General features: G+C 61.8%; 192 protein-coding genes, 1 pseudogene and 1 riboswitch (2 of these 194 only partly in view). Of the genes and pseudogenes, 96 read left to right on the top strand and 97 right to left on the bottom strand.

Annotation, left to right across the window (positions count from 1 at the left end; genetic code table 11):
* Positions 1 to 1,704: the 3' portion of a phosphocholine-specific phospholipase C gene (locus NCR98_RS25855; RefSeq protein WP_250527725.1), read on the top strand. It extends 570 nt beyond the left edge of the window; only the last 1,704 of its 2,274 coding nucleotides appear in the window; its start codon lies off the left edge, out of view; the stop codon is at positions 1,702 to 1,704.
* 54 nt (positions 1,705 to 1,758) lie between these two features.
* Here the strand turns inward: NCR98_RS25855 and NCR98_RS25850 are convergent, their stop codons facing one another.
* From NCR98_RS25850 to NCR98_RS25835, 4 genes are all read right to left on the bottom strand, one after another.
* Positions 1,759 to 2,037: a DUF3253 domain-containing protein gene (locus NCR98_RS25850; RefSeq protein ID WP_250511611.1), complete on the bottom strand. Its 279-nt coding sequence runs from the start codon at positions 2,035 to 2,037 to the stop codon at positions 1,759 to 1,761.
* Complete coding sequence (locus tag NCR98_RS25845; RefSeq protein ID WP_250527724.1) at positions 2,037 to 3,008, bottom strand: shikimate dehydrogenase family protein; 972 nt, start codon at positions 3,006 to 3,008, stop codon at positions 2,037 to 2,039. Before NCR98_RS25845 ends, NCR98_RS25850 begins: the two co-directional genes overlap by 1 nt.
* Entirely contained in the window at positions 3,005 to 3,652 is a 648-nt protein-coding gene (locus NCR98_RS25840; RefSeq protein ID WP_250527723.1) for a glucose-6-phosphate isomerase, read from the bottom strand. The genes NCR98_RS25845 and NCR98_RS25840 overlap by 4 nt, the downstream gene beginning before the upstream one ends.
* Before the next feature lie 85 nt (positions 3,653 to 3,737).
* The gene (locus NCR98_RS25835; RefSeq protein WP_250527722.1) at positions 3,738 to 4,694 is read right to left on the bottom strand and encodes a helix-turn-helix domain-containing protein; all 957 of its coding nucleotides are present in this window, start codon (positions 4,692 to 4,694) and stop codon (positions 3,738 to 3,740) included.
* Between the two features lie 95 nt (positions 4,695 to 4,789).
* Here NCR98_RS25835 and NCR98_RS25830 point away from each other — a divergent pair, with 95 nt between their 5' ends.
* Positions 4,790 to 6,034, top strand: coding sequence for a DUF1479 domain-containing protein (locus NCR98_RS25830; protein ID WP_250527721.1), 1,245 nt, complete (start codon positions 4,790 to 4,792; stop codon positions 6,032 to 6,034).
* A gap of 61 nt (positions 6,035 to 6,095) precedes the next feature.
* On the opposite strand, the gene NCR98_RS25825 is transcribed toward NCR98_RS25830, so the two are convergent.
* Complete coding sequence (locus NCR98_RS25825) at positions 6,096 to 7,217, bottom strand: mandelate racemase/muconate lactonizing enzyme family protein (protein ID WP_244830614.1); 1,122 nt, start codon at positions 7,215 to 7,217, stop codon at positions 6,096 to 6,098.
* Positions 7,218 to 7,323: 106 nt separating this feature from the next.
* Here NCR98_RS25825 and NCR98_RS25820 point away from each other — a divergent pair, with 106 nt between their 5' ends.
* The 5 genes from NCR98_RS25820 to NCR98_RS25800 all read left to right on the top strand — a co-directional run bounded on the left by NCR98_RS25820 (position 7,324) and on the right by NCR98_RS25800 (position 13,525).
* On the top strand, positions 7,324 to 8,226 hold the full coding sequence (locus NCR98_RS25820; protein WP_244830616.1) for a LysR family transcriptional regulator: 903 nt from the start codon (positions 7,324 to 7,326) through the stop codon (positions 8,224 to 8,226).
* A gap of 108 nt (positions 8,227 to 8,334) precedes the next feature.
* Complete coding sequence (locus NCR98_RS25815; protein WP_250511606.1) at positions 8,335 to 10,095, top strand: IlvD/Edd family dehydratase; 1,761 nt, start codon at positions 8,335 to 8,337, stop codon at positions 10,093 to 10,095.
* 177 nt (positions 10,096 to 10,272) lie between these two features.
* Positions 10,273 to 11,220: a dihydrodipicolinate synthase family protein gene (locus NCR98_RS25810; RefSeq protein WP_250527720.1), complete on the top strand. Its 948-nt coding sequence runs from the start codon at positions 10,273 to 10,275 to the stop codon at positions 11,218 to 11,220.
* 39 nt (positions 11,221 to 11,259) lie between these two features.
* Positions 11,260 to 12,567: an MFS transporter gene (locus NCR98_RS25805; RefSeq protein WP_250527719.1), complete on the top strand. Its 1,308-nt coding sequence runs from the start codon at positions 11,260 to 11,262 to the stop codon at positions 12,565 to 12,567.
* A 10-nt stretch (positions 12,568 to 12,577) separates the two neighbouring features.
* Positions 12,578 to 13,525, top strand: coding sequence for a 2-hydroxyacid dehydrogenase (locus tag NCR98_RS25800; RefSeq protein ID WP_250527718.1), 948 nt, complete (start codon positions 12,578 to 12,580; stop codon positions 13,523 to 13,525).
* Here the strand turns inward: NCR98_RS25800 and NCR98_RS25795 are convergent, their stop codons facing one another.
* From NCR98_RS25795 to NCR98_RS25780, 4 genes are all read right to left on the bottom strand, one after another.
* Complete coding sequence (locus NCR98_RS25795; RefSeq protein WP_250527717.1) at positions 13,526 to 14,497, bottom strand: amidohydrolase family protein; 972 nt, start codon at positions 14,495 to 14,497, stop codon at positions 13,526 to 13,528.
* A gap of 37 nt (positions 14,498 to 14,534) precedes the next feature.
* Entirely contained in the window at positions 14,535 to 15,341 is an 807-nt protein-coding gene (locus tag NCR98_RS25790; RefSeq protein ID WP_250527716.1) for an NAD-dependent epimerase/dehydratase family protein, read from the bottom strand.
* Between the two features lie 17 nt (positions 15,342 to 15,358).
* Positions 15,359 to 16,651, bottom strand: coding sequence for an MFS transporter (locus tag NCR98_RS25785; protein WP_244830629.1), 1,293 nt, complete (start codon positions 16,649 to 16,651; stop codon positions 15,359 to 15,361).
* A gap of 95 nt (positions 16,652 to 16,746) precedes the next feature.
* Positions 16,747 to 18,294, bottom strand: a complete 1,548-nt coding sequence (locus NCR98_RS25780; protein WP_250527715.1) for a UxaA family hydrolase — start codon at positions 18,292 to 18,294, stop codon at positions 16,747 to 16,749.
* 219 nt (positions 18,295 to 18,513) lie between these two features.
* Here NCR98_RS25780 and NCR98_RS25775 point away from each other — a divergent pair, with 219 nt between their 5' ends.
* Positions 18,514 to 19,452, top strand: coding sequence for an SMP-30/gluconolactonase/LRE family protein (locus NCR98_RS25775; protein ID WP_250494628.1), 939 nt, complete (start codon positions 18,514 to 18,516; stop codon positions 19,450 to 19,452).
* Positions 19,453 to 19,474: 22 nt separating this feature from the next.
* Here the strand turns inward: NCR98_RS25775 and NCR98_RS25770 are convergent, their stop codons facing one another.
* Positions 19,475 to 21,160 carry a methyl-accepting chemotaxis protein gene (locus NCR98_RS25770; RefSeq protein WP_250527714.1) on the bottom strand — a complete coding sequence of 562 codons (1,686 nt, stop codon included), beginning with the start codon at positions 21,158 to 21,160 and terminating at the stop codon, positions 19,475 to 19,477.
* Positions 21,161 to 21,293: 133 nt separating this feature from the next.
* Positions 21,294 to 23,660: a sensor domain-containing protein gene (locus tag NCR98_RS25765; protein ID WP_250527713.1), complete on the bottom strand. Its 2,367-nt coding sequence runs from the start codon at positions 23,658 to 23,660 to the stop codon at positions 21,294 to 21,296.
* Positions 23,661 to 24,080: 420 nt separating this feature from the next.
* On the opposite strand from NCR98_RS25765, the gene NCR98_RS25760 reads away from it, so the two are divergent.
* The 15 genes from NCR98_RS25760 to NCR98_RS25690 all read left to right on the top strand — a co-directional run bounded on the left by NCR98_RS25760 (position 24,081) and on the right by NCR98_RS25690 (position 42,523).
* The gene (locus NCR98_RS25760) at positions 24,081 to 25,034 is read left to right on the top strand and encodes a DnaJ C-terminal domain-containing protein (protein WP_250527712.1); all 954 of its coding nucleotides are present in this window, start codon (positions 24,081 to 24,083) and stop codon (positions 25,032 to 25,034) included.
* Positions 25,035 to 25,040: 6 nt separating this feature from the next.
* Positions 25,041 to 25,361 carry a chaperone modulator CbpM gene (locus tag NCR98_RS25755; protein ID WP_250469456.1) on the top strand — a complete coding sequence of 107 codons (321 nt, stop codon included), beginning with the start codon at positions 25,041 to 25,043 and terminating at the stop codon, positions 25,359 to 25,361.
* A 189-nt stretch (positions 25,362 to 25,550) separates the two neighbouring features.
* A riboswitch (guanidine-I (ykkC/yxkD leader) is annotated at positions 25,551 to 25,681 on the top strand.
* 58 nt (positions 25,682 to 25,739) lie between these two features.
* Complete coding sequence (locus NCR98_RS25750) at positions 25,740 to 26,816, top strand: putative urea ABC transporter substrate-binding protein (protein WP_250494624.1); 1,077 nt, start codon at positions 25,740 to 25,742, stop codon at positions 26,814 to 26,816.
* Positions 26,817 to 26,840: 24 nt separating this feature from the next.
* A complete protein-coding gene (locus NCR98_RS25745; RefSeq protein WP_250527711.1) occupies positions 26,841 to 27,656 on the top strand; it encodes an ABC transporter permease in 816 nt (271 codons plus the stop codon).
* On the top strand, positions 27,653 to 28,444 hold the full coding sequence (locus tag NCR98_RS25740) for an ABC transporter ATP-binding protein (protein ID WP_250527710.1): 792 nt from the start codon (positions 27,653 to 27,655) through the stop codon (positions 28,442 to 28,444). The genes NCR98_RS25745 and NCR98_RS25740 overlap by 4 nt, the downstream gene beginning before the upstream one ends.
* Positions 28,445 to 28,458: 14 nt before the next feature.
* Positions 28,459 to 29,163: an urea amidolyase associated protein UAAP1 gene (locus tag NCR98_RS25735; protein WP_250527709.1), complete on the top strand. Its 705-nt coding sequence runs from the start codon at positions 28,459 to 28,461 to the stop codon at positions 29,161 to 29,163.
* 16 nt (positions 29,164 to 29,179) lie between these two features.
* Positions 29,180 to 29,821, top strand: coding sequence for an urea amidolyase associated protein UAAP2 (locus NCR98_RS25730; protein ID WP_244830645.1), 642 nt, complete (start codon positions 29,180 to 29,182; stop codon positions 29,819 to 29,821).
* 184 nt (positions 29,822 to 30,005) lie between these two features.
* Positions 30,006 to 33,611, top strand: coding sequence for an urea carboxylase (uca, locus tag NCR98_RS25725; protein ID WP_250527708.1), 3,606 nt, complete (start codon positions 30,006 to 30,008; stop codon positions 33,609 to 33,611).
* 160 nt (positions 33,612 to 33,771) lie between these two features.
* Positions 33,772 to 34,764, top strand: coding sequence for a TRAP transporter substrate-binding protein (locus NCR98_RS25720; RefSeq protein ID WP_250511095.1), 993 nt, complete (start codon positions 33,772 to 33,774; stop codon positions 34,762 to 34,764).
* 47 nt (positions 34,765 to 34,811) lie between these two features.
* Entirely contained in the window at positions 34,812 to 35,390 is a 579-nt protein-coding gene (locus tag NCR98_RS25715; protein ID WP_250527707.1) for a TRAP transporter small permease subunit, read from the top strand.
* Positions 35,391 to 35,402: 12 nt separating this feature from the next.
* Positions 35,403 to 36,707, top strand: a complete 1,305-nt coding sequence (locus NCR98_RS25710) for a TRAP transporter large permease (protein WP_250469440.1) — start codon at positions 35,403 to 35,405, stop codon at positions 36,705 to 36,707.
* A 36-nt stretch (positions 36,708 to 36,743) separates the two neighbouring features.
* Positions 36,744 to 38,864, top strand: coding sequence for a hydantoinase/oxoprolinase family protein (locus NCR98_RS25705; RefSeq protein ID WP_250527706.1), 2,121 nt, complete (start codon positions 36,744 to 36,746; stop codon positions 38,862 to 38,864).
* A complete protein-coding gene (locus NCR98_RS25700) occupies positions 38,861 to 40,537 on the top strand; it encodes a hydantoinase B/oxoprolinase family protein (protein WP_250527705.1) in 1,677 nt (558 codons plus the stop codon). The genes NCR98_RS25705 and NCR98_RS25700 overlap by 4 nt, the downstream gene beginning before the upstream one ends.
* Before the next feature lie 61 nt (positions 40,538 to 40,598).
* Positions 40,599 to 41,486, top strand: a complete 888-nt coding sequence (locus NCR98_RS25695) for an alpha/beta fold hydrolase (protein ID WP_250527704.1) — start codon at positions 40,599 to 40,601, stop codon at positions 41,484 to 41,486.
* A gap of 74 nt (positions 41,487 to 41,560) precedes the next feature.
* On the top strand, positions 41,561 to 42,523 hold the full coding sequence (locus tag NCR98_RS25690) for a LysR substrate-binding domain-containing protein (protein WP_250527703.1): 963 nt from the start codon (positions 41,561 to 41,563) through the stop codon (positions 42,521 to 42,523).
* Here the strand turns inward: NCR98_RS25690 and NCR98_RS25685 are convergent.
* The 6 genes from NCR98_RS25685 to NCR98_RS25660 all read right to left on the bottom strand — a co-directional run bounded on the left by NCR98_RS25685 (position 42,506) and on the right by NCR98_RS25660 (position 48,549).
* Positions 42,506 to 43,342 carry a hydroxypyruvate isomerase family protein gene (locus NCR98_RS25685; RefSeq protein WP_250527702.1) on the bottom strand — a complete coding sequence of 279 codons (837 nt, stop codon included), beginning with the start codon at positions 43,340 to 43,342 and terminating at the stop codon, positions 42,506 to 42,508. The two genes, NCR98_RS25690 and NCR98_RS25685, sit on opposite strands and share 18 nt — an antisense overlap.
* Positions 43,339 to 43,767: a RidA family protein gene (locus tag NCR98_RS25680; RefSeq protein WP_244830674.1), complete on the bottom strand. Its 429-nt coding sequence runs from the start codon at positions 43,765 to 43,767 to the stop codon at positions 43,339 to 43,341. Before NCR98_RS25680 ends, NCR98_RS25685 begins: the two co-directional genes overlap by 4 nt.
* Positions 43,768 to 43,780: 13 nt before the next feature.
* The gene (locus tag NCR98_RS25675; protein WP_250527701.1) at positions 43,781 to 44,488 is read right to left on the bottom strand and encodes a substrate-binding domain-containing protein; all 708 of its coding nucleotides are present in this window, start codon (positions 44,486 to 44,488) and stop codon (positions 43,781 to 43,783) included.
* A 26-nt stretch (positions 44,489 to 44,514) separates the two neighbouring features.
* Positions 44,515 to 45,183: an aspartate/glutamate racemase family protein gene (locus NCR98_RS25670; RefSeq protein WP_250511088.1), complete on the bottom strand. Its 669-nt coding sequence runs from the start codon at positions 45,181 to 45,183 to the stop codon at positions 44,515 to 44,517.
* A 155-nt stretch (positions 45,184 to 45,338) separates the two neighbouring features.
* Positions 45,339 to 46,304, bottom strand: a complete 966-nt coding sequence (locus NCR98_RS25665) for an O-fucosyltransferase family protein (protein WP_250527700.1) — start codon at positions 46,302 to 46,304, stop codon at positions 45,339 to 45,341.
* Positions 46,305 to 46,467: 163 nt separating this feature from the next.
* Entirely contained in the window at positions 46,468 to 48,549 is a 2,082-nt protein-coding gene (locus tag NCR98_RS25660; RefSeq protein WP_250527699.1) for a putative bifunctional diguanylate cyclase/phosphodiesterase, read from the bottom strand.
* A gap of 335 nt (positions 48,550 to 48,884) precedes the next feature.
* Here NCR98_RS25660 and NCR98_RS25655 point away from each other — a divergent pair, with 335 nt between their 5' ends.
* Both NCR98_RS25655 and NCR98_RS25650 read left to right on the top strand, forming a co-directional pair.
* The gene (locus NCR98_RS25655; RefSeq protein ID WP_250527698.1) at positions 48,885 to 50,456 is read left to right on the top strand and encodes a methyl-accepting chemotaxis protein; all 1,572 of its coding nucleotides are present in this window, start codon (positions 48,885 to 48,887) and stop codon (positions 50,454 to 50,456) included.
* A 559-nt stretch (positions 50,457 to 51,015) separates the two neighbouring features.
* Positions 51,016 to 52,344 (top strand): hypothetical protein, encoded by a 1,329-nt coding sequence (locus NCR98_RS25650; RefSeq protein WP_244830996.1) that lies wholly within the window; start codon positions 51,016 to 51,018, stop codon positions 52,342 to 52,344.
* Positions 52,345 to 52,627: 283 nt separating this feature from the next.
* Here the strand turns inward: NCR98_RS25650 and NCR98_RS25645 are convergent, their stop codons facing one another.
* Both NCR98_RS25645 and NCR98_RS25640 read right to left on the bottom strand, forming a co-directional pair.
* The gene (locus tag NCR98_RS25645; protein WP_244830680.1) at positions 52,628 to 52,846 is read right to left on the bottom strand and encodes a tautomerase family protein; all 219 of its coding nucleotides are present in this window, start codon (positions 52,844 to 52,846) and stop codon (positions 52,628 to 52,630) included.
* A gap of 9 nt (positions 52,847 to 52,855) precedes the next feature.
* Positions 52,856 to 53,803 carry a dioxygenase family protein gene (locus NCR98_RS25640; RefSeq protein WP_250527697.1) on the bottom strand — a complete coding sequence of 316 codons (948 nt, stop codon included), beginning with the start codon at positions 53,801 to 53,803 and terminating at the stop codon, positions 52,856 to 52,858.
* Between the two features lie 310 nt (positions 53,804 to 54,113).
* Between NCR98_RS25640 and NCR98_RS25635 the strand changes: the two genes are divergently transcribed.
* The 4 genes from NCR98_RS25635 (at position 54,114) to NCR98_RS25620 (ending at position 58,079) form a co-directional block, all read left to right on the top strand.
* A complete protein-coding gene (locus NCR98_RS25635; protein ID WP_250527696.1) occupies positions 54,114 to 54,953 on the top strand; it encodes an ABC transporter permease subunit in 840 nt (279 codons plus the stop codon).
* Positions 54,950 to 55,693: an ABC transporter ATP-binding protein gene (locus tag NCR98_RS25630; RefSeq protein ID WP_250527695.1), complete on the top strand. Its 744-nt coding sequence runs from the start codon at positions 54,950 to 54,952 to the stop codon at positions 55,691 to 55,693. The genes NCR98_RS25635 and NCR98_RS25630 overlap by 4 nt, the downstream gene beginning before the upstream one ends.
* A gap of 43 nt (positions 55,694 to 55,736) precedes the next feature.
* On the top strand, positions 55,737 to 56,741 hold the full coding sequence (locus tag NCR98_RS25625; protein WP_250527694.1) for an NrtA/SsuA/CpmA family ABC transporter substrate-binding protein: 1,005 nt from the start codon (positions 55,737 to 55,739) through the stop codon (positions 56,739 to 56,741).
* A gap of 96 nt (positions 56,742 to 56,837) precedes the next feature.
* Positions 56,838 to 58,079, top strand: coding sequence for an acyl-CoA dehydrogenase family protein (locus tag NCR98_RS25620; RefSeq protein ID WP_250469422.1), 1,242 nt, complete (start codon positions 56,838 to 56,840; stop codon positions 58,077 to 58,079).
* Positions 58,080 to 58,200: 121 nt separating this feature from the next.
* Here the strand turns inward: NCR98_RS25620 and NCR98_RS25615 are convergent, their stop codons facing one another.
* Positions 58,201 to 59,262 (bottom strand): LLM class flavin-dependent oxidoreductase, encoded by a 1,062-nt coding sequence (locus tag NCR98_RS25615; RefSeq protein ID WP_250469421.1) that lies wholly within the window; start codon positions 59,260 to 59,262, stop codon positions 58,201 to 58,203.
* Between the two features lie 250 nt (positions 59,263 to 59,512).
* Here NCR98_RS25615 and NCR98_RS25610 point away from each other — a divergent pair, with 250 nt between their 5' ends.
* The 11 genes from NCR98_RS25610 to NCR98_RS25560 all read left to right on the top strand — a co-directional run bounded on the left by NCR98_RS25610 (position 59,513) and on the right by NCR98_RS25560 (position 71,622).
* Entirely contained in the window at positions 59,513 to 61,081 is a 1,569-nt protein-coding gene (locus tag NCR98_RS25610; RefSeq protein WP_250469420.1) for an ABC transporter substrate-binding protein, read from the top strand.
* A gap of 1 nt (position 61,082) precedes the next feature.
* On the top strand, positions 61,083 to 62,003 hold the full coding sequence (locus NCR98_RS25605; protein WP_250469419.1) for an ABC transporter permease: 921 nt from the start codon (positions 61,083 to 61,085) through the stop codon (positions 62,001 to 62,003).
* Positions 62,000 to 62,863 (top strand): ABC transporter permease, encoded by an 864-nt coding sequence (locus NCR98_RS25600; RefSeq protein WP_250469418.1) that lies wholly within the window; start codon positions 62,000 to 62,002, stop codon positions 62,861 to 62,863. Before NCR98_RS25605 ends, NCR98_RS25600 begins: the two co-directional genes overlap by 4 nt.
* The gene (locus NCR98_RS25595; protein WP_250469417.1) at positions 62,860 to 63,876 is read left to right on the top strand and encodes an ABC transporter ATP-binding protein; all 1,017 of its coding nucleotides are present in this window, start codon (positions 62,860 to 62,862) and stop codon (positions 63,874 to 63,876) included. The genes NCR98_RS25600 and NCR98_RS25595 overlap by 4 nt, the downstream gene beginning before the upstream one ends.
* Entirely contained in the window at positions 63,873 to 64,862 is a 990-nt protein-coding gene (locus NCR98_RS25590) for an oligopeptide/dipeptide ABC transporter ATP-binding protein (protein ID WP_250469416.1), read from the top strand. Before NCR98_RS25595 ends, NCR98_RS25590 begins: the two co-directional genes overlap by 4 nt.
* Before the next feature lie 10 nt (positions 64,863 to 64,872).
* Positions 64,873 to 66,276, top strand: a complete 1,404-nt coding sequence (locus NCR98_RS25585; protein WP_250469414.1) for an LLM class flavin-dependent oxidoreductase — start codon at positions 64,873 to 64,875, stop codon at positions 66,274 to 66,276.
* Entirely contained in the window at positions 66,269 to 67,108 is an 840-nt protein-coding gene (locus tag NCR98_RS25580; RefSeq protein WP_250494599.1) for a TauD/TfdA dioxygenase family protein, read from the top strand. Before NCR98_RS25585 ends, NCR98_RS25580 begins: the two co-directional genes overlap by 8 nt.
* A 17-nt stretch (positions 67,109 to 67,125) precedes the next feature.
* A complete protein-coding gene (locus tag NCR98_RS25575) occupies positions 67,126 to 68,490 on the top strand; it encodes an LLM class flavin-dependent oxidoreductase (protein WP_502799810.1) in 1,365 nt (454 codons plus the stop codon).
* Positions 68,491 to 68,509: 19 nt separating this feature from the next.
* The gene (locus tag NCR98_RS25570) at positions 68,510 to 69,709 is read left to right on the top strand and encodes an acyl-CoA dehydrogenase family protein (protein ID WP_250527692.1); all 1,200 of its coding nucleotides are present in this window, start codon (positions 68,510 to 68,512) and stop codon (positions 69,707 to 69,709) included.
* 185 nt (positions 69,710 to 69,894) lie between these two features.
* On the top strand, positions 69,895 to 70,713 hold the full coding sequence (locus NCR98_RS25565) for an SHOCT domain-containing protein (protein ID WP_250527691.1): 819 nt from the start codon (positions 69,895 to 69,897) through the stop codon (positions 70,711 to 70,713).
* A gap of 183 nt (positions 70,714 to 70,896) precedes the next feature.
* A complete protein-coding gene (locus tag NCR98_RS25560; RefSeq protein WP_250469406.1) occupies positions 70,897 to 71,622 on the top strand; it encodes a class II aldolase and adducin N-terminal domain-containing protein in 726 nt (241 codons plus the stop codon).
* 66 nt (positions 71,623 to 71,688) lie between these two features.
* On the opposite strand, the gene NCR98_RS25555 is transcribed toward NCR98_RS25560, so the two are convergent.
* Positions 71,689 to 72,681 carry a D-2-hydroxyacid dehydrogenase family protein gene (locus NCR98_RS25555; RefSeq protein ID WP_250527757.1) on the bottom strand — a complete coding sequence of 331 codons (993 nt, stop codon included), beginning with the start codon at positions 72,679 to 72,681 and terminating at the stop codon, positions 71,689 to 71,691.
* Positions 72,682 to 72,727: 46 nt separating this feature from the next.
* Positions 72,728 to 74,089: an MFS transporter gene (locus NCR98_RS25550; protein ID WP_244830737.1), complete on the bottom strand. Its 1,362-nt coding sequence runs from the start codon at positions 74,087 to 74,089 to the stop codon at positions 72,728 to 72,730.
* A 302-nt stretch (positions 74,090 to 74,391) separates the two neighbouring features.
* On the opposite strand from NCR98_RS25550, the gene NCR98_RS25545 reads away from it, so the two are divergent.
* Positions 74,392 to 75,156: an alpha/beta fold hydrolase gene (locus tag NCR98_RS25545; RefSeq protein WP_250527690.1), complete on the top strand. Its 765-nt coding sequence runs from the start codon at positions 74,392 to 74,394 to the stop codon at positions 75,154 to 75,156.
* Between the two features lie 34 nt (positions 75,157 to 75,190).
* Here NCR98_RS25545 and NCR98_RS25540 read toward each other — a convergent pair whose 3' ends face one another.
* Genes NCR98_RS25540 through NCR98_RS25515 form a run of 6 tightly spaced genes read right to left on the bottom strand, consistent with a single transcriptional unit; the run spans position 75,191 to position 83,344 of the window.
* The gene (locus tag NCR98_RS25540) at positions 75,191 to 76,129 is read right to left on the bottom strand and encodes a hydroxymethylglutaryl-CoA lyase (protein WP_244830740.1); all 939 of its coding nucleotides are present in this window, start codon (positions 76,127 to 76,129) and stop codon (positions 75,191 to 75,193) included.
* Positions 76,130 to 76,144: 15 nt separating this feature from the next.
* A complete protein-coding gene (locus NCR98_RS25535) occupies positions 76,145 to 77,506 on the bottom strand; it encodes an MFS transporter (protein WP_244830742.1) in 1,362 nt (453 codons plus the stop codon).
* Between the two features lie 52 nt (positions 77,507 to 77,558).
* Positions 77,559 to 78,371: an enoyl-CoA hydratase-related protein gene (locus NCR98_RS25530; RefSeq protein WP_250527689.1), complete on the bottom strand. Its 813-nt coding sequence runs from the start codon at positions 78,369 to 78,371 to the stop codon at positions 77,559 to 77,561.
* Complete coding sequence (locus tag NCR98_RS25525; RefSeq protein WP_250527688.1) at positions 78,368 to 79,537, bottom strand: CaiB/BaiF CoA transferase family protein; 1,170 nt, start codon at positions 79,535 to 79,537, stop codon at positions 78,368 to 78,370. The genes NCR98_RS25530 and NCR98_RS25525 overlap by 4 nt, the downstream gene beginning before the upstream one ends.
* Positions 79,534 to 81,282, bottom strand: a complete 1,749-nt coding sequence (locus NCR98_RS25520) for a hydantoinase B/oxoprolinase family protein (RefSeq protein ID WP_250527687.1) — start codon at positions 81,280 to 81,282, stop codon at positions 79,534 to 79,536. The genes NCR98_RS25525 and NCR98_RS25520 overlap by 4 nt, the downstream gene beginning before the upstream one ends.
* A gap of 16 nt (positions 81,283 to 81,298) precedes the next feature.
* Entirely contained in the window at positions 81,299 to 83,344 is a 2,046-nt protein-coding gene (locus NCR98_RS25515; protein ID WP_244830751.1) for a hydantoinase/oxoprolinase family protein, read from the bottom strand.
* Between the two features lie 192 nt (positions 83,345 to 83,536).
* On the opposite strand from NCR98_RS25515, the gene NCR98_RS25510 reads away from it, so the two are divergent.
* Entirely contained in the window at positions 83,537 to 84,475 is a 939-nt protein-coding gene (locus NCR98_RS25510; RefSeq protein WP_250469397.1) for a LysR family transcriptional regulator, read from the top strand.
* 99 nt (positions 84,476 to 84,574) lie between these two features.
* Here NCR98_RS25510 and NCR98_RS25505 read toward each other — a convergent pair whose 3' ends face one another.
* Together NCR98_RS25505 and NCR98_RS25500 are read right to left on the bottom strand one after the other, a co-directional pair.
* Positions 84,575 to 85,276, bottom strand: coding sequence for a dienelactone hydrolase family protein (locus NCR98_RS25505; RefSeq protein ID WP_250527686.1), 702 nt, complete (start codon positions 85,274 to 85,276; stop codon positions 84,575 to 84,577).
* Between the two features lie 84 nt (positions 85,277 to 85,360).
* Entirely contained in the window at positions 85,361 to 86,851 is a 1,491-nt protein-coding gene (locus NCR98_RS25500; protein ID WP_250527685.1) for a mechanosensitive ion channel domain-containing protein, read from the bottom strand.
* A gap of 131 nt (positions 86,852 to 86,982) precedes the next feature.
* Between NCR98_RS25500 and NCR98_RS25495 the strand changes: the two genes are divergently transcribed.
* Entirely contained in the window at positions 86,983 to 88,422 is a 1,440-nt protein-coding gene (locus NCR98_RS25495; protein WP_250527684.1) for a TldD/PmbA family protein, read from the top strand.
* A complete protein-coding gene (locus NCR98_RS25490; protein WP_250527683.1) occupies positions 88,419 to 89,759 on the top strand; it encodes a TldD/PmbA family protein in 1,341 nt (446 codons plus the stop codon). The genes NCR98_RS25495 and NCR98_RS25490 overlap by 4 nt, the downstream gene beginning before the upstream one ends.
* Before the next feature lie 14 nt (positions 89,760 to 89,773).
* Here the strand turns inward: NCR98_RS25490 and NCR98_RS25485 are convergent, their stop codons facing one another.
* Complete coding sequence (locus NCR98_RS25485; protein ID WP_250527682.1) at positions 89,774 to 90,901, bottom strand: YbdK family carboxylate-amine ligase; 1,128 nt, start codon at positions 90,899 to 90,901, stop codon at positions 89,774 to 89,776.
* Positions 90,902 to 91,117: 216 nt separating this feature from the next.
* Between NCR98_RS25485 and NCR98_RS25480 the strand changes: the two genes are divergently transcribed.
* Positions 91,118 to 91,492, top strand: coding sequence for a DUF4148 domain-containing protein (locus NCR98_RS25480; protein WP_244830998.1), 375 nt, complete (start codon positions 91,118 to 91,120; stop codon positions 91,490 to 91,492).
* Positions 91,493 to 91,763: 271 nt separating this feature from the next.
* On the opposite strand, the gene NCR98_RS25475 is transcribed toward NCR98_RS25480, so the two are convergent.
* From NCR98_RS25475 to rtcA, 3 genes are all read right to left on the bottom strand, one after another.
* Positions 91,764 to 92,414 carry a hypothetical protein gene (locus tag NCR98_RS25475; RefSeq protein WP_250469386.1) on the bottom strand — a complete coding sequence of 217 codons (651 nt, stop codon included), beginning with the start codon at positions 92,412 to 92,414 and terminating at the stop codon, positions 91,764 to 91,766.
* Positions 92,415 to 92,637: 223 nt separating this feature from the next.
* Entirely contained in the window at positions 92,638 to 94,407 is a 1,770-nt protein-coding gene (locus tag NCR98_RS25470; protein WP_250527681.1) for a bifunctional alpha/beta hydrolase/class I SAM-dependent methyltransferase, read from the bottom strand.
* 265 nt (positions 94,408 to 94,672) lie between these two features.
* Positions 94,673 to 95,698, bottom strand: a complete 1,026-nt coding sequence (rtcA, locus tag NCR98_RS25465) for an RNA 3'-terminal phosphate cyclase (RefSeq protein WP_250527680.1) — start codon at positions 95,696 to 95,698, stop codon at positions 94,673 to 94,675.
* 254 nt (positions 95,699 to 95,952) lie between these two features.
* Between rtcA and NCR98_RS25460 the strand changes: the two genes are divergently transcribed.
* Complete coding sequence (locus tag NCR98_RS25460; RefSeq protein WP_250527679.1) at positions 95,953 to 97,932, top strand: MFS transporter; 1,980 nt, start codon at positions 95,953 to 95,955, stop codon at positions 97,930 to 97,932.
* 9 nt (positions 97,933 to 97,941) lie between these two features.
* On the opposite strand, the gene NCR98_RS25455 is transcribed toward NCR98_RS25460, so the two are convergent.
* Entirely contained in the window at positions 97,942 to 99,093 is a 1,152-nt protein-coding gene (locus NCR98_RS25455; RefSeq protein WP_250527678.1) for a peptidyl-alpha-hydroxyglycine alpha-amidating lyase family protein, read from the bottom strand.
* Positions 99,094 to 99,248: 155 nt separating this feature from the next.
* Here NCR98_RS25455 and NCR98_RS25450 point away from each other — a divergent pair, with 155 nt between their 5' ends.
* Positions 99,249 to 99,668 carry a hypothetical protein gene (locus NCR98_RS25450; protein WP_250511055.1) on the top strand — a complete coding sequence of 140 codons (420 nt, stop codon included), beginning with the start codon at positions 99,249 to 99,251 and terminating at the stop codon, positions 99,666 to 99,668.
* Here the strand turns inward: NCR98_RS25450 and NCR98_RS25445 are convergent, their stop codons facing one another.
* Positions 99,669 to 100,631 carry a D-2-hydroxyacid dehydrogenase family protein gene (locus NCR98_RS25445; protein WP_250494581.1) on the bottom strand — a complete coding sequence of 321 codons (963 nt, stop codon included), beginning with the start codon at positions 100,629 to 100,631 and terminating at the stop codon, positions 99,669 to 99,671.
* 157 nt (positions 100,632 to 100,788) lie between these two features.
* On the opposite strand from NCR98_RS25445, the gene NCR98_RS25440 reads away from it, so the two are divergent.
* Together NCR98_RS25440 and NCR98_RS25435 are read left to right on the top strand one after the other, a co-directional pair.
* Entirely contained in the window at positions 100,789 to 101,646 is an 858-nt protein-coding gene (locus tag NCR98_RS25440) for a hypothetical protein (protein WP_250527677.1), read from the top strand.
* 136 nt (positions 101,647 to 101,782) lie between these two features.
* Positions 101,783 to 103,138, top strand: coding sequence for a TAXI family TRAP transporter solute-binding subunit (locus tag NCR98_RS25435; protein WP_250527676.1), 1,356 nt, complete (start codon positions 101,783 to 101,785; stop codon positions 103,136 to 103,138).
* A 58-nt stretch (positions 103,139 to 103,196) separates the two neighbouring features.
* Here NCR98_RS25435 and NCR98_RS25430 read toward each other — a convergent pair whose 3' ends face one another.
* A complete protein-coding gene (locus NCR98_RS25430; RefSeq protein WP_244830776.1) occupies positions 103,197 to 104,174 on the bottom strand; it encodes an aldo/keto reductase in 978 nt (325 codons plus the stop codon).
* A 248-nt stretch (positions 104,175 to 104,422) separates the two neighbouring features.
* On the opposite strand from NCR98_RS25430, the gene NCR98_RS25425 reads away from it, so the two are divergent.
* The gene (locus tag NCR98_RS25425) at positions 104,423 to 105,388 is read left to right on the top strand and encodes a LysR family transcriptional regulator (protein WP_250527675.1); all 966 of its coding nucleotides are present in this window, start codon (positions 104,423 to 104,425) and stop codon (positions 105,386 to 105,388) included.
* Positions 105,389 to 105,509: 121 nt separating this feature from the next.
* Positions 105,510 to 106,364, top strand: coding sequence for an oxidoreductase (locus NCR98_RS25420; protein WP_250469371.1), 855 nt, complete (start codon positions 105,510 to 105,512; stop codon positions 106,362 to 106,364).
* A 56-nt stretch (positions 106,365 to 106,420) separates the two neighbouring features.
* Here NCR98_RS25420 and NCR98_RS25415 read toward each other — a convergent pair whose 3' ends face one another.
* From NCR98_RS25415 to NCR98_RS25405, 3 genes are read right to left on the bottom strand one after another with little or no spacing between them, the layout of a single operon-like run.
* Positions 106,421 to 107,323 carry a transglutaminase family protein gene (locus NCR98_RS25415; protein ID WP_250469370.1) on the bottom strand — a complete coding sequence of 301 codons (903 nt, stop codon included), beginning with the start codon at positions 107,321 to 107,323 and terminating at the stop codon, positions 106,421 to 106,423.
* Positions 107,320 to 109,953 (bottom strand): circularly permuted type 2 ATP-grasp protein, encoded by a 2,634-nt coding sequence (locus NCR98_RS25410; RefSeq protein ID WP_250527674.1) that lies wholly within the window; start codon positions 109,951 to 109,953, stop codon positions 107,320 to 107,322. Before NCR98_RS25410 ends, NCR98_RS25415 begins: the two co-directional genes overlap by 4 nt.
* A gap of 29 nt (positions 109,954 to 109,982) precedes the next feature.
* Positions 109,983 to 113,474: a transglutaminase family protein gene (locus NCR98_RS25405; protein ID WP_250527673.1), complete on the bottom strand. Its 3,492-nt coding sequence runs from the start codon at positions 113,472 to 113,474 to the stop codon at positions 109,983 to 109,985.
* 189 nt (positions 113,475 to 113,663) lie between these two features.
* Between NCR98_RS25405 and NCR98_RS25400 the strand changes: the two genes are divergently transcribed.
* Positions 113,664 to 114,725 (top strand): zinc-binding metallopeptidase family protein, encoded by a 1,062-nt coding sequence (locus tag NCR98_RS25400; protein ID WP_244830786.1) that lies wholly within the window; start codon positions 113,664 to 113,666, stop codon positions 114,723 to 114,725.
* 8 nt (positions 114,726 to 114,733) lie between these two features.
* Here NCR98_RS25400 and NCR98_RS25395 read toward each other — a convergent pair whose 3' ends face one another.
* Positions 114,734 to 115,771 carry an alpha-E domain-containing protein gene (locus NCR98_RS25395; protein WP_250469366.1) on the bottom strand — a complete coding sequence of 346 codons (1,038 nt, stop codon included), beginning with the start codon at positions 115,769 to 115,771 and terminating at the stop codon, positions 114,734 to 114,736.
* 56 nt (positions 115,772 to 115,827) lie between these two features.
* Positions 115,828 to 117,300: a circularly permuted type 2 ATP-grasp protein gene (locus NCR98_RS25390; RefSeq protein ID WP_250527672.1), complete on the bottom strand. Its 1,473-nt coding sequence runs from the start codon at positions 117,298 to 117,300 to the stop codon at positions 115,828 to 115,830.
* Between the two features lie 420 nt (positions 117,301 to 117,720).
* Here NCR98_RS25390 and NCR98_RS25385 point away from each other — a divergent pair, with 420 nt between their 5' ends.
* The 5 genes from NCR98_RS25385 (at position 117,721) to NCR98_RS25365 (ending at position 122,894) form a co-directional block, all read left to right on the top strand.
* The gene (locus NCR98_RS25385; protein ID WP_250527671.1) at positions 117,721 to 118,428 is read left to right on the top strand and encodes a YceH family protein; all 708 of its coding nucleotides are present in this window, start codon (positions 117,721 to 117,723) and stop codon (positions 118,426 to 118,428) included.
* A 282-nt stretch (positions 118,429 to 118,710) separates the two neighbouring features.
* Complete coding sequence (locus NCR98_RS25380; protein WP_370652249.1) at positions 118,711 to 118,917, top strand: DUF3311 domain-containing protein; 207 nt, start codon at positions 118,711 to 118,713, stop codon at positions 118,915 to 118,917.
* On the top strand, positions 118,914 to 120,395 hold the full coding sequence (mctP, locus tag NCR98_RS25375) for a monocarboxylate uptake permease MctP (RefSeq protein ID WP_250469364.1): 1,482 nt from the start codon (positions 118,914 to 118,916) through the stop codon (positions 120,393 to 120,395). Before NCR98_RS25380 ends, mctP begins: the two co-directional genes overlap by 4 nt.
* 93 nt (positions 120,396 to 120,488) lie before the next feature.
* The gene (locus NCR98_RS25370; protein WP_250527670.1) at positions 120,489 to 121,427 is read left to right on the top strand and encodes an LLM class oxidoreductase; all 939 of its coding nucleotides are present in this window, start codon (positions 120,489 to 120,491) and stop codon (positions 121,425 to 121,427) included.
* 6 nt (positions 121,428 to 121,433) lie between these two features.
* Positions 121,434 to 122,894, top strand: coding sequence for an amidase (locus NCR98_RS25365; protein ID WP_250527669.1), 1,461 nt, complete (start codon positions 121,434 to 121,436; stop codon positions 122,892 to 122,894).
* 27 nt (positions 122,895 to 122,921) lie between these two features.
* Here the strand turns inward: NCR98_RS25365 and NCR98_RS25360 are convergent, their stop codons facing one another.
* Together NCR98_RS25360 and NCR98_RS25355 are read right to left on the bottom strand one after the other, a co-directional pair.
* Entirely contained in the window at positions 122,922 to 123,395 is a 474-nt protein-coding gene (locus tag NCR98_RS25360; RefSeq protein ID WP_250527668.1) for an H-NS histone family protein, read from the bottom strand.
* Positions 123,396 to 123,702: 307 nt separating this feature from the next.
* On the bottom strand, positions 123,703 to 124,143 hold the full coding sequence (locus NCR98_RS25355; protein WP_250469359.1) for a DUF3331 domain-containing protein: 441 nt from the start codon (positions 124,141 to 124,143) through the stop codon (positions 123,703 to 123,705).
* A gap of 477 nt (positions 124,144 to 124,620) precedes the next feature.
* Between NCR98_RS25355 and NCR98_RS25350 the strand changes: the two genes are divergently transcribed.
* Positions 124,621 to 124,890, top strand: coding sequence for a DUF1488 family protein (locus tag NCR98_RS25350; protein WP_244830795.1), 270 nt, complete (start codon positions 124,621 to 124,623; stop codon positions 124,888 to 124,890).
* A 6-nt stretch (positions 124,891 to 124,896) separates the two neighbouring features.
* Here the strand turns inward: NCR98_RS25350 and NCR98_RS25345 are convergent, their stop codons facing one another.
* The 11 genes from NCR98_RS25345 to NCR98_RS25295 form a co-directional block, all read right to left on the bottom strand.
* Positions 124,897 to 126,186, bottom strand: coding sequence for a c-type cytochrome (locus tag NCR98_RS25345; RefSeq protein WP_250527667.1), 1,290 nt, complete (start codon positions 126,184 to 126,186; stop codon positions 124,897 to 124,899).
* 11 nt (positions 126,187 to 126,197) lie between these two features.
* Positions 126,198 to 128,432, bottom strand: a complete 2,235-nt coding sequence (locus NCR98_RS25340) for a xanthine dehydrogenase family protein molybdopterin-binding subunit (protein ID WP_250527666.1) — start codon at positions 128,430 to 128,432, stop codon at positions 126,198 to 126,200.
* A gap of 1 nt (position 128,433) precedes the next feature.
* Complete coding sequence (locus tag NCR98_RS25335) at positions 128,434 to 128,889, bottom strand: (2Fe-2S)-binding protein (protein ID WP_244830799.1); 456 nt, start codon at positions 128,887 to 128,889, stop codon at positions 128,434 to 128,436.
* Positions 128,890 to 129,210: 321 nt separating this feature from the next.
* Positions 129,211 to 129,999 carry an aspartyl/asparaginyl beta-hydroxylase domain-containing protein gene (locus NCR98_RS33520; RefSeq protein ID WP_250527665.1) on the bottom strand — a complete coding sequence of 263 codons (789 nt, stop codon included), beginning with the start codon at positions 129,997 to 129,999 and terminating at the stop codon, positions 129,211 to 129,213.
* 105 nt (positions 130,000 to 130,104) lie between these two features.
* A complete protein-coding gene (locus NCR98_RS25325; protein WP_250469351.1) occupies positions 130,105 to 131,178 on the bottom strand; it encodes an alcohol dehydrogenase catalytic domain-containing protein in 1,074 nt (357 codons plus the stop codon).
* A gap of 32 nt (positions 131,179 to 131,210) precedes the next feature.
* Positions 131,211 to 132,248, bottom strand: a complete 1,038-nt coding sequence (locus NCR98_RS25320) for an NAD(P)-dependent alcohol dehydrogenase (RefSeq protein WP_250511042.1) — start codon at positions 132,246 to 132,248, stop codon at positions 131,211 to 131,213.
* A gap of 32 nt (positions 132,249 to 132,280) precedes the next feature.
* On the bottom strand, positions 132,281 to 133,030 hold the full coding sequence (locus NCR98_RS25315) for an SDR family oxidoreductase (protein WP_250527664.1): 750 nt from the start codon (positions 133,028 to 133,030) through the stop codon (positions 132,281 to 132,283).
* Positions 133,031 to 133,037: 7 nt separating this feature from the next.
* Entirely contained in the window at positions 133,038 to 134,018 is a 981-nt protein-coding gene (locus NCR98_RS25310) for a sugar-binding transcriptional regulator (protein ID WP_244830810.1), read from the bottom strand.
* 36 nt (positions 134,019 to 134,054) lie between these two features.
* Entirely contained in the window at positions 134,055 to 134,900 is an 846-nt protein-coding gene (locus NCR98_RS25305) for a carbohydrate ABC transporter permease (RefSeq protein ID WP_284503485.1), read from the bottom strand.
* A 32-nt stretch (positions 134,901 to 134,932) separates the two neighbouring features.
* Positions 134,933 to 135,859: a carbohydrate ABC transporter permease gene (locus tag NCR98_RS25300; RefSeq protein ID WP_244830813.1), complete on the bottom strand. Its 927-nt coding sequence runs from the start codon at positions 135,857 to 135,859 to the stop codon at positions 134,933 to 134,935.
* 39 nt (positions 135,860 to 135,898) lie between these two features.
* On the bottom strand, positions 135,899 to 137,269 hold the full coding sequence (locus tag NCR98_RS25295) for an ABC transporter substrate-binding protein (protein WP_250494563.1): 1,371 nt from the start codon (positions 137,267 to 137,269) through the stop codon (positions 135,899 to 135,901).
* A 260-nt stretch (positions 137,270 to 137,529) separates the two neighbouring features.
* On the opposite strand from NCR98_RS25295, the gene NCR98_RS25290 reads away from it, so the two are divergent.
* The 7 genes from NCR98_RS25290 to NCR98_RS25260 all read left to right on the top strand — a co-directional run bounded on the left by NCR98_RS25290 (position 137,530) and on the right by NCR98_RS25260 (position 145,154).
* Positions 137,530 to 138,651, top strand: coding sequence for an ABC transporter ATP-binding protein (locus NCR98_RS25290; protein ID WP_250494562.1), 1,122 nt, complete (start codon positions 137,530 to 137,532; stop codon positions 138,649 to 138,651).
* 120 nt (positions 138,652 to 138,771) lie between these two features.
* Entirely contained in the window at positions 138,772 to 139,056 is a 285-nt protein-coding gene (locus NCR98_RS25285; protein WP_250527663.1) for a hypothetical protein, read from the top strand.
* A gap of 152 nt (positions 139,057 to 139,208) precedes the next feature.
* On the top strand, positions 139,209 to 139,718 hold the full coding sequence (locus NCR98_RS25280) for a Csu type fimbrial protein (protein ID WP_244830818.1): 510 nt from the start codon (positions 139,209 to 139,211) through the stop codon (positions 139,716 to 139,718).
* Between the two features lies 1 nt (position 139,719).
* Positions 139,720 to 140,514, top strand: a complete 795-nt coding sequence (locus NCR98_RS25275) for a fimbrial biogenesis chaperone (protein WP_250527662.1) — start codon at positions 139,720 to 139,722, stop codon at positions 140,512 to 140,514.
* 49 nt (positions 140,515 to 140,563) lie between these two features.
* Entirely contained in the window at positions 140,564 to 142,993 is a 2,430-nt protein-coding gene (locus tag NCR98_RS25270) for a fimbria/pilus outer membrane usher protein (protein ID WP_250527661.1), read from the top strand.
* Positions 142,990 to 143,961: a Csu type fimbrial protein gene (locus NCR98_RS25265; protein ID WP_250527660.1), complete on the top strand. Its 972-nt coding sequence runs from the start codon at positions 142,990 to 142,992 to the stop codon at positions 143,959 to 143,961. The genes NCR98_RS25270 and NCR98_RS25265 overlap by 4 nt, the downstream gene beginning before the upstream one ends.
* Positions 143,962 to 144,254: 293 nt before the next feature.
* Positions 144,255 to 145,154, top strand: coding sequence for an EAL domain-containing protein (locus NCR98_RS25260; protein WP_250527659.1), 900 nt, complete (start codon positions 144,255 to 144,257; stop codon positions 145,152 to 145,154).
* 167 nt (positions 145,155 to 145,321) lie between these two features.
* Here NCR98_RS25260 and NCR98_RS25255 read toward each other — a convergent pair whose 3' ends face one another.
* From NCR98_RS25255 to NCR98_RS25195, 13 genes are all read right to left on the bottom strand, one after another.
* The gene (locus tag NCR98_RS25255) at positions 145,322 to 146,704 is read right to left on the bottom strand and encodes a sigma 54-interacting transcriptional regulator (protein ID WP_244830823.1); all 1,383 of its coding nucleotides are present in this window, start codon (positions 146,702 to 146,704) and stop codon (positions 145,322 to 145,324) included.
* Positions 146,705 to 146,709: 5 nt separating this feature from the next.
* A complete protein-coding gene (locus NCR98_RS25250) occupies positions 146,710 to 148,425 on the bottom strand; it encodes a TadG family pilus assembly protein (RefSeq protein ID WP_250527658.1) in 1,716 nt (571 codons plus the stop codon).
* A 7-nt stretch (positions 148,426 to 148,432) separates the two neighbouring features.
* The gene (locus NCR98_RS25245; protein WP_244830825.1) at positions 148,433 to 148,732 is read right to left on the bottom strand and encodes a DUF3613 domain-containing protein; all 300 of its coding nucleotides are present in this window, start codon (positions 148,730 to 148,732) and stop codon (positions 148,433 to 148,435) included.
* A 26-nt stretch (positions 148,733 to 148,758) separates the two neighbouring features.
* Positions 148,759 to 149,481: a tetratricopeptide repeat protein gene (locus NCR98_RS25240; RefSeq protein ID WP_250527657.1), complete on the bottom strand. Its 723-nt coding sequence runs from the start codon at positions 149,479 to 149,481 to the stop codon at positions 148,759 to 148,761.
* 56 nt (positions 149,482 to 149,537) lie between these two features.
* On the bottom strand, positions 149,538 to 150,506 hold the full coding sequence (locus tag NCR98_RS25235; protein ID WP_502799809.1) for a type II secretion system F family protein: 969 nt from the start codon (positions 150,504 to 150,506) through the stop codon (positions 149,538 to 149,540).
* Positions 150,507 to 150,543: 37 nt separating this feature from the next.
* Positions 150,544 to 151,524, bottom strand: coding sequence for a type II secretion system F family protein (locus NCR98_RS25230; protein ID WP_502799807.1), 981 nt, complete (start codon positions 151,522 to 151,524; stop codon positions 150,544 to 150,546).
* Positions 151,517 to 152,902: a TadA family conjugal transfer-associated ATPase gene (locus tag NCR98_RS25225; protein ID WP_244831002.1), complete on the bottom strand. Its 1,386-nt coding sequence runs from the start codon at positions 152,900 to 152,902 to the stop codon at positions 151,517 to 151,519. The genes NCR98_RS25230 and NCR98_RS25225 overlap by 8 nt, the downstream gene beginning before the upstream one ends.
* A gap of 2 nt (positions 152,903 to 152,904) precedes the next feature.
* Positions 152,905 to 154,197: a P-loop NTPase family protein gene (locus tag NCR98_RS25220; protein WP_250527655.1), complete on the bottom strand. Its 1,293-nt coding sequence runs from the start codon at positions 154,195 to 154,197 to the stop codon at positions 152,905 to 152,907.
* The gene (locus NCR98_RS25215) at positions 154,194 to 155,552 is read right to left on the bottom strand and encodes a type II and III secretion system protein family protein (protein ID WP_250527755.1); all 1,359 of its coding nucleotides are present in this window, start codon (positions 155,550 to 155,552) and stop codon (positions 154,194 to 154,196) included. Before NCR98_RS25215 ends, NCR98_RS25220 begins: the two co-directional genes overlap by 4 nt.
* A gap of 100 nt (positions 155,553 to 155,652) precedes the next feature.
* Positions 155,653 to 156,603: a Flp pilus assembly protein CpaB gene (gene cpaB, locus NCR98_RS25210; RefSeq protein ID WP_250527654.1), complete on the bottom strand. Its 951-nt coding sequence runs from the start codon at positions 156,601 to 156,603 to the stop codon at positions 155,653 to 155,655.
* 32 nt (positions 156,604 to 156,635) lie between these two features.
* Positions 156,636 to 157,112 (bottom strand): TadE/TadG family type IV pilus assembly protein, encoded by a 477-nt coding sequence (locus NCR98_RS25205; protein WP_250494552.1) that lies wholly within the window; start codon positions 157,110 to 157,112, stop codon positions 156,636 to 156,638.
* Positions 157,109 to 157,618, bottom strand: coding sequence for an A24 family peptidase (locus tag NCR98_RS25200; protein ID WP_250527653.1), 510 nt, complete (start codon positions 157,616 to 157,618; stop codon positions 157,109 to 157,111). Before NCR98_RS25200 ends, NCR98_RS25205 begins: the two co-directional genes overlap by 4 nt.
* A gap of 142 nt (positions 157,619 to 157,760) precedes the next feature.
* Positions 157,761 to 157,937, bottom strand: coding sequence for a Flp family type IVb pilin (locus tag NCR98_RS25195; protein ID WP_244830831.1), 177 nt, complete (start codon positions 157,935 to 157,937; stop codon positions 157,761 to 157,763).
* A gap of 643 nt (positions 157,938 to 158,580) precedes the next feature.
* Between NCR98_RS25195 and NCR98_RS25190 the strand changes: the two genes are divergently transcribed.
* The gene (locus tag NCR98_RS25190) at positions 158,581 to 160,536 is read left to right on the top strand and encodes a collagen-like triple helix repeat-containing protein (protein ID WP_250527652.1); all 1,956 of its coding nucleotides are present in this window, start codon (positions 158,581 to 158,583) and stop codon (positions 160,534 to 160,536) included.
* 233 nt (positions 160,537 to 160,769) lie between these two features.
* Positions 160,770 to 162,485 carry a ShlB/FhaC/HecB family hemolysin secretion/activation protein gene (locus NCR98_RS25185; protein WP_250527651.1) on the top strand — a complete coding sequence of 572 codons (1,716 nt, stop codon included), beginning with the start codon at positions 160,770 to 160,772 and terminating at the stop codon, positions 162,483 to 162,485.
* 25 nt (positions 162,486 to 162,510) lie between these two features.
* Here the strand turns inward: NCR98_RS25185 and NCR98_RS25180 are convergent, their stop codons facing one another.
* Both NCR98_RS25180 and NCR98_RS25175 read right to left on the bottom strand, forming a co-directional pair.
* A complete protein-coding gene (locus tag NCR98_RS25180) occupies positions 162,511 to 162,807 on the bottom strand; it encodes a DUF4148 domain-containing protein (protein ID WP_244830834.1) in 297 nt (98 codons plus the stop codon).
* 61 nt (positions 162,808 to 162,868) lie between these two features.
* Complete coding sequence (locus tag NCR98_RS25175) at positions 162,869 to 163,312, bottom strand: MarR family winged helix-turn-helix transcriptional regulator (RefSeq protein ID WP_250527754.1); 444 nt, start codon at positions 163,310 to 163,312, stop codon at positions 162,869 to 162,871.
* 1,025 nt (positions 163,313 to 164,337) lie between these two features.
* Between NCR98_RS25175 and NCR98_RS25170 the strand changes: the two genes are divergently transcribed.
* The 7 genes from NCR98_RS25170 to NCR98_RS25140 all read left to right on the top strand — a co-directional run bounded on the left by NCR98_RS25170 (position 164,338) and on the right by NCR98_RS25140 (position 172,538).
* Positions 164,338 to 165,252, top strand: a complete 915-nt coding sequence (locus NCR98_RS25170; protein ID WP_284503944.1) for a lipid A biosynthesis lauroyl acyltransferase — start codon at positions 164,338 to 164,340, stop codon at positions 165,250 to 165,252.
* Positions 165,253 to 165,436: 184 nt separating this feature from the next.
* Positions 165,437 to 165,640 (top strand): cold-shock protein, encoded by a 204-nt coding sequence (locus tag NCR98_RS25165; protein ID WP_244830836.1) that lies wholly within the window; start codon positions 165,437 to 165,439, stop codon positions 165,638 to 165,640.
* 1,075 nt (positions 165,641 to 166,715) lie between these two features.
* Complete coding sequence (locus NCR98_RS25160) at positions 166,716 to 167,261, top strand: fimbrial protein (protein ID WP_250527650.1); 546 nt, start codon at positions 166,716 to 166,718, stop codon at positions 167,259 to 167,261.
* A gap of 109 nt (positions 167,262 to 167,370) precedes the next feature.
* The gene (locus tag NCR98_RS25155; RefSeq protein WP_250469318.1) at positions 167,371 to 168,114 is read left to right on the top strand and encodes a fimbria/pilus periplasmic chaperone; all 744 of its coding nucleotides are present in this window, start codon (positions 167,371 to 167,373) and stop codon (positions 168,112 to 168,114) included.
* A gap of 151 nt (positions 168,115 to 168,265) precedes the next feature.
* Positions 168,266 to 170,848 carry a fimbria/pilus outer membrane usher protein gene (locus NCR98_RS25150; protein ID WP_250527649.1) on the top strand — a complete coding sequence of 861 codons (2,583 nt, stop codon included), beginning with the start codon at positions 168,266 to 168,268 and terminating at the stop codon, positions 170,846 to 170,848.
* A gap of 34 nt (positions 170,849 to 170,882) precedes the next feature.
* Positions 170,883 to 171,962: a fimbrial protein gene (locus tag NCR98_RS25145; RefSeq protein WP_250527648.1), complete on the top strand. Its 1,080-nt coding sequence runs from the start codon at positions 170,883 to 170,885 to the stop codon at positions 171,960 to 171,962.
* A 57-nt stretch (positions 171,963 to 172,019) separates the two neighbouring features.
* Complete coding sequence (locus NCR98_RS25140) at positions 172,020 to 172,538, top strand: fimbrial protein (RefSeq protein WP_250527647.1); 519 nt, start codon at positions 172,020 to 172,022, stop codon at positions 172,536 to 172,538.
* Between the two features lie 651 nt (positions 172,539 to 173,189).
* Here the strand turns inward: NCR98_RS25140 and NCR98_RS25135 are convergent.
* The 5 genes from NCR98_RS25135 to NCR98_RS25115 form a co-directional block, all read right to left on the bottom strand.
* On the bottom strand, positions 173,190 to 173,744 hold the full coding sequence (locus NCR98_RS25135) for a hypothetical protein (protein ID WP_250527646.1): 555 nt from the start codon (positions 173,742 to 173,744) through the stop codon (positions 173,190 to 173,192).
* Between the two features lie 11 nt (positions 173,745 to 173,755).
* Positions 173,756 to 174,667, bottom strand: coding sequence for a ParA family protein (locus tag NCR98_RS25130; protein WP_250494544.1), 912 nt, complete (start codon positions 174,665 to 174,667; stop codon positions 173,756 to 173,758).
* Between the two features lie 100 nt (positions 174,668 to 174,767).
* Complete coding sequence (locus NCR98_RS25125; protein WP_250527645.1) at positions 174,768 to 176,846, bottom strand: putative bifunctional diguanylate cyclase/phosphodiesterase; 2,079 nt, start codon at positions 176,844 to 176,846, stop codon at positions 174,768 to 174,770.
* A gap of 118 nt (positions 176,847 to 176,964) precedes the next feature.
* The gene (gene cls / locus NCR98_RS25120; protein WP_244830842.1) at positions 176,965 to 178,245 is read right to left on the bottom strand and encodes a cardiolipin synthase; all 1,281 of its coding nucleotides are present in this window, start codon (positions 178,243 to 178,245) and stop codon (positions 176,965 to 176,967) included.
* 57 nt (positions 178,246 to 178,302) lie between these two features.
* Entirely contained in the window at positions 178,303 to 179,055 is a 753-nt protein-coding gene (locus tag NCR98_RS25115; RefSeq protein ID WP_250527644.1) for a DUF4410 domain-containing protein, read from the bottom strand.
* 324 nt (positions 179,056 to 179,379) lie between these two features.
* Between NCR98_RS25115 and NCR98_RS25110 the strand changes: the two genes are divergently transcribed.
* Positions 179,380 to 180,168: an SDR family NAD(P)-dependent oxidoreductase gene (locus tag NCR98_RS25110; RefSeq protein ID WP_250469309.1), complete on the top strand. Its 789-nt coding sequence runs from the start codon at positions 179,380 to 179,382 to the stop codon at positions 180,166 to 180,168.
* On the opposite strand, the gene NCR98_RS25105 is transcribed toward NCR98_RS25110, so the two are convergent.
* The 3 genes from NCR98_RS25105 to NCR98_RS25095 all read right to left on the bottom strand — a co-directional run bounded on the left by NCR98_RS25105 (position 180,165) and on the right by NCR98_RS25095 (position 183,253).
* Positions 180,165 to 181,598 carry a UdgX family uracil-DNA binding protein gene (locus NCR98_RS25105; protein WP_250527643.1) on the bottom strand — a complete coding sequence of 478 codons (1,434 nt, stop codon included), beginning with the start codon at positions 181,596 to 181,598 and terminating at the stop codon, positions 180,165 to 180,167. The genes NCR98_RS25110 and NCR98_RS25105 overlap by 4 nt on opposite strands.
* 7 nt (positions 181,599 to 181,605) lie before the next feature.
* Complete coding sequence (locus tag NCR98_RS25100; RefSeq protein WP_244830846.1) at positions 181,606 to 182,817, bottom strand: putative DNA modification/repair radical SAM protein; 1,212 nt, start codon at positions 182,815 to 182,817, stop codon at positions 181,606 to 181,608.
* Between the two features lie 76 nt (positions 182,818 to 182,893).
* Entirely contained in the window at positions 182,894 to 183,253 is a 360-nt protein-coding gene (locus tag NCR98_RS25095; protein WP_250469307.1) for a DUF3140 domain-containing protein, read from the bottom strand.
* Positions 183,254 to 183,356: 103 nt separating this feature from the next.
* Between NCR98_RS25095 and NCR98_RS25090 the strand changes: the two genes are divergently transcribed.
* Positions 183,357 to 183,578: a hypothetical protein gene (locus tag NCR98_RS25090; RefSeq protein WP_244830848.1), complete on the top strand. Its 222-nt coding sequence runs from the start codon at positions 183,357 to 183,359 to the stop codon at positions 183,576 to 183,578.
* 144 nt (positions 183,579 to 183,722) lie between these two features.
* On the top strand, positions 183,723 to 184,040 hold the full coding sequence (locus tag NCR98_RS25085) for a hypothetical protein (RefSeq protein WP_244830849.1): 318 nt from the start codon (positions 183,723 to 183,725) through the stop codon (positions 184,038 to 184,040).
* A 70-nt stretch (positions 184,041 to 184,110) separates the two neighbouring features.
* Here the strand turns inward: NCR98_RS25085 and NCR98_RS25080 are convergent, their stop codons facing one another.
* Positions 184,111 to 185,061 (bottom strand): aldose 1-epimerase, encoded by a 951-nt coding sequence (locus tag NCR98_RS25080; RefSeq protein WP_284503943.1) that lies wholly within the window; start codon positions 185,059 to 185,061, stop codon positions 184,111 to 184,113.
* Complete coding sequence (locus NCR98_RS25075) at positions 185,058 to 185,843, bottom strand: phytanoyl-CoA dioxygenase family protein (RefSeq protein ID WP_250527641.1); 786 nt, start codon at positions 185,841 to 185,843, stop codon at positions 185,058 to 185,060. The genes NCR98_RS25080 and NCR98_RS25075 overlap by 4 nt, the downstream gene beginning before the upstream one ends.
* A 190-nt stretch (positions 185,844 to 186,033) precedes the next feature.
* Here NCR98_RS25075 and NCR98_RS25070 point away from each other — a divergent pair, with 190 nt between their 5' ends.
* The 5 genes from NCR98_RS25070 (at position 186,034) to NCR98_RS25050 (ending at position 191,818) form a co-directional block, all read left to right on the top strand.
* Positions 186,034 to 187,134: a LacI family DNA-binding transcriptional regulator gene (locus NCR98_RS25070; protein ID WP_244830852.1), complete on the top strand. Its 1,101-nt coding sequence runs from the start codon at positions 186,034 to 186,036 to the stop codon at positions 187,132 to 187,134.
* A 105-nt stretch (positions 187,135 to 187,239) separates the two neighbouring features.
* Positions 187,240 to 188,247 carry an ABC transporter substrate-binding protein gene (locus NCR98_RS25065; RefSeq protein WP_244830853.1) on the top strand — a complete coding sequence of 336 codons (1,008 nt, stop codon included), beginning with the start codon at positions 187,240 to 187,242 and terminating at the stop codon, positions 188,245 to 188,247.
* 70 nt (positions 188,248 to 188,317) lie between these two features.
* The gene (locus NCR98_RS25060) at positions 188,318 to 189,874 is read left to right on the top strand and encodes a sugar ABC transporter ATP-binding protein (RefSeq protein ID WP_250527640.1); all 1,557 of its coding nucleotides are present in this window, start codon (positions 188,318 to 188,320) and stop codon (positions 189,872 to 189,874) included.
* A gap of 62 nt (positions 189,875 to 189,936) precedes the next feature.
* The gene (locus NCR98_RS25055; RefSeq protein ID WP_244831005.1) at positions 189,937 to 190,854 is read left to right on the top strand and encodes an ABC transporter permease; all 918 of its coding nucleotides are present in this window, start codon (positions 189,937 to 189,939) and stop codon (positions 190,852 to 190,854) included.
* Positions 190,855 to 190,861: 7 nt separating this feature from the next.
* Entirely contained in the window at positions 190,862 to 191,818 is a 957-nt protein-coding gene (locus tag NCR98_RS25050; protein ID WP_250527639.1) for an ABC transporter permease, read from the top strand.
* 250 nt (positions 191,819 to 192,068) lie between these two features.
* Here the strand turns inward: NCR98_RS25050 and NCR98_RS25045 are convergent, their stop codons facing one another.
* The gene (locus NCR98_RS25045; protein ID WP_250527638.1) at positions 192,069 to 192,983 is read right to left on the bottom strand and encodes a tetratricopeptide repeat protein; all 915 of its coding nucleotides are present in this window, start codon (positions 192,981 to 192,983) and stop codon (positions 192,069 to 192,071) included.
* Between the two features lie 254 nt (positions 192,984 to 193,237).
* On the opposite strand from NCR98_RS25045, the gene NCR98_RS25040 reads away from it, so the two are divergent.
* Both NCR98_RS25040 and NCR98_RS25035 read left to right on the top strand, forming a co-directional pair.
* Positions 193,238 to 194,026 carry a substrate-binding domain-containing protein gene (locus tag NCR98_RS25040; protein ID WP_250469296.1) on the top strand — a complete coding sequence of 263 codons (789 nt, stop codon included), beginning with the start codon at positions 193,238 to 193,240 and terminating at the stop codon, positions 194,024 to 194,026.
* A gap of 224 nt (positions 194,027 to 194,250) precedes the next feature.
* A complete protein-coding gene (locus NCR98_RS25035) occupies positions 194,251 to 199,128 on the top strand; it encodes a response regulator (RefSeq protein WP_250527637.1) in 4,878 nt (1,625 codons plus the stop codon).
* A gap of 44 nt (positions 199,129 to 199,172) precedes the next feature.
* Here the strand turns inward: NCR98_RS25035 and NCR98_RS25030 are convergent.
* A pseudogene (locus NCR98_RS25030) lies at positions 199,173 to 200,291 on the bottom strand (3-deoxy-7-phosphoheptulonate synthase).
* 203 nt (positions 200,292 to 200,494) lie between these two features.
* Between NCR98_RS25030 and NCR98_RS25025 the strand changes: the two are divergent.
* A complete protein-coding gene (locus NCR98_RS25025; protein WP_250469293.1) occupies positions 200,495 to 201,169 on the top strand; it encodes an HAD family hydrolase in 675 nt (224 codons plus the stop codon).
* A 6-nt stretch (positions 201,170 to 201,175) separates the two neighbouring features.
* Here NCR98_RS25025 and NCR98_RS25020 read toward each other — a convergent pair whose 3' ends face one another.
* Positions 201,176 to 202,345, bottom strand: coding sequence for a porin (locus NCR98_RS25020; RefSeq protein ID WP_250469292.1), 1,170 nt, complete (start codon positions 202,343 to 202,345; stop codon positions 201,176 to 201,178).
* A gap of 195 nt (positions 202,346 to 202,540) precedes the next feature.
* On the opposite strand from NCR98_RS25020, the gene NCR98_RS25015 reads away from it, so the two are divergent.
* Positions 202,541 to 203,350, top strand: coding sequence for a class II aldolase/adducin family protein (locus tag NCR98_RS25015; protein ID WP_250469291.1), 810 nt, complete (start codon positions 202,541 to 202,543; stop codon positions 203,348 to 203,350).
* Between the two features lie 71 nt (positions 203,351 to 203,421).
* Positions 203,422 to 204,723 (top strand): MFS transporter, encoded by a 1,302-nt coding sequence (locus NCR98_RS25010; RefSeq protein WP_250469289.1) that lies wholly within the window; start codon positions 203,422 to 203,424, stop codon positions 204,721 to 204,723.
* Between the two features lie 9 nt (positions 204,724 to 204,732).
* On the opposite strand, the gene NCR98_RS25005 is transcribed toward NCR98_RS25010, so the two are convergent.
* The 7 genes from NCR98_RS25005 to NCR98_RS24975 all read right to left on the bottom strand — a co-directional run bounded on the left by NCR98_RS25005 (position 204,733) and on the right by NCR98_RS24975 (position 213,052).
* The gene (locus NCR98_RS25005; RefSeq protein WP_250527636.1) at positions 204,733 to 205,644 is read right to left on the bottom strand and encodes a LysR family transcriptional regulator; all 912 of its coding nucleotides are present in this window, start codon (positions 205,642 to 205,644) and stop codon (positions 204,733 to 204,735) included.
* Positions 205,645 to 205,742: 98 nt separating this feature from the next.
* Positions 205,743 to 207,047, bottom strand: a complete 1,305-nt coding sequence (locus tag NCR98_RS25000) for an MFS transporter (protein ID WP_250527635.1) — start codon at positions 207,045 to 207,047, stop codon at positions 205,743 to 205,745.
* Between the two features lie 32 nt (positions 207,048 to 207,079).
* On the bottom strand, positions 207,080 to 208,000 hold the full coding sequence (locus tag NCR98_RS24995; protein WP_244830862.1) for an amidohydrolase family protein: 921 nt from the start codon (positions 207,998 to 208,000) through the stop codon (positions 207,080 to 207,082).
* Entirely contained in the window at positions 207,997 to 208,935 is a 939-nt protein-coding gene (locus NCR98_RS24990; protein ID WP_250527634.1) for an amidohydrolase family protein, read from the bottom strand. The genes NCR98_RS24995 and NCR98_RS24990 overlap by 4 nt, the downstream gene beginning before the upstream one ends.
* Positions 208,932 to 210,233 carry an MFS transporter gene (locus NCR98_RS24985; RefSeq protein WP_250527633.1) on the bottom strand — a complete coding sequence of 434 codons (1,302 nt, stop codon included), beginning with the start codon at positions 210,231 to 210,233 and terminating at the stop codon, positions 208,932 to 208,934. The genes NCR98_RS24990 and NCR98_RS24985 overlap by 4 nt, the downstream gene beginning before the upstream one ends.
* A 46-nt stretch (positions 210,234 to 210,279) precedes the next feature.
* Entirely contained in the window at positions 210,280 to 211,647 is a 1,368-nt protein-coding gene (locus NCR98_RS24980) for an NAD(P)H-dependent oxidoreductase (RefSeq protein WP_250469280.1), read from the bottom strand.
* 52 nt (positions 211,648 to 211,699) lie between these two features.
* Entirely contained in the window at positions 211,700 to 213,052 is a 1,353-nt protein-coding gene (locus NCR98_RS24975; protein WP_250511003.1) for a GntT/GntP/DsdX family permease, read from the bottom strand.
* 402 nt (positions 213,053 to 213,454) lie between these two features.
* Between NCR98_RS24975 and NCR98_RS24970 the strand changes: the two genes are divergently transcribed.
* Positions 213,455 to 214,171 carry a GntR family transcriptional regulator gene (locus NCR98_RS24970; protein ID WP_250527632.1) on the top strand — a complete coding sequence of 239 codons (717 nt, stop codon included), beginning with the start codon at positions 213,455 to 213,457 and terminating at the stop codon, positions 214,169 to 214,171.
* A 30-nt stretch (positions 214,172 to 214,201) separates the two neighbouring features.
* Complete coding sequence (locus NCR98_RS24965; RefSeq protein ID WP_250527631.1) at positions 214,202 to 215,809, top strand: acyl-CoA synthetase; 1,608 nt, start codon at positions 214,202 to 214,204, stop codon at positions 215,807 to 215,809.
* A 10-nt stretch (positions 215,810 to 215,819) separates the two neighbouring features.
* On the opposite strand, the gene NCR98_RS24960 is transcribed toward NCR98_RS24965, so the two are convergent.
* Positions 215,820 to 216,731: a LysR family transcriptional regulator gene (locus NCR98_RS24960; protein ID WP_502799805.1), complete on the bottom strand. Its 912-nt coding sequence runs from the start codon at positions 216,729 to 216,731 to the stop codon at positions 215,820 to 215,822.
* Between the two features lie 73 nt (positions 216,732 to 216,804).
* Between NCR98_RS24960 and NCR98_RS24955 the strand changes: the two genes are divergently transcribed.
* Positions 216,805 to 217,581 carry an NAD(P)H-dependent oxidoreductase gene (locus NCR98_RS24955; RefSeq protein WP_250494522.1) on the top strand — a complete coding sequence of 259 codons (777 nt, stop codon included), beginning with the start codon at positions 216,805 to 216,807 and terminating at the stop codon, positions 217,579 to 217,581.
* A 51-nt stretch (positions 217,582 to 217,632) separates the two neighbouring features.
* On the opposite strand, the gene NCR98_RS24950 is transcribed toward NCR98_RS24955, so the two are convergent.
* Positions 217,633 to 219,786 carry a hypothetical protein gene (locus NCR98_RS24950; protein WP_250527629.1) on the bottom strand — a complete coding sequence of 718 codons (2,154 nt, stop codon included), beginning with the start codon at positions 219,784 to 219,786 and terminating at the stop codon, positions 217,633 to 217,635.
* A gap of 542 nt (positions 219,787 to 220,328) precedes the next feature.
* Positions 220,329 to 220,859, bottom strand: a complete 531-nt coding sequence (locus tag NCR98_RS24945; protein ID WP_250527628.1) for a hypothetical protein — start codon at positions 220,857 to 220,859, stop codon at positions 220,329 to 220,331.
* A gap of 454 nt (positions 220,860 to 221,313) precedes the next feature.
* On the opposite strand from NCR98_RS24945, the gene NCR98_RS24940 reads away from it, so the two are divergent.
* Positions 221,314 to 223,170 (top strand): tannase/feruloyl esterase family alpha/beta hydrolase, encoded by a 1,857-nt coding sequence (locus tag NCR98_RS24940; RefSeq protein WP_502799804.1) that lies wholly within the window; start codon positions 221,314 to 221,316, stop codon positions 223,168 to 223,170.
* Positions 223,171 to 223,215: 45 nt separating this feature from the next.
* On the opposite strand, the gene NCR98_RS24935 is transcribed toward NCR98_RS24940, so the two are convergent.
* From NCR98_RS24935 to NCR98_RS24920, 4 genes are read right to left on the bottom strand one after another with little or no spacing between them, the layout of a single operon-like run.
* Positions 223,216 to 224,121 carry an ABC transporter permease gene (locus NCR98_RS24935; RefSeq protein WP_284503942.1) on the bottom strand — a complete coding sequence of 302 codons (906 nt, stop codon included), beginning with the start codon at positions 224,119 to 224,121 and terminating at the stop codon, positions 223,216 to 223,218.
* Between the two features lies 1 nt (position 224,122).
* On the bottom strand, positions 224,123 to 225,037 hold the full coding sequence (locus tag NCR98_RS24930) for an ABC transporter permease (RefSeq protein ID WP_244830873.1): 915 nt from the start codon (positions 225,035 to 225,037) through the stop codon (positions 224,123 to 224,125).
* Between the two features lie 44 nt (positions 225,038 to 225,081).
* Positions 225,082 to 226,395, bottom strand: coding sequence for an ABC transporter substrate-binding protein (locus tag NCR98_RS24925; RefSeq protein ID WP_250527626.1), 1,314 nt, complete (start codon positions 226,393 to 226,395; stop codon positions 225,082 to 225,084).
* 48 nt (positions 226,396 to 226,443) lie between these two features.
* Complete coding sequence (locus tag NCR98_RS24920; protein ID WP_244830875.1) at positions 226,444 to 227,499, bottom strand: ABC transporter ATP-binding protein; 1,056 nt, start codon at positions 227,497 to 227,499, stop codon at positions 226,444 to 226,446.
* Between the two features lie 251 nt (positions 227,500 to 227,750).
* On the opposite strand from NCR98_RS24920, the gene NCR98_RS24915 reads away from it, so the two are divergent.
* From NCR98_RS24915 to NCR98_RS33395, 5 genes are all read left to right on the top strand, one after another.
* Complete coding sequence (locus NCR98_RS24915; RefSeq protein WP_250469268.1) at positions 227,751 to 228,689, top strand: polysaccharide deacetylase family protein; 939 nt, start codon at positions 227,751 to 227,753, stop codon at positions 228,687 to 228,689.
* A gap of 11 nt (positions 228,690 to 228,700) precedes the next feature.
* Positions 228,701 to 229,390, top strand: a complete 690-nt coding sequence (locus NCR98_RS24910) for a GntR family transcriptional regulator (protein ID WP_250527625.1) — start codon at positions 228,701 to 228,703, stop codon at positions 229,388 to 229,390.
* A gap of 1 nt (position 229,391) precedes the next feature.
* On the top strand, positions 229,392 to 229,979 hold the full coding sequence (locus tag NCR98_RS24905) for a flavin reductase family protein (RefSeq protein ID WP_244830878.1): 588 nt from the start codon (positions 229,392 to 229,394) through the stop codon (positions 229,977 to 229,979).
* Positions 229,980 to 230,011: 32 nt separating this feature from the next.
* Positions 230,012 to 230,404 carry a hypothetical protein gene (locus NCR98_RS24900; protein WP_250469265.1) on the top strand — a complete coding sequence of 131 codons (393 nt, stop codon included), beginning with the start codon at positions 230,012 to 230,014 and terminating at the stop codon, positions 230,402 to 230,404.
* 105 nt (positions 230,405 to 230,509) lie between these two features.
* Positions 230,510 to 230,686: the start of an ATP-binding protein gene (locus NCR98_RS33395; RefSeq protein WP_284503467.1), read on the top strand. The gene runs 1,533 nt beyond the window's last position; only the first 177 of its 1,710 coding nucleotides appear in the window; it begins with the start codon at positions 230,510 to 230,512; its stop codon lies off the right edge, out of view.

The following is a 230,686-nucleotide window of genomic DNA, read 5'->3' as shown; positions in this document are numbered from 1 at the left end:
GGCACGAACGGTCCCAACGGTTTGAGTCCGTCGACCAACGCGCCGGTCAAGGTGGCCGCATTGAACAACGAGTTCAATGGCGGCAATGACATTGGCTCGTCGTCAACCGGCTGGACCTGGACGACCTATGCGGACCGTCTGCAAAACGCGGGCGTGAGCTGGAAGGTGTATCAAAGTCTCATCGACAATTTCGGCTGCAACGAGATGATGAGCTTTCGCCACTGGCGCACCGCAATCGAGCAGATGCCCGCCGCACGGCGACCGGTGTACGTGGCGAACACGGACATCACGCAACCCGTGACGGCGGCGGGCGCGTTCTACGATTCATCGATCGACGACGCCCTGAGTCCGCTCGCGAAAGGCTTCGGCAACACCATGCCACAAGGCTTTCTCGAAACGTTTCGCGACGACATCCAGAAGGGCACGCTGCCTGCCGTATCGTGGATCATCCCGCCGTCCGTATATAGCGAGCATCCCGGTCCGTCGAGTCCCACGCAAGGCGGCTGGTACGTGCAGGAAGTGCTCGATGCGCTGACCGCGAACCCGGATGTGTGGAGCAAGACCGTGCTGCTCGTCAATTACGACGAGAACGATGGCTTCTTCGATCACCTTCCGCCGCCGAGCGCGCCGTCGCACGCAAGCGATGGCACGCTCGCGGGTGCGAGCACCTTGTCCGACACCGATATGGCGGTGGAATATCACAACTTCGCGCCGGCAACGAGCAATCAGCCGAAGACCGACGGACGACCATACGGCCCCGGCCCGCGCGTGCCGATGTGGGTGATCTCGCCGTGGAGCCGTGGCGGCTTTGTGAATTCGCAGGTCTTCGATCACACCTCGACGCTCATGTTCCTCGAAAAGCGCTTCGGCGTGACCGAACCGCAGATCAGCAGCTATCGGCGTGCGATTTGCGGCGACCTGACCTCGTGCTTCAACTTCGTTAATCCGAACGATGCCACGCTGCCGACGCTCTCCGGGCGCACGACGAAGGACTCGGCCGATGCGCTCGCCAAGTCGCAGGCGGCGGCATCCGCGATCCAGGCGCAGTCCGTGACGGCGAGTTCGCCGTTGCCCGCGCAGGCTACCGGTACACGTCCGTCGCGCGCCTTGCCTTACGAGCTGCACACGACCGCGCATGTGAACGCCAACGCAAGCACGGTCGCGCTCGAATTCGCGAATGGCAGCACGAACCACGCGGGCGCGGTGTTTCATGTGTACGACAGAAACCATCTCGAACTCGTGCCGCGCCGCTTCGTCGTCGAGGCGGGCAAGTCGCTGACGGGAACGTGGACCGTGCCTGCCAGCGATGCAGGACGATACGATCTGTGGGTGCTTGGACCCAATGGTTACCACCGCGAGTTTGCGGGCAATCTGAAGGAAGTGAGCGCATCCGCGAATGCCGAGATTCAGGTTTGCTATCAGCCGTGCGATACGTCGCTCGTCAGCGTGAAGCTCTACAACCGCGGCAATCAGTCGTGCACGTTCACGACGGCAGCGCTGGCCTATCTCACGAATGGTCCGTGGGTCACGACGGTGGCTGCGAACTCGGTCGTCGAAGTGGCCTGGCCAATTGCCGATAGCGGCAACTGGTACGACTTCATGGTCACGTGCAGCGGTCTGAACGCGTTCAAGCGACGCTTCGCGGGACGTGTGGAGAATGGCAAGGACCTCGTTTCCGATCCGGCCATGGGGATGGCTTCTTAACGTGCATGAGCGGGTCCGTGTCGGCTCGACGATGACGCGGACCGCTTACGCTCTTTATGCCGATGCCGGAAAAGCCGGCCCGCGCCGCAAGCGAATGGGCCCATGACTCATTGCATCGGGGTCCAGCGTCACGTCCCCTTGTGTGATCAGCACTTTGCCTTCACGCGCCATTTGCGCGGCTACGTCCCTGACCAAAGGCATCAGCGCGCGCCATCCATCTTCGTCGCTCACTAGATTGCGTGCCACATCCGATGGACAAATGGAAGAAGTCGCGGCACGTCCGCCAAGCAAATCCAGCGCGCAATTTTCGATGTCCCGCGTAGATACGCTCATCACGCAACCGGGCGCGCAGGCGCCGGCTTGCCCGCTTCCGCCGCGATCCGGCATAGCTCATCGAACGCGGGTCCACGCGACGGAATCTCGACATGGAACACTTCGGCCATCACGCGCGTCCAGCCGTAGATGAAGTAAGTCCACCCGTCTTCTATCTGCAATTGCTTTTGAAGCGCCTGCGCACGCGCCTGTTCGAGAAAGACCAGATCGCCCCGATAATTCAGCTCCCAAACCACGGCGCGTTCCGGGAACACGGCTGCGTCGCTGAGCGGCGAACCTGGCGCGTCCTTGCCAAGTCCCGTCGCATTGATCACCAACGCGCCCGAAGACAATCGCGCGAGCACCGCGTCATTGTCCTTTGCGTCCTGCACGAGCACGTACTCGCATGCAACGCCAGCGCCGACCTCTCGATGAATCCGCTCGATCTCCTCGAGCCGCGCCGCGGAACGGTCCGATACGATCACCTTCGACGGCCGATTCGCGCCACGGCCTGGTTGCATCAGATGCCATGTCATCGCAATGGTCGAGCCGCCCGCGCCCATCGAGAACGCTTCCGCGCCCGTCGTTGCGAAATGCTGTTCGGGCAGGAAGCCATCGAGCGCGAAGCCGGAAGTGATCGGGTCCTTGGCGTGACAGACGAACTTGCCGTCGCGCTTGGAGAGGCAACTCGTTTCGCTCATCATGAGCGCGTGAGGATCGATCTCGTCGAAGAGATCGCGGCATGCAGCGTACAAGTCGATCTTGTGCGTGGTGACGAGTGCGCCAACCGACAAGGGATCGTCGCGCAAGAACTCGACGGCTTCGCGATACGCATTCGCCGGCGAATGCGGCTCGAAATCGATACCCTTCATCTCGACATTGCCGAGCCCGAGATGTCTTGCCCATGCGGGAAACACGCGCATGATCGAACTTTGCGCGGTCGTCACGCCGATGAAGTAAAACGTCGGCCGTTGCGCGGCTTGGTAACTCATCGCGCCGCTCCTTCGGCACGCGCGCCGCGCGCGATCAGCGCTTCCACGTCGGCCTGCGAACGCTCGCGATACGCAGGATTCGCTTCGCTGCGCCAGCCGCCCTGACCGTCATCTACGATACGCAAGCGCATGCCGCCCGCTTGTTCGATGATCGCGTAGTCCTGCCCCGAATCCGCCGGGTAGCAGAACAGCATCACGAAGTCTTCCGCGCCCGTGTTGACGGAACGATGAATCCAGCGCGGCGGCACGTAGCACACAGTATGCGCGTGTATTTCGACGATGCGTGTCTCTCCGTCCGGCGACTCCATCGACATGAGCCCGTCGCCCTTCAGACCGAAATACAACTCCGGCCGGTCGATGTTCGCGTGAATATGCCCGCGCGTCATGAAGTATTCGCGGCCGACCTTCCCTGGCGACATGCGCGTGACGCCGGTGATGAGGTCGCCCGGCTGATCGCTTGGGCGATGATCGGTCACGTCGTACACGACATCCTTGCCGCGAGCGGAAGCCAGCGCGTCGAAGGCGGCTGCATCGGCGTACAAGCCGGCGAGATCGTCGAGGCGCTTCTGGTAGCGTGTGCCCGTGCCTTCCATCAGCCCGGTATTCAGGTTCACATCGAATGAGCACGGTTCAGGCCATTGCATGAGCCATCTCCAAGGAAGGTTGGAAAAGCGGAAGGGTCAATGCTAACTTAAGTGGCGTCATGCGTGACCGTGACGCATGACGCCGTCACGCAATCGACTTCGGCAAGCGCGGATTGCGCTGCAACGAAGGCGAGCGCTCGGTGATACCCGGCCCGGCGTGCGCCTCGGCAACATCACCGGCTGCGAATTGTCTTCGATAAGCGACGGGCGTGAGGTCCTTCATCGCCTTGAATTGCCGGTTGAAGTTGGCGACATTCGGAAACCCGGAGCGCGCCGCGACGACGGACACCGGCGCGGACGTATGCGCGAGCATGCGGCAGGCATGTCCGATTCTGACCCGCGCGATGTATCGTCCCACGCTCTCGCCCATGTGCTGCTCGAAGTAGCGCGCAAGCGAACGTTCCGACACGTTGGCCGCCTCGCAAAGCTCGGAAAGACGCAGCGGTTCGGCAAAGCGCGAGTCGATCATCGAGAGTACGCGGTTGATGCGTTCCGGTTCGTGACCCGAAGGACCGTCCGTACGCTCACTGAACGCAGCAGGCGATGCAAGCGGTCGACCAGGCGCTTCCGCCAGCGAGCAAAGCACGTTCAGCGCGGCGCCCAGGCGTTCGCGGGGCGCGTTGCAAAGCAGCTTGTCGAGTTGCGTGCGCATCGCGGCGCCGACTTCCTCACCGAACGCCAGTCCGCAGGCGGCTCGGCGCAAGAGGTCGCGCAAGGGTGTGTATTCGGGGCAGACATCCGCGAGCCGCCGCGCCCATTCGCCACTGAACCAGATCACGATGGCGACCTGAGGCACGCTCGAATCGATCGAACGGTTCGACGCCCACGTATGCGGGAGATTCGGTGGCACGAGCACCAGATCCGCGTCGGCGTAACCCTCGATCGAATCGCCGATATAACGCTTGCCGTGGCTGTTGAGCGTGAGCGTCAACTCGTATTCGGGATGATGGTGCCATTCGAAAGGAATGCGCGGCAGACGCCGGTGGTAAACCCTCACCGAACATTCATCACCGAATTCGACGTGTTCGTATGCGGGTTTCATGGCAGAAGACGCGAAGAAGTTGTCCGGATGGTATCACTTCTGCAGGCGTCATCGGCCTATTCTGCCAGTATCGCAAAACCCGTACGGAGACAACCATGGCACTTGAAATCGACGATTTGCCTGCAACCATCCGGCAGGCCAAACGAGCGCTTCGCGAGCGGCTGCCGAGCTATCGCGAAGTCTTCGCCGAAGTGGAAGAAGCAATCCACGCCGAGGCCAGCGAGATCGCCGAGCGACGCAATCGCGGCGAGAACGTCATCCCTGAAATCCAGTTCTCCGAGATCGCGCAGCAGCGTGTGAGCGCAGAGCAGATCGCGCTCATCAAGTCGCGTGGTGCGTGCGTGATCCGCAATGTGTTCGAAGCATCGATCGTCGAACAATGGGACCGCGATATCGCGGAGTATGTCGAGCGCAACGACCTCGATACGCGACTGCAGAACCGCGCCGAGGACAAATACTTCGGCCAGCTCGCCTCGAGCAAGCCGCAGATTTACGGCGTGTACTGGTCGAAGCCGCAGGTGCTGGCACGGCAGGCGCCTTTGTTGACTGCGGCGCGCGTGTTCCTCAACCGCTTGTGGCGCGTCGAGAGCGAAGGCCGCGTTCATTTCGATCCCGAGCGCGTGCCGGTGTATGCCGACCGCATGCGTCGACGTCCGCCCGGCTCCGAGTCGTTGGGTCTGTCCGCGCATTGCGACGGCGGCTCGGTCGAACGGTGGATCGAAGCAAATTTCCGCAAGGTGTACCGGCATGTGTTCGACGGCAACTGGCGTCAATATGACCCATTCGACGCCGCGTTCCGGCCGGATGTCGAGGAGATCGCGTCGCCCGCGGTGTGCTCCATGTTCCGCACGTTTCAAGGCTGGACCGCGCTCACGCCGCAAGGTCCGGGCGACGGCACGTTGCAGCTCGTGCCGATTGCGAACTCGATGGCGTATATCCTGTTGCGCGCCCTTCAGGACGATGTCGCCGACGACGACCTGTGCGGCGCCATGCCCGGCCGCGCGCTTTCCATCAAGCCCGAATTTCATGCACCGCTTTTCGAAGCGTTGTCTTCGATCCCGCACATGCAGGCGGGCGACACCGTCTTCTGGCATAGCGACGTGATCCACGCCGTGGAAGACGCGCATCGCGGCGCGGGCTACAGCAACGTGATGTATATCGCTTCGGCGCCTGCGTGCGCCAAGAACGACGAATATCTCAAACGCCAGTTGCCCGCTTTCCTCGAAGGCAGAAGCCCGCCCGACTTTCCCGCCGATCACTTCGAGGTCGACTTCGTCGGACGCGCCACGATGCAAGACCTGACGCCGCTCGGCAAAGCGCAACTCGGGTTCGATCTTTAAACCTCATGAGTCGTCGATAAAACGGGCGCACGCCATCGCAACCAGGACCGAATAAAAGCCTTCAAATCCGCTTCCACTGCCCGTACTTCGCCACCTGCGATTCATCGAAGGAGAAGCCGAGGCCGGGCGCGTCGTGCAGCTTGACGCGCCCGTTCTCATGCGACAACTGGCGGTCCACCAGACGGCGGAAGTTGAGCACCTGATCGTCCCAGAAGTATTCGACGTAGCGCGCGTTCGGCGTGGCAGCAACGAGCGGCGCATGCAGGTCGTGGAACCAGTGCGGACACATCACGACACCATGACTTGCCGCCGTCGCCGCGATCTTGCGCCATTCAGTAATGCCGCCGCACACGGCCGCATCTGATTGCAGAATCGCGGCCGCGCCCTGGTCGAGCAATTCCTTGTGATACCAGCGGCCATAGCCGATCTCGCCCGTCGCCACCGGAATGCGCGTGGCCTTCGCAAGCCTCGCGTGATTGTCGACATCGTCTGGCGAAAAAGGCTCTTCGATGAAGTACGGATCGTATTGCTCGATGCGGCGCACATGCTGCAAGGCCTGCGTGAGATCGGTCCAGCCGTTGTTCATGTCGATCATCAGTTCGACGTCGGGCCCGACGGCTTCGCGTGCCGCCTTCACGCGCCGCTCCTCTTCCTGCGGCGACAAACGCCCGCCTTTCATCTTCACCGCCCGAAAACCCATCTCCACGTAGCCGGCCATTTCCTCGCCGAGCTTTTCAGGTGTCTTGCCGTCGAGATAGTAGCCACCGCTCGCGTAGGCCGGCACGCTTTCGAGCTCGTTCGCGCCGAGATACTTGTGCAAGGCCACGCCATGCGTGCGCGCGTTGAGATCCCACAGCGCGACATCGAGAATGGACAGCGCACGCATCACGGTGCCCGCGCGTCCTTGCAACAGCGCTTCGTTATACATCGTCTGCCAGAGTCCTTCCACAGCGTACGAGTCGCGGCCGATCAGCACCGGCGCGAGCAACTGCTCCACCGCCACGGTCAGCAATTCGCCCGCCGCGCTGCCGATATAGCAAAAGCCGATGCCTTCGACGCCATCGGTCGAGCGCACCTTGACGAGGCCGTAATGACGCGTGGACACCGTGCGCGTCGAAAAGGACGTGACGCGATCGAGCGGCACCGCGGCCGCGCATACGGCGATGGATTCGATGATAGGCATGGCTGTCTCCCTGTATTGTCGTCAAGAACCGCAAGAACGAGTCTGATGACATGCGCGCCGCAGAAGAAGTATCCTTTGGCTTCTTCAAACCCAAAATTTTTTATCGATGGACTCGCGCTATCTGCAGAGCTTCGTGTTCGTCGTCGAACTGGGTTCGATCGCGGAAGCCGCGCGCAGGCTCGATCTGACGCCCGCCGCCGTCGCGCAACGCGTCAAGATGCTCGAAGCCGAACTCGGCGCCACGCTCGTGCGTCGCTCGGGCCGCACGGTGGGCGCGACGGAAGCCGGCGAGCGCATTCTCGCGCGGGCGCGAGCGGTGCTGCACGACATTCGCGACTTGCGTTCGGACATCGAGGACACGGATCAATTAGGCGGTCAACTGCGTCTTGGCGGCATGGCGACGATGATGGGCAGCCTCATTCCCGACGCGCTCGCGGTGCTGCTCGGTCATCATCCGCAGATGGACTTCTATCTGGAGCCGGGCACGTCGCTCGATCTTTATCGCAAGGTGACGGCAGGCGATCTCGATGCCGCCGTGATCGCGCAACCGCTTTTCAATCTCCCGAAAAGCTGCGACTGGCATACGTTTCGCACGGAGCCGCTCGTGCTTCTGACGCCCGCCGCGATGAACGTCAACGACGTCCACGCGACCTTGCTTTCAGAACCCTTCATTCGCTACGACCGTAACGTGGTCGGCGGCCAACTCGCGGATGCGTATTTACGGCAGCAAGGCATCAAGCCGAATCAGCGCTGCGAACTCGATGGCCTCGCGGCCATCGCCACGCTGGTCGATCGCGGGCTCGGCGTCTCGCTCGTGCCGGACTGGGCGCCGCACGAGTATCCGGGCATTTCCGTGCGCAAGTGGGCGCTCCCCAACGCGGCGCCCAAGCGTCTCGTCGGCTTGTTATGGGGACGTTCATGCGCGCGCATCCGGCTCGTGCAGGCGTTTCTCGGCGCGGCGGACTCTATCGAACGGACGCGGCACGGGTCGGGCAAACCGAAGCAATAGTCACGTCCGGAAGCAAGAAGTTCTATGGTTTGAAGCAAGCGCGAACGTGTCGCGGCAACGCAAGCCAGCCGCGATAATGCGGGCACACCTACAGGAGACGCCAGCAACATGAGCGACACATTCAAGAAAAAGTCCGGCGCTGAACAAGACCCGCAACCCGGCGGCCTGCGCAAATCGCTGACGAGCTATGGCGACAGCGGCTTCTCGCTCTTTCTGCGCAAGGCTTTCATCAAGGGCGCGGGCTATACGGACAGCGCGCTCGACCGGCCGGTGATCGGCATCGTGAACACAGGCAGCGCGTATAACCCGTGTCATGGCAACGCGCCGCAGCTGATCGAGGCCGTCAAGCGCGGCGTCATGCTCGCGGGCGGCCTGCCAATGGACTTCCCGACCATCTCCATTGCCGAATCGTTCTCGCAGCCGACCAGCATGTATCTGCGCAACCTCATGTCGATCGACACCGAGGAGATGATTCGCGCGCAGCCCATGGACGCCGTCGTGCTGATCGGTGGATGCGACAAGACCGTGCCCGCGCAACTGATGGGCGCGGCATCGGCGAATATCCCGGCGATCCAGCTCATCACCGGTTCCATGCTGACGGGCGCGCATCGCGGCGAGCGCGTGGGCGCATGCACCGATTGCCGGCGCTATTGGGGACGTTTTCGCGCGGAGGAGATCGACGAGACGGAAATCGCGGCGGTCAACAACCAGCTCGTCGCGAGCGTGGGCACGTGTTCGGTGATGGGCACGGCAAGCACCATGGCGTGTATTGCCGAAGCGCTCGGCATGACCGTTCCGGGCGGCGCCGCGCCGCCCGCGGTGACATCGGACCGCATGCGCGTCGCCGAAATGACCGGCACGCAAGCCGTGCGGATGGCGAAGGACGACCTCACCATCGACAAGATTCTCACCGCCGATGCCTTCGAGAACGCCATGCGCGTGCTGCTGGCTATCGGCGGTTCGACCAATGGCATCGTGCATCTGACCGCCATTGCCGGACGCATGGGCTACGACGTCGATCTGAAAGCGCTCGACCGCATGGGCCGCGAGACGCCCGTGCTGCTCGATCTGAAGCCGTCCGGCTCGCATTACATGGAGGATTTTCATAAGGCGGGCGGCATGGCCACGCTGCTGCGCGAACTCAAGCCGCTTCTCAATCTGAACGCGCTGACCGTCACGGGCCGCACGCTCGGCGAGGAGATCGAAGCGGCGGGTCCGGCCTTCGTGCAGGATGTCGTGCGCTCGTTCGACAACCCGATCTATCCGCAAGGCGGTATTGCCGTCCTCGAAGGCAATCTCGCGCCGGGCGGCGCGATCATCAAGCAGTCGGCGGCGAACGCCGAACTCATGGAGCACGAGGGCCGCGCGGTGGTGTTCGAGAACGGCGCGGACTTGGCCACGCGCATCGATTCCGCCGATCTCGACGTCAACGCCGATGACATTCTGGTGCTCAAGAACATCGGTCCGAAGGGCGCGCCCGGCATGCCGGAAGCCGGGTACATTCCGATCCCGCGCAAGCTCGCGACGGCGGGCGTCAAGGACATGGTGCGCATCTCCGATGGCCGCATGAGCGGCACCGCGTTCGGCACGATCGTGCTGCACGTGACGCCCGAATCGGCGATCGGCGGGCCGCTTGCGCACGTGCAGACGGGCGACCGCATTCGCCTGTCCGTGTCGAAGCGCGAGATCAGCCTGCTGATCAGCGACGAGGAACTCGCTGCGCGTGCGGCCCGACATCCCGTGACGATACCGACAGCGGAGCGTGGATACCGCAAGCTGTTTCTCGATACGGTGACGCAAGCGGATAAAGGCGTCGACTTCGATTTCTTGCGCGCGACGGAGAAGCGCGGCACGACGCCAAGAAGCTAGACGCGTCATGCTGAAGCACGCCAGGGCCGCTTTCGAGCGGCCTTTTTTGCGTTCACGGGAAACGTCCGCATAAGACACAAGAAATTTTTGTCTTTGAAGCAAGCGCACCCTTGTTCTTCGATATCCAACCCACGGCGATACTGGCGCGACCCTCGAACGACACCGGAGACGCTTGCCATGACTACATCAAAGACCTTTCAGGGCGCGCTGTCGCCCGTTCTCACGCCATTCGACGATAACGGCGCGCCATCGGCCGAGCGTCTGATTCGCCACTGCCGCGCGTTGCTCGACGACGATGTCGGGCTGGCCGTGTTCGGCACGAATTCCGAGGCCAACTCCATGTCCGTCGCGGAGAAGCGCGGACTGCTCGATGCGCTCATCGGCGCAGGCCTGCCCGCTGCACGCATGATGCCTGGCACCGGCGCGTGTGCGTTGCCGGACACCATCGAACTCACGCGTCATGCGGTAGCGAACGGCTGTGGCGGCGTGCTGATGCTGCCGCCGTTCTACTACAAGGGCGTAAGCGACGAAGGACTGTTCCGCGCATACGCCACCGTGATAGACGCTGTCGCCGATGCGCGTCTGAAGATTTATCTCTATCACATTCCGCCGGTCGCGCAGGTGCCGTTGAGCCTTGCACTCATCGAACGCTTGCTGAAGGCGTATCCGGGCACCATTGCGGGCATCAAGGACAGCTCGGGCGACTGGAGCAACACGTCGGCCGTCATCGATGCTTTCGCGTCCACGGGCTTCGAAGTCTTCGCGGGCAGCGAGACGTTCCTGTTGCGCACGTTGCAAGCGGGCGGCGCGGGTTGCATCACCGCGACGGGCAACGTGAATGCGGCGGCCATCGGCAAGCTCGCGCGCGAATGGCGCGCCGTCGATGCGCCCGCACAGCAACGCCGCCTAGACGAAACGCGCGCGGTGTTCCAGCGCTTCCCAATGATCGCCGCGATGAAAGCGGCCATTGCATGGCAATCCGGCGATGAAGGCTGGGCGAATTTGCGCCCGCCGCTCGTCGAGCTCGATGGCACGCAACGCGTGCAGCTTGAAAACGCGCTGGACGCCATCGGCTTTTCCATTCCGCATGCCGATCAGCTCGGCGTTCGCGAACCCGCGCACTGAACCGCCGTACAACCATACGAATAAAAACGGAGACAAATCTTGTACGACAGCCCTTCACTTCCCGCCTCGATAGCACCCGACGACGCCGACTCCATCTTTCGCCGCGTTGCGCTGCGCTTCATGCCGCTCTTGTTCGTCGGCTACGTGGTCGCTTATCTGGATCGCGTCAACGTCGGCTTCGCCAAGCTGCAGATGCTGAACTCGTTGCATCTGAGCGAAGCCGTGTACGGCCTCGGTGCGGGGTTGTTCTTCGTTGGCTACTTTTTTTTCGAGGTACCGAGCAACCTTCTGCTGCATCGCATCGGCGCGCGGCGCTGGATCGCGCGGATCATGATTACCTGGGCCGCGTTATCGATGGCCACTGCCTGGGTCTCCACGCCCATGCAGTTCTACGCCGTGCGGTTTCTGCTCGGTGTCGCGGAAGCGGGCTTCTTTCCGGGCATGGTGCTGTATCTGACCTACTGGTTTCCCTCGCATCGGCGCGGCAAGATGATTGCGCTCCTGATGGCGGGCAATCCGGTGTCGGGGCTTATCGGCGGACCGGCGTCCGGCTGGATCATGCATTCGATGAGCGGCGTGGGTGGCTTCGAAGGCTGGCAATGGCTCTTCATCATCGAAGCGGTGCCGTCCATCGTGCTCGGCTTCGTGATCCTGAAGCATCTCGATGACCGCGTCTCCGACGCCACCTGGCTCTCCGAACCCGAAAAGCGCGTGATCCTCGATGAAATCGCCGCCGATACCGCCACGCAAACGCACGGCTCGGTGCGCGCGGTGTTCACGTCGGCGCGCGTGTACCTGATGTGCCTGATTCTCTTCGGCATTGTCATGGGTTCGTACGCAATCGGCTTCTGGCAGCCGACCATCCTGCGTTCGACGGGTATAGAAGACGCGTTCATCATCGGCCTTTTGACGATGATTCCCTACTCCGTCGCCCTCATCGCGGTGATCCTCACCGGCAAGCACGCCGACCGCACACGCGAGCGGCGCTGGCACGTCGCGCTGCCCGCGCTCATTGCCGGAGCGGGCTTCGTGCTGTGCGCGCTCTTCGGCGCGTCATCGGCGATATCGGTGGCTGGCCTCACGCTCGCGACTGCGGGCGTCATCACCGCGCTGCCGATGTTCTGGGCGCTGCCGACGGCGTTTCTCGGCGGCACGGGCGCGGCGGCGGGCATCGCGCTCATCAACTGCACGGGCAATCTTGCCGGATTCGTAAGCCCGGCCGTGATCGGCTGGCTCAAATCGATCACGCATTCGCTTTCGTCAGGACTGTTCGTGGTTGCGGCTTCGCTTGCGTTGTCGGCGTTGCTGATTTTCGTCTTTGTGCCGGCGAAGCTCGTCAACAAGTGAGGATTCGACGATGACCGCCAACGACACGAATGTGCCACCCGTTTTGCGGATAGGCGAGTTTCCTGCCATTGCCGAGGCCTTGCTGAAAGAGCGCCTCGCTCTACACACGCTCGCCGAGATCGGCGCTGACGACGCGCTCCGCGCGCGCATCGGCGCTATCGTCACACGGTCCAACTACGACATCGACATCGCGCTCATCGAACGATTACCCGCGCTGCGCATCATTGCGACGAGCGGCGTCGGCTTCGACCGCATTCCGGTCGAGTTTGCGCGCGAACGCGGCATCGTCGTGACCAACACGCCCGATCTGCTCAACGCGGCCGTCGCCGAACTGACGATAGGACTCGTGCTCGCGATGCTAAGGCAACTGCCGCGCGCCGACCGCTTCGTACGCGATGGCGCGTGGTCGAACGGCGTACTGCCGCTCGGCTCGAACCTGGCGGGCAAGCGCGTCGGGATTGTCGGCATGGGGCGCGTCGGCAAGGAGATCGCGCGAAGACTCGCGCCGTTCCATGTCGAGATCGCGTACTTCGGGCGCACGCGTCAGGCGCTGCCGTTCGAATGGTTCGAGACGCCCGTTCAGCTTGCGCGCTGGTCGGACATTCTGATCGCGAGTTGTCCGGGCGGCAGCGCGACGCGTCATCTGATCGATGCTACCGTGCTCGACGCGCTTGGGTCCAAGGGCATGCTCGTGAACATTGCGCGCGGTTCCGTCGTGGATGAAGCGGCGCTGATTGCAGCGCTGGAACGCCAGGCGCTCGCGGGCGCCGCGCTCGATGTCTTCGAGCACGAACCGCTCAACGATTCGCCTTTGCGACAGTTGGACAATGTCGTGCTGAGCCCGCATATCGGCAGCGCGACGCATGAGACGCGGCTTGCAATGGCCAAACTCACCGCCGACAACGTCGTCTCGTTCTTCACGACAGGACGGGCATTGACGCCTGTCCATATCGAATGATTAGAACTGATACAGCGTGGCGGGCGTATCGACGAGAATGCGCTTGCGCGTCGCTTCATCCGGCACGACGTTGGCGAAAAGGTCCGCGAGCAAGGCATCATCGGGAATGCGGTTCAACGGCTGCTCCGTCGGATGCGGCCAGTCGCTTCCCCACAGCACGCGCTCCGGCGCGACCCGAGCAAAGCCCGCCGCGAGCGCGACGCTATCCGCATACGAAGGCGGCCCGACCTGCGTCTCGTTGTAAAAGCCGATCAGCTTCACGTACGCCTTCCCGCTCGTCAGCAACTCGGAGACCATCTGAAAAGAAGCCTGATGCACGGCATCGGGTTCCGGCACGTGCGCAAGATGATCGAATACGACCGGACACGGCAAGTCGTACCACGTGCTTCGCGCCTGCATCAAAAACGCAGCGGGTGCGTTCACCTGCACATGCCACCCCATTGGCGCAATACGAGCCGCAAGCGGCTTCACCATATCGAGCGTGGTCGTTCCCGGTGGCGCGAGATTGAAGCGGATACCGCGTACGCCAGCGCGATTCAAGGCTTCGAGTTCCGTCTGAGTCACGCTCGTATTGACGACCGCGATGCCGCGTGCGCGTCCGTTGAAACGCGCGATGGATTCGACGAGCAGACGGTTATCGACGCCATAACTCGACGGCTGGATGATGACATTGCGCGTCGTGCCGATGCGCTTTTGCAGTTGCCGATAATCGTCGACGGTTGCATCGCCGGGCTTGAGCGTCGCTTCGGGTGCCCACGGATAGCGATGATCGTAGATGTGATGATGGCAGTCGGTCGCATCGGGCGGCATCACGAGCTTCGTGCGCTCGGTGCCGGTGGACCATTTCACTTGCTGCGCGTCACTCTGTACTCGCGTTTCTGCGCAACCGCTCAATGCCAAACCACCCGCTGATGCAACGAGCGCACTCAGCGCTTTCAGCGTCTCGCGACGCTTGCAATTCAACTTCGACAAGGCTGTCTCCTGTTTTATTCGAATGTGCCTGCACGTATCAATCGATGCGCTGCGTGTCTCCCTCGAACTCGCGAAGACAACCGAAGCCGCCATGAAACAGCGCCTCGGTCGCGTCTTCCGCTTCGCTCGATGAGGAGATTTGTAGCGCATGCGTCTGCGCATCGTCCTGCGGTCGATAGCCGAGCGCACGCGCATTCGCATTGCTCCAGCGATTGTGCGCATTGTCGGACACGCCATATACGATGACGAAGTGATAGTCCGGCGCATCGATAGCGCGACGCGTCAATTGCACCATGTCGCGATGGCTGATCCACGAATAAAGGTGGCGCGGCTCGGTCGGCTTGTCGTCGGGACGAAACGAACCGATGCGCAAACACGCCACCGACATGCCGTACTTGTCGGCATACAAACGCCCGAGCGCTTCGCCGAACGCCTTCGACACACCATAGCGGCTGTCGGGACGAACCATGACCGTGTCGTCGATCATCCTGTCGCGCCGATGAAAGCCCACCGCATGATTCGAACTCGCGAACACCACGCGTTTCACGCCCGCCTCGCGCGCCGCCTCGAAGACGTTGTAGCAGCCGTCGATGTTCATGTCGCGAATCTTCTGCCAGGTGTCCTCGTCGGGAATGCCCGCGAGATGCACGACCACATCGACGCCCTGCATGATCTCGCGCAAGCGCTCGGGACGCGTGATGTCGGCAGTGACGATCTCCTCATGCTCCCCCGCGCTCGCTTGCGGCGCGATGTCCGCAAGGCGTAGCGCGTAATGGCCCGCGAATCCGGCGCGTAGCACGCGGCCGATGAGTCCGGCCGCGCCCGTGATCAAAACCCGTTTCATGCGTTGTCTCTCCGTGTTTATCGCAAGGATTGGCTTGCGATGCCGAGTTCGGATGCGCGACGGTTATGCACGAAAAGCACCATGGCGATGACGCCGGTGAAGTCGATCAGCGCGCCGAACAAGAACGCGCTGTGATAGCCGCCGAAGTATTGGATGAGAACCCCTGTCAGCGCCGGTCCGATGATGCCCGACAGGTTGCTCAAGAAGTGGATGAAGCCACCCACGCCGCCCTGCCGATGCAGCGGCAGAATCTCGTGCTGAATTGCCCAGATGGCCTGGCACGAACCGGTGAGGAACAGGAGCGCCGCCGCGATGAGCGCGACCGCCGCCACGAGCGAAGTGGCCGACGTGATGCACAGCACGGCGACACCGGACAGCGCGAGGGGAATCGTCGCGACGAGCTTGCGCGCCTTCACGGGATCGTCCATGCGACGATAAATCCAGTCGCCTACCAGCCCGCCGCCAAAGTAACCAATGGCGCCGCAAATCCACGGAATGGACGTGATGATGCTCATCTGCTTGAGGTCGAGATGCATCACGTTGGTCAGATAACTCGGCAACCACGAGATGAACACGTACTGTGTGTAGTTCACGGCGAAGAGACCCGCGCCGAGCGCGAGCGTGCTTGGGCGGCGCAAATACGCGCCGAGCGTCATGCCGTCGTCCTCCACGTTCGCGGCTTCGGCAATGGAACGGCTCTCGTCGATCATGCGACGTTCGTCATCGCGCACGCGCGCGTTTTGCGCGGGCTTGTCGGTCACGAAAATGCGCCACACCACGAGCCACAGAAAGCCGAGCACGGCGATCACGATGAACGACGTGCGCCAGTCGAACGCATACGCGATCAGACCGACCACCGGTCCCGCAATGGCATTGCCGAGTGTCTGTCCGGAGAACGTGAAACCGATCATCGTCGAGGTCTCGTGACGCGGAAACCAGTTCGAGATCGTGCGATTCGTATTGGAGCTCATCGGCCCTTCGCCAATGCCGAAGAACACGCGGCATACGAGCAGCGAGACGAATCCCGTCGCGGCCGCTGTGAGTCCGCAGAACAGCGACCAGATGCCCATGGCGTAAGTGAACACGCGCACGGTGCCCCACTTGTCGGAGAAATAGCCGCCGAGAAAGGAGAAGATGGAATAGCCGATGAAGAAGCTGCTGAAGATGATGCCGAGTTGCGAGGGCGAAAGATCGAGCGTCTTGCCAACGATGGGCGCGACGATGCCGAGCGCCGCGCGATCCATGTAGTTGATCGCGCCTGCCGTGAATAGCAGGCCCGCGACCACATAGCGGTATTTGCCGGTCTTCATATGTCTCCTTGACTGCTTTAGTTATGGAGCGGCCATGAAGCCCTCGGCCGCGAAGGTCCTGCCTTGCCGATGCTGTCGCGTCTAAATCCTCACTCTCAACTCATGATGCCGATCTGCCACGGCACGAATTCGTGATCGCCGAGGCCGAGCAGTTCGCTCTTGCTGCGCTCGCCCGAAGCGGTGGCGAGCAGCGCTTCGAAGATGACCTGCCCCATGCTTTCGATGCTCGCTTCGCCATCGAGAATGGCGCCGCAATTCAGGTCCATGTCCTCGGTGAGACGGCGATACATCGGCGTGTTGGTGGCGAGCTTGATCGATGGCACGGGCTTCGCGCCGAACATGGAACCTCGCCCTGTCGTGAACGCGATGAGGTTCGCGCCACCCGCGATCTGTCCGGTCGCGGAGACCGGATCGAAGCCCGGCGTATCCATGAAAACGAGGCCGTTTTGCGTCACGGGCTCGGCGTAGCGATACACCTCCATGAGCGGCGTGGTGCCGCCTTTCATCGACGAACCGATCGATTTCTCGAAGATGTTGGCGAGGCCGCCGACCTGATTGCCCGGACTCACCTTGCCGTTGATCTGCACATCGCGACCGACCGAATATTCTTCCTTCCACCAGCGGATGCGATCCACGAGTTTCTCGCCCACCGCGCGGCTCACGGCGCGGCGCGTCAGCGTATGTTCGACGCCATACACCTCGGGCGTTTCCGACAGGATGGCGGTGCCCCCGTGGCGCACGAGAATGTCTATTGCGGCGCCGAGCGCGGGATTCGCGCTGATCGAGGAAAAGCCGTCCGAACCGCCGCATTGCAGGCCGATCTTCAGATGGCTCGCATCGACCGTGCTGCGCGTGACGTCGTTGGCGCGGGGCAGCAACGCCTTCACAGCTTCAATGCCCGCCTCGATGGTTTTGCGCGTGCCGCCGGTTTCCTGCATCGTGAAGGTATGCAGTCGCGAACTTGCGCTCAAATGCTCCTGATCGAGCAGGCCTTGCAACTGATTGCGTTCGCAACCGAGTCCGACGATAAGTGCCGCCGCGAGATTCGCGTGGCGCGCGTAGCCGGCCATCGTGCGGCGCAGCAGTTGCATGGGCTCGCCGCTCATCTCCATGCCGCAGCCGATCGAATGGCTGAACGCCACCACGCCATCCACGTTCGGGTAATCCGCAAGACGCTCGGGCGTGAACCATTCCGCGATCTTGTGCACGACCGTGGCCGAGCAATTCACGGTGGAGAGAATGCCGATGTAATTGCGCGTCGCCACGCTGCCATCCGCGCGCACGATGCCCTGAAACGTCGCGCGCTTCGCGACAGGCAACTGCTCGACCGCGCGATAGTCCTCGCCATAGGCGTAGTCGCGATCGAAGTCGCGGAACTCGACGTTGTGTCCGTGAACCAGCGTGCCCGGTGCGATATCGGCGGCGGCGAAACCGATCACCACGTTGTATTTGCGGATCGGCTCGCCTTGCCGGATGGCGCGGGCGGCGATCTTGTAGCCTGCCGTGACCTGGCTTCGGCTCACGAAGTCTTCGGCATCCACGCGCGTGCCCATCGCTACATCCGTGCGGGCAATCACGACGTTGTCATTGGAATGAAGACGGATCACCGGGCCGGCGACGCGCTTTTCGGACTGCTCGATCATGGGTTTCGTATAAGTTATGCGCCGCGAGTACGCGCCTGATGGACCGCTTCATGAAGTACTGGATGGACCACTCGCTGCGCCAATCATACGGATCGGGGATTTGCTATGGTTTGCTTGAGAAGCAAGAAATTTTTTAGTCCGGCGCGCTAATCTGCGGGCTGAGACACCGGGAGCGCCGGGACCGCCGCCGCGCCGACGCTGATAACAAGGAGACATTTCATGTGGCAACAGACCGAACGCTATCCCGACCCGCGCGTGATTTCGCTCGATCCATCCTTCGACCGCTATCGCGTTGCGTTCTCCGCGGTCGAGCGGCTTGCAACGGGCTTTCGGTTCACGGAAGGTCCGGTCTGGTTCGGCGATGGCCGCTTCCTCTTGTTCAGCGATATCCCGAGTAACCGCATGCTGCGCTGGGAGGAGGAAACGGGGGCGGTGAGTGTGTATCGCGCTGCATCGAACCATGCGAATGGCAACACGCGTGACCGGCAAGGACGACTCATCACGTGTGAACATGGGCGCCGCATCACGCGCACGGAATACGACGGCCGCATAACCGTGCTGATGGATTCGTTCGATGGCAAGCCGCTCAATTCGCCTAACGATGTCGTCGTCAAGTCCGACGGTTCGATCTGGTTCACCGATCCGCCCATGGGCATCTGGGGCCACTATGAAGGCAACAAGGCCGAGCCGGAACTGCCGCATTCCATCTATCGCATCGACGCAAAGACGCTCGAAGCGAGCCTCGTCACGGCGGATCTGAAAGGACCGAACGGTCTGTGTTTTTCGGCCGACGAGAAGCTGCTTTACGTGACCGAATCGCGCGGCGTGCCGAACAAGCTCATCCACGTGTACGACGTGTCGGAGGACGGGCGCGGTATCGGCCGGGGACGCGTGTTTTACGACGCGGGCGTGGGAACGGTGGACGGCATACGCGTCGATGTCGACGGCAACTTGTGGTGCGGCTGGGGCATGGGCAGCGACGAACTCGACGGCGTGATGATTCTTTCGCCTGCCGGCAAGCCGATCGGACGCATCGCCCTGCCCGAGCGATGCGCCAATCTTTGCTTCGGCGGACCGAAGCGCAACCGTCTCTTCATGGCGGCGTCGCAGTCGATCTATTCGGTGTACGTGAACACGCAGGGCGTCGCGAACGTTTAGCGCGAGCGCCCTGTTTCATCGCTTAGAACGTGGCCCAGTCGCCGTCGCCGGCTGCAACCGCGGGTTCTTCGCGCCTCTTCGGCGCGGCAGCCTTGACGGCCTTCACGATCGACGCGGGCGCAGGACGGCGCACCGGCGATGCGTTCGCACGGGTCGCGGCAACGACAGTCTGTCCCGTGCGAAACACGGCGACGGTCGTGCGCAATTGCTCGGCCTGATCTTCCAGCGACCCAGCGGCTGCCGCCGCTTCTTCGACGAGTGCCGCGTTCTGCTGCGTGACCTCGTCCATCTGCGAGATGGCCTGGTTCACTTGCTCGATACCGCGCGTCTGTTCATGCGATGCCGACGCGATCTCGCCCATGATGTCCGTCACGCGTTGTATCGCCGTGCCGACCTTTTGCATGGTTCCTCCCGCGCGGGCAACGAGTTCCGTGCCCGCCTGCACGCGGCCGCCCGACGTCTCGATCAACTCCTTGATCTCCTTCGCGGCACTCGACGAACGCTGCGCGAGGCTGCGCACTTCGCTTGCGACGACGGCGAAGCCGCGACCCTGCTCGCCAGCGCGAGCGGCTTCGACCGCGGCGTTCAACGCAAGGATGTTGGTCTGGAACGCAATGCCTTCGATCATGCCGATGATCTCCGCGATCTTGGCTGAACTCTGTTCGATGCCCGCCATGGTCTCGACGACCTGACCGACGATAGCGCTGCCTTCGTTGGCGACGGCGTTCGCGTTGTCGGCGAGGCCGCTTGCCTGCATCGCGTTCTCGGAGTTCTGCTTGACCGTCGCGGTGAGTTCTTCCATGCTCGCGGCCGTTTCCTGCAGCGAAGCGGCCTGCTGTTCGGTACGCGATGAAAGATCGGTGTTGCCCGCTGCAATCTGCTTGCTGGCGCTCGCAATGGCCTCGCTGCTCGTGCGGACGGAGCCGACGGTTGCCGCGAGCTTCTCCTTCATGGCGGCGACGCCGGAGAGCAACTGGCCCATCTCATCGTGGGTCTTGATCGTGACCGTGCGTGTCAGATCGCCTGCCGCGATGTGCTCGAAATGCTCGAGTGCATCGGCGAGCGGCGACATGATCGCGCGACGCAGGAAGTACCAACCGAAAGCCGCGCCCGCAATACCCACGACGAGCGAGATGAAGCCAACGGTACGCACGGTTGCGTAGCTGCTGTCGTTTTCCTCGTCCTGGCGGGCTGCGTCGATGAGTTGGAATTCCTTCAGCTTCTTGAAGGCATCGCTCGTGCGATTGTAGGCATCGGGCACGTCTTTCTGTGCATAGCGAATGATCTCGGCCTGATCGCGTTTCTCGATGGCGGCGCCAAAAGCTTCGACTGCCTTGCGCATTTGAGCGCGGCCTTCGACCACGTCCTTCGCGAGGACGTCTTCGTCCGCGCCACGCGGGATGACATCGTACTTCTTGTACCACTCGTCCGAATCGGCCAACGCTTTCTCGGCGCGAGCGCGCAAGTCTTCCCCTCCGGTGCCTTCGCGGTCGAGCGCAAAGCGGTCGAGCAGCACGCGTGCGCGGTTCAGGTACACATCCGAGACACCCAGCGCGTTGACGGAGGGTAACGTGCTCAGACTCACGTCTCTTGCGGACGCCTTGATGGTCGCCATGCCGTATAGACCGATTCCCACGGACAAGCTGAGCAGCACGCCAAGAAAAATCATGGTGAGCGCGAGCCGCGCCCGGATTGTCAGGCTCTTCATTCGTTTTGCTTCCAGAGTGGTCGTAGGTGGAGACGAGGCGCGATGCTTATCGACGCCTGTTGCAAGCTTGTCCACCTTCTTATCGGCGTGAAGCAGGGAAACTGTAATGAGGATGTAGGTATGACGGCCGCCGTTACGTCACGGCGCCCGCTGCAACGACACAGCTCGGCTCGGGCGCGAGCGTCGAAAGTCCCACGACGAGTTCCGGCGCGACCGGCCGGCTCAGCAAGTAACCTTGCACGAAGTCGCACTGCGCTTGCCGCAGCATGTCCAGTTGCGTTGCGCGCTCGACACCTTCCGCCGTGACGCTCACGCCGAGCGCATGCGACATCTGGATGATGCCGCACACGATGCCGTGCGTCGCGGCATCGCTTTCCAGGCGAGCGACAAACGAACGGTCGATCTTGAGCGTATCCGGCGCGAAATCCGCGAGGTAACGCAGACTCGAATAGCCCGTGCCGAAGTCATCGATGGCGATGCGCACGCCGAGTTCCTTCAACGCACAGAGCGTGCGTTGCGCGAGCTCTGCATTCTCCATCAACGCACTCTCGGTCAGTTCCACTTGCAGGCTCGACGGCGGCAGTCCGTGCCGGCGCAAAGCGTTATCCACGACATCGACGATAGCCGTATCGCGCAACTGCCGCGCCGACACGTTCACGGAGACGCTGAGCGCGCTCGCACCGTTTCTGCGCCAGTGCGCAAGCTGCCGAAGCGCGTCTTCCATGACCCACGCGCCGACCTCGATGATGAAGCCGCTCTCTTCCAGAATCGGAATGAACACGCCCGGCGAGACGACACCGCGCGTTGGATGACTCCAACGGATGAGCGCCTCGACACTGCGGACCGCGAGCGAATGCGGCTCGTGAATCGCCTGATAGTGCAGCACGAACTGGTCGTTGGCGAGCGCGGCGGGCAGGTCGCGCTCCAGGTTGAAGTCGACGATACGCTTGCTTGCGTCCTTGTCGGCGAAGCGAAAGCCGTTGCGCCCGGCCTTCTTCGCGGCATACATCGCAATGTCCGCACTCGTGAGCAAGGTCTCGTGATCGGCGCCGTTCTCGGGGAACACTGAAATGCCGATCGACGCGGTGACGAACGCGCCGGCGCGAGGCGCATCGCCTGTTTGTGCGAGCACGCCGAGAATGATTCGCGCGATGCTCGCAAGCCGTTCCTTGTCGCGTGCCTCGTCGATCAGCACGGCAAACTCGTCGCCGCCGAGTCGCGCAAGAAAGGCATCGGCCGGGAGCGCCGCCTGAATCACTTCGCTCAGCGACTTGAGCAGACGGTCGGCTGCCGTATGGCCGAGCGTGTCGTTGAGCACCTTGAAGCGGTCCAGATCGATGAACATCAGCGCGAACACGTTGTCCTCGCGGCAGCGTTCCTCGATGGCCCGCAAAAGCGCAACGCGATTCGCGAGCCCTGTCAGCGAATCCGAGAAAGCCAGCCGGTCCAGTTCCGCGACACGCTCCTGCTCCGCAGTGATGTCCTCGCTGATGCCGATGATGCGCGCCACGCCGCCCGCCGCATCGCGCACGGGATAACCCGTGCTTTGCACCCAACGCACGCCGCCGCCGGGCCGCTTGATGCGGTATTGCACGCGCCCGCCAATCGCGGTGTCGACGATGCGGCGCATCGCGGCTTCGACTTGCGGACGGTCTTCGGGCAGCACGACATCCATCCACGCTTGCGGACGTTCCAGCAGCGTCGGCGCGTCCACGCCGAACAGGGACGCGCAGCCTTCGCTCAACCGATGGAAGTGGCTGAAATCCGCGCTATACGAGTAGAAGCAGAGACCGGCGTGCGCTTCCATCTCGGTCATCAGCGCGTCTTTCGCGCGCAGATCGGCGGCGAGGTCGGCTTCCTGAGTGACATCGAGCGACGCGCACAAAATGCCGTAGACGCCACCCCTACCGTTTTCGATAGGGATCAATCGCGACTGCCATACCTTCGGCTCGCCTGTCGTCGTCGGGCACGCGCCAGTGAAAGACGTGCGCGCGCCTTGCAGCGCGGCGGCGAATGCGCTGCGAGCGGCGATGGCGTCATCGTTCGACCAGAAGCTCAGCCAGTCGGCGCCGGCAAGCTGTTCCGGGCCGCTCGCCTGCATCAACTGCGCGCCATGCTCGGAGATGCGCAACATGCGCCCTTCTTCGTCCAGCAGCTTCAGGCATTCGCGGTTCGCGTCCAACAGCGCCCGTGCGAGCGCGCGGGTGGCATTCTCGCGCCCGGCGGCGCGGCGTGCACGACCAAGACCGATCGTCAGCACGACGCCGCCGGCAAAGACGCCGACGCACGACGCCGCAACGTTCGACACGGACGCGAGTGGCCAATAAACGAGCGCGAACGCGCCCACCGCACCGAGCATGTGCTGCACGACGCAGGCAGAGGAAAAAGTTGCGCTACGTGCCTGAGTTTTCAGGAAGAACGACAGGAAGCCCTGGTTCTGCGCGGATCGAGTCTCCGACCGTGCGCGGTCGACTGAACCCTGGGTGGAATGATGGGACATGGGCATTGCAAAACCAGGCTTTCGGTGGACGTGGTGGACGAGTCGACCAAGCCTCGTGCTTGATGGAGCCGATCAGGCGATTCCTGGTTTACGACGCACAAGTGCAAATGCTTTAGCCCTGTGCGGACGAACAAATACAAGGTGCGGGCGATGGAGCCTTCAGGGAAGGTGCGAGAACAAGGCTCCAAGCGTGCCTTACCGATACGTGAAGCGCCGGTGCGTCCTCTTCGTCCGAGGGACGCCCGTGCATGTGCTTCGAAACGAGCGTGCGGCCATTCGTCGAGCCGCTTCTGCGCGCTCGAATCGTTCACCCATGACACGCTCCAGCAAACATGCTTGTATATTAACGGGACGCATCGGCGTCGCGACTACGCGTCGCGTCGGCGAACCGGGACCAATGATCGACCATCCGGGCTAACCATGAAATACAAAGACTACTACGCGGTCATGGGCGTTCCGCGCACGGCGAGCGAAGCGGAAATCAAGACCGCTCACAGAAAACTCGCGCGCAAGTTTCATCCCGACCTCAACAAGGACGCGGACGCCGAAGCGCGCTTCAAGGAAGTGGGCGAGGCATATCAGGTACTCAAGGACCCGGAGAAGCGCGCCGCGTTCGATGCCCTCGGCACCGGGCTCAAAGATGGCGACGAGATCCGTCCGCGTCCCGATGTCGGCGATGGCTTCGAGTATCGCGGTGGCGAAAGTCAGCAAGACGCCGACGACTTCTTCAGCGACCTGTTCGGCGCACGCAGCGGCATGCACGGCGGCGCACGCGCGCGGCATGGGACACGGTCGCGCATGCCCGAGTGGCCGGGCGAGGATCATCATGCAAGCGTCGCGGTCAGCCTGGAAGATACCTACACCGGCGCGCAGCGCACCTTCAGGCTACAAATGCCCGTCATCGGCGATGAAGGACGCGTGACGTATCAAACGCGCACGCTCGATGTGACGATACCGAAGGGCATTCTCGACGGCCAGCGCCTGCGCCTCGCGGGTCAGGGAGGCGCCGGTTCGGGCAATGCGCCGCCAGGCGACCTTTATCTGGAAGTGACGGTCGACAAGCACAAGCGTTATACCGTCGACGGCCGCGACGTCACCGTCGAATTGCCGCTTGCGCCTTGGGAAGCCGCGCTTGGCGCAGAGGTGGTCGTGCCGACGCCATCCGGCGATGTGACCGTGACCGTTCCGGCCGGGTCTGCCGCCGGACGACGTTTGAGGTTGCGCGGTCGAGGCATTCCCGGCAATCCGCCCGGCGATGTCTACGTCATGCTCGGCATCGTGCTGCCTCCCGCCGATACCGACGCCAGGAAGGCTGCCTATTACGCCATGCGCGATGCGTTCGACTTCGATCCGCGCGCGCACTTTTATGGGTGAACCATCATGAATGAAAACGAGCCGGTTTATCTGCAGGGCGATATCGTCGAGGAGCACGTCGAGTTCACGATGATCGAACTATGTCGCATCACGGGCGCTTCGGAAGATCAGCTCGCGCTTTGGGTGCAAGAAGGCGCATTCGAGCCGCGAGGTGCGCGAATCGAGGAATGGCGCTTCAGCGGCACGTCGTTGCGCCGCGCCATGACCGCGCAACGACTGACCAGCGATCTCGAACTGAACGCGCAAGGCGTGGCGCTTGCACTCGATCTGCTCGATCAGATCGATGCCTTGCGCTCGCGTCTCGCACGCTACGGCGATCGCGGTTGATACGCATGAGCCGTCGTGCGGCCTTTCCCCGAAACGTCGCACGAGCGCTTCGATGGTGCGCCGATCATCCGGATTTGGTGCACACGCATGGCTGAACCCATGAAACATGCGCTCATTTGCGATGGCACGCTTATCGCTTATTGCTACAGCAAGGAGCCGGCGCTTCATCCGGTTTAGCACCAACAATTTGCAATAGATAACTAGGGTTCCGATCCGCGTAGCGTCCATGAGGGACGATCCATACGCGCGATGCTGGTCCGAGAGTTGTCGACCTCAAGGTTCTGCGCGAGGTTACACGGCGGGATAAAAGCCCGGGAGAGAACGCGATCGAGAGTCGCGCCGCTCCCCGCCGTCGATAACCCCTTCGAGGTCAACCTCATGCGCAAGCTATCCCGTTTCATCGGCATCGCCGCCCTCTCTCTCGCCGCGTTTGCTTCCACCGCTTCTCCCTCGTTCGCCGCCGGTCGTCAGGACTTCAAGGTCTGCTGGACCATCTATGCGGGCTGGATGCCGTGGGGCGAAGCGAAAACTCAAGGCATCGTTTCCAAGTGGGCCAAGAAGTACGGCATCAATGTCGATGTCGTGCAGCTCAACGACTACGTCGAGTCGATCAATCAGTACACGGCCGGCAAGTTCGACGGCTGCGCCATGACCAACATGGACGCACTGACGATTCCCGCCGCGGGCGGCGTGGACTCGACCGCGCTTATCGTCAGCGACTATTCCAACGGCAACGACGGCGTGCTCGTAAAGGGCACTGGCAAGAAGATCGCCGACATCAAGGGTCAGCAGATCAACCTCGTGCAGTTTTCCGTATCGCACTATCTGCTTGCCCGCGCGCTCGAATCCGCCGGCATGAGCGAGCGCGATCTCAAGGTGGTGAACACATCGGATGCCGATATCTCGGCCGCGTTTGCGACACCCGCCGTGAAGCAGGCCGTCACCTGGAATCCCATGCTCGCCGACCTGAAGGCCAAGCCCGATGTGACCGAAGTCTTCGATTCGAGCAAGATTCCCGGCGAGATCATGGACATGATGGTCGTCAACACGAAGACGCTGCAAGAGAACCCCGCACTCGGCAAGGCACTGACGGGCGCATGGTTCGAGATGATGTCGCTGATGCGCGCCAACAGCGCCGACAGCACCGCCGCCCTCAACGCGATGGCGAAGGCATCCGGCACCGATCTGCCGGGCTTCAAGGGCCAGCTCTCGACCACCGCGCTCTTCTACACGCCTAAGTCCGCGCTCGACTTCGCGACGAGTCCCGAACTGCCGCGCACCATGACGCGCGTCGCGAAGTTCTCGTTCGATCACGGTCTGCTCGGTCAAGGCGCGCCGAGCGCGGACGCAATCGGCATGGCGTTCGACAAGGGCGTCGTGGTCGGCAGCAAGAGCAACGTCAAGCTGCGCTTCGATCCGACCTACGTGCGCATGGCCGCCGACGGCAAGCTTTAACGCCTGCGAACCGGAGGCTGCGCGATGCGACTCATCAACCGACACCCGAGCAAGAGCGGCGCCATGCTGCTGCTCTTGATGCCGTTCATCGTGCTGTTGGCGGTGTACTTCACCAGTTCGTCGCTACGGCTCAGGGACAATCCCGGCGACAAGGTGCTGCCAAGCGCGAGCCAGATGAGCGAGGCGATCACTCAGTTCGCCTTCACCGAAGACAAGCGCACGGGCCAATATCTGCTTTGGACCGATACGCTCGCAAGCCTTAAGCGCCTTGGCATCGGGCTTGTGGTGAGTGCGGTGATCGCGCTCATCGCGGGCATCGTGACGGGCAGCATTCCGCTCGTCACCGCAACCCTCTCGCCCTTCATCACTGTCGTCTCGATGATCCCGCCGCTCGCGGTGCTGCCCATTCTCTTCATCGTGTTCGGCCTCGACGAGTTGTCGAAGGTCGTGCTGATCGTGATCGGCATTACGCCCATGATGATCCGCGATCTTCAGCAGCGCGCACGCGAGATTCCCGACGAGTTGTGGGTCAAGGCGCAGACGCTCGGCGCCACGAGCTGGACGCTGATGCTGCGCATGATCCTGCCGCAACTCATGCCGCGCCTGCTTGTCGCACTGCGTCTCGCGCTCTGTTCGGCGTGGCTCTTTCTCATCGCGGCGGAAGCGATCGCATCCGTCGACGGCCTCGGCTACCGCATCTTTCTCGTGCGCCGCTATCTCGCGATGGACGTGATCCTGCCTTACGTCGCGTGGATCACGCTGCTCGCGTGGCTTATCGACGAGAGCCTGCGCCGTATCACGCTGTGGGCGTTTCCCTGGTACGGCGGAGGCGCAAGATGATCGAAGTCCGCAACGTGTGGAAAGAGTACGGCAACCAGGTCGTGCTCGAACGCCTGAATCTCAAGATTGGAAAAGGCGAATTCTGTTCGATGGTCGGTGCGTCGGGCTGCGGCAAGTCCACGTTTCTGCGCCTTCTGCTCGGTCAGGAACGCGCGACACGCGGCGAGATCCTGCTCGATAGCGAACCGCTGCCAGGTGAACCGGACGCGCATCGCGGTGTGGTGTTTCAGCGCTATTCGGTGTTCGAGCATTTGAGCGTGGTGCGCAACGTGATGCTCGGTCACGAGTTGCGCGAGTCGAGGCTCATGGGCCGCCTTTTCGGCGCGCGTCGACAGGCTGCACGCGACGAAGCCGTGACGATGCTCGAACGCGTCGGTCTTGCCGCCGCGCTCGACAAGTATCCGCATCAGCTTTCAGGCGGCATGCAGCAGCGTCTTGCCATTGCGCAGGCGCTCATGATGAAGCCGCGCATCTTGCTGCTCGACGAACCCTTCGGCGCGCTCGATCCGGGCATCCGCCGCGACATGCACGAACTGCTGCTCAAGCTCTGGCGCGAGTCGGGCCTGACCATCTTCATGGTCACGCACGACCTGAAAGAAGGCTTCACGCTCGGCAGCCGCGTGCTCGTCTTCGACAAGGTACGTGTCGATCCGCAAGCGCCCGGCGCGTATGGCGCGCGTATCACCTACAACATTCCGCTCGACCATAGCCGCGACTCGGCTTCGTCGATCCACGTTGCACGGGCGGCCGTCGAAGGCGCCGCGCGTGCGGAAGCGATACCTGCTTAAAGGAACCCAGGAAGATGGACTTGCTACTCGAAGAAACCGTTCCCGGCGGCGGACATGCGTCGCTGATCGTCAAGCGGGGACAGTCGTTGCGCCTGACCGATATGGATGGCGGCGCGAACGTCAGCATCATGATGTTTAACGCCGCCGAAAAAAGCGAACGCTTGAATCTGCCCGATACGCTCAAGTGCCAGCACACGGCCAAACTAAGCGCGGGCCATTGCCTCTACTCCGACATGGGCCGCGTGCTTGCCGCTATCGTCGCGGATACATGCGGGTGGCATGACAGCATCGGCGGGGTATCGAATGCCGGGGAAGTGCATGAGAAGTATGGCGGGGGACGCTATCAGGAACTGCGTAACGGCTTTTATCGCAATGGCGTGGACAACCTGCTCGTCGAGATGGGCAAATGGAATCTCGGCCTCTCCGATCTCTTGATGACGCTGAATCTCTTCAGCCGCGTCGACGTGACGGACCAGGGGGCGCTTACCTTCGTCAGCGGCAATTCGAAGCCCGGCGATTACGTCGAGCTCTATGCGCCGATGAACACGCTCGTCGTGCTCACCGCAATTCAGCATCCGCTCGATCCGAACGCGAACTATGCGCCGCAACCCGTGAAGCTCTCGTTGGCAAATGCGGATCGAGAAGTGGCTGAACTCTGCCGCACATCGTGCGAGGAAAACGTGCGTGGCTTCATCAACACCGAGCGCTTTTATCTTTGAGCGGAGACCGACAAACATGACGACCTACCTCACCGCCAGCGACCGCCGTGCAGAAGATGCGATCCACCGCGAGACGCTCGGCGCCGGCGAGCCGTGGCTCAAGGAACTGAAGGCCGGACAGACGCTGCGCATTCGCGATATGGAAGGCAATCAGGCTGTCGATACGCTCTTCTACAGCCTCGACAACCCGCGCGAACGTTTCGATCCGCAACGCACCCTGCGCCGCCAGAAGAGCCTCTATCTGACGACGGGAACCGTGCTGTATTCGAACCTCGGCAACCCGATGCTGACCATCGTTGCCGATACATGCGGCCGTCACGACACGCTTGGCGGCGCATGCGCTCAGGAGAGCAATACCGTTCGTTATGCGCTCGAAAAGCGCTACATGCATAGCTGCCGCGACAACTTCCTACGCGCCTGCGCGCACGACGGACGGCTTTCCAAACGCGACCTGAGTCCGAACATCAACTTCTTCATGAACGTGCCGGTGACAGCCGATGGCGGACTCACGTTCGAAGACGGCATCTCCGCGCCCGGCAAATACGTCGAACTGCGCGCGGAGATGAACGTCATCGTGCTCATCTCCAATTGCCCGCAGTTGAACAACCCCTGCAACGCCTACAACCCGACACCCGCGGAGTTACTGATATGGGAATGATGCGAATGAACCGCCTGCGTGAATGGTTCTATCTCGTGATGATGATTCGCGCGGGACGACTCGGCGCCTGTTCGCGCGACTCGCTAAAGTCTCATCAAACGAAAGTCTGAGGACGCTGCCGGGGACGACCCCGGCGTGCATCTTTCAATCGACGGGACGACCCGCCGACGCATCCGCCCCTGTCATGTTCGACAAAGTCCTGATTGCCAATCGCGGTGCCATTGCGTGCCGCATCCTTCGTACCTTGCGTTCGCTCGATATAGCAGGCGTCGCGGTCTATAGCGAAGCCGATCTCGCGAGCCGCCACGTCAGCGAAGCGCCCATCGCGCATTCGCTCGGTCAGGGCGCGGCTTCATCGACGTATCTGGATGTCGCGAAGATCCTCGAGATCGCGCGCCGCGAAAACGTGCAGGCCATCCATCCCGGCTACGGCTTTCTCTCGGAAAACGCGCTATTCGGGGAGGCGTGCGAAGCAGCCGGTATCGCGTTCATAGGACCGACGCCCGCGCAATTGCGCGCCTTCGGGCTCAAGCATACGGCTCGCGCCATTGCGGCCGAGCAAGGCGTGCCGATGCTCGAAGGCACCGGCCTTCTCGAAGACGCCGAAGCCGCGTTGCAGGCGGCTGGGCGCATTGGCTATCCGGTGATGTTGAAAAGCACGGCGGGCGGCGGCGGTATCGGCATGCGTGTGTGCTGGACTGCCGATGAACTCGCCGCGCAGTTCGACGTGGTGAAGCGCCTCGGGCAAAACAACTTCAGCGATGCGGGCGTGTTCATCGAGAAGTACATCGAACGCGCGCGGCATCTCGAAGTGCAGATTTTCGGCGATGGCCGCGGCAACGCGCTTGCACTCGGTGTACGCGATTGCTCGGTGCAGCGGCGTAACCAGAAAGTGCTGGAAGAAACGCCCGCGCCTTCGTTGCCCGATGGCATGGCAGAGGCATTGTGCGAAGCGGCGTTGCGGCTTGCCAGAGCGGTGGCTTATCGTTCGGCTGGGACGGTCGAATTCGTATACGACAGCGGTGCCGCGCAGTTTTATTTTCTCGAAGTGAACACGCGGCTGCAGGTCGAACACGGCGTGACCGAGCAAGTCTGGGGCATCGATCTCGTTCAGTGGATGATCGAACTCGCGGCAGGCACGCTTGCGCCGCTCGACGAACTCGGCGCCGCGTTGAAGCCCGTTGGTCACGCTATACAGGCGCGGCTCTATGCAGAAGATCCTGGCCGCGATTTCAAGCCGAGTCCTGGCTTGCTGACCGAGATCGCGTTTCCCGAAGCGGATGGTAGCGCGCTGCGCATCGACACATGGATCGAAGCCGGCTGCGAAGTGCCGCCCTATTTCGATCCGATGCTCGCGAAGCTGATCGCGTGGAAACCGACACGCGAAGCCGCGCGCCACGCGCTCGCCGAAGCACTCGACGCCACGCGCATCTACGGCGTGGAGACCAATCGCGTGTATCTGCGGCAGATCATCGACGACACGCCGTTCGCTTCGGGCGAGCCGTGGACGCGTTGTCTCGAAGGGCTCAAGTATCGCGCGAGCACCGTCGAGATCGTGAGCGGCGGCACGCAGACCACGGTTCAGGACTTTCCCGGCAGACTCGGATTTTGGGCGGTTGGCATTCCGCCCTCGGGCCCAATGGATGATCGAGCGTTACGCCTTGGGAACCGGCTTCTCGACAATTCGCCGGATGCGTCCGCGCTCGAAATCACGATGAGCGGTCCCACGTTGCGCTTCAATACGGACGCGGTGGTCGCTATCACGGGCGCGGCGTTGAGCGTGACCGTCGATGGCATCGAGCAGCCGATGCACACGACGCTCTTCATTCCGTCAGGCGCGACACTTGCACTTGGTGCCATTCGTGGAGCGGGCGCACGCGCCTATTTGTGCGTGCGTGGCGGCTTCGATGTCGCGCAGTACCTCGGCAGCCGCAGCACGTTCACGCTGGGTCAGTTCGGCGGCCACGGCGGACGTGCGTTGCGCGCGGGCGATGTACTGCATCTGCATCCCTCGATGGATCGCGCACATGGCGTGCGCCTTTCGTTCACGCCCGCGCTCGACCCGGTTCGCACACTGCGCGTGATCTATGGTCCGCATGGCGCGCCGGAGTACTTCAGTCCGCAATACATCGAGACCTTTCTTGACACCGAATGGGAAATTCACTTCAATTCGAGCCGTACCGGCGTGCGCCTGATCGGACCGAAACCCGAATGGACGCGCGAGGACGGGGGCGAAGCGGGACTGCATCCGTCGAACATTCACGACAATCCGTATGCGGTCGGCGCGATCGACTTCACTGGCGACATGCCTGTGATTCTTGGTCCCGATGGCCCGAGCCTCGGCGGCTTCGTGTGTCCCGTGACGATCATCGAAGCGGACCTGTGGCAGATCGGGCAGTTGAAGGCGGGCGACAAGGTGCGTTTCGTGCCTGTGCGGATCGATGAGGCGCGCGCGGCGGCACGGGCGCGTCTCGTCGAATTGAAGACGCTTGAGCCGCTTGAAGCACTGCCTGCAAGCGCTGATGAAAGACGCGCGTTGACATCGCCCATCGTGCTGGACATCGGCGCGAATCACGACCGGCTGGTTGCGCGTGTGTCGGGCGATACGCACTTGCTGCTCGAACTCGGCCCCACGGAACTGGACCTCGTCCTGCGCTTTCGTGGCCATGCGCTGATGCAATCGCTCGAAGCGCTCGAGTTGCCCGGCGTGATCGATCTAACGCCCGGCATCCGCTCGCTGCAGGTTCACTATCAGCCTGAGCGCCTGCCGCTTGCAACGTTGCTCGATACGGTCGCGCAGACGTGGCAACGCGTGTTGTTGCAAAAGGACTTGCGCGCGCCTTCGCGCATCGTGCATTTGCCTTTGTCATGGGACGATCCCGCTTGCCGCCTGGCCATCGACAAGTACATGACCACCGTGCGGCCGGATGCGCCGTGGTGCCCGAGCAATCTCGAGTTCATCCGGCGTATCAACGACCTCGAATCGATCGATGACGTCAAGCGCATCGTCTTCGACGCAAGCTATCTCGTGATGGGCTTGGGCGATGTCTATCTCGGCGCGCCAGTTGCAACGCCGCTCGATCCACGCCATCGGCTGGTGACGACCAAGTACAACCCGGCGCGTACGTGGACCGCGGAGAACTCCGTTGGCATCGGCGGCGCGTATCTTTGCGTCTATGGCATGGAAGGTCCGGGCGGCTATCAGTTCGTCGGGCGCACGTTGCAGATGTGGAACCGTTATCGCGCGATTGCCGATTTCGCGGGCCGTCCGTATCTCTTGCGCTTCTTCGATCAGATCCGCTTCTACGAAGTCCCGGCCGATGAACTGCTGCATATTCGCGAGCATTTTCCGCTTGGACGTTATCCGCTCAAGATCGAGGAGACAGAGCTGTCTCTCTCCGACTACGAGGCGTTTCTGAAACGCGAGGCGGCTGGTATCGATGCATTCCGCGCCCGTCAGCAAGCCGCGTTTCAAGCGGAACGCGAGCGTTGGCGTGAAGCGGGACAAGCACAGGAGAGCTTCGAGCCTCCGGTTGTAACCGAAGGCGAGACCGTGCCGCTCGAAGACGGTCAGACCGCGGTGGACAGCGAGATCGCGGGCAATCTCTGGCAGGTGCGCGTGAAGGCGGGCGAGCGCATTGCGGCAGGCGACGTGATGTTCGTGATCGAATCGATGAAGATGGAGATCGCCGTGTGCGCGCCCTGCGCGGGCATCGTCGCCGATGTTCATGTGGCACCTGGCACGCCCGTGAAGGCGGGACAGCGCGTGGCGATCATCGGGAACGTCTGAATGTCGTAGCCAAGGAAGCCGCAAGTCCCCGTTGAATTTCATTCAACATGTCATTTTTTTTTTGAACTGGCAGCCCTCCCCCTGCGAATCTAATCTGAACGCGGATTGAGAACACGCGGCTACCCACGCCGCGACCGCATTCACTTCGCAGAGGGTTCAAATGAACGGACTGAAAAGACTAGGTGCTTTCTTCGCGCTGAGCGCCGCATTCACGCTGCAAACTCCTGCGTTTGCCGTCGATTGGGATTTCGCCACCGCGAATGCGCCGGGCAATTACCAGACGAAACTGGACGAAAAGTTCGCGGCTGAAGTGGCCGCCGCCACCAACAACGAAGTGAAGATCAACATTCACGCGGGCGGGCAACTCGGTTTCAAGGGCCCGGAAATGTTGAGCGTGATTCGCGATGGACTCGTGCCCATCGGGTCGTTTCAGTTCGCGCAGCAAGTCGGCATCTCGCCGATTCTCGGGGCATCGTCGGTACCGTATCTCGTATCCGGTTTCGATGAGATGAAGACCTTCCGCTCCGTCTCGAAGCCCTACTACGACGCCGAATTCAAGAAGTTCAATCAGAAGCTGCTGCTCACCATTCCCTGGCCCGGCCAGAACGTCTTTTCCAAAGTCGAACTGTCGAACTCGGACACCTTCAGGACCATGAAGATCCGCACGACCGACCGCAACGGCAGCGACTTCTTCCGCAGCCTTGGCGCATCGCCGGCGCAGATTCCCTGGGGTGAAGTCGTGCCCGCGCTGTCGACGGGCGTCATCAATAGCGTGTCGACATCGACATCGTCTGCCGTGGATGGCCAGTTCTGGGACTTCCAAAAGGCGTGCAACGTCGTCAACTGGCAATCGAACTTCGAAGGCGTGTCGGTCAATCTCGACGCCTGGAACAAGCTCAGTGCGAAAAACCAGAAGGCTATCGAAGAGGTCGTCGCACGACTCGAACCCGTGTTCTGGGACGCGGCAAAAGCGGAAGACAGCAAGAACTTCGAGACCCTCAAGGCGAAGGGCATGGAGATCTACACGCCGCCCGCGGCCGTGCGCGACGCCATGGCCGCCAAGGGCAAGCCGAGCTGGACCGCCTTCGAGGACGCGGTGCCCGCCGCCAAGCCACTCCTCAAAAGCTATCTGACCGCGGTCGGCAAGCAGTGAGCCGCATCCGTTCTTCGAAAACCACGGTCACAGCGGAGTCAATGCCCATGGAAAACATCGACACAAGCGCGCATGTCGAGAGTTCGAAGGGACGTGCGTTCGTGCAGAAGGCGTTGTTCTCCATCGATATGCTCGCCCGTCTGGATGGCTGGCTCGGCGCCCTCTGCCTCTGCCTGCTATGCCTCTTGATGATTGCCGGCATCGTCGTGCGGACGCTGTCGACCGTGGTGAGCTGGTTGCCCAAGGACATACCCATCGCATGGGAATACAGCTCGTATCTGATGGCCGTGACCTTCACGTTCGGCGCCGCGCTCACGCTTCGCGCAGGCGGCCATATCCGCGTCAGGGTGCTGTTGTCGAACGCATCGCCTCGCGTCGTCAAGGGCCTCGAATGCGTATCGGCGGCGACGGGCTTCGCGTTCGCGGCGTTCTTCTCGGTCGCCATGACGCACTTCTCGTATCAGGCGTTTCTCACCGACGAACGCTCGCTTGCCAGCAGCACGCCCTTGTGGATACCCAAGGCATTCGTCGCGTTCGGCGCGATGCTGCTTGCGCTGCAGTTACTCGCGCGCCTCGGCCAGTTGTTTCTGGACGAGCCTGTCGAAGACAAGAACCTGATTCATTGAAGGCTGAGACACATGGGAACGATACTCACGACAATGGCCGTGCTGCTGTTCGGCGGCCTGTCCATCGGCATATGGGTTGGATTGACGCTTGCCATTACCGGGTCGCTCGCGCTATTCATTTTCAGGTCCATTCCGGTCGACCGGCTGATCGCTCAGTACGCATGGAACGTGATGACGACGCAGGAGCTGCTGGCCTTGCCGCTTTTCATCGTCATGGGCGAGATTCTGTTTCGAACGCGCATCTCGACGTCGCTCTTCAAGGGACTCGCGCCGTGGGCGAGCTTGCTGCCTGGAAAGCTCCTGCATTCGAATGTCATCGGATGCTCGATCTTCGCCGCCATCTCTGGCTCGTCGGCGGCGACGACGCAGATCGTGGGCCGCGTCACGCTTGCGGAGCTCAATCGACGCAACTACGACAAGCGGATATCCATGGGCAGTCTGGCAGGGGCGGGTACGTTGGGCTTTCTCGTGCCGCCATCGAACATCATGATCGTGTATGGCGTGCTGGCGCAGGTTTCCGTGCTCAAGCTCTTCGCCGCAGGACTGATACCGGCCATTCTTCTCGCGTCGTGCTTCATGGCGTGGATCATGATTCACACCACCTGGAACAAGAGCCTGATTCCCGAGGAAGAAAGTTTCGCGACCATGCCCTGGCGCGAGCGCTTTGCTTCGCTCAAACATCTTGCGCCGGTCGCGCTATTGATCGGCGCGGTGCTCGGCAGCATGTACGGCGGGCTCGTCACGCCATCGGAAGCGGCTGCGGCCGGTGTGGTCGGCGCGCTTGCCATCGCGGGCTTTCAAAAGGACCTGAGCGTTGCAAAGCTGAAGGAAGTCGGACTTGGCGCGGTAAAGACCTGTTCCATGATCGCGCTGATCATTCTCGGCGCATCCATTCTCGGCAGTGCGTCCGCGTTTCTCGGCGTGGGACAGGCGGCCGCCACGTTCGTGCAGGAACTGCACCTGTCGCCGGTTGCGCTGCTGTTCGTGCTGTTCATCGGCTATATCCTGCTCGGCTCGTTTCTCGAAGGCTTTTCGATCATCGTCATTACGTTGCCTATTGTTCTGCCGATGGTTCTCGCAGCCGGATTCAACGCCATCTGGTTCGGCATCTTTCTGGTGATCGCGGTGGAGATCGTTCAGGTTCACCCGCCTATAGGCTTCAATCTCTTCGTGATTCAAGGCATCACGGGAGAGAAGCTCTCCGTCATCACCAAGGCCACGCTGCCCTATCTCGTGCTGCTCATTCTGTTCGGCATTGCATTGATCGTGTTTCCGCAGATCGCGCTTTGGTTGCCGGAACAACTCGGCTTGAAGTGAGCATGCGCTGTTGTATCTCGCTGATAAATGGAAAATATGATGACGTCTAGGTTTGCCATCTCAGTCGATATCGGTGGCACGTTCACCGACTTCGTATTGCTGGACAGCAAGAAGAAAAGTGTCACGACCGCGAAGGTCCTGAGCACGCCCGAACGCTCGGAAGAAGCGATATTTTCCGGCTTCGAGCACTTACGCCGCGATGCGGAACTGGACCTCGCGGATTGCGATGTCTTCCTGCATGCGACGACGGTCATCACCAACGCCGTCATCGAACGCAAGGGGCACGACTTCATTTTGCTGCATACCGAAGGCTTCGGCACGACGCTTGAAACCGGCCGTGAGCATCGTTACAACGTATCGAACTTGAGGCTGGCTTTTCCGAAACCGCTGACCAAACACCGGTTGAAGGTATCGGTACGTGAACGCATTGCCTACACGGGTGATCTCGTGCGGCAACCCGACCAAGCTGAACTCATCGCGGACGTGCGCCGTCTCGTCGAGGAAACGGGCGTGACGAACTTCGCCATCTGTCTTCTGCATGCCTTTCAAAACCCCGCCAACGAGCAGTTGGTGGAAAGCTGGCTTGCAGAAGCCTTCCCCGATGCCGTCATTTCCACATCCAGCGCCGTGGCCCCGCGTTCGGGCGAGTACGAGCGCTGGATGACATGCGCCGTGAATGCGTTCACCAAGCCGTTGCTGAGTCAGTACGTGAAGCGCCTGGAGACGAGAGCCGCCGACGCGGGCTTCAATGGCCGCCTTTTGATGATGACGTCGTCCGGGCTGCCGTTGCCCATCGGTCACTGCGTCAGAGCGCCCGTCCGTTTGATCGAGTCCGGTCCCGCGGCAGGCGTTCTCGCCGCGAGAGAGATCGCCGCACGTAATGCGCCAGCGCCGCAAAACAGCGGTGCCGTGGACGATACCGTGCTCGCCTACGACATGGGCGGCACGACCGCCAAGGGCGCGTTCCTCATCTCCGGCAAGGTCGATGTGCAAGCGGGCCTCGAAGTGGCACGCGAAGGCGCATTCGAAGCCGGCAGCGGCTTTCCGCTCATCATTCCCGCGCTCGACTTGATCGAGATTGGCGCGGGCGGTGGCAGCATCGCCGAGATCGACGAACGCGGCGCCATCTCCGTCGGACCGAAGAGTGCGGGCGCCGTTCCCGGCCCGGCATGCTATGCGCGCGGCGGACAAGCCGCGACCGTCACCGACGCGAATCTCTTCCTCGGCTTTCTCGGCGAGGCGAACTTCCGCAATAGCGGCATCGACGCCACCCGGGTTGAAGCCAAGCGTGCGATTCAGCAGAACATCGCGGAGCCGCTGGGCATCTCGGTGGAGCGCGCGGCTATCGGCATTCATCGCACCATCAACGAAAACGTGGCACGCGCGTTTCGCGTGCATGCAGCGGAACTCGGTGTCGACTACCGGCGCGCCACGCTGGTCTGCACCGGCGGTTCGTCGCCCGTGCATGCGTTGCCTATTGCGCAGCTTCTGTCCATCCGGCGCGTCATCTTTCCGTTCGCCGCGGGCGTGGCTTCCGCCATGGGCCAGTTCGCGAGCAGCGAAGGGATCATCCTGCAGCAAACGAGAAAGATGAGTCTCGCCGATGTCACCGATGACGTCATCGCGCAAGAAGTCGCTCGACTCGTGCAGGCCGAACCATACGCAAGCCAGCTCGTCGATGGCGGCGCGCGGACCATCGTGAAACTCGGCATGCGCTACGAAGGACAAGACTCGGAAGTGACCGTCGAGATATCCGATGAAGGGCGTTATCTGAATGCGGCAAACATTCGCGCCAGATTCCTCGATGCCTACAAGGACATCTTCGGCCTGAACTTTCCGGACTACGGTATCGAGATCAGCACGTGGGTGGTCGAAGTCTCCTTGCCCGAGCATCTCAAGTCCGTGCGCGACTTCAGCTACGACGCGCTCACGCCTTCAGCAAGGATGGAGAAGGAACCCAGGTCCTGTTACATCAGCGACGGCGCAACGGAAGTCTGGACCGAAGTTCCCGTCTTCAACCGATACGCCTTGCCGGTTGGCTGGAAACGCTCAGGCCCCGCACTGATCGAAGAGAACGACACCACCATCTACGTTCCAGCGTTTGCCGAAGCACGGATTGCATCGACGCTGGATCTCATCGCGGAGCTCAAGTCGTGAATGCTACAGTCAAGATGGACCCGGTCGATGCCGGCATCATCTGGTCCCGTTTCGTCTCGGTTGCGGACGAAATGGTTTCGGCCATGGAACGCACCGCTTTCTCGACGATGGTGCGCGCAAGCGGCGACTTCTCGTGCATGATTTTCGACGCACGCGGCAAGCTGATTGCGCAAGGCGCGACGAGTGTGCCGTCGTTCACGGGAACCGGCCCCAGCACGCTTGCTCATATCCTCGATGTGTTCGACGCGGCCGCTCTGCGCGACGGCGACATCATCGTGACCAACGATCCCTGGATCGGCACGGGTCATACGTTCGATATCAACGTCGTGAAACCGGTGTTCTTCGAAGGACGCATTGCCGGATACTGCCTGACCGTTTCGCATCTTGCCGATGTCGGCGGCGTGGGAATGGGCTCGGTCGCGAAGGACGTCTACGAGGAAGGCTTCTCGCTTCCGCCCGTGAAACTCTTCGAAGCGGGCGTGGAGAATCGCTTTGTGTTCGACTTCATCAGAAACAACGTTCGCACCGTCGATTACGTGTTGGGCGACATCTATTGCAATGTCGCGGCATGCAACGTCGGCGCGCAAGGGCTCGTCAAGATTCTCGTGGAGCACAAGCTGTCCACCACCATCGACGCCGCCGATGCGATCTTCGCGCTCACGCGCAAGTCGATCAACGCGAAGCTCGAACGCATGCCCAAGGGAAGTCATGCGGCGACCATACCCGTCGAAGGCGGAAAGGACTTTCCCGACATCTCGCTCTCCGTCACTGTCACGTTGAGCGACTCCGGCTTCGCGTACGACTTCGCCGGAACGGACCCGGTGGTGAATCGCGGCGTCAACGTGCCGATTTGCTATACACGCGCGTTCTGCTACTTCTGCACGAAAGTGCTCGTCGCGCCCAGCATTCCCAACAATCAGGCCATACTCGATTTCGTCACCATAGCGGCGCCCGACAACTGCATTCTCAATGCGCTCAGGCCGAACCCGACCGGTGCGCGGCACGTCTTCGGCCATTTCGTCGGACCGCTCATTTTCAATGCGCTGGCCGAGGCCTTCCCCGACGACGTGCAAGCCGACTCGGGGATGGTGTTCCAGATGAATCTTCGCGGCCAGACGCGCGCGGGAAAGCACTATTCGTCGATCTATTTTTCGGCGGGCGGATACGGCGCGCTAGCAGGTTACGATGGCCGCCCTGCCTTGCCCGCACCGGCCAACATCATCGGCGGCTCGGTTGAATTCTGGGAGCAGCAGATTTGCTGCACCTTCCTCAAGAAAGAGATACTCAGAGACTCGGGCGGGCCCGGCGAGTTTCAAGGCGGCAACGGTCAGATCTTCGCGATCAGGAACGACACGGGTCATCCCATCGAGGCATCGTTCATGGCGTCGCGGACCAAGATAGCCGCGAAAGGATTTGCAGGCGCGGGCGCCGGCGCGCATCGGCTCATCTTCGTGGACGATGTCGAGACCGATCCAAAGGCGCGCGTGCTCATTCCAGACGGCGGTATCGTGGAGATTCGCGACGCGGGCGGCGGCGGATACGGCAACCCGGATCGCAGATCGCTCGATGACATCGCAGCCGACCTCGAAGCCGGGCTGATCAGCGCGCAGTTCGTCGACGACAACTATCCCCGGCAGGCGCGTCAGCTCGCGCGCTCCGTGGGTGCATCGTGAAGCCGGCTTTTTGGCCCGATACAATGCACAACACGCACCTTCACTCAGAAAGAGAACCGACATGTCAGGCGTGATAGACCTTGGCGGCAAGTCCTTCACCAGGCGCTTCGTGCGAAGCGGAGACATCCGCTTTCATATGGTGGATGGTGGCGTCGGCCCGACGGTCGTGCTCGTGGCGGGCTTCCCGCAGACCGCTTATGCGTGGCGTCGCGTGCAACCGCTTCTGGCCGATTCCTACCGTACCATCGCCATCGATTTGCCCGGTCAAGGTTACTCGGACAAGCCCACCACCGGCTACGACACCGAGACCGCCGCCGCGCGCATCAATGGTCTCTTGCGGTCGCTGGGTGTCGAGCGTCACTTCTATGTGGGCCATGACATCGGATCGTGGATTGCTTATCCGTACGCGCATCGCTATGAGGCCGAGCTCGACGGCATCGTGTTCATCGATGGCAACATCCCCGGCATCACGCTCAGGCCCGAAGTATCGGTCACCGCGCCTTCGAACTGGAAGAGCTGGCACTTCTTGTTCAACGCGGTGGACGACTTGCCTGAAGCGCTCATTGCAGGCAAGGAGCGCGTGCTGATCGAATGGTTCTTCAACAAGAAGACCGCCAACGCAATGGCCACGTTCGAGCCTGCCGACATCGACGAATACGTCAAGGCGTATGCGTCGCTCGGCGGCCTGCGCGGCATGCTCGGCTATTATCGGGCCGTCGAAGAGGACATGAAGCAGAACCAGAAGCTCTTTGCCAGCAAGATCAAAAAGCCCGTGCTCGCGCTTGGAGGCGATGTGGGCAGCGCGCCCACCATCCATGAACTGATGAAGCCGCTCTGCGAAGACCTGAGCGGCGGTGTGATCCAAGACTGCGGGCATTACATTCCCGAAGAGCAGCCGGAAGCGCTGGCAGCGGAACTCAAACGCTTCTTCGAGACATGTCTCGGTTGATCGATGTCGATGCTGCGAATGTCTTTCGCTCTGCAATGCATTATCCTTGCCGTCATCGGGGCACGGGGGCATAGATGACGGCCGGTTCGAGAAAGAAGGAAAGCGATGAAGCCGAAGCCGTTCCGGACACGCGCCGTGTGCGCTTTCCGCCGCTCAAGTCGCTGATCGCGTTCGAAGCGGCCGCTCGGCACGGCAGCTTCACGCAAGGCGCGGAAGAGATCGGCATTACCACGTCGGCGGTGAGTCATCACATTCAGCAACTCGAAGACTTTCTCGGCGTTCCGCTCTTTCAGCGACATGCCGGGCGCGCGGTGCTGACCGTCGCGGGCCGAACCTATGCGCGCGAACTGGAAAAAGCATTCGGCATGATCGCCACTGCGACGAGTCTTATCGCGCCGCAATCATGGGGCGGTCATCTGTCGATTGCCGTGCCCAATAGCTTCTCGGTGAAGTGGCTGCAACCGCGTCTGCAAAACTTCCTGAAAGCGAACCCGCTGTTTCGCGTTCGACTTGCGACGCTTCACACACATGAACTCGATGCCAACCGCTACGACATAGCAATCGCGCATGGGCCTCAAACGCCGGGATTGAAGCTTGCCGAGCCATTGCTCATCGAACGGCTCAGGCCGCTTTGCAGTCCGCAACTCGCGGAGGAGCTCGGCCTGAAAAGCCCGAAGGATCTGGCTAAGGCCACGCTCATCCACTCCAATAATCCGCTGAACTGGGTCGATTATTTTCGGCGCATAGGCAACCTCGTCGTCAAGCCCGCGCACGACTTGTGGCTCGACCGCTCCGCCATGGCAATCGAAGCCGCGGTAAAGGGCTTGGGCGTGGTGCTGGAAAGCGAGATTCTCGCGGAAGAAGAGTTACGCGATGGCCGGTTGATCGAGCCATTCTCCGACCCGAAGTTCCACGTCGAAAATATCTCTTACTATCTGCTGCGCTCGTCGAGTCTGCGCAATTCGGCCGAAGCGGCCGTGTTTGAAAAATGGCTTCGAGCTGAATTCGAGTTGGCCAATCTAAAAACGATGTTCTGAGTGCATGCTCAAGCCTGCGGCTTGCGTAAAGGCTTGACGCCAATCGAGTCCGGCGGCAGTCGTTCCACGCGGACGGTACTCGCATCCTATCCAGCCTGAATAGCCGCTATCGGCTATCGCTCGTGCAATCGTGGGCCATGACATGTCGCCCGTGCCCGGTTCGTTTCGTCCTGGTACGTCGGCGACCTGAATGTGCGCCACGTCACGACGATGCATGGCGAACGCATCCAGTACGTCCATGCCGCTCATTGCCGCGTGATAAAAATCGAAGAGCAGTTTGACGTTGCCTTGCGGGATGTCGCGGACGTACGCGCTCGCCTGAGCGAGACTCTTGAGGAAGTAACCCGGCACGTCTTGCTGGTTCAGACATTCGAGCACAAAGGTTACGTTCTGCCCTTCCGCGCGCTTTGCGGCCCACGCGAGATTCGAACGAAAGACGGCTTCGGCCTTGGCTGGCGAGCAGCCGTCCGGCACTCGTCCCGCCATCAAGTGAATCAGGCTGCACTCCAGCGCGTTGGCGTAATTCAGCGCGAGATCGACACCTTCGCGAAATACATCGACATAGCCTGGAATACAGCCAAAGCCGTTGGAGCCTACGGCTCCTGCTTCGCCCGCCGGCGTGTTGATCAACACTTGTTTCAAGCTCCGCTGGCTCAACACGTTGCGAAGCTCGGTGGCATCGTAGCCATATGGCGATGCGTATTCGACTGCCGCGAAGCCATGCAACGCAGCGGCTTCGAATCGCTCAAGAAATGGCAACTCGGTAAAGAGCCATTTGAGATTAGCCGCGAAGCGTACGCGCGAAGACCGTGCAGTCATTTCAACCCCACGATCATTTCGACTTCCACTGCCGCGCCATGCGGAAGCTGCTGCACGCCGATCGCGCTTCGTGCATGCTTGCCGCGTTCTCCGAGCGTTTCGATCAATAGGCGGGACGCGCCATCGATCACCGCGCCCTGTCCGGTGAAATCCGCCGCCGATGCGACGAATCCCGTAATCTTCACGATCTGCGCAATGCGCTCATGTCCGCGGAGCGCGTGCGCGAGTGCATCGAGACATGCTTTTGCACATAACGCTGCCGCTTCTCGTGCGTCTTCAGCCGATAAGTCCGCGCCGACCTTGCCGCTGTATTTGATCGCTCCGTGCTCGCGCGGAAGCTGGCCGCTCACGAATGCGAGATTGCCGAACACCGTAACGGGCGTGATGAGTTGACTGGGCATTTGCTTGTCGTCTGCGCGCTGCATGAATATCGTCTCCTCAAAGAATCGTTAGCCCAAGCCGCTCGTACGCGTGGCGCGCTTTATCGGAGAAAAGGGATTGCAGCAAGGCACATGCATCTTCCGATTGTGCGCGACCCGAAAACATCCCGACATAAAAGTCGGTATGGAACTGAATCTCTTCCGGAAGCGGGCCGATGATCTCGATGCCCGCCACCATGGCCAGTTCGCTCATCTGTTGAATGGCGACGTCCGCCTCGCCACGCACGATGCATTCGCCCGTAAAGCCCTTCTCGATGATGGTCGCGCGCTGATTGACCTGCTCCGCGATGCCCATCTCTTCGATCAAGGTGGCGAAATAAACGCCGCTTGCGCCGGTCTTCGAATATGCGACCGATCGCGCGTTCAACAGGACCTCGCGCAAGTCTTCATCGCTTCTTATCGACCGAGGCACGTCCCGCACAGATGCCGCCACACCCACGCCGGTTCTGACCAACCCGCGCACCGTCGATGCATCCAGTACGTTTTCATCGGCGAGACGCTTCACATAGGCGCGAGTCGCAATCAGCACCTCCGCTCTTTCACCGGCAGACACGCGCTCTTGCAGCACGTTGGTTGGATCGAACATAGCTTGCACGCGGATGCCGCTACTTCGTTCGAACGCTGGAATGACGACATCGACGAGCGCGCTCTTGACCGCGAGCGTGCTCATCATCGAAACGGCTGGCGCGAGCGATGGAGTAGGCATCGTTGAATCCATGACGGTAAAAGACTTCAGCGCGACAAATGCAGGCGCTTCTTGAGATCGGCAACCGCGCTGCGCGGTGCGGAAAATACCGGACAACTCGCGACTGAAGTCACGGCATCGAGTGCCTGAGCGGTTGAGAAATGGGCCAGCATGATCGCGTCGTAGCCATGCAGGCTCGCGGCCTTTTCTGCAACGATACGGTTGTGCGTGTCGCGGTCGCCCGCACGCAGCTTGTCGATTGCATCGTCGACCACGAAGGTGGCCAGCGTAGCTTGCGGGTTCATGTTCGATGCTTCCTCGAAGAACTCCGCCACCATGGTCGGCAGGGCCGGCGCGAACGTTGCGATCATCGCGATGTTTCTGCCTTCTGCAAGCGCATCGGCGAACATGGCGGTGTTCGGCTTGCAAACAGGTATGGGAAGCGCCGCGTCCGCGGCATCGATGGCGGGACCGAAGGCCGAACACGTCGCGAGGACCGCATCCGCGCCGCTTTCGTACCCGTATCGCGCAAGATTCACGAAGCGTGTCTGCAATGAGTCGGGCAGCTCTTTGCTGTCGCCTCTGGCCGAGGTCAGACCGTCGTCGAGAAGATTGGTGAGCCTGGCTTCTGGCCAGTCGCGCAGGAACGCGTCGTGTATCGGCGCGATGGCAACGGGCGTGGCGTGCAACAGCACGATGGAAAGGTCATGTCTCATGGATGTCGATTCGCCGCTGGTCGGCTGCCGGGTCATGCGCCCGGCATCGATTCAAGCGTAGCGAATGACGCGTTGGCATTCCAACGCAAAGAAATCAACACCCGTTGAGTCAGAGTCACGACAGCAGGCTTCATGCGTTAATACAAGCGCGCGACTCACGCCGCCTTGCCGCCCATCACCTGTTCCTGTTCGATCCAGATCTGGCTGTCGGGAAACCAGAACGCGTCAGGCTTTGGCGGTACGGCCAAGGTAGTCGGCAAATCGGGATTGAATATCTTCGACCATGCCGACAAGTAAGAAGGCATCTTTACGAGGTATCCGCACTTCGAAAGCAGCAGGCTCGATACCAACGCTTCGCGCCCGATCTCCAAACCCGGATAACCGCTGAAGTGCACCGGCATGTCGCCTGTGGACAGCAGCTTGGCCGGTGCAACACTGACCGAGCGATTGAACGGCCACGCGCGGAAGAAGTCGATGAACGCCTGCTCATCGCTCGAAACGAAGATGTTTGTCAGAAGCGGATTGAGCGCGAGGGTCTGCTCGACCAGCCGGCAGAAGTCGGCCCAGGGCAAGGTCATCGCTTCGAACTTCTTATCCGTGCCTCGGTAGTGAACACCGAGTGTCGATTGGCCGATATCGAGTTTGGCGCAGGTTGCATCGACTTCATCGCGAATGGCTGCAACCGGCCGGTAATGCGAGCGAAACAAGTCGCTCGAACTTTGCAACCGCAGACCCGCTTCATGGCGTTGCCGCAAGCCGAGTTGCACGAGATCGCGCACGGTAGAGGTTCGCACTCTGCGCGGCAACTTCACATCGCCGGATGCCCGCACGCTTTCAAAGAGCGCCGAGAACCAGTCTATTTTGCCTTCCGGGTCGCCATAGAGACCGCCGCGTGCCGAGATTTGCGGTGTCAGCCGTTTCTCTTCGCAATGCTTGAGGATGAAGAGCACCATCTGCATCACGGAAAAAAAGCCGGAGTTTTCCCTGATCTCGATAGCGAACACATTGCGATTCAGCCGCTGTCGCGCATGCAGCGACAAACGCACTGGAGCGGCGAGAGAATGCTTGAAGCCTTCACTGCGCCGAAAGCGCCTGACACGATCGACCACCGTTCGCAACATGTGCGGTCCCCGACTCGGATTTGTCTTTTGGAATGACCGTATGGTCCAGCGCTACGGTAACTATGACGGGAGAGTAGCACCGTGCAACGTGTAACGGATCGACCCTCGTCGGCGTTCTGTTGGCTAGCTAACGTGATGGGCGGAAAAAGTTACTGGCGAAGTTTCAATGGCGTCCTGTCGATGCGACATCGGCGACGGAAGCGATAAACGCATTGGCCGTCATTGGCTTGCCGAGCAAAAACCCTTGGAGAATGTCGCATCCCAGTTGCGTGAGAAAAGCCTGCTGTGCAGTGGTTTCGACGCCTTCCGCCACGATCCTGAGATTGAGCGTTTGTCCGAGCGCCACGATGGCCGAAACAATCGCCGCGTCTTCCGTACCGTGAGCAAGTTCACGCACGAAGCCACGATCGATCTTGAGTTCGTTGGCGGGCAAGCGCTTGAGATAAAGCAGACTGGAGTAGCCGGTGCCGAAATCATCGATAGAGATCTGCACGCCTTCTTCCCGCAGTCGTTGCAAGACCTTGAGGCTCACTTCGACATCGCGCATGGCCGTCGATTCAGTGATCTCCAGAATCAGCGATTCCGCTGGCAGGCCATTGCGACGAAGCGCGCCGCGAACCGCTCGTACGAGACCCGAGTGAACGAACTGCAATGGCGAAAGATTGATCGCGATGGTCCACTCTGTGTGACCGCGATCGTGCCACGCCTTCAATTGCCGGCAGCCTTCGCTCAGCACCCATTCGCCGATAGGAACGATCAACCCTGTCTTTTCCGCCAACGGAATGAAGCGGTTGGGCGCCATCAGTCCGTGCACGGGATGGTTCCAGCGCAATAGCGCTTCCGCGCCCACCGCCGGACCATTTGGCGCCTTGAATTTGGGTTGATAGTGCAAGGCGAGCTCACCGCGCGTCAACGCCACGCGAAGCTCGTGCGCAAGTTGCATCTGCTCGTAAGAGTCCGCATGCATCGACGGTTCGAAGAAACAAAAACCGCTGCGGCCAAGGGCTTTCGCGTGATACATGGCGGTATCGGCATTGCTCAGAAGCTCTTCTTGAGTCGCACCGTCGTCGGGAAAGATCGCAATGCCCACGCTCACGGAAATCTGCACTTCCTCGCCTTCCATGCGAAACGGCTTCTCAATGGTCTCGGTCAAGCTCGCGGCGATTTGCGCGGCCACGGTTGCGTCGTCGACGTTCGAGAGCAGCACGAACTCGTCGCCGCCGACCCGCGCAATGGTGTCGTGTGACCTGACGTTGGCGCGGATGCGCTTCGACACTTCGATCAGCAACAGGTCGCCGACATGATGTCCGAACGCGTCGTTGACCGCCTTGAAGCCATCGAGGTCCATGAACATCAACGTGAAGCGGCGCTTTGCATCGCGCGCGCCATGCACCAGTTGTTCCAGTCTGTCTTCGAGCAAGACGCGATTCGGCAACTCAGTAAGGCTGTCGTGAAGCGCCAGATAAGCGAGTTCCTTGTTCGCCTCCGCGAGCGACGCCGCGAGCACGGCGGTGCGCGATTCGAGCCGCAAGTCCAGAACGGAGATGATCAGCGCGATGGCCAGCACCGAGAGTGTCACGACGATCACCACGACGGCCAGCCATCCGGTATCCGCGCCTTCCTTAGCGGCACCGCATATCGCGCCCGTGGGAAAGCGCGCGGCCGCCATTCCGGTGTAGTGCATGCCGACGATGGCAAAGCCCATGAGGAACGACGCGCTGCCGCGAAAAAACAAGAGCCGCGACGCCTGCTGACGTAAGCGAAAGGCAATCCAGAGCGCAGCGCCCGAGGCGACGATGGCAATGGCCACCGACACAATGGTGAGCCATGGGTCGTATTCGATCGGCGGCCGCATGCGCATGGCGGCCATGCCCGTGTAGTGCATGCCGGCGATAGCCGGTCCCATCAATAGCGCCCCGATCACGATCCTGAACGCGGGCAGCGTCTTCTGACAGACGAGCCAGAGCGCGAACATCGATGCCGCGACGGCAATTAGAAGCGATGCAAATGTAATCAGCGGGTCGTAGCCCAGTTTGATGGGCAAGCTGAACGCCAGCATGCCGACGAAGTGCATCGCCCAGATGCCGAGTCCCATTGCACAGGAACCGCCGATGAGCCACCAGCGCGCCGCGGGCCCCCTGGCTTGCGCGATACGCCCTGCCATGTCGAAAGCCGTGTACGCGGCCAGGATTGCCACGAGAAGCGAGCAGACGACAAGCAAAGGGTTATATGAGTAAGCGAGCATTGAGCGCTATTTTCGCAGGCTTTCGTTGTCGCTCCCGGGTAGAGAACAGCATCGTGGTGACGAATGGAGACCTGTCATCGACAGGAGCCCATATCTTAACCAAGGCATGGACAAATCCGGGCTCTATTCATCCCATTCGTCGAAGAAAGCCTTGCCCACCCTGCGACATATCCTGGACAGGGCGATGTAAAACGTTTGCTAACATCGTCATACTTTCGTTCATCTTCATATTTTCCCGACGCTGCCGTAAGCGATGCAAGAAAGAACCCGCACTCGCCGCGTAAAGGACGGCGAGCGTCAACGACAGCACTGCCATCAAAAAGGAAAAGAACGAGATGAACCTGCAACCCATGCGCATGAAAACGAAGCTTTCCATTGGCTTCGGCCTGCTCACGGCGGCAGTGCTGATCGTCGCCGCGCTCTCAATCGAGACGCTCGGCGAAGCGAACCAGCGCTTTACGTCCTTTGTCAACGGCATCAACGCGCGCGCGCATCTGGCCGAAAGCATTCGCACCGCAGTGGACCGGCGCGCGATCGCCGCACGCAATCTCGTGCTCGTGACGAAGCCCGCCGATCTCGAACTCGAGAAAGCAGCCGTCCTTCAGGCGCATGAAGACGTGCAACGCGATTTGCGCCGCTTCAAGGAAATGGTCGCGAGCGCGCCGGATGTCTCAGCCGAAGTAAAGACGCGCGTTGCGGAGATCGATCGCGTGGAATCGCTTTACGGACCGGTGGCGCTCGCCATCGTCGATCTGGCGCTGAAGGGCCAGCATCAGGCAGCGATTACGAAGATGAACGACGAGTGCCGTCCGCTGCTCGCCGCGCTCATCAAGGCCACGCAAGATTACCTGGACCTGACGAGCCAGCGCGAAGCGAAGCTCGTGCAAGAGTCGGCGGAGGATTACGCGTTCTCGCGCATGCTGCTGATCGCCGCGTGCATCGCGGCGGCTTCGTTGGCCGTGGGCGCGGGATTCATCATCACGCGCAGCATCTTGCGAGCGTTGGGCGCGGAACCCGATGCACTGAGCCAAGTCGCGCAGCGCGTTGCTTCCGGCGATCTGAGCCCGGTCGCGCACGCGGATAACGCCCCGCAAGACAGCGTGCTCGCCTCCATGCGCACGATGCAAGGCAATCTCGTCAGTCTGATCGGCAACGTCCGCTCTTGCGCCGATGGCATCGCCACGGGATCGAGCCAGATCGCCACGGGCAACGTCGATCTGTCGACGCGTACCGAACAACAAGCGGCATCGCTGGAAGAGACGGCGGCGAGCGTCGAAGAGTTGACCTCGACCGTGCGGCAGAACGCCGAGCACGCGCAACAGGCAAATGCGTTGTCGGCGGATGCATCGGCGGTGGCGCAGCAGGGCAATGCCGCCGTGGGGCGCATGGTCGCGACCATGACGGAGATCAGCACGCGCTCGGAGAAGATCGCGGATATCACCGGGATCATCGAAGGCATCGCGTTTCAGACCAACATCCTTGCGTTGAATGCGGCGGTTGAAGCGGCGCGCGCGGGCGAGGAAGGACGCGGCTTTGCCGTGGTCGCTTCGGAAGTGCGCAACCTGGCGCAACGTTCGTCGTCCGCCGCGAAGGAGATCAAGGAGTTGATTGGCGCGTCGGGCGTGCGTATCGCGGAGGGTTCTTCGCTCGCGGGCGAAGCCGGGACGACGATGGCCGAAGTGCTGCAGGCCGTCTCGCGCGTGAGCAGCATCATGGGCGAGATCGCGGCGGCATCGAGCGAACAAAGCCGGGGCATCGAACAATTGAGCCAGGCGATTGCGCAGATGGACCAGGTGACGCAACAGAACGCGGCGCTCGTGGAAGAATCGGCGGCGGCTTCGCAATCGCTCGATCAGCAGGGGCGCAAGCTCGTGGATGCGGTGTCGTTCTTCCAGGTCGCAGGATGATGGTCGGGGCGCGGCGCGTCGGAGAGTTTTCTCGTCGCGCTGCGCTCACCAAAAATACGCTGGTTTAACGCAAAAACTGGGAATAGTACGTTCGTACATGTGTAGAGGTAATTTGTTCACTCTCGCGCAAAACAACTAAAAATGGGCAAATACTCCTATAAAGCACTGCAGCAGAGTCGCACTATTTTCCTCTTCCATACGGCAACGCCCCGCGTTCGTTACTTTTTGCCTGAAAACGTTCGAATTCTCACACGCTTTTTGTAACATTGCGTAAAATCCAACCTATCGTATGAACTTTGAAGAAGGTGGTTGTGAGACACAGACGCGGCGGCTTTGCATCGCGTGTCGAACGAAGTTAGGGCAACACGGCAGGCCGGTGGTTACTGCACGAAGTTCGCTCTTTCCCTGCTACAACGGCCAACTTTGAAGCATCCCAGGTAGGCAAGGCAAACACTGCTGCATCCTTGGCTCATTCGTTAGTCGTCCTTACTTAATAGGACATTGATATCGATCTCTGACCTTAAGGAGTGTTCCGCCAGACCAGCGGAACTGCGAAATGATGATTAATCGACGTAAATTTCTGGCTAGCATGAGCGCGTTGTCCGGGACCTATATGCTTTCCGCATGTGGCGGCGGCGGTAGCGATCTACCGCAAGCGGCAACCAAGGCTTCCGACGATTCCACGCAACTGGATTCCACCGCAAAGGCCGCAGTAATCACGCCTTCCGCCGATGGCACGACCATCCCGAGCGGTACGTCGATCGTGGACAAGACGGGTGCGGTTTGGACGGTGACCGGCGCCATCGTGTACAAGAACAAGACGGCTGTTTCAATCGCCAATGTCTCGATGCTCCTCTGGTCGGGCGGCAAGATTTACCAGAAGAACACGAGCGGCCAGTTCTACGTGTGGTCGAACAAATGGCTCATCTGCCGTGACCCGCGCATTGCAATGGCAGCGACGCCGGGCATGTTCTTCGGGATGAACGGCCATTACGACTACACCTACACACCTCCGCAACTCATCGCGATCCTGAAGGGCATGGGCTGCAACATGTATCGGGTGGGCTGCAATTCGACGTCGAAGCAGATCAGCGCCGTCGCCAAGCTGGCATCGGCCTTCAACGGAACGGGCATCAGCATGCTTTGCCTGATTCAGCAAGGTTTGACCGATGCTTCAGGCGCGCTGTATGGCAGCGAAGCCGCCGCTTACGCCGACGCCTACAACACCGGCCTGACGGTTGCGAGCGCGCTCAAGCCTTATGGCGTGACCATGTACGAATGCGGTAATGAGTTGACGCGCCGCTCGCAAACCGTGCTGTATTCGAACCGCGCGGGAACGGACGTAGCCGACTTCAACAACGCAAACTGGCCCGTCATGCGCGGCGTCATGCGCGGTCTCATCGCCGGCGTAAAAGCAGTACAGCCGGACGCGAAGTGCGGCATCAACTTTTGCGTGGCGGACATCGGCGCATCGGATGCATTGTGGGACGGCTTCCAGCCGGATGGCACGAGTGGCTATCCGAAGGTCCGCTGGGACATCACGACGTGGCACAACTACGAAGTGTATGGTGACCTGTTCGACATCGGCTCTGACGGCGCGGGCCCGCATTTCGATCTGCCGCAGTACTGCAAGGCGCGCTACGGCGTACCTTTCATGATCACCGAGTGGAACGCGAACCCCGAGCAGACGGATGCTTATCGCGCGACCTTCGTGCAGTCTCGCCTGCAATCGTTCTACGACGCACGCAAGACGCACAACATTCACTCGGCCATGTACTACGTGCTCGACAGCGGCAATCACACGTTTGGCATCATGATCAACGGTGCGCCGATCACGCCGACGTACAACAGCTATGTGAACTTCACGAGCACACATGCCGATGTCTGAGCGTCTCTGAACAAAAGCCCACGGTTTGCCGCATCGCGCAAAGCCGTGGGCCTTATCGTTTCAGCTCATCTTTCACGCGTGCCGCATGAACGCGCGCGCTAGCGCATGTCGTCGACAGGCTTGCCATCGAGGCCACGACCGCCACTGAGCGGGCCTTCATAGCCAAGCCCCCAGAAGGTCCCGTTATCGTCGATGCGCATTACGCGATCTCGTTCGATGTGGTGCCGGCGATCTCAGTCGCCCCGACATGGCGTCATCCATCTTCCTATGAACAGTCGCGGCGTCATCGTGACTCCTCTGCCTTGTTCGGGCTTGCGGGCATCTCGTCCTTCGTGCGTTCGCCGACGGCCCAATGCGCGGCGGGCACCGCGGTGGCATACACGCGGATGGTGTCGAGCGGTGCGCCCAGCGTTTCATGGACCGTGCGCGCGACCGCCTTCACGCAGGCCTTGACGGCGGCTTCATCGCGTCCTTCGACGAGGGAAATATGTACGATAGGCATGTCAGTTCCTCAATGTCCGGTGCGTTCGAGCACGGTTTGCTCGGGTCGCGGACCGGTTGTCTTGCCAGTGATAGGCGGCTTCGGTAGCCTGGCTTCGCCGGGTTCGATAACGAAGTGATGATCGAGCGAATACCACGGCCCTTGAACGTCCGCGCCGGGTGCGGTCTCGCCGTCATGCAGCACATATTGCCCGACGAGCGCGCGCGTCACGCCGTACTGCACATCGGTCTCGAGATGGGGATCATCGCTCGAATAGACCTGCGAAAACTGTGTCTTGAAGCCCGGCTTGTAGATCATGAAATGGATATGCGCAGGCCGCATGTTGTGCCGGCCTTGCGCGCGTAGCAGCGCGCCGACCGGGCCAGACAGCGGAATGGGATAGCCCGCCGGCTTCACGCTGCGAAACGCGATGTGGCCGTTGGCATCGGTAGTGAACTTGCCGCGTAGATTCATATCCGCCTGCGCGGGGTCCTGATTCTCGTAGTAACCATCCGCCGATGTATGCCACACGTCCACCTCGGCGCCTTCCACCGCACGCCCGCTCGAATCGCGCACCCAAGCGTTGACAAAGATAGGCGCGCCCGGCGTCGGCGAGCGCACGATGCTGCCGCCGCTTTCAGTGCGCGGCGAGTCCATGCGCCAGAACGGGCCCATGAGGTTCGCGGTCGTATCGGTCTGACCGCGATCGCCGTTGTTGAGCAGGCACACGAGCGCGGACAGCCCAAGCGTTCCGGCGATCAACACGACTTCGTTATGCGATTCGGTGGTCAACTGCCCGAGCTTCGCGATGACCGCGCATGCCTGATGAAACTCCGGCTCGGACAGCCGCGCTTCGCGCGCGAAGCCATGCAGATGACGCACCGCCGCCGACATGATCTCGCGAAAGCGCGCATCCGGCGCGCGGCTCAGTTCGGCAAGCACGGCTTCGGTCACTTCCTGCTGATTGCTGACTATCATTGCTGTCTCCATGGCGGCTCATGCTTCATTGGCAAGCCGGTGCGGCGGTAGTAACGCATCTGCCCGAGTTCCATTGTCTGCCTCGCAATGGTATCGCGGACGGCGGGAATGCATCGTTCGCTACAACGGGGCAACTGCATTCCAGTCATCGACGAACACGACCTCACAACATCCCCACCCAGACCCTGAAAAGCAAAGCAGAAAAAACCGTTTGTCATTGCAATGCCGCGCGGCTTTTAATAACAGGCTCGCTTGGCGCCAAATGCGTCACCGCTCAAGCACCTCTTTCACGGCATTTCATGGAACCGACATGGCGGACCTGACATCCACTCGCAACAGCTATGTCGCATCGAAACGGCGACGCTTCGGCGTGTCGAAAGGCACGTTCTACAAGCTGCTTTCGTGGCTGGTCCCCGCATGTGTCGTGGTGATCTGGGAAGCGGCAGCACGCGCAGGACTCATCACGCCGCAAGTGCTTCCCGCGCCCAGCAGCGTTCTTGAAACCGCGCTCGGTCTGATGCGCTCCGGCGATCTCTTCGTTCACCTCGGTGTGTCGCTTCTGCGCGCCGTCACGGGCTTCGTTATCGGCGGGACGGTTGGTCTCGTGCTCGGAATCGCAGTCGGGTTTTCGCCGCTCGCGCAAGCGCTTCTCGATCGCTCCATTCAGATGGTGCGCGCCATTCCCTTCCTCGCCATGCTGCCGCTCGTGATCGTGTGGTTCGGTGTCGGCGAAGTCGCGAAGATCTTTCTGGTCGCGCTTGCCGTGCTGTTTCCCATCTATATCAACACCATGCTCGGCATCCGTCAGATCGATCCCAAGCTGATGGAACTCGCCAAGGTGATCGGCCTCGACTGGACCGCGATCGTGCGACGGATCATTCTTCCCGGCGCCATGCCGTCGATCCTCACGGGCGTGCGCTATGCGCTCGCTCACGCGTGGCTCGCGCTCGTCATTGCCGAGACGCTCGCGACGACCAAGGGAATCGGCTTCCTCGCCATGGACGCCCGCGAATTCCTGCAAACCAATGTCATCGTGCTGACCATCGTCATCTACGCGGTCATCGGCGTGGTGGCGGACGCGTTGGTGCGTCTGCTCGAAGCGCATTTCTTGTCGTGGCACGCGAACTACGCCAAAGGAGCAACCCAGTGACCGAGAGCATCGCCCTGTCGCGCGACTCCGACATCCGCGCGCGCGCCGCCGAACGCGTGAGCCACGCGTCCCTTGCCGTATCGGTGCGAGGTCTGCAGCGGCGCTATGGCAAGCGCGTCGTCATCGAAGCACTCGACCTCGATATACGCAAAGGCGAATTCGTCGCGTTGTTAGGCGAAAGCGGCTGCGGAAAGACGACACTCTTGCGCGCGCTCGCCGGGCTCGACCGGCCGGATGCCGGCGAGATTCGCGCGCCCGAGCGGCCGTCCGTCGTGTTTCAGGAGCATCGGCTGCTGCCTTGGGCGACGTTGTGGGAGAACGTCGCGCTCGGCCATGAAAGCACGGTAGGACGCACGGGCGCCGCGCGCGCGCTGGGCGAAGTCGGACTTTCGGGCCGTGAAGATGACTGGCCTCGGAATCTTTCCGGCGGTCAGGCGCAACGCGTGGCGCTCGCGCGCGCTTTGGTTCGCGACCCCGCGCTCCTGTTGCTCGATGAACCATTCGCGGCGCTCGACGCGCTCACGCGCATCAAGATGCACGGGCTCGTCAAGGAACTCGTCGCGCGTCATCTGCCGGGCGTGCTGATCGTGACGCATGACGTCGATGAAGCGCTCACGCTCGCCGACCGAATCCTCGTGATGCGCGCGGGTCGCATCGCTGCATCGTTTCGGCCCGGCGATCACGCGCCGCTGCAATTGCGGCCGATTCTGCTCGATGAACTGGGCGTCCAGTCTCACTGATCCACCAATCGTTTCCTGCAAAACTCGAAAGGTACCAACAAGAATGATCGATTCCTCGCTGAACCGCCGCCAGTGGTTGCGTGCGGCAGGCGGCCTCGTGGCCGGCGTCGCCGCAAGCAGCCTGATTCCCGCGCGCGCTGCCGAACCGCGCAAGCTGACGCGCAACACGGACACGGTGCGCATAGGTTGGGGTTACGGCAGTCTCCCCGATATTGCGCGGCAACGTGGCGTGTTCGAAAAGACGCTCGCGGCCAAGAACATCAAGGTCGAATGGATCGGTCCGTTTCCGAATCACGCGCCCTCGCTACAGGCCGTGGTCGGCGGCAGCGCGGACTTCGGCTTCTGGGGCTCGACGACGCCCGCGCTTGCGTCGATGCTCGCAGGCTCGCCACTCGTCTTCAATGCGTTCGATGTCTATTCGCCGCGCTCGACCGCGATCATCGTCAAGAAGACGAGCGGCATCCATTCGGTGGCGGATCTGGCCGGGCGAAAGGTCGCGGTCAACCGTTCCGGGCTCGGCGAGTTTCTGTTGATCGCAGCGCTGGAAAAGAATCACATCGACCGCGGCAAGGTTGAATTCGTCTATCTGAATCCACCCGACGCAGCGCCCGCCTTCGCGCAAGGCAAGGTCGATGCGTGGTCGATGTGGTCGCCCGCCGTGGACATTGCGCGCAACGCCAACGACGCAAAGGACATCTTCAACGAAGGACGCGATCTGGATTTTCTGATCGACTACAGCTCGCTCGTGACGCGCCGCAAGTTCACCGAGGAAAACTCCGAGCTGATTCGCGCGGTCATCGACGCGTATTACGTCGAAGGCGCATGGCAGTCGAGTCATTCCAACGAATCCGAAAAACTCGTGCAGGGTGAAGCGAAATATCCCGATCAGGTGCGCGATTATCTGGCGAGTCTCAAGCGCGTAAATCAATTCCATGAACCCGATGACGCTGCCTTCATGGCGCAGCTTCAACGCGCCGCCGACTGGCTCGCGGAACGCAAGATCATCAATTCGCGCATCAAGGTGGCCGACTACAGCATCAAGGTCTGACGAGGCGAGCCATGAACATGCGATACACACTGGCCTGCGATCACGGCCGCAATCTGTCGAACGCGTGGTCGCGCAACTTCGCACGAGAGCGATCCCATGTCTGATACGAAGAACATCGACCCTACCGCGCCGAAACTGGTCTCGCCGCTGTCGGCAAGGCTCGGTTTCGCGGAGATCATCGCGGACATTGCATCGACTGCGGCTGCACGCGAGCTTGCGCATCGTCTGCCGCACGAGGAGATCGCAAGGCTCAAGGCGGCGGGCTTCGGCCGCTCGCGTCTGCCCGTCGATGCGGGTGGCCTCGGCTTGTCCTTGAGCGAACTGCTCGTCGTCGCGCGTGATGTCGCGGCGGCGGATTCGAACATCGCGCACGCGTTTCGTAACCATCTCTGGCAAATCGAGGCAGCGCTCAGGCGGCGCGACCTTCCGTTTCATGCGCACGTTCTCGACCTCGCCAGGCAAAACAAGACCGTCGGATTGAGCTTCACGCAGACCGATGTGACTGCCGCTGGCGCGCGACCGACGCAGGTCCTGAGTCGTTTGGAATGGGACGCAAGCCGCGATGTCTACGTCGGCTCCGGCGACAAGGTTTATGCCACGGGCAACCTCTACAACGATGCGTTCATCGGCCTTGCCGTGGAAAGTCGCGCGGGCCGCAACGTGCAATACGTGCTCGATCGCGGCGAAGGCGTGGACGACGCCGACGACTGGCAAGGCTTCGGCCAGCGCTTGACAGGTTCGGGCACGGCCAGGTTTCGCGCCGTGACGGTGCCGGCCGCGCATGTCTATCCGACTGACCCGCCAAGGTCGGATGAAGCCGCGCCTTGGGGATACACCTTCCATCAGGTTTATCTGACCAACTGCATTGCCGGCATCGTGCGGCGCGTGGCGCTGGATGCCGTCGAGGTGCTTCGTTCGCGCGGCCGCAACTTCTATCATGGCGAGGCCGCGCATCCGGCAGACGAACCGGTGTTGCAGACCCTGCTCGGGCGCATCCGTGCTTATGCGGCGAGTGTCGAGGCGACGGCGGACCGCGCGGTCGCGGCGCTGCAGCGTGCATCGGAAAGCCATGGCACGCGCGATGAATACGACACCACGCTCGCAGCCACGTTCGCGGCGGCCGAAGCGAAGGTCGTCATCGACGATCTCGCGCCGCAAATCGCGTCGTGGCTGATCGATCTGGGATCAGGCTCGGTCGTCTCGCGCACGGGCGCTCTCGACCGGCACTGGCGCAACATCAAGGTGATCGCGTCGCATAATCCGCGGCTCTACAAGGAGCGCTTGCTTGGCCAGAACTTGCTGAACGGACAACTGCCGCCGACGGGCGCGTTTTTCTGATCTCGGGCTGCGGCGTTCTCGCTCACCAAGCGGGAGCGCGCTGCGCGGCCCCAGCGGCGCACGTCCGCGAAAGCGCGCCGCAGCGCTCCTTACGCATAAACAGAAGCGCTACCCCTTCGTTTTACGCAGCAAGCAATCGACGCACGCGCGGCACGACCTCTTCCGCAAAGCCGCGCATATCGATTTCGAACGGCTGGAACTGCAGCATGAAGAGTTCGATTCCCGCCCGGTGAAAGTCCGCCACGCGCCGCGCGACCGTATCGTAATCGCCGACGAGACCCGCCGCCGTGCCGCCGTTCGAACCCACGCGCGCCGTCTTCGCGAAGGTCTTGTGCATGACCGTGTTCGGATCGGTATTGGCCTTCTGCTGTTCGCGCAGCGGCTTGTCGAGTTCCGCCAACGCAAAGAGATGGTCGAGATGCGCCTCGGCCTGCGCCTGCGTCTCACGCGCGATCACGAAGGCCGACAAGCCGAAACGCAAGGCATCGGCGCCAGCGGGACGCACGCGCGCACCGACATCGGCGATCAGGCGTGCAACATCTTCAGGCGGCTGGCCGTTGATGAACCACACGTCGCCATGCGCGGCCACGAGCGAGCGCGCCGGTTCCGATTCGCCGCCGACATAGAAGCGCGGCCGCGCGCGAAAAGGATCGGCGGGACGCAAGCGGTATTCGTCGATACGAAAGTTGTCGCCATGATGATTCACGACCTCGCCGCGCAAGAGCTTGTCGAGCACGGCTATCCACTCGCGGCCGTAGGCATAGCGTTCGTCATGCTCCGGAAAACCGATACCGGCGCGCTCCAGCTCCGGACGATTCCACGCATTCACCAGATTGATGGCGAAGCGCCCGCCGCTGATGTGCTCGATCTGCTGCGCCATCTTCGCGAGCACCACCGGATGATAGAGATAAGGCTTGATCGCCGTGATGATCTCGATGCGCGAGGTCAGCGCCGCGAGCGCAGCCGATGCCGTCCACGCTTCGAGCTGATCGAGCGAGGGATCGTGCGGATTGATCGTGTGCTGGGCGACGAGCACCGAGTCGTATCCAAGACGCTCGGCTTCGAGCACGAGTGCCTTGTTGCGCGCCCATGATGCGTCATAAGGTTCCGCGGGGTCCTGCAGCGCCGCGCGGCTGCCGTGCACGAGCGCCCAGACGCCGAAGCGTGGAAAGTTGGAAGGCATCGATTCAATACGCGAGAAGACGCAATGAAGGAATCACATGCTAACGCCGCACGCGTGCGCGCCTTCGAATTTCTGAAGATAAGCAACTGCGCGAAACGCATTAAGCGAGCATGACTTTCGTTCATGTCCGGCGCAGAAAACCTCACGAGCGCAAGGCTCATATGCATATTCGATTTGCTCGCTTCGCAATAGGCCGGGCGCGCGTCATCATTGCTTACTCACCTGCACGCTCCCTACCTAGCTCCCATCCATGCGCACGTTTTCGTCGGTCCTTCGCGGACTGGTCTTCGCCGCCGCTTTGTCCGGCGCGTTCATCGAACCTTCACTGGCGGCGAGCACGGCTCCCGCCGTCGATCGCGATACGGTCGTGATTGGCGTCGAGAAGGAGTTCTACAACCTCGACGGACTCGTGGCTGTCAGCGGCGATTCGCTGCGCTACGGATGGCAGATTTACGACACGCTCTATGGCTTCGACCTGAAGGGCGATCTCGTGCCGCGTCTCGCCACGAGCGTGAAAGTATCCGACGATGCGCGCGTCTTCACCTACAAGCTGCGTCCCAACGTCAAGTTCCACAACGGCGCAACGCTCACGTCGCGCGACGTGAAGGCATCGCTGGAACATGTGCTCGATCCACGCAGCAAGAGCACACGCCGTCCGTTCTTCGCGCCGGTGATCGATTCGGTGGAAACGCCCGATGACCTCACCGTCGTCTTCAAGCTCAAGGCGCCGGACGGCGCCTTCGCGAACAAGATCGCGGGGTATCTGTATATCGTGCCCGCCGACTATCTCGCGAGTCTGCCGAATCCGGATGCCTTCGCGCAGAAGCCGGTGTCGCTCGGGCCGTACAAGTTCAAGTCGCTCGCGCCCGGCGGCAGCGAACTCGTTCTGGAGCGCTTCGACGACTACTGGGGCGAAAAACCCCGCGTGAAGACGCTGATCTTTCGCGCGATCACCGAGCCCGCGAGCCGTGTCAATGCGGTGCTGCGCGGTGAAGTGGATATTTCCGTCGCGCTGCCCTTCTCCGACTATGCTCGGCTCAAGAAGGAAAGCGGGCTGGACGTGATCGAAAGCCGCGTCGCGTCGCCGGTGTACGTGCGCGTCTACACGACCGACAAGAACTCGCCGTTCTCTAACGTCAAGGTGCGCCAGGCGCTGAGCTATGCGCTCGATACGCAAGCCATCATCAAGAGCGTGCTCTATGGCGTGGGCGAGCCGCTCGGCACGATGATCTCCAACTACTATCCGTACGGCGCGGATCGTTCGATCAAGCCGTATGCCTACGACCCGACAAAGGCGAAAGCGCTGCTTGCCGAAGCGGGCTATCCTAAGGGCTTCGAGACCACGCTCAACATCCAGGGCGACATGCCGCAAGGCGTGGCCGAAGCGATCGCCGCGTACTGGGGGCAAGTGGGCGTGAAGGTCAAGCTCAACCGCCTCACCTATGCCACCTTCCAGCGCCTGAACAATACGCACACGTCCGGGCCGCTCGCACTGAGTCAGTTCACCAATGCGCTGTATGACCCGGTGCATCCGGTGGGCGGCGCGTTTGCATCGAATGGAAGCTGGTCCGACTATTCGAACCCGAAGGTCGATGCGCTGCTCGCCGATGCCTCACGCGTCAGCGATACCAAGAAGCGCGGCGAGATCTTCCAGCAGGTCGGACGCGAACTGCACGACGACGCCGCTGCGTTCTTCATCTCCGAATTCACCTACGTGTATGCGAAGAAGAAGACGTTGCAATGGCAACCGCAGCAAGGCGGCGGCTTCCTGAACTTCCGCTCGGTGCAATGGGCCGCGCCGAAAGTGGCGGAGAACTAAGATGATCGCCTACGGTCTGCGGCGGGTGAGCTCGGCCTTGATCACGGTCTGGCTGATGTCGGTCCTGATCTTCGTGCTGGTGCGCATGGTGGGCGACCCCGCTTACTTGCTGATGCCGCCCGAAGCCACCGAAGCGGACCGGCAGCTCTTTCGCGAGCAACTCGGTCTTGCCGATCCCGTGCCCGTGCAGTACGCGCGTTTCTTGAGCGACATCCTCCACGGCGACATGGGCAACTCGTTTCACTTCGGCGCGCCGGCGCTCACCATGGCGCTCAGCCGGCTTGCATCCAGTCTGCTGCTCGTGGGTGTGTCGCTGGCGGTGGCGCTCGCGCTCGGGTTGACGCTCGGCGTCGTCTCGGCGGTGCGGCGCGGATCTCTCTTCGATCGGGCGGCGTCGTTTTTTGCGGTACTCGGTCAGGCCGCGCCGCCGTTCTTCGTCGCGCTGCTGCTCATCCGTCTTTTCTCCGTGCAATTGGGCTGGCTACCGACCGGCGGCCACGGCTCGTGGCGTCATCTGATCCTGCCCGTCGCCGCGCTCTCGTGGTATTCGGCGGCGGGCATCGCGCGGCTCACGCGCGCGAACATGCTGAGCGTGCTCGAAGCCGATTACATCCGCATGGCACGCATCAAGGGCTTGCCGGAGCGCGTCGTGATCGTGACGCACGCGCTGCGCAACGCGGCGCTGCCGATTGTCGCGTTCACGGCTTCGCAGTTCGGCGTGTTGATAGGCGGCGCAGTGGCGATCGAGACCGTGTTTTCGTGGCCGGGCTTCGGCAGCCTCATGGTAGAGGCCATCAGCACGCTCGATTTCACGGTGGTGCAAGCGGCCGTGATCGTGTCCGTGCTGCTGTTCGTCTCGATCAATCTCGCAGTCGATGTGCTCTATGCGCTCATCGACCCACGCATCCGGTATCGACAATGAGCGCGCGTTTTCCCTCCAATAGCGGCGAGCACGCATGGGGCCGCCTGACATGGCTGGATAGCGGCGTCGCGATCAACGCCGGCGTGCTGGTGCTGATCGTCGCGGGCTCCGTGCTCGCGCCGTGGCTCACGCGCGTCGATCCCAATGCCATCGACCTCGCGGCGACGCTTCAGGCGCCTGGCATGCATCACTGGTTCGGCACGGATCAGATGGGTCGCGACGTCTTCACGCGCACACTCCATGGCGGACGCATCTCGCTTTCCATCGCCTTCTGCGCGGTGCTGCTGGCGGGCTTTTTCGGCGCGCTGGCGGGGCTCTTGTCGGCATATGTCGGCGGACGTTTCGATGCCGCGCTCATGCGTGTCGTCGATGCCCAGTACGCGCTGCCACCCGTGTTCCTCGCCATGCTGATCGTCGGCATATGCGGGCCGAGCATGACCAACATCGTCATCGTGGTGACGCTCGCGAACTGGGGGCGCTTCGCGCGCATCATCCGCGCCGAGGCATTGAGTCTACGCGAACGCGATTTCATCCTGATCGCGAAACTGGCCGGCGCCACGCCGCTTCATGTGGTGCTGCGTCATTTGCTGCCGAACGTGCGCAATACGTTCATCGTCTTGCTGACGCTCGACATCGGGCTCGTCATCTTCATGGAAGCAGCGTTGAGCTTCGTCGGACTCGGCGTGCAGCCGCCCGATCCTTCGTGGGGCGGCATGATCGCCGAGGGCCGCAATTATCTCGATACCGCGTGGTGGCTCTCCGCGCTGCCGGGCCTGGTGCTGATTGCGACGGTTCTATGCAGCAACCGCATCGGCGAGAGTCTGCAACGCGGCGAACGCGCCGGGGAGGACTGGCGATGAGCAACGAGCCCGTGCTTGCGATCGACGATCTAGTGGCCGAAGCGCCCGGCGCGAACGGCCGCGTGCGACTCGTCGACGGCGTGAGCTTTTCCGTGCACGCGGGCCGCACGCTGGGTCTCGTCGGCGAATCGGGTTCGGGCAAGAGCGTGACGTGTTTGTCCGTGCTTGGTTTGCCGCCGCGCGGCGTGCGCTTGAAGTCGGGCCGCATTCTGCTCGATGGCGTCGACTTGCGCGACAAGACACCCGCCGAACTGAACGCGCTGCGTGGCCGGGATATCGGCATGATTCTGCAAGACCCGATGACCTCGCTCAATCCGCTTCTGACCATCGGCCGGCAGATCACGGAGATGTTTCGTTATCGGGAGGGCGTGACGAGCCGCGCCGAACGCGAGGCGCGCGCCATCGAGTTATTGCGGCGCGTACGCATTCCCGCGCCCGAGAGCCGGCTCAAGAGCTATCCGCATCAGTTCAGCGGCGGCATGCGCCAGCGCGTGGCAATCGCCATGAATCTCGCGTGTAATCCGCGCCTTCTAATCGCCGACGAACCGACCACCGCGCTCGACATCACCGTGCGCCTGCAGATACTCGACCTGTTGCGCGAGGTGCAAGCCGAACGCGGGACGGCGATCGTGCTCGTCACACACGATCTGCATCTCGTGCGCGGCTATTGCGACGACGTCGCGGTGATGTATGCGGGGCGCATCATCGAGCAGGGTCCGGTGGAAGAAGTGTTCGCGCGGCCGCGCCATCCTTATACGAAAGGGCTGCTCGGCGCCGTGCCGCGACTGTTCAGCTTGCAGCATCGGCTGACGGTGATTCCCGGACATCCGCCCTTGCCTGGCAGCATTGCAGAAGGTTGCCGCTTCGCGCCGCGTTGCCCGCGCGCGCAAGCCGATTGCCTGAGCAGTTATCCCGCGACGCGCTCGCTCGATGCCGGCCGCGAAGTCGCCTGCTGGCATCCGCAAGAGTACGACGTCACCGCGCATCCTCCTCTTGCGACGGCCACGACATGAGTGCTTCCGACACGCAAGTCTCGGCGATAGAAGTGGCGCGCGTCACCAAAACGTTCCCGGTGCGCGGCGGACTTTTCGCGCGTCCGAAGATGCTGCGCGCCGTGGAAGACGCATCGTTCGTGCTGCCGCTTGGCGGCACTTTTGGACTCGTCGGCGAATCGGGATCGGGCAAGTCCACGCTGGCGAAGATCATCCTCGGCGCGGACGATGCAAGCCAGGGCAACGTCTTCTTCGGCGAACGCGTCTTCGGCAAGCACACGCAGGCAAAGGACGTCCGCTGGCGGCAACGCGCCGTGCAAGCCGTCTTGCAAGACCCGTTCGGCTCGCTCGATCCGCACATGACGATCAGCGACATCGTGCTGGAACCGCTGCGTATTCAGCGCAGCGGCCTTGCTCGCGCGGTACTCGACAAGCGTCTCGACGAACTCCTCGCGCAAGTCGGCCTGCCTGCGGAATTCAAACGGCGGCGCCCCGGCGAGTTGAGCGGCGGCCAGCGTCAGCGCGTGGCCATTGCGCGCGCGCTCGTGCTGGAACCGGAGATTCTCGTGCTGGACGAGCCGGTTTCCGCGCTCGATGTGTCCATTCAAGCGCAAGTGCTCAACCTGCTTAAAGACCTGCAGGATGCGCTCGGCCTGTCCTATCTGCTGATTTCGCACGACCTCGCCGTGGTCGCGTTCATGAGCAGCCATATCGGCGTGCTCTATCTCGGACGCTTCATGGAACGAGGCACGCGCGAGGATATCGTCGAGCGCGCGGCGCATCCGTACACGCACGCGCTGATCGCCGCGTCCGAGCCGGATTCGTTCGCTGTCGAGCCTATTGGTGGCGAGATTCCTTCGCCGTTAGCGCCGCCTTCCGGCTGTGTCTTTCATACGCGCTGCCCCGCCGTGCGCGACGTCTGCCGCACGGAAGCGCCGCCCGAATTTCAGTTGTCCGCGACGCATCGCGTGATGTGTCATTTTCCCATCGCATCGAAGCAGACATAGGACGCACGCCATGTCGAAGGAAATCCGCATCAACGCGTTTCTGGCCTTCGCGCCGACGCACCTTTCGCCCGGGCTATGGGCGCATCCGCGCGACCGCGCGCTCGACTACAACTCGCTCTCGCTCTGGACCGATCTCGCGAAGACGGCGGAACGCGGTGGCTACGACGCGCTCTTCTTCGCCGATGGCATCAGCCAGTACGACGTCTATGGCGGCTCGAACGCCGCGGGCGTGCGCTGGGGCCTGCAGTTCCCGCGCCTCGATCCGCTCTTGCTGGTTTCCGCGATGGCGCAGGTCACCGAGCATCTCGGCTTCGCGGTGACGAGCAGCGTGAGCTACGAAGCACCGTTCCTCTTCGCGCGGCGCATGTCCACGCTCGATCATCTGACGCGCGGGCGCATTGGCTGGAACATCGTGACGAGTTTCGGGCAGAGCGGCGCGCGGGCGATAGGACAGGACGGCGCGCGGCCGCACGACGAGCGTTACGATCTCGCCGACGAATACATGGAGATCGTGTACCGCCTGTGGGAAGAAAGCTGGGAAGACGGCGCGGCGGTACGCGATACCGAGACCCGCGTTTTCGCCGATCCGGCGCGCGTTCACGAGATTCGCCATGAAGGAAGATTCTTCTCGATGCAGGGCACGCATTACTCGGAGCCTTCCCCGCAACGCACACCGCTTTTGTATCAGGCAGGCACGTCCGGTCGCGGCAAGGACTTCGCCGCGCGTCATGCCGAATGCGTGTTCCTGAGCTCGCCGACCGCGCATCTGGTCGCGCGCGATGTCGCCGATGTGCGCGCACGGGCCGCCGCGCTCGGCCGCGATCCCGCTTCGGTGTTGTTCTTCGCGCTTGCCACCGTGATCGTCGCGCCGACCGCCGAAGAGGCGCAGGCGAAGTGGCAGGACATTCAGCGCCACGTGAGTCTGGAAGGCGCGCTTGCATTGTTCTCGCGCTGGAGCGGTATCGACCTGTCGAAGTACAGCCCCGACGATCCGTTGCGCTACGTGAAGAGCGAAGGCATGCAGTCGGCGATAGAAGCATTCACCGTGGCCGATCCCGAGCGCGTGTGGACCATAGGCGAACTCGCGATCTTCAACGCCATTGGCGGCAAGGGACCGGTGTTCATCGGTTCGCCCACCGAAGTCGCCGATGCACTCCAAAGCTGGATGGCGCAAACGGGCATCGACGGCTTCAATCTCAGTCACGCGCTGTTGCCCGGCACACACGAAGATTTCGTCGATCTCGTCGTGCCCGAACTGCGACGTCGCGGCGTCTATAAACCGGCCTATCGCGCAGGCACCTTGCGCGAAAAACTCTATGGCGAGGGCGCGGCGCACCTTGCCGCGCCGCATCCCGCCGCATCGTTCCGAAGCGCTCACAGCGTTTCGCCCATCGAGGACGAAAGCCATGCTTGATACCGCATACGAGACCATCACCGTCGAGCCGCTCACGCGTCATATTGGCGCGCAGATTGGCGGCATCGACCTGACGCAGCCGCTTTCCACGCAGCAGGTGGCCGACGTGCGCCGCGCGCTGCTCGCGCATCAGGTGATCTTCTTTCGCGATCAGCCGATCACTCTGGACCAGCATCTCGCGCTCGGCCGGCATTTCGGCACGTTGCACGTGCATCCGAATAGTCCCGGTCCCGAAGGCTACCCGGAGATCCTGACGATCCACGCAGATGCCGGTAGCAAACGCGTCGCGGGTGACCACTGGCACTCGGACGTGTCTTGCGACGAAGCGCCGCCAATGGGCAGCATCCTGCATCTGCATACGCTGCCATCGTATGGCGGCGACACGCTCTTTTCCAGTTCCTACGCGGTGTATGAATCGCTGTCGCCCGGCTTTCGATCCTATCTCGAAGGACTGACCGCCACGCACGATGGCGAGCCGACTTATCGGCAGCGCAATCGCCTGCGCGGTATCGACGATACGGGCAAGCGCTTTCCGAAGGCATCGCATCCGGTGGTGCGCACGCATCCGGAAACGGGACGTCGTGGCGTATTCGTCAATTCGAACTTCACGACGCACATCGATGGCGTGTCCGAGGCGGAGAGCGAAGGCATTCTGCGCCTGCTTTATGCACGCTTCGCCGCACCCGAGTTCCAGGTGCGCTTTCGCTGGCAGCCGCATTCCATCGCCTTCTGGGACAACCGCGCGGTTCAGCATCTCGCCGTGTGGGATTACTACCCGGAAGTGCGCTCGGGTTTTCGCGTAACGATCAACGGTGACAAGCCTTTCCTATGAGCCACGACGCACAGCGCATCAAGAAGGAAATCCGCGTCAATGCATTCGCCTTGCACAGCCCCGTGCATCATTCGCCAGGCATGTGGCGGCATCCGCGCGACCGCTCGCTCGAATACAACACGCTCGATTACTGGGTCGATCTGGCGAAGACGCTGGAGCGCGGGCTGATCGATTCGCTCTTCATGGCCGACAGCATCGGCGTGAACGACGTGCACGGCGGCAATATCGATACGGCCTTGCGTCACGGAGCGCAGGTGCCGAAGCAGGACCCGATCATGTCGCTCTCCGCGATGGCCTACGCCACGCGCGATCTCGGCCTCTGCGTCACGAGCAACGCCAATCACGAGCCGCCGTATGTGTTCGCGCGCCGCATGTCCACGCTCGATCACCTGACGCGCGGACGCATCGGCTGGAACATCGTCACGGGCTTCGCACAGAGTAGCGTGAGAGTGCTCGGCAAGGACGGCGTCGCCTCGCGCGACGAGCGCTACGATATCGCCGACGAGTATATGGATGTCGTCTACAAGCTATGGGAAAGCAGCTGGGAAGACGGCGCGAGCGTGCGCGACCGCGACACCGGCATCTTCGCCGATCCGTCGAAGGTGCATCGCGTCGATCATCACGGCAAGTACTTCAAGGTGCAGGGCATCCACATGACCGAGCCTTCGCCGCAGCGCACGCCGGTGCTGTTCCAGGCGGGGTCGTCGGCGCGCGGGCAGCGCTTCGCGGGACGTCACGCCGAAGGCATCTATCTGAGCGGGCCGAGCAAGAAGGTGCTGACGCCCGTGGTGTCGGGCACGCGTGCAGAAGCGATAAAGGCGGGACGCGACGGCCACGACATTCAGTTCTTCACGATGGCGACCATCGTCACCGGCCGCACCTCGCGCGAGGCGCGCGACAAATACGAGGACTATCGCCGCTACGTGACGCCCGAAGCCGCGCTGGCGATGTTTTCCGGCTGGACGGGCATCGACTTCTCGACTTACGACCCCGACGAGCCGATCCGCTACATGCAGCTCGATGCGGGCACGTCCTCGGCGCTTGAAGGCTTCACACGGCTCGATCCGGAACGTGTGTGGACCGTGCGCGAACTGGCGTTGCATAACGCCATCGGCGGACGCGGTCCGGTGTTCATCGGCGCACCGGACGAAGTGGTGGATGCACTCGAAGACTGGGTCGATGAAACCGATATCGACGGCTTCAATCTGAGCTATGCCGTGACGCCGGAAGCCTACGAGGACTTCGCGGAATTGATCGTCCCCGAATTGCAGGCGCGCGGCCGCTACAAGACGCGCTATGCGCCGGGCAGCCTGCGCGAGAAGCTCGGCGGGCAAAGCAGCTTCCTGAACGCGCGTCATCCCGGCGCCGCGTTTCGCCGATAACACCTTCCACGACTTCACCATGAGCACTTCCAGACGACTCTCCGACGCACTCGCCGCCCTGCCCGCACTCGCCGACGAAATCGGCGCCGATGCCGCCCAGCGCGAGCTGCGCCGGGAACTGCCGTTCGCGGCCTTCGACGCGTTCCGCCGTTCGGGCCTCGGCGCGTTGCGCATACCCGCCGAACGCGGCGGCCTGGGCGGCTCGCTCGAAGACGCTATTCACGTCGTCACGACGCTCGCGGCGGCCGAGTCGAACGTCGCGCATGCGTTGCGCGTGCATTTCGATGTCGCCGAATCCATGCGTCTTGCACCGCACACGCCGTTTCACGAACGGCAAGTGCGCCGTATCGTCGAAGGCGGGTTGTTCGGCGGCGCATCGGGCGAACAGGGCACGGCGCGCGCGGGCGAAATCGAAACGGCATTGCGGCGCGAGGGCGACCACTTCCGCGTCACGGGCAAGAAGTACTACACGACCGGCACGGCGTACGCCGACTTCGTGCGCACCAATCTGGTCGATGAAAACGGCAAGGGCGTGACGGCCATCATTCCGGTACGCACGGAAGGACTCGAAGTGCTCGACGACTGGGACGGCATGGGTCAGCGCATGACGGCAAGCGGCAGCGTGGTGTTCGACAACGTGAAGGTGGACGCAAGCGAAGTGATCGAGAAAGGCTATCCGTCGCTCGTCGGCCGGCACGGCGGCGCGTATCGGCAGTTGCACCTCGTCGCGGTGGCGGCGGGGATCGTGCGCAATGTCGTGTCCGATGCGCGCGGCTATGTCACGGGACATGGGCGGCCGGTCATGCACTCCACCGCGGCCACGGCCCGCGAGGACGTGTTCATTCAGCAGGTGGTGGGCGAACTATCGGCGTTGAGTCACACGATCGATGTGCTGGTGCGGGACAACGCGCGCACGCTCGATGTGTCGTCGAACGCCATCCGCAATGCCGATCCGGCCGCGGATGAACTCGTGCTGCAAAGCGCGCTCGCCACGGCGCGCACGCAGATCGTCGTCGGCAAGCTGGCCTTGCAGGCGGGCGAGCGTCTCTTCGATGCGGGCGGCGCGTCCGCGACTTCGCGCAAACATAACTTCGATCGGCACTGGCGCAATCTGCGCACGATCTTCAGCCATAACCCCCTGCATCATAAGGCGAAGGTCGTGGGCGACTACGTGCTCAATGGCGTGAAGACGCATTTGGTGGAGGGCCGGACGTTTTAGGCGCGCGTCGCTTGTTGCATGGAAACGGGCGGACCGGTAGTTGCATTTCGCCGCGATGCCACCGGAAGTAGCGGCACTTTTAGTGATGCGCGACGCCGCTTTGGTTGCAAGAGGTTGAAGCCAGCGCAAACCACGCCCGACTCTCCCGCGTGATAAGGTCACAGGAAACCTTGGGAGCGAACATCATGCAAAAACTGACTCCGGCTGGCGAGCAAATCATCGGAGAAATTGCCCGGCGACACGGCTTTAGCACCGATGCCGTGATGAGCATGCTGGAATCCGTGATTCGGGGAAACGGCGGCATGGCGCAATTCAGCCACCCTGAGTTCGGAGGTTCCGGCCAGTGGATGCTGGGTGGCATGACCATGGTCTCGGACCTGTTCAACAACCACCTGAAGGGTCAGGTGAACGGCTTGTGCTCCGAGCTTTCTGGCCTGATCGCCAGTCAGCCCGACCTGATTCGCAGCGGCAGTTTTCAGTCGCAGAGCCAGGGTGCTCAGTATCAGCATCGCGATGGTGATGGTCATCGACAGCAGACTGCAGGCGGCCCCGTCGGCTCGGTGAGTCTCTTCGTTCCCGCCGATACGAGCAACTCCGGCAACTGGTGGCCCGCCGATCTAGGCTGGCCGAATAGCACCGGCGCACAGAACGGCATGCGCTACGCGTTCTTCTCTCAAGCCAAACGCCTGGCGATAGAAGTGAACGGAAAGACGACGCTTTACGACACGCTCGATCACGAGATCGGCGGCTTCTCGCAGCAGCAGTCGCACGGTGCGTCTCTTACGTTTGGAAGCCAGCACGGTTTGGTCGATGTCGGGAGCCTTCCTGTTGTCTCCTCAAGCGGGGGTTTGCCTGTGCAGGAGGCGCCGGTGAGTGCTCGGTCATCGGCGGCAGAGTCGGATGTATTTGCCACCATCGAGAAGCTCGCTCAATTGCACGCTAAAGGAATTCTTAGCGATGAAGAGTACGCTTCGAAGAAGGCGGAGTTGTTGGGACGGTTGTGAGCGTCGGGCGGTGTTTGTTGATTGGAGAATACGCTTCCCGCCTTGACGCATTCGATGGGCGCGCGATGCGTAGTTGGAGGTGCTTAATCGTCGATCGGGCGCCGAGCTCGACAGACATGCACGACCACTTGCCTTCATACGCATGACTTCGAACCCCTCACCTCGACACCGGATACCCGACTCATGAACGAACGCCAGCTTCGTATCGATCTCGCTGCCGCATTCCGATGCTTCGCCCGGCTGGGCATGCACGAGGCCGTCGCGAATCACTTCAGCGCGGCCGTATCGCCAGATGGACGCAAGTTTCTGATGAACCCGAAGTGGGTGCATTTCTCGCGCATACGCGCAAGCGACCTGCTGTTGCTCGATGCCGACGACGCCGACGACCTGGCCGGCCGCAACGATATCGATCCCACCGCGTGGGCCATCCACGGACAGCTTCACAAGCTCGCTCCGCATATCCGCGTGGCGATGCATCTGCATCCGATTCACGCTACCGCGCTCGCATGTCTCGCCGACCCGGAGATCAAGCCGGTCGAACAAAACACGGCGCGTTACTTCAATCGCGTTGCGCTCGATACGTCCTTCGGTGGCATGGCCGATACCGCGGCAGAAGGCGCGCGTCTGGCCGGCCTACTCGGTGACAAGTCGCGCTTGATGATGGGAAATCACGGCGTCATGGTGACATCTTCGACCGTTGGTGAAGCGTATGACGACATGTACACGCTCGAACGCGCCTGCCAGATTCTGTGCATGGCGTATGCAACGGGACAACCGCTGAAACTGCTGTCGCCAGAAGTCGCCGAGAAGACGGCGCGCGACTGGGAAGGCATCGCGGATTTCTCCCTCGCGCACTTCGAAGAGATGAAGCGCATTCTGGACAAGGAAGACCCGTCCTACGCCGACTGAGATGAAGCCGTTTCGCGACACCGCGGCAGCTCGAACGGCCTCGCGCAGCGTCGAGGCAAGTACGCTTCAAACGCCGACCGCATGCTCGTAGCCAATCTCTCGCTTGTCGGCGGTGATCACTCGAATGGGCTTGCCTTCGATCCACGCGCGAATATTCTCGACCGATTCGCCATAGTAGATGGCGTACGAGTCCTCGGTCACGTAACCGATGTGGGATGTCGCGATCACGTTGCTCATCGAGCGAAGGGGATGCCCGGCGGGCAGTGGCTCCATATCGTAGACATCGAGCGCCGCGCCCGCAATCTGTCCGCGCTGCAACGCGTCGATCAACGCTCGTTCGTTGACGATGGGTCCGCGCGCCGTGTTCACCAAAAGCGCATTCGGCTTCATGGTGGCGAGTTCCGCCGCGCCTATCAGGTCTCGCGTGCGCTCCGACAAGCGGACGTGAATGGAAAGAATATCGCTTCGTGCAAGCAGTTCTTCCTTTGTCACATAGGTCGCGCCATGCTTGGCGGCCGCCTCCGGCGTCATGTTCTGGCTCCACGCAATCGTCTTCATGCCGAACGCCTGTGCCACGCGGGCGGTCACGCTGCCGGAATAACCCAGCCCGAGAAGACCGATCGTCTTGCCGTTGAGATCGCGGCCGACCGACACTTGCCAGCCTCCTTCGCGAAACGAAGCCGCCTCGCTGGGAATGTGGCGCGCCGCCGCGAGGATGAGCGCCCAGGTGTGCTCCGCCGCAGCCGTCAACGAAGAAGCCGTCGCGCAGACCGTGATACCGAGTTCGTCGGCGGCTTCGATATCGATAGCCGCATTCCACGGCCCCGTGCTCGCAAGCAGCTTCAGGTTCTCGAGCTTCGACAGGACGTTTCGCGTGAAGCGGGTGCGCTCGCGCATGACGCAGAGAATGTCATACGGGCGAAGACGTTCGATGAGTTCCGCTTCGTCATCGATATGATCGGTGAACACATCGATTTCGGCGTGCTCTCGCAAGCCGTTCCAGTTGCCGAACTTGAGCGATGTATTCTGGAAGTCATCGAGAATGGCGATCTTGTGCATGAGCGTCGTGTTTTCGTGAGAAAGTATGGAGAGCGTGTCGGTCATCTCAAACCGGCTTGCTTGTCTGCGGCTTGAACCCTACGAGCATGACGATGATCCCGAGGACGAGTATCGCCGTCATCACGTAGAGGCCGCTCACGAGCGTGCCGGTCATCGTCTTGAGCCAGCCGATCACGAATGGGCTGCAAAAGCCGCTGAGCAAGCCGATGCAATTGACGAACGCAATGCTTGCCGCCGCAGCAGGCGAGCCATGAAGATAATCCGCGGCGAGCGACCAGATCAGCACGTTGGTCGCGAAGATGCCGATCGATGCGAAGGTCAGCAAGGCGACGGTCAAAGCCGGCGAGTTCGTCGGATGCGACACGAGAAGCAACGCCACCGCACCCACGACACCGGCGCAGGCCGCGTGCCAGCGCCGTTCGAGCATGCGGTCGGAACTGCGGCTGATAGCCACCATGCCGATAGCGCCCATGGCGTAGGGAATCGTCGAAAGCCAGCCCAATTGCGAGAGGTTCGAGATGCCTGAATCTTTCATGACGGTAGGAAGCCAGAAAGTCACCGAATACGTTCCGCAGACAAACGCAAAGTCGATGAAGGCAAGCATATAGACCTTTGGGTCCGCAAGCGCATCCGCAAGGCGTCCGTGACCGCGATGTTCATTCTTGCGCTTGCGTTCGGTCTCGACGAGAAAGCCATCGCGAAGCACTTTCTTTTCTGATTCGCTGAGCCAGCGCGCCTTGTCGATATTGTCGTCCAGCAAGAACAACGTGACGATGCCAAGCGCCACGGCCGGCAACGCCTCGACGATATAAAGCCATTGCCATCCCGCCATGTTGGCGACATGCGCGAGTTGCGTCATCGCCCATCCCGAGACGGGACCGCCAACCAGACCCGCGACCGGAAAGCCGACCATGAAGCAGGCGATGATCACGCCGCGCCGCTTCTCCGGAAACCACGAGCTCAGATAAAAGATGACGCCTGGAAAGAAACCCGCCTCGAAGACGCCGAGCAGCAACCGCACGGCGTAGAACTCGGTGACGTTCGTCACGAACGCCGTGCACATACCGACGATTCCCCAGCAGATCATGATGCGCGCAATCGTCTTCTTGGCGCCCACCCGCCTGAGCAACATGGCGCTCGGCACTTCCAGCAGACAGTACGAGAGAAAGAAGATGCCGGCGCCGAGGCCGTAGACGCTGTCGCTGAAACCGAGCGCGTCCTGCATCTGCAGTTTCGCAAAGCCGACATTGATGCGGTCCAGAAAAGCCACGACGTAGCAAACGAACAGCAATGGCACGATGCGAAGCGTGACGCGCAGATAGAGCGCCCGCTCTTCGGCGCTCGACGTCGAGACGGTTGATGATTCGTCGGATACCGCCGGCTCGGGTTCAACAAAGGTACGATTCACAGCGTGTCTCCTTCGTTCGATAGTGTCTCTCTCTATCCCGACGTCTGCGCGGCTTTCAATCGGCTGCCGCTGCGCGGAACCTTGGACCGATCCAGTGTAAAGAGGCCGCGCTCAGGCGAGATAATGAAACCTTCCGATCAGGTGAGATGCGCGGGTTATATCGGTGATAACCAGTATCGAACGTAATGACAGGCAGCGCGGATTCACTGGCTATTCGCGCTTTACAACTCACGCGCAGCCGTCGCAGAATGCGGCCTTCAGTGCTGACGTTCACGCATGACCGTTTCCGGAGCCAGACATCGATGCATGATTCATCGGCAGAGCAGGTTCGTCCCACCGCACCGCGATACACCTTCGTCCTCATTCATGGCGCGTGGCATGGCGGCTGGTGCTGGCGCTTCGTCGCCGACAAGCTGATCGCGCGCGGTCATCGCGTCTTCGCGCCGACACTGACGGGCTTGGGCGAACGGCGGCATCTGCTGGAAGCCGCGACGTCGCTTGATGTCTGCATCGAAGATATAAAGAATCTGATCGATGCCGAAGAGCTCTCGAACATCGTCATGGTAGGTCACAGCTTCGGCGGACTGGTGGCTTCGGGCGTCGCGGACCGCATGCCTCACGCAATACGTTCGCTCGTCATGCTGGACGCGTTGCTCGTCGATCACGGGCAAGCTGCTTTCGATGTGCTACCGCCGGAGGTGGTGCGCGAGCGCATGGAATCCGTTCAGGCGAGCGATCAGCCGCTGGCGATGCCCGTCAACGGATTGAAGGGCACCGGAATTCCGGAAGATCATGCACGCGCCGCGTGGGTGCAAAGGCGCCTGACGCCTCACCCGCTCGCAACCTACACCACGCCGCTCGACTTACAGCATCCGCTCGGCAATGGGCTACCGTGTACCTACGTGCATTGCACGAACCCTTCATACGAGACGCTCGAACCCGTGCGCGAACGCATCAAGGGTTTGCCCGCGTGGAATTGGGAGACCATCGACACGGGACACGACGCGATGGTGCTCGCGCCGGATCTGCTCGTCGATCTGCTGGAGAAGCTCGCCTCGAACGCGTAAAGGTGAGCATGAGGGTGAACGCCAGCGGCGAGCCCTAAGCCGCCACTGCTTCCCCTGCTCGCACGAACGTCTTCGGCAAGCCTGCACGCGCAATGGCGCCTGTGAATGGTTCGCCCGGCAACCACGCGGCAATCGTCTCGCGTATCGCCAGCAACTTGTCTATGTCGATGCCCGTGGTCATGCCCTGCGCTTCGAGCATGAACACCGTGTCTTCGGTGTTGATGTTGCCCGTGGCGTTCGGCGCGAACGGACATCCGCCGAGTCCGCCGAGCGAAGAGTCGAACGCACGCACACCCGCATCGAGTGCGGCCATAACGTTGGCCAAACCGAGTCCGCGTGTATCGTGGAAATGACACGCAACCGGCAAGGGCCCCGCAAGCTCCATGACGCGACGCATGAGCGCATAGACCTGCGCGGGATTCGCATAGCCGACCGTATCGGCGATCGTGATTTCCTGCGCGCCCGCCTCGATCAACGTTTCGACCAGCCCGAGCACGATGCCTTCATCCACCTCACCGGCAATGGTGCAGCCGAACGCCGTCGCCACGCCTGCGCCCAGCACGACGCGCCGGCCGAGTTCATCGCGCGCCGCCGCAATGCGCACGAAGTCTTCGACGGATTCCGCCGTGCTGCGCCGAACGTTCTTCAGGTTGTGCTCGTTGCTCGCGGACAGCACGTAGTGGACCTTGTTCAAGCCGACATCGAAGGCACGCTGCGCTCCCTTCAGGTTCGGCACGAGCGCTGCCGCGTGCAATCCGTCGATGGCAAGCGCGCCCGTCGCCACCTCGACCGCATCGGCAAATTGCGGCACGATCTTCGGCGGCACGAAGGACGTCACTTCGATATCGGTCACGCCCGCATCCACCATGCGCGCGCACCATTCGAGTTTTTGCGCGGCGCCGAGAATGGTGCGGACCATCTGGAGGCCGTCGCGCAAGCCGACTTCACGTATCTGTACTGCTACATCTTTCATTTTCACTCCCTTCGTTCAGATGGTTGCATCCGGTACGCGTTCACCGCCTTCCTCGGCGCGTCCTTCGCTCACGGGCGCGCTCGATGTGGACGGCGCAAGCACGACAGCCGCGATGGCGCCGAGCACCATCAGCGTGGCAATCGCGCCAAGGCCGCCTGCCATGCTGTTGGTCATCGTCTTGATGGAGCCGATGATCATCGGGCTCACGAAGCCGCCGAGCAGACCCACGCAATTGATCACCGCCACGCCGCCCGCCGCGCCGCTGCCACGGATGTAATCCGTCGAGATTGCCCAGATGAGCGGGTTGGGCGCGAGTATGCCCGCGGTCGCCACCGAGAGCGCCGCAAGCGACAGCGCGAGATTGCCGGTCGTGAACGCCGCGACGACGAGTCCCGCAGCACCGAAGATCATGGCGATGGCGCAATGCCAGCGCCGCTCCATCGTGCGGTCCGAATGACGGTTGAGCATGATGAGCGCGACCCAACTCACGAAATACGGAATGGCGGAATAGCAGCCGATCTGCAACGCGCTCGACACGCCCGCGCTCTTGATGAGCGTCGGCAGCCAGAAGCCGATGGCGAACACGCCGGCAATCTGCGTGAACCACACGAAGCCCATCACGTAGACGCGAAAGTCCGTGAGCGTGCGTCCGAACGTGTGCTCCTCGTGCTTCGCCGACACGCTCGAACTCTTGCGGATATCCGCGAGCACGACGGCCTTTTCGCTTTCCGTGAGCCACTTCGCCTGCTGCGGGCCGTCATCGAGATAAAAGAACGCCACCACGCCCAGCACGGTCGCGGGCAAGCCTTGCACGATGAACATCCATTGCCAGCCGTGCAGACCGAAGTAGCCGTTGAAGTACGTCATGAGCGCACCGGACAGAGGCCCGCCGAACAAGCCCGCAATGCCCGTTGCACACGTGAAGAGCGCGATGACCTTGGCGCGCCGTTCGACCGGATACCAGCGCGTGAGATAAAAGATCACGCCCGGATAAAGCCCCGCTTCGGCAAGCCCGAGAAAGAAGCGCACGGTGTAGAGATGCGAAGGCAGCGTGACGAATGCCGTGCCCGCCGCGATCAAGCCCCACAGGATCATGATGCGTGAGAACGTCCGCTTCACACCGATGCGCGCCAAGAGCAAGTTGCTCGGCACTTCCATCAGCACGTAGCCGAGGAAGAAGATGCCCGCGCCGATGCTGTATGTGAGATCGCTGAAGCCGACATCGTGCTTCATGTCGAGCTGCGCAATGCCTATGTTGATGCGGTCGAGAAACGCGAACACATAGCACAGGAACAGGAACGGGATGAGCCGGCGCGTGATCTTGCCATACGTCGCTTCGGCTTTCGGCATGTCGAAGCTGCCGATGTTGGGGGTCATGTCTGTCTCCTCCGGTTATCCGGGTATAGGTATGCCGGCTGTTGCGTTCGAACTAAACGCCCTTGAATCGCGGTGCGCGCTTCTCGTTGTACGCGCTGATGCCTTCTAGACGGTCCGCCGTCGGAATCAGCCGGTTATAGGCTTCGATTTCCAGATACAGGCCCGTGCGCAAGTCGCCCTGCATGCCGAGGTCGACCGCCTTCTTGGCTTGCGCCACGGACAGTGGTGCGCTCGTGCAGATGTCGCGGGCGGCGTCGATGGCATCGGCGAGCACGCGGCCCGGCTCGCAAAGACGATTGACGACGCCCCACGCCAATGCTTCCTGCGCCGTGAATTTCGCTCCCCGGAAGATCAGTTCCTTCGCGCGGCGGGCGCCGATGGTGCGCGGCAATTGCTGCGTGCCGCCGCCGCCCGGCATGATGCCGCGCTTCACTTCGGTGAAGCCGAAAACGGCATGTTCCGATGCATACGCGAAATCGCAGGCGAGCAGCAGTTCGAGCCCGCCCGCGACCGCCGCGCCGTTCGCCGCGCAGATGATCGGCACGGGGCAATAGGTGATCGCGCGGTTCATGCGTTCGAACAGATAGTGCTGCACGCCGAAGTGCTCGTCGGTCATGCCTTCGCGTTCCTTGAGATCCGCGCCGCCGCAAAACGCACGCTCTCCCGCGCCCGTTAGAATGACGCAGCGATAGAGCGTGGGATCGGCTTCCAGCGCGCCGAAAACGCGGATGATCTCCTGTCCCATCGTCGTGCTGATCGCGTTCGACACATTCGGGCGGTTCAGGGTGACGACGAGAATTTGCTGATCGATGTCTTCGAGCGACAGCGTGTCGAGCGCGTCGCCAAGTTGCGATGCGAGTTTCAAGATGTCTCCAGTGGCGTCTTCGCCAGCAGATGGTTATGTTCGCCGAGCTTGGGCGTGATGCCCACATGCGCGGGCCGTGTCCCGCCGAACGATATCGGCACGCCGACGACCGTGGCCGCGCCATCGTCGGTCGTGCGCAAGAGGTCGAGCGCTTTCGTCTGCTCGTGCGCGACCACCTGATCGATGGTCTGGATGGGCCCGCACGGAATGCCCGCCCCGTCGAGCGCTTCGAGCCAGTGCGCGGTTCCGTGCTTGCGAAACTCGAGATGCAACAAGTCGATGAGCGCGACGCGATGGCTCACGCGGGCGCCGTTGGTCACGAAGCGCGCATCGTCGGCGAGTGTCGGGATAGACAGTACGGCGCAGAGGCGGCGGAACAATCGGTCGTTACCGGCCGCGACCATGATCGTGCCATCCGCGCATTCGAACGCCTGATGCGGCACGATCGCAGCCGTTCCCGATCCCCAGCGGCCCGGCAGCACGCCTGAGGCGAGATAATCCGCGATCTGAATGCCGGCCCAGCTGATCGCGGTTTCGTACAGCGACACGGTGACGACCTCGCCCACGCCCGTCGCCTGGCGTCGGAAGAGCGCGGCCAGCACGCCGATTGCCGCCCACAAGCCGGTGCCCATGTCGTTGACCGACACCGGTATGCGCGAGAGCGGCTCGCCCGGCTGACCCAGAAAACTCATGAGACCCGAAAGCGCCTGCACGAGCGGATCGTAGCCGGGCTTGTCGCGCAGCGGTCCCGCCGTGCCGAACGCGCCGAGATTGCAATAGACGAGCGAGGGCTTCATGCGCAGCATCTGCTCGCCGCCGAGGCCGTACTTCTCCGTGCCGCCGGCCTTGAGATTCTGCAGAACGACATCGGCGCGGCGCTCGATCAGCGCACGCAATGCCTCCGCGTCGTCGCGATTCGATAGCGTCATCGCAATGCTCTTCTTGCCGTGGTTCACCGCATGAAACAGCGCGGCGGCGCCATCGACGAAGGGCGGGCCCCAGTCGCGCGCATAGTCGCCGCCTTCCGCGCTTTCGATCTTGATGACCTCCGCGCCCAACGAGCCGAGGATCATGCCCGCATAGGGCGCGGCAAGACTATGGCCGATCTCGACCACGCACACGCCCGCGAGCGGCAAGGTCGGGCTCATGGCTTCGCCCGCGCTCATTCCGCCGCCACCGCGAGCGATGCGACTGCCGGCTCTTCCGCTGCCGGCTGTGCGCTCGAACCGTAGCGTTGCGCGGCGGCTTCGGCGCTGACGTAACCATCGGCGATATCGGCTGCCACGAGCAACGGATCGCGCTCGTGCGGATCGCCGTAACCACCGCTGCCTGCCGGCTGCACCGACACGCGATCGCCGCGATACACCACCGTCTGTCCGCCCTTCGCCGCGACCGCGTGCTCGCTGCCGTCCGCCCGCTGCACGATGCATTGAAAGCGCGTGCCCGCCATCCCGCCAAATTGGCCTTCGGGCGCCGAGCGTCCGCGTTCGCCGGAGACGGTGAAGGTCGCCTCGTCGTATTCGACGCGATAGACGCGCCGCGACGTCAGGCCGCCGCGTCTGCGTCCCGCGCCGCCGCTGTCGGTCACGAGCGACCATTCCTCGACGACGAGCGGCGATGTCGCCTCGATCATCTCGATGGACTGGCTGCCCGCGTTGCCCACGTACACGCGCACACCGCTCACGCCATCCTTCTCGGCGCGCGCGCCCATGCCGCCCGCGTGGACGTCGTGCATCGTGACGAACTCCTGGCCGGTGCGGCCAATGCGCGCCGGGTCCGTGTCGCGTCCGCTGAAGATGCCCGCGCACGACGCGCAGTTGCTTTGCCCCGTGATGCGCTTGGGCACCGCGGGCGCGAGTGCCTTCAGAAGCAGATCGATCACGCGTGGCGACGTTTCCGTATTGCCCGACACGACCGAGGCCGGATAGCGGCAGTTCAGCACGCTGCCTTCGGGCGCGATGATCGTCACCGGCCGATAGCAACCCTGATTGATCGGAATGCCCGGGTCGGTCAGCGCCTTCACCGTGAACCAGGTGCTGTTGCAGGTGACCGACAGCGGACAGTTGATGCCGCCGCGCACTTGCGCGCCGGTGCCGGTGTAATCGAACGTGATGTGATCGCCCGTCTTCGTCACCTTGACCTTGAGAAGCGGACGCTCCTGTTTCCAGCCCGGCGCTTCGATCGGATCGAGATACTCCTCGGCTTCGTAGACGCCATCGGGAATACGCGCTATTTCCGCGCGAATCAGCTTCTCCGAGTGATCGAGGCTCTGGCTCATCACGTCGCGCAAGGCATCGGCGCCATACTTCGCAACCAGATCGCCGATACGCCGGTCGCCGACGAACGTGCCCGCGTATTGCGCCTGAATGTCGAGCCGTAACTCGTGCGCATTGCGGCTATTGCGCGTGAGCAGGTTGAGCATGTCCTGCACAGGCTCGTCATTGCGATACAGAAACACCGGCGGAATGCGGATACCTTCCGCGAACACGTCCCATGTGGTGACCGTATAGCTGCCCGGAGACTGCCCGCCGATATCGGTCCAGTGGCCGCGCGTCATCACGAAGGCGACGATCTTGCCATCGGCGAAAACGGGGCGCGTGAACTGCACGTCCGGTTGATGATTGCCGCCGCCGACATACGCGTCGTTGCTGACGATGACATCTCCGGGGCGCAAGTTCTCGCGTCCCATCGCCTCCACCGAGACGCGCGTCGAGATGACGGCGGAGCCGAGCATCGTCGGAATGTCGTTGCCTTGCGCGACGAGCTGCATGTCGGCGTCGAAGATCGCGGCGGACGAGTCGCCGCTCGCATGCATGAGCGGGCTGCCGGCGGTGCGCATCATCGCGATCTTCATTTCACGCGCGACGGCGAAGAGACTGCTGCGGATGATTTCGTAAGTAACAATATCCATGAGGATGTCCGTTTATTCAGGCTGCCAGTTCGATGACGAGATTCAGATCGGGATCGACGCGCGCGACGTGCGACGCCTTGAGCACGGCGCAACTGCTGTGCTCTTCGATGACGGCGGGCCCTTCGATCGTCGCGCCTATGGGAATCTCCATGCGCGCGAACACGGGAAGCGTGCGCACGCCGCCGTCGAAATAGACCTCGCGCGTACGCACCGGCTTCGGCATCGCGCCGCCCTTGCTGCTTGCGACGCCGCCGCGCCAACCCGTCGTCGTGACGAGTTGCAGACGCACGTTGGCGACCACGACCGGCTTGTCCTTGCTGATGAAATTCCATTGCCGCTGATGCGCGGTTTCGAAGGTTTGCGCAAGCGCGGCGCGAATGCCTTGCGCATCGCCCTGCACTTCGACGGTGATGACATCGGGCTGACCGGCATAGCGGCAATCCGCGAGACGCACCACTTTCACGCCGTCTGCATCGACACCATGACGTTGCAGCTCTTGCATGCCTTCGGCGGTGAGTTCGTCGAGCGCATGCTGCAAGGTGGCGTCGTCGATCATCGCGAGATCGCTTTCCAGCGGGCGCTGATAGTCGTATTGCTGGTCCGCGACCGTCATGCCGAATGCGCTGAAAAGCCCCGGCAGCGGCGGAATCACGACTCTTCGAATGCCCATCTCGTGCGCCAGATCGACCGCGTGCACCGGCCCCGCGCCGCCGTAACAGATGTACGAAAATTCGCGCGGATCGTAGCCACGTTCCACCGTCATGATGCGGATGGCTTGGGCCATCAGTGCATTGGCCACCGAGCGCACGACTTGCGCAGCTTCCGGCACCGAGACGCCGAGCGGCTTGGCGATGACCTCTTCGACCACGCGCCACGCCGCCTGTGCGTCCAGTTTGAATTCGCCACCGAGGAAGCTGTCGGGATCGATATAGCCGAGCACGAGGTTGCAGTCGGTCACGGTCGGACGCGTGCCGCCGCGCCCATAGCACGCAGGGCCCGGATCCGCGCCCGCGCTTTCGGGACCGATCCGCACGCCGCCGCCCGCATCGATCCAGACGATAGAGCCGCCGCCCGCGCCCACCGAGTCGATATCGATGCTCGGCGAGCGCACGGTATAGGTATGCAGCAGGCTTTTGTTGCGCAGCTCCGGCCGAAACTCGCGGATCAGCGATACGTCGAACGTGGTGCCGCCCATGTCGCCGAGAATCGCGTTCTTGAGATCGCTTTTCTCGCAGTTGCGAATGGCCGCGGAAACGCCGCCCGCGGGACCGGATTCGAGCAGCACGATCGGCTTGTCGGCGACCATCGCGGGGCTTGCCAGACCGCCGTTCGACTGCATGAAGAGGAACTTGCCCGCGAAGCCGTGTTGCGCGAGCGTGTTGATGAGCCTGCCGATATACCGGCCGCAGACCGGACCGAGCATTGCGTTGATGACGGTCGAGCTCGTGCGCTCGTATTCCATCGCTTCGGGATTGACCTCGTGCGATGCGCAAATGAAGCGGTCGGGCAGCAAGCGGCGCAACGTATCGACGGCTTCGCGCTCGTGCTGCGGATTCACATGCGCATGCAGGAAGCACACGGCGACGGCTTCGATATCCGACTCGCGAATCTGTGCGGCAAGGGCTTCGAGTCCGGCGTGATCGAGCGGCATTTCCATGCTGCCGTCGTAACGCAGACGCTCGCCGACTTCGAGCCGCCAGCGCCGCTCGACGAGCGGACGCGGATTGTCGAACAGCAGATCGTATAGATCCGCGCGGTCGTGACGCGACACGCGCCGCAGTTCGAGGATGTCGCGAAAGCCGCGCGTCGTGACGAGTGCGGTTTTAGCGCCCGTGCCTTCCACGACCATGTTGGTCGCCATCGTCGTGCCGTGGCCGAGAAAGGCGACGTCTTCGCTTTGCGTGCCTGAAAGCTCCAGAATCTTGAGAAAGCCTTCGATCGTTCCGACGACGCGATCCTTCGGCGTCGTCGGCACCTTGGTCGACCAGATTTGCCCCGTTTGGTCATCCACCATCACGACATCGGTGAAGGTGCCGCCGACGTCGATACCGATTCTTTTCAATTTGCTTCTCTCCATAGGGATGCATGATTCATCACGCCGCCCGCTTGTTCGCTTGCTCGTTCGTCGATCAATGCGGCTATGATCGAGCCGCGTGGCCGAGCATGGGCGGCGACGTCTGAGCCAGTGTAGGGAGAGAACGCCCTGGCCAGATAATGAAACCTTCGGATCAGGTGACAGGCTGGAGTTATATCGGTGATAACCAGTATCGATGCGATTTTGCGTAGATTGCGCGGCAATCACATTGCGTTGTTGATCGCGCTGGACGACCACGGCTCGCTGCGCAAGGCGGCGCATCAGGTCTCGCTTTCACAGCCCGCCACGACCAAGTCGCTGCGCGAGATCGAGTCTTTGTTCGGCGCGGAGCTTTTCGCGCGCTCGCCGCGCGGCATCGTGCCGAACGAACTCGGCCGCTGTGTGATTCGCCATGCGCGCGCGGTCCGTTCGGAGATCGGCGCATTACGCGATGAACTCGCGGCCCTCTTGCGCGGCGGCGGCGGCACGCTCGCGGTCGGCGCGGTCATGGGCTCGGTCCCCGTATGGCTCACGCCCGTGCTGCGAGAGTTGCGCGGCATTCAGCCGGATATTTCCGTCGAAGTCTGGGAGGACAACAGTGCGCGGCTCTTGTCGATGCTCGATCAGCGGCTGCTCGATCTCGTGATCGGTCGGCCGAGCATCAGCGTTCATCCCGAGGCTTACGACTTCATTCCGCTCGAAGTGGAGGAAGTGTGTTTCGTCGTCGATGGCGCGGACCCGCTGGCCACGGACGCGAACGTGACGTTCGCGGGCATCGGCGAGAATCCGTGGATCGTCCCTCAGGCCACCCTGCCAATGCGCTCGCTTCTCGAACAGCTATTCGACGATGCGCAAGTGCCCTTCCCGCGCTATGCGATCGAGACGTCATCGACGTTCGCGACCTTGTCGCTCTTGCGCTCCGGCGCGGGGACGGTGGGATTGATGCCGCTCAAGGTGGCGAGATACTTCGAGGAACATGGACTGGTGGCGGTGCTGCCCATACGAATCGACAGGACAGGCGCGCCTTATGGAATTGCCACGCGGCGTGGGGCGACGCTTACGCAGCCGGTGCAGCGGTTCATCGAGTTGTGTGTCGCGAAGCGGGACGCAATGGCGTAAGTGGTAAGTCGAAGCCGTGCGGTGAGTGCGTGTGCCTGGCGATGATGGCGAACATTTCCACCGATGCCAAAGACCTCCACCGACACGCAGCCCGACAACTCAAGTCCCCGCCAGCTCGCGCCGAAACAAGTCATAGGTCCGTTCATTCGCAAGCTCTGCCGCGGCCGCATCGTAATGCAAACCTGTGTGCCGCGCGAACGCATGACTGCATCCGGGATACGCGTACACCGTCACATTCGTCCTGTCCTTCATCGCCGCCTTGATTGCGGCCTGTGCATCCGTCGATATGAATTCGTCTTCGGTACCGAGATGCATGATCATCGGCGCTCGTATGCTGTCTGCTTCGCCCAAGTACTGATCAGTCTGACCGCCGTAATAAGCCGCGGCGGCATCGACACCCTCGCGTGCGGTCGTCAGGAAAGTCATCAGACCGCCGAGGCAAAAGCCCATCAACCCGCACTTGCCGTTCGACTCGGGCGAGGCACGTCCCTTGGCCACCGTGGCGCCGACATCTCGAACACCCAGATCGATGTCGAATGCCTGATAGAGCGCAAAGCCCTTTTTCCATTCCTCCTCGGACCAGCTATTTAATTCGACGCCCGGTTCGAGCCGCCAGAAGAGATCGGGACACAGCGCGATGAATCCTTGCCTCGCCAACTCCTGACATGTTTCCCGCATGTCCGCGTTGATGCCGAAAATTTCAGGCAGCACCACGACGGCGGGCGCCGGCGTGTTGGCGGGAACTTCGACATAGACGGCGAAGGTGCCATCGTCGGTATGCAGTTGCCTATATTCGCCCATGAGATACCTCTCCAAGAGATTTCAAAAGATGCCAACGGATGGCCTCGTTCAACGCGACTACGTGTCTTCGCTTAAACATCTCTTCTAAGCGGACTTGTCGGTCTGCTTGACCTGAGAAGCTTCTTGCAACGCGTGCCGAAACCAGACCTTGTCCAACAACCACTGAAACAGCGATGTGCCTTTTTCCTCTTCCACCGGCATGGGATTCGTCAACTGGCCGAGCTTGTCCTGACGATAAGCGAGGAGCTGACACAACTGCTTCGCGACGTCCCGATGATCTTTCAGGAACGACGTCATATCGTTCTTACCGAGTTGATATAGCACTACGGGTGTGAGCGTCGAGATGGATACGTGCATCGGCAAACCAGCAAGCAGCCCGGCCTCCCCGAAGGCCTCTCCGGGACCGACGCGGGCAACTTCGCGATCTCCTGTCGCTTCGTGATAGGTGACCGACAGCACACCCGAATGAACGATAGAGAGACTGTCGGGCACCGTGTCAGGCGCGAGTATCTGCTGCCTTGCCTGATACTCGTGCCGCAAGAGCCGCTTGGCAAGCCGCTCTATTTCATCGCTCGTCAGACTGTCGAACAGGCTCACGCGTCTGAGCAAGGCTTCTCGTGCATCGTGCGCGGTCACGGCGGGCGCGGGAATGCCGAGCGCGCGCAGCGCCACGGACGAAGCCGCGAGATGCCGGTAACAAAGATCGAACAACTCGTTGGATACGGATGACTTCTTGTTCATGTCATCGACGAACGCCACGACTTCGTATTGCACCGAATTGAGCGTGGCACGCTTCATCCGCGCATAAGGCGCGGGGCTGTCGAGAATGACATTACAGCCGGTCAGGGCACGGCCCAAGGCATCGAGCACGGTCTTTGGCCGGGCTTCGGGATCGATCTCGAGAATGAGAGAAATTCCGTGGATGTTCGCCGGCCTGCTGTTATTCGAAATCTTGGCTTTCGATGCAACCGCGTTAGGCACGATAAGCGTATTGCCCTGGCCCGTGAGCAAATGCGTGGCGCGCCAGTTCATTTCGATCACTTTGCCTTCGACGTCATCGATCAAGACCCAGTCGCCAACCGAATAAGGCTCCGTGGTGTTGAGCACGATGCCCGCGAACACGTCGCTCAACGTGCTTTGAATGGCGAGACCGAGCACGATGGCGAGCGCGCCCGACGTCGCAACGAGCCCGCGCACTGGTAATTCGAGCACGAAGCCGAGCGCTGCCACGGCCGCTGCGAGAAAGACCACCGCACCGAACACATCTGAAAATAGCCGCTGCTTGCGCCAGGCGCGCGGCAAAAGCAAGGTGTCGAGCGAAAGCGTGAGCAACCGCGCGCCCGTCAGCCACCAGATGATTTCGAGCACTTGTCCAAGCCAGTGCAATTCGACGACGGCAGCGTAAGGCGCCTGAGTGAACGGATTCAGGTCAGAGGAAAAGAGGTCCCAGCTCAACGCGACGAAAAGCGCGAGCCGTATGAACAGCCGCGCGAGGTCTTGCGCGGGCAGACGCGCGCGCCACACGACGACATCCAGCGCGACGATAGCGAAGCCCAGTATGAGTGGGTATTTCACAGGGGCATCCTCGAATGACGACATCGAGAGGATACACATCCGCAAACGCGCGTGCGTTGGTCCGTGCCATGGCATATTAACGCTGCCTGCGCACGCATTTGCGCACCCGACGGTAAAAACACGGAAGCGATATGAACGGTCCATCACTCGACGAGCACGTTCGCGCCCTTTCCAGCGAAGCGGACTTCCACTCGGTGCGCTTCGTCGATGAACGCACGGACGATCACAAGGTTCGCAACGACGTGATCCAGCCACTTCGCACCGCGCGCGATCGCGGCGCAATGCTCACTGCATGGCACGGCGCCGGCGCGGGCTATGCGGCGACCGCCGACTTGTCCCCGGCTGGCTTGCAGGCGGCGCTCGACCTCGCCACGCGCCGCGCCAAGGCAAGCGCACGCGTCTCGCTCGTCGATCACAGGCTCGCCGCGCGTCCATCGCAAAGCGGCGAATACGCGTCGCCCGGCATCGAGGCCACGCTGCCGGCGCGGCGCGAATGGCTTGAACGGCTCGCGGAAGAATGCGCCGCGGCGAGCATCGACCCGCGTATCGTCGAGCGCACCGCGTCCATGCAGGTCATCGAAAGCGAACAAACCTTGATCACGAGCGACGGCGTTCGCATCGAGCAGCGTTTCCGGTTCGCCATGCCGCAATTGGCGGTCGCGGCGCACGCCCACGGCGATACCCAAGTCCGCACGCTGGGCGGCGATTACGGAACCATCGCGCAAGGCGGCGTCGAAATCCTCGATCGCTTCGCTTTCGATGGCGCCGGCGAGCGGCTGGCCAACGAAGCGCTCGCGCTTCTCGCCGCGCCGAACTGCCCGAGCGGCGTGCGCGACCTGCTCCTCATGCCCGATCAGATGATGCTGCAAATCCATGAGTCGATCGGTCATCCGCTCGAACTCGACCGCATTCTCGGCGACGAACGCAACTTCGCCGGATCGAGCTTCGTGAAGCCCGAGTTCTTCGGCACCTACCAATACGGCTCGCCGCTCTTGAACGTGACGTTCGATCCCGGCGTGGCCGCTGAGGTCGCCACATACGCATTCGACGACGACGGCGCCGCTGCGAGCAAACACCATCTGATCCGCAACGGCGTGCTCGAACGCGCGCTCGGCGGCACGCTCTCGCAACAACGCGCGGGCATCGGCGGGGTCGCGAATTCGCGGGCATCGAGCTGGAACCGCCCGCCTATCGACCGAATGGCGAACCTCAATATCGAAGCTGGCGAGAGTACGCTCGACGAGATGATCGCGAACATCGAACAGGGCATTCTGATGCGCACGAACACCTCGTGGTCCATCGACGACTATCGCAACAAGTTTCAATTCGGCTGCGAGTTCGGGCAACTGATCGAGAATGGCCGGCTTACGCAAGTGGTTCGCCAACCGGGCTATCGCGGCATTTCGGCGAATTTCTGGCGCAGCCTCGTCGCGGTCGGCAACGAAGCAACGCGCGGCATCTACGGCACGGCAATGTGCGGCAAGGGTGAGCCAATGCAGATCGTGCGCGTGGGCCATGCATCGCCTGCATGCGTGTTCAGCAACGTGGATGTGTTCGGAGGCACGCGATGACAGCCGCCGCGGCAAACTGGGAACATCGCTTCATGCGGCTCGCGGATGTCGTCGAGCGTCAGCTCGTCACAGGCGAAGTGGCATTGACCACACTTGCCGCCGAGGAATCGGACTTCGTGCGCTTCAATGCAAGCAAGGTCCGTCAGATCGGGCACGTCTCGCAGGGCGGGTTGACGCTGCGGCTCATCAGGAACGAGCGCCAGGCCTATTCCACGCTCACGATAAGCGGCGACGCGCATACCGACGACGAAGCCATCGCCGGGACGCTCGCCGCGCTGCGGGCCGCACTCGAAGACGCCAGCGCCGATCCGCATTTGCTCGTCGATACGGCGACATGGACCCAGGCCACTCGACGACGCGGCACGCTGCCGGAGATCGAATCGCTCTTGAGCGTGGTCGAACGATGCGCGGCACGGCTCGACTTCGTCGGCTTCTATGCCGGTGGATCGATGGCGCGCGGCTTTGCATCGTCGAATGGGAGCCGTGGCTGGCATGAACTCGACAACTTCAACTTCAGCTGGTCGCTTTACGATGCAAGCGGACGCGCAATCAAGACGACCTACGCGGGCGAGCAATGGAGCGACGAAGTCTTCGCAAGAAAAGTCGAAGAGGCCGCGGCGCGCATGCCGGTGTTGGCCCGGCCCGCGCGCACGCTTGCGCCGGGGAATTATCGTGCATGGCTCGCGCCGGCCGCGCTTGCCGAACTCATCGGCACGGCGTCCTTTACGGCGTTTTCAGCACGCAAGCAGGCAACATCGCGTAGCGAGTTTCATCGCCTGAATAGCGGCGAGGCTTCGCTGGACGAACGCGTCACGCTCACCGAAGACATCGGTCTCGGCATTACACCGGGCTTTAGTGAAGACGGCTACGAGCGCGAGACCGTCCCGCTCATTCGAGCAGGCCGCGGCGCGCAGCAACTCACCAGCGCGCGCACGGCCCGCGAATACGGCTTGCGTCCCAACGGCGCGCCCGCGAATGAGATGCCCATATCGCTTTCGATGCAAGGCGGCGATCTCGCCGACAGCGACGTGCTCGCCGCGCTCGACACCGGTCTTTATGTCGGCAACCTGTGGTACGTGAACTTCTCCGACCGGATGGATTGCCGCATGACCGGCATGACGCGCTTTGCCACGTTCTGGGTCGAGCATGGCGAGATCGTCGCGCCCATCGAAGCCATGCGCTTCGACGACAGCCTTTATCGGCTGCTAGGAAGCGAACTCGACCGGATAGGCGCCACGCCCGAACTGCTGTTGAACGACTCGACGTGGGGCGAACGTTCGACAGGCGGCCTGCAATTGCCAGGAGTGCTGGTGCGCGGTTTCAGGCTAACGCTTTAGTCATTGCCTTGAGTTCATTCGAGCGTCTGCGCGCCACGCCATATCTGACATTGCTGCCGCACGACTTCATGCAAAGAGTCATGCGCGCCATAGACGCGGCGCAACCACGTGGCATCGCTCGTACCGGTCGTCACCGCACGCCTGATCGATTCGAGGCCTGCTTGGCCGCCGAGAGCCTGAGCGTGGCCGCTGATCGCATCGAGCGTGGCGAGGATGTCGTCTCTGATCGGTTTGCTTTGCCCCGTCTCCGGATTCACGCATGTTGCATCCAGACCAAAGCGGCAAGCCATGAACCGGTTCGTCCGATAAACCTCGTAGTCGCGTTCACTCAGCGTCAAGGGTTTATCGATCAGCAGATAGCGCGAAAGCGCCTGAATGTAAGCTGCGATGGCGGCGGCTCGTTCCACGCGTAACGGCGTATCCATGACGCGTACTTCGATCGTTCCGAATCCAGGACTCGGACGAATGTCCCAGTAAAAGTCCTTCAGACTCTTGACGAGACCCGTGTTGGTCATGCGCTCGAAGTACTGTTCGAACTCGCTCCACTTCGTCACGAAGGGCGCCTGGCCCGACAAGGGGAACGGCGCGACCGAATTGAGTCTTGCGCACTGGAACTGCGTGTCGCTGCCCTGCACGAACGGCGAAGAAGCGGCGAGCGCGATGAAGTGCGGGACGTAGCGCGAGAGCGAGTGCAGTAGGACGAGCGCCGAGTCGGCGTCCGGGCAACCGACATGCACGTGCTGACCGAAGATGGTGAACTGCTGATAAAGCGCCCCGTATAAGCCCATGAGATATTCGGAGCGTTCGCGTCCATCGGAACGTTGGTCGTACCAATTCTGGAAGAAGTTGGTGCCGCCACCGCATACGCCGACGTTGAGAAAGTCGGCGGCGCGAACGAGCGTATCGCGAAGCACCTGCAACTCGTTACTGACCTGGTCGAAGTTCCGGCACACGCCAGTGGAGAGTTCGATCATCCCTTCGGTCGTCTCGGGGTCGATGGCCCCCGCGAAGGTTTCCTCTCGAACGCGGTTCAACAACTCCGTGGTCGCCTTCGTCAGGTTGTAGTCATGCGTATTGACGACCTGGACTTCCAGTTCGACGCCAATCGTGAACGGTTCTGATGATGCAAACGGCTGCAACATAGGGTGTCCTGTCATTCGAACGAAAGAACGGCGGCAACGCGATTTTACGCGAGCGTGTCCGAGGTAACGGCGTCATCGGCTATTGAGGGTTAACGCGTATTTAACAATAATTACTTGTTCAGTCCGCACTTAATTCCCAAGCACGCGCCGCCTAGACTTCAAGCACTGAAACGCAAACGGGTGTTTGCGCAAAAACGAAGCCTGGAGGTAAGCATCATGAAACTCGTTCAATCGCTCATCGTTGCCGCTGCTCTTGCAATCCCTGCCGTGTCGTCGTTCGCTCAAACGAACCAGCCGGTGACTCGCGCTGAAGTGAAGGCGCAACTGGTTCAACTCGAAAAAGCCGGCTACAACCCTACCGGCGATCAAACGCAATATCCGGCCAATATTCAAGCCGCGGAAGCTCGTGTGAACGCCCAAGGCAATAACGCAACGGATGTCGGCGGCGCCGCGGATGGCACATCGGCTTCGGGCGCACACCATACGCTGCGCAATTTCGACCATGCAGTGGCTCGCGTGGGACACAAGATCAGCGCTTCCGTCCGTCCGGATGCCAACGACGGCATGAAGCCTGTATTCTTCGGCTCCTGATCTGTTCAGTTGTTTTCGTTCAAGGTCTGGCGCGCAATCGTCTTGTGCGCCTCGTCTCCAAGATCCTCCTCCGGTGGCCTTCAATCACTGGATTGCCCAGCGCTTAGTGGCTGGGCTTTTTTGTGCGCTAAGCGAAATAGCTTGATTTCGTTTGCCTGGCGCGTGGGCTTTATTGCCAAGCGCGTGCCTTCTTAGCGTGTCACGGCAAGACGCGCTCGTACAGGTCGCAAGATTTTCCCTAAAGAAATTCGATCAAGCGCCAAGCCGTGTCTTAGCCTTGAAGATTGCCCTCGCAGTCTGCCCAGTACCGTAAAGGATCGCGATGGAATGGATAATTCGAGTTGAGCCACGTCGACAGCCGTGTCCAATCGGGATGGTTAGTGCCACTTTGCGCGGACCAGGTCGACGATCTTTCGAGAATTTGACCGTTCGATCGATCGCGGACGAGCAAACTGCCCAGCCCATTTGAACCGTTGGTCTGCGATTCAAGGGAATATCGCGGCAAGATTCGCAACTCGGCATCCTTGGCCCAACCAAACACGGCGCGCACCACGCCCGCCGGATCTCGCACTTCGATAGGACCGCTCTCCGGGCGAAGCGCCGACCATCCTTCAGGAAATTCCGTCACGATTTCGTGACCGCTTTCCCTCACCCATCTCAGGCGCCATGCTCGTGCCATCGCATCGCGCATGCGTGCGACCGATTCATAGCCAGCGGGCAGCTCGACCGCCATCGGCAGCGTGATCAGGTTGTCTTTCCAGAGCTTGGCTTCTTCGTCGATGCGCTCGACAGGCTCGAACGCGCCAGCTTCGAACGGATTCTCGGGCCGGCCGGATTTACGCTCGCTCGTGCTGGATTTCGGCAGACCTTCGAAGAGACGCTCGGCGTCGTCGCGGGTGAGCTTGGGTTTTCCTTTCTTCATTTGTCTCTCTGCGGCAAGGGGTCTTGTCTAGCGACGGTGCTTCATTCGCGCGCGGTTAAAGGCGCTCATGGCGTCATTGTGCACTGTTCGCTTGCACTAGCCCGTGAAGAAAGCTTAGGCGACGACTTTACACGGCGCTCAACGTCCGCTAAACGCCACCACGATGCCGACGGTCTCTCCACGCCAGCACGGAGCAGCGCAGCGATAGCGGCCGCCGCATCGCTCATTGCCTCGCTTCCCGCTGCGCAAGACTCACCGTGAAAATACCCATTTCATCGATACGCTGTTCCAGCTTGCGGAAACCTGCGCGCCTGACGAGTTCATCCATCTCGGCCTGCGAGCGACGCCGCATGACCCGGCTTGCCTCACCGCGATGAGTATTCGACGAACGCGCGATAAATTCGCGTCGCGGATGCCACGGCTGTGCCGTATAGACGAGATAACTGCCCGGCAGCACTGCTTGCGCAAGCGCATGCAGCGAGCGTTCGATCATCGCGTTGTCGCCGTAAAGCTCGTATAAGCCCGCCGCGATGGCAAGCGTCGGACGGGGTTCGAGCGTGGTGAACGACGCTTCATCGAAAGCATCGGCGTGCTCGAAGTGGGCGATCGACTCAAGTCCCCGCCGTGCGATCGAAGCACGTCCCGCTTCGACATTGATCGCACTCACATCGCGCAGCACGATGCGATCGACGGTCACGTTGGCGTCGTCGGTTGAATTTGCTATCGCGTCGAGCACGTGGCGTCCATGCCCGGCCGCGACATCGACGAGACGCACGGGTGAGCCCTCACGAACCAGCCGCGCGATAGCCAGACCCAGGAGCGCTTCGATATGCGTCTTGCGCTGCCGCATACCCTTGCACCCTGGCGCATTCAAGTAAAAGCGATCGATGAGACGTCCGATGCCACCGCATCCACGTGCCTCGTTGCGGTAGACATAGTCGAGCGTCGCGTCCGAATCGAACCCAAGCGAAAGACCAAGCGCGATGCCTTCCGAAAGCGCCCCGCCCGCCCTCAGCGCCAGCCGGTTCATCCACCAATAAAAACGTTCGAACGGCTTTGTTGGAGGCTTCAGCAGCGCCTCGTACTCGTCGCGGAATGGTCCGCGCTTGTTCGCGTGAACGAGTGATACACGCGGGCTGCGCGCATTGAATTCACGCAAGATAAATGCGCGCAATGGTTCCAGCGCCTTGGCGCGATCCCGCTCGCCTAGCGTATCGTGACGAAAACGCGGCAGCACGACGCGCTCTTTGCGAGCCGAACGCAGCCGATCATAAAAAAGGTCATGCGGCGCACGCTGCACGACCCGGTCCGCACCTGAAATCAACACTTGCGTAGGCACGGTGATGGCAGCGGCATCGTCGACGATACGCTTCGACGTATCGTGCAGATCCAGCAACATGTTGACGGCGATCGGCCGCGTAATGAGCGGATCGGCCGCATAGCTCGCGATGCGTTCTATATCTTGCGTGAGCAGCTCGGGCCTCACTAGACTTTTCACATGGAACGAGCCGCGCAGCTTGTGCGCGAGCCGTAACCCAGCCCGCGCAAACGGTATATACAGTTTCATTCGAAATGCGGGCGATGCCAGCGCGAGACAGCGCACAGGCGGAGCGTAATCATGCACCCACGTCGCTGCAAGCACCGCACCGACGCTTTGCCCGACAACAGCGATGTCTTCCACGGCAATGCCGTGCGCATCACGGATATGATCGATGAAGCACTGCAGGTCACGCACCGACGCAGCCACGCTCGGGCTATATCCACGTGGCCCCGGCGACTTGCCATGTCCGCGCGCGTCCCATGCGAAGAAGGAGAAGTCACGCAACTTCAGCTCATCGACGAGATGCGCGACGCGTGCCGAATGTTCGTGTCCGCAATGCAGCAAGACGATTGCGCCACGACGACGCGATTTCGCCGCCGGCCAATGACGGTAGAAAAGCTTCTCACTGTCGTGCGTGATGAATTCGGACTCGTTGATTGTACGTTTGGTCATAGTGCTCTTTAACTTCGTGTTTGATTTGCTCGCAGATGCAAGTTCAATGCACCTGCTTCACTCCGGCGCTACCGCGCATGAATACGTTTGATACGCGCCTGAAGTATTCTTTCGCCGATGCTTGCCCGTAAGAAGTCTGTCGATAGCGACGAGTGCCATGCGAATGAATAGTCACGGCGGTATCGACGTAAAGAATGCCGCTCTCGCGCGAATAAGTGCGCCGCATTGTTGCTCGGGCATGTGAAGCGTTCACATGTCCCGGTGATCAGCGACGCATGACTTCGACGACCGATGCCGTCGCATCGTAGGCTTCATGGAACTCGAAGCGCACCGGCAGAAAGCGCTCGATCACTTCCGCATTCGTCCTTGCGTGCATCGATGTTTTCTCGACCGTGAAGCGGCCGCCGCCCGCGAGCGCGAGTGGCAACAGGAGCTGATCGCCGAGATGCTCGCCAATGGCCGCAGCGGATGCCAAATAGCGATCCGCCATTCGAACCACGGTCTGCGCAACCTTATCCGCCGATACCGCGCGTTCGCCAAACGCCGTAAATACCTCGGTGACGTGCGCATGTTCGAGCGTGACGAGCAACGCGTTTCCCGGCCCCGGTTCGGCTTCCAGACCACGCACGAGCAGCTGCGAGTCGTCCCATCCCATGCCGGGACGAACCACGTCGAGTTCATGTTGCGCAACGCCGGCGGGCGCCGCCGCGATGAAGCTCTCCGCATACGCGGTATCGAGCGCGCCACGCGCAATCCACTCGCACGGACGCAAGCCCTCGCACGGCTGCACCGTGGCGACAATCTCTCCACCGCCGTCCGGATAGAAGCCGAAGCGCTTGAGCTCGATGTCGATGACCGCGCCCATGTCGCCCATCGCGCGACGCCATGCACGTTGCAGAAAATGCGCGGGCGGCGCCATCGGATTGTGTGTGCCGCCGCGTATACGCACGGTAGATGCTTTATCGGCGAATAAAAGCGCCGGCAGAATCGTTTGCAAGACGAGCGTGCAGCTTTCCGCCGTACCGATATCGAAGCTGTACTCGCCGCTCTTGATCGGCCCCGGCGTGAACATCAGCATCCGCGATCCGACGTCTGCTCCGGAACATTGCGCACCGGATATTGCTTGCGCTGCCGCCACCGCTAAGAGATGTCGATGCAACAGCCCTGGCTCACTTCGCCTTGCGCGGATATTCCCGATCCCGAAAGGCTGCCCCGTTAAAAGCGAAAGCGTGAGCGCCGTGCGTAAAACCTGGCCGCCACCTTCGCTGGCCGATCCATCCAGTTCAATCATTTGCTTGTTACTTGGTATTTAGAATTCGTTCCGAAACCCCGGCGGCACGCATTCTCCGCTGTCGGAGCGTGATTCTGCAACCCTCCGTGCGCACGACAACCTTTGGTCTTGCGTGCAACATACAGCACGCCGGTACACAAAATGCAAAACACTAAGCCATGCGCACAAAAATAGACTAATCTCCATCTGGCGCAACAGCCCGTACCGCATCGTCCAGCCAGCAAGCGCCCGCGCCCCGACGCCAGGAGACGCCCATGAACGACGCCTCACGCCCCGCCGCCTCCGACTCGGGCAACCTCGAGCAAGCCACCAACCTCCCCATGGAGCCGCGCGTTCAGAAGATCGTCGTGGCGATACACGGCATCGGCAATCAACTGCACAGCGATACCGTGCGTTCGGTCGCGAGCCAGTTCGGCGCACGCTACGATCCGCCATTGCCCGTCATGCCGTTGGGATACTTCGATATCGCGGGTGTCGGCGAAGTGGATGTCCGCCAGCTCGATCTGCCGCAAGGCGGTCCTTATACCGCCGAGCAGCGCGAGTTCTATTCCGCGCTTGGCTTCGCGGAAGTGTATTGGGCCGACATCCCGCGCGAAGTGGTCAAACAGGACGACACGCTCGAAGAAAGCAAGGCCTGGGGATTGTCCATCGTGAGCCGCGCGCAGGCGGCATACATGCTGACCGTCGCGGATCGCAAGCTGGAGCCAGCCGATTTCTCGCTCGCCGCGGGTGTGGTGGAAGAAGTGGTCGAAACCGTCGCCATCATGCAAAGCCTGCTTGCCGTGACCGAGAAGGCCGGCATCTTCAAGTTCGATCTGGCGCCCGTGCTGCGCGACTATGTGGGCGACGTGCAGCTTGTCGCGGATTTCAAGCAGCATCGCGACACCATCGTGTTCCGGTTTCATCGCGTGATGGAGCGTCTCGTCGCGCTCGTCACCGAGCGCTGTCAGTGTCCGCCCGAGGTGTATATCGTCGCGCACAGCGAAGGTACGGTGATCAGTTTTCTGGGCATTCTGCAGGCGCTTTCCGCTCCGACGGCAGCGGACCCCAAAGACCACAAGCAAGTCATCGATACGAGCTGGGTGCAGAGTCTGCGCGGCTTCATGACGATCGGTTCACCCATCGACAAGCACATCCTCTTGTGGCCAAGACTCTGGGACGGCATGCAACTTCGAAGCGAAGTGCAAGGAGAGTGCATCACGCAAGTCGATCGTCCGGGTGGGCCATTGACACTGCCCTCGCGTATCCGCTGGCGCAACTACTATGACTTCGGCGATCCGGTCGGCTTCGCGCTCGATACCGCCCGCGACTTTCTGCAACAGCGCGGCTGCGAGGCTTTCGAGTTCGATGCAGACAAGCACGACATCGGCTTCTCTCGCTATTGGCTGCCGGGCAAGGCGCATACGGATTACTGGACGGACTCGAATGTCTTCGGCCATTTCATCGAAGACGTGGTGCTGCGCAAGAACACCGCGAAGGCGCCGGGCAATCTGCCGTTACGCGGCATGGTCGGCACGGCGATTCCTTATCTGCTCAGCTTCGCGCTTCATCTCATGGCCGTGTTCTTCATCTACAAGGCAGTCACGGCCACCTCAGGTGCGGGCGGCGCGAGCACGGCGCCAGCGTTTATATACCTGACGCGCTCGGTGTTCGCGCTCGCGTGTCTTCTGATGGGCACGACAGTGGCCGCACGCATACCGCGGCTCGTCAAGGCGAGCGGCGCCACGCATCCGGTTGCACGGCTACGTTGGCGTCTCGTCGCGCTAGCTGCATTCGTCGCGGGTGTCGCCATCTTCTGGCTCGTGATCCTGAATGGCGTTGCCGAGTTCCTCGCGAGTCCAGTCACGCATGATGGCGATGCGCCCAGCGCGCTCACCGGGAAAATCATGTTCACCCTGGCCGCGCTGATCGTCGCGCTGACGGGATGGTTCGCGCCGCGCAAACCGCGATGGGGACGCCGCGTGCTCGTCGCGGCGGGCACGTTGATGACAATCCTCATCGTCGGCGTGCGACTCTGGGGCGATCTCGCAAACAAGCCGTTATGGCCCGTCGTGATCGGTGCGCTGCTGTTTCTCTACGCGTGGTGGCTGGCCATTCTGATATTCGATCTCGCCTTCGTATGGCATCGCTATGTACGCAACTCAGTCGCGCTCGATACGCTGCGCGCATGGCGCGAAACCGGCAAGGACCCGCTGCCCAAACCGATCATGTCGATGCGGGGCAAGCAAAACTGAGGGTAGCGTCTATGCATGAAGCACGAGCTTCTGCACGCGCCAGTTGAGCAGTTCCGCGACGAAGAGCGTGTTCTCCGATGGACACGCCATCTCGTGAATCCAGCCGAACTGCTTCAACTGCTTGCCGGCACGGCCAAGCACGCCGAGCAGCTTGCCGTCGAGCGAGAGCTTGTAGATGCGGCCTGGAAAGGCATCGGCGCTATAGAGCACCTGGTTCGGTCCCGGTGAGATGCAGATGGCCCAGGGCGATCCGGGCGCGAAAGTGCCCGCCGCAATCGCGGCTTCATCCGGCATGTTGCCAATAGCAGGACGCGCATCCGGCGGTACGGGTACGTCGATCGTGAATTGGCGCTGGAAGTTGCCTTCCGTGTCGAAGACCTGAATGCGACGGTTGCTGCGATCGGCGACGTACACCATGTTGTTTGCATCGACGGCAATGCTGTGCGGCGTATGAAACTGCCCCGGCGCCTTGCCACGCTCGCCCCACGACTTGATCCAGTTGCCGTCGTTATCGACCTTCGCCACGCGCGAGTTGATATAACCATCGCTTATATAAGTGTTGCCTGCCGTGTCCCACGCAACGTCGGTCACTTGCCTGAAGCGTCCCGGCTCCGAAGCCAGCGGCGGGTTCGGATGCTTGAGCGGCGCGGTTTCTTCGTCCGCTGCTTCCTGCTTGCGGCCGAACACCATCGCCACGCGTCCTTCAGGCGTGAACTTGATGATCATGTCGGAGCCTTTATCCGTCACCCAGATGTTGTCGTGCCGGTCGATCTTGACCGTATGCGCGAACGACCACGCATAGAGGTTGTGGCCGATCTCGCGCACGAAGCGGCCATTGCGATCAAACTCCAGGAGTTGCGCGGCCGCCGCGCCATACGCGGGACCTGTGCTGTTACCGCGCGAAAGAACGAAGATGTGCCCCGCCGAATTGACCGCAACGCCCGAGCATTCGCCGAGGTACATGTCGGTCGGCAAGCGCACGGGATAGGGTATGGAGTCGAAGGATAGAGATGGCACACTGTCGTCTGCATAAGCAAGATGCGGGAACAGTGCGAGCGCCGCTGCGCTCTGCGTGGCCATCGCGAGAAAGCGACGGCGGCTTGCGACGCCCGGCTGCATGACTTCGCAGCATGGGCAGAACATCGAGTGCTGAAGGCTCATCGTTACCCTCCTCTTGTTCGTCGCCTGCATGGACGGGCATCGTCGCTTCAAGCTTCTGACGATGCGAGAGGAAGTGTAGTGTATTTGAAGCGAGACACGCGCGCAGTTCGCGTAACGGCTTTCGAATCTGAAAGGACTAAAGGGAGAAGCGCATCATGAGCGATGCATGGCAATATCAGGTAAGAATCAGGCTCGCGCCGGACTATGCGACGAAGGCTCGCCAAAACATGGATGACGTTGCGCTCGCGCCGCTCGCTTCGCTATTGCGAACGCATGACGCCGAGTTGCAATGTCAGTTCGATGCCTTCGCGGGCTACGTCGCCGAAGCGGAACGCGAGGGAACGGAACACTATCCGCTCTATCAATGGACGCGCGACACCATTGAAGACCCGGTGAAGAAGGCCAAGTACATCGAGTGGTTCACCTTCCATGTGCAAGGGCAAGAGGTCTATGACAAGCGGCTCGCCGATGCACTCGAAGCCGACCTGATCGCGCTGAACAGCGAAGCGATCAGCGAGATCAGAAAGATCGATACGAACCCTGCACGCAATCCGCAGCCGCCGAAGCAACCATGACTACGCCTTGGTTGCATCCATCCATTCGACGATATTGCGCACCGTGTCTTTATAGAACGTGCGATACAACTCTTCCGTGACATAGCCGATATGCGGCGTTGCAAGCACGTTCTGCAGCGAGCGCAGTGGATCGTCCGCGGCGAGCGGTTCTTCGTCATACACGTCGAGCCCCGCGCCTGCGATTCGCTTCGACGTGAGTGCATCGAGCAAGGCGGCATGATCGACGATAGGCCCGCGCGACGTATTCACGAGCCGCGCCGTCGGCTTCATCAGCGCGAATTCAGGCGCGCTCACGAGATGCCGCGTGCGCTCCGATAGCCGCAAGTGAATGGACACCAGGTCCGACGTGCGAAAGAGCGTTTCCTTATCGACGCGCTGCACGCCTTTCTCTTGCGCGCGTTCCTCGGTAAGGTTCTGGCTCCACGCGATCACGTTCATGCCAAACGCGCGGCCGATCACGCCGACTGCCGAACCAATACGCCCGAGACCCAGAAGCCCGAGCGTCTTGCCCGCGAGTTCGGTGCCGAGGCCAACCTGCCATCCGCCGCTTTGCAACGAACGATTCTCGGCGGGAATGTTGCGCATCGTCGCGAGGATGAGCGCCCAGGTGAACTCGATAGTGGCTGTCGACGAGTAACCCGTGTGCCTGACCTCGACGCCACGGTCGCCAGCTGCGTCGAGATCGATGGATGCATTCGCCGCACCCGTCGATGCGATCAGCTTGAGCCTTGGCAAATGCTCGATGATGTCGCGCGTGAGCGGCGTGCGCTCGCGCATGGCGCAGATGACATCGAAGGGTTCGAGGCGCTTGAGCAAGGCATCGCGCTCGGCGATGTGATCGTTGAAGACGGTGATCTCGGCGCGGCCTTCGAGCGGCGACCAGTCTGCGAGCTTGAGTGCGACATTTTGGTAGTCGTCGAGTATGGCGATGCGGATCGAAGAAGAAGTAGACGCGATAGACATGATGAATGGCTCTGCTGCTAACGAAGAGGCCCTAGTGTGACGCAAAGCGCGATTTCGCGTCGGCGCGACATCTCGTGAAATAAGTTCGGAAGAGACCGCGCGAGACGTTTTCCCTATAGTGATCTGCATCGCCACCCACGAATCGAAGGGACATCCCGTGAAAAGCAGATCAGACATCACCGTATCGAACCCATCCGGCACGCATGCGACTGCTCGCGCGCTGCGTCATGTACTCGTGATTGTCACCACCGCGGCGCTCGCATTTGCAAGCAGCTCGGCCTTCGCGGGCTGGACACGCTCAGGCTCCGCCTACACCGGCCGTGGCGAATATAACGGCGCGCACGCGGGTTCATGCGGTGGCGGTAGTTGCTCGCATGCCGGCGGCTACATGAATCCGTGGGGCGGCGTGGCGACCAACACCGGCACGGTCACGCGAACCGGCACCGGGCAGTTCGCGAACTCGGGCACCGCCGTGGGTCCGGAAGGACGATCCGTGCAGCACTCCGGCGATACGAACTGCGCGGGCGGCAGCTGCAATCACACCGGCAACATGACTACGCCGAACGGCAAGACCACCACCACCGACAGCACCGTCACGCGCAACGGCGTCGGTCAGTACTCATCGACGGGGTCGGTGACCGGACCCAACGGCAACACCTCGACGCATAATGCATCCACGAATTGCGCGGGCTACACCTGCAATCGCTCGGGCACGGTGAACACCGCGAACGGCGGCAGCGTAACGCACTCAGGAAGCGCTACGAGCGTCGCGCCGGGCGTCGTGGTGACATCGGGTACGTCGGGTGCTTATGTGGCCAGCAGCGGCTCGCACGGCGCCACCGTGGTCACGGGTGGCACCGTAACGGCCAGCACGACGACGGTGATCGCAGCGCCCGTCGTCGCGACTGCGCCGCCGCCCGCAGCGACGGTTTATGTCGCACCGGCGCCGCGCCCTGCCGTGTGGGTTCCCGCGCACTGGGTCGGCAGATTCTGGGTGCCCGCGCATTGGGCGTGATGCGGCGAGCATGACGGGCATGACGGGCATGCCTTACCGCCTGTAAGCGGTACACTGCGGGTCAACGCCGCTCATCAACGAGACTCGCCATGGTCAATCATGCCTGTGCTTGCCGGACCTTCAGGATCGCTCACTCATGAAGCGGCAAGACGCGAAGCGCCCGTACCTGCCACACGAACATACGCATAGCATGCTGCACGATCTCACCTGGACTGCCGGGCCTGTCGTGCTTGCGCTTGCCATCGCCGGGGCGCTGGTCTTCTGGCTCCTCGATCCCGCGCCGCCTCGCACCATCACCATAAGCGCGGGACAAACCGACAGCTCGTTCTACTATTACGCGGAAGAGTACGCGAAGATCCTCGCGAGAAACGGCGTCACGCTCAAGGTAATGCCATCGGATGGCTCGGTGCAGAACCTGCATCGTCTGCTCGATCCGAAGGAGAGAATCGATCTCGCGCTCGTGCAGGGTGGCGTGGCGAGCAAGGAGCATGCGTCATCGTTGATATCGCTCGGCAGCGTGTCGTATGTCCCGCTCGTCGTGTTCTATCGCGGCAAGGGGCTGACGCAGCTTTCTCAACTCGAAGGCAAGCGCATTGCAATCGGCCGTGAAGGCAGCGGCACGCGCATGCTGTCGCTCAAGCTGCTCGAAGCGAATGGCATCAGACCAGGTGGAAGCACGGAGCTATTTGCAACAGACGGCCTGGACGCGGCCACGCAACTCGTCAGCAATCAGGTCGATGCCGTCTTTCTAAGCGGCGATTCCGCCACACGCGCACTCATGCTGCGCATTTTGAAAGTACCTGGCGTCTCGGTAATGGACTTTCAGGAAGCGCGCGCTTATACGCGTGTTTTTCCCTATCTCGATGAGATCGATCTGCCGCCAGGCGTGCTCGATCTGGGCCGTCGCGTGCCGTCCGAGACCGTGCATCTGGTTGCGCCAACCGTCGAACTCGTCGCGCGTCCAACGCTGCATCCCGCGCTATCCGATCTATTGATCGAAGCCGCGCAGGAAGTGCATGGCAAGCCCGGGCTCTTGCAACGCGGCGGACAGTTTCCGAATTTCGTCGCGCATGAGTTTCCGATCAGCGAGGACGCCAACCGTTATTACCATTCCGGCAAGGGCTTCTTTTACCGCGTGCTGCCGTTCTGGCTTGCGAATATCGCGGATCGCGCGCTCGTGTTGTTGCTGCCCGTGGCGGTGCTGATTTTTCCGGCGCTGCGGATCGTGCCAGGCTTATATCGATGGCGCGTGAGGTCGCGAATCTATCGTTACTACGGCGCGTTGCTGGCGGTCGAACGCGGCGCCATGCGAATGTCGAACGATGAAGAGCGCAAGGGCTTGCTGGTCGAACTCGATTACATCGAGGAGTCGTTGAACACGCTCAAAGTGCCGCTTGCGTATGCCGATGCGCTTTACGTTTTGCGCGAACATATCGGCTTCGTCAGGTCGCGCCTTTCGGCCGTCACGCGAAAAGCCGCGAGCGAGGTTTAGCATCCTCGACGATGGCTGCGTCATCTCATGGACAACGCAGCCATTGACGCCGAAACGCTTACTTGAACCCGGCCACCGCGTGCGGCACGTAAGGCTTTTCGAGCTGCGCGATTTCCTCGTCGGTCAGGTTCAATTCGAGCGCAGCAACCGCATCGTCGATATGTCCTACCTTGGACGCACCGATGATCGGCGCACTCACAGGCGTCTTCTGCGCAACCCAAGCCAATGCAACCTGCGCACGCGGTACTCCACGCGCTTGAGCGACGGCGGCAACGGCTTCGACCACTGCACGGTCCGCATCGTCCGTTCGATACAGCGTGCTGCCGAATGCATCCGACTCTTGTCTTGCGCTGGTCGCATCCCAGTCCCGCGTCAGGCGTCCTCGTGCAAGCGGACTCCACGGCAATACGCCGATGCCCTGATCCACGCAAAGCGGCAGCATCTCCCGCTCTTCTTCGCGATACAGCAGGTTCAAGTGGTTCTGCATGGTCTTGAACTCGGTCCATCCTTTGGCACGCGAAAGATACAGCGACTTGCTGAACTGCCACGCATACATTGAAGACGCACCGATATAACGCGCCTTGCCCGCCTTGACGACATCATGCAGCGCTTCGAGGGTTTCCTCGATCGGCGTCGTGTAGTCCCATCGATGAATCTGGTAGAGATCGACGTAATCCGTTCCGAGTCTGCGCAAGCTGTTATCGATCTCGTTGAAGATAGCCTTGCGCGACAAGCCACCACCGTTCGCACCGGGACGCATGCGATTGAAGACCTTCGTTGCGATCACGATGTCGTCGCGTCGCGTGAAGTCGCGCAATGCGCGGCCGACAATCTCTTCCGATGTGCCATCCGAATAGGTATTGGCGGTATCGAAGAAGTTGATGCCCGCGTCCAGCGCGTGCTGAATGATCGGGCGGCTCTTTTCTTCGTCGAGCGTCCATGGATGCGTGCCGCGCTCCGGCACACCGAACGTCATGCAGCCAAGACACAGGCGCGAGACCTCGAGTCCGGTCGAGCCTAGTTTCACGTATTCCATCGTGTGATTCTCCATTCAAGGCGAACAAGCGTGTAGGCAACCAAGCCCTCTACCTTAGCGCATGCAGCCCCGGCGCGCTTTCAGCCAGCCTTAAAAGCCTGCATGGCAATTCGTGCTTGACGCATCCCTTCACTCCTGCCGGTAGCGTCCGCTGCTGCTAACATGCCCTGCTTCGAAGCGCCTTTACCAGATGTTCAAGCTCGCGTGGCTTGCAAGGAAGCGCCGATATTCGTTCGAGGAATGCGTGCATGCATCAGGATCAGTTGGACGGCATCATGACGTTCGTCGCGGTAGCCGAGGAAAAGGGCTTTTCCGCCGCTGCCGTGCGGCTTGGCGTGTCGCCTTCCGCCGTAAGTCAGGCTATTCGCACACTTGAGAAGCGCGTGGGCCTCGCGTTGTTCTCGCGCAATACGCGCGGCGTGAGCCTTACCGAAGCCGGAGAAAAATTCTTCGAACGCGTCTTGCCCGCAGTGCGCGAACTCGCGCTCGCTTCGGAAGAACTCGGCGCGGCGGCCGAACGACCGTCCGGAACCTTGCGCATAACGGTGGCGCGCTCGGGTCATATGATCGTGCTGCAGCCCGTGTTACGCCGCTTTCTCGATCGTTATCCGGAGATTCGCGTCGACCTGTGCATCGACAATTCGCTCGTCGATATCGTGGCGCGCGGCTTCGACGCGGGCATTCGTTTTGGCGATCGTGTCGAGCGCGATATGGTGGCCGTACGGATCGGGCCGCCCATCGAAGCGCATATCGTCGCATCGCCTGACTATCTTGCACGGCGCGGCGTTCCGAAGCATCCGCATGATCTGGCGGCGCACGACTGTATAAGCTTTCGTCTGATCAGCACCGGACAGATCGAGCGCTGGAGCTTCAGGAAGAATGGCGAATCGCTCGATCTCGTCGTGACGGGTCGGCTCATTCTCAATGACTCGGCTGCGCTCGTGCAATCGGCGCTGGATGGCATCGGCATCGCTTATATGATCAATGGTTATATCGAGCGATTCATCGAGGAAGGCCGGCTCGTGCGCCTCCTCGCCGACTGGAGCCCGCCACTGCCCGGCTATACGCTGTATTACCCGGACCGCCGTCATGTCGCGCCGAAGCTGCGCGCCTTCATCGACTTTCTTCGCGATGAGCGTGACGGGCTCGCGACTTCGCAGCAAGACATCGAACATAGGCCAAGCGTCGATATGCTGATTCGTCAGGCGCTTTGAAGTCTTTGTCTGTCAGCGGCGCTTATAAGGGCTTGAATCTCTAGACGCTGTCGCACAAGCGGGGAATGGATCATGCTCGCGAATTGCTCATGAAACAACGTTTTCTAACGGAGAATCGCACATGGCAACAACCGCTGACAAACCCGTCTGGTTCATTACCGGATGTTCGACCGGCTTCGGCCGTGAACTCGCCGCCAAGACCCTGGGCCTCGGCTACCCGACCGTGATCACCGCGCGCAACGTCGCGGCCGTCGAAGATCTTGCAAAGGAGTACGGCGATCTGGCGCTTGCGCTCACGCTCGATGTCACCGACCCTGCTCAGGTCAAAGCCGCAGTGCGCGATGCGACGGCCAAGTTCGGCCGCATCGACGTGCTCGTGAATAACGCGGGCATCGGCTACTTCGGCTCGCTGGAAGAAAGCGAAAGCGAAGAAGTGCGCAAGATGTTTGAAATCAACGTCTGGGGCTTGGTCGATATGACCCAAGCCGTGCTACCGGGCATGCGCGCGAAAAAGAGCGGGACCATCGTGAATATTTCGTCGGTCGGCGGGATCATCGCGTTCCCGGGCATCAGCTTCTATCATGCGACGAAGTTCGCGGTCGAAGGCTTGTCGGAATCTCTGTCGCAAGAAGTAAAGCCGCTCGGCATCAAGGTGCTCATCGTCGAGCCGGGACCGTTTCGCACCGACTGGGCGGGCCGCTCGGCGAATCAGGCGCCGCATACCATCGCCGATTACGCCGAGACCGCGAAGGCGCGCGTCGATATGGTGCGCAACTACAGCGGCAAGCAACCGGGCGATCCGGTGCGTGCCGCCGAAGCGATCATCAAGGCGGTCGAAAGCGACAATCCGCCGTTGCGGCTCTTGCTCGGCAAGGCCGCGCTCACCAACGCGCGCTTGAAAGTCGAAGCCCTGCGCAAGGACTTCGATGGCTGGGAAGCGGTGACGCTGGGCGCGGACTTCCCAGAAGGCGAATGAGTGCGCTGATGAATAGGGCATTCTGCATGCGGTCTGTTGAATGCAGAATGCCAGACTTACAACGCCAGCACGTTCACCGCCACGTCTATGTGGTGCGACCCGCCGCCGAGAATCATCCCGCGCAATAACGACACGTCCGTGTAGTCACGCCCCGTGGAAAGCGTGATGTGATCGAGATCCGCCAGCACGTCGTTGGTCGGATCGAGATCGACCCAGCCGCTCTGCGGACAATGCACTGAAACCCATGCGTGCGAGGCATCCGCGCCGATCAGCCGGGTCTGGCCCGGCGGCGGGTCGTTGCGCAAGTAACCGCTCACGTAGCGCGCCGGCAAGCCGAGCGAGCGCAGGCAACCGATCATCACCTGCGCGAAGTCCTGGCATACGCCGTGACCCAAGTCGAAGGCGCGCGTGGCGGGTGTATCGAACGCAGTCGACGACGGGCGGTACTCAAAATCCGCATGAATGCGATGCATCAGATCGATTGCACCCACGACGAGCGGTGTGTCGGCCTCGAAGCTCTGTGCGCCGTACTCGCGCAACGCCTGATCGAGCGCGATGTTCGGCGACGCATAGCAAAACTCGCTCTCCGCGAAGAACCGCGCGCCCGCGTGGTATTGCAGGCGCTGCACGACCTTTTCCCACGGCGGCGTTTCGGCGGGATCGAACGCATTCCAGCGCGGCACGAGCCGCACCGTGGTCTCGCTCGTCATCGAAAGACGCTCGTGCGGCGCATCGAGCGAAAAGTACAGCACGTCGTTGCCGAACGCATCGACTCGGCTGTGCACATAGGACGGCACCGGCTCGATCCGCTCCGTATGCGCGATCACCTGTTGCCACGGGCAATGCAATGGGCGAATCACCGCGAGATGCTGCGCGATCTCGACAGGCGTCGAATAACGATACGTGGTGCGATGCGTTACCGCGAGTGTCGTGGCTTCGGGGTTGTTGGATACGGTCATGAAGATACCTGCGAGGCCAGCGTGTTCGCATGGCTGAAGTAACGCGCGCTTACCTCGTTCGAAGCCACGCCCACGGCACTCACGAGCCGGTCGCACAGTTCGATCAGATTGGCGAAGTGGCCGTCTTCGTCCGTCTCGCAAAGCGACTCGAGACTCGGAAATGATTCTGCATGCGGCATGATGAATGCAAAATGCGTTCGACGCGCGCCGCCCGCCGCCGCTGCGATTTCATCGAGCTTTTTGCGCAAGCGGACATACACGCCGACGAGGCCGCGCGGATTGGTTTCATCCAGCACGATCATGTCGATGAGCGCCGGCACTTCCAGCCGTCCCGGATAGCGTGATCGATACGTTAACGTGCTGTCGAAAAGCTGCAGCAACAAGTCGAAGCCTGCCGGTGTGGTCAACGTGCCGTGCTCGGCAGCCACGCGCACGAAGCTCGCCATGTTCGCGACGCGTTCGATATGCCGGCCAATGAAGAGCAGCCGCCACGCTTCGTCGCGCGTCATGCGGTCGCCTTGCGCACCGCTGATGGCGGATAGCTGCGTCGCCAGATGTTCGAGCGCATTCGCGAGCATTACGCGGTCGTAGTGCCTGCTGACCGGCGGCGCGGACTCGCCGCTTCCGCTCGCATTCGGACTTCCGCTCGCCGAAGGCAGCGCAAGCAGCGCGAGGGCATCGCGGAAATCGTTGCGCGACGCGAGAATGTTGCGCCAATGATCGTTGGAAAGACGGTCGCGAATTTCGCCCGAGGCGCGCGCCTGATCCGCGAGATTGCCGCCGATGCTCGTCGACCGGTTTGCAAGACCCATCACCAATGCGCGCTCGAAGGCTTGCGGAGAACTGCGCGCGGGCGTATCGATCGATGGAATCAGGCCGCATTGCGCCGCGAAGTCGGCAAGCGTCGGGAACAGATCGCCGTTGTCGTTGACTTCGAGCGTGCCCAAAAGCAGGCGGCACAGGCGCACGTTGTTCTCCGAGCGCTCGCTGTAGCGGCCCGCCCAAAAAAGATTTTCTGCCGCGCGGCTCGACACCGTGCGGCGCGCGCGCACGTCGCCCGGTTTCATCGGCGAAGGCAACAGCGATGCGGCCGGCACCGGTTGACTCGACAGCACCCACGTATCCACGCTGCTGCCGCCGAACTGCATGGACACCGTGGCTCGCCGGTCCGCGGCAAGCCGCGTGAAGCCGCCCGGCACGACGCTGAAGCCGCCGTCGATGTTCGCAATGGCATACACGCGCAGCACACAGGGACGCGAACCCAACGCGCCATCATTGAAACGCGGTGCGCTCGAAAACTGCAGGTTCTCCTGCACGGTGAAAACATCCGGCGAGCGTTCAATCCGTTCGCGCCATTCCGCCAGGTCCTGCACGCCCGCGTCGATGCCCGGCGGATGGTCGGTTTGCGCGCCCGGCCACGTCGGCGCGAGCAACGCTCGGTCCAGTTGCTCGAATGCTTCCTCGCGTGCGGCGGGCTCGCCGCACCACCACGTCGGCACGGTCGGCAAGTCGAGCGACTCATCGAGCAAGGCATCGGCGATACCCGGCAGGAATGCATTGAGCGCGGGAGATTCGGTGAAGCCCGCCCCCGGCACGTTGGACACCATCACGTTGCCCGCGCGCATGACCTGCAGCAGTCCCGGCACGCCGATGGTCGAGTCGCCGCGCAACTCGACTGGATCACAAAATGCGTCGTCGAGCCGCCGTAATATTGCATGCACTCTCGACAAACCCGCGAGCGTCTTGAGATAGAGCTTGTCATGCCGCACCGTCAGATCCTTGCCTTCCACGAGCGTCACGCCCAGATAGCGCGCAAGGAACACGTGCTCGAAGTAAGTCTCGCTGAATGGTCCGGGACTCAAGAGCGCGATATGCGGTGCATCGGGCGAAGTCTCTTCGTGTTCGCCATCGTCGTCGCGCATGGTGGCGCGTGCGGCGCGTGCGAGCGTCGCGATGAGTTGCGCATAAGCGGGCGCGAGACGGCTCACGCGCATGGCACGAAACGGATCGGCAAATAGACTCGCGACGATGAGCCGGTTTTCGAGCGCATAACCGAGGCCGGAAGGCGCCTCGGTCCGATGCGCCATGACCGTCCATGTGCCCTTCGGCGTGCGCGCGAGATCGACCGCGACGATCTGCAGGAAGCGCCCGCCAGGCGGTACGTAGCCCTTCACGGGACGCAGATAGCCAGGATGTCCGAACACGAGCGCGGTGGGCAAGAGACCACGATGCAGCAGCGTCTGCGGGCCGTAGATATCGGCCATGATCGCTTCCATGAGACGCGCGCGCTGAGCGACGCCGCGTCCGATCACGGCCCACTCTTCTTCGTCGATCAGAAGCGGCAGCAGGTCGAGCGACCACGCGCGCGGCTCGCCGTTATCGGCATAGACGTTGTACGTGATGTCGTTGTCGCGAATCTGCTGCGCAACGGCGGCCACGCCTTCATCCAGATGCTCGATACCGTCTTCACCGAGCAATTCGAAAAACTGGCGCCAGGGCTCGCGCAACTGGCCGGAAGAATCGCGCAATTCGTCCCAGTGCCCTTCGCGCGCCGGCAAGGTGCGCATCAGCGCGAGTGCGTCGACACGCGCACCGGACGTGTCGAAGGGCAAGGTCGATTGAAACGGCAAGATCGTCTGGTTCCGTGAATGAGCGCTTCTTAACGATAGCGCAGGTCGAGCGTGAAGGGGAATTCGAGGCTGCGTTGCTGCGGCTCGATCTGTGTTGCGCCCGGCGTATGTCCCGTCGCGAAGAAACGCGCGCGCCGGCGGCTCTCCGCTTCGTATGCATTCACCGGGAACGTCTGATAATTGCGCCCGCCCGGATGCGCGACATGATACTGACATCCGCCGATGGCGCGGCCCGTCCAGGTATCGACGATATCGAAAGTCAGCGGCGCATGCACGTCGATGGTCGGATGCAGCGACGCCGATTGCGACCATGCTCTGAAGCGCACGCCGGCCACATATTCACTGACGCGTCCCGTGGGCTGCATCGGCAAGGGGCGGCCGTTCACGGTAATGACATGCCGGGCGCCGTTGAGCCCGAGCGCCCGCACTTCGAGCCGCTCGACGGAAGAATCGACGAAGCGCACCGTGCCGCCTATCGCACCTTCCTCGCCCATCACGTGCCACGGTTCGAGTGCATTGCGCAGCGTCAGTTCGATGCCATTGGTGTCGTAGGCGCCGACGAGCGGGAAACGGAATTCAAAATGCGGATCGAACCAGCTCTTCTCGAATGCGAAGCCGGCTTCGCGCAAGTCGGCCAGCACGTCCTCGAAATCCATTTCCACGAAACTGCCGAGCATGAAGCGGTCGTGCAGCTCCGTGCCCCAGCGCGTAAGGCGCGCGGTGTAGGGCTTTTCCCAGAAGCGGGCGACCAGCGCGCGCAGCAGAAGCTGCTGCACGAGGCTCATGCGCGCGTGCGGCGGCATTTCGAAGCCGCGCAGTTCGAGCAGGCCGAGGCGGCCGGTCGGACCATCGGGCGAATACAGTTTGTCGATGCAGAATTCCGCGCGGTGCGTGTTGCCGGTCACATCGATCAGGATATTGCGCAGAATGCGATCGATGAGCCACGGCGGCACGGTGGCGCTGTCGCGACCGCCCAGCAGATCGAGCTGGCGTTGCAGTTCCTTGAATGCAATTTCAAGCTCGTAGACCTGATCGTTGCGCGCCTCGTCGACACGCGGCGCCTGGCTCGTCGGACCGATAAAGAGACCCGAGAACAGTGTGGATAGCGACGGATGGTTGAGCCAATAGGCAATCAGGCTCGCGAGCAAATCGGGCCGTCGCAGGAACGGGCTATCGGGCGGAGTCGCACCGCCAAGGACGAAGTGGTTGCCGCCGCCCGTGCCAGTGTGACGGCCGTCGAGCATGAACTTCTCCGGGCTCAGATACGTCTCGTGCGCAGCGTTATAAAGAAATTCGGTGTGCTCGACGAGCTGTTTCCAGTTCGATGCCGGATGAATGTTCACCTCGATCACACCAGGATCGGGCGTGACTTGCAGCACCTTCAGACGCGTGTCGCGCGGCGGCGGATAGCCTTCGACGATCACCGGGATACGCAGGTCGGCGGCCGTGGCTTCGACGGCGGCGAGCAAGTCGAGATATGCGTCGAGCGAGGTCAGCGGCGGCATGAACACATGCATGAGCTTGTTGCCGTTGCCGTGTTTCTTGAGCGCATCGGCTTCGGCTTTCGGACCTGCGGCGCGCGCCGGATTGCGTGCTTCGACGCACACGGCGGTACGCGCGATCCACTTCGCGGATTCGCCTCGTTCGGGCATGCGAGTACTTGCCGAATACGCCGATGCATCGCCCAAGGCTGACGATCCGGTCAATGCTTTCCCCGGACCTGCCGCATCGCTGCCGAAAACATCTGCGCCCGGCTCGGCATTTTGCACACCGGATTCAAAATCCCGGTCGGCGGCATATTGCATGCGAAATTCAGCCGCCCGGCGCAACGGCATGGACGGCGCAAACGGGTCGTGCTCGTGCTGATACGGATAGTCGCTCTTAGCCACCCACGGCAGCGAATCGAGCGGCATGCGGTAGCCCATCGGCGAATCGCCCGGAATCAGATACATGCGCTCGTCGCGGAAGAACCACGGGCCGCTCGCCCAGTGCGCCGGACGCGTGCCGTCGGCGGCTTCGCGGGCGATCGGCAGCGCGTAGCCGGTCACCGAGGGCAAGCCGGAATCGAACACGCGGAAGAGCCGTGCGCGCTCCAATTCGTCGTCGAGACGCGAGTCGAACGGGTCCACGTTGACCGGCAGGCGACGCTCGCGCCACAGGTAGTACCAACTGTCTTCGTAGCCCGCCTGAACGTATTTTGCATCCAAGGAAAGCTTGCCCGCGAGATGGCGAATGAAGCGCTCGGCATCTTCGGCGGTGTAGTTGGCGGGCTCGCGTTCGTCCGCGAAGAGCGTGGGATCGCTCCAACACGGCTCGCCGTCCGCACGCCAGAATAGCGACAGCGCCCAGCGCGGCAACTGCTCGCCGGGATACCACTTGCCCTGGCCGATATGAAGGAAGCCGTTCACGCCGTACTCCGCGCGCAGCTTGTCCATTAGCGTGACCGCGTAGGCGCGTTTGGTCGGACCAAGGGCGTCGGTGTTCCATTCGGGCGCATCGCGGTCGCGCACGGCGACATAGGTCGGCTCGCCGCCCATCGTCAGGCGCACGTCGGAAGCATTCAATTGCGCATCGACCTGATCGCCCATGCGCAGCACGTCACTCCAGTCTTCCTCGCTGTAAGGCTTCGTCACACGCGGCGTTTCCAGCACGCGCGTGATGGTCATGGTGTGAGTGAATTCGACTTCGCTCTCATCGACTGCACCTGAAACGGGCGCCGCGCTGTCCGGCTCCGGCGTGCACGCCACCGGAATGTGGCCTTCTCCCGCGAGCAGGCCCGAGGTCGGATCGAAACCGATCCAGCCCGCGCCCGGCAGAAACACTTCGCACCATGCATGCAGATCCGTGAAGTCGACTTCCGTGCCGCTCGGACCGTCGAGCGATTTCGTATCCGGCGCGAGCTGCAGCAGATAGCCCGAGACGAAGCGCGCTGCAAGTCCCAGATGGCGCAGCGTTTCGACGAGCAGCCAGCCTGAATCGCGGCACGAACCGGCAGCGCTGACGAGCGTTTCCTCCGGCGTCTGCACGCCCGGTTCCATGCGGATCAGGTAGCGAATCTCATCGGCGAGACGTTGATTCAATCCGACCATGAAGTCGATGGTCGGCGTCTCCGTACGGTCGATGCTCGCGATGAACTCCGCAAAGCGCGGCGTCAATTCGCGCTTGATCATGTAGGGTGCGAGGTCGTGGCGCAAATCCGGCGCGTAGGCGAACGGGAATTTTTCTGCGGACGGTTCGAGAAAGAAATCGAACGGGTTATAGACCGCCATCTCGGCGACGAGATCGACCGTCACCTTGAACTCGCGCGTTTTCTCCGGGAAAACAAGGCGCGCCTGATAATTGGCGAACGCGTCCTGCTGCCAGTTGATGAAGTGTTCCTCGGGCTCGACGTTCAACGAGTACGACAGAATCGGCGTGCGGCAATGCGGCGCCGGGCGCAAGCGCACCACTTGCGGCGACAGCCCGACGAGCCGGTCATAACGGTAATGCGTGACATGGTTCAACGCGACGCGAATGGACACACCGGACTCCTTTTATTCAAATGACGCCGCACACGGACAGTGCATCGTGCGCGTCTTATCTGTTGTTTAGCGTTGCTGTAACGCCAGGCGGGAAGAGCGCTTAACGCGGCACGATGATTGCGTGGACTGCGCGCATCCACGAACACCGCGTCGGTTCCGACGCGAACTCCACCCCTTCCGGCTATCACGATGAAGACTTTTCACTGCAACCGCTGCGATCAGCTCGTGTTCTTCGAGAACACACACTGCGAAAATTGCGGCGCGCGGCTTGGCTACGTGCCCGAACTCAATCAGATCAGCGCATTCGAGGAAACCGGCGACGGCCAATGGAAAAGCCTGCATCCCCTCGCGAAAGACATGTTGTACCGCCCGTGTCATAACTACGAGGTCGAGAACGTCTGCAACTGGGTGGTTCCCGCCGACTCGCCGGAAACGCTCTGCTGCTCCTGCAAGCTCACGAGCGTCATTCCCAACCTCGACAATCCCGACAACCGCACCTACTGGTATCGGATCGAGGCGGCCAAGCGGCGCTTGCTCTATACGCTTTCCGAGCTCGGCCTGCCGGTGATCTCGCGGCAGGAAGACCCGGAACGCGGCCTCGAATTCCGCTTTCTCGAAGGCGATTCGCAAGGCCACGGCGTGATGACGGGTCACGACAACGGCATCATCACGCTCAACATCGCGGAAGCCGACGACGCGCATCGCGAGAAAACGCGCGCCGATCTGCATGAGCCGTATCGCACCTTGCTCGGTCATTTCCGCCATGAAACAGGGCACTATTTCTTCGATCGCCTGATTGGCGACACCGCGCGAATTGCGCCATATCGCACTGCATTCGGCGACGAGCAGCAGGACTACAACGCCGCGCTCCAGCGCCATTACAACGAGGGACCGCCTCCCAACTGGGAAGAGAACTTCGTGAGCAGCTATGCCACGATGCATCCGTGGGAGGACTGGGCCGAGACCTGGGCGCATTACCTGCATATCGTCGATACGCTCGATACCGCCGTGTCCTGCGGCCTCGCGCTCGTCCCCGACAGTCCGCATGAACCGACGCTTACCGACCAGACGCCTGTCGAGGAAACCACCTTCGATAACCTGATGAAACGCTGGTTTCCGTTGACCTATGTGCTCAACAGCCTGAACCGCAGCCTGGGCATGCCCGATGGTTATCCGTTCACGCTCGCCCCGGCGGTGATCGACAAGCTGCGCTTCGTGCATCGCGTCGTCGCGGCGGCGTCGAAACGCTAGGGACGCGTTCAAGCGGAGCCTTGCGACTGGCTCTGCGACTGACCCGTCCCCTGCGTTTGCGTCTGCGTTTGCGAGGGCTCCTGAGTCGCTTCCGGCGTCTCGGGAGCGATAGGCAAGAGGAACTCGCGGCTGATACGGCCTGCAAGATCGTTTACGCGCGCGAGAAAGCTCACAAGATACGCGTGCAGCCCCGCTTGCAGAATCTCGCTGATGCGTCCCGTTCTAAGCTCGGCGCTCAACTGCGCCGCCAGGCGCGACGCCTCGGTCTCGCGACCCTTGGTGACATGACGGATGAGCAGCTCCGCTTCGGCAATGCTCGCCGCAAGCGAGCGCGGCCATTCGCCATAGAGGATCAAGAGGCCCGCAACGCGCTCGGGGGTAATGACATCGCGATACACCCGGCGATACACCTCGAAGCCCGATACCGAGCCCAGCACGGCGGTCCAGTGGTGATAATCGAACGGCTGCGCGGAGGTATCGGCGCGCTGCTCCATCATCTCGAACTTCACATCGAGAATGCGAGCCGTATTATCCGCACGTTCGATGAAGGTTCCGAGACGCATGAAGTAAAACGCATCGTCCTTGACGAGCGTGCCGAGCTGAACCCCGCGCGAGAGATGCGAACGAAACTTCACCCACTCGAAGAAGGTATAGGGCTCGCGCTCGAGAATGCCATCGGCCAGCATGCGCTGACAGTCGAGCCACGTCGTATTGAGCGATTCCCACAACTCGCTGTTCGTCGAACTGCGTACAGCGCGTGCATTCTCGCGAGCAGCCCGCAGACAACTCACGATGGACGAGGGATTCGACATGTCCCGCGCCATGAAGTCGACGACCTCGTGGCTCTTCATGCCGTGGTGCGCGGCGGAATAGATGCCGCTTAGTTCGGAGATGGAAAGCATCGCGCGCCAGCCCAGTTCCGCATATTCGTCGGACTGCGGCAAGAGCGAAAGCTGATAGTTCGCGTCGAGCATGCGCGCGGTGTTTTCGGCGCGTTCGGTATAGCGCGCCATCCAGAAGAGATGATCCGCGGTACGGCTCAGCATGGGTTTTCCCGGTTGTAGATATGGAGGTTCGCGTCTCGATTCTCGAGCCGGGGCTCTTAGCGTTCAAGCACCCACGTGTCCTTGGTTCCGCCTCCTTGCGACGAATTCACAACAAGAGAACCTTCACGTAGCGCGACCCGAGTAAGGCCGCCCGGCACCATGCGCACCTCGTTGCCCGACAGCACGAACGGACGCAGATCGATATGGCGAGGTGCGATGCCTGCCTCCACATACGTCGGGCATGTCGATAGCGCGAGCGTAGGCTGCGCGATGTATTTGTCCGGATGCGCTTCGAGCACCTTGCGAAACTCGGCGATCTGCGCGGTCGTCGATGCCGGGCCGACCAGCATGCCGTAGCCGCCCGCGCCATGCGTTTCCTTCACGACGAGTTCGGGCAAGTGATCGAGCACATACTTGAAGTCGTCTGGCTTGCGGCACATCCATGTCGGCACGTTGTTGAGTATCGGCTCTTCGCCGAGATAGAAGCGCACCATGTCCGGCACATACGGGTAGATCGATTTGTCGTCGGCAATGCCTGTTCCTACCGCATTGCAGAGTGACACGTTGCCCGCGCGATATGCCGAGATGAGGCCCGGAACGCCGAGCGACGAATCTTCGCGGAACACGAGCGGATCGAGGAAGTCGTCATCCACGCGGCGATAGATCACATCGACGCGCTGCGGCCCTTGCGTCGTGCGCATATACACGAAGTCGTGGTCGACGAAGAGATCCTGTCCTTCGACCAACTCGACGCCCATTTGCTGCGCTAGGAACGTGTGCTCGAAATACGCCGAGTTATACATGCCGGGCGTCATCACGACGATCGTCGGATTTTCAACGCCTGCGGGCGCCGCCGCGCGCAATGTATCGAGCAGCAAATCGGGGTAATGCGCAACCGGCGCCACGCGGTTACGCGCGAACAGATCGGGAAAGAGCCGCATCATCATCTTACGGTTTTCAAGCATGTAGGACACGCCCGATGGCACACGCAGATTGTCTTCGAGTACGTAGAACTCGCCTTGGCCGGCACGAACGATGTCGATACCCGCGATATGCGCATAGATGTCGCGCGTCACCTTAACGCCGCGCATCTCCGGCCGATACTGCGAGTTGTTGAGAATCTGCGCCTCGGGAATGATGCCCGCGCGAATGATGTTCTGCTCGTGATAGATGTCGTGAATGAACCGATTGAGCGCATTGACGCGTTGCCGCAAACCGCGCTCCAGCGCTTTCCATTCGTCTGCGGGAAAGATGCGCGGAATGACATCGAAGGGAATGGTACGTTCGGGAATGCTGCCGGATGTATCGCTCGTTCCGTAGACTGCGAACGTAATGCCGACGCGGCGAAAGTTGAGATCGGCTTCGGCGCGCTTGAGGCTGATTTGCTGTTCGCTCTGCGCGATGAGCCAGGTCATGAAATCGCGGTAATGCTTGCGCGGATCGCCCACCTCATTGAAGGCTGCCGCTGGCACACCGCGCGCCTCCAGCACGCTTTGCTCGAACATCTCGTTGAAGAATGCTTGCGTCATAACCGGTCTTCCATATGAAGTGCATGCTGGGGCGGCGCCCCTTCGCTCGTAATTCTGGTTGCACTCGCAAACGCTCGAAAGCCTAACGACGCGGCCGACCGGACTCAACCGGTATGTCGTGTTGTTTCTTAGGCGACCTCTAAGCGCGATGCCAACGATAGGCACGATTTTCGTCTGCATCGAATGCGCGGGCAGCCCAGTGCCGTTCAATCGAAAAGCAACTTCAATGCCAATGGTACAAGCCGGAATTAAACACCTTTATATTGCGCCGATGCCAACATCCATGCACCATAAAAGCGCATCGGTCCGAACGAGTGCACAGTCTCAGGAAGCCAGACGGCCGCACGGCGGTGCGCGTACGCATGAATCGTTGCGCTCCACCGGTATCATAAGCGTCTCACCGCCAGTCTCCGAACGTTTATGAATACGCCCTCTTCTCCCGCTTCGCGCCCTGCCTTGCGCGAACTCACGCCACTCGAAGCACGCGTCCTCGGCGTGCTCGTCGAAAAGCAGCATACCGTGCCGGACACTTATCCTTTATCGCTCAACTCCCTCACCTCGGGATGCAACCAGAAGACCGCCCGGGCTCCAGTCATGAACGTGAGCGAGGACGAAGTCCTCACGACCATCGACGGATTGAAGCGCCTCTCGCTCGTGATGGAAGGCAGCAGCAGCCGCGTGCCGCGTTTCGAACATAACGTCAATCGTGTGCTTGGTATGCCGAGCCAATCGGTTGCCTTGCTCGCTACGTTGTTCCTGCGCGGCCCGCAAACCGCCGCGGAATTGCGCTCGAACAGCGCGCGTCTGCATGGCTTCGCGGACATCTCCTCCGTGGAGAGCTTTCTCGATGAGCTCGCTTCCAACGACCCGCCGCGCGTAATGAAATTGCCGCGCGTGCCGGGCGAGCGCGAAAGCCGCTGGGTGCATTTGCTATGCGGCGAAGTGAGCATGAGCGATTTCCCCGTGCGCGATGTCGCTGAACGCGAGTCTTGGTCGCCATCGGAAGTCGAATCGCTCAAGGCCGAGCAAAAGCGCCTGACACTCGAAGTCAACCAGCTAAGAGCGATGGTTGAGCGCATGGCGGCTGAATTGGGTATCGACCTCGAAGGATCGTCGGACGAAGCATGAGTGTGTCGATCGATCCTGCGGGCTTTAGCGTCGAGCGTGCAATGCTGGTCGTCTTCAAAGCGGTTCAGCTTTAGCGCATCGTGCCAAGACCAACCAAAGGCGATGGTTTAGCTAATGCTCGACGTAACCGGAAAGGAACACGTAAGCATTAAACGAAGATAGCGTGACATGCGCGCATCAATTACAAATATCTTGGATAATTCGCTCGCAGCGCCAGGCGCAGACAAAAGACGATACTGCGCCGCGCCTCGAACCCGCAACGACGTATGAGGAGAACCAGCGTTGGAACCCGACACGAGCGACCAAAACAAGAACCGTCCATGGCTCTGGGCGACTCTTTTGATTCCCTATATTGCCCTGCTCTGGCTGCCGTTTTATAACGACACGCATCCATCGTTCGCAGGCTTTCCTTTCTTCTACTGGTATCAGTTTCTTTGGGTGCCGCTCACGTCGCTTTTGCTTTATGTCGTGTATCGGGGCATCAAATGAACGATCTCAATCCAGTCAATCCGGTTGCGATGACCATCTTCATCGCGTTCTTTCTATTGGTCACCGTCGTCGGCTTCTTTGCGGCGCGCTGGAAGCGTGGCGATCTTACGCAACTCCATGAATGGGGCTTGGGCGGCCGGCAATTCGGCGTATTGATTTCGTGGTTCCTGGTCGGTGGCGATTTCTATACCGCCTATACGGTGATCGCGGTTCCCGCACTGGTCTATTCGGTCGGCGCGTACGGCTTTTTCGCGCTGCCTTATACGATCATCGTGTACCCGTTCGTGTTCGCGGTAATGCCCAAGCTCTGGAAAATCGCGCACGCCAAGAATCACATCACCGCTGCGGACTATGTGCACGGCGAATACGGCGGCAAGTGGTTTCCTGCTGCCATCGCGTTGACTGGCATCGTCGCGACCATGCCTTATATTGCGCTGCAACTGGTCGGCATGCAGGTGGTCATCAAGGGACTTGGCGTGACGGGCGAATTGCCGTTGATCGTCGCGTTCGTGATCCTCGCGCTCTACACCTACACGAGCGGCCTGCGCGCGCCCGCGATGATCGCGTTCGTCAAGGACATCATGATCTATATCGTCGTGATCGCGGCCGTGTGGGTCATTCCGTCGAAGCTCGGCGGCTATGCGCATGTGTTCGATACCGCCGATCAGTTCTTCAAGGCCAAGGGCGGCGCAACGGGCATCACGCTCAAGCCCGCGCAATTCACGGCGTATGCTTCGCTTGCGCTTGGATCGGCGCTTGCGGCATTCATGTATCCGCATACCATGACCGCCGTGCTGTCTTCGTCGTCCGCGACCACGGTGCGCAAGAACGCAATTTTTCTGCCTGCTTATACCTTGCTGCTGGGCCTGATCGCATTGCTCGGCTATATGGCGATCGCGGCGGGCATTCATGTGAAATCGGCGTCGGATGTCGTGCCCGCGCTCTTCAACACGCTGTTTCCCTCGTGGTTCGTGGGCTTCGCGGCGGCGGCCATTGCCATTAGTGCGCTCGTGCCGGCCGCGATCATGTCGATCGGCGCGGCGAATCTTTTCACACGCAACTTGTGGGGACCGCTGATCTCGCCGGACATGACGCCCGCTTCGGAAGCCGCGACGGCCAAGGTGGTATCGCTCGTCGTGAAGTTCGGCGCGCTGCTGTTCATCGTCTTCCTGCCGACGCAATATGCCATCGACCTGCAATTGCTCGGCGGCGTGTGGATTCTGCAAATATTCCCCGCTATCGTGTTCAGTCTCTACACGCGCCGCATGACGATGCCCGGCCTCTTTCTCGGCTGGCTCGTCGGTATCGTGCTCGGCACTGGACTTGCCATCTCGCAAGGGCTCAAGCCGGTGTATGTCCTGCATGTAGGCGCGGGATCGTGGCCGCTTTATATCGGCCTGATTGCGCTGGCGGTGAATATCGTCGTGACGTTCGCGGTATCGCTCGTGACGCATCGCCGCGTGGTGCCCGCGGTTTAACGCCATGAAAAGCCCGGCGCTTGACGGCGTCGGGCTTCTTTGCCGAGTGATAGTATCGATGGAGCATGCCCTTCTCATCTTCCGTCGAGTGCCATGTCCGCCTCTTCCATTGCGAACACGCTGTTCGCACCCGGCAAGCTCTCCATCGGCCTTACGCTTCCCTTGGTAACGTCGGGCCGGACCGTAGTGGACTTTAGCGAGCAGCTAGAACTCGCGCGTCTTGCAGATCAACTCGGCTTTCGTGCGCTATGGGTGCGCGATGTCCCGCTCAATAGCATCGACTATCCCGATCCCGTCGGACACCTCGATCCGTGGGTTCTGCTCGGCGCGCTTGCATCGAATACGCAGCGTATAGCGCTTGCAAGCGGAGCAATCGTGCTCACGTTGAGACACCCGCTTCATATCGCCAAGGGCGCCGTTTCCGTCAATACGCTTTCGCGTGGACGCTTCATTCTCGGTGTCGGCTCCGGTGACAGGCCGCCTGAATATGCGGCCTTCGGGCGCGATCCTGAAGAACGCCGCGACTTATACAAACGACATTGGGAGACGCTCGCTGCGGCCATCGAGGTGCCCTCGCGCGTCATTCCGGACCGCGAGCCCGAAGGTGCGCCCGCATTCTTTCTGCGGCCTGAGCAGGACGCTTCGATTCCCTTGATCGCAGTCGGCTCCGGCGGTCAAAGCGTCGACTGGATTGCGCGTCACTCGCTTGGCTGGATGACTTATCACCGCAAACCGCAAGCGCAGCGCGGCCGCTATAGCATGTGGCGCGCAGCGGTCGAGCGCGTGTCGCCCGGCGAATTTCGCGCATTCGGCGTGGCCATGCGTCTCGACTTGAGCGAAGATCCCGACGAACCTGCCAGCGATATTTCTCTTGGCTATCGCACGGGTTATCGCGCGTTGATCGACCTGCTGCGCGCCATGCGGAATAACGGCACGCATCATGTCACGCTGAACGTTTCTTCTGAGCGGCGCGAGGCACGCGCGGTCATCGAGGAAGTCGCGAGATACGTGTTACCCGAATTTAATCGCTAAACGCATATGACCAGGCTTGCTTCCTTGCCCACCAACGATATCGTTGCACTCGACGCCATTGCGCTATCCCAAGCTATCCATGCACGAGAAGTATCTTGCGTCGAAGTGATGAGCGCGTATCTGGCGCAAGTGGATCGCCTCAACCCGCAAGTCAACGCGATTGTCGCGATGCAGGATCACGAGAGTCTTTTAAAGCTCGCAAGCGAGCGCGACACGCAGTTGGCGCGTAACGGAAGTCTTGGCGTGTTGCATGGTTTTCCTCAAGCGCCCAAGGACATTTTGCCCGTCGCCGGCATGGTGACGACCAAAGGCTCGCCCCTCTTCGCCAAGCAAATCACGCAAACCGATGCGTTCATTTTCGAACGCACGCGTCGCGCAGGCGCGGTCTTCATTGGCCGCACCAACTCTCCCGAGTTCGGCCTTGGCGGACATACCTATAACCCCGTTTATGGTTTGACGCGCAACGCATTCGATCCATCTCGGTCGGCTGGCGGAAGCAGTGGCGGCGCAGCCGTTGCGGTCGCGTTGCGCATGCTTCCCGTGGCCGATGGATCGGACATGATGGGCTCGCTGCGCACGCCTGCGGCATTCAACAACGTGTTCGGATTTCGCAGTACACCGGGATGCGTGCCGTATGGCCCCGCCGACGAAGTGTTCTATCAGCAATTCAGCGTCGCCGGTCCAATGGCGCGCACGGTCCCCGAACTCGGCTTCCTGCTTTCGGTGCAAGCGGGATTCGATGCGCGCGCCCCACTCTCGCGCCGCGGCGATTCACCGGCGGCATTTGCCAGTGCCTTGGAGCGCGATATGCGTGGCACGCGAATCGGCTGGCTTGGCGATCTAAACGGATATCTGCCTACCGAGACGTCCTTGCTCGATACCTGTAGCGCCGCCTTGCGTCACTTTGAAACGGCAGGTTGCACGGTTGAAGCGGCAGAGTTGAAATTCGATTTTAATCGCTTGTGGCAAGCGTGGATCGATTTACGCAGCTTCGCCATTGCGGGCGCTAATGCGCCGCTTTATCGCGATGCCGCTAAGCGCGCATTGCTAAAGCCCGAAGCCGTATGGGAAATCGAGCGCGGACTGGGTCTTTCGGGAGAAGACGTCTACCGCGCCGCACTGGACCGTTCGGCGTGGTATCAAACGCTGAACGCGCTATTCGAAAGTTATGATTTTCTGGTGCTGCCTGCGGCACAAGTCTTCCCCTTCGATGCCACGCTCAACTGGCCTCATTCCATAGGCGCACGAACAATGGATACCTATCACCGATGGATGGAAATCGTGGTGCCCGCAACCATGGCGTCCTTACCCGCGTTGTCCGCGCCAGCCGGTTTCGGTCCTGCGGGTTTGCCAGCCGGAATACAAATAATCGGGCCGGCGCAAATGGATCTTGCCGTGTTGCAAGTCGGGCTTGCCTACGATCGCGCAAGCGGCTATTCCGGCATGCGCAGTCCGTTGCTTGCTTAGCGGGATTAAACCGCGCTAAGCGCATTTTCAAGTGCTTGCTTCTTGCACGCTTGCCGCTTTTTTTCCTGCCGGACGAGCTTTGCTCTTGGCGCCCGCTGCCTTAGACGATCCGGCCGGACTGTCACGACGCGCGCCCGTTTTGCCGTTTGATGCGCCGTCGATCAAATACACGCTACGGTCTGCTACATCCTTGATCCAGGCCGGTGGACGCGCGTGCCCACTCCAAGTCAGACCGCTCGCGGGATCACGATACTTGGGCGGCATCTTCGATTTCTTGACGGCCTTCCTGGACGAAGCCACATTCTTCGACCCCACCGGACGCCCGCGCTTCTTGACGCCAGGCGAACTGTCGCTCTTGTCGAGATCCGCCGTAGTCAGGCCATATTCCTGCATCAGCGCGCGAATGTTTGCGATGACCTCGCTCGATTTACGTTCACGCAATGCATCTGCACGGCGCTGCAATTTTTGAATCTGAGTTTCCAACTGAGCCAATGTAACCATTCTTCCCCCGTTTGATATCCTGCATAGGTCTAGGGAATGAGCGTACGAGAATTGATAAAGGCTTAAACAATGAAGCATTAATCTCGACGCGCACACTCACCCGTCGAGACATCTTAAAGCGATACCATTGTTATAGCGGCAATCGCTCAAAAGATTACTTTTTATTGCTTTCTGCCTAATTGCGTTCGATGCGCTTAACGTGCTTTAACCGCGCACGGCGCAATGGCTTGATGAATAGGGCGTTGGCGAAACAATCAAAAAAGCGGTGTGGCGAGGCGTGCATTGCACACGCCCTCTTGACGACTTCTCAGCTTTCCTGCGCCATCTCGGCAGGCTCGTGCACATCCGTCACGAGCGCGCCCGCGAGAATCATCGCGCCGCTATTGAGCGGCACGGAACTGCCCACGCGCCTTGGCCGATACACCGGCTGCCCGCGCCTGATCACCTGCCCGCTTAGCACGCACGTTCCGCCCTTGCGCGCCGTGCAAAGCGCCCACACCTGCTCTGAATAATTGAATGAAGTGGGATCGTGCCATGAAAGCGCCAGTGTCGATTCGCTCAAGCGCTCCAACACGCGAATGTTCACGCTTTCCGCGCCCGCCGCCCGCGCTAATGCGTTCGATGGCTCGCGCGTGAAGGCACGCGGCATCAGCCCATGGGTCTCGCCAGACTGCGATCGTCGGCTTGACCGGCTATCGAGCAATGCCAGGGTACGGCTCCAGGGATCCATCGTCGATGGAAGCTTCATGTTCCGCTCCTGCTGGCGGCAACAGACGTCCGCGAAGCGAGCCGGACCGCTGCCTGGTGAACTTTCGGGAATGCACGACGCGCCATCTTTGACACCGGGCGAGCCGCGCCAGGTCGAACCGTTATCGACTCCTGCTCTTGGTGGAGACACTGCTCTGGACATTCGATCTAGAGTAGTACACCTGAGCATGCATTGTTTTTATTTTTCTTTCCATTCTTTTGTCGAAAATGACAAGCGTCGGTAGCTCGTGCGGGCCGTCCGGCCCGCCATTTGAGACGCGGCGGGGAAAGCGAACGCGTAATGCATAAGCGAACGAACGTTCGGCAAACCCTTTAGAATACTTTAGCGGCTTCCCATGTCACCGTAATGAAGGAAGTCGTTCGCCTGCTTGCGCACGTTTGCCGAACGATGAAGCATGCGCGGAGCGGCGAATTTCTGACAAAATAAAAACCGCGAACCGGACAACCCTGTCGAATCATGACAAGCAAGATGAACGTCAATGCCAGCGTCTCGGCGGACCGCGCGTCCGTCAGTTTCGTTGCCTTCTCGCGCGAGCAGGCCATTCAGTGCAACATCACGCGCAAGGCATTGGAGCAATATTTCTGGGCGCCCGTCGGTGCTACCGACGAGCGTCTGCTCAAAGCGTTAAGCGATGGCTACGAGCGCATCAGCGCTCGCGTTCATCGTAAATTCCTTGCTCATCCGTCGAGTTCGGTCACGCTCGACGTCGTCGATTTTTCCACTTGACGCGGCTCAACGCGCCGCCTGCGTCGACTTGCGCATTTTGGTGACGTCCTCGACGTTGACAGCGGGCGTGTTGTTGTTCCATGCGCCGCGAACGAACGTTAGTACGTCCGCTATCTGCTGATCGCTCAGTACCGGCGCATAGCGAGGCATGGGATAAGGCGCCGGCACGCCTTGAATGACGAGGTCGCCAGTACCGTTCAGCGTCACGTTGATGAGCGACGACGCATCCTTTTCCAGCACGTTGGGATTGCCCGCCAAAGGCGCGAGCATCGGCGCAAAGCCACGACCGTCCACGCCGTGGCAATGCATGCAGTACGCCGTGTAGACACGCGCGCCCGAATCCGATGCAGCGGGACGCGCCAGGGACACCTTCGTGGCCTTGGCATCATACGAATACGGCGCGTTGCCGTTACCGCCCGCTGCCGGCAGCGACTTCAGATAACTCGCCATGGCCGCCACATCGCTGTCGTTCATGGCTTGCGTGCTGTTGTTGATCACGCTCGTCATTGCGCCGAATGCGGACGCGTGCCCGTTCGCGCCGGTTTTGAGGAACGTCGCGATATCCTGCTCGCTCCATCGGCCAAGACCGGTGTTGTGTTCGGCGGTGAGGTTCGATGCAAACCAGTTGTCGAGCAAGCCCCCGCTTAAATAGACGCTGCTCGTTTCGTCGAGTCCTTTTTCCTGGAACGCGATACCTCGTGGCGTATGACACGAGCCGCAATGGCCCAGGCCTTGAATGAGATAGGCGCCACGGTTCCAGGCGACATCCTTGCCGGATTTATCGCGGTACACGCCCTTCTCGAGAAATACCAGATTCCAAAGCTTGAGCGGCCAGCGCATGGTAAGCGGCCATTTGAAGTCTGGTTCGCGATTAGCCTGCTTGATCGGCGCGACGCCATGCATGAAATACGCATAAAGCGCATGCATGTCTTCATCGTTGATCTTTGCATAAGACGGATAAGGCATGGCCGGATAAAGATTATGGCCATCCTTGGCAACGCCCTCGCGCAAGGCTTTAGCAAAATCCTCTTCCGTATAACGGCCAATGCCTGTGTCGGGGTCGGGCGTGATATTGGTCGTATAGATGGCGCCTAACGGCGTCATCATCGGCAAGCCGCCGGTCATGGGTTTGCCGCGCGGAGCGGAATGGCAGGCCACGCAATCGCCGGCTTTGGCAAGGTAAGCGCCGCGTGCGACGAGTGCATCGGCGGATGCATCCGCTGCATGCGCGAGTGTCGACGTCACGGCATACGCTGCAAAACAGGCAGCCACGAGAGGCTTGAATACGTTTTTCATGTCGGCCTCCGTCAAGCGCTTTGCAACTGGTTGCCGACTGGTAATTGCCTCAGTCGCTTGCCGGTGGCGGCATAAATCGCATTGGTGATGGCGGGGGCGAGTGCCGCCGTGCCCGGTTCGCCGATTCCTCCCGGCGCTTCGCTGCTCTTGACGATATGCACTTCCACCGGCGGCGTTTCGTGAATACGCAGTATGCGGTAGTCGGTGAAATTGCTCTGCTCGACGCGGCCGTCCTTGATCGTGATCTCGCTATAAAGCGCCGCCGTGATGCCGAAAATGATGCCGCCTTGCACCTGCGCCTCGACCGTATTCGGATTGACGACCATGCCGCAATCCACCGCGCATACGATTCGATTGACCTTCACCGCGCCGGCTTTATCGACCGCGACGTCCGCCACGATTGCGAAGTAACTGCCGAACGCATGCATGACCGACACGCCGCGCCCCTGACCTTGCGGCATGGTTTGCTTGCCCCATTCCGCCGCCTGCGTGGCGACATCGAGCACATTGCGCGCGCGCGGCGACTTGCCGAGCAGATCGCGTCGATACTGCACGGGATCGATCTTCGCCTGCGCCGCGAGTTCGTCGATGAAACTCTCCACGACGAACGTGCCACGCGTCGGTCCCACGCCGCGCCAGAATGCGGTCGGCACCTTGCGTGGCTCCTGGCGCACGTAGTCCACGAGTTGATTCGGCAGATCGTAGGGAAGATCGGCGGAGACTTCCACCGCATCCGGGTCGATGCCATTCTTCACCGCCGGCGGCGCAAAACGCGCGAGCACCGACGAACCGACGATGCGATGCGTCCACGCCACGGGCTTGCCGTTCGCATCGAGACCGGCCGACAGCGTGTCGTGATAGCAAGGACGAAACATGTCGTGCTGAATGTCTTCCTCGCGCGACCATGTGACCTTGACCGGCACGCCAAGCTGCTTGCCTATCTTGAGCGCTTGCGTGGCCATGTCGAATTCGAGCCGTCGACCGAAGCCGCCGCCGAGCAGATGGTTATGCACGACGATCTTTTCGGGCGGCAAGCCCGTGGCTTTGACGCCTGCATCGACGACACGCGTGGGCACCTGAGTGCCTAGCCAGACATCGCAACCATCGGCGCGCACGTGCACCGTGCAGTTGATCGGCTCCATCGTCGCGTGTGCGAGCAACGGCTGCACATAGACGGCATCGACACGCGTCTTGGCATTGGCAAACGCCTTGTCGACATCGCCGTCCTTGCGCGCCACGGCGCCCGAGCGTCGTGATGCGCTCGCCATTTCATCGACAAGTTGTTTCGTCGATGTGTTCGCGCCCGCGCCTTCGTTCCATTCGATCACGAGTGCGGCCGCGCCACGTTTGGCGGCCCACGTATGATCGCCGATGACCGCCACGCCGTTATCGAACTTGATGACCTGCTTCACGCCCGGGATTTTTTTGGCGTGACTGTCGTCGACGGAAACGAGCGTGCCGCCGAACACCGGGCAGTTCACGATGGCCGCATAGACCATGTCGGGCAAGCGCACGTCGAGACCGAATACCGCCGTGCCATCCACTTTTTCGGGAGAATCCAAACGCTTGGCGGGCGTGCCGATCAGCTTGAAGTCCTTGGGGTCTTTAAGCTTGATGTCTTTGGGAACCGGCAATTTGGCGGCTGCTTCGACGAGTTCGCCATAACTTGCGCTGCGCCCGCTCGATGCCTGCGTGACCTTGCCGCCTGCGGCGCTGCATGTCGATGCATCGCATTGCCATTGCTGCGCGGCAGCCGCTATGAGCGTCATGCGTGCGGCGGCGCCTGCCTTGCGCATCGGTTCCCATGCATAACGAATCGACGTTGAACCGCCGGTGAGTTGACCGCCCAGCAACGGGTCCATGAAAAGCTTTTCGTTGGGCGGCGCATGCGCAATCGCTACGCTGTCGAGCGGCACTTCCAGCTCTTCGGCGATCAACATGGGCAGCGCCGTATAAACGCCTTGTCCCATCTCGACCTTTGGCATGATGAGCGTGACCTTGCCGTTCTTGTCGATCTGCACGAAGGCGTTGGGCGCGAATACGCCGTCTTGCGGCGTTTCGACACCATCGCCGGCAATAACGGACTTGCCGCTCTTCTGATCCTGGCTCGCGGCCGGCAGACTAAAGCCGATCAATAAGCCGCCGCTGGCAGCCGCGCCTATCGTTACGCCGAACTTGAGAAATGCACGGCGCGAGAATGCCCCGCGCGACGCATGACGTCCCGCCTCGATTAAGCCTTGCGACATCTCAGGCCTCCTTCGCGGCTTGCTTGATCGCCGCGCGGATGCGGTGATACGTCCCGCAGCGGCAGATGTTGCCCGCCATCGCGGCGTCGATGTCGTCGTCGGTCGGATTGGGAACGGTCGTGAGCAATGCGGTCGCGGACATGACTTGTCCGGACTGGCAGTAGCCGCACTGCACCACATCCAGCTGACGCCATGCGGTTTGCACCTTCTTGCCAGCGGGTGTGTCGCCGACGGCTTCGATCGTCGTCACCTTGCGCTCACCGACAGCCGCCACAGGCAGCACGCATGAACGCACGGCGACGCCGTCGAGATGAACGGTGCAGGCGCCGCATTGCGCGATGCCACAGCCGAACTTGGTGCCCGTCAGGCCCACAAGATCGCGCAGCACCCAAAGCAAGGGCATGTCGGGCGGCGCATCGACGGTATGCGTCTGGCCGTTGATGGAAAGCGTGGTCATTGGGCGGCTCCGGCTTATTAATGGTTATCGGATATCGCATGAGGCTGAAGGCGTGGGGCGGCCGTCAGTCTTTGAATTCATCGCGTCTCGAATGCAAGGCGACTAAGCACGAGGCAAGCGGATTGTAGCGCCGCATTAAAAAAGGAGCATGGATGGCGACGCCTTTAGCTCAGACGGCTTTAGCACCATGTTGCTTTGCAGGCTTAAGGAATGAGGCATTTGCTTTAAGGCGTCAACATAAAGTATCGAGCGCGATCGACAGTTAGTTGCATGATAAAAGCTAAGGCGAGTTGCTTCACGGCCCTCTCGCCTATTGGCAAGCTAGCGAATCATTTCCCAGTTTGCATAGAACACACGTCGCATGGACATGACGCCAAGACGCACCGCCGCGACCATGACGTCAAGCACGCGCGCAAAATGCGAAGGCCTCAAGACATCGAGAAAAATGCAGTACCGCAAGCGATCGGATTCGTTGACCGACCGATGCACGAGCGTATCGTCGAAAATGAATAGCGGATCGTCGTGCCAATAATGACGAAGCCCCGCTACTTCGATAAAGACATTTTCGTCGTCGATAGGACGGAGGTTGTAAAGACAACGCAAGGTAAGACGCAGCGGTCCGTAATGCACTGACGTACTCTGCCGCTCATTGAAAACCGATATGCCGATGGTCTTGACGTATTTGAAGTCGCGCGCCATTTCCGGTAAGTCAAGCGAACTATCGACAGGCATGCCATACCAGCGCACGAAACACATGCCGCGGCGCTTGCTTGCCATTTGCCCTCCGAGGCGCGCGTTCACTAGCGGAAGATGGTCGTTGAAAGCGGCGATGATCGAGCGGATCTCGTCTTGATGCGCGGCCGGTAACTGCGAGAGATCGTAGACGCCGTGATTCCGTTCGCAGATGAGATCGACCAGCAAATTGAAGGGAGAAAGCACCCACGTAAGCAGGCCATTGCCAAGAAAATAACGCCGCCAGTTTGCTGCATCGAACTGGCGGCTGCGTTGAAAATCCGCTAAGCCGCTTGCCAGGAAACAGAGCGCAAGGACAGGCAAGAACTTTAGAAGAAGCGCCAGAATCGCAAGATAGAGCAGATCCTTTCGTCTCACATTCGGCCTCGGCGAGCGTCGTCGTTGACCGTTACATCTTAGTACGGGTTATGTCAGCGAGAAAACGCCTGCTTAAGAAAATGCGGCGCGCTTGCAACACCTGCTTCAAGCGCTCTTAGGCTTGAGCAAAACCTTGATTGAGTCGAGTGAATTGGCGGTCTTGATCGCTTCGTCCCATTCTTCCAGGGAAAAGTCGTGCGTGACGATGCCCTTGGAAGTCACGAGCCCGCGCGCCAGCAAGTCGATAGCGATGGGATAGCAATAAGGACCGAGATGCGCGCCGCGCACGTCGAGTTCTTTGCGGTCGCCGATGATCGACCAGTCGACCGTCGTATCCGCACCGAACACGGAGAACTCCACGAAGCGTCCGAGCTTGCGAATCAATTCCAGCCCTTGCGACACGCCGGCAGGCACGCCCGTGGTTTCGATATAGACATCGCAACCGTATTGGTCCGTGATCGAGCGGATGATGTCGAGCGCGTTATCGCTCTTGGGATTGATGGTGATATCCGCACCGTATTCGCGCGCGAGTTCCAGCCGCTCATCCACGAGATCGATCACGACCAGCTTCCTAGGCGTCTTGAGATGCGCGACTTGCGTCATCATCAAGCCGAGCGGTCCCGCGCCTGCGATCACGACGACATCGCTTAGCTGAATATCGCCGCGATTCACCGTATGAATGGCACACGCGAGCGGTTCGATGATCGCGGCATCTTCGAGCGAGATGCCGTCCGGAATCTTGTGAACGATGGCTGTCGGCGGGAAGCGCATGTATTCGGCCATGCCGCCATCCGCCACTTCACGCTGAAAGCCGAAGATGTTATGCACTTCGCACATCCAGTATTGCCCGGACTTGCAATAGCGGCACTTCGCGCACGGCACGATCTGTTCGGCGATCACGCGGTCACCCTCGTTCACGCCGAAGTGCTCGGCCGCGCCCTCGCCCAGTTCTTCCACGTAGCCGAAGAATTCATGGCCTGGAATGACCGGCGCCTTGACCCAAGGGTTCGGGCCGCCCCAGAACATCTTTGCGCCCGACCAGCATTTGCAGTCGCTCGCGCAGATTCCGCATGCGGCAATGCGAATGACGATCTCGTTTCTGCCCGGCGTCGGGCGCGCGACGCGCTCCACGCGATAGTCCTTCGGCGCGCGGCACACAATGGCCGTCATATCCGTCATGTTCGTGTCTCCGGTTATCGTTTTGGCGTTCGTTATTCTTCGAGCACGATCTGCACTTTCACATCCGTAGGCAGGCCGCTCGATGCTTCCTCGAACGCCTTGATACCATCGGCGAAGGGGAATGTGCGCGAGATGAACGGCTTCACATCGAGCTTGCCGGATGCGATCAGCTGGATCGCACGCGGAAAAATATTCGCGTAGCGGAATACGGATTCGATGCGCGCTTCCTTGATCTGCACGGCGACCACATCCAGGGCAATGGCGCGCTGCGGCATGCCGACCAGCACTAGGCAGCCACCGGGACACAACAGATCGACAATGCCCTCGAAGGCCTTTTCATTACCGCTCGCCTCGATCACGATATCCGCGCCCCAGCCGTCGGTCAGTTCGGCGATCACGTCCTTCGCATTGCGTTCGCGGATATTCACGGCCGTCACGCCCTGCACCGCGCCAATGAGATCGAGCTTCTCCTGCACGAGATCGCAGACGATGGCGCGGCTGCATCCCCCCGCGAGCGCCGCCAGCGCGCACATCATGCCGATGGTGCCCGCACCCAGCACGACGGCGACATCGCCCGGCTTGATCGCGGCTTTCTTCGCGGCCTGCAAGCCGATGGAGAGCGGCTCGACGATCGCGCCTTCGGCAAAGCTCACGTTGTCCGGCAACTTGTACGTGAAGGCCGCGGGATGCACGACGAACGGCGCGAGACAGCCATGCACGGGCGGCGTGGCCCAGAAGCGCACCTTGGGGTCGAGGTTATAAAGCCCTTCACGCGATGCACGCGACTCCATGTCCGGCACGCCGGGTTCCATGCACACGCGGTCGCCCGCCTTGAGATTGCTCACTTCATCGCCGACCTCGATGACCGTGCCCGACGCTTCATGCCCGAGCACCATCGGCTCATTGACGACGAACGGTCCTATGCGGCCATGCTGGTAATAGTGAATGTCGCTGCCGCAAATGCCCACCGTGTGAATGCGGATACGCACGTCGCGCGGTCCGACCACCTGCGGCAAGCTGAACGGCCGCAAGCTGATACGCCGTGCTTCTTCGAGAACCAGTGCTTCCATCGTCGTTCCTTCCTTGAAATGTTTATTGTTGGCTAGCCCGCCTGAAAGCCGCCGTCGATGGCGAGGCTCACGCCGCTGACCATGCTGGAATCGTCGCTTAGCAGATAGGCGATGGAGCGCGCCACTTCCACGGGCTGCACGAAGCGGTTCAGCGGAATGCGCGCGAGCATCGGGCCGGATTTGACGGGGTCGCTCCAGGCTCGCTCGGCCATGGGCGTCATCGTCACGACAGGGTTCACGGCGTTGACGCGGATGCCGTGCGGTCCGAGTTCGACGGCCATCACGCGCGTCATTGCGTCGAGTCCGCCCTTGGACGCGCAATACGCCGCATGCAACGGCAAGCCGACGGTCGCCGACAAGCTCGACACGTTGACGATGGCCCCGCCCGCATTGCGCGCGATCATGCTCTTCGCGCACTCCTGCGCGACGATCATCGCGGCGCGCACGTTGACGTTCATGGTGAGATCGAACGCTTCGGCGGTCGTCTCGAGAAACGGCTGCAATTGCGCGATGCCCGCGCAGTTCACGAGCAGATCGACCGGTTGCGCGCCGCGCGCGGCTTCGCGGGTGGCATCGGCATTTGCGAGATCGACGGCAATGGTTTCGCAGCCGGTCTCTTCCTTGAGTTGCACGAGGTCGGCAGCGCTGCGGCTCAAGGCAACGACCCGCGCGCCGCGTTCGATCAGGAGATGCACGGTCGCGTGGCCGATGCCCTTGCCCGCGCCGGTGACGAGCACGGTCTTGCCTGCAAACTCGCGGTTACGGTCGATGGTGTCGGTCATGTTCTCTTCAAGGTTCGTCGCAGAGTCGCCGCGCCGTGTCTTCATCGGTCACGAGCACCGACGGATAGCGTCCGCGCAACGCCGCACGCGTGACATGAAACTTCTTCGCCCCGCCACTGACGAGAACCACGCGACGCAGCTTGCGCAAGTCTTCGAGCGTGATCGCAACGGTGCGGCGATTCAGCGGATGATCGATCAGCTCGCCGTCTTCATCCATGAAATGCCCGAGCATGTCGCCGACCGCGCCCGCTTTTTCGAGCGTGCGCAATTGCTCCGGATTGTCGATGCCATAGGTTACGACGAGAGATTCCGTCAGATCGCCGCAAGTCAGCAGGGCAAGGTCGGAGTTGCGCGCGAGTTCGTAGGTCTCGCGCACGGTGCCTTCCTGCAGGATCACATCGCGCGCCTTCTGGCTGCTGACGTAGATGGGCGCGGCGAACAGATATCCGTCCGCGCGGCAGATATCCGCGAAGTCGGAAACGATATCGAACGTGTTGATGCTCGGGCAATGCGAGAGGCCGCCTTGCAGCGACACCGCCGACACCGCGCCATAACTGCGTTGCGGCATGGCGCGCAGCACGGCGCGGATCGTGCGTCCCCAGCCAAGCCCGATAGTTTGCCCTGCAACTATCTGCCTCGAAAAGTAGCTCGCCGCGCCGATGCCGAGCGCCGCGTTGTTCGCTTCGGTGTTCGCACCGGTCGGCACGACCACCGCGCATTCAAGACCGAAGCGTTTGCTGAGCGCTTCTTCCAGCGCGACGCATGGCGCTATCTTGCTGTTGATGGTGATCTGCACGAGACCCGACTCGCGGCTTGCCGCGAGCAGCCGGTTCACGCGCACGCGGTTGCTGCCTATACGTTCCGCGATCTCCTGCTGCGTCAGGTTGCCGACGTAGTAGTGCCACGCGACGCGCGCCTGCAATTCCTCTTCCGAGTCGATGGATTCGTCGGTTTCGGCGAAGGCTAGGGGTGGTACTGTCTTGCTCATATCGAGTGTCTGGTCACAATGGAAGGCCGAAGGAGTCTACTTCACCGCGCCCATCGTGAGACCTTGCACCAGCCGCCCGGACACGAGCAGCGCGAAGACGACCATCGGCAGGACGATCAGCGTACCCGTGGCCATGATCTCGCCCCAGGGCAATTCGTAACCGCTCATGTAGCTCGTCGCGGCGACCGGCGATGTAATGGCATCGGTGCGTGTCAGCACGAGCGCATAGAGCAGATCGTTCCACGAGAAGATGAAAGCGAAGATGGCGGATACGACGATGCCCGGCATCGCGAGCGGCAAGTTGATGCGCCAGAACACGCGCCACGGCGACGCGCCATCGAGCCGCGCGGCCTCGTCGAGTTCCACGGGAATATTGCGGAACTGGTCGGTGCAGATCCATACGACGATCGGCAACGAGAACGTCAGATAAAGAAGAATCAGCACGATGTGCGTATCGACGAGATCGAGCTTAGTCGCAATCAGAAAGAACGGCACCGCGAGCACCACGGGGCTCACCATGCGATTCGAGATGAACCAGAACCACAGGTCTTCCTTGCCACGAAATTCGAAGCGTGCGAGCGCGTAGGCAGCAGGCGCGCCGAGCAGAATGGCAAGCACCGTCGTGCTGCTCGCGATGATGAGCGAGTTGAGCAGACTGCCCGCCACGTCATGCTCGAAAAGCGCCGCCGAATAGTGATGAAACGTGGGACTGAACAGCCACTTCGGCGGATACGCGAGCGCGTCGGACTGGCTCTTCAGGCTCGTCGTCACCATCCAGTAGAAGGGAAACACGGACGACAGAAAGACGATCGCCAGACCGAAAAAGTGCCATACGGTGGCGCGTTTGCGTGCGGCACGCGCACGCAGGGCACGCTTGGTCATGCCGCCATTCGCGGCTTGCAGAGTCGGAGAACTCACGCGGCCTCCCGGTACACGAAGCGGATATAAAGACGCGACAGCACGATAGTCAGGATCAAGAGAATGATGGCCTGAGCGGACGCCATGCCCTGATCGAAGAGACGAAAGCCCACGCGCTGGATATAGATGCTGATGAACTCCGTCGCGGTGCCGGGGCCGCCGCGCGTCATGGTGAAGACGGCATCGAACATCTTCAGCATGTCGGCCGAGCGCAGAATGAGGATGGCCGTCAAACCCGGCAGCAAATACGGTCGCTGCAAGTGCCAAAGAATCATGCTCCACTTCGGCGTTTCGAGGCGCGCCGCTTCCTCGGCTTCCTTCGGCACCATGGAAAGCCCGGCCAGCAGAATCAGCGCGCAAAACGGCGTCCACTGCCAGATATCCATGATCATCACGGAGACGAACGCAAGCGTCGGATCGGCAAGCCAGTCTTGCGGCGGAATGCCGAAGAGGCCCGCCAGATAGTTCGCCACGCCGAACTGCCGGTTGAAGATCAGGCGGCCGATTAGGCCCACGACCGCATAAGTTGTCGCCATTGGAATGACGAGGCTCACGCGAGCGGCGGCGCGCATCCATCGCAAGTCGATACGGTGCAGCATCAACGCCGCAAAGAGCCCGAGTGCGACCTCGATCGGCAAGGTAAGACAAAGGAACAACGCAGTGCGGCCGAGCGCGCCCCAGAACGAGGGATCGGTGAGCGTCGCCACGTAATTGTCGATGCCCACGAACGGCGTGCCCGACGCGAGATCGGCGAGCTTGTACTGATGAAACGAGTTATAGAGCGCCAGCAGCAGCGGGTAAATGCCGATGACCGCCAGCGCGAATATCGCCGGAATTAGGAACCAGAAGGCAGGCGTTCGCGGCACCACGCCAAAGTAACGCGTCCGCTTTCCGAGCCTTGGAGAAGTTGCCACGCCTGCCATTCGATCGCCTCCGGTTCCTGATGTTTAGCGTTCAGCCGATTACTTGAGCAAAGGCTTCTTGCCGTCGTAATAGCCGGCTTTCTTCAGGATGTCCTCGGTCTTCTGACCGATGGTCTGCGCGCCATCCTTCACCGTCACCTGACCGAGCATGATCTTGCTGCCCCATTCGCCGATGACTTCCGACACCGCCGGCCATTCGGGGAAACGCGGACGATAATCCGGCACGCCGCCTTGCCACGATTCGACCATCGGCTTCACGAACGGATACTTGTCCTGCACCGCCTTGTCCTGATAGACCGCCGTGCGTGCCGGCACGCCGCCCGCCTCGAGATAAGGCTTCGCCATGGCCTCGGACGTGATCCATTGGATGAAGAGCCACGATGCCGCTTGCTTCTTCGCGCTGGCCTTTGCATTCACGGCAAGCGAGAAGCCGCCGAGCGCGGGCTTGAGTCCCGCCGGCCCCTTCGGTTCGGTGGTGATCGCAAGACAGTTGCCGAGCTTCGACTTGCTCGGGTCGGTGAGCGTCGGATAGAAAGCGGACCATTCGGTGATCATCGCGACCTGCCCTTGCGCAAGCGCGTTGACGGCTTCGGCGTGATCGAAATCGACGATACCCGGCGGCATGTACTTCATCAGCTTTTGCCGGTATTCGAGGCCCGCTTGCGATTGCGGCGACATCAGGTTCGACTTGAACTTAGCATCGAGAAGCGATCCGCCATTGGGCCACAACACGCGCATGAAGCTATCCGCCGATTGCGTCTCGCCGCGCCGCGACTGCAACGCGAAAGCGAACTTGTCGCCCTTCGTGAGCTTCGGCGCGTAGGTTGTCAGCAACTCGTCCCAGGTCTTCGGCGGCTCGTCGAAACCCGCGTCCTTCAGCATGCACTTGTTGTAGAACATGAGGCCCGAGTAATTATCGAACGGCAGGCCATACGTGACCTTGTCCCATGTGCCGAACGAGTCGAGCAGGATGGGGAAGAAGCCCTTCAGATTGAGGTTCGGGTCCGCGAGCTTCGGGTCGTCCGTGAACTTCTTGATGGGCACGAGCCACTTGTTACTCGCGAATTCGCCGATCCACACGACGTCCACGAGCACGATGTCCTGATCGCCGCCGCCCACGAAGTTGAGCACTTCCTTCTCACGCGTGTTCTCGTACGGAATCACTTCCCAGCGCACCTTGATGCCCGTTTCTTTCTCGAACTGCGGTATCAGGGTTTGTGCTGCCTTGTAACCGGGACGATCCAGAAAGATGGCCTTGATGGTGGTGCCAGAATACGGCTCCGCGGCTTCCTTGAGCGTCCACGCCTGTGCGTTCGATGCGGCGAAAGCCGCGCTGGCCGCAAGTAGCGCGACAGCCGCTACGTGCTTGACGGGACCAAGTTGTCTCACCTGGGTGAAGCGCTTCTTCATGCCTGTCTCCTTTGATTTTTTTAGAGCAGTGATGGCTTGCGGATTCGTTCGTAGCGTCTTTCGGTTCCTGCGAGTGCGAAGGGAACGGGTGGAAAACACGGCGTATGCGGCGAAGACCGTCTGTGTCGTTTCACTTGTAATTTCGGTTTTACAATTGTATATTTTGGCCCGAACAGGTTGTCAAGAACTAAATCGACGAAGCCATTCGATGCTGCGCTGCGATGAACATACTCGTGGCCCGGCCATAGACGGAGACAGGCATGAGCGCCGTTCATCTACAGCAGATCCGCAAGTCCTTTGCAGGCACCGATGTGCTCAAGGGCGTCGACATTCAGGTGAAGGACCGCGAGTTCATGGTCTTCGTCGGACCATCGGGATGTGGCAAGTCCACCTTGCTGCGAAGCATCGCCGGGCTCGAACGCAGCGATTCAGGGCAAATACTGATAGGCGGTGAAGACGTCACCGAACTCGAACCATCGCAGCGTGGCGTGGCGATGGTGTTTCAGTCGTATGCGCTCTATCCGCACATGACGGTGTACGAGAACATCGCGTTCGGACTGCGCATGCTGAAGCTGCCCGAAGCGCAGATCAAGGAACGCGTGCAGCGCGCAGCCGAGATCCTGCAGATTGGTCAACTGCTCGAACGCCGGCCGCGCGCGTTGTCGGGCGGACAGCGTCAGCGCGTTGCCATCGGGCGATCGATCGTGCGCGAACCGCAAGTGTTTCTCTTCGACGAACCGCTCTCGAATCTCGATGCCGCCTTGCGCGTGCAGATGCGCCTCGAACTCATCAAGCTGCACAAGCAACTCAACGCGACGATGATCTACGTCACGCACGATCAGACCGAAGCGATGACCATGGCAGATCGAATCGTCGTGCTGAATCATGGGCGCGTGGAGCAGATCGGCACGCCGCTGGAGCTTTATCGCACGCCGCATAATCGCTTCGTCGCAGGCTTCATCGGCTCGCCGAAGATGAACTTCATGGACGTGCGCGTGCAACGTGTCGATGCCGCCGGCGTCAGCATCGAACTGCCCGGTGGCGAGGCGCTCACGCTGCCCTTCAAGGCTTCGTCGGTGAAGGCGGGCGAGACGCTCACGCTCGGCATTCGCCCGGAACATTTCGTCGAGGAATGCGGCGGCGATATCGATAGCGGTCTTGCCGGCGAAGTGATGGTGATCGAGCATCTCGGTGGCGAGACGCTCTTGCATCTGCGATTGCCGAACGACCTCGTGATTCAAGTGAAGGGCTCGGGCGAGTCCACTGCGTTCGAAGGACAACGCCTGAACGCGGGCTTCAGCATTCGCCATGTGCATCTGTTCAACCAGGACGGCAGTGCGCTCGAACGTCTTCGGCCCGTGACGGAGACTGCTGCCGCTTGAGGCTGGGTCGCTCGATCAAGTTTCCTCAGCGGATGCCGTAAACGAAAAGAGGCGCCGAAGTAGCGGCGCTCGCGGCCGCGCCGTCGGCTGCATCCGTCACCGCTGTTCATCGTGAAACTCATGGCATCCAGCATCCGTTCGCTGACGGCATGGTCCGTCGTGGTGACGTTCGCGCTCAGCGCGGGACCTTCCGCTTTCGCAGGCACCGGCAACGCAGAGTTGCCCGTGACGCTGACCGTCTACGATATCTGCACGCTCGATACGGGCGCCACGCAGCCGAGCGTGGCCTGTTCCGCAGGCGGCCAGTACCGCATCCTCGCGGGCGAATATTTCGCGGACGTCCGCATCGCCGGTATCAAGGCCGCGCAACGACCGCCAATGCCGGTCGTCGAGATCGCGTTCTGAAACGGCGAACCCTTGACGACGCATTGTTACAATCGCTTACGCTTTAACGTCTGAGGAATGCACATAATCAGGGCGTCACGACGCGCCAAAAATCTGAGAGAGCAGCGCAAACGTTTGGCGCGCGGAAGACACTTCCAGAGAAGAGGTGAACAATGCGTCGCCGTAACCTTGCCGTTTCCGTGCTTTGCATCGCGTTGGCATCGGGGCCGCTTGTTCCGTTCGGAGCAAACGCAGCCACGCGAACCACTACCTTCACCGTATCCCTCACGCTGCAGAACGATTGCCAGATCGCGGCCAATCCGCTCAATTTCGGCAACTCGGGTGTTATCGCGGCGAACATCGATCAGACCACCACGTTGAGCGTCACCTGCTCGAACGGCGCGTCGTATAACGTCGGGCTGGATGCGGGTTCGGTGTCGGGTTCCACGGTGCCGAACCGGCTGCTCGCGGGCACGGGCACGCCTCTGCCGACGGTCGCCTATCAGCTCTATCGCGATGCCGCGCGCACGCTCGTCTGGGGCCAGACGGTCGGCACCGACACGGTCTCGGGCACCGGCACGGGCGCGGCGCAGACGGTCACGGTCTATGGCCGCGTCGCGCCGCAGACCACGCCGGCCGCGGGCACGTATTCATCCGTCGTCACGGCTACCGTCACGTTCTAGCATGCGCTCATCGCAGTGTTACCGGGACGCGCGGCCCGGCAGGCGGGAGCTCGCGTGTGCGCTGGCGGGCTTCTCGTGGTGGTGCCTTCTGTACGCGGCGAACGTATCGGCGGCGGCCTTGCAAGTGTCGCCGATCCGGCTCGATCTCTCCGCCGAAAGGCCCGCCGCCGCGCTCACGCTGCATAACGACGGCAGTGCGCCGCTCAATGCTCAGGTACGCGTGTTCGCATGGACGCAGTCGCTCGACGAAGACCATCTGGAGCGCACGGCCGCCATCGTCGCGAGTCCGCCGATCGTGCAGATCGCGCCGAACGGCGACCAGACCATCCGCATTCTGCGAGTGGGAAGCGAGCCGCTTGCGCGCGAGGAGACGTATCGTCTGCTGATCGATGAAATTCCGAACGCACAAAGCGCGCAGAACACGGGCGTGCGCATGCAGTTGCGCTATTCGGTGCCGGTCTTCGTGGGCGCGGACGAAGCGCGCTCACCCGCGTTGAAGTTCGCGCTGGAACGCAAGAGCCAGGCAAGCAACGAAACCGACGTCATGCTGCGCGTGTCGAACGGCGCGCAAACGCATGCGCAACTGAGCCGCGTTCGTCTTGACTGGTCCGATGGTCAGAGCACGCAAGTCTCGGCGGGACTGCTCGGCTATGCGTTGCCCGGCGCCGCGCGCCGCTGGCCCGTGCAGGGCGCGCCTGCGAATGGCACGTGGGCGACCTTGCACGCCGTCGTCAACGGCGAGCCCGTGACCATGCGTGTGAACGTCGAGCCGGGAACGCCGGGCTCCGACCGCTAGGCCGTGGATGCCATCGCCGCGCCCGGGTGCGAGCCGGTCACGCGCTCATGTGCTTCGTCTCGTGCCGATCATCGTGTGGTCCGCCATGCCCGCGTGGTCGCACGCGAACGACTCGACACCGGCGACAGCGCCCATGCAGATGCAAGGCGCCCTTCCCCATGAACGCGGCGAGCTATATCTCGAAGTGTCGATCAACGGAACATCGACGCAAAAGATCGCGCAATTCTTCGTGACCGACGAGACGATCTACACGACGCCTGGCGAATTGCGCGAACTCGGCTTGCGCACCGACGACCTGCAAGCGCAAGCGAACGGCCGCATCGCGCTGGGTGTCGTGCCAGGCCTGCGTTATCGATACATCGAGCAACAGCAACGCATCGACCTCGAAGCCGCCGATGCGCGCCGCGTGCCTTCCGCGCTTTCCAACATTCCGGCACGCGCGCCGGTGGCCGCAACCGGCACGGGCCTCGTCATCAACTACGAAGCGAGCGTGCAGACCAACTCGCCGGCGCAATACGGCTTCTATGGCGAGGAACGTTTCTTCTATCCGGGCGGCCTCTTCGACAACACCGGCACGGCGTACTGGTATGCGGACAGCCGCCGCTATGTGCGGCTCGATACGTCGTGGAGCCATTCGGACACCGCTTCACTCATGACCACGCGCATCGGCGACACGATTTCCTCATCGCTCACATGGACGCGCCCGGTGCGCATGGGGGGCGCGCAACTATCGCGCGACTTCGGCTTGCGGCCCGATCTCGTCACGTATCCCGTGCCCGCGCTCGGCGGTTCGGCCGCCGTGCCGAGTGCCGTCGATCTCTACGTCAACAATGTGCGCCAGTTCAGCGGCGCGGCGCCCTCGGGACCGTTCGTCATCAATGCGGTGCCGGCCATCAACGGCGCGGGCGAAGCGGTGATCGTGAGCCGCGATGTGCTCGGCCGCAGCGTGATGACGACGGTGCCGCTCTATATCGACCCGCGTCTGCTCGCAAGCGGCCTCACGGACTTCTCCGTCGAAGCGGGCTTCGTGCGCCGCGCGTATGCGCTGCGCTCGTTCGACTATGCGGGCGACCCGTCGGCATCGGCGTCGATCAGGCGCGGCATAACCGATACCATCACGCTCGAAGCACACGGCGAAGCCACGCGCGGCGTCTACAACGCGGGCGCCGGCGTATTGTTCGGCATCGGACAAGCGGGCGTCTTCAATGTGTCGCTAGCGGGCAGCGCGGGCAACGGCGGCTCGAATCCCGCGCCCCTTTATATCTATCCGGCAAGCTTCTACAACGGCTTCGATAGCAGTTTGCCGCCTTATGTTCCGCAAGCGCCGCATGGCGGCAGCGGCATGCAGGTTTCGGTGGGATGGCAATGGCGCACGCCCGCGCTTTCCGTCGATCTGCAAGCGCAGAAAGCGACGCCTCACTACAGCGATCTGGCGTCCGCCGAAGGCACGCCCGTGCCGCGTTCGACGTATCGCGCGACGCTTGCCGCGCCCGTGCGCGTGCTGGGTTCTTCGAGCACGGCAAGCGCGAGTTACGTGGGTCTTGCCGATCCCTACTACGGCGACTCGCGCATCGGTTCGCTGGCGTACACGGTGACGTTGCCGCGCGGCACGTCGCTATCGGCGAGCGTGTATCACGACTTCGGCGACACGCGTAACACCGGCGTCTTCGTGGCGCTCGCCTTCGCGCTCGGCGGCGCCCTCAACGCGAGCGTCGATGCAGGCAGCGATCACGGCAAACCGCTCTTCGGCGCATCGGTGACGAAGACGGCCGACTACGGCGGCGGCTTTGGCTGGCAAGCGCAGACGGCGCATCAGAACGGCGTGCAGCAGTCGCTTGCGCAAGGCGCGTATCGCACTCGCTATGGCGATTTGCTCGGCACCGTGGCGAGCGTGCAGTCGCGCGTGTATGGCGAGCTGGACGCATCGGGCTCCATCGTGATGATGGAAGGCGATGTGCTCGCGGGCCGCCGTATCGACGACGCCTTCGCGCTCGTCTCCACCGATGGCGTAGCGAACGTGCCCGTGCTGCACGAGAACCGCGAGATCGGCAAGACCAATGGCGCGGGGCATTTGCTGGTGCCGGATCTGATTGCGTATCAGGCGAATCATCTCGGCATCGACCCGCTCGATCTTCCCGCCAATACCTCCATCGCCACCACGCAGCTCAATCTCGCGCCGCAATCGCGGGCGGGCGTCGTCGCGCGTTTTCCGTTACGGGGTTTCAGCGGCGCACAACTGCAGCTCGTCGATGCCGCAAGCGCTCCCTTGCCGCCGGGCACGACGCTTACGCACCGCGAGACCGGCAAGCGTTACGTCGTCGGCTACGACGGACTCGCCTTCATCGACGATCTCGCCGCGACCAATACGCTCGACGCCACGTCATCCGGCACGCCCTGCGAAGCGCACGTTGCCTTCACGGCGCAAGCACACGCCTTACCGACGCTCGGCCCATTCACCTGCAAGAGCGCGTTGCCATGAAGCGCGCATGGTTCTTGGCTATCGCGCTGTTCGTCTTCATGACGACGCCGGTGCGTGCGCAAGTGTGCACGGCGTCGATATCGAGCATCAACTTCGGATCGATCGCGCCCGCGACGGATTCGTCCGCGAACGTCTCGGGCTCGGTGACGGTGTCTTGCACGGGCTTCGTGCTGACCTTGCCGGTGCGGGCGTGCATCAGCATCGGGACGGGCAGCGCAGGCGCGTCCTACACGCCGCGCCTGGCGGCCAACGGCGCCAGCACGCTGCAATACAACCTCTATGCCGATTCGACCGGCGGCACGATCTGGGGCTCGCGGCGCTCCGCGAGTTACGGCGCGGTGGCGCTCGACATACCGCTTATCCTCGCGCTCGGCACGGCATCCGGCAGCCGTACCTTGCCGTTTTATGGACGCATCGCGGCGGGTCAGAGCACGCTCGTCGCGGGAACGTATCTATCGACATTCTCGGGCGCGACGCAGGCCGAAATGACGTATCAGCAATACGTTGTTTCGCCGCCCAACTGCTCGACCGTGACCGCCAATTCGAACGCCCTTTCCTTTACCGTGAGCGCGACCGTCATCAACGATTGCACGCTTGCCGCGACCAACATCAATTTCGGCACGGCCGGACTACTCGATGGCGCCTTGACGGCAACGGGCACACTGAGCGTGGCATGCACCAACAACGACCCTTACTCGATAACGTTATCGGCCGGCGGCGGCAGCGGCGCAAGCGTCGCGGACCGGCGCATGACGCGCGGCGGCGGCAGCGAACAGGTGCGATATCAGCTCTATCAGAACGCGGCTTACTCGACTCCGTGGGGCGATGGCACGAATTCCGCGCCGGCTCTTGCAGGCACCGGCACCGGTTCGAGTCAGGCGATCACGGTCTATGCGCGCGTGCTGCCGCAAGCCACACCCACCGCCGGAACGTATAGCGATACCATCCTTGCGACCATCACTTACTGAGCCGCGAACGTGCGCTCTCCACTAGTCAGCATTGCAAAAGTTATTACACACAGGCTCGAAACTACAAGGCGCCGTGCACGGTGACGACGCATGCGGGCGTAACGCTTGCCTCGACGTAACGTTACCTTTGACCGATACGCTCTTCCCGATGCTTCCGAGGATCGCTCAACACCGGCAAAAATTCGGGTTTTCCCTTTCTGAAGTCCGCATCCGAACGCCGAACCGCCGCGTATATCCAAACTGGCACGACTCCTGCAAACCTTCTCTTGAACACTAAGGGAGGGCGGCAAAGCATGAGTACAACGACATCCCGCTCGCAGGTCGAGAACGTCGTGCGCGACTCCGGTCAGGCATTGAGGCGTCGCGTACTTCAGGGTCTCGCGGCTGGCGAGTTTTGTATCGCCTATCAGGGAATCTACCGAGTCGACAGCGGCGAGCTTGCGCGCATGGAAGCGCTCATCCGCTGGCGTCATCCAGACTATGGCGTGCTCTTGCCTGGCGCGTTCTGCGAGGCGTTGCAGGACCCGGACGTCATGGTGAAGATCACCTGGTTCGTCATGGATGCCGTCGCAGGCGATATCGCCGCGTGGCTCGCGCGCGGCGGCAAGCGTTATCCCGTCGCGGTCAACGTGCCGCCTTCGGTCGCCGCCATGCCGGGCTTCGCAAAACGCATGGAAGCGATCTGCGTGGCGCATGGCATCGCGTCGAGCTATGTCGAACTCGAACTCTCGGAAAGCGAGGATCTTGCGCTCTTTCCGTCGATTCAACAGGTCGTCCAGCGCTTCCGTAATAAAGGCGTCAACATTGCGATGGATGATTTCGGTACCGGCTACGCGTGCCTCGCCGCGCTCGGGCCGATCGACTTCGGCACCGTGAAGATCGCCAAGGAGCTGCTCGCGGAAGCGCCGCGCTGCCCGAATGCGTGCATGGTGTTTTCCTCGGTGCTCGCGCTGCTCACGCGGCTCAAGGTATCGATCGTTGTCGAAGGCGTGGAGACGCCCGCGCAGGCGCAATGGCTCGCGCAGTGGCCGCATGTGCTCGCGCAAGGCTTCCTGCTCGCGCGGCCCACGTTTGGCATGGACAACGTGCCGGGCGTGGATGCTCACGCGGACATGCAAGGCATGCAGGGAGCCCATGCAATCACGCGGCAAACCAGCCGGCGCTCGGCGATGCGTATCGCGGACGCGGCATGAAGGCGCGCACGCCTGTATGGAAAGTTGAAAGGACATAAGGCCGGACCCACTTATTTCATCCGGCCGCCCAGAGCTTCTGGCAGCCCTCGAAACGCCAGAACTTCGCCGACGTAGGCATGCGTCGGCGTTTTTTTTGGACGCCCGGAATCGATACCCGAGCGCGGCACTCAGAGCGGGCGCGTCTCCGGTTCCTCATCGAAGATCTGGAACTTGCGCATCTTCTCCCACAGCACCTTGCGGCTGATGCCCAGATGCAACGCCGTGTCCTGCCGGCGCCAGCCGTTCGCTTCGAGCGCCGCGATCACGCGATTACGTTCGTTCATGTCCCACTTGCTGCGGTCGACGAGCAGCTCAGTGGCGTTATCCACGGGTTGCGCATTGCGCGCGAGCACGAGGAGCCGCTTGACGCGCCCTTCGTCCCACGAGCCGAGTTGCCGCACCGTCACACCCACGCGCTCCGCCAGATTGCGCAACTCGCGCACGTTGCCGGGAAAATAGACATCGGCGACGGCGTCCGCCAGCCAGTACGGTAACTCGGGCAAGGACTCGAGCTTCTCCTTGCCCACCACTTCGTTGATGAACGACTTGAAGAGCGCAATCTTGTCAGCCGCGCCGCGTTCTTCCAGCGTCGGAATCTTGAGTTCGATGACCGCGAGCCGGTAATAGAGGTCCGCGCGAAACGTGCCGTCCTTCACGAGCTGCGGCAGGCTCTTGTTGCTCGCCGCGATAAGCCGGAATTCGAGCCGCACGGGCGTCGCGGAACCGAGCCGCGTGACCGCCTGATCTTCCAGCACGCGCAGCAGCTTGACTTGCTGATAGAGCGGCAAATCGCCGATTTCATCAAGAAAAAGCGTGCCGCCGTTGGCCTGCTCGAAGTAGCCTTTATGCGCGAGCACGGCGCCCGTGAACGATCCCTTCGCATGCCCGAAGAACAGCGACTCGAAGAGACCATCGGGAATCGCGCCGCAGTTCACCGGCACGAACGGACCTTCGCCATAGCGGCGATGCTTCTCGTGCAGCAATTGCGCAATGCGCTCCTTGCCGACGCCGGTCTCGCCGTGCAGAAGCACGGGCGTATCGCAATCGGCGAAGGTATCGACTTCGTGCAAGAGCGCCTGCATGCATTCGGCATGCGCGATCAACGCATGCGACGCCTGCGCTTCCTCGCCATGCGCGCGCAATTGCTGTGCGAGTTTCGAGACCATCGCGCGCAATTCGGCGCCGGTGAAATCGAGCGGCAGGATGTGCGAATAATCGGCGGGAAACATGGACGGATCGCGTTCGCGCGGCGCCGCGCCGACCCAGACCACGGGCATCGAATGACGCGCTTCCCAGTCGCGCAGCACGAATGCGCCGCTGTCTATCACGCTTACGCTGATGATCGCGATTGCCGGGCGCGACGAATCGCGCGGCGCGCTGATGGACGTGCCGTCCGCGCGTAATACATCCACTTCGTGACTGGACATGCAGCGCACCACGCGCTCGACGATGTCGGACTTGCCCTCCCACACGTGGATGTCGAGGCCATCGATTTTGGTGATCTGTCTCATGTCGTTCAGTACGCCAGTTGCGATTCGCCGCAGGTAAGCGACAAGTCGTGAATCGTGCTCGTGCCGATCTGCGCGCCGAGGAGTTGCAGGACGGGGACGAGGACCTGGTCCAGTCCGGCGAGTATCGTGGTCAATGCGGGCGTGAGCAAGGCAAGCAGCAGCGGTGCGATGCTATTGAGCAGCGCGGACGGAAGCAGCGGCGACGCGAGTATCAAACCGCCAGGCGCCGAGAGACTCGTGTTGAGCGAGGACAACGCGTTGGCGAGCGTCTTCCCCGGCAGCGATGCAAGTGTCTGGTAGTCGTCGCTGTTGCCGCTCTGGCCATCAAACGTGAGCGTGCCCGATGCCGAAGGCACGGAGCCGGTGGTCACCTTGGCGGTGACCGTCAGCAGTCCGAGCACGTTGACGAGCGTCGCCGGTTGCGAGCAGGCGGCGGTGCCCGCGGGGGTGTCGCCGACACACACGTTCGCCACCGTGCTGTTGACGCCGATGACCGAGCGCCGCGCGAGCGGCGGCCCCTTGCATTGCGTCGACGCAAGGTACGCGGAGCCCGCCACGGCCTCCACGACCACGGGCAGATGCACGGTCGGCGCGATGTTGCCGAAGAGCGGACCGAGCACGAGCGACAGCGTGCCGACCGTGACATCGAGCGATGCGCGCACTTGCGCGGTCTGCGCCTGCGTGCGCCAGTTGCCGTTGGCATCCTGGCCCGCTTCGCCGATGGCAAGCACCGGCGGCTGAATGACCTGCACGGTCAGCCCGGCGGAAATCCCGAGCAGATTCAACCCGCCCGCCACGTTCACCGCCGACTTCCCGGCCTGCGCGATCTCGGCCATGACGAAGAGCGCGTCCAACGGGCTGATGGTCGCGTTGAGCGCGGATTGCGTGTTGGCGAGCGCCACCGAAAGCAGCCCCGGCGCCGTCGATGTCTTGCCGAGCGAGATCGTCTGATTGCCCGAGATATTGGCGCTCGCGATGGTCTGCATCGCGCCGAGCGCCGTCGAGAGATTGGCGTTGGCCACGCTCGTCGTTTGCAGCGCGTTCACCATCAGGCGCGCGATCTGCGCGGCCGTGAGACTCGTGGCGAGCAGTTGATCGACCGTGCCCACGCCCGCCGCCGTCACCAGATCGGCGATTTTCACGCGGGTATCGGCGAGTCCCTGATACGACGCGAGCGAGAGATTGAGGCTCGTGCCGAGCAGCGCGTTGAGCAGGCCGTTGATCGGTCCCGGGCCGATGCTCGCGAGCGTCGTGCCGATGCTGAACGCGCCGATATCCGTGACCTTGGCGACGGCCGTCGCCGTCACCGTGCGTGCCGGCCCCACGAAGAAGTACGGCACGGTGCGCGTCGCGACGACTTTCACCGCGTTGATCGGCGTGCCGCCCGCCGCGAAATAGTCGGGCGCGGCGTTCGCTTGCGTGTCCCAGCGGCCGCACGCGGTCGTCATGCCGTTGCCCGACGCGGTGGCATCGAAGCCGTTGACCGCCACGCTGCCCGTCGCGGCGGCGGCGGCGCGCGTGCACGCGGCATCGGCGACTTGCGAGCCTGCTGTTGCCGCTAGATCGGCCGCGCTTTGCAGGCTGCGGCGCGCGAAAAAGAAATTGCCGACGTCGATCGCGCCGAGCGCCGCCACCGCCACGATCAGCCAGATGGCCGCGAGCGTGCCCGCCACGCCGCGTTGCGCGCGCCGCGCTGGTCGATGGCGAAAAGGCCGTGTCATGGGCCGGTCAGTCCGCGTCGTGATAGTTAACATCGAGCGCCGGACGTCCCGCCTGTTCCAGCGACGAGCCGTAGCGCTCGGGAATAGCCGTCTCGAACGACTTCATGTAGCGCGCGTAGGCAAGACTCGCTTGCGCGCCGGGCATCGGGCGCGCGGGACCGGCTGCGGCATTGCTCGACTGCAACGTGAGCCAGGCTTCGGTTGCGTGACCGACTTCGCTTGCTGCCGGTGCGCCTTCCTCGGCCCGCGCTGCGGATACGAGCGCCATCGCGCTCAACCAGATCGCTGCCATTGACGATGCTTTCATCGACTGCTTCCTCGCTCGATTCGATTTCAACGTGACGCGATACGGCTACCGCCGCCTTCGTCCTGCACTTGCGCGCGATACGTGCGCGCCGCCTGCTGCACGCGCTTTGCATCGCCCTGAATGGCCTGCTGCACGTCCGGCGCGAACTTCTGTTGCGTCATCAATCCCTGCGCGTTAGCGGCCTGCCCGCTCGAAAGCAGAAAGAGCGCGACGTTGCTCATGATCTTCGCGTTGTCCGGCGCGAGTTCGGCGGCCTTCATCAATGGCACGCGCGCGCCCGCTATGTCGCCTTCGCGCAGCTTCGCGTACCCAAGGTCGGACAGCGTCGCGGCATCGGTCGGCGCGCGCTGCGCGGCGGCTTCGAAGCGCATTGCCGCCAGCCGGAAGTCGCCCGCCTGGCCGGCCAGCAAACCCAGTCCACGCAGACCGCGCGCCGCGAACGGGGTATCGGCGAGACGCGCATAAGCTGCTTCGGCGGGCTGTGTCTGGCCGGTCTGACGCAGCGCATCGGCGCGCAAGAGAATGGTGTCGGGCGACTCGCCACACTGCTGCTCGTAAGCGTCGATATGCGCGAGCGACGCGAAGTACAACCCTTGCGACTGCATCCGGTCGATGAGCGCCAGATACATGCCGGGCGTGTCGGGCGCGGCATCGCGATGCATCGCCTGATCGAGCGCGGCCTGACGTTCGGCCTGAATGCCGACGCCGTAGCCGCTTTCCATCTTGCTCGCGCATCCGCCTAACAGCATGCATGCTCCGATAGCGGCAAGCGCGACGAGTCGCGTCCGGTTGATTGAAGATTGCGTCATCGATGAAGCCCCGAAAGCGAATGCAATACCGCGAGAAACCCCGGCCCCGCAGTGACGATGAGCAGGGCAGGCAACAGCGTCAGCACCATCACGCCCGTCATCTTCACGGTGACTTTGCCGATGCGCTCACGCAGCGCCGCACGCCGCGCCTCGCGCAGACGGTCGCCGAACTGCCTGAGCGGCTCCTGCACCGCGCCGCCGTATTTCTCCACCTGAATCACGAGCCGCACGACCGCCGCGAGGTCTTCGTTCTCGTAGCTGCTGGAAAGGCGCTTGAGCGACTGCTCGCGCGTGCGGCCCGTCGCAAACTGCGCCTGCGCCGCCGCCAGTTCCTTCGACAAGATCGGCAGCACCGTTTTGAAGTCGTGGATCATCACTTGCAGGCTCTGATCCAGCGATAACCCCACGCCCTGCAACAGCCGCAACAGATCGACGAACATCGGCAGCTCGTTGCCGACCGCACGCTGACGCGCGTTCGCCCGGCTCTGCACGAACCACTTCGGCGCCATGAAGCCGCCCGACAGCGCGACGAACAGCAGCAGCATGAAGCGCGCGCCGTGCGGCGTGCCACGCGCGAGCAACATCAGCGCGACCGGCGCGAGCGCCGCGCCCGCGATGCGCGCCAGCATGAAGGCGCCGCGAGCGCGCGCGTCGAGATAGCCGCAGCGATCGAGCAGGCGGCGGTCTTCGTCGGCCACGGCGATGCGCCCGAACGAGGTATCGAGCCACGCGATGCTCGCGCGACCGATGGCGGCGAACAGGCCCGTTGGCGGCGCTTCGCTGCGCGCGGGCCCGCTATCCGTCGATACCGGCGCGCCTGCCGCGACACGTTGCGTGAGCGCACCTTCCAGCGTGCGCGCCGAGCGTTGCATGCGCGCGTAGCGGCTCAACGCGAGCACGCCGATCAGGGCGGCGGCGCATGCGAGCGCGAGCACGGCGAACGCGGCCACGAGGTTGGGCGTCAGATGCATCGCGTCCTCTTAACGTTTACGGCGCGCGCGCTCATGTCCTGAGCCTCGCCATGCGAAACAGCAGCCACACGCCGAGCATTTGCAGGCCGAGCGCCGCGTACACGAGCCGCTGGCCGAGCGGATCGGTCCACATCGCATCGAAATATTGAGGGTTGGTGACGATCACCGCCGCGCCGAGCAAAACCGGCAGGAGACCGAGCACCCACGATGAGAGACGCGTTTCCGTCGACAGCGCGACGAGTTCGCGGTCGGCCTGTTCCAGATCGCGCATGAGCGCCGACATGCGGTCGAGCATCACGTCCGAGCGCCCGCCGTATTTCACCGATACGCGCAGCACCGCGCCCACCAGTTCGAGCTCGCGCACGCGATACATCCGCGCCACCGCGCCGAGCGCGTGATCGATCTCCATGCCGGTACGCAGCATCGGCAACACGCGGTCGAGGCAATCGGCGAGCGGCGGCTCCGCGCTTGCGAGCGCGGTCTGAAACGCCGCCGGCACGCTATGACCGATGACGATGAGCCGCACGATGCCATCCATGAACGAGGGCAACTGCCGCACGATACGCTGACGTCTTTTCTGCGCGCGCCAAAACAGCGCTGCCGCCGTCACGGCAAGCACGAGCGCGCCGGCCGCAAGCCCGAGCAATGCGTTCGTGCGCGCTGTCATCCAGAATGCGGCCAGCGCCGCGGCGACGAGCGTGACGAAAAAGAAAGCGCGCGGCCGTTCGATTCCCGCACGCCGCATCAGATGTCCATAAGCGGCACGCGCCCGCACGATGTCTCGCGCAATCTCGACACTCACGCCCGAGTGCGTGTTCGCCGATGCCCGCGACTGCTCGGGCTGCCGTGCAGTGCGCGGCCGCGGCGTTGCGTGCGACGCCATGACCTGCCGCTCCACGAAGCGCGCGGCGAGCATGCGTTCGCGCTTTTGCGCGCCGCGCCGCCACAAAGCGAGCGCGGCGGCCGCGAACAACAGCGCGAGCATCGCGACGAGCGCCGTGCCTCTAGACACGGAAGCCTCCGCCGAAGCCGCCGAAACCGCCGCCGCCGCTTTTGCCGAATCCTTCTGCAAGCGACGCGCCCAACGCCTGCCGATACTTCGCGAGCTTGGGCGAGCTCGGATGAATGCCGAGCGAGGTCCAGCGGTCGGTTTCCTCGCCGTTCGCATCGGCGACGGGGTCGTAGCGATACAACTCCTGCATCGCGATGATGTTGTCCGACAGCCCGGTGACTTCCGTCACGGAAAGAATGCGCCGCTTGCCGTTCGAGAGCCGCCCGATCTGCACGATAAAGTCGATGGCGTTCGCGATCTGCCGCCGCAGACTTGCCTCGGTGCCCTGAAAGCCCGCGAAACCCGCGAGCATTTCCAGCCGGTAAAGGCACTCGCGCGGTGAACTCGCGTGCACGGTCCCCATCGAGCCGTCGTGGCCGGTGTTCATCGCCTGCAGCATTTCCAGCACTTCGCCACCGCGCACTTCGCCGACGATGATCCGGTCGGGCCGCATCCGCAACGTGTTGCGCAAGAGGTCGCGAATCGACACGACGCCCGCGCCGTCGAAGCCGCCCGGACGGCTTTCGAGCCGCACCACATGCGGATGGTTCAGCGACAACTCGGCCGTATCCTCGATCGTCACGACGCGTTCGTGCTTCGGAATGAAGAACGCGAGCGCGTTGAGCAGCGACGTCTTGCCCGAACTCGTGCCGCCCGAGACGAGCACGTTGCAGCGCGCCTCCACCGCCGCTTCGAGCAGCGAGCTGATCTCCTGATTGAACGTGGAGTTCGCGAGCAGATCGTCGGGGCGCAGCGGATCGCGGCGAAACTTGCGGATCGACACCACCGGCCCGTCGATCGACAACGGTTCGATGACCACGTTCAGGCGGCCGCCGTCTGGCAGGCGCGCATCGACCATCGGGTTCGACTCGTCGAGCCGTCGGCCGATGGGCGCGAGAATCCGCCGCACGATGCGCAAGAGGTGCGCGTTGTCCGCAAAGCGCACGGGAATCTTTTCGAGCATGCCGTGACGCGACACGTAGACATCGCTATAGCCGTTGATGAGGATGTCTTCCACGGCGGCATCGGCGAGCAAGTCCTCGATCGGACCGAAGCCCGCGAGCTCCTTCGTGAGCGCGGCCGCGACGAGGCGTACCTCGCTCTCGTTGAGCGGGATGCGTCGCAGGCGCACGAAGCTGTCCATCTCCAGATCGACGAATTGTTGGATGGCCTGGCGCGACCATCGCCCGAATTCGGCGCCGAGTTCCTCGATACGCGTGAGCAGATGTTCATGTGCCGCGCTCGCCACGTCCTGGAACTGCTGCGAGTGCGCGAACGCGACGGCATCCTCGGCCAGATCGTTGGAAAACGCGATGTCCTTGCTGAAGTCCTGAACCATCGTCATGACCGCCTGAGAAAGGTGGGAAGAAGTTGCGCGAGTCCGGCGGCCGGGCTTTCAGTAGCCTTGGGCAGTGCATGGCGGCCGGCGGGCGCGGGTTCATCCGCGAGACGCGCGACGAGAGGTAAAAGCGCGCGCACGTAAGGGTCGCGCGGCGCGGTTTCCGCGAGCAGGCTTCCCTGATTCACCGCGCGCCCGAGCGCCTGCGCACGTTCCGGCAAGATGCCGATGAGCGGTAGCCCGAGCCGCGCGGCCAGTTGATCCGCGCCGAAGTTGAGCGCCGCATCGAACTTGTTGACGACCAGACCGAGCGAAATCTTCCGCGCCGCGGCTTCGGTTTGCTCGCCGCCGCGCACATGCTCGACGAGCGTGACGGCCGAGACCGCCGAGACCACGTTCGGATCGCATACGAGCCAGGTTTCGTCGGCGGCCTGCACGACTTGCGCGACGAAGTCGGGATTCGAAAAACCGCCGAGATCGACGATCTGGTGGTCGAAGTATGCGCGCAGCCGGTTGAGCGTGCTGACGGCCGTGGCAAAGGAAATCGCGCGCATTTCGGCAAGATCGGCGGGCAGCGCGGTGAGCGCGAGGCCGCTCGCATGACGCGCGAAGGCGGTGTGCACGAAGGTTTCGTCGAACCGGCGCAGGTTGCGCACGGCATCGACGAAATGCAGTTCGCTGCGCGTGTCGAGCAAAAGCGCGCTGTCGGCGGCGGGCAGGCCGAGATCGAGCAGCGCGGTGGCGCGGCGCGCGCTCTGACCGCGCCGTTGCAGACTCACGGCGAGATTGGCGGCGAGCGTGCTCACGCCCACGCCGATGCGCGCGCCGAGTAGCACCGTCAGCTTGCCGCGCTTGGGCACATGTTCGGGACGCTCGTCGATAAGCCGCCGCGCCACCGTGAGCACGCTGCCGGGATGCCCGCCGGTATCGATGAAATCGCGCACGCCCGCGCGCAACGCGGCGAGCGCGGGTGCGGGCGTCGCAAGCGTGCCGAGCGCCACGACCGGCACGTTCGGAAAAGCGTCGCGGGCCGCTTCGGCGAGTGCGGCCGCGTGGTAATCGGCGCGCTCGGTGAAGTCGATGAACACGATGGCCGGCGCGCATTCCGCGATGCGCGTGACCAGCGCGACGGCGTCGCACGGCGCGATTTCCACCGCGCCCGTGCTGGTCAGCGCCTGCTGCAGCCACGCTTGCCTCGACGGTTCGGGACTCGCCAGCAGAAAGCGCGCGGTGAGCGGCTCGCCCGCTGCCGCCGCCGCTGCTGCCTTGCCGGGTCCGAATCCTTGGGTGTTCATCGCGAAAATCCTGGCGCGGTGTCGGAAGAAAGCGCTCCGCCGACGAAGCTCTTCCACACCGGTCCGTCGCGCTGTTCGGACTGCTGGCCGGGCGTCATCGGCAAGGCGGCGCCCCGGGCGATAGGCGCGACCAGGTGCGGCGTCACGATGATCACCAGCTCGCGGTCCGTTTGCGAGTACTGCAAAGTCTTGAAGAACGCGCCGATGATCGGCAAGTCGCCGAGCAAGGGCACCTTGTTTACGTTCGACGCCGTTTCGCGATCCACCAGCCCGCCGATCACGAAGCTCTCGCCGTCGCCGAGTTCGACCGCCGTTTCCGCGCGGCGCGTGGTAAGCGCGGGCACCGAAACACCGTCGATGGTGATGGCGTGCGCGAAGTCGAGCTGGCTCGCTTCGGGCGCGACCTTCAGCGCAATGCGGTCGGCGCCGAGCACGGTCGGCGTGAGCGAAAGGCCTATGCCATACGGCTTATAAACGATGGTCGTGCTCCCGAGCGCCTGCGGCACTGGAATCGGAATTTCGCCGCCCGCGAGAAAGCTCGCGCTCTGGCCCGAGAGCGCGACGAGCGTCGGTTGCGCGAGCACGCGCGCGAGGTTGTTCCCTTCGAGCAGGCTCAGGTTGGCGAACAAACCGCGCGAGCCCGAGTTGAGCAGCAGGTTGAACGCGGCGCCGATTGGCGAGGTGGACGTCACCTGCAACGCGGTCGTCGCGCCGCCGGTATAGGAACCCAGCGAACTGGGCGCGAAACTGCCGAACGCGAAGCCCGCGTGATTCTGCGAGAACAGATTGAAGCCGGCTTCCTTCAGCACGGCCTTGCTGAACTCGACCACTTTCACGTCCACCTGCACGACGCTCTTGCTCTGTACCGTCGATGTATCGACGAGCGCGCCGTCCTTGCCGATAGCCGCGCGCGCCGCCGCTGCCGCGCGCTGATGCTTGGCCATCGACGGCGTGCTGCCGCTGAGCACGGCCGTCTTGCCGAGCACGCGCACTTGCGGCGCGTCGTGGTCGAGCAGCGCGGCGTTCGCGCTGGCGGCGACATCGACGGTATAGGACGCCGGCGTGTCGCGGCCCTGTTCCCAGACGAGCAGATTGGTCGTGCCTGCCGACTTGCCGACCAGCAGCACGCCGCCATTCTTGAGCACGAGAACATCCGCGATGGCGGGATCGGCGACGGCCACGCGCGACACCGTGCGGCCATGCGCGAGAACCCGCTGCGCACCGGTCGCAAGCGCGATCACGGGAGCGTCTTGCGCGCTGCCCGTCGATGCGCGCTCGATGTCATCCGCGTGCGGCGTCGCGACGGCTTGCGCCAGGTTCACGTTGAGGCCGAGCAAAACCGCGCAGCACGCCATGAGCGCGCGCGTGTGGAACCGCAAGATCGTTGGCCGGTTTATCGTCATCGTCATGGCTTGCTTCGTTTCGAATTCATCGGGATAGCCGGCATCGGCGCGCTCAATATGCGGTTCGCTCGACACGGCCACCCCGGATCACTTCCACTTCGTTGCTACGCGGCGCACGCGTCACGCCCGCCGCACGCGGCTGCGTCACCGGTTCGCGGCCGGCGCGCGCGCCCGACAGCGCACCGAGCGATACCCCGGCGGCCGCGCGTGCGGCGCCATCCGCGTCGGCATGCAAGGCAGCGGCATGCAGGGGCAGCCACGACTGCGGCGGCGGCATTTCGTCGTCGTTGGTGTTGCGCAGCGCCAGCACGAGGCGGCCCGAGCTTTCGGCGAGCGTGAGCGCATCGACGTCGGCGGTGCGCACGGCGAGTACGGCGGTCTGTGCGTTCAAATTGCGAGTCGCCTGGTTCGTGTCGCCCGCGGCCTTGCCATCGACACCCTCCACCGACGCGCCGCCCACGCTCAGCACGCGCACTTTCGACAATAGAAGGCGCGCCTGTGTCGCCTCTACTTCGGCGCCGCTGCTGCCGCCGCCTTCGCGCTTGAGCGTGAAAAACACATCGACGAAATTGCCCGGGCGCACGAGATTGCCGACCGCGTTGGTTTCGTCGACGCGCACCGCGATCGCGCGTTCGCCCGGCTCGACGACATCGGCAAGTCCGCTCGACAGCGTCTCGACCGTGAGCGGCGTGCCTTGCGGCACCGCGACGCGCGTGGTGCGGCCGGTGAGCGCGGCGGTATCGCCGAACACGCCGGACGCGGGTTCGGCCTGCATGCGCACCGTGAGCGACGCGGCATCGAGCGGCTTGCCGGGCTGCAAATCGCGTGCGGCGATCACCACCGGCGCGAGCTTGCGATCCACCGCGAGCGCGGGACCGGGCGCGCCGCCGTTGGCGCTTGCCGGCAGCGGCGCCGGGGCGCGCGCCAGCGTGAACGCGAAGATGCCCAGCGCGATGGCCAGCATGAAAAACAGGACCGCGAGCGTTCGTGTGACGTTGGCCATATGAGATCAATCGTGAAAGTTCGGGCGGACGCTCATAACACATTGTCCGGATTGAGCTGGACCATCGCGCGCGCCACCAGCGAATCGGGCAGCGCGAGGCCGATCAACGGCAGCGTCGGGACCAGCGGCTTTTGCGCATAGGCATAAGCGAGCGTCACCTGGATGCAGCGCAGGCTCCCGTCGTAGGTACATGGCGCGGGCGTGGCGGTGCATTGCGCGAGTCCCGCAAGCCAGTTCGACAAGCCTTGCGCGGTCTGGCAGGCGGCACTGCCACGGCGCGCGAGGGCGTCGTCGATGCTCGTCGCGTTGGCCTGATAGCGCAGCGCGGCGCGTGCGCCCTCTTCCGCTGCGAGCGTCAGCGACTGCTGCGCGACGAACACGAGGCTGTAGGTGACGATGGCGTAGAAGATCAGGAAGAACAGCGGAAACACGATGGCGAACTCGACCGCCACGTTGCCGCGCTGGTTTCGTCGTGGGCGTGGCCGTTGGATTGATGGCGCGGACTTCATGCTGGCCGCCCCGTTGCGTTCAGCAGATGCAGCGCCAGCTGACCGATCCCAGCCGCCGCGAGCAATGCGCCGTAGGGCGTGCTGTTGCGCCTGCGTTCGGCCACGCTTGCATCCGCGGCAAGACTGCGCAGCGACAGCACCACGCGGTCCTCACGGCGCGCGAGCAACACGAGCGCATGCACCGCGGCCGCAAGGCTCGCCGCGACCCAGACGCCGACGAGTTCGCGCGGGCCGCACCACGCGCCGAGCACGGCGAACGCCTTGACGTCGGCGGCGCCCATCATGCCGAGCAGGTAAAACGGCAAGAGCGCGGCGAAACCCGCCAACGCGCCGAGCAATGCGAAGCCGATCGCCGTCTGAAAAGGCGAAATGCCGAGCGCGGCGAACGCAAGCGCGAACACGCCTCCGGCCGCGACCAGCGAATTCGGAATGGACCTGCGCTGCCAGTCGAATAAGACGACCGCCAGCGCCCAGCCGATAAATATCGCGGATTCAAAATAAATCATGGCAGCGTAAATCGGCAGGCAATAAGACAGCGCCCTCCGTGGTAATACGGAGGTTTAATCGAAACTCGAAAGATGTATTCGGTCCGCGCGCCGGATTGCTCCGGCGCGCGAATCGGCATCTCGTCAGCGAATAAAGATGGGATTAGCTCGACGTTTTAGCGAGCTCCGCCTTTATCGCGTTGAAAGTGGACGTGAGCTGAGTGGAGACGCCGCCCACGGCCGTCATGATGCCGAGCGCAAGCACGCCGGCAATCAGCCCATATTCGATGGCGGTGATCCCACGCCGGTCGCGGATGAATTGAAGCAAGGTAGATGTCATTCTTGTTGCCCTCGGATGGTGTACTGCCTGGCCGCGGATTCGCCTCTTCGTGCGAGGCTCCAGGCGGCAGACCACCACGCGAACGCGATGTCGTGACCCCGGGCCCATGCATCGGAGCGGCGCTCCAACTCTCTCGATATTTTTGGTTTTTCTTGTTGATCGCTACCCTCCCACAACGTTTGCCGAAAGAAGAGGACTGCGTTGGCGAATTTATATCGCATGCACATCTCAAAATCAATTACGTCAGAACATTTTGTATCGTGCAGTGCATCAATAGTTACATCGGGTAAATAAACCCTGGCATATGAGTAAAATCAACTTGATGCGAATGCAGCGACTCGTATTGATTTCCTGCCCCGCTCTTTTTCATTGACTGGCTCTTTATGGCGGGCCCGCGTAACGCGTCGCGTCGTAACGCGGCTCGATGTTCGTTACGTTACGAACGTCCGCATTGCCGTTTGCCGATACGCGGTGAGACGCGGCCGCAATCTCCCGCCAAACCCCGAATTCATTTGGAAAGCGTCCTTTCGCGAGCGCTTCTCGCAGGGCGAGGAACGCCTGCGAGCCCCGTCGTCCGTACGTTGGCACACCTTTCGCAGTTACTGGCCCGCGGTTCAACCAAAACAAAGTAACGAGGGCCATCATGAATACGAGGAACGTCGGACAGGAATTCTTGCGCAAGTCTATCGTCGCGGCAGCGGTCGCGAGCGTACTCACGCTGGCGGCGTGTGGCGGCTCGGGCACGATGAGCAAGTCGGCAGGCGCGAGCGGTAGCGGCTCTGGAACGATCACGACCGGCGACAGCGGCACGGGCTCGGGCAGCAGCGGCGGTACCGGAACGGGTAGCGGCGGGGGTAGTGGTAGTGGCAGCGGTAGTGGCGGGGGGACCAGCGGGGGCTCCGGTGGCAGCACGGGCGGCACAAGCGGCGGCGGCACCGGAGGCGGTAGCACGGGCGGTGGCAGCACGGGGGGCGGCGGTACGGGTGGTGGCAGCACCGGAGGCGGTAGCACGGGTGGTGGCAGCACGGGTGGTGGCAGCACCGGCGGTGGCAGCACCGGCGGTGGCAGCACGGGTGGTGGGGGCACTGGCGGTGGGGGAACCGGCGGTGGCACCACGGGCAGCACGACGCCTCAGCCTGTCGCGGCCGTCGTAGGCAAAACAGGCAACGTGGTGTCCGCGCTTGGCGCGACGGTATCGGGAATCGGGTCGGCAATCGGCGCGACGACCACACCGCTCGTCAGCGCGGGCACCACGAAAGCCACGGGCGATGTCGTCACGAACGCAGGCGCGGCTGTCATGACGCTCGGCGATGGCGTGTCGGCCGGGCTCGGAACCATCGGCTCGAGCACGAATCCGGTCGGCACGACGGTGGCGAGTCTTGGCGGTGTCGTCGAAAAAACCGGCGATACGGTCAGCAGCGCCGGGACGCTCGTATCGAGCCTCGGCACCGGTACGCTTTCACCGCTCGCACCCGTTACGACGCCGGTCGGGAGCATCGTCGGAATCGTGGGTAACGCGGTGACGCAGACGGGCGGCGTCCTCGATCAGACGCTGACCGGCGCACCGGTTCAGCAACTCACGCAGCAAGTCAGCCAGGCCATCACGCCGATCACGTCTGTCGTCAGTTCGACGACGCAGACCGTCGGCGCGGCGACGGGCCTCGGCACGCCGGTCAACAACCTCCTCACGACGCTCGGCGGCGCGCTCGGTCAGGCGGGTCAGGGCATCGCAGGCACGGGCGCCAATCCGGTCACGGCGGGCGTGGGCAATCTGGTGTCGACCACGGGAACGACGGTGGCATCCGCGGGCGGCCTCGTCAGCGGCACGCCGGCGTCCAATCCGCTCGCACCGATCACCGGCATTCTCGGCGGCGCTACCGGCGCAGGCTCGGGCGTACTTGCGCCGGTCACGGGTCTGGTCGGCGGCGTCACGGGCGCACTGACGGGCGCAACGGGCGGCACTGGAACGACGGCAGGCTTGCTTGCGCCGGTCACCGGTCTCGTCGGCGGCGTGACGAGCGCGCTTACGAGCGCGACGGGCGGCGGCACGGGCTCGACGGCGGGCTTGCTCGCACCGGTCACGGGGCTTGTCGGCGGCGTCACGGGTGCGTTGACGGGCGCAACCGGCAGCGGTACGAGCGTGCTCGCGCCGGTCACGAGCGTGGTCAGCGGCGTAACGGGTGCGTTGACAGGCGCGACGAGCGGTACGGGCGCCGGTGCGGGCGTGCTTGCTCCGGTCACGGGCGCGGTCGGCGGCGTGACCGGCGCGCTTACAGGCGCCACGGGATCGGCCGGTGGCGTGCTTGCTCCGGTGACAGGCATCGTTGGCGCGGTCACTGGTGCGCCGGGCGGCACGACCGGCTCGTCCGGTTCGGGCGGCGGCGTGCTCGGCACGGTGACCACGATCACGGGCGCGGTCGGCGTGACGGTTGCCACGACGCACGGCACGACCAGCGCAGGCGCGGGTACGGGCGTGGGTATCGCGACGACGACAGGCGGCACGGGTAGCACCGCCAGCACCGCAAACGGCTCTGGCACGGGCTTGCTCGGCGCGGTGGGTTCGATCGTCGGCGGCGTGCTCGGAGGACCGCGACGCTAACGCATGAAGCCAGGCGTCACCGTTTCCGGATCGCGGCGTATCGCGGTTCGGAAACAGCGTGACGCCAGGCGAACGTCGACGCGCATGCCAGCAACACAACCCGCGTCCGATCGAAGCCACGAATCGCATCACCAAACGACAACACACGACGAAGAACGCGGCGCTGCCCGTGCAGGATGTTTGAAGAAGCACGCACCGCACGACGTTCTCGCGACAACCTTCGAGGATTCATTGTGGAGATCCGCGACTGGAAACGGGTGCTCTTGCTCGCCGCAATCGGCGCACCATTCACGGCGCAACTCGCGCTCGCTCAAACTGCTCCGGCGGCGCCGCGCGCGAGCATCGGCGGCAATCCGCTCGATGCCCTGCCGCAAGTGAACACGCCGCCCAAGCCGGCGGTATCGGTGAACGTGCAGCCTCCCGCTCCCGCGCTCGACGCGCTCCTCGCACAGCATCTCACGCCGCGCAAATTCGAAATCGAGGGCGTCAAGGCCCTGCCCTTCGACGATGTCGCGCAACGCTTCGCGCCGCTCGTCGGCACGGACGTGACCATCGGCAAGCTGATCGAAACCGCCAACGGCATCACCGCGCTTTACAAGGAGCGCGGCTATGCGCTTTCGTTCGCCTTCATTCCGGCGCAAACGTTTCGGGATGGCGTGGTGCGCATAACGGTGGTCGAAGGGTATATCGCGCAGGTCGTCGTGAAAGGCAACGCGGGCGCGGCCGAGAAGCGCATTCGCGCGGTGGCCGACCGCATGCGTCAGGACCGGCCGCTCACGCAAGCGAATTTCGAGCGTTATATCAACGTGCTCGGCATGATTCCGGGCGTGAAGACGCGTGCGACCGTCGCACCGCCGCAGAATACGGACGGCGCCGCCACGCTCGAACTCGATGTCGAGCGCAAGCCTTTCAACGTGAGCACGGGCATCGACTTCAATCATCCGGGCGTGCAGGGCATTCTGAGCGCGACCGAGAACGGCATGCTCGGCTTCGGCGAATCGCTGTCGGCATCCGCGCTGTTGCCCAAGGGACGCGACGATCAAACCTATTACGCGCTCAACGGCTCGCTGCCTATCGGCACGGATGGCTTCACCGCGAAAGTCGATGCATCGCATTATCACGGGCATCCGGTCGACAATCCGGGGCTGCCGTCTTATATCGAGCGCACCGTCGTGAACGACAAGCTCGCGTTTTCCGCCGTCTATCCGTTCCTGCTGAGTAACGCGCGTAGTCTCGTCGGCACGGGAAGCGTCTATGCATCGCACGATGAAGACCGGCTGAAGAACACCATCGTCGCGGGCAATCCGCAGTTGTCGCAGCGCTCGCAGATTCGCGTCGCGCAATTGCAGCTCGATTACACCGGCATTGCGACAGGCGTCGTGCGGCGCGCGAGCGTGAACGTGGCGAAGGCGTTCGACGTGCTCGGCGCCTCGAAGAGCGCGGACACCAACATTGCCGGCTACGCGCCCGTCAATCCCGTCTCGCTCACCTTCGTGCGGACCGGCGCGAGCTACACGCAGAGCAACGAATGGCCGATGAAAATCGGCACGGCGCTTTCGCTGACGGGGCAGTATTCGCCCGACTCCCTGCCGACATCCGAGCAGGTTTCGTTCGGCGCGCAGCGTTTCGCGCTGGGCTATCAGCCGGGCGAAGTGTCGGGCGATTCGGGCTTCGGCGCATCATTCGAAGTGAACCGGCCGCTCGATATCGGCATGACGTATCTGAAGACCTTCACGCCTTACGTCATGGTCGATGCCGCGCGCGTTTTTCTCCACGGCGGCACGGCGAGTCCGCGGCGTTTGTCGTCGTTCGGGATAGGTTTTCGAGTGTCGGATTCGAAGCACTACAGCATCGATCTCTCCGTCGCCAAGGCAACGGGCGATGCACCCGTCGAGAGCGCATCGCGCAGTCCGCGTGTGAACGCTTCGTTGTCGTATCAGCTGGACTGAAGCTTCACGTGACTGAGCGTCCGGTTCACGGCGTCGAAGCGGGCGCCGGTTGTCCGGCCTTCTTTGCGTTGACCTTGGCCTGCGCGTTCTGCAGATTCTGCGGATAGTCGTTCTGCTCGCCGCCGGGGTTATAGCCGTTCTTTTCGAGCTCGCCGAGTTCGGCGTTTTTCTTTGCGCGCGCTTCCTTGCGCTGCGCTTTCTTGACCTGCTTGGGCGTGGACGCGCCGGCGTCTTGCGCGTGTGCGGGCGTCGCGGGCAGCGTGACGAGCGCCGCGACGGACAGCGCGATGACGGCGAGCGGTGCGGTGCGTAGGTTAAGCATAATTCTTCTCCCCAGGAAGTGAATGAAGCGCCTGTCGCGACAGCAAGAACCGATCCAAACCTTATTTGTCGACGATCCGGCTGAGGTTCGCCCGCACCCGCTGCAGGAGCCCGATCAACTGCTCGCTTTCCTGGCGGCTCAGGCCCGCGAGCGCCTCGGAAGTGATTTCGTCGCCGACGCGCCGCGCCCGGTCGAGCGCCTTCTCGGCTTTCGCGGTCATGCTCACTTGCCGCTCGCGGCGGTCGTCGGGATTGAGCCGCCGTTCGATCCAGCCGCCCTCCTCCATGCGATCCAGCAGCCGCCCGGCGGAGATCGGCGCGACTTCGAGCAGCCCGGCGAGCCGCGCCTGATTCACCTCGCCGTAATGCGACAGATAGGCAAGCACGCGGCATTGCGCGCGGGTTAGATTCAGCGATGACTTGGCAAGCTCGTCGAAGCGGTTGCCGCACAGGCGGTCCACATCGGCGACCAGAAAGCCGAAGCGTTTGTCGAGTTGAGTTTCCATCGGGCGATTATAGGGAAGATGCCGCCCGGTGTTCCGGAGGCGACGGGCAGGCAAACCACGATGATCGTGATCTCAACGACTTCATGCTGATGTGCGTTGTCGGTGTGATGCGCCCAGCGATGAATTGAGTCGCTAATCATTCGACGCACGCCACGGCGAAAAGTCCATGCCTATTTTTGCCGAAGAGATGACTCGACTTCTTGAAGTTAATCGTTATGTTTCGGTATCCGAATATCTCTGAATGCTTTGCCGATGGCGCGGTCGATTCGAATCATGGATGTATCAGTTCGCATATTCGAATTTGGTCACGGGTCAACGTCTGCCACAACGGCTTATAATGGCTCGACCGTACTAAATTAATTAGTCTCTGCACACAGAATGACGCGCGCGTTAGTTGGCGCAGGATTTAGTTGCACAACGCCCGGTAAATATCGTTCCACTTGCTTTATGTTTTACCGATTTACAGCCGCATGCGTGTTAAGCTTCACAGCATGCCTCCTGAAGCAAGCCACGCGGCACGCACCATTCGCCGCTTGTGAGTTGCTCCCTCCTATCGATCGTGCCCGTATCGTCCAAGGGGCTTCAACAATCCATGCTCCCTTCAACGAGAAAGCGCCCTTTTCGCACGACTCGCTTTATTAGTAATTAGCGCATTATTGATCTGACGATCCTTTTCAATACTCGCTTCGTTAGTTCTAACTTCGTGTAAGTGCAGCGACGGGTTGCACGGTCTCCTCGGTTGCAGGCGCGTTTGAACGCAAGCCTTGCCCGCTTCTAATCCGCCCAGAGTCGCCATTCTCTGCGACTAATGTCTTGCGTGCGTCACGATCGCATCGGCGATCGATTCGCGAAAAATAGTCTTTGCCACCTTGGCCGGCGCGTCCAGGCCACCGACCATCAGCGTGAAATATCCAGCCGGCTGTTTTCCGGCTCAACAAGACTAAATGCCTACTACGTATGTGTAAATAGCTGGTTCAGGCCGGTCTACGGAGCAAACGGTGTTTACTACCGAGTGGTACCTGCCCATGAAAGCCGATTCCCTCCCTCATCCACGAGAACAAATACCGGAGAACCCCGGCTTCACGCCTGTCGCGCTACTGCTCCGTGCTCTCTCGATGCTTCCATATCGATGGGTTGCCAGAATTGGCAGCATACTTGGCGCGCTGCTGTACGAGATCCCGAGCCGTCGCAAGCACATCGTTCTCGTCAATCTGCGCCTTTGCTTTCCCGGCAATTCCGAAGCGCACTATCAAGAGCTTGCCAAAAAGCACTTTCGTCATGTAATCCGCAGCTATCTCGAGCGCGGTATTCAGTGGTACGGCAGCGCGAAGTCGATACGTTCGATAGTGCAGATAGACAGCGAAATCGATCTCGATGATAAAAACGCCCCGCCAACCATTTTCATGGGCTTTCACTTCGTTGCCATCGAGGTCGGCTGTCTGGTGCATTCAACGACTTCGCCGGTGGCCGCGCTCTACACCCGCATGTCTAACAAGCGCCTGTGCGCGCTAGCCAAACGGCAGCGCGGCAGGTTCGGCGCCGAGCTAATCGAGCGGTCGACGAGCGCCAGAAAGGTGGTTGCGCTGCTTCGCTCGGGCACGCCGGTGATGCTGGCGGCCGATATGGATCACGGCATCGACAATTCGGTTTTTGTGCCGTTTTTCGGCGTGCCGGCCTGCACGTTGACTGCCGTCTCTCGGCTTGCAAAGCTGGGACATGCGCGTGTGGTACCGTTCGTCACCGAGGTGTTGCCCGATTATCGAGGATACCGGCTTAAGGTCTTTAAACCCTTGATCGATTTTCCGTCCGCCAGCGACACGGTCGATGCGAGCCGCATGAATGCGTTTCTGGAAGAACAAATTCGCCTGATGCCCGAGCAGTACTATTGGGTGCACAGGCGCTTCAAGCATCGGCCGGACGGCTTGCCATCGGTCTATTGAGGTTGAAATGGACGTTGTGTGCCCGAAAGGCAGGAAATCCGGCGTTTCGCGAACCGGAGTTTGACGCAGAAGTAATTTTGCGCACAACACCAGTTGCCTTTCAGACGTAGGCAGTTCACTATAGGCGCCTTAGCGCAATCGCGATAGGAAACCGCCGCTACGCGGCAAAATTCAGGAAGAAGATATGGCAACCGGTACGGTCAAGTGGTTCAACGATGCAAAGGGTTTTGGTTTCATCACGCCTGATGGCGGTGGCGAGGACCTGTTTGCACATTTCTCGGAAATCCGCGCTGACGGCTTCAAGAGCCTGGCGGAAGGCCAGAAAGTGAGCTACGAAGAAAAGATGGGCCCGAAGGGCAAGCAAGCTTCGAACATCAAGCCTGTGTAAGGCGAACGCGCCGCAGCAGCTTTCGGGTTTGCTGCGGCGCGTCATATTTGACCTTCTGTTTAGGCACGGCGACGCGCATCGGTTTTGCGCTGCTCGGCTGCTGCTATCTAATACCGCTTAGTCTCCCTGGGGCTTGATGCGCTCGTGCTTCGGCGCGGCATGTTGAAGCCGAAGATCGCGTGGGCACGATGGGTTGTGCCGCTGCTTTCGAGCATGGGTCGTTTAGGCGCGTCGATCAAGACTTCGTCTTGTCAACATTGTCCTTCGGGTCTTTCCCTACCTCAAGCGTCCGCTCGACCTGATGGTCTTCCTTGGCGCCAACAAAAAACCAACCTTTCCGCAACGCGCGTCTGTCTAAGATGCAAGGTTTTCGGCTCTTGGCTTTCGACTTTCGCCATCCAGGTGACTTCTGTCTTGTTCACCGGTCGAGGTACTCTGCGCAACATGACAGAGGTATTACAAGCCACTTCCCCGAACGCACTTCGCATGCAACCGCCACGACTGAAGCGTGGTTGGAAGCAGTTCCACTTCGACAAGCTGCCTGGCGTCAAGTACTCATCTGTGCTGCTTGCGCACTGACAACGTCGGCTAGTGTTCGCGCCGCTTTCCGGGTGCCTCACCAATCCGGCGGAGACGGAAATCCAAGAGCACATTTTGGTTCTGCATCGCCGGATCAAACCCTTCTTACATCGAAATACTAAGGCAGGCGCAAGGAAGCATACGACGCCCGAGGCGCAGCAAATTAGCCGGCTCACCCACTGCCCTAAAGCAATTTCCTTCACACTTACATTGGCACTTTTCAATCAAAGATTCGATTTCCTAAACATAAGCAACAATGCCAATGAAAATATAAGACCAATCTCGTTGAAGCTTAGATAAGGATACCGGATCATTCAAACACGCTTTGTAGAGAGCGACTCGGATGACTTTAGTCGCACTGACTCTGTCGTCTGATGAAGCTGACTGCCTGGACTGACGCGCACCTTTTCGGCGCCAATCCAGGCTTGACGCTTCACATACTTAGCGGCGATTCAACTTAAAACACATTCGCAAATCTAACTGTCTGGAATCTCGTATGAAGACTTTTGCTATCTCGGCCCTCGTTGCTGGCTTGCTTGGCTTGACTGCCTCCAGCGCATTCGCCTCGGACGGAACCATTACGTTCAACGGCGCATTGACTGCCACGACTTGCACCATCAACGGCAACGACACGTCGTCTAAAGACTTCACCGTCACCTTGCCGACCGTTTCCACCAGCCAACTCACGGCTTCGGGCGAGACAGCCGGCACGACCTCCTACCACATAGCTCTTTCGGCCTGCTCGCCGATTACCGCCAGCAGCAAGGCGGCGGTGTTCTATGAAGCAGGCTCGACCGTCGACCCGAGCGATGGTCGTCTGATTGTCGCAGGCGGCGGTGCCGGAAATGTCAAGCTGCAACTGTTGAACTCCGACTCCTCGCCTATTAAGGCAGGTTTTTCGCGCGACCTGCAGAACTCCATCGCGGCCGACATCTCTTCAGGCTCGGCTCTGCTGAACTATCAAGTTCAGTACTACGCAACCGGTGTAACGTCCGCTGGCGCGGCGAACTCGTCAGTCGTTTATAGCATCGACTATCAATAAGCCGCGCTTTTAGCGGCGGTTGAGTTCGCATAAGTAAGAGGTCATGCAAGGGTGGGCGCGAGCCCACCCTCGCGTTGGGTCAAAGCATTTGGTTGAGATTTTAGTTCCCATGAGACTGGCAAGCAGGCTACTCACAATTACAGCGCTGTGCATTGGGCATCTCACGGCGGCGCCACAAGCGTACGCCTCCGTGGTGATTGCCGGCACGCGCGTCGTCTACAACCAGAGCGATTCCGAAGTCACCGTGAAGCTCACGAACAATGGAAAGCTCCCGGGGCTGACCAAGGTGTGGCTCGATAAGGGCGACCCGGACGCCAAGCCGGACAGCATCGACGTCCCGTTCACGATCACACCTCCCATCATGCGCATCGATCCGGGCAAGTCTCAGACGTTGCGCATCATGTCGACCGGCGAGGCGCTGCCTGCCGACAAGGAATCAATTCTCTACCTGAACGTGCTGGAAGTCCCGCCAAAGCCATCCGGCGATGACGCTTCCGCCAACCAGCTGCAATTGGCGTTCCGTACACGCATCAAGTTCTTCTTCCGGCCGACTGGACTGAAAGGACAAGCATCGGACGCGCCCGGCGCTGTCGTGTGGCACATCAAGCGTGATGGCTCGACGAATGCGATCGAAGCGTCCAATAGCTCTCAGTATCACGTTTCTTTCGACCGCATCGAACTTACGGGGGACGGGCATACCGCGGCATTCGATCAAGGTGGAATGGTCGGGCCGGGAGAATCAAAATCGTTTCCGCTCAAGGGTGAAGTGCCTTCATCGGGCGGAAAGGTCAAATACACGGCCATTAACGACTACGGCGGCCCCCAGTCTGGCGAAGCGAGTCTGGCTCCCTGACTAAGAGACAACCCCGGTTCGACCGCGTGGCCAACTAACCACGAGTTTGCAAACGCGCCGGATTTCCTCCAAAAGACGCGCAGGCTGGCATGCACGCCTTTAATGGCTGCATGGCTATGCACGCCCGTAATTTTCGTATGCGTCAGGGAACATGAAATACCGCAGCATTAAGTTGGCAGGCACGCACCTGAAACCGGTAAGTATTCTGGTCATTCAAGCTATCGCGGCAGTGGGTACCAGTTGCCGTGCCTGGGCGGATGCACCGCAACACTATGCCGCCGTCGAGTTTAACGAGCAATTCCTCGATTCCAGCGATTCCGAGAAGTTAGATGTATCTCGATTCAATAAGGGCCAAGAAGTGCTTCCGGGCACGTATCGGTCCGACATATATGTCAACGACGCCTGGAAAGGAAAGCTGAATATCGAGGTTCGAGAGCTGGGAGGGGACTCTCACGAGGTGGTCCCTTGCATGAATGCCGATCTGCTCGAACGGCTTGGCGTCGACCCGAGAAAGCTCTCGGCAGAGTCGACCGCCAAGCTCGAAACAGCAGATAAGGTCTGCCTGACTTTGCCAGATCTGATTCCGAGCGCGGTCGCGTCGTTTGACAGTGGCGAGCAACGGCTGGACGTCTCAATCCCCCAGATCGTGATGAATAGCCGTGCCCGAGGCTATGTCGATCCGAAGTACTGGGAGGATGGCGTGCCTGCGGCCATGCTGCAATACAACGCCAACGCTTATCACAGTTCATCGCCCCAATTCAATAACGACTCCCAGTATCTCGGACTGATCGGCGGGGTCAACGCGGGTGCCTGGCGCTTTCGCTATCAGGGCAACCTGACGAACACCAGTAACGGTGGTTCGCATTTCCAAAGCGTGCAGACCTATGTTCAGCGCGGGTTCAAGGGAATCAAGAGCCAGTTAACCGCCGGTGACACTTTCACCGACGGCGCGCTATTCGACAGTTATGGCGTTCGAGGCGTCACACTAGGCACCGATGACCGGATGTATCCGGAATCGCAGCGTGGCTATGCGCCGGTCATCCATGGCATAGCGAATAGCAACGCCAAGGTTCAGATCCGGCAGAACGGCAACATCATTTTCGAAACGACCGTCGCACCCGGTGCTTTCGAGATCGACGACCTGTATCCGACTGGCTACGGCGGCAATCTCGATGTCATCGTCACCGAAGCAGACGGGTCTCAGCACGTCTCCACTGTGCCGTACGCCGCAGCCGTCAATGCGCTGCGTCCGGGAGTGACGCGCTATAGCGCGACGATCGGTGAGTATCGTGATGCCACGCTCAACATTCATCCCTTCGTCTCGCAGTTCACGATACAGCACGGCATAAGCAACCTGCTGACGCTCTACGGCGGGATCACCGCTGCGGATCTGTATTTCGCGGGCATGGTGGGCACGGCGCTAAACACGAGCGTTGGTGCATTCGGCGTGGACGTAACCAGCGCGACCGCGAGTTTCAAGCGACTCGGCACGCGTAACGGGGCGAGCGTACGCCTGAGTTACTCGCAGCTAATTGCACCAACCGACACGAATATCGCGATCGCAGCGTACCGCTATTCCACGAGCGGTTTCTTCAGCTTGCCTGATGCCATGACCATGCGTCAATTGAACGACGACGGTCAGCTAGCGGCTATGTCGGCGCTACAGAAATCGCGTGTTCAGTTCGTGCTGAATCAGAGCATCGGATCGAGTGGCCGTTTTGGGTCAGTGTATGCAATGGGTTCGGTCACTTCTTACTGGAATCGCTCCGGCCACGACACGCAGTATCAAATTGGCTATAACAACAGTTGGAAGCGTCTGACCTATGGCGCGTCGCTTGTGCGCCAGTATCAGGTCGATGCGGACCGCTGGGACAACCGAATCATGCTGAATCTCACGGTTCCGTTGGGTTTGGGTTCGCATGCGCCGCAATCGTCAACATACTTCCAGCATGACACGAGCAATAGCAGTTCCAGTATTCAACAGTCGATCACCGGCACCTTGGGTGACGACAACGCCATCACGTATGGCCTGAATGGAAACTTCAACGACGGCGGCCGCGCACGCAGTTCGTTCAATGCAGGCGCCAATGTGGGCTATATGTCGCCATTCGCGCTCCTGACGGCCAACGCCAGCACGGGACGTCAATACTCTCAGGTGGGCGCGAGCGTTTCAGGCGGTGTGGTGGCCTGGGGCGATGGCGTGGCGTTCACGCCGAACATGGGCGAAACGGTTGCCGTGGTGGAAGCCAAGGATGCGGCTGGAGCGAAGCTTGCGAACGGCTCGGGCCTTCGCGTGGATCCTTGGGGCCACGCAGTGGTGTCGGGCATACAGCCGTATTCGAATAACGACGTTGAGATCGATCCCAAGGGCTTGCCTTTGAATATCGAGCTGAAATCAACCGTTCAGCGAACAGCGCCGACGGCAGGCGCAGTCGTGAAGCTCAAGTTCGAAACCGAGGACAAGGGCAAGTCCGCAGTAATGCGTGTCTTGCAGGCCAACGGCAAGCCGCTTCCGTTTGGCGCCACGGTTTCGGACGACGCACAGAACACCGTCGGTACCGTTGCTCAGGGCAGCCGCATTATCGCGGTGGGACTGAAGCTCGATAGCGGCAAATTGAATGTCAAGTGGGGCGACGCATCTGATCAAACCTGCTCCGTGCCTTATCAGTTGCCAGAAAAGACAAACTCGGTGACGCCGATCTTGCTAAAGATCGCGGACGGCGTATGCCAGTAATGCAAGGCACGAGCTAACCATTTTGGAGTTATACATGAATCACGTTAAGAGGATAGTGCTGACATTCGCGCGGCTCGCGGTGTGCTCGGTGTTAGCTGTCACTATGCTCCCTAACAATGCTAAAGCCGATGTCTCATGCCGCTCGAACTATACGAGTTTTACTATCACGATGCCGGGCACGGTTGCGGTTCCTCGCGACCTGGCCAATGGTTCCATGCTGACATCCTGGTCAATGATGCCGAACACGACCAACATGTACACATGTACATCGACTAACCTTACTTATTCAGGAATAGACTTCGAACTCGCAGGCATGAGCTCGACCATGACGAGCTATACGGCCTCGTATAACGGCACCGCTTTCCCTGTCTATCAGACGACCCTTCCTGGCGTGGGAATCGCGATGGGAGGCAATCTGAATGCTCACGGACGCACGGCCGGTCCTGTCGGCTTTAACGGCATGGGCTTTCACTGGAACAGTAACGGCACTAATGACAATGGGGGTCAACTGATCGTTGCCTTGGTGAAGATCGGTGATATTACTCCTGGCACGCTTTCAGGTTTGATTGCGCAAGGCTTTTCATGGGAAGGCGCTGTTAGCCCACCCGCCGGAGATAATCCTGCGTCAGGAGTTATAAGCTTCAACATTTCGCCTGTCGTCGTGACCGTGTTGACTTGTCAGACACCAGACAAGACGATCCCCATGGGCATACACGGCCCAAGTGACTTACCTACTGTTGGGTCGACGTCGAGCAATCCGGCATCGTTTACGCTCGACTTGAATAACTGCCCCGGTGGTGCGCCCGTAGCAGGCCTTTCGGTTGGGCAAATTAACAGCATTCAATACCGAATCGATCCATCGAATGGAGTAGTGGCCGGCTTTACCAACGTCGCGGCGTTGAGCGGAAGCCCATCTGCCGGCGGCGTCGGAATCCAGCTTTATGACAGCACCGGTGCAGTCTTTCCGCTTAGCGTGTACAAAACTTTAAGCAACTTCAATAGCGCCACAGGTGGTAGCTACAACATTCCGCTCACGGCACGCTACTACAGAACAGGAACCCTTACTCCGGGACCGGCGAACTCGACCATGACAATGACTGTGCTGTACCAATAGAAGCGTAAAAAAACGTGTTTGTACCATTCAAGTTTATAAACATTTTCGGGAAGCAAGATGAACAAACTTAAGCTCATTCTAGTAGTCTCAGCATTGGCCGCCGCGAAGTCGGTGTTTGCAGTAGACGCGACGCTCAACTTCACAGGCACAATCATTCTGCCGACCTGCACGGTCGATTCGAGTAGTGCGAACCAGACGATCTCGCTCGACACGGCGAAGACGACCGATTTCGCGGCTGTGGGGTCCACTCAAAATCCTCGGCCGTTCAACGTGAAGTTGGCCGCTTGTGCTACGAACACCAACGTGACAATGACCGTGAATGGTACGAATGACACGTTGACCAGCGTGTTGAAAAACACCGGTTCAGCGGCGCAGGTGGGCGTGCAGTTGCTAAAGGCATCGAATGTTGGCGACACGACTGGATCGCCTATTACGCTTGGAAGCGCTGAATCGCTCGGTGCTGTGGATCAGACGAATGAGATGACCATCCCGATGGTTGCGCAGTTCTACCGACTTGGAGCAATGACGGGTGGTACGGTGACAGCAGTAGCTACAGTCAATTTCGCTTATAATTAACTGGTCTAAGGTTCGTTTTCCGAACTAACAATATGTGAGCCAATTTTAAGGATTCAGCGCGCTCTAAACGCTCCCAGATTGACTGGTCGACTAGTCACCGCGCTATCCGTCAAACATCCGCGTGTCGTTGCATCGATATCCATACGTAACGACCTTGGAAAACCCATTCTCGTCAACAGGTTCGAGAATTTTTATCAACGCTTTTACTTTAGATAGGTTCAAAAATGAGTATGCAGAAAATCACGCGAAGCGCACTCGCACAAGTCGATATCGCGGGCGCCGGTTCGACGTCATCTTCCTCATATACGAGCGTTACAATCAACATCAACCGAGCCGATACAACTGGTGGCCTCAAGTCCGGAATCGCGATATCTGTTCAGTAAGATAATTAGCTAGCGACTATGATTCGCGGAGCCATCACCGATGGCTCCGCGTTTTCTTAAAGCAGGGCTGCGACCTCTACGCCATGTCTGTCGCATCGGCGAACTTGCGCAGGAATGTACCCAAAGAATATGCCATTCGACATGAACATTATTCTTTGATTGCCACCGCTGCCCTAATTGTGCGAGCGATAGGCGGGCCGCTACAAATGGCCCCTCATCGTTCTGAAGGACGACCGCTTTCTATTTTCCCAGAACCCACGCGTTGGCGTCAGACATCCATACCATCTAACGATCCGCTAACGCCCCGCGGCTCACGCCCGATAAACGCCGCGCCTCGATTCCTCCTGACCTCCAGCGCATCGGCGATAAACTCTGCCAGCCTTCCGACATCTTTCCATCTCGAAGCCCTTCGCGCCGCATCCATATCTTCGCGCCGAATGATCGCCCTAAGCGTATCCACCGCGAGTGAACGCAGCCATATGCGCAAGCCTTCATCGCCGAGCTTGGCAAACTCCTTATGCACATCGGGCAAGGCGGTTTTCGGCGAGCGCGCACGCAAAGTCGGAACCGCATCCGCATCCCCATCCGCATCCGCATCCGCAGCCGCAGCCTCAGCCTCAGCCGCAGCATAGGCAGGAACCGCAGACGCAACCTCGGCAGCAACCTGAATCGGACTTGGAACCGCCGCAGGAACCTGCACTGCAGTCGGAGCCGCAGCCGCCTCCACCTCCTGCCCTACCGAAACCAACACCGCCCCTAGTCTCACCGCAAACCCAGGATAAACCGCCTCCTCCTCCTCCACCACCACCCGGGCAAGCCGCATCAACAACTTCCTCAATGGCATCGTGCTTCGCATAGCGCCCATATCTCCAAAGTAAGCTCGTGCAAAGCCTCATAGGCTTCGATGCCATACTTGCTTTTCAGCGTGCGCAGCCCCGCGTCCGCATCACCGCCTCGCGCGACGTCTACCGCCAGCGGAATTCTGCTCTTGAAAAAGCGCGGCTGCGGCACGCCCTCTTCCGAGAACTTGCCCAGTCGTCCATGGAACAAGTCCTCCATCACGCGCGCGTGCAGGTTGTTCCTCTGCACCTTGGTCGCGACGATCCCAAGCGGCTCGAGCACGCGCCCAAACCGCGCACCAAAGCTCCGCACGTTCTGCACGATCTGATAAATGCCCCAAGTCGAAACGATGTCCGGTATCGTCGGAATTACATAGCCCGTGGAAATGCGCAAGCCGTTCTTCGTGACGGAACCAAGACTCGGCGGACAATCGATAATCACATACTCGTAACGCTCAAGCACCGGCTCCAGCGCCTGACGCAAGACATCGAGCGGACTAATCAGAAAACCGGGGTTGTACGAGATCATCGCAATGCGCTCTTCGAAGTCGATCAACCGGATGCTCGAAGGCAAGAGATCGAGCCGCGCAATGCCGCCATCGACCGTGGAAACGCCGCGCACGATCGCTTTCTCTATATCGAATTTCGGCTTGCAATGCAGGTTGATCTTGTCTTCGAACAAATGTGCGATGGTTTGCCCTTCGCGATCGAGTTCGTCCCAGCGCTTTTTGGAGATGAGATTGATGGTTGCGTTCGTCTGCGGATCGAGGTCGATAAGCAACACGCGCTTGCGCAACTCGTGCGCAAGCATTTCGGCGACGGCCACCGCCGTCGTGGTCTTTCCCACGCCGCCCTTGAGATTGATAAAGCTCAATACATGCGGCAAGTTACTTCTGTATATCGACATCTCGCTCCAGCACTAGCTTCGTTCGGGAGAGAAATGTATGGATCGCTATGAAACGCCCGGCGCGCTTATCCCGTAATTAAGCCAGACGCCGATGCGCCATTTACCGCATCATCGGTCCTCGCGTTCGAGGAACCAGCAACTCGCCAAACGCATCCGCCGAAAGCGGTCGCGCCAGCAAGAAGCCTTGCATTTCATCGCACATCAAGTCTTGCAGGCGATTCAATTGCGATCCCGTCTCGACGCCTTCCGCGACCACATCCATGTCCAGCGAATGCGCGAGTGCAATGATCGCCGATACGATCGCGCGCCCTTCGTGGCCGTTCTCGTCCAGCCCGTTGGTAAAAAACCGGTCGATCTTCAATTGCTTCGCGCGAAACCGCTGCAGATACGCGAGACTCGAATAACCCGTGCCGAAATCGTCGATGGCGATTTCGAAGCCATTGTCCTGAAACGCGCGAATCATCTCGATGGTGCGCGGCGCGTCCTGCATGGCGACGGTCTCGGTGATCTCGAACATGATCTGGTCGCTCGGCACGCTCTCTTCACGCACGATTCGCATCACGTTCGCCACGAGGTCCACTTCGTTCATCTGACGCGGCGACAAGTTGATGGCCACCTTCACCGCCGGCCGCCCCTCGGCACGCCAGCGCGCGATATGTCGGCAAGTCTCGCGCACGACCCAGTAGCCGATCTGCACGATCTGCCCCGAGCGCTCCGCAATCGGAATGAATTCGAGCGGCGTCAGTACGCCGATCACGGGATGATCCAGCCGGATGAGCGCTTCCGCGCCCGCCAGCGTACCGTTGGCGCCGCGAAACTTCGGCTGGAACAGCAAATAGAAGTGTCCCGCGTTCAATGCCTCGTGCAACGCCTGCTGAATCTGCAAGGTCCGCACGGCGGCTTCGTTCATGCTCGCCTCGAAGAAGCGATAGGTGCTGCGCCCGCCGCGTTTCGCTTCGTACATGGCGATATCCGCGTGCTTGAGCAAGGCATCGACCGTGTCGCCGTCCTGCGGATAAAGCGCAATGCCGATGCTCGGCATTACCTGCAAGGTATGTTTCGCGACCATCAGCCCCTGACGCATGGATTCGAGCACGCGCTCGGCCATCTTTTCGGCATCGGCGGGCTCGGGAAGGTTTTCCAGCATCACGACGAATTCGTCGCCGCCGATGCGCGCCACCGTATCGCCACCACGCACGCATTGTTGCAGACGCCGGCCGAACGCCTTCAGCACTTCATCGCCGATGGAGTGGCCGAGCGAATCGTTGATCGTCTTGAAGCCGTCGAGGTCCATGAAGAGAATGGCGAAGCCGTTGCCGCCCGACTGCGCGCTCTTGATTGCGCGCTCGATGCGCTCGGTGATCGTGCTGCGATTCGGCAAATCGGTCAGCGTGTCGAAGGTCGCCATGCGCACGATCTGTCCGTTCAGCCGCGAGACGGAGCCGGCGAGGAACGCGGTGCGCGCATCGAGGCGCGACAGCACCAGCGTGATGATCAGAATGGTGAGCGTAAAGAGCACGACGGTAGTCGCGAGCCAGTGTGTATCGACATCGTTGGCCGCGCCGCAGATCGAACCCGGCGCGAATTCGGCCGCCGCGTTGCCGGTGTAATGCATGCCCGTGATGGCGATACCCATCACCAGCGCCGCCGCCGCGCGCTTGGTCAGCACGTGCGACTTGTTCGCGTCAGACAAGGTCCGCGCAATCCACAACGCCGCGCCCGAAGCCACGATGGCGATCACGATCGACGCCGCGAACAGCGTTGGGTCGTAGACGATCGCGGGCAGCATGCGCATGGCGGCATCGCCCGTATAGTGCATGGCCGCGATGCCCGCGCCCATCATCACGCTGCTGACCACGAGCCGTCGCGCCGTGAGCTTTGCGCCGGTGATCACGTAGAGCGCGAAGAAAGACGTCAGGACGGCGATGACCAGCGATCCCGTGGTGATCCAGAAGTCGTAGCCGAGCGGAATCGGCAACTGGAACGCCAGCACGCCGATGAAATGCATCGACCAGATGCCGAGGCCCATGGACGCCGCGCCGCCTGCGAGCCAGACGTGGCGCAGGCGCGACTGCCCAAGCATGGCGAGGCGGCCCGAAATGTCGAGCGCGGTGAAAGAGGCAAGCGTCGCGACGATCAAGGATGCCGCGACCAGCCATAAGTTATAGGTGCCGTGCATGTCCGGGCCGATGTCGAAGACTCAATAGTGTGAGCGTCTTATCGGCGCGGTATCGCGCTTCTTTAGTGTGCGACTGCAATTAGTTCCGCACGCAACTTTTGTCCAGGTAAGAAGCGCTTCACAGTTGCGAATCGAGAAGCGCGGCCACGCGTTCGAGCACGCGTTCACGCAAGGACCGATGTTGCCAGTCTTCCAGCGTGATGCGTTTGGCTCGGGTCACGTCGTCGTCGAAGATAGCGGTCTGCTGGGCCGCGAAGTCGCGGTCGTAGATGTTGAGATTGGCTTCGTCGTTGAGCTTGAAAGACCGGCTGTCGAAGTTGGTCGACCCGACCGACACGAGATATTCGTCGACCACGATCAGCTTGCAGTGGAACATGGTCGGCTGATATTCGTACATCTCCACGCCCGCCGCGAGCAGGTCGCCCCAGCAGGCGCGCGAGGCTTCGCGCACCGTGTGTGTATCGATCCGCTTGCCCGGCGTGATGATACGCACGCGCACGCCGCGCTTCGCCGCTTCCACGATGGCGTTGATCGTCAGCTTGTCCGGCACGAAATACGCACTCGACAGATGGATCGACGTCGTGGCGGCGGTGATCGCCATGAGATACATGAGTTGCATGTCGTCGCTACCGCCCGAGGGCGATGAGCTGAACATGTGCGCGAGGCCGTCGCCCGCGGGCGCGATCTCGGGAAAGTAGTCGCCGCCGTGCAGCACGTTGCCCGTGGCCTTGACCCAATTGTCCATGAAGACCGCCTGCATCTGTCCCACCGCCGGGCCGGTTATCCTGAAGTGCGTGTCGCGCCAATGCTTCTCGTCCTGAGCGTGTCCGGTCCATTCCTCGGCAATGCCGACGCCGCCCGTGTAGCCCGTATGACCGTCGATCACGAGCAACTTGCGGTGCGTACGGTCGTTCATGCGGCCAAGACCGGTCCAGTGCGGCTTGTGATACTGAATGACCTCCGCGCCCGCGTCCTTGAGCATCTGCAAGTAGCGCTTGTCCATCTTCGAGGAGCCGACCCAGTCGAGCAGCACGTGTACCGCGACGCCGGAGCGCGCTTTCTCGGCGAGCGCGGCGGCCACCTCTTCGCCTATCTTGCCCGACCAGTAGATGAACGTTTCGAAGGTAATGGTTTTCTTCGCCCCGCGAATGCCCGCGAGCATAGACGGGAAAATCTGATCGCCGTTGACGAGCATCTCGAAGCAGTTGCCATCCACGACGGGCGGGCCGAGCAACAGTCCCATCGAGCGGAGGAATTGCGGGTCGTCGCTCGCGTAGAGCCGTTCGATCTTGTGTTCGATCTTCTTTTCGCCGCTCGTCAGATTCGCGATCAGCAGCACGATGACCACGGTCACGACGACGGTCAGGACAATCACAGCAATCAGGGCAAGCGCCGGCATGCGGGGGTCTCGGTGAAGGAACTGGCGTCCGGGACCCACAGTGTATTGGGTTTTTGTTCAACCGCTAACTGCCGTCCAGCCCGCTTCCCGGCTCACCTTGGCGATTTCCTTGGCGATGGCGTCGCCCAGGCGCTTTTCATCGGACGATACATCCGCGTGCTTCGTCTCCGATACCGCGTGCATGCCGCCCGATACCGCGAGCGAACTCGCCACATGGCCCGCCGCCGCGCCGACGCCCGCCATTTCCGCGACGCCCGGTGCGTGGCCGCTGTCGCCCTTTGCATCGAACTGTTCGATGACTTGCGGCGCGCCGTGCGCCGGCTTGAAGACGAGTTGCACGTTCGCGCCCACCTTGCTTTCGCCCGCGCCGAGTCCGATCAGGACGCGCCGGCGGCGATTGCCCGCATCGATCGTGCTGAAGTCGCCGACCACGGCGAGCACGTTTTGATCGTCCGGCGGCGCGACGTCGGCGCGAATGGCGCGCAGACCCTGCGCTTGCAGCTTCGCGACGATTTCGTTGGCCACTTCCTCTCGCGCGGCCGTGGCGTCCTGCGCTTGCTGTGCGGCGGAAGTGTCGCCCGAGAACGCGCTGGAAAGCTTCGACACGAGACCATGTTGATCGAGCTTGACTTGGGACGCGTCGCTATCGAATGCGTAGACGTAGATCACGTCGGGGCCTGCGACGGTCTGCGCGTTTGCGTTCGCACAACCGGCCATGAGCGCCGCTCCGGCAAACAGGCTTGCCACCGTCGCCCGGCGAGCCAGCTTCAGCAGCGAGTGGAGCGAAGGGGTCTTGATCGAGTCGAACATGATGTGCACCTTTTATGCCGGCCGCGCCGGAAAGCAAAAATTCGGGGATATCGGACCGTATAACCGCGATCCTGGCTGTGCGTGACACGGCGCTTGGGTTCACTCGTTACCGCGATGTCTGCGTCACGCTGGTCGCCACTATGGACGATGCCCGCCGCGTGCGCCATCGAGCATTTATGTCGCGAGGTTTCACGTCTTTCGCGGCCTTCGCGGCCCGCGCCGGCGCACCGCTTGTGCAGAGGTGCACCACTTCTGGTTACCATGACCGCCAGGCGTCGCGCCAGGTGGCGCGCCGCATCCACGAATCGTTTTCAAGGAGCGCATATGGACCTCAAGATCGCCGGCAAGCTGGCATTCGTATCCGGATCGACCAAGGGCATCGGGCACGCCATCGCGGTGGGACTCGCGCGCGAAGGCGTGCAGGTGATCCTCAATGGCCGCTCGCAGGCTTCCGTCGATGCCGCCCTCGCCAAGCTCAAGGAGCAGGCGCCGGGCGCACAGGCCGAGGGTTTCGCGGGCGACGTATCGGATGCCGCTCAGGTCGCGGAACTCGTGAAGCGCTTCCCGAGTGTCGATATTCTCGTGAACAACATGGGCATCTTCGATCCCAAACCCTTCGAAGAAATTTCCGATGAAGAATGGCTGCGCTTCTTCAACGCCAACGTGATGTCGGGCGTGCGGCTTTCGCGCGCCTATCTGCCGAAGATGAAGGAGAAAAACTGGGGCCGCGTGGTGTTCATCAGCAGCGAAAGCGGTATTCAGATTCCCGTCGAGATGATTCACTACGGGTTGACCAAGACCGCGCAGTTGGCGCTGTCACGCGGTCTCGCCGAGACGTGTTCGGGCACGAACGTGACGGTCAATTCGGTCTTGCCCGGTCCGACGAGTTCGGAAGGCGTCACGGAATTCGCGGAGAAGCTCTCGGGCGGAAAGAGCCTGAAGGACTTCGAAAAGCAGTTCTTCGAGGAAGCCCGGCCGACCTCGATTCTCAAGCGCTTCATCACGCCCGAGGAGATTGCGAACACGGTCGTGTATGTGTGCTCGGAACTGTCTTCGGCGACCAACGGAGCGGCGGTTCGCGCGGATGGCGGCGTCGTGAAGTCGGCGTTTTAGCGCGACGCGTTCACTTCGGCGGCCTTTTCGAGCGCACTGACGATAGCCGCGACGGTTTTCTCGCGCGCGGCTTCGTCGTTCTGCCGCAGCGCATACGAAGGGTGATACGTGGCGACGATGAACTTGTCGCCATACGGCACCACGCGGCCGATATGCGCCTGCAAGGTCGCCCGCTTGCCGAGCAAGGCAGTCAGCGCCGTGGCCCCGAGCGTGACGATCACGCGCGCGCCGGTCTCCTGAAGCTCCTTGTCGAGCCAGTACGAACACGCTTCGATTTCCTGCTGCCCGGGCGTCTTGTGCAAGCGCCGCTTGCCGCGCGGCTCCCATTTGAAATGCTTGACCGCATTCGTGAGATAGACCTGCTCGCGCGGAAGCTGCGCGCGGCGCATGGCGTCGTCGAGTAACTGCCCTGCCGGGCCGACGAACGGTTCGCCCTTCAAATCTTCCTGATCGCCCGGTTGCTCGCCGAGCAGCATGATGCGCGCGTCGGCCGGGCCGCTGCCGGGTACGGCTTGCGTCGCGTGCTTCCACAGCGAACAGCGGCGGCATTCATCGAGCGATGTAGGCGCGTCGCGTTCGGGTTGCGCGGCGTCGGCTTCGACCTGCACCGCCTTGCCGCCGAGTGCGCCGACGCTGCGCGCCTGGCCGACACGCCGCGCGCCGCCGCGCGCATCGCTCACGAGCTTGGGAATGAGCGCGCCTTCGGGCAAACCTTTCCAGAACCGCACCGGCATGTGCTGTTCGAGCGCGTTCTCGTTCAATCGCGCCGGGTTGAAGATGCTTCGGTAGTAGGTCATCCAGAGCGCCTCGGCGGCGTCGGCGGTGTCGTTCGCGTGATCGGCGGCGAGCGCGCGGCGGCGCTCCAGTTGCAGGCGCTCGCCGTTGAAGAGCGCGGCGCCATCGGGCGTGGTGATGAGCCACGACGAGCGTCCCATGCGCGCCGCGAAGTGTTCGGCGGCCCAAGCGAGCACGTCGTGATCCGGCTCGTACCATGCGACGTACTCGGGTGCGCCGAGCGCCTCGTCGCGCTGCCGGAAACGCACGTAGGCGATCATGTCGTGCTGCGCGCGCCGCACGGCCTTGGCCATCTTGTAAAGCCGCGCGCCGTCTTCATCCGCGGGCGATGCCACCGAACGGTCGCCACGCGTCCAGCGCCATAGCACGAGATAGAGGAAGCTCCAGCGGCGTTCGTCGCGAAAGCAGGCTGCGTCTTTCAGCAACGCCGCCAGTTCCTTCGAAACCCGGATCCGTGCGGGCTTCACCTCGGAAGCGGCGGCGTCTTCAACGACGTCGCCGAACAGCGCAGGCGCTTGCGCCGCGCCTTCGGCCGTGCGCCATTCGATCGATTCGGGCGCGCGCTCTTTTGCCAGCGCGATGAGCGCCGCGCCCCGCCAGGAGTCGAAGTCGTCTTCTATCTCGATGACGTGCATGATCCGCTCAGATGAGCGACAACTGCACGGGCTCGGTCGCGAGCGAACGCCGCAACTGCTCCGTCGACGCCTCGCGCAACGGCGGCCGATAATCGTCCGTCACGATGAACGGTTTCACCTTGTCCATTGCGCAACGCAGCCGCGCGACATCGTGATACCGCACGCGCCGCGAACGGCGCAACTCGACGATACGCTTGGCATTACGCATGCCGATGCCCGGCACTCGCGAGATCATGCGCACGGGCGCGGCGTTCAGATCCACCGGAAAGCGTTCGCGATGCGACAGCGCCCAGGCGAGCTTAGGATCGATATCGAGCGAGAGGTTACCGGCCGTTCCGAGCAACTCCTGCGCTTCGAAGCCGTAGCCGCGCATCAGAAAATCCGCCTGATACAGCCGATGCTCGCGCAACAATGGCGGCGCCTGCGACGGCACACCCGACGGGCTGTCGGGGATCGGGCTGAAGGCCGAGTAATAGACGCGCTTGAGCTGATAAGAACCGTACAGCGTTTCCGCCGTGCCGAGAATGGTGCGGTCATCGGTCTCGTCCGCGCCAACGATCATCTGCGTGCTTTGCCCGGCGGGCGCGAAACGCGGCGCGCGCGGCTCCGCTTCCGACTCTTCGCGCGCCACGCGAATGTTGCCCATCGCGAGCTTGATGGTGCGGCCGCTCTTCTCCGGCGCAAGCCGTTCGAGGCTGATTTCGGTCGGCAGCTCGATGTTGACGCTCAAGCGGTCCGCATAACGCCCCGCCAGTTCGATGAGTTCCGGGTCGGCATCCGGTATGGTCTTCAGATGGATATAGCCGCGAAAGCGATGCTTTTCACGCAGCGATCGCGCTACTTGCACGAGTTGATCCATCGTGTAGTTCGACGAACGGATCACACCTGAACTGAGAAACAAGCCGTCGATGTAGTTGCGGCGATAAAAGTCCAGCGTGAGCTTGACGACTTCGTCCGGCGTGAAGCGGGCGCGCGGCACGTTACTCGACCGGCGGTTGATGCAGTAGCGGCAGTCGTAAAGACAAAAGTTGGTCAGCAAAATCTTGAGCAGCGAGACACAGCGGCCGTCCGGCGTGAAGCTGTGGCAAATGCCCGAGCCCGTGCTCGCGCCAAGCCCGTCGATGCCGCGCGATTCCCGTTTCGGCGCGCCGCCGCTGGCGCACGACGCGTCGTACTTAGCGGCGTCAGCAAGAATTTCGAGCTTTTCGGACAGATCCATCTTGGCTTTTATACTGTATATACGTACAGTATTCTAAGTGTGTAGGTAGCGGAAAGCAATCGACCGTTTTGGCGGTTTATTTGAGAGGATCATGGCCCCAGTTCATCAGCGAATAGCGCCAGTGCGAGTGCTCGACATCATTCGGTCGTTGCGCGAGGTGTCGCTTGATATAGCCGACCACTTTGCGCATATGCGCGTAGTCGTCATCGCTCAGGTCGGCTTTCTTCTTGCCGAGTATGTCGATAATGTGCCGCCCCGACTTGTGTCCCACGGACTCGCTGTTGCCGTCTTTCTGGCCAACTTCGCGGGATTGATCCGTCGCGAGCCACTTTTCTATCTGGTGCGGCGTCATGTTCACGAGGTCCTTGAAAGCCCCGTAGATTTGGGCTTCATCTTCGTCTGCAGGGTGTCCATGCTGCGCGTGTCGAGTGGTCATGAGCGTTCATCCGTTAAGTTTCTCGTCACGAAAGAGCAAGCCATGCACCCGGCAAGACGCCGCAAGCGTGCTAGCCTTTGTCCACTCACCTACGGAGAAATCAATGCGCTTTGATTACCGGTCCTTTCACATCGACTGCACCGCGCCACACGACGAAGACGGGAATTACCAGGCTCACGCGCGAATTACGCGCGCCTCGGAAGACGACACCGCGCATGTGGAAGTTTTCGATTCAGGCGATCTCGACTCCTTCCAGAGCCAGGCGGATGCGCTGCATTGCGCGCGCTCGTGGGCTATCGAGTGGTGTGACGAAGTGCTTGCCTAACCGCTAACCCGGTGTTCTTTCTTTCAGACGTCGACGGCTGAAAGCTGCTCGCTCGCAACGCGGCACGCCGATTGCGGTATGTAAGCAGCGACGTCGCTCCGGACACGAGGCGGCGCGCATCGAAATTCCACTCGGGAGGACATCATGAAGATTGCACAAAAAAGCTTGCTGGTATCGGCGCTGGTTCTGAGCTTGTCGGGCGCGGCATTCGCGCAGGGCGCGGGCGGTGGAGCAGGCGGCGGTGGCGGCACGGCAGGCGGTAACGGCGCGGGTCAAGGTGGCACGGGCATGAGCACACCGAACGCAAACGGCACGACGGGTTCGACCTCGGGCGCCACCGGTGGCGACACTTCCGGTTCGAACAGCAGCGGCTCGCACAAGATGGGCAAGATGAAAAAGGGCAGCTCGGGCATGTCGAACAACGGCATGTCGAACAACAGCACTGGCGGCCAGTCCAACTAAGTCGTCAACAGTTGAAAGCGCCCGGGCCTTGGTCCGGGCGTTTTCGTTTGTTCTTCATCGAATCGATGAATCAGCGCACGTCGGTCGTGAGCGAAAACGATGCCGTGATCGACTCACCCGCTTGCAGCACGCCTCCTCCCTTCAGCGCCGGCTCGACATTCAAATTGACCCAGTCCGCGACATTGCTCACCGGCTCCACGCAAAGCAGTGAAGGAAACACGGCCGGCGCGTAGATCACCATGAAGTCCAGCGGTGCATCGGCGTGCAGCGTGACCGAGCGGCCTTCGTTCGGCCAGTCGATTGTCGCCGTGTGCTTCCAACCCGTGAAGTGGTTATCCAGATCGAAGCCGTTTGCAGACATACCTTGCGTCGAAGTCAGTGCATCGACGCTAGCATGCGGACCGGCGTGCAGCGGCAGCGGATCGGGACTTGCATGCCACATCGAGTCGACATTTGCGTGAACGAAAGTCGCTTCGGTGCGCGGAAAGTACGGGTGATGTCCCATGCCGAAGGGCATCGCTCTTGGCGAGAGATTGCGCATGGTGATCGTCACATGGAGCGCATGTGCGTCGAGCGTGATGCGCTGTTCGGCTTCGTAAGCGAACGGCCAGTGATGCGCGGCTTCTTGCGAAGGCTCGTGCCGCAAACTCAACGTCGCCTGCGCCTCCGATAACGCGCTCACTTGCCACGGCAGCCGCCACGCATTGCCATGCAGCGCGTGCGCAAAACCGTTGCCGTCGCCGGACAGATCGATCTCCACGCCATCGAAGGCAAAGCGCGCATCGCGAATGCGGTTGCAATACGGCAGCAACGGAAAACTGCCCATGCCGAGCGGATTCCTTGAAGCGAGCGCATCCGGCGTGGCGGGCCGCAGCCAGTGAACCACGCCGTCATCGCGCGTTTCGAAGAACGCCGCTATCGCGCCGCCAATATGAGGAGCGAGCACAACACGCCGCGCGCCATGACGAAGTTCGACGAGCGCTTCATTCCCGCGGGCGTTGGAGTCTAGAGCGGCGTTCAATATGCAAACTGCCGGTAGCTTTCGTCGAAGGTGCGCGCCGTGCTTTCGACTTGCGGGTTGTAACGCAGCAAACGCTTCGCGCGAGCGGGCAAGCTGGCGAAGACATCGCGCGGCACGTCGATCCGCACTTCGGGCCGGAAATACCACGCCCGGCTGTAGCCGACCACGACCATAGGCCGGGGCGCACCGGAAAGATTCGGTGTGCCGCGATGCAAGCCGCGTACATCGCGAATCATCACGTCGCCAACTCGCATTGGCACGCGTTCGGCGGGGAAGCGGCCATCGGCGAGACCGGCGAGCGCTTCTTCGCGCGACATGCGATGCGTGCCGCGCGTGGTTTCGAGCGGACCGTTGCTGTCGTCGACATCGACGAGCGGGAAGTTCACCGCTAGCTGGAACGAAGGCGTTTCCGGCGCGTCGTCGAAGAGCGCGGGCGTATCGCGATGCCAGTCCTGAAAGTCCGAACCGCGCACGGGCGTATCAGTTGCGAGCTGGCACATGACCGGATCGGCGCCGGCTACGCGCTCGACGATGGCCACGATGTCCTCATCGCAAAAAATCGATGGATCGGCAAATGCGCCTTCGAAAGGCAAGGTCACGTAATAGCGGCCTGGCCCGCGATTGCCGTCCGCTGCTTCTCTATGCGGCGCGAGCAAAGGCATGAACGCATCGCGCCAGGCTTCGATGGTTGCGCGTGGAAAGTGTTCCCGCAACAAAACGAAGCCATCGCGCTCGAAGTCCTGCGCGAGCGCATCTCTTGCGGTCTCGTCGTATCGGCCCATGCGTGTCGTCTCCTTGTTTTATGTTTGCCGAAGTGAAGCCAAGAATGGCATGGGCGTAATCCGTCCGTCAATATTATTAGTAATTTTCCACGCAAAACCAGTGAAAACCCCGAGCGGCATTTCGCGGGATCATCATTAATATTAGCGGCACGCTCACGGATGAATCGCCGCCGTTACGACGGCGCGCCAGATGAAGAAAACCACCCAACGCCGCCCGACGATGACCGACATCGCGAAACTCACCGGAGTCTCGCAATCGACGGTATCGCTCGTGCTGAACAACGCGTCCGGCGCGAAGTTTTCCGACGCCACGCGCGACAAGGTGCTGCGCGCCGCGCACGAACTCGGCTATCGCATGACGCAGCGCGAGCCGCTTTCGTTCGCGCCGCTGGATACGGCGGAGCGCAATCTGATCGTCTATCTGGCCGATGAAATCTCGACCAGTCCGCATCCGGTGGTAAGCATCGACGGCGCGCGCGATGCCGCCTTCGCCCACGGCCGCATGCTCGCGGTTTATTCGACGCACGGCAACGCGGAAATCGAGGCGCGCGTGCTCGACGCGACGCTCGGCAATCCGGACGTGCTCGGCGTGATCTACGCGACGGTCTACACGCGCCGCGTCACGGTGCCCGCCGCGCTCGAACAGGTGCCGACCGTGCTGCTCAACTGCTATGCGAGCGAAGCGAACGTGTCTTCGGTCGTGCCGGCGGAGGTCGCGGGCGGTCACACGGCGACGGATCATTTGCTGGCGGCGGGGCATCGGCGAATTGGTTATATCAACGGCGAACCGTGGCAAGACGCGGCGCGCGACCGGCTCAAGGGTTATCGCACGGCATTGGCGACGGCGGACCTGCCGTTTGCGCCGGAACTGGTCCGCGAAGGCGACTGGGGACCGGCCACTGGATTCGAGCAGACGCTTTCATTGATGCGCGAGGCGAATCCGCCGACGGCCATCTTCTGCGCCAACGACCTGATGGCGCTCGGTGCAATCGAAGCGCTCAAGCAACTCGGACTGCGCGTGCCCGACGATGTCTCCGTGCTCGGCTACGACGATCAGGAGATCGCGCGCCATACGCATCCGCCGTTGTCGAGCGTGGTCTTGCCCAACTACGACCTGGGTCGCTGGGCCGTGGAAACGCTACTGCAGGAAGAACACAATCGCGCGGCCGGCGCACCGGTGCGACGCCGCACCGTGAAGCTGGACGGCCCGCTCATCGAACGCGGTTCCGTCAGGGAAATTACCGAAGCAAAGCAACTCGCAATTAATAATATTAGCGATGACGAGTCATAAGCCGACCATGCACTCGCCGGAAATCAACTCTCGCAGCAGCAGACCGGGCAACACATAAGCATCGGCATCAATAGAAGAAGGCACCTATCCCTATCGGAGGAAGACATGCTGTCGCTAGAAAAGAACACTCGCCTGGGCTTGCGCCCGCTCGCCGCCACGCTTGCCGCCCTGACGCTCGCCATGGGTTTCAGCGCGGCCCATGCCGCCGATGACGGCTTGCCGAAGATCGCCAACAAGAAGCCGCTCAAGGTCGGCTTTGCGCAGACCGAGAGCAACAATCCGTGGCGGCTCGCGGAAACCAAGAGCTTCAAGGATGTCGCCGCGAAATGCGGCTGGCAGGTGGTCATGACCGACGCGAACAGTTCGGCCGCGAAGCAGGTATCGGACATTCAAAGCATGATCGCGCAGCACGTCGACCTGCTCGTGTTCCCGCCGCGCGAAGAGAAGCCGCTCGTGCCGGTCATCCTGCAGGCCAAGAAAGCCGGCATTCCGGTGATACTCGTCGACCGCAACGTCGATCAATCGACGGTGAAGGCCGGCCGCGACTACATCACGTTCATCGGTTCGGACTTCATCGATCAGGGTCAGCGCGCCGCCGACTGGCTCGTTAAGGCGACCAACGGCAAGGCGACGATCATCGAACTGGAAGGCTCCACGGGCGCCTCTGCTGCAAACGACCGCAAGAAAGGTTTCGACGATGTCATCGCGAAGAACTCGGGCATGAAGATCGTCGCGTCGCAAAGCGGCGATTTCGCGCGCGACAAGGGTCGTCAAGTCATGGAAACGCTGTTGCAGGCGCATCCGGACGTGACCGCCGTCTACGCGCATAACGACGAAATGGCGCTCGGCGCAATCGCGGCGATCAAGGCGGCCGGCAAGCAGCCGGGCAAGGACATCGTGCTCGTGACCATCGACGGCACCAAGGGCGGACTCGAAGCCATTCAGGCGGGCGAACTGGGCGCAAGCGTGCAGTCGAGTCCGTTCTTCGGCCCGCTCGCGTGCGATGTCGCGCAGAAGTTCGCGAAGGGCGAAACCATCCCGCCGTGGGTCAAGGTCTCGGACCGCTTCTACGACAAGAGCAACGTCAAGGAAAGCATGCAGTACGGGTATTGAGCGCAGTTGGCTGGTTCGCGGGCGTCTATTCACGGACGCCCGCTCTTTTCTCCGGACGAACACCGACGCCATGCCCAACGCTCCCCTCCTCGACATGCAGGACATCGACATCGCTTTCGGCGGTACGCCCGCATTGAAGCGCGCCCGCCTCACCGTGGCGGCGGGCGAAGTGCACGCGCTCATCGGCCAGAACGGCGCAGGCAAGTCCACGCTCATCAAGATTCTCACGGGCGCGTATAGAAAGACGGCGGGCACGATTCGTTTCGATGGCCGCGAAACCGATTTCCGCACGCCCAAGGAAGCGCGTGAAGCGGGCATCAGCACGATCTATCAGGAGATCAACCTGGTGCCGTTCCGGTCGGTGGCCGAGAACATCTTTCTCGGACGCGAACCGCGCCGCTTCGGACTCATCGACTGGAAAACCGTGCAGCGGCGCGCGCATGAATTGCTCGAATCGTTCGGCCTTCACATCGACGTCAAAAAGCCCGTGCGCGAATATTCCACCGCCATTCAGCAGATGGTCGCGCTGGCGCGCGCGGTATCGTCGGATGCGAAGATGGTGATCATGGACGAATCGACTTCCTCGCTCGACGAGCGTGAAGTCGAATTGCTGTTCACGGTCGTGCGCCGCTTGCGTGACGACGGCCGCGCGGTCATCTTCGTGTCGCACCGGCTGGATGAACTCTATGCACTGTGCGACCGCGTCACGGTGATGCGCGACGGCCAGACCGTCGCCGAAAGCAGCATGCAGGAGATGGACAAGCTCAAGCTCGTCACGACCATGCTCGGCCGCACGCTTGCCGCCGTCGTGCACGAAGACGATGCCGTGAAGGAAGCGAATCTCGCCAAGCGCGGCGCGGTGGCGTTGCGCGCGCAGGGTCTCTCGGCGGGCGCGAAAGTCACCGACGTCACGCTCGATGTCCACGCGGGCGAAGCCGTCGGACTCGCCGGATTGCTCGGCTCGGGCCGCACGGAAACCATGCGCCTGTTGTTTGGCGCGGACCGTCCGTCCAACGGCACGCTCGCGGTCGACGGCGCGGAGGTCGCATTCAAGTCGCCGAAAGACGCCATCGCGCGCGGCATCGCTTATCTCACCGAGGATCGCAAAGCCGAAGGCATCGTGCCGGAGCTTTCCGTGCGCGACAACCTCACGCTCGTGTGCCTGCCGGCGCTGACCAGACGCGGCGTGATCGACGTGGCCAAACAGCGCGAAATCGTCGATGGCTTCATCACCTCGCTCGGCATCAAGCTGCGCTCGCCGGATCAGCCGATCCGCGAGCTATCGGGCGGCAATCAGCAGAAGGTGCTGCTCGCGCGCTGGCTCGCGACCAACCCGCGTCTCTTGCTGCTCGACGAACCCACGCGCGGTATCGACGTCGGCGCGAAAGCCGATGTCGCGAAAATCGTGCGCGAGTTACGCGATGCGGGGCTTGCGGTGCTGCTGTCGGCATCGGAACTGGAAGAGTTGACGGCGGTGGCCGATCGCGCGGTCGTGATCCGCGACGGCGAAACGGTCGCGCAACTGGACGGCGCGCAGATGACCGAGACCTCGATCATGGATGCGATCGCTTACGGCACGGGCGAGGAATCGACATTGGCTTCGGCCGCTCAAGGAACCGAGTCGTGATAGAGAAAACCAGCGCACCTATCGTCGCGGATACCGCGCCCGCGCGGAAGAAAAAACGCGGCATGGCGATTCAACGCGAGATCGTCGTGCTCGTCGCGATGATCCTCTTCAACCTGCTCTTTACCGATCACTTCTGGTCGCTGCAGACCTTCAACGTGAACCTTACGCAGGTGGTGACGATCGTGATCGTCGGCATCGGCATGACGCTCGTGGTGGCGACAGGCGGCATCGACCTGTCCGTGGGCGCTTCGATGGCCATCTCCGGTGCGCTCGCGCCGATGCTCTTCATGAACATCGACGGGCCGGGCGGCTTGCTGCTCGCATTCACCTTGCCGATCGTGGCGGCGGCACTATGCGGCGTCTTCAACGGCTTTCTCGTGACTCGGCTGAATGTGCAGCCTATCGTCGCGACGCTCGTGCTGTTCATCGCGGGACGCGGCATTGCGCAGGTCGTCACCGATGGCAGCCTGCAGGCCTTCAACAATCCCGCGTTTCAGTGGATTGCGCTGGGCCGCGTGGCGGGCGTGCCGTTTCAGATCCTGCTCATGCTCGCGCTCGTCGCCATCTTTACGTGGATCGTGCGTAAGACGCTCTTCGGCAAATATCTGCTCGTGACGGGCGGCAACGAGGAAGCGGCGTATCTTTCCGGCATTCCTACCGCGCGCGTGAAGATGATCGCGTACACGGCGTGCGCGGCGCTCGCGGGTCTGGCCGGACTGATTTCGATCTCGGTGAATTCGTCGTCGGATGCGAACGTGGTCGGCCTCGGCGTGGAACTCGATGCCATCGCGGCCGTGGCCGTCGGCGGCACCGCGCTCACGGGCGGCAAGGCGTATATCACGGGCACGCTGATCGGCGCGCTCATCATCCAGTTGCTGCGTTATACGCTGCTTGCACACGGCATTCCGGATGCCGCCGCGCTGGTGCTGAAAGCTGCGATCATCATCGCCGCTGTGTACGTGCAGAGAAAGCGAGGCTGACGACGACATGAAGAAGAACCTCCCGATTCTCATCGCGCTCGCGGCGCTGCTCGTGCTTGGCGTCGTGCGGTACGAGCACTTTGCATCCGAATACAACGTGACGTCGTTCTGGCGCTACAACTCCATGTTCGCGCTGATTTCCATCGGCATGGCGTTCGTCATCATCACGGGCGGCATCGATCTGTCGGTGGGCGCGGTGGCCGCGCTCGCAAGCGTGGTCGCGGCGCTCGCGAGTCCGCATGGCGGCGTGGCGGCGGTGCTCGCGGGCTCGGCTGCCGGTCTCGCGGTGGGCCTGCTCAACGGGCTCGTGATCACGCATCTGCGGATACTGCCTTTCATCGTTACGCTGGCGACGAGTCTCGGCGCGCATGGCCTCGCGCTTCTGCTCGGCCATAACGATGCCGTCGCCATCTCGTCGGACACCAGCTTCGCCAACTTCGGCCAAGGCGATCTCTTCGGCTTGCCGATTCCGGGGCTCGTCGCGGCCGCGGCGGCGATTGTCGGCTGGATCGCGCTGCGCAGCTCGCGCTTCGGGCGGCATGCGCTGGCTATCGGCGGGAGCGAGGAAGCATCGCGTCTGATGGGACTGAATGTGGATCGCACACTCGTCGCCGTGTATGCCGTGAGCGGCCTGCTCGCGGGCATCGCCGGCGCGATTCTCGCGGCGCAATTCGGCGCGGGACAGCCGAACGAAGGCATCGGCTGGGAACTGTTCGCGATCTCGGCGGTGGTGCTCGGCGGCACGCGTCTGACAGGCGGCGACGGCTCTATCGCGATGACCATTGCGGGCGTCGCACTGCTCGGCCTCGTCTTCAATCTGCTCAACTTCGAGAACGGCCTGGGCTATATCTCGTTATCGGCTTACTGGCAGTCGGTGATTCGCGGGTTGTTCCTGCTGCTCGTGATCGTGCTGCAGGCGCGAGTGCTGAACAGGAAAGCGGTGGTGGCCAAGGTGGCGCGGTAAAGTTTGGATGTTGCACGAGCGTTGGAGCTTGATGAAGTCTATCGCGACGAACCGCCGCTTTAGCAAGCAGCGCCGCGCTTTGCGATCGATGCAAACGGCAAAGTGCGGACCCTTCCCCGCGAACGCGTGAAGGGTCCGGTCATGCCTGGGGCATTCTGCTCGCTGCATCGCCATGGAAAGTGGCACGGAGGCGAGAGGTGTTGTGGTCGGCATGCTCCTCGCAGGAACAATCGCCCGGCTTACCCAAGCGTTAGGGCGACGTCTTCTGGTTCGGCGGAGTTGCAAACACCGTCCCAGGCACAACCGGGGCCGGTTTGAGTTGACGCGTAAGAACGAAGTTGAGCGCATCCTTCGCGCGCATGTCGTCGGGGCGAATGGCCAGCGCCTGACGCAGCGCACCTTCCGCCTCGGCGAATCGGCCGAGATTGAGCATGGCCATGCCTAAACCGATACTCGCCTCGAAAAACGGCTGACGCCGTGCCAAAGCTCCCTTGAAGTGCGCCTCGGCCTCGGCCGGATTGAAGCGTCGTTCCGACACATTGCCCAGACCGCAATAGGCTTCCGCGGATTTGGGATCGATGTCCAGCGCACGATGAAATGCAGTGTCGGCTTCGGTTAGACGAACGGCGGCGCAAAGGACATCACCGAGCGCAAGATAGCCGGAGACCGACTGCGGCTGCGCTTCGATGGCAGCATGCGCTGCAACCTCGGCTTCCGGCAGACGCTGCCGACGGCGCAGCAGATCAGACAGCGCGCAATGCGCCTGAACCATGTCCGGCTGATGATGGATGGCCTGGCGAAAAGCGTCCTCGGCTTCCGACTCGCGCTTTTCGTCGCTGAGGATGCAGCCGAGCATCCAGTGCGCGAGTGAAGAATCCGGCCTGATAGCCAGCGCTTCACGGCAAAAGGCTGCGGCGTCGGCGAACCGCTTTTGATCTGCCATGACAAGCGCCAGATTGACGACAATCTCGGCGGACGTGGGCTGCAAAGTCCGCGCCTCGTTCAACAACGTCTCTGCTTCGGCGAAGCGGCCAAGCTGGCGCAACACCAGCGCAAGATTGTTTTTTGCTGCAACCGAGGAAGGATTGGCCTCGATGTCTTGACGAAACTTCGCTTCGGCTTCAGCAAATGTCATCGTTACGTTTCGATCATTGTCTTCAAGCATGGTGATTATTTCTCTTGCGTAGGAAACCAAACTAATTCGATCTCAGGTAGATCTCTGTTATTTCGTCTTGCGGACGGGAGATGAGGCGTTCGCTTGATCCCTCTTCGCGAATCAAGTCGCGGCGTTGTTTCCACATTCGTACCGGTGCCCGCAAAAACGAAGGCCGAACGATAACGCATCGATTTCAGTATAGTGCAAAAAGTTATGACCAAATCCAACCTGGCCCAGCCATTGAACCACCAAACAAGCCGCCTATGAAACCACTCTCCTCAAGACTCGCCGCATTCGTGTTTATCGCTTTCGGCGCCATTGCCGCGCCTGTTTCCTCGCAAGCCGAGGAGCTTCATGTCATGAGTTCAGGAGGCTTCACCGCCGCCTATAAAATCCTCGGCCCGAAATTCACGGCCGCAACCAGCAATACGCTCGATACCCAACTCGGCCCGTCGATGGGCAAGGCGCCCGAAGCCATCCCCAATCGACTCGCGCGCGGCGAACCCGCCGATGTCGTCATCATGGTGGGCTACGCGCTCGACGATCTCATCAAGGAAGGCAAGGTCATGCCGGACTCGCGTGTCGAACTCGCCGATTCGCGCATCGGCGTATCGGTGAAAGCGGGTGCGCCGAAACCCGACATCGGCAATGTCGATGCGTTGAAGGAAACGCTGCTGCACGCAAAATCGATCGCTTATTCGGACAGCGCGAGCGGCGTCTATATCCAGAACGAGATGTTCAAGAAACTCGGCATCGAAGATCAGGTGAAACCCAAGGCGAAGATGATCCCGAAGATTCCCGTGGCCTCGGTCGTCGCGGACGGTCAGTACGAACTCGGCTTCCAGCAAGTGAGCGAACTGTTACCGGTACAAGGCGCGGATTTCGTCGGGAGGATTCCGGACTCCGTGCAGTCCGTCACGCGTTTCGCAGCGGGCATTCCGGTTGGCTCGAAGCACCCGGAGGAGGCGCGCGCCTTGCTTCGCTACCTCGCTTCGCCGCAGGCACAAGACACCGTGCGCGCCACCGGACTCGACCCGATCGCCGCGCATTGAAGCGCAGGCAGGTGCCACGCGCCGGTTCACCTTGCGTTTCATGCGTATTTGCGAAGCGAAAACGGCGTTCCGTGCGAAAATCGAGATGCTCGCGCAAGCGCCTCCACAGGCAGGATTGGTCCGCTCAATAGTTGAAAAGCCGTTCGCTGGGCCAAGCCGGGTTGAGCCGATCCACACGCGAAACGACATGCAAAAAAGACATGCAGCGAGGAGAACCTGCGTCAATGGAAGCTGACAAGCTGATACCGGACACGCGCACCGACGCGCCCGAGCCGAGCTTTCTGCTCGGCGGCGGCGAGATGGGCGCGCTCATCCGCGCTTTCGACTGGACGCAAACCTCGCTCGGCTCGCCCGAACAATGGCCGCAGAGTCTCAAGACGGCCGTGCGCATCATGCTCACCTCGCGGCAGCCGATCTGGGTCGGCTGGGGTCCCGACCTCCTGTTCTTCTACAACGATCCTTACAAGTCGATCATCGGCGGCAAGCATCCGCAAGCGCTCGGTCAGCCGACGTCGGTGGTGTGGCGCGAAATCTGGAACGAGATCGGCCCGCTGCTCGACACCGCGCTTGCCGGCATCGAAGGAACTTTCGTCGAGCAGAAGCTGCTCATCATGGAACGCAACGGCTTCCCGGAGGAAACGTACTACACGTTCTCCTATAGCCCGATTCCGGACGATCGCGGCGGCGCGGGCGGCATCATCTGCGCCAATAGCGACGATACCCAACGCGTGCTTGGCGAACGCCAGTTGCTCGTACTGCGCGAACTGGCTGCGTCGGCCGCGAACGCGCGTTCGTGGCGCGAGGCCTGCGAACGTTCGATGAACGTGCTCGCGAATGCCGCGCGCGACATGCCTTTCGCGTTGCTCTATACAGCCGAGCCCGGCGACGAAAGCGCCACGCTCACCGGCGCATGCGGCATCGCGCCGGGCAGTGCGGCCGCGCTGGAAGTGCTGCACGCGGCGCATGCGGGCGCGTGGCCCGTTCACGAAGTGCTGCGCGACAACCAAGCGCGGCTCGTGACCAATCTGAAGGGTTTCATCGACGGACCGCTGCCCACCGGCTCGTGGAACGCCGCGCCGACGCACGCGGTGCTGCTGCCTATCGCGCCGTCGGGCGAGACCGGGCGCGCGGGCGTGCTGATCGCCGCGCTCAATCCATACCGTCTCTTCGACGAAGGCTATCGCGCGTTCCTGAACCTCGTGGGCGGCCAGATCGGCGCGGCCATCGGCGCCGCGCATGCCTATGAAGAAGAACGCCGCCGCGCCGAGGCGCTCGCCGAAATCGACCGCGCCAAGACCACCTTCTTCTCGAATATCAGCCACGAGTTCAGAACTCCGCTCACGCTGATGCTCGGCCCGCTCGAAGACCTGCTGACGAAGCCGGAGCGCGCGGGCGACGAAGTGCGTCTGCTCGAAATCACGCATCGCAATGGCTTGCGCCTGCTCAAGCTCGTCAACGCGCTGCTCGACTTTTCGCGCATCGAGGCCGGGCGTATCGAGATTCATCGGCAGACCACCGACATCGGCGCGTTCACGGCGGAGCTGGCCTCGCTGTTTCGCTCGGCCATCGAATCGGCGGGGCTGCGCTTTTACATCGACATTCCCTCGACGCCGGTGCTCGCAGACATCGATCGCGACATGTGGGAAAAAGTCGTGATGAACCTGCTGTCGAACGCGTTCAAGTTCACGTTTCGCGGCACGATCGAAGTGACGCTGCGCACGAACGCCGCGCAGCGCGTGGAGATGAGCGTGCGCGATACCGGCATCGGCATCGCGGAGGCGGAACTGGCGCGCGTTTTCGAGCGCTTTCATCGCGTGGCGGGCGCGACCGGGCGCTCGGTGGAAGGCAGCGGTATCGGCCTTGCAATGGTTCAGGAGCTCGTCAAGCTGCACGACGGCGCCATCAGCGTGCAAAGCAGTCCCGGCGAGGGCACGTGCTTTACCGTGACGCTGCCCGCCGCGCATGAACGAGTCGACGCGCAACATGCCGATACGCCGCGCGCGCAAGCCAGCAGCGGCGCGCGCAGTTATGTCGATGCCGCCTTGCGCTGGATTCCCGACGCAAGCGAACCGGCGCTCGCCCTCGACGACGAAACGCCGCTCGGCGCGGGCGCGAACGCCAGCGCATCCGCCGATGAAATCCGCGGCCGCGTGCTGGTGGTCGACGACAACGCCGACCTGCGCGAATACATGCGTCGCATGCTGGTCGCGGCGGGCCACGAAGTGAGCGTCGCGGCCGACGGCGAGAGCGCGCTCGAAGCGGCGCGCACCGGGCATCCCGAAGTAATCGTGTCGGACGTGATGATGCCGCGCCTCGACGGCTTCGGCCTCTTGAACGCCGTGCGCGCCGACGAAGCGCTGCGCGAGACACCGGTCGTGCTGCTGTCCGCGCGCGCGGGCGAGGAAGCGCGCCTGGGCGGTCTCGAAGCCGGCGCGCACGACTATCTGACCAAGCCCTTCGCCGCGCGAGAATTGCTTGCGCGAGTCGCGAGCAATCTGCGCATCGCGCGGCTGCGGCGCGCGTCCGAGGAGAACCTGCGCGAAGAGTCGCGCATGCTGGAGATTCTGAACGACGTCGGCACCACGGTCGCGGGCGAGCTCGATCTGTCGCGCGCCGTGCAGGTCGTCGTGGATGCCGCCACCGAGCTCACCGGCGCGGCCTTCGGCTCGTTCTTCTACAACCTGCTCGACGACAAAGGCGAGAGCTACACGCTCTATTCCATCTCCGGCGTGCCGAAAGACGCGTTTTCGCGCTTTCCCATGCCGCGCAACACCGCGCTCTTCGGCCCAACTTTCGCGGGCGAAGGCGTGGTGCGTTCCGACGACATCACGAAAGACCCGCGCTACGGCCAGAGCGCGCCGCATTACGGCATGCCGGAAGGTCATCTCAGCGTATGCAGCTATCTCGCCGCGCCCGTCATCTCGCGCACGGGCGAAGTGCTGGGCGGGCTGTTTTTCGGTCATCCCGAACCGGCGATGTTCAACCTGCGCGCGGAGCGGATCGTCGTGGGTATCGCCGCGCAGGCGGCTATCGCCATCGACAACGCGCGGCTCTTCCAGGCGGCGCAGGACGAGATCGCCGAGCGCACCAAGGCGCAGGCCGCGCTGCACGATCTCAACGATACGCTCGAACGCCGCGTCGCCGACGCCATCGCGGACCGCGACCGGCTGTGGGAACTGACCGAAGACCTGTTCGTCGTGACGAGCTTTGAAGGCGCGCTGCTGCGCGTGAGCCCGTCGTGGTCGACCGTGCTCGGCGTCGATCTGCAGCGCGTGCATGCGCGAACCATGCTCGACCTCGTCCATCCCGACGACGTCGAAGCGGTCGCGAGCGCGATGGAAAGTCTGCGCCAAAGCGGCGCGTCCGTGCGTTACGAGTGCCGGCACGGCTTCGTGGAAGGCGGCTGGCGCTGGATCGCGTGGACCTTGTCGATCGACCCGGCCACGCGCCGCATACACGGCGTGGGGCGCGACGTCACCGCGGACCGCGAAACCGCCGACGCGCTGCGACACGCCGAGGAAGCGCTGCGCATGGCGCAGAAGATGGAAGCCATCGGCAAGTTGACGGGCGGCGTCGCGCACGACTTCAACAATCTGCTGCAGGTGATCGGCGGGAATCTGCAATTGCTGGCAAAGGACGTCGCGGGCCAGGAACGCCCCGAGCAGCGCGTGAAGAGCGCACTCGCGGGCGTGGCGCGCGGCGCGAACCTCGCCTCGCAGCTGCTTGCGTTCGGCAGACGCCAGCCGCTCGCGCCGAAGGTCGTCAATCTGGGCCGCTTCGTGCGCGGTCTCGACGACATGTTCCGCCGCGCGCTGGGCGACGGCATCGAGATCGAGACGATCGTATCGGGCGGCTTGTGGAACACGCTCGTCGATCCGTTCCAGGTCGAAAACGCGCTGCTCAATCTGGCGATCAACGCGCGCGACGCGATGAACGCGCACGGCAAGCTGACCATCGAAGCGGGCAATGCATCGCTCGATGAAAACTACGCCAAGCGCCACGCCGACCTGTTGCCCGGCCAATACGTCATGGTCGCTGTTACCGATACCGGCTCGGGCATGTCGCCCGAAGTGCAGGAACGCGCGTTCGAACCGTTCTTCACCACCAAGCGCGAGGGCCAGGGCACGGGTCTCGGACTCTCGATGGTGTACGGGTTCGTGAAGCAGTCCGGCGGCCACGTGAAGGTGTATAGCGAGGAAGGACACGGCACGACGATACGCATTTATCTGCCGCGCGCACGCCAGGAAGAAGACCTCGAAACCACGATCGACGCCGGCCCCGCGCACGGCGGCGACGAAACCATTCTCGTGGTCGAGGACGACGAAGAAGTGCGCGCAACCGTCGTCGCCATGCTTGGCGACCTCGGTTATCGCGTGCTTCGTGCAAAGGATGCGCAAAGCGCGCTGGCTATCGTCGAGAGCGGCGTGCCCGTGGACCTGCTCTTCACCGATGTCGTGATGCCCGGTCCGCTACGCAGCCCCGAACTGGCGCGAAAGGCGCGCGAACGCGTGCCGGGTATCGCGGTGCTGTTCACGTCGGGCTACACGGACAACGCCATCGTGCATGCGGGACGGCTCGATGAAGGAATCGATCTGCTGAGCAAGCCTTATATGCATGAGGCGCTCGCCCGCAAGGTGCGTCAGGTGCTCGCGGCTAGCGGCAAGGGCGCGAGTTCCAGCGCACCGCCCGCGACGGTCACCGGCAACACGGTTTCCGATGCCACGCCTGCCGACGCCCTTTCGCACATGCGCGTGCTGTTCGTCGAAGACAACGAACTCGTGCGCGTAAGCAGCGCCGAGTTGCTGCGCACGTTCGGGCTGGATCTCGTGGAAGCCGGCAGCGTCGCCGAGGCGCTCGCCCTGCTGCGCGAAGAGCGCTTCGAACTCTTGCTGACCGATGTGGATCTGGCGGGCGAATCGGGCATCGAGCTGGCCCTTGCGGCTAGCCGTGAGGCGCCCGGAATCGGCGTGGTGTTCGTCACCGGATACGACCTCGTCCTGAGCGCCGACGAACGCAAGGCCTTGCCGCGCGCGACGCAGTTGCGCAAGCCTTACGACCCGCTGGCGTTGATCGAAGCGCTGAACGCAGCGGTGATTCGGTGATCCGCTAGCCGTCTCCGAACGCGGAGACGGCTAGGTACGCATGCCTAGCCGCGACGGCGCTGTCTCACCGCATCGGCAAGCAGGTCGAGCACCGGCTCGGTCTGGCTCCAGCCGAGACACGCATCCGTGATCGAGACGCCGTGCTTGAGCGGCACGCACGGCTTGAGGTCCTGCCGCCCTTCGTCCAAATGACTTTCGATCATCACGCCGGTGATGCGGCTTTCGCCCGCGATCAGTTGCCGCGCGATGTCTTCGGCCACATCCACCTGCCGCAGATGCGACTTGTTCGAGTTGGCATGCGAGCAATCGATCATCACCTGCTCGCGCTGTCCGAGCGCCGCCAACGCCGCGCAACTCGCCGCGACGCTGGCCGCATCGTAATTCGGTGCTTTTTTGCCGCCGCGCAGGATAACGTGGCAGTCGTCGTTGCCGCGCGTTTCGAAGATGGCGGCAAGGCCCATCTTCGTCATGCCCATGAAGGCATGGCTCGCGCGCGCCGCGACGATCGCGTCCGCCGCGACTTGCACGCCGCCGTCCGTGCCGTTCTTGAAGCCGATCGGACAACTCAGCCCCGACGCCAGTTGCCGATGGCTCTGACTCTCCGTCGTGCGTGCGCCGATTGCGCCCCACGCGATCAGGTCCGCGATGTACTGCGGACTCAGCAGGTCGAGAAATTCGGTGCCCGTTGGCAGACCAAGCTCGCTGATTTCCAGCAGAAGCTCACGCGCGCGGCGCAGACCTTCGTTGATACGGAAACTGCCGTCCAAACGCGGGTCGTTGATATAGCCCTACCAGCCGACCGTCGTGCGCGGCTTTTCGAAGTACACGCGCATGACAATCAGCAAATCGGCGCCGAGACGATCCGCGACGGTCTTCAGATGGTGCGCGTATTCGATCGCTTGGTCGTGATCGTGAATGGAACACGGTCCGACCACGACTACGAGGCGGTCATCGCGGCCATGCAGAACGTCCGCGATGCGTGCACGGCTCGTTTCCACGAGCGCCTGCACGCCGGGCGTGACCGGCAGTTCGTCGAGCAAAAGCGCTGGCGAGATCAGCGGGCGCACCGCGCCGATGCGCGTATCGTCGATACGGGTCGTGTCTTGCGTGGAGTCGGCCACGCCGGCCTCCTGATCGCGGGAGGGATTGTCGATGCGGCTCAAGGTCAGCTCCGTCGGGCGTAATGAATGCGTAAAGAATGCATGTTGCGGCTATTCGATGCGAGAAAACCGCGCACTTTTTGCCGCGCGGTGCAAATATCGATTATCGCATTTGAAGCCCGTGCGTCGCGCATTTCCGAAAGCGGCCAAGGATCGTGCGTATCATGAAAGGAACCGGAACACGCCATTCATCAAGGGAGCAGACCATGCGAATCGAAACATCCTTTCTCTTCGATCTCGACGGAACGCTGGTCGACAGCGTCTATCAGCACGTGCTCGCGTGGAAAGAAGCGCTGGACAGCGAGGGCATCGAACTGTCGGTGTGGCGCATTCATCGCAAAATCGGCATGAGCGGCGGCCTCTTCACCGATCAATTGCTGCGCGAAACGCATGGGGAGATCAACGCGGATCGCGTGGAACGTCTGCGGCGCCTTCATGCCGATGCTTATCAACGTCTGCGCGCACAGGTCTGCCCACTGCCGGGCGCGCGCGAATTGCTCGACGCGCTGACCCAGGCGGGCACGCGCTGGGCGATCGCCACGAGCGGCCGCATGGAAACGGCGGCGTTCAATCTCGAAGCATTGGGCGTGGACCCAGGCAAGCAAGTGGTCGTCACGCGCGATCAGGTGAAATACGCCAAGCCCGATCCCGACTTGTTCCTTGCGGCGGCCGCGCGTCTGAACGTGCCGATCGAGCATACCGTGGTGGTTGGCGACAGCATCTGGGACATGCTCGCGGCGCGTCGCTGCCGATCGCTCGGCGTCGGCCTGCTGTCGGGCGGTTATGGCAGCGACGAACTGGAACGCTCGGGCGCGCTGCGCGTGTACGAAGACCCCGCCGACCTGCTGTTCCATCTCGACGAAGTGGCCGCGCGCCCTTGAATCATGCTAGAACGCGTGCCGCAAGCCGACAGTGACGCCGACTTGCGTACCTGTCGATGACGGCGACAACGTATTGAGCATCGCCTGCCCGAGCACGGAATCGGGCGGCGCGCCCTTTACGTGCTGATAGACGCCTTCGAGATAGACATCCGTGCGTTTCGAGAGCGAATAGTCGGTCTGCAACATGACCGTATGCCACGACGGATAAGCGATGGATGCCGCGTTGCCGTAAGCGCCGTCCGTGAACGTGTAAGCCGCCGATACGCTCAACACGGGCGTGAGCGCGTAATGCACGTTCGCTTCGTAATTGTCGAGACGCAGGGTGCCATCGAGCGGAATATAGTTGCCGAGCCCGATGGAAAGCACGCTGTTCATATTGTCGAGTTGCGTGTGCGACCAGACGAGACCGACCGTCGCCGGCCCGAAGGTGGCGTTGGCGCCCGCGCCCCAGATGCGCTGCCGTTGCGCGACGAAGTTCGCGCTGCCATCCCCTTGCGACACCGCGCCATTCAAATTCGTCCCCGCAATGCCGCCGCCCGCGTTGTTCAATTGCAGATAGCCGCCCGCGACCGTGAACGGCCCTTGCGCGTACGATGCCGAAAAGCCATACGCGCGGTTATCCGCGAAGTTTCCGGCGCTATTGCCGAAGGAATACATGCTCTCGACCGTCACGCCGCGATAAGTGGGGCTGACGTATTTGACGGTGTTGTTGATGACGACCGAGTTTGCCGCCAGATTATCGTTTTCGAACGGATGCGCCGAGATGCTGCCGCCCCAGGTGTTGAATTCGGCGGTGAGCGGACCGAGCAGATCGTTGAGCACGTCGTATTGACGCCCGGCCGTGAGCGTGCCGTAGTCGTCGTGTTGCAGGCCGACCCATGCTTGCGAGCCGAAGCCATCGCCCGCGAATGCATTGGTGCCGTTATTCAGATTGAAGCCTTGCTCCAGCTTGAAGATGGCCTTAAGGCCGCCGCCGAGATCCTCACTGCCTTTCAGGCCGAAGACCGTGTTCTGCGTGACGCTGCTGAGCATCTGCCAGTTGCTGTGGCCGGTCTGATTGTTGGTGTAGACGATACCCGTGTCGATCAGGCCGTATAGCGTGACACTGCTTTGCGCATGCACCGAAGCTGCGCATAAAGCGGCGGGCAGCGCGACCATCAACATTGACCTTTTCATTGCTGAAAGCTCCATGAACGATTGAAAGCGACGGCCTGCCCGGAGAGCGGCGACTGGCAATTGATCGTACGACGCCAAAATTGTGCGGGCGCAATATCGGCATGGCGTTGCATAAATGCTATTCCGGCGCGGTACTGAATTCTTGCGGAAGGCTTTCCTATACTGGGGTCTCACATTTCGAACAAGGGGACACCGATGTTGATGGAAGCAAAGGAATCGATCTACAGCCCGACGCAGGACGGGCTGATTTTCCCCGAAGAGCCCACGTTTTCCTCCTCGGCGGAAGAACGGCGCTATCGCAAAGAGCATCTCGCCGCCGCATGCCGGATCTTCGCGCGGCACGGATTCAGCTTCGGCTTCGGCGGCCATCTGACCGTGCGCGACCCGGAACATCCCGAACTCTTCTGGACCAATCCGATGTGCGTGCCATGGTCACGCGTGAAGACCTCGCAACTCGTGCTCGTCGATCATTCGGGCACAGTGGTCGAAGGAAAGTACGCGGTGAACCGCGCAGGCTACGTGCTGCATTCCGCGATCCACGCTGACAATCCCGACATCATCGGGTCGTGTCACGCGCATACCGTTCATGGCGATGCGTGGGCCGCAATGGGCAAGCCGCTCGACTATGTGACGCAGGACGCCTGCATGTTTTATGGCTCGCATATGGTCGTGCGCGACGGCGCGGGCAAGGTGCCGGTCGCGGATGCATCGGGTAATCCGATTGCACGCGCCTTCAACGAACACAAGGCCGTAATCCATCAGAACCATGGGCTTCTGACGGCGAGCCGCCATAGCATCGATGATGCAGTATGGACGTTCATCGCCCTCGATCACTGTTGCAAGATGCAGCTGCTCATGGACGCGACCGAATCGCGCCCGTTGCAGATCGACCCGGAGCATGCCGAGTATTCGCATCGTCATCTGGGCAACTCGTTCATCAGCTGGCTGCATTTCCAGACCATGCTGTATGAGATCGCCGAAGAGGAGCCGGAATATCTCGACTGAGCAATGACCCAGCGGCATGCGTGCCATACGAGCATGCCGTGATAAAGCGCTAAAAAATACAGGAGACAAGCATGGAAGCGCTATACGGAGATCAGGCCGTCAAGGAAACGGATGCTGGCCGCATCTATGGCAGGGCTTACTGGCGGCTCTTGCCATTGCTCTTGATCTGCTATCTCGTGGCATATCTGGACCGTGTGAACGTTGGCTTCGCGAAGTTGCAGATGCTCGATGCACTCGGCTTCGACGACGCCATCTATGGCCTCGGCTCGGGCATCTTCTTCGCCGGCTACTTCTTCTTCGAGGTTCCGAGCAATCTCGTGATGCGCAAGGTCGGCGCGCGCCGCTGGATTGCGCGCATCATGCTCACGTGGGGTGTCATTTCTGCGGCGATGGTCCTCGTCAAGACGCCGACCATGTTCTACATTGCGCGCTTCATGCTTGGTGCCGCCGAAGCAGGCTTCGCACCGGCGATCATGTATCTGCTCACGCTGTGGTTTCCCGCGCGCTACCGCGGTCGCGCAATGTCCATCTATGTGATGGGCGCGCCGCTCGCGTTCGTCGTCGGCGGGCCGATTTCCGGCTATATCCTGCACGCGTTTTCAGGTAACGACCAGCTAGCCCCGTGGCAATGGCTTTTTCTGATCGAAGCGCTGCCCGCCATCGTGCTCGCCTTCGTCGTGTTGCGCTTTCTTGACGACGATCCCGCCAAGGCGCGCTGGCTTTCGGACGACGAACGCAATCTCGTGCTCGCCGACATTCGCGCGGAAAACGCCAGCAAGATCGACTATACGAGCGTGCGCGGCTTTCTCGGCAACAAGAAATTGTGGGCGTTCTGCGCGATCTACTTCTGCCTCATCATGGGTCTTTATGCGCTCGGTTTCTGGATGCCCTCGCTCGTCAAGCGCAGCGGTGTCGCCGACCCGTTCGCCATCGGACTCTATACGGCCGTGCCGAACATCTTTGCGGCGATAGCGCTTTATTTGTCGAACCGCAGCGCCGATCGCACCGGCGGCAGGCGCATCCACTTCGCGGCGTTTATGGTGATCGGCGCGGTTGGACTTGCCGTAAGCATGTGGTTGTCGGCGGGGCCGCTCGTGACGGTAGCTTGCCTGTCGGTCGCCGCAGCGGGTGTCTATTCGTGCATCGCGCTGTTCTGGGCCTTGCCGACAAGTCTCTTCGTGGGAGCATCGGTGGCGGCAGCGTTGGCGTTCATCAATTCAGTGGGCAATATCGCGGGCTTCATGTCGCCGTATCTCGTAGGCTTGCTCAACGTGTGGCTTGGACACGCGGAAGTCGGCATGTATGTGATCTCCGCATTCCTCGTGCTCGGCGCCTGCATGACGATGCGCTTGCCTCGAACGTTGGACAAATGACGCGTTGCTTCAGGCGGCCCACGGCGGCCGCCGGAGCTTATCCGCCACGTAATCAATAAACGCACGCACGCGCGGATGCAAAGTCGAATCGCGCGGATACAGCACATAGATCGCGGTTTCGTCGCTCGATTGAAAGTCGGTGAGTAAAGGCACGAGCATGTTGCTGCGAATGGAAGGCAACACCATGTGTTCAGCCATCCGCGTAATGCCCACGCCTGCAAGACACATATAAACGGAACTCACGCCGCTGCTCGTCTGAAAGTTGCCGTTGATGAGCATGGACGTGCGCTCGCCGCCGACCATGAAGGGCCAATGGTTGAGATGGTCCATCGGCGGTTCCCACATCAGGCAGTTGTGTCGGGCGAGTTCCGCGGGTGTCGAGGGTACCCCATGTCTGGCGATATACGCAGGCGACGCCGTGATTACTCGCTGCAGATGACATAGCTTGCGGCTCACGAGATTCGAGTCCTGCAAATTGCCCATGCGGATGGCGACATCGAACCCTTCTCCGATGATATCGGCGAGCGTATCCGAAAGAGAAAGCCGCACGCGCAGGCCCGGATAACGTTCGAGAAATGCCGGAATGAGCGGCACGATCTGATCCATGCCGAACGACGTAGCCACGGTCACGCGAATATCGCCGGACATGTGCTGGCCCGCGCGCGAGAGTTGTGCTTCGCCGCTTTCGAGTTCTTCGAGAATGCGCTTGCAGAGCGCGAGATACTGCGTGCCCTCCTGCGTCATCTGAAGGCGACGCGTGGAGCGCCTCAAAAGCGATACGCCGAGCCGCTTCTCCAGCGCGGATACAGTGCGGCTGACGTAAGGCTGCTGCAAATCGAGCGCGAGCGCCGCAGCTGTGAAACCGCCCGTCTCGGCGACGGCCCTGAAGATCCTCATCTCGGTGAGGCGTTCGTCCTTCATGCTGTCACGATGCCTGGGGAAACAGGCATCGTAGCGTGCCTCGCTGGCAGGGCCTATCGGGGAAGGCACGGACATCCGGTCTGTGCCTTCCGGCTGCCTCAACTCCTCACCCCCACCCCCGCCGCCCCAACTCCACTACGCCCACGCAACACACACCCCACCGCCACCGCGCCGACCAACAAACCCGCCGCCACGACGATCAACGCCACATCCGTGCGTCCCGTCACGTCCTTGAGATAGCCGATCATATAGGGCGACACGAAGCCCGCGAGATTGCCGATGGAGTTGATCATCGCAATGCCCGCTGCCGCCGTCACGCCGGTGAGAAACGCCGTCGGCAAGCTCCAGAACAACGCGGGAATCGACAGCACGCCCATGTTGGCGATGCACAGCGCGATCACGCCCAATACCGGCTGGTTCTGCCACACGACGCACAACGCAAAGCCAAGCGCGGCCATCGAGAACGCGGCAATCAGATGCCACTTGCGTTCCTTGCGACGATCCGCCGAGAATCCGAACGCCAGCATGCTGATGATCGCGCACACGCCCGGCAACGCCGTGAGCAGCCCGATGGTGAACGGATCGGCCACGCCCATCTTCTGCACGAGCGTCGGCATCCAGAAGCTGATCGCGTACAGCCCCATGTTGTAGACGAAATAGATCAGCACCAGCGCCCAGATGCGTCCATGACCCAGCAGGCTCATGAAGCCATGCGCGATCTTGTCGCGATTCTCCGCCGCAAGCACCGCGCTCAGATGCGTCTTCTCGCCATCGGTCAGCCACGTGACGCGGCGAATATCCTCGCTCATGCGGAAGTAGATATAGATGCCGAGGAGTATCGTCGGAATGCCTTCGCACAAGATCAGCCACTGCCAGCCGCCCATGCCGCCGACGCCCGACAGAAAGCCGAGAATCGAGCCGGACACGAGTCCGCCGATTACGCCCGACGATGCCAGCGCGATATAAAACACGCCCCATGCGCGTCCGCGTCGCGCCGCCGGATACCACTGGCTCATGTAATAGATCGCGCCCGGAATGAAGCCCGCTTCGGCAAGACCCAGCAGAAAGCGCATGACATAAAACTGCGTCGGCGTGCGGATGAAAATGGTCGCGCACGAAAGCAGGCCCCACGTCACCATGATTCGCGCAATCCAGCGTCGCGCACCCACGCGATGCAAGATTACGTTGCTCGGCACTTCGAGCAGAAAGTAACCGAGAAAAAAGATGCCCGCGCCGAAGCCATACACGGCATCGCTGAAATGGAGGTCGCTCGACATCTGCAGCTTGGCGAACCCCACGTTCACGCGGTTCAAATAGGAAAAGAAAAATCCAAGCATCAGCACGGGCAGAATGCGCAGGGATATCTTTCTGAAAAGCCTGTTTTCGTCGATGGCGGGCGTCATGTCAGTCTCCTTGATTTCGTGCGGTCATGTTTTTATTCGACGCGATAGAAACGTCGCGCGGTCCCTTCGAACAACGCGCGTAAATCGGTTTCGGTGGCTTGCGGCAAGGCGCCGAGCACATCGGCGACGATCTCCGTGAAGCTCGCCGACAAGTTACCCACCGGCAGATTGCTCGCGAACATCGAACGCTCATAGCCGAATAGATCGACGGCCTCGCGAATCACGCGGCGGTTGCTCGCGCTGTCCCACGTGCCATTCGGCAAGCCGAGTTCCGATACCTTCAGATAGACGTTCGGACACGCCGCGAGCTTCTCCATGCCACGACGCCAGATCGCGACGCCTTCGTCCGATCGATCGAGCGGCAAGCCGAGATGGTTCGTGACGATAGGCGTCTTCGGGAATGCACGCGCCACTTCCGCCGCTTCTTCCAAGTGCCAATACGGCACGCGCAAGTCCCACGAGAAGCCGTACTTATCGAGTAAAGCAAGACCCGCAAGCCATGCTTCGTCTTGCATCGTGCCCGGTTGGCCCGCAACGGATTCATGCGGACCGCTGGAGATTTCAGGCTTCGAGCGCACGCCGCGCGCGAGCGGGCTGTTTGCATGACCTGCGAGAATCGCATCGCAATCGGGCTGCACGAAGAACACATGGCCGACGATCGCGCTGGGTAATCCCGTTTTCGCGTTGAGCGCGGTGAGCCAGTCGGTTTCGCGCACTTGTTGCTTGCGCGAACGCTCCGCTTCCACATGCACGGTGCCGATCACGTTGAAGCCGGCCGTCGCCTGGCGATACTGCGGCGGCAAAAAGTCCTGACACATTCGGCGATAGTCGCCGAGGAAGAAGGCGTCGTCATACTCGTTCGTGAGCCAGGGAAAGTCGCCGTCCGACAAGTCCCAGAAGTGATGATGCGCATCCAGTATCGGCAGGTCGAAGCCGAGCGTGTTGGTGGTCATCGCGATGTCCTTGCGTGAGTGCCGCGTGCGTTGTCGTCGAGCCCTTCCGGGCGATAGATGCGCACGGCCGTATCGTGAAAGAAAGCCTCTTGATCCGCGCGCGGCCAGGCGCGCACCAGTTCGGCAAAGCCGCGTAGCAGACCGTCGAGCGAGATGAACATGCCATCCACGGGGAAGTTGCTGCCGAACATGAGGCGCCCGGCGCCGAAGACTTGATGAAGCGTATCGAGCACTGGCTGGTTTGCGGCGACGCTCCACGGCTTGCCCGCCTCGCACAGCCCCGACACCTTCACGGTCACGTTCGGCAGACGCGCGAGTTCTTCCAGCGCCACGCGCCAACGCGTAAGCGTCGCGTTCGATCTATCGCCGGGCACGCCCGCATGATTGACGATGAGCGTGGTGTGTGGAAAATCGCGGGCGAGCTGTGCCGCTTCGGACAGTTGCCGCCACGACGCCTGCAAGTCGAAGTGCAGGCCGTATCGTTCGAGCAAGGCATAGCCGCGCTGCCAGCGTTCGTCGGACATGAGCGTGCGGCCATCCTTGTCCGGTGCGCCCGGCTTGTGACGCACGCTGCGAACGCGAGCCACGCGGGCTTGCGCGGACAACACGTCGTCCACGTCGGCGCGGTCGAGCCACGCTTGCGCCACGATCGCGTTGGGGCGACCCGTCTCTTCGGCAAGCTCGCGGACATAGCGCGTTTCGCCAAGCGGATCATCCGGGTTCCACTCGGCTTCGACATACACGCTGCCGATCACGCGATGCCCCGCCGCATCGCGCAGATAGTCCGATGGCAGGTACGTCTCTTTGATCGGCGTGTAGTCGCCGTAACGATGTTCGACCAGCACGCCCGGCATGAGCCACGGATAGCGATTCGCTTCGAGGTCCCAGAAGTGCTGATGCGCGTCGATGATCGGCCCTTCGTACAACTCCTTCATGCGCGCGCTCCTGAATCGTTGCGGCCGAAATCGATAAAGAGCGAGCCGACGAGATAAGCGAACGCCGCCGCAGCGAAGAACAGGATGACCGCCGTGAAACCGCCTGTCATATCGACGATCACGCCCACGACGATAGGCACGATGATCGCGCCGCCCGTGCCCGCGAAGTTCATCACGCCGCCGACGAGGCCGACTTGCTCGCGCGGTGCGAGCATCGCGGGAATGAGCCAGTACAGGCCGCCCCACAAGTGAAAGAACACGCCGAGCGACAACACGGCGACCGCGAGCCGGATATCCGCCACGAACGGCAAAGCCAGCAGACAAAGAAGCGACATGCCGCCCGACACGCCGAAGAGGATCTTGAACGCCGTCTTGCGTGCGAAATGCCGTTGCAACCAGTCGGCTGTCACGCCCGACAGAATCTCGCCGACCGCGCCCGCGAGAAAAATGATGAAGGTCGCGAAGCCCATGCTGCGGATATCGAGCCCGCGTCCGACCGACAAATAGTTCGGTCCCCAGGTCACGAGGCCGAAGAACACCATCGCCCAACCGACACGGCCCACCACCATCGCCGAAATGATGCCGCGTGACAGCGGCGCCATCTTCGCGCTAGGGGCTTCGCCAGCAACGAGCTTCTGCTCGCGGATATACGCGACTTCCGCCTGGTCGATGCCCGCGTGCCGCTCGGGCGTCTCGCGCAGCATGCGATAGACGACGAGACCGAAGACGATCGTCACCGCTCCCACGATCAGGAACGCCGAACGCCACGATCCCGAGAAGCCGATCAGCGCGCTGATGAGCAAGCCACCGAGCGCCGAGCCGAGCGGCGCGCCGCTATCGATGAGTGTCACGCCGCGCGCCCGTTCCGCGGGCGGCAGCCACGCCGCCGTGAGCTTCGTCGCGGCGGGCATGTAAGGCGCTTCGAACACGCCGAGACCGATACGCGTAAGCAACAGCGTCACGCCGTTCATGGCGAACGCGGCAAGACACTGGAAGCCGCCCCACAGCACCGCCGAGATGCCGATCATGCGGCGTGCGCCGAAGCGGTCGGCGGCCCAGCCAGCGGGAATCTGGAACGTGCTGTACGTCCAGAAGAACGCAGAGAGGATCAACCCCTGCATCGTCGCGGCGAGATGAAACTCGCGCACGATGGTCGGCATTGCAATGGACAGCGACATGCGGTCGATGCAGTTGATCGTATAGAGCACGAAGAGCAGCAGCACCATGCGCCAGCGGGTGGTGCAAAGAAGCGCGCGCAGCGAACTGCCCGAGGCGCTCGCGGATAAGTTGGTTTGCATGTCTCCTCCTGTATGGGTCGAAAGCCCTCGTCGTATCGCAGGCCGTTTATAGCGACGGATTGCGCTTCCACGCTTCGTAAAGCGCCGAGCCTTGCAAGTCGAGCGCATCGAGCGGAACGAGGTCGCCCTGCTTTACATCGGCGAGAAGACGCTTGTTGGCCGCGAGATAGAACGGCGCCGCGACACCCGCCTTCGCGCGTTCGATGAGCAACGGCGTCGCGCCCTGAATGGTGTGATGATGGCCGCCCATGGCAAGCGTCTCGCCCGCCTTGAAGTCGCGTTCGGCACGCGCCACCATTTGCGCGTGCGGCAACTGCTCCGCGCTGCCAGTCGGCTGATTGAGTAATACCGCCGAAAAAATGCTCATCGGCGTTTCGAGACCCATCAGGTGATACGGCAAGTAGATGCATGCATAGCGGCCGTTCTTGCCGACCACATGGCCCTTTTGCTTGAGCAACTCCCAGGTTTCCTCGTCCTTGCAGCGCACGATGACGAACACGCCGCCACCGAAGCTCAGATCGTCCGGACGACGCAGGCAGTTGAAGACATCGACCACGCCGGTGCGCTCTAGAATGCCGCCGTCTTCCTTCGGCACGAAGATATCGGCGAGTTCATTCAAGCGCGCGAGCGGATAGTTGAGCGCATCGGCAGCCGGCACGAAGCCGGTCGAATTGGCGACGACGTTCATCTCGCAGTAATCGGGCGTCGCGCTTTGCGGCAGCATCGAGAGCGCCTTGCTACGGGCGGCGAGCGTCGCGGCGATATCGTCGCCTGGCGTCCAGCACGCATCGAGCGAGACTTCGTGGCGTTGATCGAGATAGTCGATGGTATGCGCGTCCGGATCGTAGATGAAGTCGTACTCGCTCGACTTGCCAGCCACGATCACTTCGAAACCGAGCACGCGCGCCCACGTCACGAGGCCGATCAGATTGCTCGGCTGATCGCCGTCGGGCGTCGTGTACGTCACGCCGTTTTCGAGCGCGAGCCGGTTCAGATACGGGCCCACGACCGAATCGGTTTCCTTGGTCGCCATCGCCACGTGCACGCCGCGCTTCAATGCGTTCTCGGCGATCTGCACGCTCACTTCAGGATGCCCCGTCGCTTCCACGACGATATCGAGCTCCACGTTCTTCAACAGCAAATGGTCGCCCACCAGCGCGATACGGCCATCGGCGCGAGCGGCGCGCACGTCGTCGGCGTTGTTGCAGACGCGCGCAGTATCGTTCGCGAAGCCGAGCGAAGCCAGGGCGGCGAGCGTGCCTTCGATATCGATATCGCACAGCGCGGCGATCTCGAGGCCCGGCAACGCGCGGCATTGCACGAGCAGCGAGCGGCCGAAGCCGCCTTTCGGACCGACGAGCGCCATGCGGATCGTGCGGCTGCCGAGCGACTTGAAGAGATGTTCGTAGTTCATGGCGATGTCTGTCCTTTAAGGCCTGATCTTGTGGGGAACGTGAACGGCACGTTTAGCCGATCACCGAGTTGATGAGGAGAATCACGCCGAGCGCGACGAGCGATTGAAACGAGACGAGCAGCGTCCAGGTCTTGAGCGTATCGGCGACCGAGAGGCGGAAATATTCCTTGAAAAGCCAGAAGCCCGAGTCGTTCAGATGCGAGAGCATCAGTCCGCCCGAGCTCACGGCGAGCACCAGAAGTTCGAGATTGACGCCGGGCGTGGCCGCCGCGATCGGCGCGACGATGCCCGCCGCCGTCACGGTTGCGACCGTCGCCGAGCCGATCGCGATACGGATCAGCGCCGCGACCGCCCAGCCGAGCACGAGCGGCGAGATCGACCAATGCGTGGCCCAATGCGCGATGGCGTCGCCGATATGCGTGGCGAGCAGCATCTCTTTCAGGCCGCCACCCGCGCCGAGGATCAGGATCACGGCGGCAGCGGGCGCCACGCTCTTGCCGAGGAGCTTTTGAATCTGCGGCAACGTGAGGCCGCTCTTGACACCGAGCGACCAGATTGCAAACAGCACGGCAATCAGCAACGAGACGATAGGGTCGCCCACGGTTTCGAGCAGTTCGCGCATCGGCGTGCCGGTCGGCGCGTAGTTGCGGCCGAACGTGCGGATCATCATCAGGACCGGTGGCAACAGGACCGTGACGAGCACGAGCGCGAGCGGCGGCGTGGCGCGGCCGGCTTTCTTGTCGTCGGCGGCAGCGGGCGAATAAAGACCCTCGCCTGGCGTAACCGGCAGAAAGCGCATGACGAAGGCCGTGAAGAGCGGGCCGGAGAGAATGGCCATCGGAACGGCGACGATCAGGCCGAAAAAGATCGTGCGGCCCGCGTCCGCATGCAACGCGGCAAGCGCGAGCGTCGGCGACGGATGCGGCGGCAAGAGTCCGTGCGAGACGTAGAGGCCGGCGGCCATCGGAATGCCGACGGCCATCAGCGGACTTTTCGTGCGATGCGCGATAGCGTAGACGAGCGGGACGAGCATCACGAAGCTCACATCGAACAGATGCGGCAAGCCGATGAGCAGCGACGCCGCGCAAATGGCCGCCGGAATCCAGCGCTTAGAACCGAGTCCGATGAATGCGTTGGCGATGCGATCCGCGCCGCCCGATTCGAGCAGCAAGCCGCCGAGCATGGTGCCGAGCCCGACCACGAGCCCCACGGAACTGAGAATGCCGCCAAAGCCTTTTTCAAAGCTCTTGATGACGGCGGTAGGCGCGAGTCCGGCCGCGCAGCCGAGAAAGCCGGCCGTGAGAATGAGCGCGAGAAACGGGTGAAGCTTGACCTTCGTGATCAGCAGTACCAGCAGAAGAATCGCGATAACGGGCGCGATCAACGTATAGAGCGAAGGCGACATGAAGTAGTGCGGCTCGAAAAGCGTGGCGCCCCGCCGATGTCGACGAGGTTTTCATTGCGGTATACCGGACGAATGCGACGCCCGAACGATGGAGTTATTTGCCGAAAACACGGACGAACTGCACGGGCATCGGCAAGAAACCCTTATTCAACGGTGTTTTCGGTTGATTGGCATGCAGGTCTCCAAGTCGCGTTCTTATGAATTTCGCAGGCGTCGGACGACGTTCTGCGCTCTGTCTAATTCTGGTATACCGAAATTTAGTTCTATCGTCGTGTACCGTCAAGTGCGGGATCGCACCTAGGCGGGGCAATTGTCGGCCGCAAATCTCAGGTGACGCGTTCGCTGGTAAAGTGGCATACCAGAGCGGCCGAGGATGTCGCCGCGCCGAGGGAACACGCAAATATGAAGGATTCAGACGACGAGCAGGAAGGCTTCGACAGCGCCGACGAGCCGGATTCGCTGCTCTCCATGCAGATTGCGCAACGCTTGCGCACGATGATCGCGACCGACGAACTCAAGCCCGGCGAGCGCCTGCGCGAGCGCACGCTCGCCGAACGGCTGACGGTCTCGCGCACGCCGTTGCGCGAGGCGCTCAAGGAACTGGCGGGCGACGGCCTCGTCGTCGTGCTGCCTAAGCGCGGCGCGGTCGTGGCGGACCTGAGCGCGGCGGAAATCCGCGAGAAGCTCGACGTGTTGGGCGCAATCGAGGCGTTTGGCGGCGAACAGGCGTGTCGTTTAGCGACGGATGCGGAGATCGCCGAGATTCGCGCGCTCCATCACGAGATGCACGCGGCTTACGAGCGGCGCGACCGCATGAATTACTTCCGGCTCAATCAGGCGATCCACGCGAACATCATCGCGGCGGCCAAGAACGCCACGCTCACGCAAGTGCACGAGCGGCTCAACCGGCAGCTTTATCGCTATCGCTTTCAAGGTAGCGTGACGTCGGAGACGTGGCATACCGCTATCGATGAACACGAGATCATCGTGCAATTGCTCAACGCGCGCGATGGCGCGCGGCTTGGGGAATTTCTGAGGCGGCATGTGCATAGCACCTGGGAGCAGATTACGCCCGAGCGCGACCACGAAGTGAAGGAGCAGACGCTGCAACGCGTATGATCGAGGAACCCTCACCCACCACAAAAAACCATGCTGTCGTCAGGAGACACCTACGAAGCAGTCGATGCCGCCTTCACCTGGCGCATCCCCGCGCGCTATAACATTGCGCAAGACGTGTGCGACAAATGGGCGGACGGCTCGAACCGGCTCGCGCTGATCGTCGAATCGAACGATCTCTCGCAGCAACGCTATACCTTCGACGACCTGCAACGCCTCTCCAACCGCTTCGCCAATGCGCTTGCCGAACGCGGCGTGCAGCGCGGCGAGCGCGTGGCCATCTTCGTGCGGCAATCGGTCGAAGCGGCGATCGCGCATCTCGCGGCCTATCGCATGGGATGCATTGCCGTGCCGCTCTTCGCGCTCTTCGGTATCGATGCAATCGAGTTCCGGCTCGCGCATTCCGGGGCCGCCGCCGTCGTGACGGACGCCGAAGGCGCGGCGAAGATCGCGTCGATTCGCGCATCGCTGCCGGAGTTGCGCCACGTCTTCGCGACCGATGGCAGCGACGCTACGTTCTGGCCCGCGCTCGAAGCGGCATCGGAAGAAGACACTCTCGTCGATACTTCCGCGGACGATCCCGCCGTCATCATCTATACGTCTGGCACCACGGGCAAACCGAAAGGCGCATTGCACGGACATCGCGTGCTGCTTGGGCATCTGCCGGGCGTGGAGATGTCGCAGCAATGCTTCCCGCTCGACGCGACGCTCATGTGGACGCCCGCGGACTGGGCGTGGATCGGCGGCCTCTTCGATGTGCTCTTGCCTTCGTGGCATCACGGCGTGCCGGTACTCGCGCGGCGCTTCGACAAGTTCGATGGCCACGCCGCGTTCGATCTGCTCGAACGGCATGGCGTGAGCCACACGTTCCTGCCGCCGACCGCGCTCAAGATGATGCGCGCGACGCCGCAAGCGAAAGCGCCGGCGCTCGCGTTGCGTTCGGTGGCGAGCGGCGGTGAATCGCTCGGCGAGGAGTTGCTGTCGTGGGGCCGCGCAACGCTTGGCGTCACCATCAACGAGTTCTACGGGCAGACCGAATGCAACGTGGTGCTCTCCTCGTGCGCCAGATGGTTCGAACCGCGCAACGGCGTGATCGGGCGCGGGGTGCCGGGGCACCGCGTGGCTGTCGTCGACGATTCAGGTATGCCGCAGCCTTTGGGCACGCCCGGCAATATCGCCATTGCCGCGCCCGATCCCGTGATGTTTCTCGGCTACTGGCGCGACGAGGCCGCGACCGCGCAGAAGTTTCGCGGCGACTATCTGTTGACGGGCGACCTCGGCATGCTCGACGCGGAGGGCTTCTTTCGCTTCATCGGTCGCGACGACGATGTCATCACGAGCGCGGGTTATCGCATCGGGCCGGGACCGATCGAGGACTGTCTTTTGAGGCATCCCGCCGTGCGCTTCGCGGCGGTCATCGGCGTGGCGGATGAACGGCGCACGGAGATCGTCTGCGCGGTCGTCGTGCTCAACGACGGCTTCGAACCGGGCGATGCCCTCGTGCTCGAACTGCAGCAGCACGTCCGCACGCGGCTTGCGGCACATGAATATCCGCGCGAGGTGCGCTTCGTCTCTGAATTGCCGATGACGGCGACTGGCAAGATCATCCGCAAGTCGCTGCGCTCGCAGTTCACGTCTTAGCAATCGCGCGTCATACCGATCCGGCGATGAAGTCTCGCAACCACCGATGCGCCGGATCGCGATGCACGCGCTCGTGCCAGAACATCGACATTTCATAGCCGGACACTTCGATTGGCGCGTCCACCACGTGCAGCGCCGCATCGTGCTCGACTAGCCGCAATGGCAGCATGCCCACGAGATCGGTCGATGCAATCAGCGAACGCACGAAGAGAAAATGCGGCGCGGACAGCACGACGCGACGCGCGACGCCGAGTGCCGCGAGCGCTTCATCGGTCGGACCGAAGAAGCCTCCGCCGTCCGGCGACACGATCACATGTTCGAGCGCACAGAACTGCTTGAGGCTGGGTTTGCGCTTGAGACGCGGATGACCCTTCCTCGCCACAAGCACATAGCGTTCGGTAAAAAGCGCCTGCCGATGCAGACCCGGTGGCGCGCCTTCGGTGATATGAAACGCAAGATCGATCTCGCCGCGTTCGGCTTGTCGCGCGAGACGCGGCGGCGTGGCTTCGAGCACGGCAATGCGCGTCCGCGGTGCGGCCAGCCGCAAGCCGTTTATCGCCGGCATGAGCACGGTGGACTCGCTGTAATCGGTTGCGGCTATACGCCACGTCAGCTCCGCGCTCGCCGGCTCGAATGCCTGCTCCGGCGACACCGCGCGCGCAAGTGCTGCAAGCGCTTCGCGCAATGGCTCGCGCAAACCCTCGGCGCGCGCAGTCGGACGCATGCCGCGCGGGCCGGGCAGCAGTAGCGGATCGCCGAAGATATCGCGCAGTTTCGCCAGATGCACGCTCACCGAAGGCTGCGAGAAGTTCAGCCGTTCGGCCGCACGCGTGACGTTGTGTTCGGCGAGCAGCGCGTCGAGTGTCACGAGCAGATTGAGATCGAGTCTGCGGAGAATATTATCCATCGTAATGCCTGGCATATTGACTATTCATTTCTAATATACCTTCATCCGCACTAGTCTGGCGGTCATACGAACCCGGAGAGTTGCAGCCATGAATGTGCTGATCGTCTATGCCCACCCCGAACGCCGCTCGCTGAACGGCGCGCTCAACGACTTTGCCGTGCAGCGCCTGCGCGATAACGGCCACACGGTGCAGGTGTCGAACCTGTATGAGATGAACTGGAAAACGACGCTCGACGCGAACGACGTGCGCGAGCGCAACACCGACGCGCCGTTTCATCCCAGTCTCGATTCGAAACACGCGTTCGCAAACGGCCTGCAAAGCCACGACATCGAAATCGAACAGGACAAGCTGCGCTGGGCCGACGCATTGATCCTGCAATTCCCGATGTGGTGGTTCTCCATGCCCGCCATCATGAAAGGCTGGTTCGAGCGCGTCTATGCCTATGGCTTCGCTTACGGCGTGGGCGAACACTCGGACACGCACTGGGGCGATCGTTATGGCGAAGGCATGATGTCGGGCAAACGCGCGATGATCATCGTGACGACCGGCGGTTGGGAATCGCATTACGACGCGCGCGGCATCAACGGCCCGATGGACGATATCCTCTTCCCGATCCAGCACGGGATGCTGTTCTATCCGGGCTTCGACGTGGTGCCACCGTTCGTGGTGTATCGCACGAGCAAGATGGATGAAACGCGTTTCGGGGCCACGCGCGATGCGCTCGGAGAACGGCTAGACACCCTCTGGGACAACGCGCCGATTGCTTATAGACGGCAGAATCATGGCGACTACCGCATTCCGCAGTTGACCTTGCGAGACGAGCATGCTGCGGGACAGACCGGATTTGCCGCGCACGTCGAATAAAAAGAAGCGGGCTCCTTTTGCAAGAGGAGCCCGCTTTGCCTTGCACGAGGATCAGTTCGGGTCCGCGTACTTCAAGGTCCAGCTAAAGTTGCGTTGCGCGCCACCCGCAAGAGAGAACGCATTCGCCTTGCATGCGAAGTTCGAGTGCAACTGGCCGACAGGCGTAGTCGACAGCGGATTGGTGACACCGTTCGCGACATCGAAATTCGACAGCGCGCAAGCATCGAAGCCGCTCGTGGCATAGCTCGTCGCGGCGCTATTGGCGTAGGTGACCGAGTTACCGTTCGCGCCCGCCGCCGTGCTTTGAAAGTCCGCGAACGAGGTAAAGTCCGTTTCCACCGCGAGCGGCGCCGCAAGGGTGGCCGAACTCAATGTGTCCGTACGCGTGATCGTGCCATGCGCGAAAGTCAGCACCGTGTGCGCTTGCAGGTCGATATCGGTCGTGTACGCCGCGTTCTTGGTCGCTTGACGGAATTTCGTCGTATCGAAGGAAACGGTCACCTGACCGTTGCTCTCCTGCACGCTCAGATTCTTGTAGTACGTCACCGGAATGTATGTCTTGCCGTTGTACGTCACTTGCGGAATCAGCAAGGCGTAACCCAGGTCGGTCGTGCCGTAGATGAGCTTGTCGGAGAACGGCACCGGATAGTACGGCGAATACGAGTTGTAGTCCGGCGCCTGACTCAGATTCAGGTTGATCACACGCTCGCCATCACGCACCGTCAGCAACGCCGCGTTATACGGATGCGCGCTGTCGCTCGGCAAGTTGTAATACGTGAGCGTGTAATGAGGCAATGCATCGCGCCATGATTTGAAATCGCTGTCGCTCATGGGGGCTTGGCCGCCGAAGCCGAGCTTGCTCCACCACGCGTTGACGTACATGTACTGATGCAGCAGGCTGAAGTTTTCGCCCATCACGCGAGGCTTGCCGCGATATGTGTCCGTGCCGCGCCCCTTCACCCACATGTTCACGGACGGCGTCGGCAGGTTCGGGTCGTACCAAAAGGTGTCGAAGCGCAGCGCTGCCTTGTAGATGAACGTGTAGGCGACCTGCATCTCCTTGGCACTCAGCACGCCCGCGTTGGCTGCGGCCGTGAGAATCTCCATGAAAGCGGAATCGCCGTAAGGTCCGATCGAGCGGCCGTAGTTGAAGCCCTGCCCGTCCGGATTGATCTGCGGCAGAATCAGATCGATCGACTTGCGCAAATAGCCCTTTAATTCAGGCGTCAAATTCGCTTCGTTGCCCATCTCGAGACTGCGCTCGACCGTCTCCGCGATAAGCAGCGTGCTGTAGCGGTCGAAGCGCGCCTGATCGTAGTAGGTCGTATGCGTGTTCGATGCCTCATCCGAGAAGCCGCCCGACGAATCATTGCGGATATGCTTGGTTAGCGTGTAGAGCAGCGCATCGCGCGCGCCCATGGTCGCAACCGCCGGGTCCGAAGTGGAGACGAAGCCCGGATTGCTCCAGCCGAGCTTCTGTCTCAGCCCGGCAATGCCATATGACACCGCATAGTAATTCTGCGCCGTGTTGAGCGAAGCCACGTCGATAGACGCGCCGCCAGCCGGGCACGTATTGTCCTTGCCGCTTGCATCGGGGCCGAACATGTCGCAGAACGTGAGGCGGCCTTGCAACGTGTTGAGCATGGCATCGCTAAAGACTTCGTTCAGCATGCCGTTCGCCTTCAAATTGTTGAGGGCGACGAGATAGTAATACTCGCCCCAGGACGTGTTCGCGTAGACGTAGTCGCCGCTCGCGGACTGCGCCATCATCGCCGTGGTTATTTTCTGATAGGTTGCAAGATAGTCGGCGTACTTGGGGTCGCCCTTCTTCTTCATGTCGATGAGGATGTAAGACAGACCGAGCGCCAGCTTGCCCGGCAAGAACTTGTCGCCCGTGTTGGTATCGAGTACGTGCACGGGGCTGCCATCGCCCAGATCCATCACGACCTGAGTGAAATCCGGCGACTTGCGAATGAGGTCGAAGAGCGCGCGCATCTGGCCCATCATCGTGATGGGGACGCCGGCGCCGGCGGGCACGCTCGTGTCGTTCGCGCCGTAGACCACGGCTTGAAGCGAATTGGCCGCCACAGCGGCGGGCGGCGGCGTGGAACCATCCGATGAGTCATGGCCACCGCATGCAGCGAGGACGAGCGCCGAGAGCGTGCCGAGCGCGAACGCACGTGTGATTTGCCTGTTTCGATTCATGTTGTCTCCGTCTTTAGTTATGAATGTGGGTAGTGCGGGATTTGCTTTATTGCGCGTCCTTTGAGCGCTTGGTCGACACCGGACGTTATTTGGCCTTCCGAAGTTTTTCATCGGAATCGGTGAAGATTAGAAATGATTTGAATGAGACCCCGAGCTTGAGTCAGCGAACTTCACCGGAAAACGTTTTCCTAATTTAGGCTTTGTAAGCCGATGCTGTCAAACGTTTTATCCAACGACTTGATAGGGGATTACCCGGCACGATCAAGGCATGGTTTTGCATAGAATCGGAGTTTCCGAAACAAAAAGGAAACCGTTTACTCATTTCTCGGCTGCGAACCAAATGTGAGCTTTCACCGCGAAGTGACGAGAAAGTCGACTTCTGCGCGAGATTGAAGAAACGCGGCATGCGTCTTCTGCCATGCCGTCTGCTTTCGCGCTGCAATAAGGGAATTTGAAACAGGTAACAGCGAGACTCAATCCGCGAACGGCTCATGCGCCTCGAACGAGGCAAGCCGCTGCGGACCGATCGATAGGCTAAACGCCTAACGCACTTCCATCTTGCGCTTTACAATAAGCGCGAGCGGCACAGTGAAAAAGATATGCGACATGAATCCGCCGATGACGACAGCCGGATCATAGTAATTCGGGTGATTGTCCGAGGCGATCATGATGGCTACATGCATCACTACCCACGCGAGCACGGCATAGAACAATGCGATGAACGTCGCCTCGTAGCCGCGTCGGCGAAAGTACGGCCAGACGAGTGCGAAGAGAATGCCCCAAGCAATGGCGAACACGAAGTGAATACCCGTGCCAATCACATACGCCCAAATGCCGCTCGCTTCTTGAAACGCTTTTCCGAAGACCAGCCCGGTCGCGTTACGCGGAATGCCCGCGAGGGGCATCAGATGCTGTACGCCTACCCAGATCAATGCTTCGTAGATCCAGATGACGACGGCGCCCGCCAGACCACCGGCTACACCGGCGCGTATGGCCGACGACGCGCTCGTGGGCTTGGGCGTTGCAATGCCGTTCGGAAACTGACTGCCGCTCGGATGCAGGTTGCTACTCATGGACGCTTCTCCGGAATGGTTATCAGGCGATGACGCAAGCTAGTCCCTGTGTTTGATCACGCAAAGGATGGGTTAACCATGCCCATGGGCTGGAAAATGCACGTCAGCATGATTTGGCGCGGTATTGCGCAGCAAGACCATGCGGTGCCCGATAAACAGATTCGATGCCTTCGAAGTGTTTTCGCATGAGTCAGGCGAAGCGTCTCGGTGAAGCCGCATACGGCATGAAGGACGCTTTCCTTGCGTATCATTTGCCTGGCTATCTGTTTTGTTTATCGGCCACCGGAAGCGAGGTGTGTCCGCTTCGCCTTGGTGCAGCATGCGGGCGCCGCAACGTTGACGCTTTAGAGCGCCGACGAAGCAGGATTGCCGGGTATACGCCCTCTCCCTATTGCGAAACTCTTTCGTCATCCTCCGTACTCGCTGGAAAGTGACCCGACGACCTCAGGAGACGATGATGCGATTACTCTGCAGCAACCCCGCCCTACTCAGACGATGCATCCGCACGCTATATGCTTGGCTTGCTCTTTTGACGACATGCGTATTCATGGCGCCTCAAGCAATGGCGGCCAATTCAAGCGGTCTAGCCGACCTCCCTTCGATCCTTCCCGCGATGAACTGCGCGGCAGTCGCCACGCTCGATCTAAGCGGCGTCACCGATGGTACCGTCACCATCACCTCGGCAACGGTCCTTGCAAAAGGAACGGTCATCAGCAACCCCGGCATGCCTCCAGGCGCGACGGCTGGACCCGGACTGCCTTCCGAAGTGTGCGATATCAAGGGAACCATAGGCCCTGGCGCATCGCTCTTTGAATTGCGCTTGCCGACGCAAGGCTGGACGCAGCGCTATCTGCAGACGGGATGCGGCGGTCTATGCGGCAATCTCTCGATCAGCGCGCCGATGGCATCGACCTGCGTGTCGGTCACGAACGGTCAGATCGCCATCTCCGCCACCGACATGGGCCACGAAGGCGGCAACGATGGCGCATGGGCGCTGGATCCGAAAGCCAAGATCGATTTTGCTTATCGCGCGGAGCACGCCACGGCGCAGGTATCCAAGGCGATCATCAACAAGTTCTATGCGCGCGCTCCGAAGTACTCGTATTTCGACGGCTGCTCAGACGGCGGACGTGAGGCGCTGATGGAAGCGCAACGCTATCCCGACGACTTCGACGGCATCGTCGCGGGCGCGCCGGCCAACGATCTGATCGTGCAGAACACGTTCCACCACGGCTGGGCGGCGGCGGTCAACATCGACCAGAAGACGGGCAAGTACATTCTGCTCGCCGACAAGTTGCCGATGATCCACGCCGCCGTGCTGAAGTCGTGCGACGGTCAGGACGGCGTGACGGACGGCATCATCGACAATCCGCAGGCTTGTCATTTCGATCCCGCGAGTCTCGTGTGTGCGAAGGGGCAGCCCGACGCCACGTGTCTCACGCCCGCGCAAGCCGCGGTGGTGCGCAAGATTCACGATGGCGCGACGGATCAGTATGGCCGTCATCTCGAACAGCCGATCGCGCGTGAATGGGGTTCGGAATTGCAATGGTCGCTCTTCGTGCCCGCGACGGACGCCGGACCTAGCGGCAGCATCAACTTCGTGATGCCGTTCCTGGCATGCCTCGACTACTTCAACGACTCGCGCCCGAACGCCGCGTTCAGCGATCTGAAGTTCACTGTCGAATCGTTCTGGAAGACCGTGCAGACGTCGAACTATCTTGCTGCAACCGATCCCGATCTGAGTGACTTTCATCGACGCGGCGGCAAGCTGATTCTCTGGCACGGCCTGGAAGACCAGCACATCTCGCCGCAATCGACGCTGCAGTACTACGCGAAGATGAAGGAATACATGGGCGACGAGCGCGTCGAGAAGTTCGCGAAGCTGTATCTGTTCCCGGGCGTTGCGCACTGCGGCGGCGGCGACGGTCCCAGCACCTTCGACATGCTGACGCCCGCCATGGCGTGGGTTGAAACGGGCGCGAAGCCGGGCAAGATCGTGGCATCGCTCGTCGATACGACCGGGCAGACCACGCGCACGCGTCCGGTGTTTCCGTATCCGCTGGCAGCGCGCTACACGGGCTCGGGCAGCACGGACGACGCAGCGAACTTCGTCGCGTACAACCCCGGCAACACCAACGTGAATCCGCATTGGGTCGGCGAGTTTCTCTATTCGCCGGGCTATGAAGCGTCATGCAGCGCGAACGGATCGCAACTCGTGTGCAAGGGCGGCAACCACTGGCGCGCCGCTCATACCGGTCATGACGACGACAACGGCTGGAACGACGGCCGCTGGGAGCACGATCATAGGTGATCGCACTTGATTGCATTTGATCGCACATGAGGAAAGCGCCGGCGCCTACTTCGAAGTCCGGCGCCTGGTCACCGCCCTCACGATCAACAAGCCGCCGACCATGACCGCCAGCGACATCAGCGTGGTCATGGTCCCGAGCGCATAGATGACCGGCGTGGTCACCGATGTCGTCAGGCCCTGCAATTCGAGCGGCAACGTATTCTGCTCGCCGATAGCCTGCGACGTCCGCGCGATTTCATCCCATGACAGCGTGAAGCCGAACATTCCCACGCCAATGACAGATGGCCCGATGATCGGCAACACTACATTCCTGAAGCTCTGCCACGGCGATGCGCCCAGATCGTGCGCCGCTTCCTCGTAAGCCGGATTGAAGCGGTTGAAGACAGCGAACATCACGAGCAAACCGAACGGCAGCGTCCACGTCAGATGGGCGCCGAGCGCGGAGGTGAAGAGGCCCATCGACGTGGTCCACGAATCCGCGAAAGAAGTAAAGCCCCACTCGTTCGCCAGATACTTGATCACGTTGTCGAGCAGACGAAACGTGAGGCCGATACCGAGCGACACGATGATCGACGGCATGATGAGACTCGCCACCGACACGTAGAACACGGCCGTATCGCCACGAAAACGCCTTCTGAAGGCGAGACCCGCCGTGACCGAGAACAGCACGGTCAGCACCGTGACCGCGAGCGCGAGCTTCACGGAGCGGCCGAACGAAGCCCAGATATCGATATCGCCCACACCCTGACGCAACTGCTCGAACCAGTGCAGCGAGACGCCGCGCATGGGAAAGGTCAGACCGCCTTCGGGACCTTGAAACGAGAGAATGAAAATGGTGATGACCGGTCCATACAGGAATAGCACGAACAAGCCGAACAGCAACGCGAGCCAGTAGAAGCTGGCGGGCCGGTGCTCCCGATGTTTCTTCAATCCCGCAATGCCGCTGGCCATGTCAAAGCTCCTTCCTGATATCGACCACACGCGTGAGCGCCCACACGATCATCAGCACGACGGCCAGCAAAATGATCGCGTTGGCCGCCGCGGCGGGAAATTGCAGATAGCCCGTCTGCACCTGAATGATCTTGCCCACCGACGCAATCTGCTGTCCACCCATTACGCCCACTGTGAGAAAGTCGCCCATCACGATGGTGATGACGAAGATCGAGCCAATGACGATTCCGGTCTTCGAGAGCGGCAACACGACATCGCGGATCACCTGCCAGCCGCTCGCCCCGCCATCGCGCGCGGCTTCCAAGAGCGACTTGTCGATACGCATCATCGCGTTGAAGATCGGCACGATCATGAAGAACGTGAACAGATGCACGAACGCGAGCACCACCGAAAAGTTCGAATACAGCAGCCATTCGAGCGGTTGATCGATGAGATGCGCGTTGATCAGCGCCTGATTCACGAGCCCGTTACGGCCGAGCAGCGGAATCCACGAGATCATGCGGATGACGTTGGACGTCCAGAACGGAATCGTGCAGAGCAAAAAGAGAATGGTCTGCATGGCCGTGGTGCGCACGTGAAACGCGAGGAAGTACGCAATGGAGAAACCGAGCACGAGCGTCACGGCCCATACCATTGCGCAGAACTTGAGCGTCGACCAATATGTCTTGAAGGTCACGCAGACATCGGTGAAGGAGCTGCAACCGTCGAAGATCGCCACATAGTTCTTGAGCGTGAACGCCGGGATGATCTGATATTCGTTGAAATCCCAGAAGCTTACGATCAACGTGATCACGAGCGGCACGATGAAGAACAGCACGAAGGTGAGTGTGAGCGGCGTGGCCTGCAACCAGGCGCTCACGCGCCGATGACGCTTCGGCGCTTCCTTCGCTTGCGACAGATACTCGACGGATGCCATCAGCAAATGCTCCTTGTGTGCATCATGCGAACCTCACGTGAACATCAGGCGGCGATGAACTCGTTCCACTTCTGCACCATGTAGATGTTCTCGTCCATCACCGCGTTCCAGCATGCAATGGCGCCCATGCGCTGGGTATAAGAGCCGCCGTCGCGCACCGCGCCGGTCTTTTCGAGCAATTGGCCATCGGGTGCCTTGATGTCCTGTGTCGCGGGCTTGCCTTCCATCCAGTAGTCCCACTCGTAAGCTTGCATGTGCGTCTTGGCCGTCTCCGTCACGCCGGGGTAATAACCCTGGCGCATTAGATAGGCGCCCGCCCAGCCGTCCTGGAACCAGTTGACGAACTCATAGGCCGCATCGAGCTTCTTGCCTTGCAGCGAACGCGGAAAGCCGAAGCCCGACGCCCACGAGCGATAACCTTCCTTCAGCGGCTGAAACGTGCAGGCGATACCCATGGTGCGCACCTTCGTGACCGCGGGCGACCACATCGACTGAATGACCACTTCGCCCGATGCCATCAGGTTCACGCTTTCGTTGAAGTCGCGCCAGAAGGCGCGGAACTGACCTGCGCGCTTCGCTTCGATCAGCACCTTGATGGTCTGATCGATCTCGGCCTTGGTCATGTTGCCTTTGTCGCCGTACTTGACCTGACCCATTGCTTCGATGGCCATTGCCGCATCCATGATGCCGATAGCCGGAATGTTGAGCAGCGCCGCCTTGCCCTTGAATTGCGGATTCAACAAGTCGGCCCACGTGTTGACCGGACGCTTGATGAGGTCCGGGCGAATGCCGAGCGTATCCGCGTTATACGTCGTGGGAATGAGCGTCATCCATTCGGTAGGCGTCGCGGAGAACTCCGTCGAGCGCGCGCCCTTCAAGAACATCACTTTCTTCGGGGCCGTGCCCTGATCGCCAATCTTCTTGCCGTTCACTTCGCCCTTCGTGAGCACCGGCGTGATCTTGTCCGCGAGCTTGATGCGCTTTGCATCCATACCGGCCAGCGTGCCCGCCGGAATCAGCTTCTTGAGGGAAAAGTATTCGGTATCGACGATATCGAACGAGTTGGGCTGCGTGATGATGCGCTTGGTGACGTCATCGGTCGTCACCGGAATGTATTGAATCTCGATGCCCGTGTCTTCCTTGAACTTCTTCGCAATGTCCGCGCTCTGGTTGACCGCCGTGCCGAGATAGCGCAAGGTGATCTTCTCTTGCGCATGCACGTAAGGGAACCCGGCGATGCCCGCCGCCGCCACGGCGCCCTTGATGAAAGTGCGGCGCGTACGGCTGCGGCTTTCCAGTTCCTCTTTGGTCTCTTTGATTTCCTGAGTCGCTTGCGGACGTGCGTTGTCATTGCTCATAGCCTTCCTCCTCGTTTCGGGTTTTGATGTGTTTGGCTCAAGCGCGCATCACGCCGCGAGCGGATGCGCGTTGCGTTGATCCCACCAGACGGTCACGCGCGCATCGGGGCCGAGGCGCTCGGCGTCGTAGTCGGCATCGCTGACGATAGAAACGAGTTCGGGGGAACCGTCGAGCGGCACGAGCGTCATGCGCACATGCGTGCCTTGATACTCGGCCTCGCGCACCGTGCACGCGAGTCCGCCGATACGGCTCAGTCCTCCCTCGCCCGCGCTCGTGCCGGGGGTCGTGCCCTGCGGCGCGATCCGCAGATGATCCGCACGCACCGTGAAAAGCCCGCCCTTCGAACCGAGCACGTTATGGCCGCCGAGAAAGCGCGCGACGAATTCGGTGCGCGGCCGGTTGAAGACTTCGAACGGCGTGCCGCTTTGTTCGATATGACCGTGACTCATCACGACGACGAGATCGGCGAGCGCCATTGCTTCTTCCTGCGAGTGCGTGACGTGCACGAAAGTGATGCCCAGTTCTTTCTGCCAGCGCTTGAGTTCGGCGCGCATCTGCACGCGCAGGAAAGGATCGAGCGCGGAGAGCGGTTCGTCGAGCAAGAGACAGCGTGGTTCATTGAGCAAGGCGCGCGCGAGTGCCACACGCTGCTGCTGCCCGCCGGAAAGCTGCGCGGGCTTGCGGTTCGCGTAGGGCGACATGGCGACGAGTTCGAGCAGTTCGCCCGCGCGCTTTCTGCGTGCTTCCTTCGCGACGCCGCGCATCTTGAGGCTGAAGGCGACGTTATCGAGCGCGGACAGATGCGGAAAGAGCGCGTAGCTTTGAAAGACCATCGCGGTGCCGCGTGCGGCCGGCTGTTCGCGCGTGACGTTGCGCCCGCCGATCAGCACATCGCCTTCGGAAATCCACTCGTGCCCCGCGATCATGCGCAAGGTCGATGTCTTGCCGCAGCCCGAAGGACCGAGCAGGCAACAGTACGCGCCGCCGGGAATGCGCAGGTCGATCGCATCGACGGCGACGGAATCCGCATAGCGCTTCGTCACGTGAACGAGTTCGATATCGGCGGCTGTCGCGTGAACCACGGTTGATGCCGGCTGAACCATGAAGGCTTGTCCTTATGAACGCGCTGACGGGAAATGGCTTGCAGCGCGAAGCCATTGCAAGACATATGCCATTTGCTGTCGTGGTTCGGCTTCATCGCATGCAACGCGTAGCGCAGTATGCGTGTCGACACGTTGGCTCGCATATTGCACACGATCGCAAGCCTCGATCGTCGGCACGTCGCGACGCGAGGCGTGTACGTTCGCGGTGCGCAACAGGTCCGCCTTGGGGCACGACGTAACCAAACCGGTTCATGCATTCATCGACAATGAGCGACTTCAATCCCGATGTACTCCGATCGCACGGCCGTTTCGACTATCAAGCGATTCATCATGGCGAGCCGTATTGCTGGCCGAACGGCGCGCGTCTCGCGGTTTATCTCGGCTTCAACCTCGAACACTTTGCGTTCGGCGAAGGACTGGGGGCCGCGCTCGGACCACTATCGCCGCAACCGGATGTCCTCAACCATAGTTGGCGCGAGTACGGGAATCGCGTGGGCGCGTGGCGTTGCATTGAATTGTTCGATGCGCTCGACATGCCCGCGGGCACGCTCATCAACACGTCGCTCTACGATCATTGCCCCGAGCTGATCGAAGCATGTGTGGCGCGGGGCGATGAACTCATCGCGCACGGTCACACGAACGCCGAGCGTCAGAGCGATTTCGACGAAGCCGGCGAGCGCGCACTGCTCGCGCACTGTCGCGAACGCATCCTTGCGGAGTCGGGCGTGATGCCGCAAGGATGGCTATCGCCGTGGATCTCGGAGACGCATCACACGCCGGACCTCCTTGCCGAAACGGGTTACGGCTACACGCTCAACTGGTGTCACGACGACCGGCCCGTGCGCATGAAAACACGTCACGGCGCGCTGTGGTCCGTGCCTTATCCGCAAGAGCTGAACGATCTGCCGATGATCATGGCGCGGCATCTCGACATGTGCGCGTTCACCGACATGATCGTCGACCAGTTCGATGAAATGGTCGAACAGACGCAACGCGCGAGCACGCCGCAGGGCCTCGTCATGGGGATTGCGCTGCATCCGTATATCGTCGGGCAGCCGTATCGCTTGCGTCATTTACGGCGCGCGCTCGCGCATATCGCGGCGGCGCGCAACGACATCTGGCTCACCACGCCCGGCGCAATCGCGCGGCACATGGAACAGGCGGCGAGCACGGCCGCGCGCGCCGCATGAGCTCGCCGCGCATGCGTGATCAAGCCGATGCCGCCGATATGCGCATCTATCGAAGCATCTTCGACGGTGTGCTGAGCCGGCGTCTCGCGCCCGGTACCAAGCTGCCCGAGCCGGAACTGTGCGAGCTCTTCGGCGTGGGCCGCGCAGTGGTCCGGCGCGCGCTCGAAAAGCTCGCGTACGACGGCATCGTGGTGTTGCGGCCCAACAAGGGCGCGGTGATCGCACAGCCGACGCGCGAGGAAACGCGCGAGGTGTTCGAAGCGCGCCGCTCGGTGGAACGCGCGCTCGTCGAACTCGCGGCGGAGCGCGCGAGCAGCGCGGATATTGCCGCCTTGCGCGAGCAACTCAACCAGGAACACGAAGCGATGCACCGCTTCGATCAACCGTCATGGGCGCGCCTCGCGAGCGAGTTTCATCTGCGTATCGCGGCGCTCGCGGGCAATGCCATCCTGCTGCAGTATCTGAACGAACTCGTATCGCGCTGCTCGCTTATCGTTGGCGTCTATGAACCGGCGGGCAACGCGCCATGCGAGCACGACGAGCACACCGCCATTCTCGATTGCCTCGAACGACGCGACGCAAAAGGCGCGGCGGCGCATATGAACGCGCATCTGCAGGGACTCGAAGCGCGTATAGAAACCACACGGATGCCGGGCACCAAGAGCCTTGCGCATCTGCTCGGCATTGAAAAGGTGCAATGACATGGAAATCGACTTCGAGGCCATCACCGAATACCAGCGCTACAAGCTGATGGCGAGCCTCATCGTGCCACGGCCCATTGCGCTCGTGACCACGCTCGGTGCGGATGGCACCGTGAATGCCGCGCCTTTCTCGATGTTCAACATGCTCGGCGAAGAACCGCCCATCGTGATGATCAGCATCAACCGGCTCGCGGATGGCACGTTGAAAGACACAGCCGCGAACGTGCCGCGCGAGAAGGAATTCGTCGTCCATCTCGCCGATGAAGCAATCGCCGAGCAGATGCATCGCTGCGGCGAACGCTTCGCCGCCGATGTCAGCGAACTCGACGCGGTTGGTTTCACCGCGCTGCCGTCGCTGCGCGTGAAGCCGCCGCGCATCGCCGAGGCGCCCGTCGCGTTCGAATGCGTGCTGTGGGAAACGCTGGAAACCGCAAGCCGGCACATCTTCATCGGCAAGGTATTGATGCTGCACGCACGCGACGAGCTCATCGACCTCGACACCTGGCGCGTGCGCTTACAGCATTACTTTCCGGTCGGGCGCTTCGGCGCAAGCGATTACGTGACGACCCGCGACCGCTTCGAGTTGTAACATGGAGACCGTCAAGGCTCGCGACCGCCATCATGCCCTCCACCGTCCGCAATTCGCTGCTATGGGTTTTCGAGCCGCTCGAGAGCGATGACACGTTCATTCAAAAGCGCATGTTCGGTTCCGACGCCGCGTATATCGATGGACTGATGTGTCTCGTGGCCGCCGACCGCGACAAGCCCTGGAATGGCGTGCTCGTATGCACCTCGCAAGAGCATCATGCAGCGCTCATCGAAGACATTCCGGCTTTGCAGCCACATCCCGTGCTCGGAAAATGGCTTTACGTGCCGCAGGACGATCCTGCGTTCGAAGACACGGCGCGTCGGCTCGCGGAACTCGTACTCGCTCGCGATCCGCGCATCGGCGTCGTGCCGGGTGCGCGCAAACGGCGCAAACCAGCGAAGCGAAGCGCGCTTGCACGGACTTGAGCCTGTCCGATAACGCACGGCGAACCAGCGTACACTGAGCGACTGCGCACGATCAGGTTCCATGATCGGTCAGCGCCTTTCGCTACCCGTTCTGCCCTCGTACTCATGCCCAAATCAACGCACAGTGGCGCGGCCGTGCCCGCCACCGAAGCGGAACGTCTCTATACGCTGCGAAGCTTCGACGTACTCGATTCGTTGCCCGAACCCGCTTTCGACGACATCGCCACGCTGGCCGCGACGATCTGCCAGTCGCCTATCGCGCTCGTTTCGCTGATCGACCGC

Origin of the sequence: Caballeronia sp. GAWG2-1, from assembly GCF_023631405.1 — a bacterium.
In the GTDB taxonomy this organism is placed as follows: domain Bacteria; phylum Pseudomonadota; class Gammaproteobacteria; order Burkholderiales; family Burkholderiaceae; genus Caballeronia.
This window is presented reverse-complemented; position numbering and strand designations above follow the sequence as displayed.

Excerpts from the sequence above, each read along its gene's own strand:
- NCR98_RS25800 (WP_250527718.1), top strand. The coding sequence starts at position 12,578 with ATGACCGCCAACGACACGAATGTGCCACCCGTTTTGCGGATAGGCGAG.
- NCR98_RS25730 (WP_244830645.1), top strand. The coding sequence starts at position 29,180 with ATGACGACCTACCTCACCGCCAGCGACCGCCGTGCAGAAGATGCGATC.
- NCR98_RS25325 (WP_250469351.1), bottom strand. The coding sequence starts at position 131,178 with ATGACGGATATGACGGCCATTGTGTGCCGCGCGCCGAAGGACTATCGC.
- NCR98_RS25315 (WP_250527664.1), bottom strand. The coding sequence starts at position 133,030 with ATGACCGACACCATCGACCGTAACCGCGAGTTTGCAGGCAAGACCGTG.
- NCR98_RS25340 (WP_250527666.1), bottom strand. The coding sequence starts at position 128,432 with ATGTCGCAAGGCTTAATCGAGGCGGGACGTCATGCGTCGCGCGGGGCA.
- NCR98_RS25310 (WP_244830810.1), bottom strand. The coding sequence starts at position 134,018 with ATGAGCAAGACAGTACCACCCCTAGCCTTCGCCGAAACCGACGAATCC.
- NCR98_RS25160 (WP_250527650.1), top strand. The coding sequence starts at position 166,716 with ATGAAGACTTTTGCTATCTCGGCCCTCGTTGCTGGCTTGCTTGGCTTG.
- NCR98_RS25225 (WP_244831002.1), bottom strand. The coding sequence starts at position 152,902 with ATGGTTCAGGACTTCAGCAAGGACATCGCGTTTTCCAACGATCTGGCC.
- NCR98_RS25265 (WP_250527660.1), top strand. The coding sequence starts at position 142,990 with ATGAAGCGCGCATGGTTCTTGGCTATCGCGCTGTTCGTCTTCATGACG.
- NCR98_RS25090 (WP_244830848.1), top strand. The coding sequence starts at position 183,357 with ATGCGCTTTGATTACCGGTCCTTTCACATCGACTGCACCGCGCCACAC.
- NCR98_RS25660 (WP_250527699.1), bottom strand. The coding sequence starts at position 48,549 with ATGCTCGCTTACTCATATAACCCTTTGCTTGTCGTCTGCTCGCTTCTC.
- NCR98_RS24985 (WP_250527633.1), bottom strand. The coding sequence starts at position 210,233 with ATGCAAACCAACTTATCCGCGAGCGCCTCGGGCAGTTCGCTGCGCGCG.
- NCR98_RS25585 (WP_250469414.1), top strand. The coding sequence starts at position 64,873 with ATGTCGAAGGAAATCCGCATCAACGCGTTTCTGGCCTTCGCGCCGACG.
- NCR98_RS25335 (WP_244830799.1), bottom strand. The coding sequence starts at position 128,889 with ATGACCACGCTTTCCATCAACGGCCAGACGCATACCGTCGATGCGCCG.
- NCR98_RS25300 (WP_244830813.1), bottom strand. The coding sequence starts at position 135,859 with ATGGCAGGCGTGGCAACTTCTCCAAGGCTCGGAAAGCGGACGCGTTAC.
- NCR98_RS25750 (WP_250494624.1), top strand. The coding sequence starts at position 25,740 with ATGCGCAAGCTATCCCGTTTCATCGGCATCGCCGCCCTCTCTCTCGCC.
- NCR98_RS25095 (WP_250469307.1), bottom strand. The coding sequence starts at position 183,253 with ATGACCACTCGACACGCGCAGCATGGACACCCTGCAGACGAAGATGAA.
- NCR98_RS25125 (WP_250527645.1), bottom strand. The coding sequence starts at position 176,846 with ATGCACGGCACCTATAACTTATGGCTGGTCGCGGCATCCTTGATCGTC.
- NCR98_RS25045 (WP_250527638.1), bottom strand. The coding sequence starts at position 192,983 with ATGCTTGAAGACAATGATCGAAACGTAACGATGACATTTGCTGAAGCC.
- NCR98_RS25240 (WP_250527657.1), bottom strand. The coding sequence starts at position 149,481 with ATGCTGTTAGGCGGATGCGCGAGCAAGATGGAAAGCGGCTACGGCGTC.
- NCR98_RS24960 (WP_502799805.1), bottom strand. The coding sequence starts at position 216,731 with ATGCCAGGCATTACGATGGATAATATTCTCCGCAGACTCGATCTCAAT.
- NCR98_RS25195 (WP_244830831.1), bottom strand. The coding sequence starts at position 157,937 with ATGACATCTACCTTGCTTCAATTCATCCGCGACCGGCGTGGGATCACC.
- NCR98_RS24920 (WP_244830875.1), bottom strand. The coding sequence starts at position 227,499 with ATGGTTCAGCCGGCATCAACCGTGGTTCACGCGACAGCCGCCGATATC.
- NCR98_RS25035 (WP_250527637.1), top strand. The coding sequence starts at position 194,251 with ATGGAAGCTGACAAGCTGATACCGGACACGCGCACCGACGCGCCCGAG.
- NCR98_RS25165 (WP_244830836.1), top strand. The coding sequence starts at position 165,437 with ATGGCAACCGGTACGGTCAAGTGGTTCAACGATGCAAAGGGTTTTGGT.
- NCR98_RS25570 (WP_250527692.1), top strand. The coding sequence starts at position 68,510 with ATGAGCACTTCCAGACGACTCTCCGACGCACTCGCCGCCCTGCCCGCA.
- NCR98_RS25365 (WP_250527669.1), top strand. The coding sequence starts at position 121,434 with ATGACCAGGCTTGCTTCCTTGCCCACCAACGATATCGTTGCACTCGAC.
- NCR98_RS25520 (WP_250527687.1), bottom strand. The coding sequence starts at position 81,282 with ATGGATATTGTTACTTACGAAATCATCCGCAGCAGTCTCTTCGCCGTC.
- NCR98_RS25735 (WP_250527709.1), top strand. The coding sequence starts at position 28,459 with ATGGACTTGCTACTCGAAGAAACCGTTCCCGGCGGCGGACATGCGTCG.
- NCR98_RS25590 (WP_250469416.1), top strand. The coding sequence starts at position 63,873 with ATGAGTGCTTCCGACACGCAAGTCTCGGCGATAGAAGTGGCGCGCGTC.
- NCR98_RS25790 (WP_250527716.1), bottom strand. The coding sequence starts at position 15,341 with ATGAAACGGGTTTTGATCACGGGCGCGGCCGGACTCATCGGCCGCGTG.
- NCR98_RS25255 (WP_244830823.1), bottom strand. The coding sequence starts at position 146,704 with ATGAGACAGATCACCAAAATCGATGGCCTCGACATCCACGTGTGGGAG.
- NCR98_RS25220 (WP_250527655.1), bottom strand. The coding sequence starts at position 154,197 with ATGAACACCCAAGGATTCGGACCCGGCAAGGCAGCAGCGGCGGCGGCA.
- NCR98_RS24980 (WP_250469280.1), bottom strand. The coding sequence starts at position 211,647 with ATGAACTACGAACATCTCTTCAAGTCGCTCGGCAGCCGCACGATCCGC.
- NCR98_RS25600 (WP_250469418.1), top strand. The coding sequence starts at position 62,000 with ATGAGCGCGCGTTTTCCCTCCAATAGCGGCGAGCACGCATGGGGCCGC.
- NCR98_RS25430 (WP_244830776.1), bottom strand. The coding sequence starts at position 104,174 with ATGGAATACGTGAAACTAGGCTCGACCGGACTCGAGGTCTCGCGCCTG.
- NCR98_RS25435 (WP_250527676.1), top strand. The coding sequence starts at position 101,783 with ATGAAGCGGCAAGACGCGAAGCGCCCGTACCTGCCACACGAACATACG.
- NCR98_RS25625 (WP_250527694.1), top strand. The coding sequence starts at position 55,737 with ATGATCGATTCCTCGCTGAACCGCCGCCAGTGGTTGCGTGCGGCAGGC.
- NCR98_RS25055 (WP_244831005.1), top strand. The coding sequence starts at position 189,937 with ATGGCGATTCAACGCGAGATCGTCGTGCTCGTCGCGATGATCCTCTTC.
- NCR98_RS25710 (WP_250469440.1), top strand. The coding sequence starts at position 35,403 with ATGGGAACGATACTCACGACAATGGCCGTGCTGCTGTTCGGCGGCCTG.
- NCR98_RS25820 (WP_244830616.1), top strand. The coding sequence starts at position 7,324 with ATGGACTCGCGCTATCTGCAGAGCTTCGTGTTCGTCGTCGAACTGGGT.
- cls (WP_244830842.1), bottom strand. The coding sequence starts at position 178,245 with ATGCCGGCGCTTGCCCTGATTGCTGTGATTGTCCTGACCGTCGTCGTG.
- NCR98_RS25360 (WP_250527668.1), bottom strand. The coding sequence starts at position 123,395 with ATGGTTACATTGGCTCAGTTGGAAACTCAGATTCAAAAATTGCAGCGC.
- NCR98_RS24970 (WP_250527632.1), top strand. The coding sequence starts at position 213,455 with ATGAAGGATTCAGACGACGAGCAGGAAGGCTTCGACAGCGCCGACGAG.
- NCR98_RS25765 (WP_250527713.1), bottom strand. The coding sequence starts at position 23,660 with ATGTCCCATCATTCCACCCAGGGTTCAGTCGACCGCGCACGGTCGGAG.
- NCR98_RS24925 (WP_250527626.1), bottom strand. The coding sequence starts at position 226,395 with ATGAGCAATGACAACGCACGTCCGCAAGCGACTCAGGAAATCAAAGAG.
- NCR98_RS25000 (WP_250527635.1), bottom strand. The coding sequence starts at position 207,047 with ATGACGCCCGCCATCGACGAAAACAGGCTTTTCAGAAAGATATCCCTG.
- NCR98_RS25100 (WP_244830846.1), bottom strand. The coding sequence starts at position 182,817 with ATGGATCTGTCCGAAAAGCTCGAAATTCTTGCTGACGCCGCTAAGTAC.
- NCR98_RS25785 (WP_244830629.1), bottom strand. The coding sequence starts at position 16,651 with ATGAAGACCGGCAAATACCGCTATGTGGTCGCGGGCCTGCTATTCACG.
- rtcA (WP_250527680.1), bottom strand. The coding sequence starts at position 95,698 with ATGATTGAACTGGATGGATCGGCCAGCGAAGGTGGCGGCCAGGTTTTA.
- NCR98_RS25385 (WP_250527671.1), top strand. The coding sequence starts at position 117,721 with ATGAATACGCCCTCTTCTCCCGCTTCGCGCCCTGCCTTGCGCGAACTC.
- NCR98_RS25145 (WP_250527648.1), top strand. The coding sequence starts at position 170,883 with ATGAATCACGTTAAGAGGATAGTGCTGACATTCGCGCGGCTCGCGGTG.
- NCR98_RS25020 (WP_250469292.1), bottom strand. The coding sequence starts at position 202,345 with ATGAAAAGGTCAATGTTGATGGTCGCGCTGCCCGCCGCTTTATGCGCA.
- NCR98_RS25040 (WP_250469296.1), top strand. The coding sequence starts at position 193,238 with ATGAAACCACTCTCCTCAAGACTCGCCGCATTCGTGTTTATCGCTTTC.
- NCR98_RS25745 (WP_250527711.1), top strand. The coding sequence starts at position 26,841 with ATGCGACTCATCAACCGACACCCGAGCAAGAGCGGCGCCATGCTGCTG.
- NCR98_RS25075 (WP_250527641.1), bottom strand. The coding sequence starts at position 185,843 with ATGGGCCGATACGACGAGACCGCAAGAGATGCGCTCGCGCAGGACTTC.
- NCR98_RS25260 (WP_250527659.1), top strand. The coding sequence starts at position 144,255 with ATGAGTACAACGACATCCCGCTCGCAGGTCGAGAACGTCGTGCGCGAC.
- NCR98_RS25480 (WP_244830998.1), top strand. The coding sequence starts at position 91,118 with ATGAAACTCGTTCAATCGCTCATCGTTGCCGCTGCTCTTGCAATCCCT.
- NCR98_RS25580 (WP_250494599.1), top strand. The coding sequence starts at position 66,269 with ATGCTTGATACCGCATACGAGACCATCACCGTCGAGCCGCTCACGCGT.
- NCR98_RS24910 (WP_250527625.1), top strand. The coding sequence starts at position 228,701 with ATGCGTGATCAAGCCGATGCCGCCGATATGCGCATCTATCGAAGCATC.
- NCR98_RS24930 (WP_244830873.1), bottom strand. The coding sequence starts at position 225,037 with ATGGCATCCGTCGAGTATCTGTCGCAAGCGAAGGAAGCGCCGAAGCGT.
- NCR98_RS25175 (WP_250527754.1), bottom strand. The coding sequence starts at position 163,312 with ATGGAAACTCAACTCGACAAACGCTTCGGCTTTCTGGTCGCCGATGTG.
- NCR98_RS25705 (WP_250527706.1), top strand. The coding sequence starts at position 36,744 with ATGATGACGTCTAGGTTTGCCATCTCAGTCGATATCGGTGGCACGTTC.
- NCR98_RS24990 (WP_250527634.1), bottom strand. The coding sequence starts at position 208,935 with ATGAAGGAGTTGTACGAAGGGCCGATCATCGACGCGCATCAGCACTTC.
- NCR98_RS25005 (WP_250527636.1), bottom strand. The coding sequence starts at position 205,644 with ATGAAGGACGAACGCCTCACCGAGATGAGGATCTTCAGGGCCGTCGCC.
- NCR98_RS25025 (WP_250469293.1), top strand. The coding sequence starts at position 200,495 with ATGCGAATCGAAACATCCTTTCTCTTCGATCTCGACGGAACGCTGGTC.
- NCR98_RS25645 (WP_244830680.1), bottom strand. The coding sequence starts at position 52,846 with ATGCCTATCGTACATATTTCCCTCGTCGAAGGACGCGATGAAGCCGCC.
- NCR98_RS25050 (WP_250527639.1), top strand. The coding sequence starts at position 190,862 with ATGAAGAAGAACCTCCCGATTCTCATCGCGCTCGCGGCGCTGCTCGTG.
- NCR98_RS25840 (WP_250527723.1), bottom strand. The coding sequence starts at position 3,652 with ATGCAATGGCCTGAACCGTGCTCATTCGATGTGAACCTGAATACCGGG.
- NCR98_RS25290 (WP_250494562.1), top strand. The coding sequence starts at position 137,530 with ATGAGCGCCGTTCATCTACAGCAGATCCGCAAGTCCTTTGCAGGCACC.
- NCR98_RS25370 (WP_250527670.1), top strand. The coding sequence starts at position 120,489 with ATGTCCGCCTCTTCCATTGCGAACACGCTGTTCGCACCCGGCAAGCTC.
- NCR98_RS25675 (WP_250527701.1), bottom strand. The coding sequence starts at position 44,488 with ATGCCTACTCCATCGCTCGCGCCAGCCGTTTCGATGATGAGCACGCTC.
- NCR98_RS25180 (WP_244830834.1), bottom strand. The coding sequence starts at position 162,807 with ATGCTTAACCTACGCACCGCACCGCTCGCCGTCATCGCGCTGTCCGTC.
- NCR98_RS25400 (WP_244830786.1), top strand. The coding sequence starts at position 113,664 with ATGAAGACTTTTCACTGCAACCGCTGCGATCAGCTCGTGTTCTTCGAG.
- NCR98_RS25640 (WP_250527697.1), bottom strand. The coding sequence starts at position 53,803 with ATGATAGTCAGCAATCAGCAGGAAGTGACCGAAGCCGTGCTTGCCGAA.
- NCR98_RS25760 (WP_250527712.1), top strand. The coding sequence starts at position 24,081 with ATGAAATACAAAGACTACTACGCGGTCATGGGCGTTCCGCGCACGGCG.
- NCR98_RS25605 (WP_250469419.1), top strand. The coding sequence starts at position 61,083 with ATGATCGCCTACGGTCTGCGGCGGGTGAGCTCGGCCTTGATCACGGTC.
- NCR98_RS25275 (WP_250527662.1), top strand. The coding sequence starts at position 139,720 with ATGCGCTCATCGCAGTGTTACCGGGACGCGCGGCCCGGCAGGCGGGAG.
- NCR98_RS25720 (WP_250511095.1), top strand. The coding sequence starts at position 33,772 with ATGAACGGACTGAAAAGACTAGGTGCTTTCTTCGCGCTGAGCGCCGCA.
- NCR98_RS25755 (WP_250469456.1), top strand. The coding sequence starts at position 25,041 with ATGAATGAAAACGAGCCGGTTTATCTGCAGGGCGATATCGTCGAGGAG.
- NCR98_RS25780 (WP_250527715.1), bottom strand. The coding sequence starts at position 18,294 with ATGATCGAGCAGTCCGAAAAGCGCGTCGCCGGCCCGGTGATCCGTCTT.
- NCR98_RS24940 (WP_502799804.1), top strand. The coding sequence starts at position 221,314 with ATGATGCGATTACTCTGCAGCAACCCCGCCCTACTCAGACGATGCATC.
- NCR98_RS25135 (WP_250527646.1), bottom strand. The coding sequence starts at position 173,744 with ATGCGGCTTGCCCGGGTGGTGGTGGAGGAGGAGGAGGCGGTTTATCCT.
- NCR98_RS24905 (WP_244830878.1), top strand. The coding sequence starts at position 229,392 with ATGGAAATCGACTTCGAGGCCATCACCGAATACCAGCGCTACAAGCTG.
- NCR98_RS25505 (WP_250527686.1), bottom strand. The coding sequence starts at position 85,276 with ATGGGCGAATATAGGCAACTGCATACCGACGATGGCACCTTCGCCGTC.
- NCR98_RS25475 (WP_250469386.1), bottom strand. The coding sequence starts at position 92,414 with ATGAAGAAAGGAAAACCCAAGCTCACCCGCGACGACGCCGAGCGTCTC.
- NCR98_RS25425 (WP_250527675.1), top strand. The coding sequence starts at position 104,423 with ATGCATCAGGATCAGTTGGACGGCATCATGACGTTCGTCGCGGTAGCC.
- NCR98_RS25495 (WP_250527684.1), top strand. The coding sequence starts at position 86,983 with ATGAACGGTCCATCACTCGACGAGCACGTTCGCGCCCTTTCCAGCGAA.
- NCR98_RS25105 (WP_250527643.1), bottom strand. The coding sequence starts at position 181,598 with ATGCACGTCATCGAGATAGAAGACGACTTCGACTCCTGGCGGGGCGCG.
- NCR98_RS25295 (WP_250494563.1), bottom strand. The coding sequence starts at position 137,269 with ATGAAGAAGCGCTTCACCCAGGTGAGACAACTTGGTCCCGTCAAGCAC.
- NCR98_RS25490 (WP_250527683.1), top strand. The coding sequence starts at position 88,419 with ATGACAGCCGCCGCGGCAAACTGGGAACATCGCTTCATGCGGCTCGCG.
- NCR98_RS25450 (WP_250511055.1), top strand. The coding sequence starts at position 99,249 with ATGAGCGATGCATGGCAATATCAGGTAAGAATCAGGCTCGCGCCGGAC.
- NCR98_RS25355 (WP_250469359.1), bottom strand. The coding sequence starts at position 124,143 with ATGAAGCTTCCATCGACGATGGATCCCTGGAGCCGTACCCTGGCATTG.
- NCR98_RS25670 (WP_250511088.1), bottom strand. The coding sequence starts at position 45,183 with ATGAGACATGACCTTTCCATCGTGCTGTTGCACGCCACGCCCGTTGCC.
- NCR98_RS25835 (WP_250527722.1), bottom strand. The coding sequence starts at position 4,694 with ATGAAACCCGCATACGAACACGTCGAATTCGGTGATGAATGTTCGGTG.
- NCR98_RS25665 (WP_250527700.1), bottom strand. The coding sequence starts at position 46,304 with ATGTTGCGAACGGTGGTCGATCGTGTCAGGCGCTTTCGGCGCAGTGAA.
- NCR98_RS25770 (WP_250527714.1), bottom strand. The coding sequence starts at position 21,160 with ATGAAGAGCCTGACAATCCGGGCGCGGCTCGCGCTCACCATGATTTTT.
- NCR98_RS25455 (WP_250527678.1), bottom strand. The coding sequence starts at position 99,093 with ATGAGCCTTCAGCACTCGATGTTCTGCCCATGCTGCGAAGTCATGCAG.
- NCR98_RS25740 (WP_250527710.1), top strand. The coding sequence starts at position 27,653 with ATGATCGAAGTCCGCAACGTGTGGAAAGAGTACGGCAACCAGGTCGTG.
- NCR98_RS25545 (WP_250527690.1), top strand. The coding sequence starts at position 74,392 with ATGCATGATTCATCGGCAGAGCAGGTTCGTCCCACCGCACCGCGATAC.
- NCR98_RS25285 (WP_250527663.1), top strand. The coding sequence starts at position 138,772 with ATGGCATCCAGCATCCGTTCGCTGACGGCATGGTCCGTCGTGGTGACG.
- cpaB (WP_250527654.1), bottom strand. The coding sequence starts at position 156,603 with ATGGCCAACGTCACACGAACGCTCGCGGTCCTGTTTTTCATGCTGGCC.
- NCR98_RS24945 (WP_250527628.1), bottom strand. The coding sequence starts at position 220,859 with ATGAGTAGCAACCTGCATCCGAGCGGCAGTCAGTTTCCGAACGGCATT.
- NCR98_RS25140 (WP_250527647.1), top strand. The coding sequence starts at position 172,020 with ATGAACAAACTTAAGCTCATTCTAGTAGTCTCAGCATTGGCCGCCGCG.
- NCR98_RS25205 (WP_250494552.1), bottom strand. The coding sequence starts at position 157,112 with ATGAAGTCCGCGCCATCAATCCAACGGCCACGCCCACGACGAAACCAG.
- NCR98_RS25460 (WP_250527679.1), top strand. The coding sequence starts at position 95,953 with ATGAACGACGCCTCACGCCCCGCCGCCTCCGACTCGGGCAACCTCGAG.
- NCR98_RS25815 (WP_250511606.1), top strand. The coding sequence starts at position 8,335 with ATGAGCGACACATTCAAGAAAAAGTCCGGCGCTGAACAAGACCCGCAA.
- NCR98_RS25015 (WP_250469291.1), top strand. The coding sequence starts at position 202,541 with ATGTTGATGGAAGCAAAGGAATCGATCTACAGCCCGACGCAGGACGGG.
- NCR98_RS25690 (WP_250527703.1), top strand. The coding sequence starts at position 41,561 with ATGACGGCCGGTTCGAGAAAGAAGGAAAGCGATGAAGCCGAAGCCGTT.
- NCR98_RS25685 (WP_250527702.1), bottom strand. The coding sequence starts at position 43,342 with ATGACTGCACGGTCTTCGCGCGTACGCTTCGCGGCTAATCTCAAATGG.
- NCR98_RS24995 (WP_244830862.1), bottom strand. The coding sequence starts at position 208,000 with ATGACCACCAACACGCTCGGCTTCGACCTGCCGATACTGGATGCGCAT.
- NCR98_RS25280 (WP_244830818.1), top strand. The coding sequence starts at position 139,209 with ATGCGTCGCCGTAACCTTGCCGTTTCCGTGCTTTGCATCGCGTTGGCA.
- NCR98_RS25635 (WP_250527696.1), top strand. The coding sequence starts at position 54,114 with ATGGCGGACCTGACATCCACTCGCAACAGCTATGTCGCATCGAAACGG.
- NCR98_RS25320 (WP_250511042.1), bottom strand. The coding sequence starts at position 132,248 with ATGGAAGCACTGGTTCTCGAAGAAGCACGGCGTATCAGCTTGCGGCCG.
- NCR98_RS25850 (WP_250511611.1), bottom strand. The coding sequence starts at position 2,037 with ATGAGCGTATCTACGCGGGACATCGAAAATTGCGCGCTGGATTTGCTT.
- NCR98_RS25415 (WP_250469370.1), bottom strand. The coding sequence starts at position 107,323 with ATGACCGTATCCAACAACCCCGAAGCCACGACACTCGCGGTAACGCAT.
- NCR98_RS25615 (WP_250469421.1), bottom strand. The coding sequence starts at position 59,262 with ATGCCTTCCAACTTTCCACGCTTCGGCGTCTGGGCGCTCGTGCACGGC.
- NCR98_RS25065 (WP_244830853.1), top strand. The coding sequence starts at position 187,240 with ATGCTGTCGCTAGAAAAGAACACTCGCCTGGGCTTGCGCCCGCTCGCC.
- mctP (WP_250469364.1), top strand. The coding sequence starts at position 118,914 with ATGAACGATCTCAATCCAGTCAATCCGGTTGCGATGACCATCTTCATC.
- NCR98_RS25395 (WP_250469366.1), bottom strand. The coding sequence starts at position 115,771 with ATGCTGAGCCGTACCGCGGATCATCTCTTCTGGATGGCGCGCTATACC.
- NCR98_RS25420 (WP_250469371.1), top strand. The coding sequence starts at position 105,510 with ATGGCAACAACCGCTGACAAACCCGTCTGGTTCATTACCGGATGTTCG.
- NCR98_RS25390 (WP_250527672.1), bottom strand. The coding sequence starts at position 117,300 with ATGACGCAAGCATTCTTCAACGAGATGTTCGAGCAAAGCGTGCTGGAG.
- NCR98_RS24965 (WP_250527631.1), top strand. The coding sequence starts at position 214,202 with ATGCTGTCGTCAGGAGACACCTACGAAGCAGTCGATGCCGCCTTCACC.
- NCR98_RS25115 (WP_250527644.1), bottom strand. The coding sequence starts at position 179,055 with ATGTTCGACTCGATCAAGACCCCTTCGCTCCACTCGCTGCTGAAGCTG.
- NCR98_RS25010 (WP_250469289.1), top strand. The coding sequence starts at position 203,422 with ATGGAAGCGCTATACGGAGATCAGGCCGTCAAGGAAACGGATGCTGGC.
- NCR98_RS25305 (WP_284503485.1), bottom strand. The coding sequence starts at position 134,900 with ATGACCAAGCGTGCCCTGCGTGCGCGTGCCGCACGCAAACGCGCCACC.
- NCR98_RS25535 (WP_244830742.1), bottom strand. The coding sequence starts at position 77,506 with ATGACCCCCAACATCGGCAGCTTCGACATGCCGAAAGCCGAAGCGACG.
- NCR98_RS25470 (WP_250527681.1), bottom strand. The coding sequence starts at position 94,407 with ATGACCAAACGTACAATCAACGAGTCCGAATTCATCACGCACGACAGT.
- NCR98_RS24900 (WP_250469265.1), top strand. The coding sequence starts at position 230,012 with ATGCCCTCCACCGTCCGCAATTCGCTGCTATGGGTTTTCGAGCCGCTC.
- NCR98_RS25655 (WP_250527698.1), top strand. The coding sequence starts at position 48,885 with ATGAACCTGCAACCCATGCGCATGAAAACGAAGCTTTCCATTGGCTTC.
- NCR98_RS25215 (WP_250527755.1), bottom strand. The coding sequence starts at position 155,552 with ATGGCGTGCTGCGCGGTTTTGCTCGGCCTCAACGTGAACCTGGCGCAA.
- NCR98_RS25130 (WP_250494544.1), bottom strand. The coding sequence starts at position 174,667 with ATGTCGATATACAGAAGTAACTTGCCGCATGTATTGAGCTTTATCAAT.
- NCR98_RS25560 (WP_250469406.1), top strand. The coding sequence starts at position 70,897 with ATGAACGAACGCCAGCTTCGTATCGATCTCGCTGCCGCATTCCGATGC.
- NCR98_RS25060 (WP_250527640.1), top strand. The coding sequence starts at position 188,318 with ATGCCCAACGCTCCCCTCCTCGACATGCAGGACATCGACATCGCTTTC.
- NCR98_RS25155 (WP_250469318.1), top strand. The coding sequence starts at position 167,371 with ATGAGACTGGCAAGCAGGCTACTCACAATTACAGCGCTGTGCATTGGG.
- NCR98_RS25245 (WP_244830825.1), bottom strand. The coding sequence starts at position 148,732 with ATGAAAGCATCGTCAATGGCAGCGATCTGGTTGAGCGCGATGGCGCTC.
- NCR98_RS25565 (WP_250527691.1), top strand. The coding sequence starts at position 69,895 with ATGCAAAAACTGACTCCGGCTGGCGAGCAAATCATCGGAGAAATTGCC.
- NCR98_RS25695 (WP_250527704.1), top strand. The coding sequence starts at position 40,599 with ATGTCAGGCGTGATAGACCTTGGCGGCAAGTCCTTCACCAGGCGCTTC.
- NCR98_RS24950 (WP_250527629.1), bottom strand. The coding sequence starts at position 219,786 with ATGAATCGAAACAGGCAAATCACACGTGCGTTCGCGCTCGGCACGCTC.
- NCR98_RS25200 (WP_250527653.1), bottom strand. The coding sequence starts at position 157,618 with ATGATTTATTTTGAATCCGCGATATTTATCGGCTGGGCGCTGGCGGTC.
- NCR98_RS25150 (WP_250527649.1), top strand. The coding sequence starts at position 168,266 with ATGAAATACCGCAGCATTAAGTTGGCAGGCACGCACCTGAAACCGGTA.
- NCR98_RS25595 (WP_250469417.1), top strand. The coding sequence starts at position 62,860 with ATGAGCAACGAGCCCGTGCTTGCGATCGACGATCTAGTGGCCGAAGCG.
- NCR98_RS25190 (WP_250527652.1), top strand. The coding sequence starts at position 158,581 with ATGAATACGAGGAACGTCGGACAGGAATTCTTGCGCAAGTCTATCGTC.
- NCR98_RS24975 (WP_250511003.1), bottom strand. The coding sequence starts at position 213,052 with ATGTCGCCTTCGCTCTATACGTTGATCGCGCCCGTTATCGCGATTCTT.
- NCR98_RS25540 (WP_244830740.1), bottom strand. The coding sequence starts at position 76,129 with ATGAAAGATGTAGCAGTACAGATACGTGAAGTCGGCTTGCGCGACGGC.
- NCR98_RS24935 (WP_284503942.1), bottom strand. The coding sequence starts at position 224,121 with ATGGCCAGCGGCATTGCGGGATTGAAGAAACATCGGGAGCACCGGCCC.
- NCR98_RS25830 (WP_250527721.1), top strand. The coding sequence starts at position 4,790 with ATGGCACTTGAAATCGACGATTTGCCTGCAACCATCCGGCAGGCCAAA.
- NCR98_RS25350 (WP_244830795.1), top strand. The coding sequence starts at position 124,621 with ATGACAAGCAAGATGAACGTCAATGCCAGCGTCTCGGCGGACCGCGCG.
- NCR98_RS25085 (WP_244830849.1), top strand. The coding sequence starts at position 183,723 with ATGAAGATTGCACAAAAAAGCTTGCTGGTATCGGCGCTGGTTCTGAGC.
- NCR98_RS25825 (WP_244830614.1), bottom strand. The coding sequence starts at position 7,217 with ATGCCTATCATCGAATCCATCGCCGTATGCGCGGCCGCGGTGCCGCTC.
- NCR98_RS24915 (WP_250469268.1), top strand. The coding sequence starts at position 227,751 with ATGCATTCATCGACAATGAGCGACTTCAATCCCGATGTACTCCGATCG.
- NCR98_RS25555 (WP_250527757.1), bottom strand. The coding sequence starts at position 72,681 with ATGCACAAGATCGCCATTCTCGATGACTTCCAGAATACATCGCTCAAG.
- NCR98_RS25775 (WP_250494628.1), top strand. The coding sequence starts at position 18,514 with ATGTGGCAACAGACCGAACGCTATCCCGACCCGCGCGTGATTTCGCTC.
- NCR98_RS25110 (WP_250469309.1), top strand. The coding sequence starts at position 179,380 with ATGGACCTCAAGATCGCCGGCAAGCTGGCATTCGTATCCGGATCGACC.
- NCR98_RS25485 (WP_250527682.1), bottom strand. The coding sequence starts at position 90,901 with ATGTTGCAGCCGTTTGCATCATCAGAACCGTTCACGATTGGCGTCGAA.
- NCR98_RS25810 (WP_250527720.1), top strand. The coding sequence starts at position 10,273 with ATGACTACATCAAAGACCTTTCAGGGCGCGCTGTCGCCCGTTCTCACG.
- NCR98_RS25250 (WP_250527658.1), bottom strand. The coding sequence starts at position 148,425 with ATGACACGGCCTTTTCGCCATCGACCAGCGCGGCGCGCGCAACGCGGC.
- NCR98_RS25445 (WP_250494581.1), bottom strand. The coding sequence starts at position 100,631 with ATGTCTATCGCGTCTACTTCTTCTTCGATCCGCATCGCCATACTCGAC.
- NCR98_RS25070 (WP_244830852.1), top strand. The coding sequence starts at position 186,034 with ATGAAGAAAACCACCCAACGCCGCCCGACGATGACCGACATCGCGAAA.
- NCR98_RS25650 (WP_244830996.1), top strand. The coding sequence starts at position 51,016 with ATGATTAATCGACGTAAATTTCTGGCTAGCATGAGCGCGTTGTCCGGG.
- NCR98_RS25610 (WP_250469420.1), top strand. The coding sequence starts at position 59,513 with ATGCGCACGTTTTCGTCGGTCCTTCGCGGACTGGTCTTCGCCGCCGCT.
- NCR98_RS25680 (WP_244830674.1), bottom strand. The coding sequence starts at position 43,767 with ATGCAGCGCGCAGACGACAAGCAAATGCCCAGTCAACTCATCACGCCC.
- NCR98_RS25170 (WP_284503944.1), top strand. The coding sequence starts at position 164,338 with ATGAAAGCCGATTCCCTCCCTCATCCACGAGAACAAATACCGGAGAAC.
- NCR98_RS25345 (WP_250527667.1), bottom strand. The coding sequence starts at position 126,186 with ATGAAAAACGTATTCAAGCCTCTCGTGGCTGCCTGTTTTGCAGCGTAT.
- NCR98_RS25525 (WP_250527688.1), bottom strand. The coding sequence starts at position 79,537 with ATGAGCGCGGGCGAAGCCATGAGCCCGACCTTGCCGCTCGCGGGCGTG.
- NCR98_RS25620 (WP_250469422.1), top strand. The coding sequence starts at position 56,838 with ATGTCTGATACGAAGAACATCGACCCTACCGCGCCGAAACTGGTCTCG.
- NCR98_RS24955 (WP_250494522.1), top strand. The coding sequence starts at position 216,805 with ATGAATGTGCTGATCGTCTATGCCCACCCCGAACGCCGCTCGCTGAAC.
- uca (WP_250527708.1), top strand. The coding sequence starts at position 30,006 with ATGTTCGACAAAGTCCTGATTGCCAATCGCGGTGCCATTGCGTGCCGC.
- NCR98_RS25715 (WP_250527707.1), top strand. The coding sequence starts at position 34,812 with ATGGAAAACATCGACACAAGCGCGCATGTCGAGAGTTCGAAGGGACGT.
- NCR98_RS25845 (WP_250527724.1), bottom strand. The coding sequence starts at position 3,008 with ATGAGTTACCAAGCCGCGCAACGGCCGACGTTTTACTTCATCGGCGTG.